Origin of the sequence: Aeromonas sp. 602658 (genome assembly GCF_049173005.1) — a bacterium.
Taxonomy (GTDB): domain Bacteria; phylum Pseudomonadota; class Gammaproteobacteria; order Enterobacterales; family Aeromonadaceae; genus Aeromonas; species Aeromonas veronii_A.
Genome location: NZ_JAAKRF010000001.1, coordinates 57,672 through 288,357, shown reverse-complemented (window position 1 = coordinate 288,357; position 230,686 = coordinate 57,672). Strand labels below are relative to the sequence as shown.

General features: G+C 60.2%; 183 protein-coding genes, 1 other RNA gene and 1 riboswitch (2 of these 185 only partly in view). Of the genes, 91 read left to right on the top strand and 93 right to left on the bottom strand.

The genetic code is table 11. From position 1 onward, the window contains the following. The 14 genes from hscA to G5253_RS01105 all read left to right on the top strand — a co-directional run. Positions 1-292, top strand: the 3' portion of a protein-coding gene (hscA, locus tag G5253_RS01170; RefSeq protein WP_266133863.1) for a Fe-S protein assembly chaperone HscA. 1,556 nt of this gene lie to the left of the window's left edge; 292 of the gene's 1,848 nt are visible here — the last part of the coding sequence; its start codon lies off the left edge, out of view; the stop codon is at positions 290-292. 1 nt (position 293) lies between these two features. Beyond that, positions 294-632, top strand: coding sequence for an ISC system 2Fe-2S type ferredoxin (gene fdx, locus G5253_RS01165; RefSeq protein WP_005333808.1), 339 nt, complete (start codon positions 294-296; stop codon positions 630-632). Between the two features lie 173 nt (positions 633-805). Next, positions 806-2,110 carry an aminopeptidase PepB gene (gene pepB / locus G5253_RS01160; protein WP_266133864.1) on the top strand — a complete coding sequence of 435 codons (1,305 nt, stop codon included), beginning with the start codon at positions 806-808 and terminating at the stop codon, positions 2,108-2,110. Beyond that, positions 2,107-3,390: an aminopeptidase PepB gene (pepB, locus tag G5253_RS01155; protein ID WP_005359802.1), complete on the top strand. Its 1,284-nt coding sequence runs from the start codon at positions 2,107-2,109 to the stop codon at positions 3,388-3,390. Before pepB (G5253_RS01160) ends, pepB (G5253_RS01155) begins: the two co-directional genes overlap by 4 nt. Before the next feature lie 267 nt (positions 3,391-3,657). Next, on the top strand, positions 3,658-4,086 hold the full coding sequence (ndk, locus tag G5253_RS01150) for a nucleoside-diphosphate kinase (RefSeq protein ID WP_005333805.1): 429 nt from the start codon (positions 3,658-3,660) through the stop codon (positions 4,084-4,086). Between the two features lie 167 nt (positions 4,087-4,253). Then, positions 4,254-5,357, top strand: a complete 1,104-nt coding sequence (locus tag G5253_RS01145; protein ID WP_005344856.1) for a bifunctional tRNA (adenosine(37)-C2)-methyltransferase TrmG/ribosomal RNA large subunit methyltransferase RlmN — start codon at positions 4,254-4,256, stop codon at positions 5,355-5,357. Positions 5,358-5,368: 11 nt separating this feature from the next. Next, the gene (gene tapF, locus G5253_RS01140) at positions 5,369-6,160 is read left to right on the top strand and encodes a type IV pilus biogenesis/stability protein PilW (protein WP_216953941.1); all 792 of its coding nucleotides are present in this window, start codon (positions 5,369-5,371) and stop codon (positions 6,158-6,160) included. Beyond that, complete coding sequence (rodZ, locus tag G5253_RS01135) at positions 6,150-7,118, top strand: cytoskeleton protein RodZ (RefSeq protein WP_266133865.1); 969 nt, start codon at positions 6,150-6,152, stop codon at positions 7,116-7,118. Before tapF ends, rodZ begins: the two co-directional genes overlap by 11 nt. Positions 7,119-7,128: 10 nt before the next feature. Further along, complete coding sequence (ispG, locus tag G5253_RS01130) at positions 7,129-8,244, top strand: flavodoxin-dependent (E)-4-hydroxy-3-methylbut-2-enyl-diphosphate synthase (RefSeq protein ID WP_266133866.1); 1,116 nt, start codon at positions 7,129-7,131, stop codon at positions 8,242-8,244. Positions 8,245-8,382: 138 nt separating this feature from the next. Then, positions 8,383-9,660 (top strand): histidine--tRNA ligase, encoded by a 1,278-nt coding sequence (gene hisS / locus G5253_RS01125; RefSeq protein WP_005344864.1) that lies wholly within the window; start codon positions 8,383-8,385, stop codon positions 9,658-9,660. A 3-nt stretch (positions 9,661-9,663) separates the two neighbouring features. After that, positions 9,664-10,314: a YfgM family protein gene (locus tag G5253_RS01120; protein ID WP_021229680.1), complete on the top strand. Its 651-nt coding sequence runs from the start codon at positions 9,664-9,666 to the stop codon at positions 10,312-10,314. Then, entirely contained in the window at positions 10,307-11,491 is a 1,185-nt protein-coding gene (bamB, locus tag G5253_RS01115; RefSeq protein ID WP_088869218.1) for an outer membrane protein assembly factor BamB, read from the top strand. The genes G5253_RS01120 and bamB overlap by 8 nt, the downstream gene beginning before the upstream one ends. A gap of 74 nt (positions 11,492-11,565) precedes the next feature. Then, positions 11,566-13,062, top strand: a complete 1,497-nt coding sequence (gene der, locus G5253_RS01110; protein ID WP_005333794.1) for a ribosome biogenesis GTPase Der — start codon at positions 11,566-11,568, stop codon at positions 13,060-13,062. A gap of 124 nt (positions 13,063-13,186) precedes the next feature. After that, the gene (locus G5253_RS01105; RefSeq protein ID WP_227340752.1) at positions 13,187-13,411 is read left to right on the top strand and encodes a zinc ribbon domain-containing protein; all 225 of its coding nucleotides are present in this window, start codon (positions 13,187-13,189) and stop codon (positions 13,409-13,411) included. Between the two features lie 372 nt (positions 13,412-13,783). On the opposite strand, the gene mltF is transcribed toward G5253_RS01105, so the two are convergent. Then, positions 13,784-15,268 carry a membrane-bound lytic murein transglycosylase MltF gene (gene mltF, locus G5253_RS01100; RefSeq protein WP_266133867.1) on the bottom strand — a complete coding sequence of 495 codons (1,485 nt, stop codon included), beginning with the start codon at positions 15,266-15,268 and terminating at the stop codon, positions 13,784-13,786. 149 nt (positions 15,269-15,417) lie between these two features. Between mltF and purL the strand changes: the two genes are divergently transcribed. Further along, entirely contained in the window at positions 15,418-19,341 is a 3,924-nt protein-coding gene (gene purL, locus G5253_RS01095; RefSeq protein ID WP_266133868.1) for a phosphoribosylformylglycinamidine synthase, read from the top strand. A 72-nt stretch (positions 19,342-19,413) separates the two neighbouring features. Here purL and G5253_RS01090 read toward each other — a convergent pair whose 3' ends face one another. The 27 genes from G5253_RS01090 to G5253_RS00960 all read right to left on the bottom strand — a co-directional run bounded on the left by G5253_RS01090 (position 19,414) and on the right by G5253_RS00960 (position 53,042). After that, on the bottom strand, positions 19,414-20,955 hold the full coding sequence (locus tag G5253_RS01090) for an HD domain-containing phosphohydrolase (protein WP_254203392.1): 1,542 nt from the start codon (positions 20,953-20,955) through the stop codon (positions 19,414-19,416). 16 nt (positions 20,956-20,971) lie between these two features. Next, positions 20,972-22,402 (bottom strand): HD domain-containing phosphohydrolase, encoded by a 1,431-nt coding sequence (locus G5253_RS01085; RefSeq protein ID WP_266133869.1) that lies wholly within the window; start codon positions 22,400-22,402, stop codon positions 20,972-20,974. Between the two features lie 2 nt (positions 22,403-22,404). Further along, positions 22,405-23,529 (bottom strand): FIST signal transduction protein, encoded by a 1,125-nt coding sequence (locus G5253_RS01080; protein ID WP_266133870.1) that lies wholly within the window; start codon positions 23,527-23,529, stop codon positions 22,405-22,407. Between the two features lie 181 nt (positions 23,530-23,710). Continuing rightward, a complete protein-coding gene (gene nuoN, locus G5253_RS01075) occupies positions 23,711-25,174 on the bottom strand; it encodes an NADH-quinone oxidoreductase subunit NuoN (RefSeq protein WP_266133871.1) in 1,464 nt (487 codons plus the stop codon). Then, positions 25,171-26,715, bottom strand: a complete 1,545-nt coding sequence (nuoM, locus tag G5253_RS01070; protein WP_266133872.1) for an NADH-quinone oxidoreductase subunit M — start codon at positions 26,713-26,715, stop codon at positions 25,171-25,173. The genes nuoN and nuoM overlap by 4 nt, the downstream gene beginning before the upstream one ends. Before the next feature lie 98 nt (positions 26,716-26,813). Continuing rightward, positions 26,814-28,661 (bottom strand): NADH-quinone oxidoreductase subunit L, encoded by a 1,848-nt coding sequence (gene nuoL, locus G5253_RS01065; protein ID WP_158113452.1) that lies wholly within the window; start codon positions 28,659-28,661, stop codon positions 26,814-26,816. Beyond that, a complete protein-coding gene (gene nuoK, locus G5253_RS01060; RefSeq protein WP_005337247.1) occupies positions 28,658-28,966 on the bottom strand; it encodes an NADH-quinone oxidoreductase subunit NuoK in 309 nt (102 codons plus the stop codon). The genes nuoL and nuoK overlap by 4 nt, the downstream gene beginning before the upstream one ends. Next, positions 28,963-29,514: an NADH-quinone oxidoreductase subunit J gene (nuoJ, locus tag G5253_RS01055; RefSeq protein ID WP_005359828.1), complete on the bottom strand. Its 552-nt coding sequence runs from the start codon at positions 29,512-29,514 to the stop codon at positions 28,963-28,965. The genes nuoK and nuoJ overlap by 4 nt, the downstream gene beginning before the upstream one ends. Positions 29,515-29,524: 10 nt before the next feature. Then, entirely contained in the window at positions 29,525-30,067 is a 543-nt protein-coding gene (nuoI, locus tag G5253_RS01050) for an NADH-quinone oxidoreductase subunit NuoI (protein ID WP_005337245.1), read from the bottom strand. Positions 30,068-30,077: 10 nt separating this feature from the next. Continuing rightward, positions 30,078-31,046: an NADH-quinone oxidoreductase subunit NuoH gene (gene nuoH, locus G5253_RS01045; RefSeq protein WP_005337244.1), complete on the bottom strand. Its 969-nt coding sequence runs from the start codon at positions 31,044-31,046 to the stop codon at positions 30,078-30,080. Further along, positions 31,043-33,781: an NADH-quinone oxidoreductase subunit NuoG gene (gene nuoG, locus G5253_RS01040; RefSeq protein WP_266133873.1), complete on the bottom strand. Its 2,739-nt coding sequence runs from the start codon at positions 33,779-33,781 to the stop codon at positions 31,043-31,045. Before nuoG ends, nuoH begins: the two co-directional genes overlap by 4 nt. Positions 33,782-33,822: 41 nt before the next feature. Beyond that, positions 33,823-35,208: an NADH-quinone oxidoreductase subunit NuoF gene (nuoF, locus tag G5253_RS01035; protein ID WP_266133874.1), complete on the bottom strand. Its 1,386-nt coding sequence runs from the start codon at positions 35,206-35,208 to the stop codon at positions 33,823-33,825. Further along, the gene (gene nuoE, locus G5253_RS01030) at positions 35,205-35,747 is read right to left on the bottom strand and encodes an NADH-quinone oxidoreductase subunit NuoE (protein WP_266133875.1); all 543 of its coding nucleotides are present in this window, start codon (positions 35,745-35,747) and stop codon (positions 35,205-35,207) included. The genes nuoF and nuoE overlap by 4 nt, the downstream gene beginning before the upstream one ends. 80 nt (positions 35,748-35,827) lie before the next feature. Next, on the bottom strand, positions 35,828-37,633 hold the full coding sequence (gene nuoC, locus G5253_RS01025) for an NADH-quinone oxidoreductase subunit C/D (protein ID WP_040067274.1): 1,806 nt from the start codon (positions 37,631-37,633) through the stop codon (positions 35,828-35,830). A gap of 2 nt (positions 37,634-37,635) precedes the next feature. After that, positions 37,636-38,310: a NuoB/complex I 20 kDa subunit family protein gene (locus G5253_RS01020; protein ID WP_005344917.1), complete on the bottom strand. Its 675-nt coding sequence runs from the start codon at positions 38,308-38,310 to the stop codon at positions 37,636-37,638. Between the two features lie 29 nt (positions 38,311-38,339). Further along, positions 38,340-38,744 carry an NADH-quinone oxidoreductase subunit A gene (locus tag G5253_RS01015; RefSeq protein WP_005344919.1) on the bottom strand — a complete coding sequence of 135 codons (405 nt, stop codon included), beginning with the start codon at positions 38,742-38,744 and terminating at the stop codon, positions 38,340-38,342. Between the two features lie 100 nt (positions 38,745-38,844). Next, positions 38,845-39,081 carry a hypothetical protein gene (locus tag G5253_RS01010; RefSeq protein ID WP_152564689.1) on the bottom strand — a complete coding sequence of 79 codons (237 nt, stop codon included), beginning with the start codon at positions 39,079-39,081 and terminating at the stop codon, positions 38,845-38,847. Positions 39,082-39,122: 41 nt separating this feature from the next. Further along, positions 39,123-39,692, bottom strand: a complete 570-nt coding sequence (locus tag G5253_RS01005) for a DUF1566 domain-containing protein (RefSeq protein ID WP_021231425.1) — start codon at positions 39,690-39,692, stop codon at positions 39,123-39,125. Positions 39,693-39,705: 13 nt separating this feature from the next. After that, entirely contained in the window at positions 39,706-41,145 is a 1,440-nt protein-coding gene (locus tag G5253_RS01000) for a DUF1566 domain-containing protein (protein WP_266133876.1), read from the bottom strand. Positions 41,146-41,204: 59 nt separating this feature from the next. Continuing rightward, entirely contained in the window at positions 41,205-43,652 is a 2,448-nt protein-coding gene (locus G5253_RS00995; protein WP_266133877.1) for a proprotein convertase P-domain-containing protein, read from the bottom strand. Then, positions 43,649-45,655 (bottom strand): prolyl oligopeptidase family serine peptidase, encoded by a 2,007-nt coding sequence (locus tag G5253_RS00990; protein WP_266133878.1) that lies wholly within the window; start codon positions 45,653-45,655, stop codon positions 43,649-43,651. Before G5253_RS00990 ends, G5253_RS00995 begins: the two co-directional genes overlap by 4 nt. Continuing rightward, positions 45,655-47,793: a TonB-dependent hemoglobin/transferrin/lactoferrin family receptor gene (locus G5253_RS00985; RefSeq protein ID WP_266133879.1), complete on the bottom strand. Its 2,139-nt coding sequence runs from the start codon at positions 47,791-47,793 to the stop codon at positions 45,655-45,657. Before G5253_RS00985 ends, G5253_RS00990 begins: the two co-directional genes overlap by 1 nt. Before the next feature lie 162 nt (positions 47,794-47,955). Further along, positions 47,956-48,831: a flagellar motor protein MotB gene (locus G5253_RS00980; protein ID WP_047438379.1), complete on the bottom strand. Its 876-nt coding sequence runs from the start codon at positions 48,829-48,831 to the stop codon at positions 47,956-47,958. After that, a complete protein-coding gene (locus G5253_RS00975; protein WP_213393038.1) occupies positions 48,809-49,567 on the bottom strand; it encodes a flagellar motor protein in 759 nt (252 codons plus the stop codon). The genes G5253_RS00980 and G5253_RS00975 overlap by 23 nt, the downstream gene beginning before the upstream one ends. Before the next feature lie 364 nt (positions 49,568-49,931). Then, positions 49,932-51,254, bottom strand: coding sequence for a Na+/H+ antiporter family protein (locus G5253_RS00970; protein ID WP_005344933.1), 1,323 nt, complete (start codon positions 51,252-51,254; stop codon positions 49,932-49,934). 273 nt (positions 51,255-51,527) lie between these two features. Next, positions 51,528-52,205 (bottom strand): ribonuclease T, encoded by a 678-nt coding sequence (gene rnt, locus G5253_RS00965; protein WP_266133880.1) that lies wholly within the window; start codon positions 52,203-52,205, stop codon positions 51,528-51,530. 99 nt (positions 52,206-52,304) lie between these two features. Further along, positions 52,305-53,042, bottom strand: coding sequence for a phosphatase PAP2 family protein (locus G5253_RS00960; RefSeq protein WP_216953910.1), 738 nt, complete (start codon positions 53,040-53,042; stop codon positions 52,305-52,307). A gap of 247 nt (positions 53,043-53,289) precedes the next feature. Here G5253_RS00960 and G5253_RS00955 point away from each other — a divergent pair, with 247 nt between their 5' ends. The 8 genes from G5253_RS00955 to G5253_RS00920 all read left to right on the top strand — a co-directional run bounded on the left by G5253_RS00955 (position 53,290) and on the right by G5253_RS00920 (position 62,680). After that, entirely contained in the window at positions 53,290-54,411 is a 1,122-nt protein-coding gene (locus tag G5253_RS00955) for a 4-phosphoerythronate dehydrogenase (RefSeq protein ID WP_266133881.1), read from the top strand. A 193-nt stretch (positions 54,412-54,604) separates the two neighbouring features. After that, complete coding sequence (locus G5253_RS00950; RefSeq protein ID WP_266133882.1) at positions 54,605-55,621, top strand: aspartate-semialdehyde dehydrogenase; 1,017 nt, start codon at positions 54,605-54,607, stop codon at positions 55,619-55,621. Positions 55,622-55,892: 271 nt separating this feature from the next. Then, on the top strand, positions 55,893-58,085 hold the full coding sequence (locus G5253_RS00945) for a FimV/HubP family polar landmark protein (protein ID WP_266133883.1): 2,193 nt from the start codon (positions 55,893-55,895) through the stop codon (positions 58,083-58,085). Positions 58,086-58,273: 188 nt separating this feature from the next. After that, on the top strand, positions 58,274-59,083 hold the full coding sequence (gene truA / locus G5253_RS00940; RefSeq protein WP_216953903.1) for a tRNA pseudouridine(38-40) synthase TruA: 810 nt from the start codon (positions 58,274-58,276) through the stop codon (positions 59,081-59,083). A gap of 119 nt (positions 59,084-59,202) precedes the next feature. Further along, positions 59,203-60,066 (top strand): acetyl-CoA carboxylase, carboxyltransferase subunit beta, encoded by an 864-nt coding sequence (accD, locus tag G5253_RS00935; protein WP_005344944.1) that lies wholly within the window; start codon positions 59,203-59,205, stop codon positions 60,064-60,066. Between the two features lie 2 nt (positions 60,067-60,068). Further along, complete coding sequence (gene folC, locus G5253_RS00930; protein ID WP_266133884.1) at positions 60,069-61,328, top strand: bifunctional tetrahydrofolate synthase/dihydrofolate synthase; 1,260 nt, start codon at positions 60,069-60,071, stop codon at positions 61,326-61,328. Positions 61,329-61,402: 74 nt separating this feature from the next. Next, a complete protein-coding gene (dedD, locus tag G5253_RS00925) occupies positions 61,403-62,191 on the top strand; it encodes a cell division protein DedD (RefSeq protein ID WP_227340733.1) in 789 nt (262 codons plus the stop codon). 171 nt (positions 62,192-62,362) lie between these two features. Next, positions 62,363-62,680 carry a heavy metal-binding domain-containing protein gene (locus G5253_RS00920; protein ID WP_216953896.1) on the top strand — a complete coding sequence of 106 codons (318 nt, stop codon included), beginning with the start codon at positions 62,363-62,365 and terminating at the stop codon, positions 62,678-62,680. A gap of 116 nt (positions 62,681-62,796) precedes the next feature. Here G5253_RS00920 and cysG read toward each other — a convergent pair whose 3' ends face one another. The 5 genes from cysG to G5253_RS00895 form a co-directional block, all read right to left on the bottom strand. Then, on the bottom strand, positions 62,797-64,176 hold the full coding sequence (cysG, locus tag G5253_RS00915) for a siroheme synthase CysG (RefSeq protein WP_266133885.1): 1,380 nt from the start codon (positions 64,174-64,176) through the stop codon (positions 62,797-62,799). Positions 64,177-64,373: 197 nt separating this feature from the next. Then, entirely contained in the window at positions 64,374-65,384 is a 1,011-nt protein-coding gene (gene asrC, locus G5253_RS00910; protein ID WP_266133886.1) for a sulfite reductase subunit C, read from the bottom strand. Between the two features lie 11 nt (positions 65,385-65,395). After that, the gene (gene asrB / locus G5253_RS00905) at positions 65,396-66,235 is read right to left on the bottom strand and encodes an anaerobic sulfite reductase subunit AsrB (protein ID WP_266133887.1); all 840 of its coding nucleotides are present in this window, start codon (positions 66,233-66,235) and stop codon (positions 65,396-65,398) included. Position 66,236: 1 nt separating this feature from the next. Continuing rightward, positions 66,237-67,295 carry an anaerobic sulfite reductase subunit AsrA gene (gene asrA, locus G5253_RS00900; RefSeq protein WP_043819574.1) on the bottom strand — a complete coding sequence of 353 codons (1,059 nt, stop codon included), beginning with the start codon at positions 67,293-67,295 and terminating at the stop codon, positions 66,237-66,239. 200 nt (positions 67,296-67,495) lie between these two features. Beyond that, entirely contained in the window at positions 67,496-68,338 is an 843-nt protein-coding gene (locus G5253_RS00895; RefSeq protein WP_042080448.1) for a patatin-like phospholipase family protein, read from the bottom strand. 265 nt (positions 68,339-68,603) lie between these two features. Between G5253_RS00895 and G5253_RS00890 the strand changes: the two genes are divergently transcribed. Continuing rightward, positions 68,604-69,620, top strand: coding sequence for a S66 family peptidase (locus tag G5253_RS00890; protein WP_421202608.1), 1,017 nt, complete (start codon positions 68,604-68,606; stop codon positions 69,618-69,620). Positions 69,621-69,754: 134 nt separating this feature from the next. On the opposite strand, the gene G5253_RS00885 is transcribed toward G5253_RS00890, so the two are convergent. Further along, entirely contained in the window at positions 69,755-71,350 is a 1,596-nt protein-coding gene (locus G5253_RS00885) for a methyl-accepting chemotaxis protein (protein WP_266133889.1), read from the bottom strand. A gap of 256 nt (positions 71,351-71,606) precedes the next feature. Between G5253_RS00885 and hutW the strand changes: the two genes are divergently transcribed. Beyond that, complete coding sequence (hutW, locus tag G5253_RS00880; RefSeq protein ID WP_266133890.1) at positions 71,607-72,968, top strand: heme anaerobic degradation radical SAM methyltransferase ChuW/HutW; 1,362 nt, start codon at positions 71,607-71,609, stop codon at positions 72,966-72,968. A gap of 98 nt (positions 72,969-73,066) precedes the next feature. Here hutW and G5253_RS00875 read toward each other — a convergent pair whose 3' ends face one another. Further along, on the bottom strand, positions 73,067-74,467 hold the full coding sequence (locus G5253_RS00875; protein ID WP_266133891.1) for a DEAD/DEAH box helicase: 1,401 nt from the start codon (positions 74,465-74,467) through the stop codon (positions 73,067-73,069). A gap of 161 nt (positions 74,468-74,628) precedes the next feature. Then, a complete protein-coding gene (locus tag G5253_RS00870) occupies positions 74,629-75,105 on the bottom strand; it encodes a glutathione peroxidase (protein ID WP_040066373.1) in 477 nt (158 codons plus the stop codon). 338 nt (positions 75,106-75,443) lie between these two features. Between G5253_RS00870 and G5253_RS00865 the strand changes: the two genes are divergently transcribed. Beyond that, complete coding sequence (locus G5253_RS00865) at positions 75,444-76,052, top strand: 2OG-Fe(II) oxygenase (protein ID WP_040066372.1); 609 nt, start codon at positions 75,444-75,446, stop codon at positions 76,050-76,052. Positions 76,053-76,256: 204 nt separating this feature from the next. Further along, the gene (locus G5253_RS00860) at positions 76,257-77,246 is read left to right on the top strand and encodes a D-alanine--D-alanine ligase (protein WP_266133892.1); all 990 of its coding nucleotides are present in this window, start codon (positions 76,257-76,259) and stop codon (positions 77,244-77,246) included. Between the two features lie 164 nt (positions 77,247-77,410). Here G5253_RS00860 and mngB read toward each other — a convergent pair whose 3' ends face one another. Both mngB and mngA read right to left on the bottom strand, forming a co-directional pair. Next, a complete protein-coding gene (gene mngB, locus G5253_RS00855; protein ID WP_266133893.1) occupies positions 77,411-80,065 on the bottom strand; it encodes a mannosylglycerate hydrolase in 2,655 nt (884 codons plus the stop codon). 86 nt (positions 80,066-80,151) lie between these two features. After that, a complete protein-coding gene (gene mngA, locus G5253_RS00850; protein ID WP_227340722.1) occupies positions 80,152-82,098 on the bottom strand; it encodes a PTS 2-O-a-mannosyl-D-glycerate transporter subunit IIABC in 1,947 nt (648 codons plus the stop codon). Positions 82,099-82,345: 247 nt separating this feature from the next. Here mngA and G5253_RS00845 point away from each other — a divergent pair, with 247 nt between their 5' ends. Continuing rightward, positions 82,346-83,065: a GntR family transcriptional regulator gene (locus tag G5253_RS00845; RefSeq protein WP_075115913.1), complete on the top strand. Its 720-nt coding sequence runs from the start codon at positions 82,346-82,348 to the stop codon at positions 83,063-83,065. 116 nt (positions 83,066-83,181) lie between these two features. Here G5253_RS00845 and xseA read toward each other — a convergent pair whose 3' ends face one another. Further along, the gene (xseA, locus tag G5253_RS00840; RefSeq protein WP_266133999.1) at positions 83,182-84,555 is read right to left on the bottom strand and encodes an exodeoxyribonuclease VII large subunit; all 1,374 of its coding nucleotides are present in this window, start codon (positions 84,553-84,555) and stop codon (positions 83,182-83,184) included. Between the two features lie 330 nt (positions 84,556-84,885). Between xseA and G5253_RS00835 the strand changes: the two genes are divergently transcribed. From G5253_RS00835 to G5253_RS00815, 5 genes are all read left to right on the top strand, one after another. Further along, a complete protein-coding gene (locus G5253_RS00835) occupies positions 84,886-88,092 on the top strand; it encodes an alpha-amylase family glycosyl hydrolase (RefSeq protein WP_266133894.1) in 3,207 nt (1,068 codons plus the stop codon). Positions 88,093-88,714: 622 nt separating this feature from the next. Further along, positions 88,715-89,338 carry a YitT family protein gene (locus G5253_RS00830; protein WP_100654792.1) on the top strand — a complete coding sequence of 208 codons (624 nt, stop codon included), beginning with the start codon at positions 88,715-88,717 and terminating at the stop codon, positions 89,336-89,338. 264 nt (positions 89,339-89,602) lie between these two features. Next, positions 89,603-91,066, top strand: coding sequence for an IMP dehydrogenase (gene guaB / locus G5253_RS00825; RefSeq protein WP_005360033.1), 1,464 nt, complete (start codon positions 89,603-89,605; stop codon positions 91,064-91,066). 84 nt (positions 91,067-91,150) lie between these two features. Next, positions 91,151-92,740 (top strand): glutamine-hydrolyzing GMP synthase, encoded by a 1,590-nt coding sequence (guaA, locus tag G5253_RS00820; protein WP_266133895.1) that lies wholly within the window; start codon positions 91,151-91,153, stop codon positions 92,738-92,740. Positions 92,741-93,119: 379 nt separating this feature from the next. Next, a complete protein-coding gene (locus tag G5253_RS00815) occupies positions 93,120-93,392 on the top strand; it encodes a hypothetical protein (RefSeq protein WP_005337011.1) in 273 nt (90 codons plus the stop codon). Between the two features lie 174 nt (positions 93,393-93,566). On the opposite strand, the gene G5253_RS00810 is transcribed toward G5253_RS00815, so the two are convergent. The 6 genes from G5253_RS00810 to G5253_RS00785 form a co-directional block, all read right to left on the bottom strand. Further along, positions 93,567-94,709 (bottom strand): hypothetical protein, encoded by a 1,143-nt coding sequence (locus G5253_RS00810; protein ID WP_266133896.1) that lies wholly within the window; start codon positions 94,707-94,709, stop codon positions 93,567-93,569. Between the two features lie 418 nt (positions 94,710-95,127). Then, positions 95,128-95,955, bottom strand: a complete 828-nt coding sequence (locus G5253_RS00805) for a bifunctional transcriptional activator/DNA repair enzyme AdaA (RefSeq protein WP_158113125.1) — start codon at positions 95,953-95,955, stop codon at positions 95,128-95,130. Between the two features lie 51 nt (positions 95,956-96,006). After that, a complete protein-coding gene (locus tag G5253_RS00800; RefSeq protein ID WP_139429661.1) occupies positions 96,007-96,771 on the bottom strand; it encodes an SDR family oxidoreductase in 765 nt (254 codons plus the stop codon). A 393-nt stretch (positions 96,772-97,164) separates the two neighbouring features. After that, positions 97,165-98,217 (bottom strand): lipocalin-like domain-containing protein, encoded by a 1,053-nt coding sequence (locus G5253_RS00795; protein ID WP_266134000.1) that lies wholly within the window; start codon positions 98,215-98,217, stop codon positions 97,165-97,167. Between the two features lie 173 nt (positions 98,218-98,390). After that, the gene (locus G5253_RS00790; protein WP_266133897.1) at positions 98,391-100,820 is read right to left on the bottom strand and encodes an FtsX-like permease family protein; all 2,430 of its coding nucleotides are present in this window, start codon (positions 100,818-100,820) and stop codon (positions 98,391-98,393) included. A 30-nt stretch (positions 100,821-100,850) separates the two neighbouring features. After that, entirely contained in the window at positions 100,851-101,531 is a 681-nt protein-coding gene (locus tag G5253_RS00785; protein ID WP_266133898.1) for an ABC transporter ATP-binding protein, read from the bottom strand. 197 nt (positions 101,532-101,728) lie between these two features. Between G5253_RS00785 and G5253_RS00780 the strand changes: the two genes are divergently transcribed. After that, the gene (locus tag G5253_RS00780; protein ID WP_005333716.1) at positions 101,729-102,196 is read left to right on the top strand and encodes a DUF4357 domain-containing protein; all 468 of its coding nucleotides are present in this window, start codon (positions 101,729-101,731) and stop codon (positions 102,194-102,196) included. Positions 102,197-102,303: 107 nt separating this feature from the next. Further along, positions 102,304-103,728, top strand: a complete 1,425-nt coding sequence (nhaD, locus tag G5253_RS00775) for a sodium:proton antiporter NhaD (protein ID WP_216953834.1) — start codon at positions 102,304-102,306, stop codon at positions 103,726-103,728. Between the two features lie 80 nt (positions 103,729-103,808). Here the strand turns inward: nhaD and G5253_RS00770 are convergent, their stop codons facing one another. The 11 genes from G5253_RS00770 to G5253_RS00720 form a co-directional block, all read right to left on the bottom strand. Beyond that, entirely contained in the window at positions 103,809-105,020 is a 1,212-nt protein-coding gene (locus G5253_RS00770; protein WP_216953832.1) for a Bcr/CflA family multidrug efflux MFS transporter, read from the bottom strand. A 113-nt stretch (positions 105,021-105,133) separates the two neighbouring features. Beyond that, on the bottom strand, positions 105,134-106,828 hold the full coding sequence (locus G5253_RS00765) for a hypothetical protein (protein WP_266133899.1): 1,695 nt from the start codon (positions 106,826-106,828) through the stop codon (positions 105,134-105,136). A 58-nt stretch (positions 106,829-106,886) separates the two neighbouring features. Continuing rightward, positions 106,887-108,215 carry a hypothetical protein gene (locus G5253_RS00760; RefSeq protein WP_266134001.1) on the bottom strand — a complete coding sequence of 443 codons (1,329 nt, stop codon included), beginning with the start codon at positions 108,213-108,215 and terminating at the stop codon, positions 106,887-106,889. A 106-nt stretch (positions 108,216-108,321) separates the two neighbouring features. Next, complete coding sequence (locus G5253_RS00755; RefSeq protein ID WP_266133900.1) at positions 108,322-108,882, bottom strand: hypothetical protein; 561 nt, start codon at positions 108,880-108,882, stop codon at positions 108,322-108,324. Positions 108,883-108,916: 34 nt separating this feature from the next. Next, the gene (locus tag G5253_RS00750; protein WP_266133901.1) at positions 108,917-110,341 is read right to left on the bottom strand and encodes an FAD-dependent oxidoreductase; all 1,425 of its coding nucleotides are present in this window, start codon (positions 110,339-110,341) and stop codon (positions 108,917-108,919) included. Between the two features lie 102 nt (positions 110,342-110,443). Beyond that, positions 110,444-111,283 carry an FTR1 family iron permease gene (locus G5253_RS00745; protein ID WP_266133902.1) on the bottom strand — a complete coding sequence of 280 codons (840 nt, stop codon included), beginning with the start codon at positions 111,281-111,283 and terminating at the stop codon, positions 110,444-110,446. Next, entirely contained in the window at positions 111,283-114,276 is a 2,994-nt protein-coding gene (locus tag G5253_RS00740) for a YncE family protein (RefSeq protein WP_266133903.1), read from the bottom strand. The genes G5253_RS00745 and G5253_RS00740 overlap by 1 nt, the downstream gene beginning before the upstream one ends. 4 nt (positions 114,277-114,280) lie before the next feature. Further along, the gene (locus tag G5253_RS00735) at positions 114,281-114,730 is read right to left on the bottom strand and encodes a hypothetical protein (protein ID WP_005352687.1); all 450 of its coding nucleotides are present in this window, start codon (positions 114,728-114,730) and stop codon (positions 114,281-114,283) included. A 299-nt stretch (positions 114,731-115,029) separates the two neighbouring features. Next, positions 115,030-115,506, bottom strand: coding sequence for a DUF2919 domain-containing protein (locus tag G5253_RS00730; protein WP_216953818.1), 477 nt, complete (start codon positions 115,504-115,506; stop codon positions 115,030-115,032). Between the two features lie 150 nt (positions 115,507-115,656). Next, positions 115,657-116,604 carry a magnesium/cobalt transporter CorA gene (corA, locus tag G5253_RS00725; protein ID WP_266133904.1) on the bottom strand — a complete coding sequence of 316 codons (948 nt, stop codon included), beginning with the start codon at positions 116,602-116,604 and terminating at the stop codon, positions 115,657-115,659. 292 nt (positions 116,605-116,896) lie between these two features. Further along, the gene (locus G5253_RS00720) at positions 116,897-118,540 is read right to left on the bottom strand and encodes an electron transfer flavoprotein-ubiquinone oxidoreductase (protein ID WP_266133905.1); all 1,644 of its coding nucleotides are present in this window, start codon (positions 118,538-118,540) and stop codon (positions 116,897-116,899) included. A gap of 169 nt (positions 118,541-118,709) precedes the next feature. On the opposite strand from G5253_RS00720, the gene G5253_RS00715 reads away from it, so the two are divergent. The 5 genes from G5253_RS00715 (at position 118,710) to aroG (ending at position 124,486) form a co-directional block, all read left to right on the top strand. After that, entirely contained in the window at positions 118,710-119,462 is a 753-nt protein-coding gene (locus G5253_RS00715; protein WP_266133906.1) for an electron transfer flavoprotein subunit beta/FixA family protein, read from the top strand. Next, a complete protein-coding gene (locus tag G5253_RS00710; protein WP_266133907.1) occupies positions 119,459-120,385 on the top strand; it encodes an electron transfer flavoprotein subunit alpha/FixB family protein in 927 nt (308 codons plus the stop codon). The genes G5253_RS00715 and G5253_RS00710 overlap by 4 nt, the downstream gene beginning before the upstream one ends. Before the next feature lie 225 nt (positions 120,386-120,610). Then, positions 120,611-121,699 carry a 3-phosphoserine/phosphohydroxythreonine transaminase gene (gene serC, locus G5253_RS00705; protein WP_120414429.1) on the top strand — a complete coding sequence of 363 codons (1,089 nt, stop codon included), beginning with the start codon at positions 120,611-120,613 and terminating at the stop codon, positions 121,697-121,699. A gap of 227 nt (positions 121,700-121,926) precedes the next feature. Next, positions 121,927-123,210 carry a 3-phosphoshikimate 1-carboxyvinyltransferase gene (aroA, locus tag G5253_RS00700; protein WP_266133908.1) on the top strand — a complete coding sequence of 428 codons (1,284 nt, stop codon included), beginning with the start codon at positions 121,927-121,929 and terminating at the stop codon, positions 123,208-123,210. Positions 123,211-123,430: 220 nt separating this feature from the next. After that, positions 123,431-124,486 (top strand): 3-deoxy-7-phosphoheptulonate synthase AroG, encoded by a 1,056-nt coding sequence (aroG, locus tag G5253_RS00695; RefSeq protein ID WP_266133909.1) that lies wholly within the window; start codon positions 123,431-123,433, stop codon positions 124,484-124,486. Between the two features lie 92 nt (positions 124,487-124,578). On the opposite strand, the gene G5253_RS00690 is transcribed toward aroG, so the two are convergent. Further along, positions 124,579-126,834, bottom strand: a complete 2,256-nt coding sequence (locus G5253_RS00690) for an LTA synthase family protein (RefSeq protein WP_266133910.1) — start codon at positions 126,832-126,834, stop codon at positions 124,579-124,581. A gap of 255 nt (positions 126,835-127,089) precedes the next feature. Here G5253_RS00690 and G5253_RS00685 point away from each other — a divergent pair, with 255 nt between their 5' ends. Continuing rightward, a complete protein-coding gene (locus tag G5253_RS00685) occupies positions 127,090-128,175 on the top strand; it encodes a hypothetical protein (protein WP_266133911.1) in 1,086 nt (361 codons plus the stop codon). A gap of 82 nt (positions 128,176-128,257) precedes the next feature. Here the strand turns inward: G5253_RS00685 and lysC are convergent, their stop codons facing one another. Both lysC and argA read right to left on the bottom strand, forming a co-directional pair. Next, the gene (gene lysC / locus G5253_RS00680; RefSeq protein ID WP_227340700.1) at positions 128,258-129,610 is read right to left on the bottom strand and encodes a lysine-sensitive aspartokinase 3; all 1,353 of its coding nucleotides are present in this window, start codon (positions 129,608-129,610) and stop codon (positions 128,258-128,260) included. 90 nt (positions 129,611-129,700) lie between these two features. Continuing rightward, positions 129,701-129,924: riboswitch (Lysine riboswitch) on the bottom strand. Between the two features lie 107 nt (positions 129,925-130,031). Next, a complete protein-coding gene (argA, locus tag G5253_RS00675; protein WP_005345063.1) occupies positions 130,032-131,360 on the bottom strand; it encodes an amino-acid N-acetyltransferase in 1,329 nt (442 codons plus the stop codon). A 268-nt stretch (positions 131,361-131,628) separates the two neighbouring features. Between argA and msrA the strand changes: the two genes are divergently transcribed. After that, positions 131,629-132,261, top strand: coding sequence for a peptide-methionine (S)-S-oxide reductase MsrA (msrA, locus tag G5253_RS00670; protein WP_005333739.1), 633 nt, complete (start codon positions 131,629-131,631; stop codon positions 132,259-132,261). Between the two features lie 261 nt (positions 132,262-132,522). On the opposite strand, the gene G5253_RS00665 is transcribed toward msrA, so the two are convergent. The 3 genes from G5253_RS00665 to G5253_RS00655 are packed head-to-tail and all read right to left on the bottom strand — an operon-like array spanning position 132,523 to position 133,772. Next, positions 132,523-132,858: a DUF3802 family protein gene (locus G5253_RS00665; RefSeq protein ID WP_005333735.1), complete on the bottom strand. Its 336-nt coding sequence runs from the start codon at positions 132,856-132,858 to the stop codon at positions 132,523-132,525. Between the two features lie 57 nt (positions 132,859-132,915). After that, positions 132,916-133,392 carry a GNAT family N-acetyltransferase gene (locus G5253_RS00660; RefSeq protein ID WP_266133912.1) on the bottom strand — a complete coding sequence of 159 codons (477 nt, stop codon included), beginning with the start codon at positions 133,390-133,392 and terminating at the stop codon, positions 132,916-132,918. Then, on the bottom strand, positions 133,389-133,772 hold the full coding sequence (locus tag G5253_RS00655) for an MmcQ/YjbR family DNA-binding protein (RefSeq protein WP_266133913.1): 384 nt from the start codon (positions 133,770-133,772) through the stop codon (positions 133,389-133,391). The genes G5253_RS00660 and G5253_RS00655 overlap by 4 nt, the downstream gene beginning before the upstream one ends. Before the next feature lie 118 nt (positions 133,773-133,890). Between G5253_RS00655 and G5253_RS00650 the strand changes: the two genes are divergently transcribed. The 3 genes from G5253_RS00650 (at position 133,891) to G5253_RS00640 (ending at position 137,235) form a co-directional block, all read left to right on the top strand. Beyond that, positions 133,891-134,682, top strand: coding sequence for an alpha/beta fold hydrolase (locus G5253_RS00650; RefSeq protein ID WP_040066426.1), 792 nt, complete (start codon positions 133,891-133,893; stop codon positions 134,680-134,682). Between the two features lie 251 nt (positions 134,683-134,933). Further along, positions 134,934-136,304, top strand: a complete 1,371-nt coding sequence (locus G5253_RS00645; protein WP_266133914.1) for a leucine-rich repeat-containing protein kinase family protein — start codon at positions 134,934-134,936, stop codon at positions 136,302-136,304. 283 nt (positions 136,305-136,587) lie between these two features. Next, complete coding sequence (locus tag G5253_RS00640; protein ID WP_005337003.1) at positions 136,588-137,235, top strand: thiopurine S-methyltransferase; 648 nt, start codon at positions 136,588-136,590, stop codon at positions 137,233-137,235. Positions 137,236-137,566: 331 nt separating this feature from the next. On the opposite strand, the gene G5253_RS00635 is transcribed toward G5253_RS00640, so the two are convergent. Next, a complete protein-coding gene (locus tag G5253_RS00635) occupies positions 137,567-140,353 on the bottom strand; it encodes an insulinase family protein (RefSeq protein WP_266133915.1) in 2,787 nt (928 codons plus the stop codon). A 162-nt stretch (positions 140,354-140,515) separates the two neighbouring features. Between G5253_RS00635 and sixA the strand changes: the two genes are divergently transcribed. The 3 genes from sixA to G5253_RS00620 all read left to right on the top strand — a co-directional run bounded on the left by sixA (position 140,516) and on the right by G5253_RS00620 (position 142,405). Beyond that, positions 140,516-140,983 (top strand): phosphohistidine phosphatase SixA, encoded by a 468-nt coding sequence (gene sixA / locus G5253_RS00630; RefSeq protein ID WP_021230584.1) that lies wholly within the window; start codon positions 140,516-140,518, stop codon positions 140,981-140,983. Positions 140,984-141,116: 133 nt separating this feature from the next. Next, on the top strand, positions 141,117-141,323 hold the full coding sequence (locus G5253_RS00625; protein WP_005336998.1) for a DUF1107 domain-containing protein: 207 nt from the start codon (positions 141,117-141,119) through the stop codon (positions 141,321-141,323). A 164-nt stretch (positions 141,324-141,487) separates the two neighbouring features. After that, positions 141,488-142,405 carry a DMT family transporter gene (locus tag G5253_RS00620; protein WP_266133916.1) on the top strand — a complete coding sequence of 306 codons (918 nt, stop codon included), beginning with the start codon at positions 141,488-141,490 and terminating at the stop codon, positions 142,403-142,405. A gap of 104 nt (positions 142,406-142,509) precedes the next feature. Here G5253_RS00620 and G5253_RS00615 read toward each other — a convergent pair whose 3' ends face one another. Then, a complete protein-coding gene (locus tag G5253_RS00615) occupies positions 142,510-144,126 on the bottom strand; it encodes a peptide ABC transporter substrate-binding protein (protein WP_266133917.1) in 1,617 nt (538 codons plus the stop codon). Positions 144,127-144,508: 382 nt separating this feature from the next. On the opposite strand from G5253_RS00615, the gene fbp reads away from it, so the two are divergent. Next, entirely contained in the window at positions 144,509-145,543 is a 1,035-nt protein-coding gene (gene fbp / locus G5253_RS00610) for a class 1 fructose-bisphosphatase (RefSeq protein WP_236341877.1), read from the top strand. A gap of 245 nt (positions 145,544-145,788) precedes the next feature. Here fbp and mfd read toward each other — a convergent pair whose 3' ends face one another. Both mfd and G5253_RS00600 read right to left on the bottom strand, forming a co-directional pair. Then, positions 145,789-149,256 carry a transcription-repair coupling factor gene (mfd, locus tag G5253_RS00605; RefSeq protein WP_266134002.1) on the bottom strand — a complete coding sequence of 1,156 codons (3,468 nt, stop codon included), beginning with the start codon at positions 149,254-149,256 and terminating at the stop codon, positions 145,789-145,791. Positions 149,257-149,312: 56 nt separating this feature from the next. Then, on the bottom strand, positions 149,313-149,888 hold the full coding sequence (locus G5253_RS00600; protein WP_005351323.1) for a hypothetical protein: 576 nt from the start codon (positions 149,886-149,888) through the stop codon (positions 149,313-149,315). A gap of 76 nt (positions 149,889-149,964) precedes the next feature. Here G5253_RS00600 and G5253_RS00595 point away from each other — a divergent pair, with 76 nt between their 5' ends. From G5253_RS00595 to lolE, 3 genes are all read left to right on the top strand, one after another. Continuing rightward, positions 149,965-151,200: a lipoprotein-releasing ABC transporter permease subunit gene (locus G5253_RS00595; protein ID WP_005345085.1), complete on the top strand. Its 1,236-nt coding sequence runs from the start codon at positions 149,965-149,967 to the stop codon at positions 151,198-151,200. A 97-nt stretch (positions 151,201-151,297) separates the two neighbouring features. Beyond that, complete coding sequence (gene lolD / locus G5253_RS00590) at positions 151,298-151,996, top strand: lipoprotein-releasing ABC transporter ATP-binding protein LolD (protein WP_005336988.1); 699 nt, start codon at positions 151,298-151,300, stop codon at positions 151,994-151,996. Next, on the top strand, positions 151,996-153,237 hold the full coding sequence (gene lolE / locus G5253_RS00585) for a lipoprotein-releasing ABC transporter permease subunit LolE (protein WP_266133918.1): 1,242 nt from the start codon (positions 151,996-151,998) through the stop codon (positions 153,235-153,237). Before lolD ends, lolE begins: the two co-directional genes overlap by 1 nt. Positions 153,238-153,324: 87 nt before the next feature. On the opposite strand, the gene yfbR is transcribed toward lolE, so the two are convergent. Beyond that, a complete protein-coding gene (gene yfbR / locus G5253_RS00580) occupies positions 153,325-153,915 on the bottom strand; it encodes a 5'-deoxynucleotidase (protein ID WP_139746881.1) in 591 nt (196 codons plus the stop codon). A gap of 92 nt (positions 153,916-154,007) precedes the next feature. Continuing rightward, positions 154,008-154,442, bottom strand: coding sequence for a YccF domain-containing protein (locus G5253_RS00575; RefSeq protein ID WP_005336982.1), 435 nt, complete (start codon positions 154,440-154,442; stop codon positions 154,008-154,010). A 441-nt stretch (positions 154,443-154,883) separates the two neighbouring features. Here G5253_RS00575 and tig point away from each other — a divergent pair, with 441 nt between their 5' ends. The 6 genes from tig to ppiD all read left to right on the top strand — a co-directional run bounded on the left by tig (position 154,884) and on the right by ppiD (position 163,322). Then, a complete protein-coding gene (gene tig, locus G5253_RS00570; protein ID WP_005345092.1) occupies positions 154,884-156,194 on the top strand; it encodes a trigger factor in 1,311 nt (436 codons plus the stop codon). An 86-nt stretch (positions 156,195-156,280) separates the two neighbouring features. Further along, positions 156,281-156,904 carry an ATP-dependent Clp endopeptidase proteolytic subunit ClpP gene (gene clpP, locus G5253_RS00565; protein ID WP_005336979.1) on the top strand — a complete coding sequence of 208 codons (624 nt, stop codon included), beginning with the start codon at positions 156,281-156,283 and terminating at the stop codon, positions 156,902-156,904. A gap of 70 nt (positions 156,905-156,974) precedes the next feature. Beyond that, positions 156,975-158,249, top strand: coding sequence for an ATP-dependent protease ATP-binding subunit ClpX (gene clpX / locus G5253_RS00560; RefSeq protein ID WP_005336977.1), 1,275 nt, complete (start codon positions 156,975-156,977; stop codon positions 158,247-158,249). A gap of 141 nt (positions 158,250-158,390) precedes the next feature. Next, positions 158,391-160,745 carry an endopeptidase La gene (gene lon, locus G5253_RS00555; RefSeq protein ID WP_005336976.1) on the top strand — a complete coding sequence of 785 codons (2,355 nt, stop codon included), beginning with the start codon at positions 158,391-158,393 and terminating at the stop codon, positions 160,743-160,745. Positions 160,746-160,985: 240 nt separating this feature from the next. Then, positions 160,986-161,258 (top strand): nucleoid-associated protein HU-beta, encoded by a 273-nt coding sequence (hupB, locus tag G5253_RS00550; protein WP_005315375.1) that lies wholly within the window; start codon positions 160,986-160,988, stop codon positions 161,256-161,258. Positions 161,259-161,408: 150 nt separating this feature from the next. After that, the gene (gene ppiD / locus G5253_RS00545) at positions 161,409-163,322 is read left to right on the top strand and encodes a peptidylprolyl isomerase (protein WP_266133919.1); all 1,914 of its coding nucleotides are present in this window, start codon (positions 161,409-161,411) and stop codon (positions 163,320-163,322) included. Between the two features lie 221 nt (positions 163,323-163,543). On the opposite strand, the gene G5253_RS00540 is transcribed toward ppiD, so the two are convergent. The 5 genes from G5253_RS00540 to G5253_RS00520 form a co-directional block, all read right to left on the bottom strand. Then, positions 163,544-165,136 (bottom strand): ABC-F family ATPase, encoded by a 1,593-nt coding sequence (locus G5253_RS00540; RefSeq protein WP_128816200.1) that lies wholly within the window; start codon positions 165,134-165,136, stop codon positions 163,544-163,546. 167 nt (positions 165,137-165,303) lie between these two features. Then, complete coding sequence (locus G5253_RS00535) at positions 165,304-166,956, bottom strand: cation acetate symporter (RefSeq protein WP_040068108.1); 1,653 nt, start codon at positions 166,954-166,956, stop codon at positions 165,304-165,306. Next, positions 166,953-167,264 (bottom strand): DUF485 domain-containing protein, encoded by a 312-nt coding sequence (locus G5253_RS00530; RefSeq protein ID WP_040068110.1) that lies wholly within the window; start codon positions 167,262-167,264, stop codon positions 166,953-166,955. The genes G5253_RS00535 and G5253_RS00530 overlap by 4 nt, the downstream gene beginning before the upstream one ends. 105 nt (positions 167,265-167,369) lie before the next feature. Continuing rightward, positions 167,370-167,996, bottom strand: a complete 627-nt coding sequence (locus G5253_RS00525; protein WP_202005986.1) for a 3'-5' exonuclease — start codon at positions 167,994-167,996, stop codon at positions 167,370-167,372. A 2-nt stretch (positions 167,997-167,998) separates the two neighbouring features. Then, entirely contained in the window at positions 167,999-169,786 is a 1,788-nt protein-coding gene (locus G5253_RS00520) for a putative nucleotidyltransferase substrate binding domain-containing protein (RefSeq protein WP_266133920.1), read from the bottom strand. Positions 169,787-169,954: 168 nt separating this feature from the next. Here G5253_RS00520 and G5253_RS00515 point away from each other — a divergent pair, with 168 nt between their 5' ends. Beyond that, positions 169,955-170,761: a crotonase/enoyl-CoA hydratase family protein gene (locus tag G5253_RS00515; protein WP_042052852.1), complete on the top strand. Its 807-nt coding sequence runs from the start codon at positions 169,955-169,957 to the stop codon at positions 170,759-170,761. 70 nt (positions 170,762-170,831) lie between these two features. On the opposite strand, the gene G5253_RS00510 is transcribed toward G5253_RS00515, so the two are convergent. Then, positions 170,832-172,331: an alanine/glycine:cation symporter family protein gene (locus G5253_RS00510; protein WP_266133921.1), complete on the bottom strand. Its 1,500-nt coding sequence runs from the start codon at positions 172,329-172,331 to the stop codon at positions 170,832-170,834. A 348-nt stretch (positions 172,332-172,679) separates the two neighbouring features. On the opposite strand from G5253_RS00510, the gene G5253_RS00505 reads away from it, so the two are divergent. Further along, positions 172,680-173,117, top strand: a complete 438-nt coding sequence (locus tag G5253_RS00505) for a GNAT family N-acetyltransferase (protein WP_216953772.1) — start codon at positions 172,680-172,682, stop codon at positions 173,115-173,117. A gap of 76 nt (positions 173,118-173,193) precedes the next feature. Next, positions 173,194-173,958, top strand: a complete 765-nt coding sequence (locus G5253_RS00500) for a zinc-dependent peptidase (RefSeq protein WP_254204291.1) — start codon at positions 173,194-173,196, stop codon at positions 173,956-173,958. Between the two features lie 81 nt (positions 173,959-174,039). Here G5253_RS00500 and G5253_RS00495 read toward each other — a convergent pair whose 3' ends face one another. The 9 genes from G5253_RS00495 to G5253_RS00455 form a co-directional block, all read right to left on the bottom strand. Then, a complete protein-coding gene (locus tag G5253_RS00495) occupies positions 174,040-174,636 on the bottom strand; it encodes an acetate uptake transporter (protein WP_266133922.1) in 597 nt (198 codons plus the stop codon). A gap of 224 nt (positions 174,637-174,860) precedes the next feature. Further along, positions 174,861-177,863, bottom strand: coding sequence for a DUF748 domain-containing protein (locus G5253_RS00490; RefSeq protein ID WP_266133923.1), 3,003 nt, complete (start codon positions 177,861-177,863; stop codon positions 174,861-174,863). A 52-nt stretch (positions 177,864-177,915) separates the two neighbouring features. Then, entirely contained in the window at positions 177,916-178,677 is a 762-nt protein-coding gene (locus G5253_RS00485) for a substrate-binding periplasmic protein (RefSeq protein WP_266133924.1), read from the bottom strand. Positions 178,678-178,713: 36 nt separating this feature from the next. Continuing rightward, on the bottom strand, positions 178,714-179,124 hold the full coding sequence (locus G5253_RS00480) for a MerR family transcriptional regulator (protein ID WP_266133925.1): 411 nt from the start codon (positions 179,122-179,124) through the stop codon (positions 178,714-178,716). Positions 179,125-179,126: 2 nt separating this feature from the next. Next, entirely contained in the window at positions 179,127-180,095 is a 969-nt protein-coding gene (locus G5253_RS00475; protein ID WP_266133926.1) for a hydroxymethylglutaryl-CoA lyase, read from the bottom strand. Further along, on the bottom strand, positions 180,092-182,062 hold the full coding sequence (locus G5253_RS00470; protein ID WP_266133927.1) for an acetyl/propionyl/methylcrotonyl-CoA carboxylase subunit alpha: 1,971 nt from the start codon (positions 182,060-182,062) through the stop codon (positions 180,092-180,094). The genes G5253_RS00475 and G5253_RS00470 overlap by 4 nt, the downstream gene beginning before the upstream one ends. Next, complete coding sequence (locus tag G5253_RS00465) at positions 182,059-182,895, bottom strand: enoyl-CoA hydratase-related protein (RefSeq protein WP_266133928.1); 837 nt, start codon at positions 182,893-182,895, stop codon at positions 182,059-182,061. The genes G5253_RS00470 and G5253_RS00465 overlap by 4 nt, the downstream gene beginning before the upstream one ends. A gap of 11 nt (positions 182,896-182,906) precedes the next feature. After that, positions 182,907-184,508: a carboxyl transferase domain-containing protein gene (locus G5253_RS00460; protein WP_266133929.1), complete on the bottom strand. Its 1,602-nt coding sequence runs from the start codon at positions 184,506-184,508 to the stop codon at positions 182,907-182,909. Continuing rightward, positions 184,505-185,647 (bottom strand): isovaleryl-CoA dehydrogenase, encoded by a 1,143-nt coding sequence (locus G5253_RS00455; protein WP_108540353.1) that lies wholly within the window; start codon positions 185,645-185,647, stop codon positions 184,505-184,507. The genes G5253_RS00460 and G5253_RS00455 overlap by 4 nt, the downstream gene beginning before the upstream one ends. A 304-nt stretch (positions 185,648-185,951) precedes the next feature. Here G5253_RS00455 and G5253_RS00450 point away from each other — a divergent pair, with 304 nt between their 5' ends. The 8 genes from G5253_RS00450 to ffs all read left to right on the top strand — a co-directional run bounded on the left by G5253_RS00450 (position 185,952) and on the right by ffs (position 193,855). Beyond that, the gene (locus G5253_RS00450; protein WP_266133930.1) at positions 185,952-187,109 is read left to right on the top strand and encodes an acyl-CoA dehydrogenase family protein; all 1,158 of its coding nucleotides are present in this window, start codon (positions 185,952-185,954) and stop codon (positions 187,107-187,109) included. A 140-nt stretch (positions 187,110-187,249) separates the two neighbouring features. Continuing rightward, positions 187,250-188,032, top strand: a complete 783-nt coding sequence (locus tag G5253_RS00445) for an enoyl-CoA hydratase (protein ID WP_266133931.1) — start codon at positions 187,250-187,252, stop codon at positions 188,030-188,032. 18 nt (positions 188,033-188,050) lie between these two features. Beyond that, positions 188,051-189,163, top strand: a complete 1,113-nt coding sequence (locus G5253_RS00440; RefSeq protein WP_266133932.1) for an enoyl-CoA hydratase/isomerase family protein — start codon at positions 188,051-188,053, stop codon at positions 189,161-189,163. A gap of 51 nt (positions 189,164-189,214) precedes the next feature. Further along, the gene (mmsB, locus tag G5253_RS00435) at positions 189,215-190,135 is read left to right on the top strand and encodes a 3-hydroxyisobutyrate dehydrogenase (RefSeq protein ID WP_266133933.1); all 921 of its coding nucleotides are present in this window, start codon (positions 189,215-189,217) and stop codon (positions 190,133-190,135) included. A gap of 52 nt (positions 190,136-190,187) precedes the next feature. Next, positions 190,188-190,967, top strand: coding sequence for an SDR family oxidoreductase (locus tag G5253_RS00430; protein ID WP_266133934.1), 780 nt, complete (start codon positions 190,188-190,190; stop codon positions 190,965-190,967). A gap of 358 nt (positions 190,968-191,325) precedes the next feature. Continuing rightward, positions 191,326-192,762, top strand: coding sequence for an arginine-ornithine antiporter (gene arcD, locus G5253_RS00425; RefSeq protein WP_005336921.1), 1,437 nt, complete (start codon positions 191,326-191,328; stop codon positions 192,760-192,762). A 105-nt stretch (positions 192,763-192,867) separates the two neighbouring features. Next, a complete protein-coding gene (locus G5253_RS00420; protein ID WP_266133935.1) occupies positions 192,868-193,656 on the top strand; it encodes a sulfite exporter TauE/SafE family protein in 789 nt (262 codons plus the stop codon). Positions 193,657-193,758: 102 nt separating this feature from the next. Continuing rightward, an RNA gene (ffs, locus tag G5253_RS00415) (signal recognition particle sRNA small type) lies at positions 193,759-193,855 on the top strand. 317 nt (positions 193,856-194,172) lie between these two features. Here the strand turns inward: ffs and G5253_RS00410 are convergent. Continuing rightward, positions 194,173-195,999: an ATP-binding protein gene (locus tag G5253_RS00410; RefSeq protein WP_047435143.1), complete on the bottom strand. Its 1,827-nt coding sequence runs from the start codon at positions 195,997-195,999 to the stop codon at positions 194,173-194,175. An 8-nt stretch (positions 196,000-196,007) separates the two neighbouring features. Next, positions 196,008-196,499 (bottom strand): molybdopterin-dependent oxidoreductase, encoded by a 492-nt coding sequence (locus tag G5253_RS00405; protein ID WP_005351410.1) that lies wholly within the window; start codon positions 196,497-196,499, stop codon positions 196,008-196,010. A gap of 338 nt (positions 196,500-196,837) precedes the next feature. On the opposite strand from G5253_RS00405, the gene G5253_RS00400 reads away from it, so the two are divergent. The 6 genes from G5253_RS00400 (at position 196,838) to G5253_RS00375 (ending at position 202,991) form a co-directional block, all read left to right on the top strand. Continuing rightward, positions 196,838-197,188: an STAS domain-containing protein gene (locus G5253_RS00400; protein WP_005333409.1), complete on the top strand. Its 351-nt coding sequence runs from the start codon at positions 196,838-196,840 to the stop codon at positions 197,186-197,188. After that, a complete protein-coding gene (locus G5253_RS00395; RefSeq protein ID WP_019445317.1) occupies positions 197,185-197,601 on the top strand; it encodes a hypothetical protein in 417 nt (138 codons plus the stop codon). The genes G5253_RS00400 and G5253_RS00395 overlap by 4 nt, the downstream gene beginning before the upstream one ends. Positions 197,602-197,619: 18 nt before the next feature. Then, entirely contained in the window at positions 197,620-199,725 is a 2,106-nt protein-coding gene (locus tag G5253_RS00390) for an SLBB domain-containing protein (RefSeq protein ID WP_266133937.1), read from the top strand. Between the two features lies 1 nt (position 199,726). After that, positions 199,727-200,395, top strand: a complete 669-nt coding sequence (locus tag G5253_RS00385; RefSeq protein WP_005360129.1) for a tyrosine-protein kinase family protein — start codon at positions 199,727-199,729, stop codon at positions 200,393-200,395. 23 nt (positions 200,396-200,418) lie between these two features. Then, positions 200,419-201,909: a SpoIIE family protein phosphatase gene (locus G5253_RS00380; RefSeq protein ID WP_266133938.1), complete on the top strand. Its 1,491-nt coding sequence runs from the start codon at positions 200,419-200,421 to the stop codon at positions 201,907-201,909. Between the two features lie 80 nt (positions 201,910-201,989). Beyond that, positions 201,990-202,991, top strand: a complete 1,002-nt coding sequence (locus G5253_RS00375; RefSeq protein ID WP_266133939.1) for a glycosyltransferase family 4 protein — start codon at positions 201,990-201,992, stop codon at positions 202,989-202,991. A 290-nt stretch (positions 202,992-203,281) separates the two neighbouring features. Here G5253_RS00375 and G5253_RS00370 read toward each other — a convergent pair whose 3' ends face one another. From G5253_RS00370 to G5253_RS00360, 3 genes are read right to left on the bottom strand one after another with little or no spacing between them, the layout of a single operon-like run. Next, the gene (locus tag G5253_RS00370; RefSeq protein ID WP_005333398.1) at positions 203,282-203,917 is read right to left on the bottom strand and encodes a sugar transferase; all 636 of its coding nucleotides are present in this window, start codon (positions 203,915-203,917) and stop codon (positions 203,282-203,284) included. After that, positions 203,914-205,107 (bottom strand): glycosyltransferase family 2 protein, encoded by a 1,194-nt coding sequence (locus G5253_RS00365; RefSeq protein WP_266133940.1) that lies wholly within the window; start codon positions 205,105-205,107, stop codon positions 203,914-203,916. The genes G5253_RS00370 and G5253_RS00365 overlap by 4 nt, the downstream gene beginning before the upstream one ends. Before the next feature lie 31 nt (positions 205,108-205,138). Then, on the bottom strand, positions 205,139-206,254 hold the full coding sequence (locus G5253_RS00360; RefSeq protein ID WP_266133941.1) for a glycosyltransferase: 1,116 nt from the start codon (positions 206,252-206,254) through the stop codon (positions 205,139-205,141). Positions 206,255-206,411: 157 nt separating this feature from the next. Between G5253_RS00360 and G5253_RS00355 the strand changes: the two genes are divergently transcribed. The 3 genes from G5253_RS00355 (at position 206,412) to G5253_RS00345 (ending at position 209,960) form a co-directional block, all read left to right on the top strand. Next, entirely contained in the window at positions 206,412-207,827 is a 1,416-nt protein-coding gene (locus G5253_RS00355; RefSeq protein WP_266133942.1) for a GumC family protein, read from the top strand. Positions 207,828-208,207: 380 nt separating this feature from the next. Next, positions 208,208-208,714 carry a DUF6615 family protein gene (locus tag G5253_RS00350; RefSeq protein WP_266133943.1) on the top strand — a complete coding sequence of 169 codons (507 nt, stop codon included), beginning with the start codon at positions 208,208-208,210 and terminating at the stop codon, positions 208,712-208,714. 595 nt (positions 208,715-209,309) lie between these two features. Further along, entirely contained in the window at positions 209,310-209,960 is a 651-nt protein-coding gene (locus tag G5253_RS00345; protein WP_266133944.1) for a hypothetical protein, read from the top strand. A 67-nt stretch (positions 209,961-210,027) separates the two neighbouring features. Here G5253_RS00345 and G5253_RS00340 read toward each other — a convergent pair whose 3' ends face one another. Further along, positions 210,028-210,873, bottom strand: coding sequence for a DUF1194 domain-containing protein (locus G5253_RS00340; protein ID WP_266133945.1), 846 nt, complete (start codon positions 210,871-210,873; stop codon positions 210,028-210,030). A gap of 167 nt (positions 210,874-211,040) precedes the next feature. On the opposite strand from G5253_RS00340, the gene G5253_RS00335 reads away from it, so the two are divergent. Further along, positions 211,041-211,808, top strand: coding sequence for a hypothetical protein (locus G5253_RS00335; RefSeq protein WP_266133946.1), 768 nt, complete (start codon positions 211,041-211,043; stop codon positions 211,806-211,808). Then, positions 211,795-212,241 carry a hypothetical protein gene (locus G5253_RS00330; RefSeq protein WP_266133947.1) on the top strand — a complete coding sequence of 149 codons (447 nt, stop codon included), beginning with the start codon at positions 211,795-211,797 and terminating at the stop codon, positions 212,239-212,241. The genes G5253_RS00335 and G5253_RS00330 overlap by 14 nt, the downstream gene beginning before the upstream one ends. Here G5253_RS00330 and G5253_RS00325 read toward each other — a convergent pair. From G5253_RS00325 to G5253_RS00310, 4 genes are read right to left on the bottom strand one after another with little or no spacing between them, the layout of a single operon-like run. Continuing rightward, positions 212,219-212,695 carry a hypothetical protein gene (locus tag G5253_RS00325; protein WP_266133948.1) on the bottom strand — a complete coding sequence of 159 codons (477 nt, stop codon included), beginning with the start codon at positions 212,693-212,695 and terminating at the stop codon, positions 212,219-212,221. The two genes, G5253_RS00330 and G5253_RS00325, sit on opposite strands and share 23 nt — an antisense overlap. Before the next feature lie 11 nt (positions 212,696-212,706). Continuing rightward, the gene (locus tag G5253_RS00320; protein WP_266133949.1) at positions 212,707-215,247 is read right to left on the bottom strand and encodes a hypothetical protein; all 2,541 of its coding nucleotides are present in this window, start codon (positions 215,245-215,247) and stop codon (positions 212,707-212,709) included. Next, a complete protein-coding gene (locus G5253_RS00315) occupies positions 215,244-216,443 on the bottom strand; it encodes a glycosyltransferase (protein WP_266133950.1) in 1,200 nt (399 codons plus the stop codon). The genes G5253_RS00320 and G5253_RS00315 overlap by 4 nt, the downstream gene beginning before the upstream one ends. Beyond that, entirely contained in the window at positions 216,440-217,195 is a 756-nt protein-coding gene (locus tag G5253_RS00310; protein WP_266133951.1) for an acyltransferase, read from the bottom strand. The genes G5253_RS00315 and G5253_RS00310 overlap by 4 nt, the downstream gene beginning before the upstream one ends. 299 nt (positions 217,196-217,494) lie before the next feature. Here G5253_RS00310 and G5253_RS00305 point away from each other — a divergent pair, with 299 nt between their 5' ends. The 11 genes from G5253_RS00305 to G5253_RS00255 form a co-directional block, all read left to right on the top strand. Continuing rightward, positions 217,495-218,814: a lipopolysaccharide biosynthesis protein gene (locus G5253_RS00305; RefSeq protein ID WP_266133952.1), complete on the top strand. Its 1,320-nt coding sequence runs from the start codon at positions 217,495-217,497 to the stop codon at positions 218,812-218,814. Continuing rightward, positions 218,802-220,208, top strand: coding sequence for an O-antigen ligase family protein (locus G5253_RS00300; protein ID WP_201910059.1), 1,407 nt, complete (start codon positions 218,802-218,804; stop codon positions 220,206-220,208). Before G5253_RS00305 ends, G5253_RS00300 begins: the two co-directional genes overlap by 13 nt. Then, positions 220,205-221,476 carry a glycosyltransferase family 4 protein gene (locus G5253_RS00295; protein WP_266133953.1) on the top strand — a complete coding sequence of 424 codons (1,272 nt, stop codon included), beginning with the start codon at positions 220,205-220,207 and terminating at the stop codon, positions 221,474-221,476. Before G5253_RS00300 ends, G5253_RS00295 begins: the two co-directional genes overlap by 4 nt. 12 nt (positions 221,477-221,488) lie before the next feature. Further along, positions 221,489-222,625, top strand: a complete 1,137-nt coding sequence (locus tag G5253_RS00290; protein ID WP_266133954.1) for a glycosyltransferase family 4 protein — start codon at positions 221,489-221,491, stop codon at positions 222,623-222,625. A gap of 971 nt (positions 222,626-223,596) precedes the next feature. Continuing rightward, entirely contained in the window at positions 223,597-224,730 is a 1,134-nt protein-coding gene (gene hybO / locus G5253_RS00285; protein WP_042081998.1) for a hydrogenase 2 small subunit, read from the top strand. 2 nt (positions 224,731-224,732) lie between these two features. Continuing rightward, a complete protein-coding gene (gene hybA / locus G5253_RS00280; protein ID WP_266133955.1) occupies positions 224,733-225,779 on the top strand; it encodes a hydrogenase 2 operon protein HybA in 1,047 nt (348 codons plus the stop codon). Continuing rightward, positions 225,772-226,959, top strand: coding sequence for a Ni/Fe-hydrogenase cytochrome b subunit (gene hybB / locus G5253_RS00275; RefSeq protein ID WP_266133956.1), 1,188 nt, complete (start codon positions 225,772-225,774; stop codon positions 226,957-226,959). Before hybA ends, hybB begins: the two co-directional genes overlap by 8 nt. After that, positions 226,956-228,659 carry a hydrogenase 2 large subunit gene (gene hybC / locus G5253_RS00270; RefSeq protein WP_266133957.1) on the top strand — a complete coding sequence of 568 codons (1,704 nt, stop codon included), beginning with the start codon at positions 226,956-226,958 and terminating at the stop codon, positions 228,657-228,659. The genes hybB and hybC overlap by 4 nt, the downstream gene beginning before the upstream one ends. Next, positions 228,659-229,189, top strand: a complete 531-nt coding sequence (locus G5253_RS00265; RefSeq protein WP_266133958.1) for a HyaD/HybD family hydrogenase maturation endopeptidase — start codon at positions 228,659-228,661, stop codon at positions 229,187-229,189. Before hybC ends, G5253_RS00265 begins: the two co-directional genes overlap by 1 nt. After that, positions 229,171-229,710 carry a hydrogenase-2 assembly chaperone gene (gene hybE / locus G5253_RS00260; protein WP_266133959.1) on the top strand — a complete coding sequence of 180 codons (540 nt, stop codon included), beginning with the start codon at positions 229,171-229,173 and terminating at the stop codon, positions 229,708-229,710. The genes G5253_RS00265 and hybE overlap by 19 nt, the downstream gene beginning before the upstream one ends. 131 nt (positions 229,711-229,841) lie before the next feature. Next, positions 229,842-230,686 carry the 5' portion of an ABC transporter substrate-binding protein gene (locus G5253_RS00255; protein WP_266133960.1) on the top strand. The gene runs 766 nt beyond the window's last position, so the window shows 845 of its 1,611 coding nt (coding positions 1-845); its start codon is at positions 229,842-229,844; its stop codon lies beyond the right edge, outside the window.

The following is a 230,686-nucleotide window of genomic DNA, read 5'->3' as shown; positions in this document are numbered from 1 at the left end:
GCAGGATATGGATGCCCGCATGCTGGCCGAGCAGCAGGTTGAAGCCGACCGGGTGGTCGAGAGTCTCAATGCGGCGCTGGCCGCCGATGGCGATGCCCTGCTGAACGCAGCCGAGCGTGCCGAGATTGATGCCGCCATCGCCCATCTGCTGACCATGCGCAACAGCGGCGCAACCCATCAAATCAAAGAAGCCATTGAGGCAGCTGATGCTGTCAGTGGCGAGTTTGCAGCCCGCCGGATGGACGCCTCCATCCGCAAGGTGCTGACCGGACAAAACGTCAACAAGGTGTAATATGCCAAAACTGATCATTCTTCCTCATCCCGTACTCTGTCCGGATGGCGCCGCCCTCGAGGGGCAAAGCGGCGAGACCATTCTGGATGTGGCGCTGCGCAACGGTATCGAAATCGAGCACGCCTGCGAGAAATCCTGTGCCTGCACTACCTGCCACTGCGTGGTGCGCGAGGGCTTTGACTCGCTCGAGCCAAGTGACGAGCTGGAAGACGACATGCTGGACAAAGCGTGGGGGCTGGAGCCGGAATCCCGTCTCAGCTGCCAGGCAAAACTGGCGGACGAGGATCTGGTGGTGGAACTGCCCAAGTACACCCTGAACCTTGCCTCTGAACGCCATTAATTACACATGAGTGAATTGCACGTGCAGCATCCTGTGGTGCTTCAGTGATATGGTGGAAGGCCGTGACCCTCGTGGGCACGGCCTTTTTTGTATTCGTTATTCTCTCTTTGCCAATAAGCTCTTTCCCATAAAGAGTGCTTATACATAGTGCCAGTAAAAAGGAAGCAAACACGATGGCTGACATGATGAAGGTAGCGTTATCCACCCAGGCTGCGGCCGCCTATTGGGGCGAGGGCGCCCAGCTCAGTTTCAATGGCGACGAGGCACTGATCCATCTTGGTGCCGCCGGTCAGGAGAAGGATGTTCTGCGCACCGTTCAGCGCGCCGCCCGTCGCCTCGAATCGAGCGGGATCAAGCGGGTGATGCTGGCCGGTGAGGGGTGGGATCTGGAGCGTCGCTACGCGTTCGCCCAGGGGTTCTACGCCGCCAAGGGATCGCGTGAACTGGATTTCGGCCAGCAGAGCGACGCGGAAGCCCGTGAACTGGATGCGCTGCTCAAGGCGGCTCGCTGGGTACGTGACATCACCAATGGCTGTCCGGAAGAGATCTACCCCATGAGTCTGGCGGAATCGGCCCTGTTGCTCATTCGTGGTATCGCTGGGGATCAGGTCACTGCCCGCATCACCGCCGGTGAAGCGCTGCGCGAGTCCGGCCATATCGGGATCTGGTCGGTTGGCCGTGGCAGCGAGCGCGAGCCGGTGCTGCTGGAGCTCGACTACAACCCGACCGGTGATCGCAATGCGCCGGTGGTGGCGGCGCTGGTGGGCAAGGGGATCACTTTTGATTCTGGCGGCTACTCCATGAAGTCCTCTGACAACATGCTGCCGATGAAGTCCGACATGGGCGGCGCTGCCATGGTGACCGGTGCGCTGGCGCTGGCTATCAGCCGCGGTCTGAACCAGCGGGTGAAGCTCATTCTCTGCTGCGCCGAGAACCTGGTCTCTGGCCACGCCTTCAAGCTGGGCGACATCCTCACTTACAAGAATGGGATTTCGGTCGAGATCCAGAACACCGATGCGGAAGGTCGTCTGGTGCTGGCCGATGGTCTGATGGCGGCCTCCGACAGCGGTGCGGCTTATATCCTTGACGCAGCCACCCTGACCGGCGCCGCCAAGATGGCGCTGGGGCGCGACTACAATGCGGTGTTTGCCCTCGATGAGACCGAACAGCAGCGTGCGCTGGCCGCCGCCAAGGTGGAAAACGAGCAGGCGTGGGCGCTGCCGCTGGAGCCCTGGCATGCCAGCCAGCTCACCTCGGCCTTTGCCGATCTGGGCAACGTCGCCTCGGCAGAAGGCACGGCCGGTGCCACCACGGCTGCTGCGTTTCTCTCCCGCTTCGTGCGCGATGAGGGCAAGGGCTGGGTGCACCTGGATCTGGCAGCCTCCTATCAGAAATCGGGCAATGATCTCTGGGCAACCGGTGCCAAGGGCCACGGTCTGCGCACCATCGCACGCTGGCTGCAGGAGGTGACCGCATGAATGTCTGGTTAAGTCGTGAATTTGCACCGGCCGAGTGGGGGGAGGGGGCGCTGCTCTCTCACCGCGCCGACGGCATGGTGATCCATCTGGTGACGGCCAATCCGCTGCTCGATATCCAGCAGGCGGCCCGTCGCCTCTGCCAGCAGGGGATCCAGAAAGTGACCCTGGCTGGTCATTGGGAGCGTGAACAGCAGTGGGCTTTTGCCCAAGGGCTGCAAACCCCCAAGGCGGAGGTGCAACTGCAGTGGGCCATGTCCTCGGAAGAGGACAGAGAGGAGCTGGAAGCGCGTTGGCTCTGCGGCCGCTGGGTACGCGAGATGACCAATGCCACCCCGGAGCAGTTGGGCCCGCTGGAGCTGGCGGTGGAAGCGGCCTCCTTTATTACCGAGCTGGCGCCGGACAAGGTGAGTCATCGCATTTTGAAAGGCGAAGCGCTGCAACAGGCGGGCTGGGTCGGCCTCTATCAGGTGGGCCGCGGCAGTGCGCGCGAACCGGTATTGCTGGAGCTCGACTTCAACCCGGGGCGTGACCCCAAGGCGCCGGTAGCGGCAGCGCTGGTGGGCAAGGGGATCACCTTTGACTCCGGCGGCTACTCCATGAAGAGCTCCGAGGGGATGCTCACCATGAAGTGCGACATGGGAGGCGCGGCGATTGTCACCGGTGCGCTGGCGCTGGCTATGCTGCGCGGGCTCGACAAGCGGGTGAAGCTGATCCTCTGCTGCGCCGAGAACCTGGTCTCCGGCCACGCCTACAAGCTGGGCGACATCCTCACCTACAAGAACGGCACCACGGTCGAGATTGTGAATACCGATGCCGAGGGGCGGCTGGTGCTGGCCGACGGCCTGCAACTGGCGAGCGAGTCCGGCGCACCGCTGATCATCGATGCCGCGACCCTGACCGGCGCTGCTGTGATGGCGCTGGGTGGGCGCTACAATGCACTGTTTGGCCTCGATAAAGGGCTGGTAAGCCGGGCCATGACCTATGCCGATGCCGAGCATGAGCCTGCCTGGCCGCTGCCGCTGGAGCCCTGGCACCGCCAGCAGTGCCCTTCCCATTACGCCGACACGGCCAACAGCCGTCCGGTGAAGGGGGGCGGGCCGGGTGGCGCCTCCAACGCGGCGGGTTTCCTCTCCCGTTTCGTTGCCAACGAAGGGATGGGCTGGTTGCATATCGATCTGGCCGCTTGCTTCAGTGACAACGGCGATGCCCTCTGGGCGCCGGGGGCCAATACCCTGGGGATGCGCACCATAGCGCGGGCCCTGCTGGCGGAAGCCAAATAGGCGAGACAAGGCACCTTCGGGTGCCTTTTTCATGCTGTTCGAATTGTGAACAAAAGATGGGGTTTTGGCGGCTTAAGGTAACTATCGTGCGCAAGCGCACATATTTTCCGGCTCTGCTCGGTCAAGATGAGTGTGGATGTTGATTGCAAGGGAGTGATGTTTAATAAAAAGTTGCTTGTTTGTGTGTTTTTCCGGTTTTTGTTTACGTATAATCGCCAGCGAACATGGATTCTAACAATAAAACTCTGTAGTTAAGGAAAGATATCAATGGCCATCGAACGTACCTTCTCTATCGTTAAACCGGATGCTGTCAGCAAGAACCTGATCGGTGCCATCTATAGCCGTTTCGAAAGCGCAGGCTTGAAAGTGGTGGCATCCAAAATGCTGCACATGAGCAGTGAACAGGCTGCCGGTTTCTATGCCGAGCATCAGGGCAAGCCTTTTTATGACAATCTGGTCAGCTTCATGACCTCTGGCCCTGTCATGGTGCAGGTGCTGGAAGGGGAAGACGCCATCCGTCGCAATCGCGAGATCATGGGTGCTACCAACCCGAAAGAGGCGCTGGCTGGTACCTTGCGTGCCTGTTATGCCGAGAGCATCGATCGCAACGCAGTACATGGCTCCGATGCACCGGCATCCGCTGCCCGCGAAATTGCCTACTTTTTCTCTGACAACGAGATCTGCCCGCGCGGCTGATTTACGTGGATGATGACCCAAGGGAGCCTCGGCTCCCTTTGTTGTTTTCGCCGTTTACGCAATATCCCTCTATTCTCCAGGTGGAAAGCCAGACCCATTATTTGTACAATGCCGCCCCCTGACGTCGTCAGCCAATAATTGATGAAGTGTTTGAACTGAGGCCATTGATGAGCGAAACAAAAATCAACCTGCTGGATCTTGATCGGGATGCCATGCGTGCCTTTTTCGTCGAACTGGGCGAGAAGCCATTCCGGGCAGATCAGGTCATGAAGTGGATCTATCACTTTGGGTGTGATGATTTCGATCAGATGACCAACGTCAACAAGGTGCTCAAAGAGCGCCTCAAGGCGATCGCCGAGATCAAGGCGCCCGAGATCAGCCGCGAGCAGCGTTCTGCCGATGGCACCATCAAGTGGGCCCTGCAGGTGGGCGATCAGGAGGTCGAGACCGTCTACATCCCGGAAGATGACCGCGCGACCCTCTGCGTCTCCTCTCAAGTTGGCTGTGCGCTGGAGTGCAAGTTCTGCTCTACCGCCCAACAAGGCTTCAACCGCAACCTGAAAGTCTCCGAGATCATCGGTCAGGTGTGGCGTGCAGCCCGTGTGGTCGGTGGCAAGCGTCCCATCACCAACGTGGTGATGATGGGGATGGGCGAGCCGCTGCTCAACCTCGCCAACGTGGTGCCCGCCATGCGTCTGATGATGGATGACTACGGCTTTGGTATCTCCAAGCGCCGGGTGACCATCTCCACCTCTGGCGTGGTACCTGCGCTGGACAAGCTGGGTGACCAGATCGACGTGGCGCTGGCTATCTCCCTGCACGCCCCGAACGACAAGTTGCGTTCAGAGATCATGCCGATCAACGACAAGTACAACATCGAGGAGTTCCTCGCCGGTGTCCGTCGTTACCTGGCCAAATCCAATGCCAATGGTGGTCGGGTGACCGTCGAGTATGTGCTGCTCGATCATATCAATGACGATATGCAGCATGCTCACGAGCTGGCCAAGGTGCTCAAGGACACTCCGAGCAAGATCAACCTGATCCCGTTCAACCCCTTCCCGGGCAACCCTTATGGCAAGCCGAGCAATAGTCGTATCGATCGCTTCTCCAAGGTGCTGATGGAGTACGGTTTCACCGTGATTGTCCGCAAGACCCGTGGTGATGACATTGATGCCGCCTGTGGTCAGCTGGTGGGTGACGTGATTGACCGCACCAAGCGAACTATCAAAAATCGGATGCAACAGGATGGGATTTCCGTCAAAATGGTTTAAATGCTAAGCCATTGTATAGACAGGGAATGGATACACGTACATTGATCGTAGTGGCAGCGCTCTGCGCGCTGCCAGGCTGTGTGACCGAGACCACTTACGCTGGCCAGAACTCGACCCAGCGTGAAGTGGGTCCTGACCTCAAGGCGGCTGCCCAAACCCGCCTCGACCTGGGTATCCAGTACCTGCGTCAGGGCAATGCCGAGCAGGCCAAGTTCAATCTTGATCGCGCCCTCCAGTATGACCCCTCCAATCCTCAGGTGCAGATCGGTTTTGCCTACTTCTACCAGAGGGTGGGGGATTTCAAGGCGGCTGAAGAGCATTACAAGAACGCCCTTGCCATGGATCCGTCCAATGCTGACGCAATGAACAACTATGGCGCCTTCCTCTGTGATCGTGGCCGTTATGATGAGGCAGACAAGGCATTCAACCAAGCTGTTATTCAACCAGGCTATGTGAAGATTGCCGATACCTATGAAAATGCGGCACTTTGTGCCCTGCAAAATCGCAGAAATGATAAAGCAACCGAGTACTATCTCCTGGCCTTGGGGTATAATCCGGGCAATCCAAGGTTATTGCTGGACTTGGCCGAGCTTTCCATGAAAGATGGCAAGCTGCCTGATGTGCAGTCCTACCTCGCCCGTTTTGCCGATGTGTCAGACGAGAATGAGGAGAGTCTCTGGTTGAGACTTCGGCTGGCGCAGGCGATGGACAAGCCGGCATTACTTCACCAATTCGGGACTGAGCTGGTAAGGCAATATCCCACTTCGCAACAAGCCAAGCGTTATTTAGCCAATGACTATTGAACAGCAACACGATTTCCAAGACGACTCCCAGGCAGTAGGCCCAGGCCAATTGCTGCGCAACGCCCGTGAACAGCTTGGCTGGACACGAGAACAGGTTGCGTCCCGCATTCACCTTCGTCTGACCCTGATCGCCGCTATCGAATCGGATACCTACGACAAGCACACCTCCCATACCTTTATTCGGGGCTATCTGCGTACCTATGCCAAGCTAGTCGGGATCCCGGAAGAGACCATTCTGGCCGCTTACGACAAGCTGGGTCTGACTCCTCCCGACAATATCGACATGCAGAGCTTCTCCCGTCGCTCCCGTCAGCAAGCCAACGACAGTCGGCTCAAGGTGGTGACCTGGCTGGTGATCCTGGTGTTGATTGCGCTCTCGGTCGCCTGGTGGTGGCAGAGTACTTCACGCCGCTCCGCCGGTGATGAAGCGCTGGCAGCCACCGAGATGAGTGCGACCAGTTCGACTCCGGCTGAACCTGCAATCACGCCGCCCGATGCGATCAACACAGCTCCGGTGGAAGGCGCTGCCATCGCACCTGCCGCCACTGACGTGACTGCCCCCGCGGTGGTCTCCGATGCGACTGCTACCCTGGCGCCTGCTTCTGCGGCTGTTGCCCCGACCGATGTCAGCGCGGCTGTCGGCACTGCGACAGATGCTGCGGTATCCGGCGCCAATGACACCGAATCTGAAGAGGCTGTCGTTGATCCGGCGACTGCGCCGCAACTGAAGATGAGCTTCACCGCCGATTGCTGGCTGGATGTGAAGGATGCCAACGGCAAGACCCTGTTCAGTGGTCTGAAGAAGGCCAACGACGAGCTGGTGCTGGAAGGCGCCGAGCCCTTGAAGTTCATCATTGGCGCGCCCATGGCCGTCAAGCTTGACTACAAGGGTCAGTCGTTTGATATGAGCCGTTACAACAACGGTCGTACAGCCCGCTTCTCACTGCCGCAGGAGTAATCTGTTTCCCATGTCTTCTCACGAATCACCCATCATTCGTCGTAAATCCAGACAGATCATGGTTGGTAATGTACCGGTTGGGGGCGATGCCCCCATTACCGTGCAGACCATGACCAACACCAAGACCACAGATGTCGCCGCCACCATCGAGCAGATCCAGCGGATCGAGCGGGTCGGTGCCGATATCGTCCGTGTCTCCGTGCCCACCATGGAAGCGGCGGAAGCCTTCCGGCTGATCAAACAGCAGACCCGCATTCCCATCGTCGCCGATATCCACTTCGACTATCGCATCGCCTTGAAAGTGGCCGAGTACGGTGCCGATTGCCTGCGTATCAACCCGGGCAACATCGGCAACGAGCAGCGGGTGCGCTCGGTGGTCGATTGCTCGCGCGACCTCAATATTCCGATCCGTATCGGGGTCAATGGCGGGTCGCTGGAGAAAGATATCCAGGAGAAGTACGGCGAGCCGACCCCAGAGGCGCTGGTGGAGTCCGCCATGCGTCACGTGGACTACCTCGATCGTCTCGACTTTCAGGACTTCAAGGTGAGTGTCAAGGCCTCCGATGTGTTCCTGGCAGTCGGTGCCTATCGCCTGCTGGCCAAGCAGATCGAGCAGCCGCTGCACCTTGGCATCACCGAAGCGGGGGGGTTCCGTGCCGGCGCGGTGAAGTCTGCCATCGGTCTGGGCATGCTGCTTACCGACGGCATCGGCGATACCCTGCGTATCTCGCTGGCGGCGGATCCGGTGGAGGAGGTGAAGGTCGGTTTCGATATCCTCAAATCCCTGCGTATTCGCTCCCGTGGCATCAACTTTATCGCTTGCCCATCCTGCTCACGGCAGGAGTTCGATGTGATCGCCACTGTCAACGCGCTGGAAGAGCGGCTCGAAGACATCATCACCCCGATGGATGTCTCCATCATCGGTTGCGTGGTGAACGGGCCGGGTGAAGCGCTGGTCTCCGACCTTGGTCTGGCGGGTGCCGCCAACAAGAGTGCCTTCTATGAGGGGGGCCAGCGGGTCGATCGGCTCGACAACAAGGATCTCATTCCAACTCTGGAGCGCCGCATTCGCGCCCGCGCCGCCATGCTGGATCCCGCCAACCGGATCCCGATGGACAAGGAGTGAGCGAAACAGGGCCACATTGGGTGGCCCTTTTTCCAGGTGACTGATTTTAAATCCCGCATCCGGATTCCCTGATTTTACCTTGGGGGGGAAAATCCCTATAATGCGGCCAAATTTTACCTCTTTTTCTCGAGTATCAACGTGGCAAAACAGATCCAAGCTATTCGCGGTATGAATGATTGCCTGCCGGAGCAGAGCCCGGTATGGCAGAAGGTTGAACAGATCCTGCGCCAGGTCGTTGCAAGCTATGGCTACAGCGAAGTGCGCATGCCGATTGTCGAGCAGACTCATCTGTTCAAGCGCGCCATCGGTGAAGTGACCGACGTGGTCGAAAAAGAGATGTACACCTTTGAAGACCGTAACGGCGACAGCTTGAGCCTGCGTCCGGAAGGGACCGCCAGCTGCGTCCGTGCCGGTATCGAGCACGGTCTGCTCTATAACCAGGAACGCCGGATGTGGTACATGGGCCCCATGTTCCGTCACGAGCGTCCCCAGAAGGGCCGTTACCGCCAGTTCCATCAGTTCGGTGTCGAGCTGTTTGGCATCAACGGGCCGGACATTGACGCCGAGCTGATCATGCTGACCCACCGTCTGTGGCGTCTGTTTGGCATCAGCGAGCATGTCACCCTGCAGCTCAACACCCTGGGCCAGAGCGCCGAGCGTGCCGCTTACCGCGATGCGCTGGTGGCCTATCTAGAGCAGTACAAGGATCAGCTGGACGAAGAGAGCCAGCGCCGCATGTACAGCAACCCGCTGCGGGTGCTCGACTCCAAGGATGAAAAGGTACAGGCCATTCTGGCGGGGGCCCCGCGTCTGTTCGACCATCTGGGCGAAGAGAGCCTGGCCCACTTCGAGGGGCTCAAGCGCCTGCTCGAGTCTGCCGGTATCAAATACGAAGTGAACGAGCGTCTGGTACGTGGTCTTGACTACTACAACCTGACCGTGTTCGAGTGGGTCACCAGCAGTCTGGGTGCCCAGGGTACCGTCTGTGCCGGTGGCCGCTACGATGGTCTGGTAGAACAGCTGGGCGGTCAACCGACCCCGGCCGTGGGCTTTGCTATGGGCATGGAGCGTCTGGTGCTGATGCTGGAGACCCTCGAGCTCAACGCCGATATCCGCCCTGCGGTGGATGTTTATCTGGCGATGGTGGGCGAGGGGACCGAGCAGGCTGGCTTCCAGCTGGCCGAGCGTCTGCGTGATGCCCTGCCGGACTTGCGCCTCATGAGCCACTGCGGTGGTGGCAACTTCAAGAAACAACTCAAACGTGCCGACAAGAGCGGCGCGGCAATCGCCCTGATCCTTGGTGAAACCGAGGTGCAAAACGGGGAGATCACTATCAAATATCTGCGTGGTCAGGCCGAGCAACAGACCGTCAAGGTTGACGCCGCCATTGCCCTGCTGGCAGCCAAAGGAGAGTAAGCTGTGGAAGTCTATACCACCGAAGAACAACAGGTTGAGGTTATCAAGGAGTGGTGGAAAGAGAACGGAACCTCGGTGATTGCCGGGACCGTGATCGGTCTGGTCGGTCTGTTCGGCTGGCGCTATTACAACCAGCACCAGCAAGAGACCATGGAGGCCTCCTCCCACTCTTACAACCAGGTGATTGAGCAGCTGGCCAAGGGCGATGCCGCCGGTTTCGAGCAGGCACAGCAGTTTGTCACCGCCAACAAGGGTGACTCCTACGGTGAACTGGCCGCGTTGCAACTGGCTGCCGCTGCCGTCAAGGCGGGTAAGCTGGATCTGGCTGCCGAGCAGCTGGAGCTGGTTGCGACCACGGGTGACGAGAGCATTCGTCCCATCGCGGCGCTGCGTCTGGCCCGTGTGCTCAATGATCAGGGCAAGGCAGATGAAGCGCTGGCCAAGCTGGCGACCATCCAGAATGAGGCCTTCAAGGCGCAGGTAGCCGAAGCCCGTGGTGATGTGCTGCAAAAGCAGGGCAAGACCGAAGAGGCTCGTGATGCCTATCAGGCGGCGGCGGATGCCGGCGGCCTGCAGGGTAGCGCCGAGCTCAAGCTGAAAATGGACGATCTGGCCCTGCCGGCCGTTGCGACTGGTGAGGCACCGGATGCGTAATCTATTCAAGATGGTGGCGCTGGGGGCTGCGGTCTCCTTCGCTCTGCAGGGTTGCTCCCTGTTCAGTTCCGAAGAGGATCTCAACCCGATGGCGCCGTTGCCCAAGGTTGAATCTGCCTTCACAGCCGACACCGCATGGTCATCTAATGTGGGTGATGGCATCGGTGACTTCTACTCCCAGCTCAAGCCGGTGGTGGAAGAGGATCGTATCTACGCGGCGGCCCGCGACGGCGATGTCAGCGCCTTTGACCGTGCCAGTGGGGATCGCCTCTGGACCGTCGATCTGGCCGACCTGCCGGTCAACGCCGACAAGCGTAGCGCTCGTCTCTCCGGCGGCCTGGTTTCCCGTTACGGTAAGCTGTTCCTCGGCTCCGAGAACGGGGTGGTCTACGCCCTGAACGAAGAGAATGGTGAAGTGCTGTGGCAGACCAATGTGCCCGGCGAAGTGGTGGCAAGCCCCGCGGTGGAAGATGGCCGTGTGGTGGTGTTGACCACCTCCGGTCGCCTGATTGCCCTCGACACTGATGAAGGCAAGATGCAGTGGTCGCTCTCCGAAGAGCAGCCGCCGCTGACCCTGCGCAGTGCCGGTGCTCCGGTGATCACCAACGGCGCCGTGATTTACGGTCGTGCCGATGGCAAGGTGGGCATCGCCCTGCTGAGCAACGGCCAGCCTGTGCGTCAGTCCAAGGTGGCTGATCCGCGCGGTGCTACCGAGCTGGACCGCATGGTTGACGTCGATGCCAGCCCGCTGATCGCCGGTGATGAGCTCTACGCCATCGCCTACAACGGTCAGTTGATGGCGCGCAAACTGATGACCGGCGATGAAGTGTGGAAACGCAAGTATTCCGGCTATCGCGATCTGGCGATGACCGGTAATGCCATCGTGCTGACCGACAGTCGCAGCCACCTGTTTGCCATCGACCGTCGCAACGGTCTGGAGCTGTGGTCAAACACCCAGCTGGAAAATCGTACCGTCACTGCACCTGTCATCTTCGGTGACTATGTGGTGGTGGGTGATGTGGAAGGATACCTGTATTGGCTTGATCGTACCGACGGTACCATCAAGGCGATGCAGCAGCTCGATAGCAGTGGTCTCTACGCCGCCCCGCTGGTGGATGGCGAGACCCTGTATGTGCAGAGCCGTGACGGCAAGTTGTACGCCCTCAAGCGTCCTTGATCGTCCGATAATGTGAATATCCGGCTCCTGGTCTTCGGACCCGGAGCCTTTGTCGTCTTGAGAATGAGGCTTTTATGACTCCTGTAGTAGCCCTGGTGGGTCGCCCCAACGTGGGGAAATCCACCCTGTTTAACCGCTTGACCCGTACTCGGGATGCCCTGGTTGCCGACTTCCCCGGCCTGACCCGGGACCGCAAATATGGCCAGGCGAAGCTGGGCGAGCTGGAATTTATCGTGGTCGATACCGGCGGTATCGATGGCACCGAAGAGGGGATCGAGCTGAAGATGGCCGAGCAATCCCTGTTGGCCATCGAAGAAGCCGATGTGGTGCTGTTCATGGTGGATGCCCGTGCCGGTCTGACCGCGGCGGATCAAGCCATCGCCGAGCACCTGCGCAAGGCCCACAAAAAGGTATTTCTGGTGGCCAACAAGACCGACGGTATCGACGGTGATTCCGCGGTCTCCGAGTTCTACGGTCTGGCGCTGGGCGAGGTTTACCAGATCGCGGCTGCCCACGGTCGTGGCGTGCTGAGCCTGCTGGAACTGGCGCTGGCTCCCCATCTGGAGACCCTGGTCGACTCCGCTACCGATGAAGATGCGCAGGATGAGGAAGAGGAGGACTTCGACGAAGAAGCCCTGCTGCGCATGGTGGCTGCCGGTGAACTCGATACCAAAGAGGACACCAAGGAGACCCCGTTCGCCGACCTGCCTATCAAGTTCGCCATCGTTGGTCGTCCCAACGTCGGTAAATCAACCCTGACCAACCGTATGCTGGGTGAAGATCGGGTCATCGTCTATGACATGCCCGGCACCACCCGTGACTCCGTTTACATTCCGATGGAGCGTGACGAGCAGAAGTATGTGGTCATCGACACCGCCGGTGTGCGTCGTCGTGGCAAGGTGCACGAGACGGTGGAGAAGTTCTCCGTTATCAAGACCCTGAAAGCTATCGAAGATGCCAACGTTTGCCTGCTGGTGATCGACGCCCAGGAGACCATCACCGATCAGGACTTGAGCATCCTTGGCTATGTGCTCCACGCCGGTCGCTCCGTGGTGCTGGTGGTGAACAAGTGGGATGGTCTGGATCAGAAGGTGAAAGAGGATGTGAAGAACGAGCTGGATCGTCGCTTGGGCTTCATCGACTTCGCTCGCGTCCACTTCATCTCCGCCCTGCACGGCAGCGGCGTCGGCCACCTGTTTGAATCCATTCAGGAGGCTTACCAGTCCGCCACCCGTCGTACCAGCACGGCGATGCTGACCCGCATTATGCAGATGGCGCAGGAAGATCACCAGCCGCCGATGGTCAATGGTCGCCGCGTCAAACTCAAGTATGCTCACGCCGGTGGCTACAACCCGCCACGCATCGTGATCCACGGCAACCAGCTGAACGACTTGCCGGACTCCTACAAGCGGTATCTGATCAACTACTTCCGCAAGTCCCTCAAGATCATGGGCTCGCCGATCCGGGTCGAGTTCCAGGAGTCGGTCAACCCGTTTGAAGGGAAGAAGAACACCATGACCCTGAGTCAGGAACGTCAGCGCAAACGGCTGCTGAAAATGAAGAAGAAATAAGCCCTGGCGGCTGCCCTCACCGGCAGCCGCTCTGTTATTCCCCCTGCAGTGGCGTAATGTCTGGCGGGGAGGGGAACCCGCCATGGGCAAGCCTATCGCAGGTTCACTTTATGAGGAGTCGACTATGGAAGCTCTGCTTTGTCCATCATGCCAGGCTGAACTGGATACCCGCAGCAAGGAGCAAACCTGTGGTCAGTGCCAGGCCATTGTGCGGGTCACCGCGCTCTGTCCCACCTGCCATATGGAGCTGGAGCGGCTCAAGGCGTGCGGTGCGGTGGATTACTTCTGCAACCACTGCAACTCGCTGATCTCCAAGCGGACGGTACAGTTCAAGGCTGAGCTGGTTTAAGACGATATTTAGGTGAGAAAGAAGATAAAAAACCCGGCGAATGCCGGGTTTATGCTGTGTGCTCTGCAATAAGCAGGGTATAGGATCGATTTCTGCGCCACAGGTTGCGCTTTATGTCATTAAGCTTGAGTTTGCGTCTGGGGCTCCAGCTGCACTTCGCTTTTCTGACCAGACTGATTTTTCTACGTTTTTGCATCTTGGTCTCCTCCCAACTCAGGTGGCCGTCCCGGCCTTGGGTCATTGATGGAGCCCATCCGAAATTGCTGTTATTTAATCTCTCAACATAATGAAAACAATGCGATTTCGGATAGGCTCCGATGTGAATCGATGGTAACAGAGAAGTTTGTGTGAAGACAGCCGAATAATGGCTGGTTAGCGCATGGTGATCTGATTGACCACTTCGGCGATGATAGTCGGGCGCTCGGCGATCTCCGGCTCGCTGTCGTTGTCGAGACTCTCCCGCTGGTGGGCCTTCTGTTGCTCGTTATCGAGCCAGAGCAGGCTCTGGTAGTACTGACGCACGTTGTTGACATAGTTGCGCGCTTCGCTGCCGCGGGCATAACCGTAGCGCACCTTGCGATGCCAGCGTGCTTGCTGCAGCAGAGGCAGCACATCCTTGACGTCGCTCCAGGCGTCGGGATTCTTGCCGAGCTCTTTGGTCAGGCGGCGGGCATCCATCATGTGGCCGTAACCGATGTTGTAGGCGGTGAGGGCAAACCACACCTTCTCGTCATCGGGTACCGAATCCGGCACCTTCTCCATCATCTGTTGCAGATAGAGGGAGCCACCCTTGATGCTCTCTTCCGGATGAAGCCGGTTGTTGACCCCCATCGCCTTGGCAGTGGGCTCGGTCAGCATCATCATGCCGCGCACGCCGGTGTAGGAGCGGGCCTGCGGGTCCCAGTGGGACTCCTGATAGCTGATGGCGGCGAGCAGACGCCAGTCGATATTCTTGGCGTGAGTCTGGAACAGCGGCTGGTACTTGGGCAGCAGACTCTTGGCGCGCTTGAGGAAGGTACGGGTATCGACAAAGTCGAAGTTCTGCACGTGGCCGAAGTACTTCTCGTCCAGCTTTGCGATGGCACCATCCATAAAGCGCTGACCGAAAAAGTCGATGACGCTGGCGTAGAGGCTGTCATCGGGCAGCTTGCTCATGGCCCAGGCAACAGTCTGCTTCTGGGCCAGGGTCAGCCCTTCGGTGAGCTCCGGGTAGTAGCGCTGACTGCGTGCCAGTACGGTATCCTGCACCACCGTGTAGTCAATCTTGCCATCCACCACCTGCTTGAGCAGCTCCTCCACATCGGCGTTGTGGCTGGTGCTCCAGGCTAGTTTCGGATTCTCTTTGCTCATCTCTTTGAGCAGGTCTTCCCCGGTGGAGCCGGCTGCCACCATCAGCTTGCCTTTTATGTCGTTCAACGAGGCCGGCTTGGGCTTGCCGTTGCGGTAGACCAGCTTGGGGGAGACCTGGTAGAAGCCCGGACCGAAGCGAAACAGCTCGCGACGTTCCGGTGTGACCATGATGGCGGCTGCCGCCAGATCGACTTTGCCCTTTTTCAGCAGTGTAACCAGTTCGTCAGTGGTGTTGACCGGGATGATGGTGAGTGTCACCCCCAGCCAGTCGGCATAATTTTGTGCCAGCTCGTAATCGAACCCCTGGGCGAGGTCGTCACGCTGGTAATAGGAGGTGGGACCATAGATGGTGCCAACCCGGATCTCGCCTCGCTGGCGGATCTGCTCCAGCTGGCTGGAGGGGCTATAGAAGTCGCAGCCAACCAGCGTCAGCGTCAACAACAGCCCGATAAACAGTCGAAAAATGCAGCGCAAGTAGGTGAGTACCTTTGTTGAAAAAATCGGCATTTGTCAAAAAAGAGGCACCTTTATACCAGAGAGTGTGCGCAGAGTCACACTGCTCGAAGTGAGAAAAACGTTTGTCCGCTGTGAGCCAGATCCCTATAATACGCGCGTCTCAATTCCCCCCCACTTTAAAACTTGGTGAGAAAGGTCATATGGATATCTTGCGTGGTGCCCCAGCACTGTCTGATTTTCGTGTCCAAAAACTGCTGCAACGCTTCGCACAGATGAGAAACGAGAGTGGAGTAGAGAGCGGAGTAGAGATAGAGGATGTCTATGCCGAGTATGTGCACTTTGCCGAGCTGACAAGCCCCCTCTCTCCCCCCGAGCGAGCGACCTTGGGCCAGCTCTTGCGCTACGGCCCGACCATCCCCGAACACACCCCCAGCGGTCAGCTGTTTCTTGTTACCCCCCGCCCCGGCACTATCTCCCCCTGGTCTTCCAAAGCAACCGACATCGCCCACAACTGCGGCCTGAAACAGGTCAAGCGGCTGGAGCGTGGTATTGCCTATTACCTGACCATCAAGGGGCAGGGTGAGCTGAGTGCCGCCCAGCGTAGCGCCATTGCCGCTGTGCTCCATGATCGGATGATGGAAGTGGTGTTTGCCGAGATGAGCGAAGCTGCCGCCCTGTTTGCTCACCACGAGCCGCGCCCCTTCACCCAGGTGGATGTGCTGGGCGGTGGTCGCGCAGCCCTGGCCGAAGCCAACGTGGCGCTCGGTCTGGCGCTGGCCGACGACGAAATCGACTATCTGGTGGAGAACTTCACCAAGTTGGGTCGCAACCCCAACGACATCGAGCTCTACATGTTCGCCCAGGCGAACTCCGAGCACTGCCGTCACAAGATCTTCAATGCCGACTGGACCATCGATGGCGAGCAGCAGCCCAAGTCGCTATTCAAAATGATCAAGAACACCTTCGAGCAGACGCCGGATCATGTCCTCTCTGCCTATAAAGACAACGCTGCCGTGATGGAAGGGAGCCAGGGTGGCCGCTTCTTCCCGAGCCCGGCCAACGGCGAATACCAGTATCACCAGGAACAGGTTGACATCCTGATGAAGGTGGAGACCCACAACCACCCGACCGCCATCTCCCCGTTCCCGGGCGCAGCTACCGGCTCCGGCGGCGAGATCCGCGACGAGGGTGCCACCGGTCGCGGTGCCAAGCCCAAGGCGGGTCTGGTCGGTTTCTCCGTCTCCAACCTGCGCATTCCCGGCTTCGAGCAGCCCTGGGAGCAGGATTTCGGCAAGCCGAGCCGCATCGTCAGCGCCTTCGACATCATGCAGGAGGGGCCGCTCGGCGGCGCCGCGTTTAACAACGAGTTCGGCCGTCCGGCCATTCTCGGCTACTTCCGTACCTTCGAAGAGGAGGTGCCGAGCCACAACGGCGTCGAGGTGCGTGGCTACCACAAACCCATCATGCTGGCGGGCGGCATCGGCAACATCCGCACCGAACATGTCCAGAAAGGGGAGATCCCGGTCGGCGCGGCGCTGATCGTGCTGGGTGGCCCGGCGATGAACATCGGTCTGGGCGGCGGTGCGGCTTCCTCCATGGCCTCCGGCCAGTCGGCCGAAGATCTCGATTTTGCCTCGGTGCAGCGCGATAACCCCGAGATGGAGCGCCGCTGTCAGGAGGTGATCGACCGCTGCTGGCAACTGGGGGACGATAACCCTATCGTCTTCATCCACGACGTGGGAGCGGGTGGCCTCTCCAACGCCATGCCGGAGCTGGTGAGCGATGGCGATCGCGGCGGTCGCTTCGAGCTGCGCGCCATCCCGAACGACGAGCCGGGCATGAGCCCGCTCGAGATCTGGTGCAATGAATCCCAGGAGCGTTACGTGCTGGCGGTGGCCAAGGAGAAGCTGCCGCTGTTCAAGGCGCTGTGCGAGCGCGAGCGCGCCCCCTATGCCGTCATCGGTACCGCCACCGAAGAGAAGCATCTCACTCTCTCGGATGAGCACTTTGACAACCACCCCATCGACCTGCCGCTGGACGTGCTGCTGGGCAAGACCCCCAAGATGCATCGCGATGTGGTGACCCTGCCTGCACAAGGCAAAGCGCTCCAACTCGATGGCATCACCCTCGGCGAGGCGGCCGAACGGGTACTGCGTCTGCCGACCGTAGCGGAGAAGTCCTTCCTCATCACCATCGGCGATCGCAGCGTGACCGGTCTGGTCAACCGCGACCAGATGGTTGGCCCCTGGCAGATCCCGGTGGCCGATTGCGCCGTCACCGCTGCCACCTACGACAGCTATCACGGTGAAGCCATGTCGATGGGCGAGCGTACCCCGGTGGCGCTGCTCTCCCACGCCGCCTCCGCTCGCATGGCGGTGGCGGAAGCGCTCACCAACCTGGCGCCAACCCACATCGGGTCGCTGAAGCGGGTCAAGCTCTCCGCCAACTGGATGGCCGCTGCCGGTCATCCGGGTGAAGATGCCGGTCTCTATGAGGCGGTCAAAGCGGTGGGCGAGGAGCTCTGCCCGGCCCTTGGTATCACCATTCCGGTGGGCAAGGACTCCATGTCCATGAAGACCCGCTGGCAGCAGGATGGCAAGGAGCACAGCGTCACCTCGCCGCTCTCCCTGCTCATCTCCGCCTTTGCCCGGGTCGAGGATGTACGCAACACAGTCACGCCGCAGCTGCGTACCGATCTCGGTGAAACCGACCTTATCCTCATCGACCTTGGCAACGGCAAACAGCGCCTCGGCGCCTCGGCGCTGGCGCAGGTCTATCGCCAGCTGGGTGACAAGGCGCCGGATCTCGACAACCCGGTTCAGCTCAAAGGCTTCTTCAACGCCATTCAGGCGCTGGTGGCCGATCGCAAATTGATCGCCTATCACGACCGCTCCGACGGCGGCCTGTTCGTCACCCTGACCGAGATGGCGTTTGCCGGTCACTGTGGCCTCGACATCCAGCTTGATCGCATCGGTGGCGAGCTGCTGCCGGCGCTGTTCAATGAAGAGCTGGGCGCCGTCATCCAGGTGCGTCGTGAAGACAAAGAGACGGTGATGACCCTGCTGGCCGGTCACGGCCTGGCGGCTTGCTCCCATGTGCTCGGTACCGTGCGCGAAGGGGATCTCATCACCCTGCAGCGGGGCGGTCAGGAGGTCTATCGCGCCAGCCGCACCGCCCTTCGCACCATCTGGGGCGAGACCAGCTGGCAGATGCAGCGCCTGCGCGACAACCCCGAGTGCGCAGATCAGGAGCACGCGGCCCGTCAGGACGCCACCGATCCGGGTCTGCATGCCAAGTTGACTTACAACCCGTCCGAGGATGTGGCTGCACCTTACATTGCCCGCGGGGTCTCCCCCCGTCTGGCGGTGCTGCGCGAGCAGGGGGTCAACTCCCATGTGGAGATGGCGGCGGCGTTCGATCGTGCCGGTTTCGCGGCGGTCGATGTCCATATGAGCGACATTCTCTCCGGTCGCATCAAGCTGGAGGAGTTCCAGACCCTGGTGGCCTGTGGCGGCTTCTCCTACGGTGACGTGCTGGGGGCGGGCGAAGGCTGGGCCAAGTCCATCCTGTTCAACGACAACGCCCGCGAGCAGTTCCAGCGCTTCTTCGAACGCGGCGATACCTTGTCGCTGGGCGTGTGCAACGGTTGCCAGATGATGTCCAACCTGCGGGATCTCATCCCGGGTGCCGATCTCTGGCCGCGCTTTGTGCGCAACCGCTCCGAGCGCTTCGAGGCCCGCTTCAGTCTGGTGCAGGTACAGGAGTCCCCGTCGGCCTTCTTCGCCGGCATGGCAGGCTCGGTGATGCCGATTGCCGTTTCCCACGGGGAAGGGCGTGTCGAGGTGCGCGATGCCGCTCACCTGAACGCACTGCAGCAGAGCGGTCTGGTAGGACTGCGCTTTGTCGACAACCGCGGCAGCGTGACCGAGCAGTATCCTGCCAACCCGAACGGCTCGCCGGATGGTATCACCGCCGTGACCACCACCGATGGCCGCGCCACCATCATGATGCCGCACCCGGAGCGGGTGTTCCGCACCGTGGCCAATTCCTGGCACCCCGACAACTGGGCCGAGGATGGGGCCTGGATGCGGATGTTCCGCAACGCTCGGGTTCGTCTGGGTTAATCGCGACTGCGCCAGCGCATAAAAACAGAAACCGGCCAAATTTGGCCGGTTTTTCAATATGGGCTCTGTCGATCAGGTTTGGCCGTGGCCAAGTTCATGAGGGGTAAACTCTCCCCGATCCAGAATACGCAGACAGGCATCGACCACGGCTTCATCCAGCTGGACTCCCCGCATGGCCATGATATGGGTTCGGGCCTGCGCAATCCCCAGGGCAGCACGGTAGGGACGATCCGATGACATGGACTCCACTATATCGGCGACCGTGAGAATGCGCGCTTCCAGCAGGATCTGCTCGCCTTTTAACCCTGATGGATAGCCGGAACCGTCGAGATACTCGTGGTGCTGGTGGATCATCCGGGCTATGGGCCAGGGCAGGGCGATATCCTTGAGCACCAGATAACCCGCTGTCGGATGCTCCTTGACCAGATTGAACTCCTGGGGGGTCAGTTTGCCCGGTTTGGTGAGGATCTCGACAGGGACCTGGATTTTGCCGATATCGTGCACCATGGCGCCCAGATAGAGACCGCGTAGCGGTTTATCACCCAACCCCAGTTCTCGGCCGATGGCCAGCGCCAGGGTAGCGACATGCTTCTGGTGTCCGGCGGTGTAGGGATCGCGTTGTTCCAGCACGGCAGCGATGGCTCCCAGCGCATCCTCCAGGGCCAGCTCCAGTTGGCGGGCATGCATGGCTTTTTCACGCTGGGCGGCAAGATAGGCCTGCTGGGTTCGACGTGCCTGCAGGCCATAGGTCAGGTAGTCGGCCAGTCCGTTGAAGAGATGCACCTCCTCATCGGTGAAGGCTCTGGCCTGCGTGCTGTGAATAAGCAGTCCGCCTGGCACAGTGGCTTGCCACTGCAATGGCAGCAGCAGCCGTCCCCTCAAGGTGGCGGAGTGGTGGACCAGTTCGGTGCCAAGTGCTTCGTTGCGCATCTCGCCTGAACTGATTGCACTGATCAGGGCTGCGTCCCGGGTGAGCCAGTTATCGCTGGCAAACCAGACGGCCTGACCTGCCTGCGCCAGGATCTGTACTCTGTTCTGATCAGCGGTCTGCAGTACGGTCACCAGGGGAAAACGGCCATCGAAAGTGATGGCATCACAGATCTCCTGCAGTAGTGTCTGTTCATCCCCCTGCTTGAGCATGGCATGGTGGGCGCGGGTTATTGCTTCCAGCGTCCAGGTATATTGCTGGAGACGCTCCTGCTGCTGTTTCTGGTCGGTGATATCTTCGAAAAAGACAGCGACACCGATCACCTTGCCCAGCTCATCGTACAGGGGAAACTTGGTGGTACTGAGCCAGCGGTCTTCACCCCCTTTCAGATAGGGTTCTTCGTGATGCCGGGTTGTGCCGCTGGCCATGACCTGGAGATCGTCATCCCGGTAGCGTTGGGCCAGCTCGGCCGGGAAAAAATCGGCATCGCACTTGCCAACCAGTTCGGCCGGGGTGAGGGCCAGATCGTCGGCCAGCAGTCGGTTGCAGGCGATGAAGTGTGAACGGGTATCTTTCAACAGGACGCGATAGGGCAGCTGTTCCATCACCTGATGGAGCAGGGCTGCGGTGGGGTGAGAGCTGACGCCCGGTGGCTGAATGGATGGCGGTAGATCTTTTAACATCATCTTGGTGCAACCAGAGTCAGGTGGTAGTAAAGCGGTAGCCCGCTTGCCAGACGGCGAAACAGGCATCGACCACCTGTTCGTCGTAATGCACACCGGCATAGCGCGTCAGCTCGGCGAACGCATCGGTGAGAGAGAGGGCACGCCGGAACGGACGGTGGGCAGTCATGGCGGCCAGGGAGTCGGCGACCCGTATAATCCTCGCCTCCAGCGAGATCGCATCCCCCTGTAGCCCTTGTGGGTAGCCGCTACCATCGAGATTTTCATGGTGCTGCATCACTATGGTGGTGATGGGCCAGGGGAAGTCAATTTGTTGCAGGATCTCGCGGCCAGTGTCCGGATGCTGTTTGATCAGTTCGAACTCAACCGGCCTCAGTTCCCGCGGGCGTGTGAGGATCTCCGCCGGGATCTGCAGCAGGCCGATGTTATGCACCATGGCCGCAAGACCCAATCCATCCAGCTGCTCTTGCGGCAGTTGCAGCTGTTGACCTATAGCCAGCGCGAGATCATGCACGCGCCGTTCGTGTCCTGCCGTGACCGGATCTTTGTGGGCAATCGCGGAGGAGAGGGCCGCGATGGTCTGAAACAGCAGGGTGCGCTGGCGCTGCTCGCTCTCCTTGATATGGGTTATGTCGACCAGTGCCCCTATGATTCCGGCCACCTCGCCCTGATGGTCATAGAAGAGATCCTTGAAGTTGAGCACCTGGTAACGGTGGCCGCTGCGATCAAACAGCGTGTGTTCAAAATATTGCGGCTGCCTGCTGCGCAGCACCTCCATGTCCCTTTGGGTATATTCATCCGCCATCTCCGGGGGCAGGATTTCGTCCACCCGCTTCCCCAGCAGTTCGGCCTTGCTGATCCCGGTGACCTGGGTAAAGGCCGGGTTGCAACTGAGAAAGCGCCCTTCGACATCCTTGTAGAACACCGGGATGGGAATGGCCTTAAGCAGGGATTCGTTGAGGCGCTGCATGTCGACCAGCTCGGCCTGCTGGCGCCTGGCGAGCTGTTCGCTGTCCTTGCACAACTGGATGGCGCGCGCCAGATTACCGAGCACCGGGCTGAACAGATGGCAGACCGGCACTGTGTGCTGCTGGGGTTGGGGGGCCAGCAGCAAGATGAGATATCCCCCGTCAACCCTGAGCCGATAGGCAAAGTGGTACGGTCGGCCACCGGGGAGAGGCAAGGTCGTTTGCAGCGCACATTGGTCACCTTCAACAATCCAGGCAGGCAAGGAGAGCAGCGAGCCACTGTGCCGGGATAGCTGATCATCACCAATGACCTTGAGCAGCTCATATCCTTCCCGTTGCTGCTGCAATACCACACCAACCGGTGTGGCACAGTGAAACATAAAGCGCTGCAACACCTTGGTGAGCAGGGCATCGAGTGTGACCTCCCGACCGATACAGAGGGCGAGATCGCAGACAATGGCCATGGCGTGATCGTTATTCATTGCTAACCCTCGCTGAGACAGAGGATGGCACCGTTGTGAAAGAGCGGGTAATCCCCCGGCCTTACACTTCCTATCTCGCCAAGAGAGAGGGCTCCGACCAGCTCGTGGGCTCCGCTGTGGCTAAAGAGGGTCTCCAGCTCCAGGGTACTCTGTTCGCCGAAGTGCTGCTGACGGCCGGCGCAGTAGTAGATCTCGAGGCGCTCGGGTGTACCGTGTCGGCCGAGCTTTTCGGCCAGTTCGACAGCGTGCTCTGTGGGGCTTTCCGGGGCTTTCAGCAGTGTGAGAATACTGTGGTCAGGCACCTCTCCGACACAGAGCAGGGCACCTTCGTCGGTAACGGCGACCGGGATCCGCACGATCACATCGCCATTGGCTCGCAGCAACCCCAAGGGCAAATGTACACCGTACCGATAGAACTGCTCTGGTGTGAGGTTTTGCTGGAACTGCTGCCGGATCAGGGATTGATAGCGGCTAAAAGCCGGCTCCCAGTCGATAAAGGAGATCTTGTTGCCTTCACTGCTGGTGGCGAGCATGGGCTGGGCAGTGAGTTGATAGCCGTGCTCCAGCAAGGGGGGACTGTGGGGGGAGAGCAGTGCACAGCTGACCCCATGCCCCAGCAATCTCTGGGTGTCAAACAGGCAGGGCATGGCTATGAACTGGCCGCTACCTGCATTGACACCCGCATAGTTGACCCTGTCCGCCAGCCTTAGATAGATCCCCTCGAGCAGGGTTGCAATATTGGGGAGCATGGCGTCAAAGGTGAGAAAGAGGGTGGGAACCTTCTCGGTGTCCGGCCATTCTGCCAGTCGGGACGCCAACTGCTCGCAGATGATATCGGCCAGTGTATCGGCACTGGCTGTAGGGGAGAGCGAGAGCAGCAGAGGATTGTGGGATGCTGGTCGGGGCAACAGCCAAGCCCCCCTTTCGTGGAAACCGTGCCGACTGACAAGGCGTGGAAAGATGGCGCCGCAGAGTTGAATGTTGAGGCGCTGACACTGCTGCTGCAGATCGGCAACGCGTGCGGCATCCCGCTCGGCTAGCAACACATCGAGTCGTTGCCCCTCATAGGGAAGCAATGCATCGGCCAGTGGATGCGCATCAAATTGATGAAAAGTAGGCTGCATCATCGCTCGGAACTCCATTCCTGCCAGTCATCAATATATCAGCAAGGGGGTTGGATGAATACCGGACGAGACCAACGGCTGCACGGGGTGTGAGATGCCAACACAAAAGGGTCTCTGCCAGCAGGCAATCCACATAAAAAAGAAACCGGCCACATGGGCCGGTTTTGAAGGGAAATGAGCCGGGTTACTGCAACACCACCTGCTGGAACCCTTGTACCAGACTGATGACCGGCTGGGGATAGAGCCCCAGCAACACCACCAGGGCGGCAGAGAGCAGTACCACCACACCACCGGAGGAGAGCGCCCAGTCGGCGCTGGCATCGCGCTGCTGCATGCCCGGTTCGCGCAGATAGAGGGTCACCATCACCTTGAGGTAGTAGTAGAGACCCAGTGCGCTGCCGAGCACGATGGCGCCGGAGAGCCACCAGAGCTGCGCCTCGACGGTGACGCCGATGAGGTAGAACTTGCCGATAAAGCCGAGGGTCATCGGGATGCCCGCGAGTGACAACATCATCACCGTCAGTACGGCAGTCAGATAGGGGCGCTTCCAGAACAGACCGCGATAGCTGTGCAGGGAGTCGGCATCCTTGCCGCGATAGGGGCTCGACATCATGCTCACCACCCCAAAGGCACCCAGGCTGGTGAACAAATACATCAGCAGGTAGACCCCGGCTGCTTCCACCGGCATCTGGCCGAATCGGCTCGCCACGATCACCGCCAGCAGGTAACCGAAGTGGGAGATGGAGGAGTAACCCAGCATCCGTTTGACGTTGGTCTGCACCAGGGCCAGCAGGTTGCCGACCAGGATGGATATGACCGCCATGGCTGCCAGCAGCCAGTGGATCATGGGATCGCTCGCCGCCGGTACCGCCAGATAGAAGCGCAGCAGCACGGCAAAGACCGCCACCTTGCTGACGGTGGCGAGGAAGGTGGCGACCGGTGCCGGGGCTCCTTCGTAGACATCCGGGGTCCAGAGGTGGAAGGGGGCCAGGGAGAGTTTAAAGGCAAAGCCGACCAGCATTAACCCCAAACCCCCCATCAGCAGCGGATGGTGAGCCGGGCTCTCGGCCAGGGACTGCCCCAGGGCAGCAAAGCTCAGGCTGCCTGCCTGCGCGTAGAGCAGCGCCATGCCAAACAGCAGGAAGGCGGTAGCGGCGGCAGAGAGCACCATGTATTTCACCGCCGCTTCCAGCGAGTGGCGCTCGCGGTAGGCGTAACCCACCAGACCGAACATCGGCAGGGTCAGCATCTCGATCCCGATAAAGAGAGAGGCGAGGTGACGGGAGCAGGCCAGCACCAGACCACCAGCGGTGGCGATCAGCAGCAGCAGGAAGAACTCTTCCCGGTTGTCCGGGTAGGTTTTCAGCCAAGATTGACCGAAGGTACAGGTAGCCAGCGCGCCGATGAGTACCAGTCCCATGTAGAAGACGGCGTAACTGTCCACTTGCAGCAGCGGGGTGACCCCCTGATCCCCTTGCGCCATCACGATGGGCAGTGAGAACAGTGCCAGGTTGAGGCCAACAATGGTCACGGTAAAGGCGGTGGTGACACAGCGGCGCCAGGCGATGGCCAGCATCAGGGCCGCCATGGCCCCGGTGGTCAACAGCAGGGGAAGCAGTGCCAGCAGTTGGGAAGCGGAGAAAGTCATTGCAGGGCTCCAGCAGTCGGCAGCAGATACCAGTGCAGCACGTTGATAAGGCTGCTGCTGGCGGTGTCAATCACGGGTTGGGGATAGAGGCCAAGCAGAACAAGCAGGCCCGCGATCACCATCATCATGGTCAGCTCGCGGCGATCCAGCCCCTTGAGCATGCTCTCATCCTTGGCGGGGCCAAAGCAGGCGCGCTGCAACATGATGAGGGAGTAGACAGAGGCCAGTACCAGACCGAAGGTGGCGACTGCCGTGATGACAGGGGCAACCTGGAAGCTGCCGACCAGGATCAGGAACTCGCCGACAAAGTTGCCGGTGCCCGGCATGCCAAGCGACGCCACCGAGAAGAAGAGCATCACGCCGGGCAGATAGCGCAGGCGTCCCCACAGGCCGCCCATCTGGCGCAGATCCCGGGTGTGCAACCGCTCGTAGAGCTGACCGCAGAGGATAAAGAGGCCGGCAGCGGAGAGACCGTGGGCGATCATCTGCACCACGGCGCCCTGCAGGGCCAGCTCGCTACCCGAGTAGATGGCGATCATCACAAAACCCATGTGGGAGATGCTGGTGTAGGCCACCAGCCGCTTGATGTCGGTTTGGGCGAACGCCACGATGGCGCCATAGACGATGCCGATAAGGCCCAGCACCATGGCGTAGGGGGCAAATTCGGCGGAGGCTTCTGGGAACAGCGGCAGGGCGAAGCGCAGCAGACCGTAGGCGGCGGTTTTGAGCAAAATACCGGCTAGATCCACCGAACCTGCGGTCGGCGCCTGACTGTGGGCATCCGGCAGCCAGCCGTGCAGCGGCACCAGCGGCATCTTGACCGCGAAGGCGATGAAGAAGCCCAGCATCAGTAGCCACTGTACACCCTTGCTCATCGGGGTATTGAGCAGATCCAGATAGTTGAAGGTGAATACACCGGTAGCATGCTGGTGGGTCAGCACCAGCCCGATGATGGCCACCAGCATGATAAGGCCCGAAACCTGGGTGTAGATGAAGAACTTGGTTGCGGCGTTGATCCGTGATTTGCCGTCAGTGACTGAATGGCCCCAGAGCGCAATCAGGAAGTACATGGGGACCAGCATCATCTCCCAGAAGAAGAAGAAGAGGAACAGGTCCAGCGCCATAAAGACGCCGAGTACGCCACCCAGGATCCAGAGCAGGTTGAGGTGGAAGAAGCCGATGCGTTGCACGATCTCTTTCCACGAACAGAGGATGGCCAGCACCCCGATAAAGCAGGTGAGCATCACCATCAAGAGCGACAAGCCATCTACCGCCAGATGCAAAGAGATGCCGAAGCGGGGGACCCACGGCAGGCGCCACTCGGCGGCCCAGGCGGAGGCAGCACCGGTGACGCCCGCGCTGTCGAGACCCGTGGTGGCAAGGGAGAAGTCACCACTTAGCCAGATGGCACAGGAGAGCAGCAGGCTGGCGCTCATGGAGAGCAGGGCTACCCAGCGGACAAACTGCCCGCCGAGACGCTCCATCTGCCAGCAGAGCAAGCCGCCGATAAAAGGAATTAGCAAGATCCAGAGTAAGGTCACGGTATCAGCTCTCGTTCAAGTTCATATGAGATTGCGCTCCCTGTTCCATCAGGGAGAGCAAACAGCCTGGCTGTATGATCGTCCGGTTGTTCATCGCGTTACCCCAGCAGCAACAGCGCCAGCACCAGCACGGCGCCGATCCCCATGGAGGCGGCATACCAGCGCAACTTGCCGGTCACGGTCCAGGCCAACAGCTGGTTGCCACGCAGGGCAAACCAGGCGGGCAGGCCCATCATCCAGTCCAGCGGATCCTGCCCGACCAGACGGGTCGCCAGCAGATAGGGTTTGACCCACAGCTGGTCATAGAGCCAGTCAAAGCCCCAGGCGTTGAACCAGAGGGTGCTGAGCAGGCGGCCCGGCGCACTGTTGGCAATGGAGGTGGCCAGACGGCGCTCACCAAGGAACAGAAACGCGGCCAGCGCGATGCCCGCAATGGCGATGATGCCGGAGGCAACCTCCAGTGCATGGCGCCCCTCTTCGATATGATCTCCCGGGCCTGCCGGCAGCACACCTGCCAGCGGCGGGGTGATCAGCGCGCCTATGCCGGTGGAGAGCACCAGCAATACCAGCAGCGGCAGGTGGTGAGCCAGACCGTGACCAGCGTGGGCTTTGGTCTGCTCTTTGCCATGGAAGGCGATAAAGATCAGCCGGAAGGTATAAAGCGAGGTGAGGAATGCCCCCGCTAGACCTGCCCACAGCAGGGCGCTCTGGCCACTGGCCTCTACTTGCCACAGGATGGCGTCCTTACTGTAGAAACCGGAAGTGACCAGCGGCAACGCCGCCAGCGCCGAGCCCCCCACCAGGAAGCAGGCATAGACCAGCGGCAAACTCTTGCGCAGGCCACCCATCTTGAAGATGTTCTGCTCATGGTGGCAGGCAACGATAACGGCACCGGCAGAGAGGAACAGCAGCGCCTTGAAGAAGGCGTGGGTCATCAGGTGGAAGATGGCCCCTTCCCATGCGCCGACACCCAGTGCCAGAAACATGTAGCCAATCTGGCTCATGGTGGAGTAGGCGAGGATCCGCTTGATATCGGTCTGAACCAGCGCGGCAAAGCCTGCCAGCACTAGGGTGATGGCACCGACCAGCCCGACCAGATGGAGGATCTCTGGCGCCAGCAGGAACAGGCCGTGGGTACGGGCAATCAGGTAGACACCGGCGGTCACCATGGTGGCGGCGTGGATCAGCGCTGAGACAGGGGTCGGGCCTGCCATCGCATCCGCCAGCCAGGTTTGCAGCGGCAGCTGTGCCGATTTGCCGACCGCGCCGCCCAGGAGCATCAGGCAGGCCAGCGACAGGGCAGGGGAGCCCTCGGCAAACAGGGTCGGGGCACGAACCAGCAGCTCGTGGATATTGAGGGTGCCCAGTTCCCGATAGAGGATAAACAGACCGATGGCGAGGAAGACATCACCCACCCGGGTCACGACAAATGCCTTGAGGGCCGCCGCTCCGTTCTTGCGATCCTTGTAGTAGAAGCCGATCAGCAGATAGCTGCACAGCCCCACCCCTTCCCAGCCGAGGTAGACAAACAGCAGGTCATCGGCCAGCACCAGAAACAGCATGCTGGCGATAAAGAGGTTGGTGTAGGTGAAGAAGCGGGAGTAACCCTCTTCCCCACGCATATACCAGGAGGCGAACAGGTGGATGAAGAAACCCACCCCGGTCACCACCCCCAGCATGGTCAGCGACAGGCCATCCAGTGCCAGCGAGAAGCTCGGGGTAAAGTTGCCCACCGCCATCCATTGCCACAGGCGCTGGACATAGACGCCCCCCTCGGGCGGGTTGCCCAGAAAGTCGATGCCCACCCACAGGGTAGTGAGGGCCGACAGGCCAATGGAGCCAACCCCGATCAGCGCCGAGGTACGCTCACTAAACCGGCCGAGGGAGAAGGCCAGCACCAGCCATCCCAGCAGCGGAAATAGAAAAGTCAGATATAAGAGGCTCATCCGCGCATCTCGCTCACAGTGTCCACGTTCAGGGTGTGGTAACGACGATAGAGCAGCAGTAACAGGGCGAGGCCGATACTGGCCTCCGCTGCCGCCAGAGAAATCACCAGGATATACATGATCTGGCCATCGGCCTGGGCCCAGCGGCTACCCGCCACCACAAACGCCAGTGCCGAGGCATTCATCATGATCTCGATACTCATCAGGATGTAGAGCAGGTTGCGGCGGATCAGCAGACCGCACAAGCCGATGCAGAAGAGCACCGCGGCCAGCAGGAGGCCGTGCTCCATAGGGATTCCATTCATTGCTGACCTCCTTCTTGTGCAGAGCGGGATGCTGTGCGGGGGACGGAGAGCACTTCACCGCTCTTCTCTTCCCGCCCCAGGTGATAGGCGGTTACCAGACCCGCCAGCAGCAGGATGGAGGCAAGCTCCACCGCCAGCACATAGGGGCCAAAGAGCTCGACACCCACCTGCTTGGCGGTCACCTCGGTCACTCCGATCAGGCCCCCGGTCACCCCGAGAATGCCGTGGGCCAGAAAGCCCAGCAGGATCAGCGAGAGCAGGGCTGGGCCCCCCCAGGTCATGGGGGTGAGCCACTTTTTCTCCTGCGCCTGGGCACTCCCCAGGTTCAGCATCATCACCACGAACACGAACAGCACCATGATGGCGCCGGCGTAGACGATCACCTGCAGGGCGCCCGCAAAGGCGGCACCCAGGCAGAAGAAGATCATGGCCACGGCGATGAGGGAGATGATGAGATTGAGCAGCGCATGCATGGGATTGCTGGTGCTGATCACCCGCAGCGTGCTGTAAATGGCCACCAGGGCCGAGGCATAAAATGCCAGTTCCATGATTGACTCCTCAGGGCAGCAGGCTCTTGACATCGATGGGCTTGGCTTCGTTTTCGGCATCCCCTTTCGGCTTGCCGTCGATGGCCATCCCGCTCATGCGGTAGAAGTTGTAGTCCGGGTATTTGCCGGGCCCGCTGATCAGCAGATCTTCCTTCTCGTACACCAGATCCTGGCGGCGATACTCACCCATCTCGAAATCCGGTGTCAGCTGGATGGCGGTGGTGGGGCAAGCCTCTTCACACAGGCCGCAGAAGATGCAGCGAGAGAAGTTGATGCGAAAGAACTCCGGATACCAGCGACCATCTTCCCGCTCGGATTTTTGCAGCGAGATGCAGCCGACCGGGCAGGCAACTGCGCAGAGGTTGCAGGCCACGCAGCGCTCGTCCCCGTCCGGGTCGCGGGTCAGCACGATGCGACCGCGGTAGCGGGGGGCCGCATAGACTGCCTGCTCCGGATAGTTGAGGGTTTCACGGGGCCTCCAGGCATGGGAGAAGACCATGGCCAGGCTGCGTAACTGGGTGCCGACACCCTGAATAATGCTAACAATTTTCATATTGAGTGCCTCACTGCGTACTTATCAGTACAACTGCCGCGGTGACCAGCATATTGATCAGGGTCAGCGGCAAGCAGACTTTCCAGCCAAACGACATCACCTGGTCAAAGCGCGGGCGAGGCAGGGAGGCCCGCAGCAGGATGAAGAACACCATGAAACAGGCGGTCTTCAGGGCAAACCAGATGAAGGGGGGCAGCCAGGGGCCGTGCCAGCCACCGAAGAAGAGGGTCACGATGAGCGAGGAGATCAGCACGATGCCGATATATTCGCCCACGAAGAAGAGACCCCACTTCATCCCCGCATACTCGATGTGATAGCCATCGGCGAGCTCCTGCTCGGCTTCCGGCTGATCGAACGGGTGACGGTGGGTGACGGCGACACCGGCAAACAGGAAGGTGACAAAGCCCAAAATCTGGGGCACCACGTTCCACAAGTCTGCCTGTGCCTCGACGATGTCGCGCAGGTTGAAACTGCCGGTCTGGATCACAATCCCCATCAGGGATAGCCCGAGAAACACCTCGTAGGAGAGGGTCTGGGCCGAGGCACGCAAGCTGCCGAGCAATGAGTATTTGTTGTTGCTCGACCAGCCGGCGAACAGCACCGCATAGACCGCCAGCCCTGCGATGGCCAGGATGTAGAGCAGCCCCACATTGAGATCCGCCACGCCCCAGGTGGGGGTGATGGGCACCACCGCAAACGCCAGAATAAAGGCAGTGAAGGCGATGATGGGGGCCAGGATAAATATCCGGCGATCGGCGAAGGGCGGGATCCAGTCCTCCTTGAAGAACATCTTGATCATGTCGGCGGCCAGCTGGAGCAGACCAAACGGCCCCACCCGGTTGGGGCCATAGCGATCCTGCCACAGGGCCAGCAGGCGACGCTCGATGAAGCTCATGAAGGCGCCAGCCCCCACGATCCCCACCAGCACGATCAGTGCTTTGCCCACCTCCAGCAACAGATCGATCAGCGACTCGCTCATGCGATCACCTCCTGCAGGTTAGTGATTGAGGCTTGTTGCAGGGCCGTCGGCAGGCCATTCAACCCAAGGGGGAGCCCCACCAGACCGGCGCTCAGCTGCTCGCTCAGGCGCAGACGCAGTTGCCAGTGGCTACCGCCCCAGGAGAAGGAGACCTGACTGCCCCCGTGGAGGGCCAGACGCTCTGCATCAAGGGGATTGAGCACCAGCTCGGGTTCGTTCATCCGGGCCTGAATGACCGGGCTGCGAGCGGAGAGCTCCTCGCCGCCAAACAGCTGGGCATAATTGACCACTTGCAGCGCATCCTCTGCCTTGAAGGGGGAGGGGATGGTAGTAAACCAGCCAAGGGTATCTTCGCTTGCTTCCAGCAGACGGCGACCCGGATCGCCAGCACGCAGTTTGCCACCCACTTCATCCTGGAACTTGTTCCAGGCGGAGGGAGAGTTCCAGCCCGGCGCCCAGGCGAACGGTACTTGCGGCAGCGGCTGACGGGCTCCGGCATACCCTTCCATGGAGAAGTTGAAGGGGGAGTCGGGATCTTGCGCTACCCGCGGTTCGCTGACATTCTGATCCGCCAGCATGGAGGTGCGACCACTGTAGCGGTGTGGTTCACGGGCCAGCCGCATGCCACGGATCCGCAAGCCTGCGTTGGGCGCCGCTTCCAGCATGGTAGCGAGCAGCGGATTGCTGGTGGCGCAGTCATGATTGACCTGGTCGAAGTTCTGCCAGCGCAGCGGCTTGCGTTCTATCGCCCCTTGCAGCGCTGCCAGCCAGCGCCACCCTTCACGCACCTGAATATCGGCGTTGTAGAAGGCGGGCGCATAGACCTGGAAAAAGCGCTGGGCGCGTCCTTCCATATTGACCAAGGTGCCATCGGCTTCGGCAAAACTGGCCGCTGGCAGCACCAGATCAGCCTTGTTGGCGGTCGGGGTCGCCTGATGGTCGATGACCAGCAGGTATTGCAGCCGTGCCAGCGCAGCATCCACCCGGTTGCGCGGCGCGCGGCGGTAGAGATCGTTCTCCAGGGTGACCAGCGCCAACCCCTCTTCGGCCTCGATACGCGCAAGGGCGGCTTCGAGCGGCTTGTCTGACAAGGTTTGAGCGCCCAGCATGGCCAGACCCAGCGAGTTGGCCTCCTGGCCAACCAGCGCGATGCTGGCTTCCAGTCCTCGGCCTTTCAGGGCGCGGGCAATGTTGCTGGCCGCCTCAAGCAGCGCCACATCGCGGGCACTGGAGCCTGCAATGATGAGCGGCTTCTTGGCGTTGCCGAGCAGCTCGGCCCAGCGAGTCGCTTGTGCCTGCAGCTCGGGGCAGAGGTCGGCCACGGCCGGTGCTACTGGGTCGAGCAGGTTGGCGATGGCAAAGCCAATGCGCGCCTGATCGGCATAGGGGGCGTGCAGCTTGTCGGCCGCCACATCGTCCAGACGGGTGGTGTCGAGGCTGGTGATGAGCAGCGGGTAGCGCTCGTTCTGACCCAGGGTCTGAACGGCGGCGACTTGCCACAGATCCACCTTCATCTTGCGGGCCAGCTCGCGAGCCTTGCCCTTGACGGCTTGGCGCAGCGCCAACGCGATACGGGCGGCGCTCATGGTGACATCTTCACCGAGCAGCAGAATGGCGTCGGCCTCTTCCATGTCCCGCAGGCTCGGGGTTGGCACGCCGCCCTGTTGCAGGATCTGCAGCATCTTCAGCTGACAGGCCCACTCGGCCTGCTCGACGCCAGCGTAGAAGTTGTCTGCCCCCACCAGCTCGCGCAGGGCAAAGTTGCTCTCCAGCGAGGCGCGGGGCGAGCCGATGCCGATGAGGCCGCGTGCCGTGCGCAGGGCATCGGCGGCGCGGTTAAGGGCGCCATCGACCGTGATGGTCAGTTGGTCGTTGCCATCTTTGAGCAGCGGTTGGCGCGGGCGGTCGGCCAGATTGACGTAGCCATAGCCAAAGCGGCCACGGTCACAGAGGAAGTAGTGGTTGACGCTGCCGTGGAAGCGGTTTTCGATGCGGCGCAGCTCGCCATAACGCTCGCCCGGACTGATGTTGCAGCCCACGGAGCATTGCTGGCAGATGCTGGGGGCAAATTGCATGTCCCACTTGCGGTTGTAACGTTCGGAGTGGGTCTTGTCGGTGAAGACGCCGGTGGGGCAGACCTCCACCAGGTTGCCGGAAAATTCGCTCTCCAGGGTGCCATCCTCGACCCGCCCGAAATAGACGTTGTCGTGGGCACCGTAGACCCCGAGATCCTCGCCACCGGCATAATCCTTGTAGTAACGGACGCAGCGGTAGCAGGCGATGCAGCGGTTCATCTCGTGACCGATGAAGGGGCCCAGCTCCTGATTCTGGTGGGTGCGCTTGGTAAAGCGGTAGCGACGGCTGTTGTGGCCGGTCATTACCGTCATGTCCTGCAGGTGGCAGGCGCCGCCCTCTTCACACACCGGGCAGTCGTGGGGGTGGTTGGTCATCAGCCACTCCACCACGCTCTTGCGAAATTCTTTAGCCTCTTCATCCTCGATGGCGATGTAGCTGCCATCGGTGGCCGGGGTCATGCAGGACATGACCAGACGGCCGCGCTTGTCATCGGCATTCTGATACTGTTTCACCGCACACTGGCGGCAGGCGCCAACGCTACCCAGCGCCGGATGCCAGCAGAAATAGGGGACGTCCAGACCCAGCGACAGACAGGCTTGCAGCAGGTTATCTGCTCCGTCTACCTCGTACTCTTTGCCGTCTACATAAATGGTTGCCATACAACTTCCCTGAAACCTGTTTTGTGAAATCTGTGGTGTCGTTACCAGCGCTCGCCCAGCAGATTGGGCTGGATCCCTTTGACCGGCTTGCGGTTATCACCGCTGCCTTTGATCCCGGCCTCGAATTCGGAGCGGAAATATTTGATGGCGCTGGCCAGCGGCTCGACGGCGCCCGGTGCGTGGGCGCAGAAGGTCTTGCCCGGGCCAAGGAAACTGCAGAGTTGCTCCAGGGTCGCAAGATCGCCGGATTGCCCTTCGCCACGCTCCAGTGCCCGCAGCAGCTTGACGCTCCAGGGCAGGCCGTCGCGGCAGGGCGTGCACCAGCCGCACGATTCGCGGGCGAAGAACTCCTCCATGTTGCGCAGCAGACTCACCATGCTGATAGAGTCATCCACCGCCATGGCGAGGCCAGTCCCCATCCGGGTGCCGACCTTGCCGATACCGGCGGTATACATCTGGGCATCGAGGTGCTCCGGCAGCAGGAAGCCGGTGCCCGCGCCGCCCGGTTGCCAGGCTTTCAGGCGATAGCCGCTCCTCATGCCGCCGGCGTAATTTTCAAACAGCTCGCGGGCGGTGATGCCAAACGGCAGCTCCCAGACCCCGGGGTTGTTCACCTTGCCGGAGAAGCCCATCAGCTTGGTGCCGTGATCTTCCGAGCCCGGCAGCGCCAGCCCGTGATACCAGGCGACTCCGTTGCCGATGATGGCGGGGACGTTGCAGAGGGTTTCGACGTTGTTGACGCAGGTGGGTTTGCCCCAGACGCCGGAGACGGCGGGGAAGGGGGGTTTGGCGCGCGGGTTGGCACGGCGCCCTTCCAGCGAATTGATCAACGCCGTCTCTTCACCACAGATGTAGCGGCCGGCGCCGGTGTGGACGAACAGCTCGAAGTCAAAACCGGATCCCAGAATGTTCTTGCCCAGTAGACCGGCGGCCTTGGCCTCTTCCACCGCACGGCGCAGGTGGATGGCAGCATCCACATACTCGCCGCGCAGGAAGATATAGCCGCGATAGGCTTTGAGCGCCCGGGCACTGATGATCATCCCCTCGATCAGCAGGTGGGGCAGTTGCTCCATCAGCAGGCGATCTTTCCAGGTGTTGGGCTCCATCTCATCGGCGTTGCAGAGCAGGTAGCGGATGTTCATGCTCTCGTCTTTGGGCATCAGCCCCCACTTCACGCCAGTAGGAAAGCCCGCGCCGCCACGCCCCTTGAGACCGGCATCCTTGACGGTGCTGACGATCTCGTCCGGGCTCATCTGGCCGAGCGCTTTGCGCACCGCTTCATAGCCCTGTTTGGCCTGATACTCCTCCAGCCACACCGGCTGGCCGTCATCACGTAGCCGCCAGGTGAGCGGGTGGGTCTCGGGGGCACGCGGGGTGCGATTGGCGGTGCCAAGAGAGGCGAGGATTTTGTTCTGCGGCAGGCTCATGGGTAAGCCTCCAGGGTTTTCAGCAAGGTCACCGGATCGAGGCCGCCATAGGTGTCGTCATCGATCATGATGGCTGGCCCCTTGTCGCAGTTGCCAAGGCAGCAGACCGGCAGCAGGGTGAAGCGGCCATCCGGGGAGGTTTGACCGGGGTCGAGGTTCATCACCTCCTTGAGACCGGCCAGCAGATCTTCGTGGCCATTGATGTAGCAGACCATGCTGTCGCAGACGCGAATGATGTGGCGCCCCACCGGCTGGCGGAAGATCTGGCTATAGAAGGTGGCAACCCCCTCCACGTCGCTGGCGGGAATGCCGAGCTGGGCCGCGATGGCGTGAATGGCACCGTCGGGTACCCAGCCTCTGGCCTGCTGCACGATCTTGAGCGCTTCGATGCTGGCGGCGCGGGGATCTTCGTAGTGGTGTTTCTCGTGTTCGATGGCATCGCGTTCAGCCTGGCTCAGAACGAAGTCGTCCCGTTTGCTGCTGCATGCCCCTTGCCCCTGTGGGGTCTGATTATTGTGACACTGACATTGCTGGCTCATGACTTGACCTTTGGTGGCTTGTCCTTTTACTGCTCGTCCGGCGATCCCGATTCCCGGCCATGGCCGGGATAGCGGATCACTTAACGGTCCACATCCGACATAACAAAATCGATACTGCCCAGATAGACGATGAGGTCCGACACCATGCTGCCCTTGATCACCGAGGGGATCTGCTGCAGGTGAGCAAAGCTCGGGGTGCGGATCCGGGTCCGGTAGCTCATGGTGGAGCCGTCACTGGTCAGGTAGTAACTGTTGACCCCCTTGGTCGCCTCAATCATCTGGAACGACTCGGCAGCGGGCATCACCGGGCCCCAAGACACTTGCAGGAAGTGGTTGATCAGGGTCTCGATGTGCTGCAGGGTGCGCTCTTTGGGCGGCGGGGTGGTGAGGGGGTGATCCGCCTTGAAGGGGCCCTCCGGCATGTTCTTCATGCACTGCTCGATGATCGACATGCTCTGGCGGATCTCCTCGATCCGCACGGTGGCTCTGTCGTAGGCATCACCATTGCTGCCGACCGGCACTTCAAAGTCGAACTGATCGTAGCCGGAGTAGGGACGCCACTTGCGTACATCGAAGTTGAGGCCGGTGGCGCGCAATCCGGCCCCCGTGGTACCCCAGGATAACGCCTGCTCGGTGGTGTATGCAGAGACGCCGATAGTACGACCGCGCAGAATGCTGTTGCGCATCGCCGCTTTCTCGTAATCCATCAGCCGCTTGGGCAGCCAGCTCAGCAGGTTGTCCTGCACCAGCCGCTGCCATCCCTTCGGCAAGTCGTGGGCCACACCGCCGATACGGAACCAGGCCGGGTGCATGCGGGCACCGGTGATCGCTTCGATGATGGTGTAGATCTTCTGCCGGTCGGTGAAGGTGAAGAAGACTGGGGTCATGGCCCCCACGTCCTGGATATAGGTCCCGAGGAACAAGAGGTGGCTCTGGATGCGGAACAGCTCCGCCATCATCACCCGGATCATGTCGACCCGCTGCGGCACCTTGATGCCGGCCAGCTTCTCGACCGCCAGCACATAGGGGAGGTTGTTCATCACCCCGCCCAGATACTCGACCCGGTCGGTATAGGGGATGTAACTGTGCCAGGATTGGCGCTCGCCCATCTTCTCGGCACCACGATGGTGATAACCGATATCGGGCACGCAGTTGCGGATCTCCTCGCCATCGAGCTGCAACACCAACCGGAAGGCGCCGTGGGCAGAGGGGTGGTTGGGGCCGAGGTTGAGGAACATGTAGTCCTCGTTCTCGTTGCCGCGGGCCAGGCCCCACTCTTCCGGTTTGAACAGCAGGTTCTCCTGCTCCATGTCCTGTTTGGCGGCATCGAGCATGAAGGGATCGAATTCGGTGGCGCGCGCCGGGTAATCCTTGCGCAGCGGGTGACCCTGCCAGCTCTTGGGCATCATGATGCGGGTCAGATGGGGGTGGCCATCGAAGGTGATGCCCATCAGATCCCACACTTCCCGCTCGTACCAGTTGGCATTGGGGAAGTGGTTGGTGATGGTGGGCAGATGCAGGTCACTTTCGGCCAACGCCACTTTCAACATCACATCGGCGTTACGGTCGATGGAGATGAGGTGATAGAAGACGGTGAAATCGCTCTGGGGCAGACCGTCGCGATGGCTGCGCAGCCGCTCATCGGTGGCGCTGAGATCAAACAGCATCACAAACGGGGAGGGCACCTTGCGCAAAAAGCCCATCACATCCTGCAGCAGTTCGCGGGGAAGCCAGACCACCGGCACGCCGGTACGGGTAGTCTGCACGGTGAAGTGCTCGGCCCCGAAGTGGGCAAACAGTTCGCCAATGACTTTGGCATCCTTGTGGTCGCTGGGCTGCCACTGGGCCATGGCGTAATTGCTGGGAAAATCACGAGTCAGTTTCATGGTCAGATCTCATCCGGCGTGCGCAGGTTGGTCACATTGATCCGTTCGCCGCGCTTGCGCTCTTTTTCGGCCTGCATCTGGGGACGGTAGATCCCCTGATCGCCCACCACCCAGGAGAGGGGGCGGCGCTCTTTGCCGATGGAGTCCTGCAGCAGCATCAGGGCTTGCAAAAAGGCTTCGGGACGGGGCGGGCAACCCGGAATGTAGACGTCGACCGGCAGGAACTTGTCTACCCCCTGCACCACTGAATAGATGTCATACATGCCGCCGGAGTTGGCACAGGCCCCCATGGAGATCACCCACTTGGGTTCGAGCAACTGTTCATACAGGCGCTGGATGACTGGCGCCATCTTGATGAAGGGGGTCCCTGCAATCACCATGAAATCGGCCTGACGGGGCGAGGCACGGATAACTTCGGCGCCGAAGCGGGCCACATCGTGGGGGGAGGTGAAGGCGGTACACATCTCCACATAGCAGCAGGAGATGCCGAAGTTGTAAGGCCAGAGGGAGTTTTTGCGGCCCCAGTTGACTGTGTCTTGCAGCACCTCCTCGAGGCGGCCCATCATGATGCCGCGCGTCGCTTCTTGCGCCAGTGGGTCATCGACGGTCTGGCGCTGCTCCTGGGGGTAGCGCTCAACGGGTGCATCCGGGTCAATCCGGGTCAGGGTGTACTTCATGGTGCAACCTCAAGGAAAGGGTCTGTGGTTCAATCACTGTTTTTGTTGTTCAGCTGCGGTTTGCGCGGTGACCAGTCCAGTGCGCCGATGCGCCAGAGGTAGATCAGGCCGATAAGCAGCAGTCCGATGAAAATGGTGGCTTCAATAAAGCCGACCCAGCCACTCTCCCGCACGGAGACAGACCAGGCAAACAGGTAGAGCGCCTCGACGTCGAAGATGACGAAGAACATGGCGACCAGATAGAACTTGGCGGAAAAACGCAGGCGGGCACTGCCGACCGAGTCGACACCAGATTCAAATGGCTTGTTCTTGGTGCGGCCGTAGGCGCGACCTCCCAGCAGGGCGGCGAGGCCTATCATCACCAGACAGATGGTGATGGCACCGATGACATAAATGGCAAAAGCCCAATGTTGAGCAGAAATATCAGCAAACATAGAGGTTTTTCCTAACCAAATTAATCAAGCGACTTAACAATAATGTTACGCATTATGACACTTTCGCACTGATTTACATGTCATTTTTACGGGTTAATTATTAATCGGTTAACCGGTAATTAAATTTTGTTAAGAAGCGCACTTTTTTGTTGGTTATGGCGGGCGGGAAAGGCCTGTAAAGCGCAGAGAGCTGCTCCTCGTTATCACCTGAAAGGGGTAAATGCCGCGGGCGAAGCCGGATCAGGTCGGTATCGCGGGCAGGGGGCACAGGTGGGAGAAGAGCGTGATGGCGGGTGAGATAGGGGGTGGCAAGAGCAATAAAAAGAGAGGCTTTCAAGCCTCTCCTGTCATCGCGTTCCGGTTTCGAGCGTGGGGCGGTCAGGGTTTATTGGCGACCAGCAAGACCTGATCCGGGTAGGCGCCAATGGCGCGAAGACCGATATCTCCCGAGGTGATATCCAGATACGCCCGCTGACCATTGGCGGAGGTTACCGTGCTGCTCATCAGATAGACATAGCCCTCATTGACCTCTTTACCGCCCCCCGCCATGGCACGCGGGAAAATGGCTTCATTGAGAGAGGGCTTGTAGCAGGCATGCTCGACCAGGGTCGCCAGCTCCTTGATGTCGGGCAGGCGCCACTGGCTAATACCGCCGAAGTGATAGAGAGCATGGCTGCTGTCACTGCGGATCCGCTCCGCCACTTGCAGCCCCTGCTGCCAGTAGTAAACAGTCGGTTCCCCCAGGCAACTGCTGCCACTCCATGTCTGCCCCAGTTTGCAGCGCATCCAGGTGAGGCCGGTGTGTTGATCCGTGACGGTGCCGTTGCCATGGTCAAGAAAACGGGCAGAGGGGGCGGTGCGATCCATGGTGTCATCACAAATGGCAGCACCGTGGGCCAGGGGGGCCAGCAGTGCCAGCATGGCGAACGAAAAGCGATAAAGGCTCATGATATTCCTCGGATTATTGGGGAGTGGCGACCAGTCGTACCTGCATCAGCTCGATATAGGTATCTTGCTGCACCAGCGCGGGATAGGTGGTGCCCGCATCTTCTCCCAGGAGCAGGACTGTGCGTTTGCTGATGGGGCCACCGGAGAAGCGCTGGGCGGTGTTGCTGGTGGCGCTCCAGTAGTAGCCATGGTAGGTGTCATCTTCCGAGCGGGCGATATCCGGGAAGTAACGGGTATCCACGATGATGCGTTGACCCAGCGGGTCCTTGGCCAGGCTGCCGTAGTGCATCAGTGACATCAGCTCACCCATGGTGGGCAGCCGCCACTGGCTGATGCCGCAGCGCTGCTCGCCATTGAGCCACTGTTGATACGCGCGGGTGGTCAGCATGGTGGTCAGCGCCTGTGCCCGGGCGAGGGCCGACAGATCTCCTTCGGCGCTGAGCTGTTCGATCCTCTTATGAATATGCTGGTAGGCCGCTTGCTGCTCGCCTGCGGTCGCCTTGAACTGCTCATCCTCATAGGCAAAGGGTCTGCTTTTCCAGTCAGGACTCAAGGGATCATCCGATTTGACCTCCCACACCAGACCGGTATTGAGATCCTTGACGCACTGCCAGCTCGGCGCGTTGTCGGGGAGAACCTGACCGCGATCATCGAGTTTGCGGTAGGCAAGCTGGGGACGAGTGCTATTCCAGCTGGCATCTTGTCCCGGATAGTCATCGGGTTCCTGTTCCAGCAGCGGATCGTTGCCATCGCTGAAGGTGGTGACACCGGTGACGGTCAGCAGGTTGCGTGGCTGCTGCTGCACCAGCAGGGTCAGCAGCTCGCTTTGGGTCTCTTCAGCAAACTGGCCGTTGCGCTCCCACTCCTGAGCCAATTGCGCCAGCATCAGGCTGATTGCGCGATAGCTGGTGGTGAGCAACTGGGTCTCCTTGGCGGTGGCAAGGCGTGTGCGGGCCTGTTGCTGCAAGCTGATCGCCACCTGTTGTAGCGCCTGATCAAACTGGCCGAGACCTGCGAGGGCCGCGCGGTCGCTGCCCGGTTGCAGTGGCGCGAGATCGGCCAGCAGCTGCGTCAGTGCGCGATCGGCGGCCACCCCTTCGGCAATGCGGCTCTGCAACAGGGTGCTGAGCAGGGTCGGTTGTAGCCGTTGTGGATCCCCTTTGGCGGCCGGATGTGCCAGCAGCAGCCCACCGCTCCTCGGTACGAACAGCAGGGGCGAGTTGACGATGTTGGCCGAACGGCTGACCAGGGCCACAACTCCTTCGCCGCTGACGGCAGGGTCGGCAGGATCACATTGCCAATTCTGATCCAGATCGGCGCACAGGGTACCGGCAGTCGGCAGGACGACATCGACCCGGTAGTCCGGGATCGCCAGTGGTGCGTTATCTTCCCCGCCGCCACAGGCGCTGAGCAGGGCTGAGAGGGTTGCAATAACCAGTACGGATGGTTTCACTTCACATTCCTTGATTCGGTCACAGGTTCACGGGGGCGGTAACCCCCGTGGTGCAGGATTCAACGGCGCGGGGTGCTCCGGCGCCAGAGGCGGGGCCAGAGGGCCAGCAACAGCAGCAGGGGGGAAGTCGTGCCGCCACCCCCTTCATCCTGCTCAAGGGGAATGATGCCGGTGTTGGGCAGGGCTTCATCCTTGTCGCAGCGGGCGCCGACTTGCTGGGCGACCCGCCAGTTGCGCAACTGACCGGTGTCACCGGCGCTGGTGTCGTTGATCTCCAGCAGCCAGCGGCCAGCGAGCGGTTCGCCGTGCAGCTTATCCAGCGATTCGAACGGTACCAGTTCACGGGGAAACTCCCCCTTGAGCCGGGTATGGCTGGCGTAACCCTTGTTCCACAGGCTGATCCGGGTGCCGTAAGGGGAGGTGAGCCAGATCTCCAGCTGCTCCAGCTTGCTGTGCTCCAGATCGAGGGCGACCACGAATCCGCTGTCGATGCGGGCCTTGCTCTCGGGCAAGGTGAGGGTGAAGCGGGACAGGCCGTGCCGTTCATCGCTCACCGCATCCTTGATCTGGCCACCCTGGCCGATGGCCCGCTGCCAGAGCGGTTCACCGATCGGCAGTTGCAGGTCAAGGCGGGTCTGGCGCTCGGTGGGGCTGGGCAGGGTGAGCTGGAACTGCAGCGGCAAGGTGACTGCCTCGCCACAGGTCAGGTTGCTCACTGCTTCCAGCGGCAGGGTCCAGCGGGCGGTGCCATTGGCATTGAGCTCTCCCTGCCAGTGACCGTCACCCATGAGCCCCTTGCTCGGGAGCAGGCTGGCATCAGCCACGGTCAGGGGGCGGCCGCTCTGGTTGGTCAATTCGATGGCGAGGCTCTTTTTCTCCCCGGGCAGCAGGTAGCTGTCATCGGCAAGGCGGGCCGCAATGGGAGTGGGCAGCAGGGCGTGGTGGCGGAAGGCCTGCTCCAGCAGCTTGCCATAACTGCGATCCGGATAGAGGCGGTTGGCGGTATCCACGGTGACCCGCGCCAGCTGGGGCATCCGCACCTGCGGGCCGAGGCCGAAGTGGGATTCAATCAGCAGGGTATCGAACTCGTCACGGGCTACCTCGCCATATTGTTCAACGGCCTGGCGCAGCGCGGTGAAGAGCGGGGTGCCCCACAGCTGGTCGCCGTTGCTGCCGTTGATGGTGAGGTGAGCCGGATAGAGGAAGCCCGGATGATAGCGCGCTCGTAGATCATCGAGCTGACGGGGCGTTCGGCCGCTGATCCTGGCATCCCAGTTGAAGACCATGAAAGGCTCGAACTGGCGAGCCTCTGGACTACGCTGGCGCCAGCTGGCGGCCAGATAGTCGCTAAAGCCCTCGCCGATGGCGCCCCAGTCACCCTCTTCTCCCATGTCGGGCAGGATATGGTGCTGCACCGCATGGCCAAACTCGTGCCAGATCACCATGGGATCTTCCGCATCGGGTACCCCGATCCGGCCAATTTCCAACCGGCGCAGGAAGGGGTCATAGAGGGAGTTGTCCTGCTCCCCGGCATCGGTATCGATGGCCAGGGGGCCGCCCATCAGCGTCGGGTAGCCAAGGGATTCCACATGGCGCTGGGCCAGATCCAGATGGTAGTAGCCATTGATATCGAGGAAGGCGGGCTGCTGGTGATCCAGCTGGAAGCCATCAGCATCAGGGCTGCTAAAGGGGGCAGTTTCCGGCGCCGTGCCATCCACGACCCGGGCGCGTGGGCCATTTAGCTGGTAGGTGTCATCCACCTTTTGTACCGTGAGCGGCACGGTGCGATAGGCCCGGTTGTCCAGCACCAGATCGTGGCGCCACAGCAGGTTGCCATCTTGCAGCTGGGTGCGTGGGTCGAGGGCAAAGATGCGGGCCTGCACCGTAGCCGCTTCCCCTGCCAGCGGGACCGCTTCGGCACGGGTGTTGGCCTCTTGCAGCGTGCGCCCCAGCAGGGCGCTGCCATCGCAGGTGACAAACAGTTGCCAGTGGCTGCTTTTGCTGTTGCCCGGCTGGCTTTCCACCGCCAGCAGACGCCAGGCCGCAGTCAGTGTGTCGCCATCCTGCCAGTACCAGGGCTGGGCTTCGTCACTTCCAGCGAATTGCCACACCGTACCATCCAGCGTGGCGGTATAGGCATCCACCCCGGCGCGGCTTGCTTCATCACATGGAGCCGCCTGTGCCTGCATCGGCCGGGTATTGTGATAAAGGCGCCACGGGCGACCCTGCTCATCGAGACTGACGGCGGCCATCAGGCCGGCGATCGGTGCGCCATTGAGTTGCTGGCGATAATGCAGATAGTGGCCCAGCTTGCCTTGGCGCTGATAGGCCGGGGCATCACTCAGGGTGACGCCGAGCTGCTGTTCGAGCCAGAGGCGGGTATCGGCCGGGGCGTCCTGTTCGACAAAACGCAGTTCGGCGGCCTGAGTGGAAAAGCCAGCCAGCCCCAGCAAGAGGGCGGGCAACAGGGGTTTCATAGTGGTACTCCCAATCAGCGGCAGGGTCATTGATTGATCCCCGCCAGATGCAACAAGAAGGCAAATTCACGAGCCCGATCGCCACCACCGGCGCGGTGGCCTCCCTCCAGTTCGGTCAGCAGCAGGTAGGGGCCGGAGCCCGTGCTGTGCTCCCGCAGGCGGGCCAGCCACTTGACCGGCTCCCAGTAGGGCACCTGGCTGTCGTGCAGGGCGGCAGTGACCAGCAGGGGCGGGTAGGGTGCGCGGTGCAGGTTGTCGTAGGGGCTGATGCGGCGCATCGCCTGATACTCTGCGGGCTTGGCCGGGTTGCCCCACTCCTGATACTCCTGACGGGTCAAGGGGAGGGCGGGATCACTCATGGTGCCGAGCATATCGACGAAGGGGACCTGCAACACGGCGCCGCTAAAGAGTGTCGGTTGCTGGTTTAGGGCCGCAGCAACCAGTGTGCCACCCGCGCTGCCCCCCATGGCAAACAGGGGCAGGGGAGCAGAGTCGGGCGACCAGTGGCGCAGGGCGTGACCGGCTGCGATAAAGTCGCTGATGCCGTTCTGCTTGTTGATGCCCCGTCCGTCGCGGGTCCACTGCTCCCCCAGCATGCCGCCGCCGCGCACATGGGCGATGGCGTAGACAAAGCCCCGATCCAGCAGGCTTAACAGCTCTTTCTGGTAGTAGGGGCGCATCGGCGTGCCATAGGCGCCATAGCCGTAGAGCAGTACGGCGCGGGGGGCCAGATCCTTGCGCCACACCAGCGAGACAGGCACCCGGGTGCCATCGGCAGAAGTGATCCAGCGCCGCTCGCTCTGATAGGGCAATGCTTTATTACCTGCGGTGTGCTGGTCGTTGATCCACTGGCCGCTGGTCAAATCCAGCCAGCGCTGGCCGGGGGGCTGACTCAAGCCCTGACTGCGCACCAGAATGCGGTCGCTGGCCGGGTCATGTTCTCCTTGCAGCCAGCCGGTACCGGCGCCACTGGCCAGCGGCAGGCGCTGGCGTTCATGGCCGTTGCGGTCGAGCAGGGCGAGCCAATCCTCCCCCTGCTGGCGAAACTGCACCACCAGATGGCGATCAAACAGTCGCCACTTCTCGGGATCGCCGAGATCCTCCCCTTTGGCGGGCCACAGTCGCTGCCACTCACCGAGCGGCGTGCTGGCTGAGTAGAGGGCAAACGCCCCCTCCCGGTTGCTCTTGATCACCCAGCCGGATTGACTGTCCAGATAGTATTCCACCCCGCGCTGGCGGGGTTTGATCTGCTGCGGCTTGCCCGAGTCGAGCAGGTACTGCTCCGAGCTGTCGTGGTTGTTGCCCTGCAACACCAGATGTTGGCCATCCGTGGTACGATAGAGGCTGAGCAGCCAGGCGGGATCCTGCTCCTCATAGAGAGTCTGCTCCTGGCCATCCTGCCAGCTGCGCAGCCGCCAGGGGCGCAGGGTGTAGCGCTCGTTGGCGACGGTGTAGAGGGTGCGACCATCTTGTGACCAGGCGAGATCAGCGCTGCGCTGTGCCAAACTGGTCAGCGCCTTGCCGCTTTGGAGATCGAGCAGGGTGACCTGATAGTCGAGATCACCGCGCCTGTCTTCGGCGATGGCCAGTGTGCGGTTATCCGGGCTCAGTGCCCAGCCGCCCGCTTCGTAATAGCCCTCACCCGCTCTGGCGGGAAGCCGCTGCAGCACCTTGCCCCCGTGGCGTTGCCAGAGTGAGCCATCCGGGCGCAGCTGCCATGCCTGATCGCCGCGGACAAGCCAGTTCTCTGGCACGGGTTCCCCCGCCGGATGGCGGGCAAATTCGGCGCGCAAGGTTGCTTCCAGCGGCTGCTGCGCGGCGAGTTGCTGCTCGCTCCAGCGATTTTGCTGCTTGAGCAGGGCGAGAATGGCCGGGTTGCTACGGCTCTCGTCCCGCAACCAGAAGTAGGGATCCTGGCGTACGGGATTGCCTGAAATCAGGTGCGATTGGGACGGGATTGGCGGTGGCAGGGCCTCTTGCGCCCACGCCAACGGGACGGCCAACAGAGCCGCCATGATTGCATGATGCTTCATCACATCCCCACGAAACGGTAGCTGAGGCTGGCTGACAGGTAGCGGCCGCTCTGGCTGTAGAGGGAGGTGTCGCTGCCAGCCGGGAGTCCGGCCACATCCTGATAGCGGACATAGCGGGTATCGAGCAGGTTGCCGATGGTGGCATTGACCTTGAGCGCCTCGGTGATCTGCCAGTCGCCGGTGAGATCCAGACTGAACCAGCCTGCGCTGCTCTGGCAGGCACCGTTGTAGCCAGTCTGCGCATTGGCGCACTGGGGCACCTTGGTCATGGCGGCGGCATAGTTGCCACTGAGCTCAACCCCCCAGTCGAGCTGTTGCCAGCGCAGGGTGGTGTTGCCTTCGAGAGGTGTCTGGGTGCGCAGCGGCTCACCGCGGTGATCCTTGCCATCCATCCAGGCCAGATTGGTCGAAAGTTCCCACTCGTCGCTCAGCCAGAGGCTGGCGGCCAGCTCGACGCCCCAGGTTTCTGCTTTGGCAACGTTGCGATATTGGCGCAGGAAGACACCGTCATCGAGGCGAAAACCGGTCTGGCGCCAGTCGATGAAGTTGTAGTAGCGGTTGTAGAAAACGGCCGGTTTGACGCTCCAGTTGTCGCTTTGGCCATTCACTCCCCACTCCAGACTGTGGCTGGTCTCCTCCTTGAGGTTGGGGTTGGCAATGATCTCGAATGGCGGCATGGCAAAGTAGTGAGGAATGTTGCCGTAAACCTGATCGTAAGCGGGAGCGCGGAAGCCGTTGGCATAGCTGAGCCAGCTGCGCCATGTTTCGTTGAAGCGGTAACTGGCCGCCACACTGGGGGAGATGTGGTCGCTGTGGTTCTCGGCCAGATTGCTGTCCGGTGCGCGCAGGCGCTGGCGGTCAAAGCGCAGGGTCGGGGTAAACTGCCAGCTGCCCAGATCGATCACATCGCTCAGCCAGATGCCATCGCGGCGGGTCTCGGCCTTGCTGAAGGGGGCTTTCTGTCCTTGGGTGGTGATGCCATCTTCCAGGGTCAAATTGCTGACCGGCCGCTCGTGGTTGGCCTGCTCCACTTCCACACCGTAGCTGAAGGTGTGATCCAGCGAGCCGGTGCTCAGCTTGCTCTGCAGCTCCAGCTCACTGCCAAGGCGCAGCTCCTCGAATGTGGAGAGGGTGCGCTGGCTGCGATATCTGGGATAGCCGCTCAGGGCATCGTTGCGCAGCAGCTGGCGCTGGTTGGCTTCGTTGCGTGACTGGTTGCCAAACAGGCTCCAGTTGAGGGTATCGATCATGCCCAGATCGTTGGCCTCCCAGCTGAACTTGCCGCCCTGGGTGCGCTGATCGCCATCTTCCTGAAAACCGACCACGTCCCAGCTGCCATCGGGTTGGGGCACCGCTTTGGGCCCCATCTGGCGTTTGGCGTGATCCTCGTAGTAGTCCAGCTCCAGCCGCAGAGCGTGATGGGCATTGAGGGGGAGGCGGCTGCTGGTGGAGGCACTCATGCCATCCAAATCAGCCGGAATGCGGTTCTCCTCAAAGTTGGCGGTTTCGTTGCCACGCCAGCCGGAGAGGCGCAACAGATGTGCGCTCTCCAGTGCCCGTACCGCGCCGGTCATGCTGAGCTTCTTCTTGTTGCTGTCGCCACCGTAGAGAGTCTTGGCCGCCAGATAGCTATCTTGCTGTTGCAGATAATCTTCCGGCTGCTTGGTATTCATCACCACGGTGCCGCCGATGGCATCGGAGCCGTGCAGGGAGGAACCGGCCCCCTTGGCCACCTCAATCTGCTTGATGTCGTCGAGATCGAAGTTGAAGCGACCCACCTTGTCATTGATGTTGTCGGCGCCAAAGCCGTCGCTGACGCGTACCCCATCCTTGATCAGCAGGATGCGGTTGCCACCGATGCCGCGCACGCTGATGTTTTGCGGTCGCCCGGCAGAGCCGGTGACCGAGACACCGGGGATCTTGCGAAACACATGGGTCAGCTCGCTGGCGACCTGACGGTCCAGCTCTTCCTGGGTGATGACGGTGATGGAGCCGGAGACATCGGAGAGTTTCTGTTGTACCCGTTGCCCGGTGACAATGATGGTGTCGTCGCTGCGAGCCTTCTCCACAGGGGGAAGATCGGCCGCGCCAGCTGAGGCACACAGGAGTGCCGGCCATGCCTGAAGCAGTTTGTTCATAATGATAATTGTTTTTATTTAAGCCTGAGGGGCGGCATTATTGCAGAGGCCTGACCACTTGACAATAAATGGCAATCATTATCATTAAGATCTTATGGTGTTGATATTATTGAGTTATTTGTTTTTATAAAGAGGCTCCCGCGCGAGGCAGGAGCGGGGGGATCAGGGCTTGAGCAGTTGCAGCGACTCTTCTGCGGCCTTGCCTTGGGAGAGGGTGATATCGACCCGGCGGTTCGCCTGGCGATGTTCGGGGGTGTCATTGGCAAAGCGGGGTTGAGTGTCGGCAACACCCTGAGCGATGATTCGTCTGGCATCCAGCTGGGGATTGGTCAGCATGGTCTGCACGATGGAGGAGGCCCGCAGCACAGAGAGCTCCCAGTTGTTGCGATAGAGCTCCACCGGCGCTTGGGAGTTGTCGGTATGACCGGTGACCACTACCTGCCCCGGGATATTGGCCAAAATGCCGGCGATCTTGTTGACCAGCGGGATGAACTGGGGCTGCAGGAACGCCGAATCGGCGGGAAACAGCGCCTTCTCGCCGATGCGGATCACCAGCTGACTGCCAAGCTGCTCGACCTCCAGATCCTTCGATTCAATCTGGGCCTTTAGCTGCTGCTCCAGCTTCTGCTTGGTCACCTGCACCCACTCCTGCTCCTTGGTCTTGTGGGGCCAGGCTTCGGTGGCGCTCGGTTTTTCCGAGGCACCTATGGTCTCGTTGAAGGGGTCCGATGCAGCCATGGGGGCATCTTTCTCCAGCACAGTCTCCTCTTTCGGGCTGCTCGGCGTAGTTTTTGATTCTGGCTCGAGAATCCCTGTGCCCCCCTGCATCAAAGGTGAGCCGGCAGGCGGGGAGATGAGGCCGATTTTACCCAGCGACTCGATAAAGCCCTGGATAAGCACCCGGGTTTCGGACTGCTTGGCCATGGCAAAGGAGTAGAGCACCACAAACAGGGCGAACAGCAGGGTCATGAAGTCGGCATAGGAGACCAGCCAGCGTTCGTGGTTCTCCGGTGCTTCAGCTTTTTTCTTTTTGGCCACCGTGACCTCCCAGATAAGGTTCGAGGGTAACTTGCAGGCGCGCTTGGGATTCGCCATCCACGATGCAGAGAATGCCGGTCAGGGTCATCTCCTTGTAGTGGCGGATCTGGTGGGCAAACCCCTTGTAGCGGTTGCCAAACGGCAAGAAGATCAGGTTGGCTGCGGATACCCCGTAGATGGTGGCGATAAAGGCCACCGCGATGGCGCCGCCCAGCTTGTCGGGGGCATCCAGCAGACCCATGGCGTGGATCAGGCCAAACACCGCGCCGACGATCCCCATGGTCGGGCAGTAGCCGCCCATGGCTTCGTAGAATTTGACCGTCTGTTCGAGATCTTCCTGCTCGAACTCGATCTCGTTCTCCAGCACCTCGTGTATCTTGGTTTTTTCGTAACCATCAACCATCATCTGCACCCCTTTCTTCAGGAAAGGATCCTTGATCTCGTCGATCATCCCTTCCAGCGCCAGCATGCCGCTACGGCGGGCGTTGCCTGCCAGGGTCTCCAGCAACTGGGCCTGTTCATGCATATCGAGCTTGAGGGGGGAGAGCAGCCATTTGAAACGCTTCATGGTGCTGCCGACGACGGAGAAAGGGAACTGGGTCAGCGCAGCACCTATGGTGCCACCGATCACAATGAGGAATGCGGGCAGATCGAGCAGTGCACTGGGGTGCCCCCCCTCGATCATGTTGCCGCCAAGGATGGCGATCAACGCCAGCACCAAGCCAATCAAGCTCATTTTTTACACGTCCCTGTATGGTGATAATCGCTAGTGTAGCTAGTTAAGTATCAGTTTTTCAAAATGATATCCAATCGCTGAGCAATTAATCGGCGTGGTATGTGGCAACGGGTGTGGCGCACAACGCTGGGGGTGCTGAGTGCTGTTATGGCATCTGTGGCTAGAGACTGATCCCATAAGAGCAAGGAGCGAAACAAGCAGTGCGCAATCATCCAGATCCGGGAATCCATGTCGCCCATTAAAGAGCTTCTCCTCTCGGGGCCATGTCCTGGTGATTAGGTGAACGTGCTTATAAAGAAGGCGACCATAAGGTCGCCTTCTTGTTTCGTACTTTGCAGAGCATGGTTCGATGCCAGAGTGGCTATCAGAGCACCATGGCGGCAATCCAGCCGAAGATCACCAGCGGGATGTTGTAGTGAATAAAGGTGGGCACCACGCTGTCCCAGATATGGTCGTGCTGGCCATCGGCGTTGAGGCCGGATGTCGGGCCCAGGGTAGAGTCGGAGGCCGGTGACCCCGCATCCCCCAGCGCGCCAGCGGTACCGACCAGCGCGATGATCGCCATCGGTGAGAAGCCGAGCTGCAGACAGAGCGGCACATAGATGGTGGCGATGATGGGCACGGTGGAGAAGGAAGAGCCGATCCCCATGGTGATGAGCAGGCCCACCAGCAGCATCAGGAAGGCGGCGATCCCCTTGTGCTGGCCGATGCCGGAGGCGACCACCTGTACCAGAGAGTCGACCCCGTGGGTTGCCTTCATCACCGCGGCAAAACCGGCGGCGGAGATCATGATGAAGCCGATCAGCGACATCATGCGCACCCCCTGGGTGAAAGCATCCTGGCTTTCGCGAAACTTGATGACGCCGCCGCAGGTGAAGATGACAAAACCGGCCAGCGCACCCAGTACGATGCTGTTGGTCATCAACTGCAGCCCCAGTGCTACACCAATGGCCAGCAGGGCCACCCAGATATGAGTGAGGTTGAGCTCGACCGCTTCGGGCTCGGCATCCAGGATCTTGGCCAGATCGTACTGGCGCGGTTTGCGATAGCTGATGAATACCGCAATCAGCAGGCCCAGTACCATACCGGCAACCGGAATGGCCATCGCCAGCGGGATCTGGCTGGTGGTGATGGGCACGCCGTTATCGATCAGGTTCTTGGCCAGAATGTTGTTCAGGAAGATGCCGCCAAAGCCGACCGGCAGCACCATATAGGTGGCGGTCAGGCCAAAGGTGATGACACAGGCCACCTGACGACGGTCGATCTGCATCTGCGCCATTACATGCAGCAGCGGCGGGATCAGAATGGGAATAAAGGCGATATGAACCGGGATCAGGTTCTGGGACGAGATGGCCACGGCCAGCACGGAAGAGAGCAGCAGGGTTTTAACCCACATGATGCGGGTCGAGCTGGCATCCTTGCCCAACTGGCTGATCACCTTGCGGGCCAGCAGGTCGGTGATCCCGGAGCGGGAGATGGCAACCGCAAAGGCGCCCAGCATGGCGTAGGAGAGGGCAATCTCGGCACCACCGCCCAGGCCACCACTGAAGGTGGTAAGGGTATCGGTCAACGACAGCCCGCCCACCAGGCCGCCAGCAATGGCCCCCAGCGCCAGCGAGACCACCACATTGATCCGCAGCAGACTGAGCACCAGCATCAGCCCGACTGCGATAACAACAGGATTCATTTGATTTCCTTATAGTTTGTTATTGCTGTCTGTCATGTGAAGGGGAGTTAGTTTGCGAAAAATGTGACAAATGTCGAGTAAAAAATCAGTCAAACCCCTCATATCGCAGCAGCATGTGGCACAAGGTTGCTCAACATGAGGGTTTGTGACCTGTTTGTCTCTGTGCATCCCGTGCGCAGCGGTGGATAGTGACGTTGATAGCGATTTCCGGTGCGCCGTGCAATCAATCACTTCCCTAAAAAGCGAAGGCTGCCAGTGGCAGCCTTCGTCCGTTTATTCTTGTCCCTCATTGTCGGCAGGGGCATCGGTTGTGTCATCATCCGGATGCGCTGGCGGCCATCCCCCCATGCTCTTCCAGCGGTTGACGATATGACAGAACAGCTCGGTGGTGCGCTCGGTGTCATAGAGGGCAGAGTGCGCCTCTTTATTGTCAAACGGGATGCGGGCGCTCTGGCACGCTTTGGCCAGCACGGTCTGACCCAGCGCAAGCCCGGAGAGGGCGGCGGTGTCGAAGGTGGCAAACGGGTGGAACGGATTGCGCTTGAGGCCTGCTCGTTCGGCGGCGGCCATCACGAAGCCGTGATCGAAGGTGGCGTTGTGGGCCACTATGATTGCGCGGCCGCAATCCTGCTCCTTCATCCCCTTGCGGATCCCCTTGAAGATCTCGGTCAATGCCTCTTTTTCCGAGACTGCGCCACGCAACGGGTTGTAGGGGTCTATGCCGGTGAACTCCAGCGCGGCCTTTTCCAGATTGGCCCCTTCGAAGGGCTCGACATGAAAGTGGAATACCTGATCGGGAACGAGCCAGCCCTGCTCATCCATTTTCAGGGTGTAAGCCGCGATTTCGAGCAGGGCATCGGTCTTGGCGTTGAACCCGGCTGTTTCAACATCGATGACTACGGGGTAAAAACCACGGAAACGGCCCTTGAGGGTATGAACTGCGTCGGTCATGGGATCTCGGTCGGGATAAAATGAGGCGGCATTATGGCAAAAAAGCACAGGCTTGTCCTCCCATCCCACGCAGGAGACAGCGGCAAGATGGTGCCGGATTCAATATCTGTGCAGCCACCAGCGGGCGGCAATTAGCGCCGTGAACGACCCCAGCAGGGCGCTGGCCAGTACATCCACCGGCCAGTGCATCCCCATTACCATGCGCGACAGACCAACCCCCAGTGCCCACAGTGGCAGTAGCCAGACGCCCGTGGGGGCGCGGGCCAGCCAGATGAGGCCAAAGAATTGGGCCAGGCTGATGGCGGCGATGCTGTGGCCAGAGGGGAAGGCGTAATTCACCTCCTTTTGCCAGTGGTGGCCGAGCCACTCTGGCAGGGCCAGCAACTGGCTGGCCGCATGCACCTGCTCACTGCGTACATCGACGCTACTGGCGTAGAAGCTTTTAATGGCCGGGATCAGCCCCTGACTCTCCAGCCAGAGCAGGTAGGGTCTGGGCTCTTCGGTCAGGTGTTTGACCAGGCTCTTGATCACCCAGTCGCTGGCAAGCAGGGCAGCCAGTACACACCCCAGCGCAATGAAGGGCGCCAGCTCCAGTTTGAGTTTGTAGCGGGTCAGTAGCAGCAAGAGGGCGCCACTGACCCCGATCCCGGGAATATCGACCATGCGGGTAAGGGCGTATAACCACCATAGCCAGCCTGACTGCAGTGAACCGGTCAGAAAAGGCTGCCAGGGCAGGGTGGCGAGCATCAGCAGGGGCAGGATCAACAGGGCAGTGAAGCCAAGCACCTGACTGCGGGTGAGTGAGGAGATAGAGAGCGACGAGAAATGTGGCGGCATGGTGGATATGGGCGATCGCGAAAAAGAGGGGCATTGTGCCACCGTGACATGCCCGGACAAAGCCGAGCAGCACGTTTGTTACCTCTGCTTACACATTTGTGGCGACATCCTCAGTTTGAACGGCAGGAGAGAGTGGCCACCGAACAATGTGGTCCCCTTTCGCGCCTGATTGCATCACAGGCTGAAATCTCGGGCGGCTTTGCGCTAGAATGGCGCCCCCGTGGCGGTTGTGACCAAAGAGAGCCCGATGAAGATAGTCGTTGATGAGAATATGCCCCATGCCGTGGAGCTGTTTGCCGAATTTGGCGAGGTGATCCCCTTGCCCGGACGGCAGATGCAGGCCTGCGATCTGCTCGATGCCGATGTGCTGCTGGTGCGTTCGGTCACCCGCGTCAACGGCGATTTGCTGGCGACCAGCCCCAAACTCGGGTTTGTCGGCACCGCCACCATAGGCACCGACCATGTGGACAAGGCGTTGCTGGCAAGCCGCAATATTCCCTTCTTCAGCGCCCCCGGTTGCAACAAGTATTCGGTGGGGGATTATGTGCTCTCCGCCCTGCTGGTGCTGGCGGAGCGCTATGAACTCGACCTCTCGGCCATGACGTTGGCGGTGATTGGCGCGGGCAATACCGGCGAGTGCGTGGCTGGCAAGGCCCAAGCGCTCGGCATGCGGGTACTGCGCTGCGATCCGCCCAGGGCGCGGGATAATCCTGATGCGGGCTTTGTCGATTATCAGACCGCTCTTGGTGCCGATATCGTCAGCTTCCATGTGCCCATTACCCGTGAAGGGCAGGATGCCACCTACCATCTGCTCGATGCCGAACAGATTGTCGCGCGCCCTGCCGGGCAGATCCTGATCAATGCTTCCCGGGGCGAGGTGTGGGATAACCGGGCCCTGCTGGCACGCCAGCTGAGCGATAAGCCTTTACGACTGGTGATGGATGTGTGGGAGAACGAGCCCGAGCCACTGGCTGCGCTGGTGCCCCATACCGAGATTGCCACTCCCCATATCGCCGGTTACAGCCTGGAGGGGAAGGCGCGCGGTACCTGGATGCTCTATCAGGCGCTCTGCCAGCAGCTGGGACGCCAGCCTCGTCAGGATTTGAGTCAGCTCCTGCCTGCCCCCGATGTGCAGGCGGTGGTGCCGGGCCACGCACCGGATCAGGCGTTGATCAAGCAACTGGTGCATCTGGTTTATGACGTGCGTCGCGATGATGCCTGTTTCCGGGCCCGACTCGGCTTGCCCGGCAGCTTTGACGAGCAGCGCAAACACTATCCCGAGCGCCGTGAACTATCCTCCCTGCAGGTTGAGGGGGCGTTTGCCGACCAGGCGCTGGGCGAGCTGGGATTTGCGCTGTCACGCCCCTGAATCGGGGACTAGGAGTTGGAAGATAACCGGAAGGGGTGAGCCGTACTGGCTACCTCGACCCCATTTTTTACTGAGCTGGCGCAGATGCTACTGCGCCGGCTCAGCCATATCAGGCAGCGTCATCTCGCCGTGCGGGAGACTGCCGACCATGGCTCCAGTCGGCGCCATTGCAGCATTATCAGAGGAGAACAGAATGAGCCAGCAGTTTAACGTAGCGGTATTGGGTGCCAGCGGCGCCGTGGGTCAGGCGATGATCGAGATCCTGGAAGAGCGCGAATTTCCGGTAGCGACCCTTTATCCGCTGGCTTCCAGCCGCAGCGCCGGTGATACCGTGCGCTTTGGCGGCAAGAACCTCGAGATCCTCGATGTGGAGGAGTTTGACTGGAGCCAGGTACAGATCGCACTCTTCTCCGCCGGTGCCGAGGTCTCGGCCAAGTGGGCGCCGATTGCTGCCGAACACGGCTGCATCGTCATCGACAACACCTCCTGCTTCCGTTACGACGAAGATATCCCGCTGGTGATCCCGGAAGTGAACCCGAATGCGCTGGCCGATTTTCGCAATCGCAACATCATCGCCAACCCCAACTGCTCCACTATCCAGATGCTGGTGGCCTTGAAGCCGCTGCACGACGAAGTGGGCATTGCCCGCATCAACGTGGCCACCTATCAATCCGTATCAGGCTCCGGCAAAGAGGGGGTCAGCGAGCTGGCAGGTCAGACAGCTCATCTGCTCAACGGCCGTCCGGTGGAACCGACCCTTTATCCGCAACAGATCGCCTTTAACCTGATTCCGCAGATCGACAGCTTCACCGACAACGGCTACACCCGTGAAGAGATGAAGATGGTATGGGAAACCCAGAAGATCCTGGGGGATGCCAGCATAGCCGTGAACCCGACTTGCGTGCGGGTGCCGGTTTTCTACGGCCACGCCGAGGCGGTACACGTCGAACTGCACCAGCCGCTCGATGCTGAACAGGTCAAGGATCTGCTGCGCAGTGCGCCGGGCGTGACCCTGTTTGATGACGAAGGGGATTATCCGACTCCGGTGCGCGACGCAACCGGCAAGGATGAGGTGCTGGTGGGGCGGGTGCGTCAGGATATTTCTCATCCGAGTGGTATCAATATGTGGATCGTGGCCGATAACGTTCGTAAGGGCGCGGCAACCAACAGTGTACAGATTGCCGAGCTGCTGGTTCGCGACTATCTGTAAGGCTGGATATCTGCCACAGATGGGCAGCAGGGAGTGCTGCCCATCCGGACTGTGATAAATCGGGGGTGTGACCCATGCCGCACTCCGCTACATCAAGATTCTGTTGCGATATCAACTGATTAAGTTTTTTCCTACACTCAGAGTCAAGTCGGGTGCTAAATGTGTCGGACTACTGGCTTGCGACGCGAGCCTGATTTATATTGAACCGACTGTTTTGGGGTAACTATCCAGATTTTTCAATGTGATAGGGCCGTCATACGAAGGAACGAATATGGGACATTCCCGCATAACATTGGCAACGCTACTCGCATTGGGTCTGCTGGGCTCCGTCCAGGCTGAAGACGCTGCGCGGGAGCCTTTTTTTGTCGAGCTAAAAGGCCCTGACGAGCCCGCACCTCCAGCCGTCAATTCCCAGCCGCTGGCGCAACCGGTCGCCAGACCCGTGGCGCAACCGGTACGTGCAACCGCCCAGCCGGTGGTACGTCAGGTCACGGCCAATGCCGGTAGTTATGGCCCTGTTCGTCCAACCGATACTCTCTGGAGTCTGGCGAGCAAATACCGTCCCTCCAGTAGTGTCAGCGTCTACCAGACCATGGTGGCGATCTACGAGAAAAACCCCCGCAGTTTTGCCGATGGCAATATCAACCACATTCTGGTGGGGTCACGCATCCTGTTGCCGACCGTGGCCGAGGCGAGCGTCATCACCGATGCCCAGGCGCGTGCTAAGTTCCGCAGCGACAACGCCAGCTGGAAGGGGTTAAGCCCCAAGTATCTCGCCGAGAAGCAGGCCCATGGCGCCAAACCGGCGGCCAAGCCCGTGAAGGTTGAGACTGCCAAAGCCGAACCGGTGAAAACCGCGCCAGCTCCCTTGCCTGCGGCAAAAGCGGCACCCATTCCTGCTCCTGTCGTAGCACCGCAACCGTCTGCTGAAACCAAAGATGTTGTCAAGGCGAGCGAGCCTGCGCCAAAAGAGGCGGTGGCCCCAGTCCCGGCGACGAGCGCCGCAGCAAGCACCACACCGGCGCCTCTGCCTTCCGATCTGGAAAAACCGGTGGGCAAACCGGCCACCGAGATGGCGCTGGCGCTGGAAGATGCCAATGCCCAGCTCGGTCAGGTGACCGAGATGAACCACAGGCTCAAACTGCGCTTGCAATCTCTCACCGAAGAGGTCGAGACCCTCAAGGCCCAGTTGCAGGATCAGACCGCGCTGCAAAAAGAGCTCGCCGAGCTGAAGGCCAGACCTGTCCCCCCCGTGGTGGCAGAGCCTGAACCCAAGCAGCACTGGCTGATGGAGCTGCTCTCCTCACCGCTCAACCTTGCCATGATCATCCTGCTGCCGGTGCTGCTGGTATTGGCGCTGGTGACCCTGTGGCTGCGGGCCCGTGCCCGTCGCGAGCTGGAGGAGCAGGAGAAGAGCCTCTCCGAGTCCACCGCCATGATGATGGATCAGGAGCAGAGCGAGTTTGACGATCTGCTGAGTGTCGATGTGACCGACAACGAGCCGGTACGCCCGGTGCCGGATCTCAATACCCCTGATGGCTTTATGCCGGTCGAGCCAGATGAACCGGCTAAAAAGCCGGATGTTGATCTGGTTTTCAGCGACGATGGCGAGATCGATCTGCAAGGTTTCGAGCCGGAGCGAATGGCTGCCCAGTCAGCCAGTCGTGACCCGGATCTGGTGCCGGATCTCGATCTCTCGCTGGATGAGCCTGTCGCGTTGGCCAATGAACCCGACATGGATCTGGACAGCGAGTTCAATCCCAAGTCCAGGGATGCTGATGAGCTCATGAGCGAAGAGGAGCTGCAGGCAGCCCTGTTTGCCGAGCTGGATGCGGATCTTTCGGCTGATCTGGAACCGGAGTTGAGTGCAAGCAGCAAGAGTACGGCTGCTGATGATCTGGCCAGTTTTGATCTGGGTGATTTTGAAAATGAGCTGGATAAACCGGCTGCGGGCGAGGACAATAATGCCATCGACTTGAGCGTGGATTGTTCGGCTGATGATATGTTGGCCGAGTTGGGGCTTGAGCCAACCAAAGGCAAGGAGACCGAGCTCGATCTTGAGTGGGATCCCAACGAACTGGCGCTCTCCGATTTCGAGGATGCCTTTACCGAAGTGGAGTCTCATCCGGCAGAATTGCAGCCAAGGGAACAGGCCCAGGCAAGCGGTTACGTCGAGATCGACAAGCTGCTGGCCGATGCGGATGCCACCGCGCCGGAGCAGGAGCCCTATCAGGGTCTCTCGCTGGACGTGGGGCTCGATGGTTTCCCCGAGGTGTTGCCTGAATCCACCGGCTTTGATGTGGATGCCGATGACGGCGGTGTGGGGGCCAAGCTGGATCTGGCCCGCGCTTACCTCGAGATCGACGACAAGGATAGCGCCCGCGAGCTGCTGCAAGAAGCGGCAGAGCAGGGCACCGAGCATCAGCGTGCCGAGGCAGAAAAACTGCTCAAGCGGTTGGGGTAAAATTGTCCCTGTCGCGGGATCAGCAAGAAGGGGGCAGCCATTGGCTGCCCCCTTCTTCATGGCAATTTGCACAGGGTGAATTCTCCGCCCATGCAAGCCAATCAGGCGGTTTGTGGGACTTTTCGAGTTGAGCGCGTATAATCCGCCCCGTTTCTTTCACTGCGTTTCACAACAAGACAAGTTTATCCATGCGAATTGCCCTAGGTATTGAATATGACGGCAGCCGGTATTTCGGTTGGCAGCGTCAGCGTGAAGTGATCAGCGTGCAGGAGGAGTTGGAGAAGGCCATCAGCCGGATCGCCAACCACCCTGTCTCCATCCAGTGTGCCGGGCGCACCGATGCCGGCGTCCATGCGACCGGCCAGGTGATCCACTTCGATACCGAGGCGAACCGTGCCGAAGGGGCCTGGACCCTGGGGCTCAACTCCAACCTGCCGCCGGATATCGCCGTGCGCTGGGTCAAGGAGGTGGACGAAACGTTCCACGCCCGCTTCAGCGCCACCGCCCGTCGCTACCGTTACGTCATCTACAACCACAACTTCCGTCCGGCGATCCTCGGCAGTGGCGTCAGTCACTACCACGAGACCATCGATGCCGAGTTGATGCACCAGGCGGGCCAGAGCCTGCTGGGGGAGCACGACTTCAGCACCTTCCGTGCCGTCGCCTGCCAATCCAACACCCCGTGGCGCAATGTGACCCATCTGTGCGTCAGCCGCTCCGGCCCCTACATCGTGCTCGACATCAAGGCCAACGCCTTCCTGCACCACATGGTGCGCAACATCACCGGCTCCCTGCTGCTGGTGGGGCAGGGGCTCAAACCGGTGGAGTGGATTGCCGAGGTGCTGGCGGCCAAGGATCGCAATCTGGCCGGGCCGACCGCCAAGGCCGGTGGCCTCTATCTGGTCGACGTGGATTACCCGGCCGAGTTTGCTCTGCCGCAGTTGCCGCTCGGCCCGCTGTGGCTGCCGGACTCGGCACCGGGTACGACCAGTTTTTAGTAACTGCGCCCGAAAAATTGTGGTTTAATGACCCGTCATTTGTTGCCATCGAGCTATTAAGTCATTGAACAATCTAGGCTCGATGCGTTTTGTCAGGCACAAAAGCATTAAGGAATTCCATGAGCTGGCTTGAGAAGATTCTTCCCAAGAGCAAGATCACTGCACCCCGTCGTCACAACATTCCGGAAGGGGTGTGGACCAAGTGCAGTGCTTGTGAACAGGTGCTCTACCGGGCAGAGTTGGAGCGCAACCTCGAAGTGTGCCCCAAGTGTGATCATCATATGCGCATCAGCGCTCGCGCCCGTCTCGAGAGTTTCCTCGACGAGCAGGGTCGTACCGAGATCGGTGCCGAGCTGGAGCCGCAGGATGTACTGAAATTCAAGGATTCCAAGCGCTACAAGGATCGTTTGTCTGCCGCCCAGAAAGCGACAGGAGAAAAAGATGCGCTGGTGGTCATGAAAGGGACCCTCAAAGGGGTGCCGGTTGTCGCCTGTTCCTTTGAGTTCTCCTTTATCGGTGGCTCCATGTCCTCCGTGGTCGGTGCCCGCTTCGTGCGCGCTGTCGAGGAGTGCATCAAGGAGGGCCGCGGTCTGGTCTGTTTCTCCACTTCTGGTGGTGCCCGCATGCAGGAAGCCCTCTTCTCCCTGATGCAGATGGCCAAGACCAGCGCGGCGCTAGACCGACTCTCCAAGGCTGGCCTGCCCTTTATCTCTGTGCTGACCGACCCCACCATGGGGGGCGTTTCCGCCAGTCTGGCGATGCTGGGTGACATCAACGTGGGCGAGCCCAAGGCGCTGATCGGTTTTGCCGGCCCGCGCGTTATCGAGCAGACCGTACGCGAGAAACTGCCGGAAGGCTTCCAGCGCTCCGAATTCCTGCTGGAGAAGGGGGCCATCGACCTGATTATCGATCGTCGCGACATGCGTAACCGTCTGGCCAGCCTGCTCGCCAAAATGCTGAATACTCACGTCATCGAAGAGTGAAGATGAGTTCAAACATGCAACAATCCCAAAGCCGGTCGCTTGTCGACTGGCTTTCTTATTTGGAGCAGATCCATCCGGTCAATATCGACATGGGTCTGGATCGGGTCGGTGCCGTTGCCCGGCGTATGGGGCTGACCCAACTGCCGTTCAAGGTGATCACGGTGGCGGGTACCAACGGCAAGGGCTCCAGCTGTGCCATGGCGGCCAGCATTCTGATGGCCGCAGGCTATAAGGTCGGCGTTTACTCCTCGCCCCATCTGCTGCGCTTTACCGAGCGGGTGCGGATCAACGGGGCCGAACTGGCCGACAGCGATCACTGCGCCGCTTTTGCCGAGGTGGAAGCGGCTCGCGGCGAGATTGCCCTCACTTTCTTCGAGTTCGCGACACTGGCTGGGCTGTGGCTGTTTCGCCGCGCCGCGCCCGATGTGCTGCTGCTGGAGGTGGGGCTGGGTGGTCGGCTCGACGCCACCAATGTGGTGGAGTCCGATGTGGCGATGATCACCTCCATTGCCCTCGATCACTGCGACTGGCTGGGTGATACCCGTGAAGCCGTGGCGGTGGAGAAGGCTGGGGTCTATCGCGCCGGCAAACCCGCCATCAGCGGTGAGCCCAATCCACCTGCGACTATCGCGAGCGAAGCACAGCGTCTTGGCGCCAACCTGCGTCAGGTCGGTCTCGATTTTCGTGGCGATGAGCACGAGAGCGGTTGGGATTATCACGGCCTCAACCAGTGGCGGGATCTGCCAAAACCGGCGCTGCCGCTGATGAACGCGGTGACCGTGCTGGCGGCGCTGGAATCCCTCGGCTTGCCGCTGCCGGAGTCCGCCATTCGTGACGGGCTTGCCAATGCCCGGCTGGCTGGCCGGATGCAGCAGTTGCAAAGTGCGCCGCTGGTGATCGTCGATGTGGCCCATAACCCCCATTCGGCAGCCTATCTGGCCGCGCAATTGCGCAAGATGCCCTGCACGGGTGTGCGCCGTGCCGTGGTCGGCATGCTCAAAGACAAGGACATGGCGGGGTCACTTGCTGAGCTCGACGGTCTGATCGGCGAGTGGTATCTGGCCAGCCTCACCGGCCCGCGCGCCGCCACCGCTGCGCAACTGGCTGCGGCGTTGGGAGAGGGCAAGGGGCCTGCCAGGGAGTTTGATGATGTCAGCGCCGCTTATCAGGCAGCGTTGGCCGCATCGAGTCCGGACGATATGGTCATTGTGTTTGGTTCGTTTTACACTGTCGCCGACATTCTGGCGGGTGTCGCCGTCTAGGCCACACCCCGGCTCCCCAGCCCTTTGGCGGGGAGCCAAATCGCATATTGAGTTACGTAAAGGTAGGATTCAACTTGGCCTCGAAGTTTCAAAACCGTCTGGTGGGCACCGTCATCCTGGTGGCCCTGGTTGTTATTTTCCTGCCGGACTTGCTGGATGGTCACAAGCTGGCACAAAAGGAGGAGGCCTTTGCCAAGATCCCGCTGCGCCCCGAGCTGGAGCCTGCCAAGCCTGCGCTGCAGGTCTCGGCAGCCAGCAGCCTGCCCGCCGATCATCTGGCCAGCCAGCAACAGGCCTCTGCGGCCCAGCAGTGGCAAGTGGAAGAGGTGGCTGACCCCATGACCCTCGCCGGTCAGGGCAACGGCGCGCAGCTGGCGACAACCCCTGCCGCACCGGTCCAGTCGCAACAGAATGCCCAACCCAAGCCACAGCCCAAGCCAGAAGTGGTGGCCAAAAAACCGGTCGAACCGCCCAAGCCAGCACCCAAGCCGACGCCAGCCAAACCGGTTGAAGTGGCCAAGGCACCTGCGCCAGCCAAACCACAGGCGGGTCAGATCAAGTCCCTCGATGATCTGATTGAAAGCAAGATGAATCAGTCGACCACACCTGCACCCGCGGCCGCGCAGGGTAGCTGGATCCTCCAGCTTGGTGCCTTCAAGAACGTCGACAGCGTCAACGCGCTGGTGAGCAAGCTGCGGGCGGCGGGCTACTCTGCCCACACCTCGCCGCGCACACCGGTGCAGGGTCAGCTCAACCGTGTCTTTATCGGGCCGGATGTCTCCAAGGCCAAACTGCAGGGGATGCAGGGACGGATCTCCCAGATGACCGGCCTCAGTGGCTCGGTGGTCTCCTACAACCCGTAATGGCGTTGCCGTTTGCAATGGCCCTCTGAAACAAACACCGCGCCCCGTGCGCGGTGTTTTTTATCTGACCGTCGTGATTTTTAATGACGGCGTCGTACAGGCCACCACCCGGTTGGGATTTGCTGTCAGTTGGGGTAGTCTGGGGCCTTCTGCTACTCACAGGAGTTCAAGATGATCCTCTCGACGACCCCCACGCTGGAAGGCAAAACCATTCGTGAATACCGCGGCATCGTGGTTGGCGAAGCCATTCTCGGCGCCAACATTTTCAAGGATCTCTTTGCCGGGATCCGCGACATCATCGGCGGCCGCTCCGGCGCCTATGAAAAAGAGCTGGCCCGTGCCCGCGACATCGCCTTCGATGAGCTGAAAGAGCGCGCTGCCGCCCTTGGCGCCAATGCGGTGGTCGGTATCGATATCGACTACGAAGTGGTGGGGCAAAACGGCAGCATGCTGATGGTCAGCATCAGTGGTACCGCCGTGCTGGTGTGATGCGCCTCGCAAGGGTTGCCTACAACTGCCGTCGCAGGCAGGGTCACGGATAAAGTGGATAACTGCTGGCTGCCCAAGGGCCGACAACCCGGTTGTCGGCCCTTCTCGTTTATTGATCAATTTCTGCCGTTGCCATACCAGTCGAGCTGGTCGGCCAGAGTGACCACCGAGCCGATGATGATGAGACTCGGGCTCTTCACCTGACGGGCCAGGTCGGCCAGCTGTTGCAGCTCGCCGCGCACCACCCGCTGACTGAGCTGGGTGCCTTGCTCCACCAGCGCCACCGGGGTGTGGCCGGGCATGCCGTGGGTTTGCAGCGCATCCTGAATGCGGGCGGCGTGGGCCAGCCCCATGTAGAAGACCAGGGTCTGGCGGGGGGCGGCCAGCGCCGACCACTCCTGGGCGATATTGCCCTCCTTGTCGTGGCCGGTGATGAACTGCACCCGCTGGGCATGATCGCGGTGGGTGAGGGGAATGCCGCTGTAGGCGGCGCAGCCTGAGGCTGCCGTAATGCCCGGTACTACCGAGAAGGGGATGCCCGCCTCGGCCAGGGTCTCCAGCTCCTCACCGCCACGGCCAAAGATAAAGGGATCGCCTCCTTTGAGCCGCACCACCTGTTTGCCGAGGCGGGCCTGCTCAAGCAACAGCTGGTTGATCGCCTGCTGGGGCACGCAGTGGCGGCCCGCCTCCTTGCCGACAAAGATCCGCTCGGCATCCCGGCGAACAAGCGCCAATACCTCCTGCGACACCAGCCGGTCATAGACCACCACATCCGCCTGCTGCAACTGCTGCAGACCGCTTAGGGTAAGCAGTCCCGCATCGCCGGGGCCGGCGCCCACCAGGGTGACGCTTCCCTTGCTCTGCGGTTGCTCCTCGAGCAGCTCAGCGACACTCTGTTCGGCAGCTTGCTGCTGGCCGCGGGCCAGTTGGCGGGCGAGGCGATCGTGGCTAAAGAGCCGCTCCCAGAAGCGGCGGCGGGCCAGCTTGTCCGGAATGAGTTTGACCCGCTCGCGCAGCTTGCCCGCCAGCGCCGCGAGCTGGCCGAGGTGTTGCGGTAGCATGGCTTCGAATTTTTCCCGCAGCTGACGGCTTAGAACCGGCGCCGCGCCTGCGCTGGAGATGGCCACCATCAGCGGCGAGCGGTCAATGATGGCGGGCATGATGGCGCTGCAGTGGGCAGGAGAGTCCACCACATTGCAGAAGATCTGGCGCAGGCTCGCCTCATGAAAGACCTGATGGTTGACCTCTGGCTGGTTGGTGGCGGCTATCACCAGCCACTTGCCATCGAGCAGTTCGGGATGAAAGCCGGCGGCGCAGACGGTCAGGCGACCCTGCTCGGCCCAGCTCATCAGTTGGGGTTCCAGGTGCGGGGCATTGATGGTGATCTTCGCCTTGGCATCGAGCAGCAGGCGCGCCTTGCGCACCGCCACCTCACCGCCGCCGACGATCAGGACCGGCTTGTTTTGCAGCTGACAGAAGAGAGGGAGAAAGTCCATAACAGGCTCCGGATGCAGGCCCGCTCGCAATGCCGCGCCGGGCGAGATAGCAGGGCGCGCCGTGACGCACCCCGGATGGTCGGGGGAAAGATCCCCCGACGGGAATAAAAAAGGGGAAGGGTGATCTACGCCCGGGCCAACGACAGATCCCCACCGGTGTCGGCCACTTGATCACGCTTCCCCAAACGAGGTTTTTCCTATTGCACCGCTTTGACGTGCATGTTGGCGACGTACAGATCTTCGGCCCAGAAGATGCGGTCAGCGACCATGGCTTCCGGGTTGAGGGTGACGCCGCGCAGCACCCGCTCCTTGAACTTGTGATAACCGGCCCGGTCGATAAGGTGACCCATGTGCAGGTAGATGGGTTTGCCATCCAGCATCTCGGCCTCGAACTCGAACAGGTTCTTGATCACCGCATGCAGCACCTCTTCGGTGACCCAGTTGAGGAACAGCTTGCCGGTACGGGGGGTCTTCTTGCTGGTGCGCCCCCCCAGCTTGACCATGTAGAGCTGCTTGGGATCCCGCTGCCAGGCGAGGGTCGGGCAGGCCAGCACGCACTCGCCACAGCCGATGCACTTGCTCTCCTCCTTGACCGCCTTGCCATGCTTGATGGCGAGGCAATCCACCGCGTGGTGGCTGCATGCCTTGACGCAGGCGCCGCAGCCGATGCAGCGCTCGGCATTGAAGTGGATTTTGGCGATGCCGAGGATGCCGAAGTCGGCCATGTTGGCCTTGGCGCAGTCGTTGGGACAACCGGCGATCACCATCTTGAGGTGATAGGGGTTGGGGTAGAGGTGCTTCTCCATCCGCTGGGCCAGCCCGGTGCAGTCGATATTGCCCTTCTGGCAGATGGTGTTGCCCTGACAGGCGACGATGTTGCGCCCGCCGATGGTCTGGTAACCGGCTGTGGTGTCCTCTACCTCGATGCCGCAGGTCTCCACCTCGATCTCCTTGATAAAGGGCTCGAGGGCGGCATTGACCTTGTCCATGTCCTGATACTTGATGCCGGGCATCGCCAGCTTCTGGCGGGTGGTGAGGTGGATCAGGCCGTTGCCATACTGTTCGGCGATCTGCTGGGCTACCGTCAGCAGGTGGGCGGGCATGATCCCGCCGGGAATGCGTACGCTGATCATCGCTTCGCCGCGCACCTTGGAGAGGCGGTATTCGTTCTTGGCGCGGGCCTTGATGATGTCGATATCGAGACTCATGGTGTTCTCCCTCAGTCGATCAGATGCTGGGCCTGGTCAAAACGAAAGACCGGTCCATCCACGCAGATATAGGTGTCGCCCATCCGGCAGTGGCCACACTTGCCCACGGCGCAGGCCATGCGGCGTTCGTAGTCGACCCAGATGCGATTCTTGGGGATGCCCCGCTCGAGGAAGGCGAGCACCACGAAGCGGATCATGATGGGGGGGCCGACCACGATCACCTGGATATCCTCCTTGTCAGCGAGATCCAGCTGGTCGATGTAGTCGGTGACCCGGCCGATGCGAAACTGCTCGCTCTCCTTGCCCTCGTCCAGGGTGACGATGAGGTTCTGCTGCTCGGCCCAGAGCGGCATCTCGTGGCGATAGAGCACCGCCTGCTCGTTCTTGAAGCCGAGGATCATGTCGAGGGACTTCACCTCTTCCGGGTGTTTGCTGAAGCGGCGCAGCAGCCCCTTGACCGGGGCGACGCCGGTACCGCCCGCCACCACGATGAGGTGCTGGTTGCGGTAGGTTTTCAGCGGGTAGCCGTTGCCGTGGACGCCGCGCATCCACACCTTGTCGCCCACATCGAGGGCAAACAGCGCATCGGTTACCTTGCCGACCTTACGGATCAACAGATCCACATAGCCATCGCCATAGTCGGAGACCGAGATGGGCGCTTCGCCGACGGTGGGCAGGGAGACCTCCACAAACTGGCCGTAGTGGACATCAAAGTCGCGGGAGACCCGAAAGTTCCACTCCAGCTCGGTGTGACGCTCGATGGCCAGAATGGTGTAGGCCTTGGGCAGCAGGCGGTTTTCGACCACGTCCTGCTGCGGTTCTGCTGTTGCGGTTTGCTGGCACTGGCACATATCAGTTCGCCCCCTGCGCGTTGTCGGCTGCGATGGTCTGTTCGACCACATCGGTCATCTTGTTGATGATGTTGCTAAAGGAGATGTAGTGAGGGCAGCGATCGTCGCAGCGGCCACAGCCGACGCACATGTGCTCCTCCCCCTGACGGGCCTTGTAGTCGTTGACCTTGTGCAGGGCGCGATAACGCAGGCGCTCGCCATGCTTGGCGCGAAAACCGTGGCCACCGGCCATGTCGCTGAAGCCATCCACCATGCAGCTGGCCCACTGGCGACGGCGCTCGCCCTGCTTGGGGTTCTCCGCATAGGTGAGGTCGTGCACGCTGTAGCAGCTGCAGGTCGGGCAGGAGGTGGTACAGCGGCCGCAGCCGATGCAGCGGCTGTCGTACTCGGCCCAGACCGGATGGGCGGTGAGGATCTGGCGGATCCGCTGGGGGTCGTCACAGACGCTGTCCGGGGTGCGTACCTTGACCGGGTTGCTCTGGACAAATTCCGGGGTGAAGTCGTCGGATTCACCGAGTTCGGCAAAGTAGCCGAGCAGCTCGGGATCCTTCACCTCGATACGGGCACCCTCATCGCTCAGACGAATGGCGGCGGCGTAATCCTGGGTCTCGTTGCTGCCCATGGAGACGCAGAAGCAGTTCTCGAAGCTCTCGCGGCACTCCAGCAGTACCAGCTTGAGCTTGCTGCGCAGCCGGGCGTAGTAGACGTCGCTGTTCTGGCCATTTTTCAGGTAGACCTGATCCAGCCTGCGCAGGGCGTGGATATCGCAGCTGCGCAAGAACAGCAGGGTAGGCTTGGCCTCCACCTTTGATTCGCGCAGCTCCAGATTGTCGAAGTGGAACAGGGTCTGGGTGATGGGGAGCACCACCTCTTTCGGGGAGAAGTGGGACTTCTCCTGCCACACCAGATCGGCCGGATGGCGGATGCTGTGGTAGGTGACGTTGTCGGTGTCGGAGAAGCGGCCGCCCCGATATTCGGCCGCGGGCGCCATGATCCGGTAATCGGGCAGCAGCCGCTCGAACAGCTGCGCCAGCGCGGGATGGGTGAGAAGAAACGACATAAATAAACACCTTGTATGAGGGTGAGATGCCCTGGCATAGGGATGAGGAGCGGGCCGGTCAGGGTGTCTGGCACCGGTTCTGGCCGCGCTTGCCTCGCCACGGTCTGTTTTTATGACTCATGTTGCTCAACTGACCCGATTGTTATTGTGTTGGCGGCGCGTGCGTCGCGGCAGGTCGGGTCATGCCTGTAAAACCCTTGTCAATTGAGCAGGGCGGCCTGATAGCCTGCGCACTTGCCCATCACGTATCCCATCTCCAGCTTGTTGATATCGCGGGTGAAACGGGAAACGGGGAAGTAGTCGGCCGGGGCGATCACCTCGATCTGGCAGTCGTCCGGCGGATTGGCGATAAAATCGAGCGCCTCGTTGTAGCTGCGATCCCGCTGCTCCAGCGCCTGTGCCAGCGCGGGGCGGGTCTTGAGCAGAGTGCGGATCATCCAGGGGAAAGGCATCGGCTTGAGCCGATAGCCAAGGGGCTCGGAGAGGATCACCGTCAGGTGACGGGCACCGCGGCGGTAGGCTTCGATCACCGGGATGGAGTCGGCCACCCCGCCATCTGTCATCGGTACCCCGTGTACCTCCGGGTATTCGTGGGAGGCGAGGGGAATGGCGCAGCTGGCGGGCAGCACCTCGTTCATGTTCTCCGGCTTGACCCGGATGTACTCCGCCTTGCCGGTCAGGGTATTGGTCACCACCGCATAGAAGGGGATGCCGGTCTCCCGGTAGGCGTGAATGTCGAGGGGATACTTGCGACAGCTGGTGTTCCACAGCCAGTGGATATCCACCAGATTGCCCCCCTTGGCAAAACGCAGGGGATCCATAAACTGCTGGCTGCATGCCAGTTTGGTCAGGATCTCGTGGCTGCGGCCATGCTGGCTGGCGAGATAAGCCAGCAAGTTGGTGGCCCCCGCCGAGACGCCGATGGCGAAGTCAAAGGGGCGATAGTCATGCTCGATAAACGCATCCAGCACGCCGCTGGCAAATATGCCGCGCATGGCACCGCCTTCTACAACCAATGCGCTGGGGGATGCGTTTTTGTTCATGACAGGCACCTCATTGATAAGTCAGAGAGAAAAAGTGGGAAAGAGAACGTTCGGGCTGTCAGGCCGACCGTTCTGACAACCAACCGGGGTTGGCCATCGCAATGAGGTCATTCTAGGAAGGGGATGGTGTTTAGAATATCTGTTAATAATGAATCAAGTGTTTTGTATTTCTAAACGATAGTGATAAACCCGTTGTGATCAAAGGGGTTGTGTAGGAGTCTCAACGACTCTGTGATGGCTGGATATTGGCAAGGATGAGTGTGTCATGACGTTATTGGTTCCCCCGCTGCTCCAACGTGGCGATACCATCGCTTTTTTCTCCCCCTCCAGCGCGGCGACCGCCTGGGCACCCAACCGTTTTGCCCGCGCAAAAGCCTTTCTTGAGGGGCAGGGCTTTAGGCTCAAGGCGGGCAGCTTCACCGGCCAGCAGGAGCACTGGCGTTCCGGCTCCATCGTTGCGCGGGCCGAGGAGCTCAACGCCCTTATTCGCGACCCAGAAGTACGCTGCATCATGTCGGTGATTGGCGGCAGCAACTCCAACTCCCTGCTGCCCTACCTCGATTTTGAGGCGCTGAGGCGCGACCCCAAGATCATCGTCGGCTACTCAGACGTGACGGCGCTACTGCTCGGCATCCACGCCCAAACTGGCCTGGTTACCTTTTATGGCCCGGCGCTGGTGGCCTCCTTTGGCGAGTTGCCGCCGCTGGTGGATGAGACGCTGGCCAGTTTTTTACAGATTGCATTGGCCGATGAAGCTGGCGTCCCCTGCACGCTGCCCACCCCGGTAAAGTGGAGCGATGAACGGCTCGATTGGGAAAGCCAGACCCGGGCCAAGCGTTGCCAGCCCAATCGGCTGATCTCGGTGGGTTCAGGTCGGGTTGAGGGACGGCTGATTGGCGGCAACCTCAACACCATGGCGGGGATCTGGGGCTCCCCCTATATGCCCGTCATCGAGCACGGCGACATTTTGCTGCTCGAGGACAGCCTGAAATCTGCCGAGACGCTGGAGCGCTCCTTTGCCCATCTCAAACTGTGCGGGGTGTTTGATCGGATCGGCGCCCTTATCCTCGGCAAGCACGAGTTGTTCAACGATCAGGGTAGCGGCAAGCGCCCCCTCGATATCCTGCTGGAGGTGGTGGGGGAGCCGAGCTTCCCCATTCTGGCGGAGTTTGACTGCGCCCATACCCACCCCATGCTGACGTTGCCGCTGGGTATCGAGGTGGCGCTTGATCTCGACCGCCAGCAGCTCACGCTACTGGAGCCCTGGTGGGATGACTGTTGAGGCTATGTTGCCAAGGGAGATGAAGCACACATGCTATGTGCTGAAGAGGATTGATGAATGCTCGACACCGCCCATCAAGGGTAGTTTGCGGCAACAAGCGCGACTCGGGAGCGCGCTTGTTGCCATTGGCTGGATTACCAGCGGTAGGTTTTCAGCAAGGCCTCCAGTTTTTGACACTGCTCGACCAGCTGGATACTGGCGAGGTTGGCGGCATGGGCCTGACCCAGAGTGTCATTTGACGTATTGCGAATGTCGCTGACCGCGTGATCCACTTCGCTGCAGACCCTGTCCTGCTCTTCTGCTGATTGTGCCATCTGGGCGTTGAGGTCATTGATGCTGGCGATGCGTCCAATGATGTTTTGCATGGCCGCCAAGGTCGCCTCTGTCTTGCTGATGCTCTCACCGGCTTTGCTTTTTGCATCCCCGATCACCACAACGGCGCTTTGGGCCTCGTTTTGCAGGGCGGCGATCATCTGGGAGATCTCCTCGCTGGCGGCACGGCTACGGTTGGAGAGGGCCCGCACTTCATCGGCTACCACCGCAAAGCCACGGCCTTGCTCGCCGGCCCTGGCCGCTTCAATGGCGGCGTTGAGGGCCAGCAGGTTGGTCTGATCGGCAATCCCCTTGATCACCTCGAGCACACCGTCAACAGCCAGGCAGCGGCTGTCGAGTTGCTGGATCACCTGATCCACCCGATCGATCTCTGCCGACATCTCGCCCATATCTGTGATGGAGTGCTGGGCGAGGCGGCTGGTGTCAGCGGCATCCTGATTGGTGAGGGCGGAGAGCTCGGCGCTGTGGCGGGCATGTTCGCGCACTTCATGAGAGCTGGCGGCCAGTTCGCTTACGGCGGCGGCGACCTGGGTGGTCATCCCCTCTTGTTGACGGGCCGAGTTTTCGGTCTGGGTCGCCACCTGACGGATCTGGTTCGACTCCTGATAGAGCTGGTGGGTTGCCCCTTCCACCTCCTGCAGGCTGTGGCGGAAGCCCTGCACCATGTCATTGACGGCGCGGGTCATCTGGCCCAGCTCATCCTGACTCTGGTTGATCAGGGGGAGGGCGAGGTCGCGCTCTTTGGCCATCCGGATCATGGTGAGCTGCAGTTGGCGCAGTGGGTGTTTCACGTAGCGTTGCAATACCCACCAGAGCAAGCCGAAGCCGAGGCTGAAGACGGCGGCCAGGCTGCCGCTCAGGATCAGGTTGTTGTGGCGGATCTCGCCGAAGGTGTGGCTAAGGTCATAACTGATCCGCACAGCCCCCATCACGGTCCCCTCATTGACCTGATGACAGGTGAGGCACTGGGTGCCGCGATACTCCTTGTAGGCTTTGAACGGTTTGATCAGGGTTAGCCGGTTGCCCTGCTGCTCCAGAATGGCTTCGCCCTGATTGATGGCACGCTCATCGAGGGGATCCTGTGCTTTCTGATCCGGATGACCCGGGCCAAACAGGTTGCTGACGGCCGGCGCGCGCACCAGACGGGCCTCAACGATGCCCGCTTCACTCTTGAGTTTGGTCTGCACTATCTGCCGGTTGGCCATGCCACCTGTCATCATCAGCACGTTCACCTGATCCATATAGGTGTTGGCCATGCTCTCCACTTTCTCCTCTGCCAGCCGGATGGCGAGATCCCGTTGCAGCCATGCGGAGAGTTCGAAGCAGAGGCCAAAGGTGGTGCTGATGACCAGCGCAAGAGGGAGGAATATTTTCCAGTTCAAGGAGAGGTTATGCATTTTGGGCAAGTTCCATGCGCTTGGTGTTGTTATGTGATCCCGTATCATCTTGATCGTAGACGAAGAAACGGCGGGAGATGGTTCTCTATCGGCACACGATAACCACTCTTGAGTAAATAATCTGTTAAGCAGATCGGTAATGCTGGTTGCCAAAATGCCTTTCGGGAGGGGGGCTGCTCCTCGGGTTGATCCAGAACAAAATGTCAGTAACGATAATCGTTATCATTGTCATTATTTGCTGATAATAGTGACCATCATGAATCTGACCCCTTCCATGACCGGTATTCCCACGCCGGATCCCCTCAAGTTTGCTTTTAGCGCCAAGACCTCGGCTCACGCCAGTCGGGGAGGGATGCGCCCCTTCCCGCTGGATGAGGCTGGCTGGCAGAGCTGGTGGCAGCGAGAGAGTGAAGCTGAGGAGCGCGCCCTTTACATCCACATTCCGTTTTGCCGAAAGCGCTGCAGTTTCTGCAATTTTTTCGAAAATGGCGCCAATCCGGCGCGGATAAACCGCTATGTCAACGCCTTGTGCGCCTCCCTTGCGCAGGCGGCTGACACCCCGCTGGCGCAGAGCATGCCATTTTCAGCCGTCTATGTGGGGGGCGGTACGCCGACCGACATGAGCGCCGATGAGCTGGCCATGCTGGCTGCCGTGATCCGCCGTTTTCCGCTGGCGGCGGATGCCGAGGTGACGCTGGAGGGGCGCCTCAACGGCTTTGATGATGAGAAATGGCAGGTGGCGCTGGCGGGGGGCTTCAACCGCTTCTCCTTCGGGGTGCAGAGCTTTGATACCAGGGTGCGTCAGCAGGCGGCCCGTTTCGATGACAGGGAGGCGCTGCTGACCCGTCTGGGTGAGCTGACCCGGGATGATGCGGCTGTGATCGTGGCGGATCTCATCTTCGGCCTGCCCGGTCAGGGTGATGCCGTGTGGCAGCAGGATATCCGCGATGTGATGGCGAGTGGTGTACACGGGGTCGATCTCTACCAGCTCATCGCCATGCAGGGCACCAATCTGGAGCGGGCGCAGGAGAAGGGCACCCTGGATTGGCTGGCCGATGGCCAGCAGCGGGCGGCCATGTATGCCTATGGCGGGGCGCAACTGGAAGCCCACGGCTGGGAGCGTCTATCTTGCAGCCACTGGCGGCGCAGTCCGGCCGAGCAGAGTCGTTATAACCAGATGGCCAAGCGCGGTGCGGAGATCCTCCCCTTTGGCGCCGGTGCTGGGGGCAGCATTCTTGGCCACGGCTTGATGTATGGACGGGATCTGGCCCCCTGGCATGACGCGCTGGCCAGTGGCAAGCGGGCGCCCGGGATGGTGATGGGGCGCAATCACAATGCAAGGATGGACGGTCTGCTGCGTGGCGCCCTCGACAGTGGCGTGCTGGCGCTGGATCATCTGCCAACGCCTTTGCTGACCCATCTGATGCCGCTTTTTGCCGCCTGGCAGCAGCACGGGCTGGCCGAGATCGGGAGCGCACGGTTGCAACTCACCCTCGCCGGACGCTTCTGGAACGTCAATATGCAGGCTGGCTTGTTCGAGTTCTTGCAGCTCAATCCGCTCGATGGTTCAGCGCCGCCCAGCCATGGTACCGCCGCGGTGCGCCATTCGCTGGTCTGAGCCCGAGTGGAGCATTTGCACGGCTCCGTGTGATCCACAACGAAAGAGGGAGCCTTGCAGGCTCCCTCTTTTGGCTTGGCAGTTAGCGTCGTGCGAGCTTACTCGTCGCTGCTCTCCTGATAGCTGTCGCGCATTGCTTTGGGCAAGCGGCGCATTGGCGCAAAGCCGATATCCTCGCCCACCACTTCCCGTTTGCGGGACTTGTTTTGAGGAGACTGGGCGGGCTTCTTGGAGGCATCATCCTTGGCTTTGCCCTTGCCTGCGGCAGGTTTGCCTTTGGCATTGCTCTTGGCGTTGGCATGGCCGCGAGCCCGGGGCGGGTTCTGCACCGGCTTGCTGCCCGGCAGAGTCTGGCGACTCGGCTTGCCGCTTGGCTCATACCCTTCCAGGATCTCCACGGTCAGGGATTGGCCGATCAAGGCTTCGATAGCCTTGAGCTGACCCAGCTCGTCCTGGCTGACCAGCGAGATTGCCTCGCCGCCACGACCGGCGCGGCCGGTACGGCCGATACGGTGGATGTAATCCTCCGCCATCTGGGGCAGTTCGAAGTTGATCACGTAGGGCAGTTGATCGATATCCAGACCGCGGGCGGCGATATCGGTTGCCACCAATACCCGAACGTCGCCACTGCGAAAATCGGCCAGCGCCCGGTTGCGGGCTCCCTGGCTCTTGTCACCGTGGATCGCCACGGTATTGAGGCCATCTTTTTGCATCTGCTGGGCGAGGCGGTCGGCGATCTGCTTGGTACGGACAAAGACCAGCACCCGCTGCCAGTTGCCACGGCCAATCATGTGGGAGAGCAGCTCGCGGCGGCGTTCCCGATCCACCTGAATGATGCGTTGGGTCACCTGCTCCGCGGCAGTATTGCTGGGGTCCACCTCGATCAGGGTGGGGTCGTTCAGCAGGTCATCCGCCAGCGCCTTGATGTCGTTTGAGAAGGTGGCAGAGAAGAGCAGGGTTTGCCGCTCTGCAGGCAGCGCCTTCATGATGCGGCGGATGTCGACGATAAAGCCCATGTCGAGCATGCGATCCGCTTCATCCAGTACCAACACTTCCAGCTGGCTCAGGGTCAGGGCGCCCTGGGTCAGCAGATCCAGCAGACGGCCCGGGGTGGCGACCAGAATGTCCACCCCCAGCTTGATGGCGTCCAGATTGGGCTTGATGCTGACACCGCCATAGGCGATCAGAGTCTTGAACGGCAGGTGGTGGGCATACTTTATGATGCTCTCGCCCACCTGTGCCGCCAGTTCGCGGGTCGGGGTGAGCACCAGGGCGCGCACCTGACGTCGCCCGCGGCCATGGTTGGCCAGCAGACGCTGCAACATCGGCAGGGTGAAACCGGCCGTTTTGCCTGTGCCTGTCTGGGCACCGCCGAGCACATCCTGACCAGCCAGAATAGCCGGAATGGCTTGCTGCTGGATGGGGGTTGGCTGTTCGTAACCCAGCTCCTTGACGGCCCGCAGGATGTGCGGGGACAGACCCAGTTCGTTGAATGACATGTTCGAGAGAAACTCCTGAGATGAGCCTTTGGCTCAACGGGTGGCCAGCGCGTTGGGGCCAGCCACGATATGGAAATGATAACGGGGGCGTAATATAGCAAAAGAGCGGCCGCTGCGCAGTAGCTGTTGTACCGGCCGCTCTTTTGTATCGCGAAAAGCAATCAGAGCAGGTCGCGGATGGGGGTGACCAGACTCTCCGGCTTGGTGGTGGGAGCAAAGCGGTCAACCACCTTGCCATCACGGTCGATCAGGAACTTGGTGAAGTTCCACTTGACGTTTTCGAGCCCCAGCAGCCCCGGTTTCTCTTTCTTGAGCCATTGATAGAGGGGGTGGGCCTGTTCACCGTTGACATCGCACTTGGCCATGATGGGGAAGCTGACCGGATAATCGAGAGAGCAGAAGCGAGCGATCTCGTCCGCATCCCCCGGCTCCTGATTGCCGAACTGGTTGCAGGGGAAGCCCAGGATCACCAACCCCTCTGGCCCCAGCTCGCGATAGAGGGCTTCCAGCCCCTCGTATTGAGGAGTAAAGCCACATCGGCTAGCCACATTGACCACCAGTACCACCTTGCCCGCCAGTTGAGTCAGCGGGTAGGGGCTTCCATCCAGTTGTTGCAAAATAAGGTCGGGCAGAGGCATAAGCAGATCCTTCTCGTGGTTATCCGTGGGGTGTCAGGTCGGTTGTGGCGATGAGCGCCGGCCTAACGACATGATGGTGATGTGGCTACGGTATCGGTTGGCTCTTTTAACGGCAAGGTGAGAGCAAGGATCCGTCCCCTTGATTGCAAGGGCCATCACAGTTTCGACAGCCAATACGCTCCTTGGCAGAGCGGGATCACAACTGTCGACAAAAACGCGGGGCGGCGGGCAGCAACTCGCGTATTGATGTTGGGACTTCTCAAGAGAAGCAAACCGGTTTGTGACTTTGCCGGTAAGTCGCTACAAAGCGCCCTCTTTCTACTCATTGTGAGCCAATCTTGGACTATCAAGCTGCCATGGATGCCATTTACACCCGGGGATGGGTGATAGTGGATGATTTTTTGACCGCCACCGAGGTGGATGCCCTCAAAGCCTGTTTGCCAAGCGAATGGCAACCGGCCGGGATCGGCCGTGACGCCCTGCACCAGGGCAATCCCGACATTCGCCGTGACCAGATTCACTGGCTGGAGCCCTCCCTCGGTGCGCCGGTGGCTGACTACCTCGCCCGGATGGAGTCCCTGCGTCTTGCCGCCAACCGGATGCTGATGCTGGGATTGTTCGACTACGAGGCCCACTTCGCCCGCTATCGCAGCGGGGATTTTTACGCCACCCATCGGGATGCCTTTGCCGGTCGCTCCAACCGCCGTCTTACCACCGTGTTTTACCTCAACAACGACTGGCTGCCCGAAGCGGGTGGAGTGCTGCGCATGTATGACGACAAGGAGCAGTTTCTGATGGATGTCAGCCCCAAGGGGGGGCGGCTGGTCATGTTTCTCTCCGAGGAGTTTCCCCACGAGGTACTGCCTGCCAATCGCGAGCGCTACAGTATTGCCGGCTGGTTTCGGGTCAATGGCAACGGCATGGGAAGGGTCGATCCCCCGCGCTGAGGGGCAATGTGTCCCGATTTTGACACAGGGGAGACTTTTCACTGCAAGAAGTGGGGTCATGGGTCTCCCATCAGCTGACAAGGGTTGATCTCCCTTGCTACACTGGCGCGCACTTATGTTCGTATCTGGCTTCGTCCGGTTTTTATGGTGGTTGGCTTATCAAATGGTCATGACGAGGCCGCTTTTCCCAAGGGATCACATCTAATGAAGAACATGCATGTCTTGCTGCTGTGCGGCGGCGGTGGCTCAGAGCACGAAGTTTCTCTGCGCAGCGCCAATTTCCTCGAGCAACAACTGGGCCTTCTGCCCGGTGTCGAAGTGACCCGCGTCGAGATGTTCGCCGATCGCTGGCTAAGTGCCGATGGCCGCGAGTGCAAGCTGGGGCTCGACAAGCTGCTTTCGTTCGACAGCGTGGCCCGTCCGGTGGATTACGTGGTGCCCTGCATCCACGGCTACCCGGGTGAGACCGGCGATCTGCAATCCTTCCTCGAACTGGCCGGATTGCCTTATCTCGGTTGTGATGCCGAGGCGAGCAAGATCTGCTTCAACAAGATCAGCACCAAGCTGTGGCTCTCCGCCATCGGCATTCCCAACACCCCGTACCTGTTCCTGACCGAGCAAAATGAGGCGGCGCTCGCCGAGGCCAAAGCCGCGCTGGCCAAGTGGGGCAAGGTCTTTATCAAGGCCGCTTCCCAGGGCTCTTCCGTTGGCTGCTACTCCGCCAGCAACGAAGCGGATCTGGTGAAAGGCATTGCCGATGCATTTGGTTACTCCGAACAGGTTCTGATCGAGAAAGCGGTCAAGCCGCGCGAGCTGGAAGTGGCGGTTTACCAGTATGGTGACGAGCTGGTGGCGACGTATCCGGGCGAGATCTGCGTGCCGCAGGACAAGTTCTACACCTATGAAGAGAAATACAGCAGCGCCAGCCATACCGAGACCGCATTGCGTGCCGAGGGGCTGACCCAGGCGCAGGCCGATGCGATCCACGAGTATGCCCTCAAGGCATTCCGTCAGCTGAAGCTGACCCACCTCTCGCGCATCGACTTCTTCCTGACCGACGAGGGGGAGATCCTGCTGAATGAAATCAATACCTTCCCGGGCATGACCTCCATCTCCATGTTCCCGAAACTGCTGGAGCATCATGGTCACCACTTCGCCGACTACCTTGAGCAGATCCTGCGCAAGGCCAGCTAAGTGCGCTCTCCCGCTCGCGGGATGAAGCAGGGCCCAATAAAAATCCCCGCCAATCGGCGGGGATTTTTTTATGTCTTTATCAAGCGGGGCAGGCCAGCTTGAAGGGATAAACAGGCGGGGATGACTCTTCCCCGCCTGTTGCTACCTGTGGGTGTTACCGGCGGTTAGCCGCGAGCCACCCGAAAGCGCACGCTGCGGGAGTGGCACGGCGCCAGCTCGCCAAACTCGCCAGCGGCCAGTTCAAGGGGCAGGGGCTGTTCGTCCATCCGCACCGCTTGCCAGTCGCTCAGGGCGTGTTCGCAGCTCACTTTGCCACCCTTCAGCACAGCCTGCTCGCTCGGGTTGTAGACCCGGATCACCAGCGCCTCTTCATCCTCGGCTTTCTTCAGGGCACTCAGCACCGGACCGGAGGGATCCATGGAGAGCAGACTGAAGTGGAGCGGGGTGGTGAAGCTCGCCTTGTTGAGCTTCATGGCATCGAACGGGATCTTGTTGTAGCAGCGAACCGGGGTGAGGTAGCGGCGCGCCGCCTGCATCACGTTGGCGCTGATGTGATCGCCGGCAAACGCCAGTAGGCTGAAACGGCAGCTGAGTTTGCCACGCACCTGGGAGTCCGGGGTGGGCAGCTTGATGCCGGAGGGGCGACCCGGGCGCAGCAGCAGCTCCTCTTTACCGAGTACGCCGACCCCGCGCAGCAGGGTGAGTGCCAGGGTGTCGCACTGCTCACCGATCACTTCAAACTCGCGCAGACCGTCGCTCAGCACCGCCAGTCCCTGCTTGCCATCTTGCAGGGCGACGAAGTTCATCAGCTGCCAGACCGGAATGGGCGCCTCTTTCCAACCTTCCGCTTCCCAGTTCGCCATGGCGCTGTCGCGGGTGGGGCGGGTGATGCAGCCAAACTGGTTGTCAGAGACCACAGTGTCGCTCGGGAAGGGGGTGGGGATCAGCACCCGCACCCGGTGATCATCGGCCTGATTGTCGAGCTCCAACTCGATGTCGATACGCGGGCTCTGATGCGCCAGGGTGATGCGGCAGGTGACATCAAGGTGGCCGCTGCACTGGCGGTGGGCCCGCTCGGCTAGGTTGGCCGGCAAGGCCATACGCAGTTTGAGAGTGGCGATGCTCTGCCACGCCTGATGGGTGACCTCGCGGGTCACCGCAAACTCGGTGGAGTAGCGCAGCCATTCGTCCCGCGATGGTGAGTAGTCATACTCGTCACCATCATCGGAGCCCTCTTCCAGCGTGAGCACCTGATCGAAGGTGGTGCCGCGCAGCTTGTCCAGGATCTGCAAAGTGCCGTTGTCATTGAGGGCGATGCGGTAAAAATCGTTCTCCAGCAGCTCGCCGCTGGCCGTCACCGGCTGCTCCAGTCCCGGCTGGTTGCCCTCGATATGGAGAGTGCAGTAGCCCATGGCCGGCAGCGGATGACAGAGCTGGATGTCGTACTCCATAAAGGGGTCGTAGTTGCCATAGTGCACGATCTGTCTGTCCACCAGACCCGGGTCAATCTCGCGTTTGGCGCGGATGAAGTAGGGGACCGGCTGGCCCGCTTCATCGCGCAGGGCAAAGGATTGGGCGCGAATGCGGATGCTGGTGTTGATCACCTCCTGACGAGGGAAGGGCATCAGGTTGAACAGGCAGAGCTTGTCAGCCACCTGTACCCCGTCTTCACAGAGCGCCACCGGCATGTTGTCGACAATCTTGCGCATGTAGAAGCGGATCAGGTTCTCGGCCATGTCGTCGGCCAGAATGAAGCGGGTCATCACCTCCTGATGCACCTTGTCGCTGCAGCAGCAGCCGATGCTGTCATGGGCGTGGTTCTTCATGATCTCCTTCCACATCTTCTCAAGCAGCCCATGGTGGTACTCGAAGCCGAGTGCCCAGGAGATGCTCGCTAGCGGTTCGAGGATGTTGACGATCTTGCTCTCGATGGCGGCATGGGCCAGCTTGATGTCCATCCGGGTGGAGGAGATGGTGCGGTGTACCCGCATGTATTTGCCGTCGTTGAACTCCCCCTTGAGGGTGGCCAGCTGGTCGCGGCACGCCTCGATGCGCTCGAAGACCTGCTCGAAGCGGCTCATGTGGAATTCACGCTGGGGGTAGATCTCGCGCAGCTTGTCGATGATGGCGAAGATGTTCTGCTGCAGCGGCATCTGGTCGTGGCCGTTGGGCAGCAGGATATCCTTGGTCACCGAGGCCTTCTCCAGTACCTCGAAGTAGGATTCGAGCCGCTTGCGCAGGCCCGCTTCATCTTCCGGCAGGTACTTGCCGATGGCGTAGCCAAGCGGTAGCACCTGGGCGGTCACCTCGCTGCCGTCGTTGCTTTGCCAGAGGAACTCGGTCTTGTCGGTACCGTGGCGCTCGGAGCAGCCGCGCCAGAACATGGCCCGGTCAATCCCGAAGCCGTTGAAGATGTGGGGCAGTTGGGAAGACATACCGAACGAGTCGGGCAGATAACCGATCTTCATCGGCTCGCCAAGGCTAAGGCAGTCGCGCATCCCGTAGAGCAGGTTGCGCAGGATGGACTCGCCGCTCACCTGCATGGTGTCGGTCTGGGTATACCAGGGGCCGATGATGAGCTTGCCCGCTTCCACCAGTGCCTTCACCCGGGCCTTGTTCTCGGGCTGGATGGCGAAGTAATCCTCCAGCACCGCGGTCTGGCCGTCCAGCACATAGAACTTGTAGTCGGGGTCGGATTCAAGACGCGCCAGGATCTCCGCCATGTTGTTGACCAGCAGGATGCGGGACTCCTCGGTGGTGAAGTACCACTCCCGATCCCAGTGCATGTGCGGCGTGATGTGAACTCGTGAAACTGTCATGACAATGATCCTTTACTGACGCACGGCGGCCTTTGCCTGCCGTGCGGAAAAATAGTCTGTTGAAAAACCGTTTGTGAGGATGAGCCTTACTCTGCGGCGACCACCTGATAGGTGCCGCGCTGCATGGCGTGACGGCGCCAGCCGATCAGCACCACAGTGGAGATAAGGGTGCCCACCAGTGCCGCACCGAGCCAGACGGCGGCAGCCATCAGGGCGCCATGGCCGCCATCGTGGAGCAGGAAGAGGGAGAAGATGCCGGCTCCCGGGGTGGAGAGACCAATCCCCATGGCTCCCACCATGGCGCCGGTGACCACCGAGCCTGCGAGGAAGGAGCCGATCACCCGGATTGGATCTTCGATGGCCATCGGAATGGCGCCCTCGGTGATCCCCGCCAGCCCCAGCAGCCAGGTGGACTTGCCGGTCTCGATCTCGAAGGTCTGGAACAGGCGTGGCGCCAGCATGGTGGAGAAGGTGACGGTAAAGGCCGAGACCATCTTGACCGCGCCGAAGATGGCGTAGGGGCCGTAGACCCCGTTGGCCATGGCGCCGAGGCAGAAAGCGTAGGCCGCCTTGTTGACCGGGCCACCCAGGTCAAACGAGCACATAAAGCCGAGCAGGGCGCCCAGTACCAGCGCATTGGTGCCGGAGAGGCCGTTGAGCCATTCGGTGAGGCTGTTGTTGAGCCAGGCCACCGGCTGGCCGATGACAAACAGCATCAGGCTGCCCGCCACCAGAGTGCCGATCACCGGATAGAGGTAAAAGGTGAGAAAGCCGTTGAAGTTGGGGCTAAGGCGTACATGCTGCTTGACCCAGCGCATCAGGTAACCGGCGATAAGACCGCCGACCACGCCGCCGAGAAAACCGGAGCCAATCATGTTGGCGGCCAGTCCCGCCGCAAAGCCTGGGCCCAGCGCCGGTTTGTCTGCCAGCGAGTAGGCGGTATAGGCCGCCAGCACCGGTACCATCAGGGTGCCCAGCATGCCACCGCCAAGCTTGCGATACATCCAGAGCCAGGAGTTCTCGGTATCAAACAGATGTTGCAGGCCGAAGATCTGGGCCAGCAGCACAGAGACGGCGAGTACGGTACCGCCTGCCACGATCAGCGGCACGGCAAAGGAGATGCCGCTCAGCAGCGCCTGCTTGAGCTCGGTCTTGAGGCTCACCTTCTTGCCGGTCTGCGCGTCGCTTTGGCTGGTGTTGGGCGTCGCGGCGGTGCGACCGGCCTTGGCCGCTTCCAGCGCATCATTGAGGATCCGCTCGGCATGGCGAATGGGTTCGGCCACCGGCGTTTCGATACGGGGGATGCCAGCAAAACGCTCCTGCTCCTTGATGGCCACCTCGGCGGCGAAGATGCAGGCCACCGCAGCATCGAGTGCCTCTTGCGGCAGGCGATCCTCGATGCCGTTGGCACCCTGCTTTTCGACCAGTACCCGAATGCCCAGCTTGCGCCCCGCCTTTTCCAGATACTCGGCAGCCATATAGGTGTGGGCGATCCCCGCCGGGCAGGCGGTAACACAGACCACAGTGGGTTTATTTGTATTTAAGTTGTCTTCTTTTTCTGGTTGCTTGTCGCCATCCCCTTCACCATCAAGCAGCGCCATCAGCTGCTCGGCACTCTGGGCCGCCAGCACTGCCTCGCGGGTATCGTCATCCACCAGGGCAGTGGTGAGGGTGGTGAGCAGCTGCATATGGGTGGAGCCCGCCTGATCGGTCGGGATCGCCAGCATGAAGATCAGGTTGACCGGCTCGGGGCCGTCGATCCCCTCCCAGCCCAGCTCCTCGCTCAGGGTAGCGACGGCAAAGGCTGCTTCACGCACCGCATCACACTTGCCGTGTGGCACCGCAAGCCCTTCGCCAAGGGCGGTGGGGCCCTGCGCCTCGCGGGCCATGACCGCAGCCAGAAAGGCAGCCTTGTCGTGCAGCTTGCCGGCCTGATCGAGCCGATCAGCCAGCGCATGAATGGCCGCATCCCGATCGGCAAACCGGGTTTGCAGCGTGATGAGATGGGGGCCGGTAAGACTGGTCAGATTCATGATGATCCTCTGTCAGGTTGGCTTGCCAGCAAGCCGTCATGGTGAAAGTGACAGCGATGCTAACAAACCGGCCGACTGATTTTTGTGAGTGGTATCATACAATTCATTATTTGTATTGTTTTTGTATTGTCAGTTCAAGGTGATTTGTTAGGTCAAATGAGGCCGAGCCGTTTTGTCTGCCGGGCAACTGGGGTAGAATGGCGCCTCTTCCATTTATCATGGCGCAGAGCCGACGAGGTGGCCTTTCGTGTCGAAAAAACCCATGTATCGCCAGATAGCCGACACCATCCAGCAGTGGATTGCGCAAGGGGAGCTGGCCCCCGGCGATGCCCTGCCCACCGAAGCCGAGTTGCGCGAGCAGTTCGGGGTGAGCCGGGTGACGGTGCGTCAGGCCCTCAAGCAGCTGACCGAACTCAACGTCATCGAGAGCATTCAGGGCAGCGGCAGCTATGTTCGGCAGGAGAAGGTGAACTACGACATCTATCAGCTCACCAGCCTCTACGAGAAGGTGACCGATCCGGCGGTCGAGACCCACAGCGACATTCTCGCCTTCGAGGTGATCAAGGCGAGCAGCGAGCTGGCCGAGCGGCTCAATCTGGTGGAGGGGGCGCTGGTCTACTACGTCAAGCGGGTGCGCTTTATTCGCCAGATCGCGGTAACGCTGGAGGAGACCTGGATGCCGCTCGCTCTCTTCCCCGACCTCAGCTATGCGGTGATGCAGGGCTCCAAGTACCACTACATCGAAGAGGTGAAGCAGCTGGTGATTGACCGCAGCGAGCAGGAGATCATTCCGGTGCTCCCCTCGGCGCAGGTTGTGGAGGCGCTCGGTATCGATCCTGCCAAGCCCATTATCGAGAAGGTCTCCCGTGGCTTCTTGCAAGATGGCACAGTGTTCGAGTTCAGTCGCAACTTCTTCAAGAGCGATGACTACAAGTTCACCCTGGTCGCCCGCCGCGCTAAGGGGTGAGCGGGCGGCTGCACCCGATATAAAAAAGGCCACCACCTTGTTTGCGGTGGTGGCCTTTGTTTTTGGCTGATTGCCGGGCTGAATGGCAGATTGGCTGGTGGTTTGATGTAGCCGTTCTACTGCTCGGCGTCTTTGATAACTTCCTCGACCCGTACCTGCAGGCTCCCTTGCGCCAGTGTGGTGATGAGCTGGTCGCCACGGTTGACCTGATCGGCGCGGCTGATGACCTCACCACGCGCAGTGCGGGTGATGGAGTAGCCGCGACCCAGAGTAGCGAGCGGGCTCACCCCGTCGAGGCGGGCGGTGAGCATGGCGAGGCGGTGGCTCGCAAGGTCTTGCCGCTTGGCAATCAGGGCATGAAGCCGCTCCTCGGCCAGCTGGTGGCGGCGCTTGCCAGCTGCCAAGAGGCGCTCCGGACTTTTGCCCTGCAGGCGCAGCTCAAGGTTGGCGAGGCGCCGCTCACCCTGATGCAGCCGCTGGCGTAGCAGCTGCTGCAAACGAGTAGATAGCTCGTCGAGGCGCTGGGACTGCTGCTCCAGCCGCCGCTTCGGATCCTGATGGTCGAGCCGCTTTTGCAGCAGGATGAAATCGTGGCGGGCGGCGGTCTGCTGGCGGCTCATCGCCTGCAGCAGCCGCTGCTTGAGGTGAACCAGACGCTGGGCACGGGCGCTCTGATCCGGCGCAACCAGCTCGGCGGCAGCCGACGGGGTAGGGGCACGCAAGTCGGCGGCAAAGTCGCTGATGGTGACATCCACCTCGTGGCCCACCGCGCTCACCACAGGGATGGCTGAGTGGGCAATGGCACGCGCCACCGCCTCTTCGTTAAAGCACCAGAGATCTTCAAGCGACCCGCCACCACGGCCAACGATCAGTACATCCACCTCGGCGCGCTGGTTCGCTTTGGCGATCGCCGCGACGATCTGGCTGATGGCAGCGCTGCCTTGTACCTGAGTCGGGTAGATAAAGACCGGCAGATCCGGCGCACGCCGCTTGAGCACGGTGAGCATATCGTGCAAAGCCGCGCCGGTGGCGGAGGTGATAAGGCCCGCCGCCCGCGGTTCGCGGGGCAGCGGCCGCTTGCGACTCTCGTCAAACAACCCTTCGGCGCCGAGGCGGCGCTTGAGCTCTTCAAAGCGCAGCGCCAGCACGCCGTCGCCTGCCGGCTGCATTGATTCGATGATCAGCTGGTAGTCGCCGCGCGGCTCATAGAGGGAGACCCGCGCCTGCACCAGCACCTGCATGCCATCCTGCGGGCGAAACGCCACCCGCCGGTTGTTGCCCTTGAACATGGCGCAGCGCACCTGCGCCGATATGTCCTTAAGCGAGAAATACCAGTGGCCGGAGCTTGGCATCGCCAGGTTGGAGAGCTCGCCGGTCAGCCACACCAGCCCCAGATCTTGCTCCAGGATCATGCGCACGGCGCTGTTGAGGCGGGTGACGGTAAAGACCTGCTGTTGCCTGTTTTGGCCGGATTCGTTGCGATAGTTCAAGGCGGTTCCTGCGCACGGTTCCTCGCCAGCGAAGGCGGAGGAGAGAAACAATGTCGCCATCTTACCCCACTTCACCTCGTCCGCCGAGTCAATGGATCAGGTTGGTCACTCCTCCCTGCAAATCGGTGTTGCATGGAAATGAAAGCGCTATCAATCACATACAGCCAATAGCGAAGTCGATGGTGGTCACATTTTGCGCGCATTCGCCATGAATTGGTTATGGGGAACTCTAGACTGATCGGGCTCATCCGAAGGCGGGACTGTAGCGGATGGGGGAATGCCGGGGCACACCGGCATCACACACAAAACAATGAAAATAAAGGACTATCAATGGCTAGATGGATACTCGCGGCCGGATTGTTGGGAACCCTGATCACGGCGCCGACGTCGGCGGCGGAGTGGTTCTTCCGGGGCACCGCGAATGGATGGGCGGCGACCGCAATGACGTCGACGGACGGCGTCAATTTTGATACCTGCCAGCGCTTCGTGAGCGGGGATGCCAGCGGCGGCCCGCGCTTTAAGATAGACAGGTACGGCAACTGGCAGCAGAGCTACCCGGCGGCCGACTACGGGGTCAATGCCAACACGGCGTACCAGATCCGTATCAACGCCAGCACTCAGGCGGTGAGCGCGACGGCGGTGGCCAGTTGCGAGGCCTCGGGGTTTGCCAGCACCTTGCCGCAGCTCAACGTACGCGGCACCTTCAACGGCTGGGCCAGCCTCCCCATGACTCTGGTAGGGGATCACCTGTGGCAGGTGGAAGCCTACATGGATGGCAAGGCGAGCCAGCGCCTCAAGTTTGATCAGGCTGGCGACTGGGCCGTCAACTTTGGCGACAGCAACGGCGACGGCGTGCTTGAGAAAAGTGGCGGCGACATCTTCTGGAGCGCCGTGGGTACGGTGCGCATCCAGGTCAACGACCAGACCCTGGTCTACAGCATCACCCCCCTTGGGGATGACAACCAGCCGCCGCTCGCGGTCATCACCCCGGGGGGCACGGTGAATGTGACCCAGGGGGCGTCACTGACCTTGAGCGGCAGCGACTCTACGGATCCCGACGGCCAGATCACGAGCTATCTGTGGAGCAGCGGCGAGACCACGGAGAGCATCGTCGTCAGCACCACCCAGACCGGCAACTTCACCTATGGCCTCACGGTCACCGACGATCAGGGCGCCAAGGGCAGCAGCAGCGTGAGCGTGATGGTCGGGGCAGGACAGAGCAGCGACAGCTGGTACTTCCGGGGCACGACCAACAACTGGGGGCTCACCCCCATGACCAGCGAGGATGGTACCACCTTCTGCACCGAGCAGGCCTTTGGCAGCAACAACCCCCGCTTCAAGATTGACCACAAGGGGGATTGGACCGAGGCGTATCCGGCCCAGGATTACCTGGTCAGCGCCAACACCCGCTATCGCATCTGCTTTGACAGCCTGCGCAAGGCCATCGAGGTGGAGACGCTGGCCGGGGCCGATCTGCAGGCCCCCACGGTGACGGTCACCCCGGCCCCGGGGAGTTATCTGGACAACCAGTCCATCACCCTGGGGGTGAGCGACGATCAGGACAGCGCCCCCGCCGTGCATTTCACCACGGACGGCAGCCAGCCCACCACGGCGTCGGCCCGCTATGCAGGCCAGCCCCTGGTGGCGAGCGACAAGGGGAGCGGCACCGATCTGGTGATCCGCACCCTTGCCATTGACGCCAGCGGCAATCAGCGCGAGCAGCGCTTCGAGTACCGTATCGGCGAGCAGGGGGTAGCGAGCGGCGATTTTCGTGCCGAGAGCATCTACTTCCTGCTGACCGCCCGCTTCTATGATGGCGATGCCAGCAACAACTACCATAACCGGGATCGCTACAAGGCGGGGGATCCCCATTGGCGCGGCGACTTCAAGGGCTTGATCGCCAAGCTCGACTACATCAAGGATCTCGGCTTCACCGCCATCTGGGTGACGCCACCGGTGGAGAATCGCTCCGGCCTAGACTACCACGGCTACCACGCCTACGACTTCTACCGGGTCGATCCCCGTCTGGAGTCGCCGGGGGCGGGTTACCGGGAGTTCATCCAGGCGACCCACGCCAAGGGGCTCAAGGTGATCCAGGATGTGGTGCTCAACCACTCGAGCCAGTACGGCCTGCGCGGCAAGACCTGGATCGATCGCCTGCCCGTCAAATACTACGTACCGGCGGGGTCGAGCCAGGGGCTCATCAACAACGGCCCCTATCAGGGCAACCTCGGGGACTACGCTAGCGCCAACCGCTGTGACGACGACAACCCGGTGGCTCCCGACTGGTACAAGGCCCGCTGCCAGTCCGATCCGGCGGGCACCCAGCCTCTGGTGGACCCCAAGACAGGCGCCACCGTGCCGAGTGCTGGCTACAACCCCAACCGCTTCTTCGGCATCGACGCCCAGACCCTGGATCCCGCCTGGTATCACCTGGACGGTTTCATGTCAGGCGGTGACTGGGAGAGCCCGCTCGCCCTGCAGCGCAAACACATGGCGGGGGATTGCATCGATCTCGCCACCGGCAACCAGAACGTCAAGGACTACCTCAACGGCGCCATCCGCCAGTACCTCGACATGGGGGTTGACGCCATTCGCATCGATACCTTGAAGCACATCGAGCGGGACGAGCTGCTGACCTATGTCCACGACTGGCAGGCCCACAAGCCGGGGTTGTTCGTTTTTGGCGAGAACCTGGTCAAGGGCACCGGCTGGGGCTCTGAGCTGGCCAACGACAATGCCTCGGCGGTGATCCGTCCCTGGTGGTATACCCGCACCACGCCGAACCCGGCGGATCCCCGGGCAGGGGGCGATTCCGGCCTCTCTGTGCTGGACTTCTCCCTCTTCTCCACCTTCCGTGACAACGTCACCCGGGGGAGCTTTGGCGGGGTGGGCGGGATCTTTGCCATGGACTGGGTCTATGGGGATGCCACCAAGCTCATCACCTTCTTCCAGAACCATGACGTGGGGCCGGACAACGACTTCAAGTACCGCTACGGCGGGGAAGAGGGCAATGCGGCCATGACCTACAACCTGCTCTGGACGGCGCGGGGCATCCCGACCCTCTACTACGGGGAGGAGGTGATGTTCCAGGCGGGCAAGCCTCAGGATATCGACGGGGCCACCATGACGGTGGATCAGACTGGTCGTGCCTACTACGGGGAGGTGCTGGACAACCCGGCCACCCCGAGCCACCCGCTCTACCAGCACATCAAGCGCCTGAACCAGCTCCGCAAGGCGGTGCCCGCCCTGCAGAAGGCGCCCATGAGCCAGGTGAACGAGTGGGGCAGCGGCATCAGCTTCGTGCGTGACCTGAGCGCTCAAGGCAGCTACGCTGCCGTGGGCCTCGCGGCCAGTTCGGCCCAGCAAATAAACCTGAGTGGCCTGAAGAACGGCACCTATACGGATGCGGTGACCGGCGCGAGTCAGAACGTCAGCAACGGCAGTCTGAGCTTTGCGGTGCCCGCCTATTCGGCACGGGTCTGGGTACTGAACGGCCCGGGCAAGGTGGGCGTTGACGGTAAATATCTCAAATAAGGAAAGCCTGTCACAGTGTGCAGCGAGTCGGCCTTGGGGCCGACTTTTTTATGCCGCATATCAAGGGATCGAGGGAGATGGACCAGACGGGGAAGGCAATAAGCAGTAGCGTCGACATCGCTTGGGAGCAAGCGGCATCCGAGGGTGGCTTGCTCTGTTATGGTGCTTTCGCCCCAAAGTGGTGCGCATCATCGACATTGGCAGCAGGAACCCACCTTGGAGAAATATGCCGTATCCACCCTATGCCCCTCCTGTGACGAGCATGATTCATGCTGCCATGTGGCACCATATCAACATGATCCACTTAATAACGGGCTTTAAAAGGGAAGATGGTGAGCTGCCTTCAGTGTGGCTGGTCAAACATGCTGATGCAGCCTGATGTTTGTCCCATGAATGGGTGTGTTGCTCCTGTCATAGGCAGAATGTCGGAATTTAAATTTGATTTTTCAGCTTATCCTGGATGCTTGTGTTGATTGGCGCTTTTTTTGCTGAGTCTTGTGATGTCGGCAGGGGGACCGGCAGGGGAAATGGCCAGGGCGCCCGAGTATGCCGACCCCTTCGGCCCAGTGACTGGTGCCCTGATGTCACAGCAAACATGGAGAGGAGTCATATGGAGAGTGAAATGACCATGTCGCCCGTGCCGGCGACCAAAGCCCTGGCCCACACCCTCAAGGACGATGTTTACGGCATGGTGCTCGGGGTCATGTTTATCGCGGTCGGTCTCAACCTGCTCAAGTGTTCCGGCATGATCACCGGTGGCATCGCGGGCATCGCCCTGCTGCTCGCCCATGTCAGCAGTTTGCCCATCGGGGTTCTGTTCTTCATGGTCAACATGCCCTTCATGGTGTTTTGTTACTTCACCATGGGGCGCGCCTTCACCATCAAGACGCTGATCGTCAACGTTACCCTCTCGGCGGCCACCCAGGCGGTACCGCTGCTGCTGACGGTGAGCTATGTCCACCCACTGTTTGCCGCCTTGGTAGGGGGCACCTTTCTCGGCATGGGGGTGTTGTCTCTGGCGCGCCACAATGCCTCCGTAGGTGGCACCGGGGTGGTAACGCTCTGGCTGCAACGGCGCGTTGGCATCAACGCGGGAAAGAGCCAGATGGTGCTTGATGTGCTGGTGTTTGCACTCTCCCTGCTCACCTTGCCACTGCCCTTGCTGCTCTGGTCCACCCTGAGTGCGCTGGCGATGAACGCCATGCTGATGAATTGGCACAAGCCAGGTCGCTATCAGGGAAACTGAACACCCGGCTGCACATAATTGGATCATTGAAAATGCTGTTCCGGGAGGTTGGAGGGAGAAAGGGGCTCAACGACAAAAAAGATCATCTTGTCGTGAAAAAAGGCATGATTACAGCTGAATTTATTAGTTTTTTGCGCCGTTGGCCGCCTAAAAGAGGGCTATGCCATAAAAAATTCAAAAAACTTCTTTACCAGTGACCAATGCGTGAGTAAACTTCGTCGGCAATATTTTACACCCCCACTTCCTCAACGGTGAGATATTGCCATGCTCAGGATTGCCAAAGAAGCGTTAACCTTCGACGATGTACTGTTGGTTCCCGCCCACTCCGAAGTTCTTCCCAATACTGCCGATCTGCGTACCAAGCTGACCTCCGCCATCAGCTTGAACATCCCGATGATCTCCGCTGCCATGGACACAGTGACCGAAGCCCGTCTGGCTATCGCACTGGCCCAGGAAGGCGGTATCGGCTTTATCCACAAGAACATGTCCATCGAGCAGCAGGCTGCCGAAGTGCGCAAGGTCAAGAAGTACGAGAGCGGCGTGGTCACTGACCCCGTCACCGTGCGCCCTGACATGACCATCGCCCAAATCAAGGAGCTGAGCCACAAGAACGGCTTCGCCGGTTACCCCGTGGTGACTGACGGCAATCAGCTGGTCGGTATCATCACCGGCCGTGACGTGCGCTTCGTGATTGACCTCTCCCAGACCGTTGAACAGATCATGACCCAGAAAGATCGTCTGGTCACCGTGCGTGAAGGGGCCCCTCGTGAAGAGGTGGTTGCCCTGATGCAAAAGCACCGTATCGAGAAGGTGCTGGTGGTCAACGCCGACTTCAAACTCAAGGGCATGATCACAGTTAAAGATTTCCAGAAAGCTGAGCGCAAGCCCCACGCCTGTAAAGATGACAAGGGTCGCCTGCGGGTCGGTGCTGCGGTTGGTGCCGGTGCCGGCAACGAAGAGCGCGTCGCTGCGCTGGTTGAAGCCGGTGTTGACGTGCTGCTGATCGACTCCTCCCACGGCCACTCCCAGGGCGTGCTGGATCGTATCAAGGCCACTCGCGATGCCTATCCGGATCTTCAGATCATCGGTGGCAACGTGGCGACCGCCGCGGGCGCCAAGGCGCTGGCTGCTGCCGGTGTCAATGCGGTCAAGGTCGGTATCGGCCCGGGCTCCATCTGTACTACCCGTATCGTAACTGGCGTGGGTGTGCCCCAGATCACTGCCATCTCCGACGCCGTTGACGCGCTGGAAGGCACCGGTATTCCGGTGATTGCCGATGGCGGTATCCGCTTCTCCGGCGACATCGCCAAGGCCATTGCCGCGGGCGCCAGCTGCGTCATGGTGGGCTCCATGTTCGCCGGTACTGAAGAAGCGCCGGGCGAGATCGAGCTCTATCAGGGTCGCTCCTTCAAATCCTACCGTGGTATGGGTTCTCTGGGCGCCATGTCCAAAGGCTCCAGCGACCGCTACTTCCAGACCGACAACGCCGCCGACAAGCTGGTACCGGAAGGTATCGAAGGTCGCGTGCCGTACAAGGGTCGCCTCAAAGAGATCATCCACCAGCAGATGGGCGGCCTGCGCTCCTCCATGGGCCTGACCGGCAGCGCCACCATCGACGACATGCGCACTAAAGCTGAATTTGTGCGCATCTCCGGCGCCGGGATGAAAGAGTCCCACGTCCACGATGTGACCATTACCAAAGAAGCCCCCAACTATCGGATGGGCTGATAAAACGGGGCCCTGCGCCCCGTTTTTCCACCCTTTTTTTATCCCGTGCCCTTTGTGACAACATCAGCCTGATGCAGGAATAAAATGACTAAAGACATTCACCAGCACCGTATCCTTATCCTCGACTTCGGTTCCCAGTACACCCAGCTGATCGCCCGCCGCGTGCGCGAAATCGGCGTTTACTGCGAACTGTGGGCCTGGGACGTAACCGAAGAGCAGATCCGCGAATTCAATCCGAGCGGCATCATCCTCTCCGGCGGCCCCGAGTCCGTGACCGAGGCTGGCAGCCCGCGCGCCCCCGAGTATGTGTTCAACGCCGGTGTCCCTGTGTTCGGCATCTGCTACGGCATGCAGACCATGGCCGAGCAGCTGGGTGGCAAGGTGCAATCCTCTACCGAGCGTGAATTCGGTTACGCCAAGGTGGAAGTGCTGGGCGAAGCCGGCAAGAGCAGCGCCCTCTTGCGCAACATCGAAGATGCCATCGCCGACAACGGCAATGCCCTGCTGGATGTCTGGATGAGCCACGGTGACAAGGTCACCACCATTCCGGCCGACTTCACCACCATCGCCCAGACTCCGACCTGCCCCCACGCGGCCATGGCGTGTGAGGCCAAGCGCTTCTACGGCGTGCAGTTCCACCCGGAAGTGACCCACACCCGTCAGGGTGCCCGCATGCTGGAACACTTCGTCAAAGACATCTGCGGCTGCGAATGCCTCTGGACCCCGGCCACCATCATCGACGACGCCGTTGCCCGCATCCGCGAGCAGGTGGGTGACGATGAAGTGATCCTCGGTCTCTCCGGTGGTGTCGACTCCTCCGTGGTCGCCATGCTGGTGCACCGCGCCATCGGCGATCGCCTGACCTGCGTCTTCGTTGACAACGGCCTGCTGCGCCTGAACGAAGGCGCCCAAGTGATGGAGATGTTTGGTGACCACTTTGGTCTGAACATCATCAAGGTTGAAGCGGAAGAGCGCTTCCTCTCTGCCCTGGCCGGTGTTGACGAGCCGGAAGCCAAGCGTAAGATCATCGGCCGCGTTTTCGTCGAAGTGTTTGATGATGAAGCGAAAAAGCTGAAAAACGCCAAGTGGCTGGCGCAAGGCACCATCTACCCGGACGTTATCGAATCCGCTGCCAGCAAGACCGGCAAGGCCCACGTCATCAAGTCTCACCACAACGTCGGCGGCCTGCCGGAAGAGATGAAGATGGGTCTGGTCGAGCCGCTGCGCGAGCTGTTCAAAGACGAAGTGCGCCGCGTTGGCCTCGAGCTGGGTCTGCCTTACGACATGCTCTACCGTCACCCGTTCCCGGGCCCGGGTCTGGGCGTGCGCGTCCTTGGCGAAGTGAAGAAAGAGTACTGCGATATTCTGCGCCGCGCCGATGCGGTCTTTATCGAAGAGCTGCGCAAAGCCGACCTCTACAACCAGGTCAGCCAGGCGTTCGCCGTCTTCCTGCCGGTGCGCTCCGTTGGTGTGATGGGCGATGGTCGCAAATATGACTGGGTCATTGCCCTGCGTGCCGTCGAGACCATCGACTTTATGACCGCCCACTGGGCTCACCTGCCGTACGACTTCCTCGGTCACGTGTCGAACCGCATCATCAACGAGATCAATGGTATCTCCCGCGTGGTGTACGACGTCTCCGGCAAGCCGCCCGCAACCATCGAATGGGAATAAGCTGCTCGCGCCCTTCTGCCCTTCGAGCATAAAAATGCAAAAAGACGCCCTTGAGGCGTCTTTTCTTTTCTCAATCGTTTGCGCAACACATCTTCTTTTTTCGAGCAGCTTTTTTGCCACCTTGCCCCTGTCATATATGACAGGGGCATTTTTGCCATCCCGCACTAGGCTCTCTCATGCCAATTGGGCCCGCTATCAACAGTGGCTCGTGGCTGGGGGGAGGGCTGATCCAGTTGCAGATAGCTGCGCAAATTTGCCCATCGTTATCGTGCCAACCGGCATTGATGACACCCCGGTGGAGACCGGAAACCACTTGAATCAACGGGGCGCAGCCCGAACGGCCAAACGAGTCGGGATCATAGAGCACGGAGAGTTTGATATGTCAGAACAAGCAGTGTTGGTGGGTGGATGGACCGCATATCACAAGCTGACCGCCGAGGATCAGGCGGTATTTGATCAGGCGCTGAAAGGATTTGTAGGGGTGCAGTACGTACCCTTTGAAGTCTCCACTCAGGTGGTGGCTGGCACCAACTACCGCTTCAAGTGCAAGAGCACTGTGCCGCTTGCCAAACCGATCCATGGCGAAGCTGTGGTACAGATCTTCAAATCACTGGACGGGGATGCCCATATCACCTCCATTACCCCGATCTGATTGGGTGCGGGGCAAAGCGGGGAGGGGGAATAGCTTCCAACCTGTTTGCTCTAAATCTTGGAAATAAGAAAGACGCCTTAGGGCGTCTTTTCAACATCTAATCACTTTTGAACTGCTATCTCACACTTTGAAAAACTAGCCGAAATTAGAGGTCTTCCACGGGGGAATATTTCATTATTTACGCACAACCTTAGTTAGCTTTGTTATTCCATCAAAGATCGAACTGATTTGAGTAGAGTCAATTTTTTGCTTTTCTAGATCCACAGTAGTCTGTCCTTTTTGAATAACAAAGTTTCTTTCAGAATTTGATAATGATGAGATTAGCGTACTAGCTGATACAGAATCTGGAGTTGCTAGTGTTTGTAAACTATAAATTGCCATTAAGCGCATTTCAATATTAGTTATTTCATTTTGGTAGTACTTAACTGTATCCATTGTCGAACGATATAGTCGCAAATAGTAAAAAGCAAAAACCTCTACAAAAACAACAATTGAAAAACGAGATATTACACTGAACCAGTCTGTTGATGTTAGGGCTGTTTTTGTATCTGAAAAAGGGCTGTTAAAATAACTGGACAAATCAGTAACAGTGTAAAATAAAATTGCTGCTGCGCCAACTGTGATTGCTGAACCAAAGGTAATGTAAATATTTGCACCCCGAGTCAACTGTTCAATCTCTTTTTGAAGTCGATCTGTAAATTTTTCTCCTAGAGCAATGGCATCATTTTTATTTCTTTTATCTTCTATGCTAACACTACTGCTAATTTTATCTCGCAGGGGAGTATTTTGCTCCACTTCCAATCCATTTTTGATTGAAGACAAAGCGGTGATAAATAATCTTCTACTTACTTCAGACGACAGGTTTATATTTTTATCTGATTTGGAACTGAATTCATGGTGAGTGGGGAAGACATCTCTGCGTACAGAAATAAAAGACTCCAACTCTGATAGATCATGTTTTTCTATTGATTGGTTAATATAATCTTCGTACAAATTTACTGCTTCAAAAATTTCATTTACTCTAGTCAATCGTTCAGCATTAGTCATTGGTTTTGGTGCATAAGAAATCACTTCCTTATAAAGATGTGTTGAGGGCTTAATTGCTAAGTACCAAAATACTGACACCCCCACAAATATAGCGAATATGCCAAAGTTTAATATGCTATAGGTTATGGGGTTAATTGTGTCACGAAATGGGAGGAAATTAATTGCCGCGGTTAGTACGAAAAGTGAGGCTGAGCTGACAACAATATACTGTTTGGAACGTTCTTTTTGTTCAGTAATAATGGATTGAATTTGAATCTCTTTGTTAGTCATTCTTGAATCCTTAATTTTTCTTTGATTATATGATAATGCTTTGGGTTTTAAAACAAAAATCAAACAATAAACATTTGAAATTGGTGAGCTATATATGACATTTTGAGGCTTTGATTTAAATTATCTAGTGCTGTAGGGTGCAATGAAATTGCACCTCTACTTTTGTTCCTCATACCTTGCACAAACGCCGCTCGGCAAATGGTGCAATGCGCTGCGCTTATTGCACCCTACGTATCTTCGACCCGCTGGGGGGGCAAGCGCCATTCCTTGCCAAAGCAACAAAAGGGGCGATTTGCGCCCCGAATCTTTTTATGTCCCCGTTTTATATCGCCACACGCTGTCTGGCGCTGCCTGATTGTCTGCTTACTCACTACCAAGATGCCTGTGTTCCTCATCAGACGGACAGAAAAAGCCACCTTCACTCATACCTCGCCGCTTCCCAGGCGTGGATCGCCTGTTTGCGGGTCTCGCCCCAGTGATAGCCGCCGAGCTTGCCGTTTTGCTGGATGACACGGTGGCAGGGGATCATCAAGGCGACGGGGTTGGCACCCACCGCCAGCCCCACGGCGCGGGCGGCTTTGGGGTTGCCGACGGCGTTCGCCACCTGGGCGTAGCTCACCACCTTGGCGGGCGGGATCTGCAGCAGCGCCCGCCAGACGCTGATCTGAAAGTTGGTGCCGCTCACGTGCAAGGAGATGGGGCGATCCGGCGCCTTGCTGCCATCGAACATGGTGTTGATGACGTTCTGGGTGCGTGATGGCGCCTCCCGGAGCTCCGCTTCGGGCCAGTTATGGGCGAGGGCGGCCAGCGGCACCTCTGGGGCCTTTTCATCGAGAAACGAGAAGTTGCACACCCCCCGCGGGGTCAGGGCGACGAATGCCTGACCAAAGGGGGTGTCGTGCACCCCGTGATCGATAACCAGCCCGGCCCCGCGCTGTTTGTACTCGCCCGGCGTCACCGCTTCGAGTTGCACAAAGTGATCGTAGAGCCGCGAGCCGCTGCTAAGGCCCAGGGTATCGGCCACCTCCAGCAGCGGGCGCGACTCCTGCAACAGCGCCTTGGCCCGCTCCAGGGTCAGCACCTGCAGATAGCGTTTGGGCGTCACTCCGGCCCAGCGGCTGAACAGCCGCTGGAAGTGAAAGGGACTTAAGTGAACGTGCGCCGCTATCTCGTCCAGAGTGGGCTGGCGCTCCACCTGACTTGCGATAAAACGGATGGCATCGGCGATGCGGGCGTAATCAGACATAAGGCGCTCTCACGATAAGGTTGCGGTCGCAGGGTGTGGGGGGCGACAAGGTCATGTGCGACAAATTGATACCCCACCATCGGCCAGCAGCGCAATGCCGGTGGTAAAGCTGGATGCATCGGACGCGAGATAAAGGGCCGAGCGGGCGATCTCCTCCGGTTGGGCTAGCCGTTTGAGGGCATGCATATTCTGCACAAAGGCGAGGCTCTCTGGCGTATTGGCAAAAGCCCGCCCCATGGGTGTGTCGGTACCCCCCGGCAGCAGGGCGTTGACCCGCACCCCTTGTGCCCCATACTCGGCAGCCAGCACCCGGGTCAGGCCAATGAGGCCCGCCTTGCTCGCCGCATAGGCCGCCATGCCGGGCAGCCCCAGGGTATGGCCGACAAAGGTAGAGGTAAAAATAAGCGAGCCGCCGCCACGTGCCAGCATGGCGGGGATCTGGTACTTGGCTCCCACAAAGGCGCTGGTGAGGTTGGTATCCAGAATTTCCTGCCACTGCGCCAGTTCAAGCTCCTCTACGCTGCCCGGCATGCCAGTGGTACCTGCGTTGTTGAAGGCGATATCGAGCCCGCCGAAACGGGTTAGCGCGAGATCAACAAGATCGCGGGCGTAACTCTCGCTTTTCACATCACCCGCCAGACTCACCGCCTGGCCCCCCTCATGGCGGATCTCCTCCACCAGCAGATCCAGCTCGGGCTGGCGGCGGGCGCCGACGACGACGCTGGCTCCCTCCCGGGCAAACAGGATGGCGCTGGCGCGACCAATGCCGGAGCTGGCGCCGGTGATGATGGCGACCTTGTTGGACAGTAATGACATGGCAGTTCCCTCGCAGGTGTGTTGTGCGCCAGCTAAGTGGCTCACAAGGTTGGCAGTGGGTTGGAACCCCAATAGGTTCCAACTGACTTGGGTTTGATCCCCACTATGGCAACCGCTCCTCGCCGGGACGACCCGAATCTTGCTCTCTTTCTCTCCAACTCGTTTTGCTACATGTCGAAACAGTCCTTTGCGGCAACAAAAGGGGAGAACTGAGCCCCGAATTCTTTATCATGCCCCCCTTTAAAATCGCCGGCTCCAGGTTCGGCGCGCCCTGTGTGCCGCAGTGAGGGGCGAGAGCCCCGGCGTCATGGTGGCTGCGTGCATCATCAAACCCGTCTGGCAGGGCATTGACGGCGGCTTATGGCCGTTGCAATCAACAGCCACGCTCCTGGATCAATAGCCCGTCATCTCCAGATAGCCGACCCCCTTGGCATCCCCCGAGACAGAGACAGCTCCCTCCCAGTAGTCAAAGCGACCTGTCATGGCCTGATCGGGCTGACGGGCTTTGATGGTGAGGCTCATTCCGGCGGCGTTTAGCTGCCACTCGACGGGGTAATCCTGCCCCTTGGGGCCGCGCCAGGTGTTGCCCGGCGTAAGGCGAATCGCGTCGGGGGCGAGCACCCGGCTGCTGCCATCCCGCTCAATGAGAATGCCGTAGCGGTTTTCTGGCTGGTTTTCGGGATTAGCGCGGCCCGGTTTGGTGCGCAGGCGAAACAGCATCAGCTCGCGGCCATCGTTCAACTGGAGCGAAAACCAGTCCCAGCCCGATTGCCACTCCGCCAATACCGAGCTGCTCCACTCGTGATCAAACCACCCTTGTCCTTTGACGGTGCGGGTCTCGCCATCGCGGGTCAGGGTGCCGTGAAGAGTGAGGCGCGGGTAGGAGTAGTAAAAGGAGGCGTTGCCCGGGCTCTTCTCGCTGTAACCGGCCTTGCCTTGCAGCACCAGCGGCTTGGCGGCAGTGACGGTGAGGTTCAGCTCGCCAATCTTGCTCTGCACCTTGAGGGTGGCGGGGAAGAGCGCTGCCCCTTGCGAGGCAAGCCGCCACTCCCTGAGCCAATATTGGCCGCCGTTGGCCCCCGCCAGCCCCGGCCCCTGCCGACTGGCCCGTTCATCTTGCTGGTGGCTGCCACGGTCGAGATCCGTGATGGCAAACTGGGCCAGCCAGAGCTGGGGGGTGAGCCAGGGGTTGCTGGTGCGGAGTTCTTGTTCGATCCCTTGGCGAAACAGGGTCCACTGCATGCCATATTCGCGCCCCTGTTCATCCTTGAGGTTGCCGGTGAGATACCACCACTCGGAGCGGTAATCGGGGTGGGCGGCGTGATCCTCCGGCAATTGAATGGTTTGCCCCGGCAGCACCTTTTTGAAGCTGTCGTTGCCACCCCCGAGCAGGGCGCCCAGATCGCTGGCCTGCGCGCTGCCGCTTATGGCAATCAGCGGGATCAAGAGGGTGGCGAGCCACAGGAACCGTAAAGAGGACAAGCTTCCCCTCTCCCGAAGGGAGAGGGGATGGTTCAATGCCGCACTCTGCTCTTCTCTGTGCTGAAGAAGGGGCGGAGAGAGGGAAGTGGTCAATGGGGTCGTCAAGCCATGGCTGAGCCAGTGCGCTAACCGATATGTCATACCACTCTCCTTGCTGCATACCAGGATGCCAATGCGCCACAGACCGGGGCCAGCAACAGGGCGGTGACCGCATGAAGGGGGGCGGCCTCGAAGGCGAGGCGCCAGCCAAAGGCGCGGGGATTGACCACCTCGATCAGCACCCAGGCAAGGCCATATCCCACCGGCAGGGCAAGCAGGGCGGTGAGCAGCCCCAATCCCGCCCCTTGCCACACCAGCAGCTGGCGGCAGTGGCGGGGGCTCAAACCCAGACTCTGCAAGGTCTGCAGCTCGCCACGGCGTGCCAGCCCCAGCACCATAAAGGCCGAACCAATGCCGACAAAGGCGATGCCCAAGATCAGCAGTTTCAATAGCTCGGTCACCACAAAGGTCTGGTCAAACACCTTGAGGGCCGCGCTGTGAATGGCGGGGGCGGAGAGCAGATTGAGCTGCTCGCCAAAGCGCTCGCGCAGGCGGTCGGTCAGCTGCTCGGGGTCGTTGCTAAAGAGGGCGAGGGATTGCACCGCTCCCGCCTCGAAGGCGTGCAGGATCTGCCCCTTGTCGCTGCCGTAGTCCTGATAGACGCCGGTGACGGTGAACTGCCGTGGCCCCTGTTCGCCACTCACCTCAAGGGTCTGGCCCACCTTGACCCCGAGGCGCACCGTTAGCGGTTCGCTCGCCAGCACTTCGTTGGGGCGGGTGGGCCAGCGTCCGGCCAGCAGCGGATAGGCCGCTTTAAGCTGGGGGATAAAATCCATCTGCGCCCACTCGATGGGCTGCCCCTGCCAGCGGGCAGGGTGCACCGAGCGGCGCGAGGCGGCGCTCACCAGCGGATTGGCGAGCAGGGTCTCGAGGGTGGCGTCGCTCAAGGTGCCCTTGCTGCCCGCCACCCCCTTGGGGGCGGTGACATAGAGATCGGCGGCCAGACGCTGGCCGAGCCAGATCTCCACGCTGGAGCGAAAACTCGACACCATGACCCCGATGCCGATAGCCGCCGCGATGGCCAGCTGCAATGCCATCACCGCGATAGCGGTGCGATCGAGGTGATAGAGGGTCTCGGCCACCCCGAGCCGGGCGGTTAGCTGGCCGCCCGTGCGCCGTCGTAACCAGCCAAGCAGGCCGCGCAGGGCATCGGGCAGCCAGAGTGCCATGGCCAGCAGCCAGCCGCCGGCGATAAACAGCGCACCGGTCAGACCCGTTTGCGGTAGCCACAGGCACAGAGCGCACAGCAGCAAGATGGCGATGGCCAGCACGCGCCGTCGCCACGGGTGAGCGGGGGGGCGGCTGCTTCCCGCTCGCAGTTCGAGGGGGGATTGGCGCAGCAGTTGCCACCAGCCGGGCAGGTTGGCGGCCAGCGTGCCGAACAGCCCGATCAACAGCGCCTTGAGCAGGCTCACAGGGGAGAGGCGCAACAGATCGATGGGGTTGGGCCCATAGAGATCGGCCAGCGCCTGGGTCAGTTGTCCCATCAGCGCCAGTGCCAACAGGCTGCCGAGCAGCACCCCGAGCAGGGTGCCGATGGTGGCGAGAATAACGAGCTCCAGAATGAGCCAATGCAGTACCCGGCTCGGCCCCATCCCCAGAATGATCAACTGGGCCAGCTGGGGGCGGCGCACGCTCTGCACGAAGCGCTGGGCGTTGAACACCAGAAACAATCCCACCGCCATGGCGAGCAATGACAGCGCCGTCAGATTTAGGGCCAGTGCATCGCCAAGCTGGCTGGCATCGAGCGCCGGGCTGATGGGCTCAAGCCACAGGGGCTGGTTCGGGTAATTGGTTTGCAGGGTGGCCTGCAGGGTGCGAGCCTTGGCGTCGCTTAGCTTGAAGACGATGCGATCGAGCCGACCCGCTTTGTCCAGCAGCGGTTGGGCGAGGCCAATATCGGTTATCAGCAGCCGCTCCATGGGCACGGCGCCCGGCTCGAAGGTGCCAGCCAGCGTCAGGGTCAGGATTCGGGCGCTGGCGCCATCGTTGCCACCCAGCACAAAGCGTCGGCTCTGGCCCGCTTGCCAGCCAAGGCGCTCCGCTTCGGGGGCCGCCAGCCAGATGCTGTCGGCACGGTTGAGGGAGAAGGCGGGTTCGTTCGCGGGCTGGGCGCCAAACAGCTGGCGCAGGGGGCCGGGGTTGAAGAGATCCATCCCCAACAGCTGAAAGCTGCGCCCCTGCTCATCCTTGAGCCAGCCATGGAGCTGGGGCATGGCATCGAGGGCGGGCTGGCTGGTCACCAGATGCACGTAAAGCTGCTCATCCATCCCGCCAGCAGGGGCCAGCCGGTAGTTAGCTTCCCCTGCCAGCTGGCTGCGGGCGGCGACAAAATTGGTGCGGGCACTGTGATTGAGCAGCTCGATGGCCACCACCAGCGACACTCCCAATACCAGCCCGGCCAGACTCATCAGCAGCAACCAGGGGTGACTGCGATAGAGGCGCAGCAGCGCTTTGAGTGGCAGCATCAGCGTGTCTCCGGCTGGCGCAGTCGTCGTTTAGTCATGAAGGGGCCCCTTGAGCTCGATAAGTTGCCCCCCTTCGAGGCGCAGCACCCTGTCGGCCAGCGCAGCATAGGTGGGGTTGTGGCTCACCAGCAGCAAGCCTGCGCCTGTGTCCCGCACCGCTGCCACCATCAGCGCCATCACCTGTTCGGCATTGTGCTCATCGAGGCTGCCAGTGGGTTCGTCGGCGAGCAGCCAACTGGGTTGATGGATAAGGGCGCGGGCCAGCGCCACCCGCTGTCGCTGGCCGCCGGAGAGCTGCTCCGGCCAGGCATGGCGCTTGTGGCTCATATCGAGCCGGTGCAGCAACTGGTCAATCTTTGTCTCATCCGGTGGCAGAGCGTTGATGGCGAGCGGCAGTGCCAGATTCTCGGCCACGTTGAGGGTCGGCAGTAGGTTGAAATCCTGATAGACGATACCGAAATGGCGACCCCGCAGGCGTGCCCGCTCGTCGGGGGAGCGGTTGTCGATCCGGGTCTCCCCCAGCCAGATCTCCCCTTCATCCGGTGCAATCAGCCCGGCGATGAGATTGAGCAGGGTCGACTTGCCGCAGCCGCTTTGGCCCAGCAGCAGGGTGATCTCGCCAGCGGGGAGGGCGAGATCGAGATGGTGGAACAGCGGCAGTCGTTCACTGCCGTTATCGAAGCTCTTGCAGAGGTTGCGCAGGGTCAGCATGGGATAACCGTTTGATGGTCAATGGCTTTCATCATGCTTGGTACGCTAGCACGGCCAGCATTGATCAACACCCCTTACGGTTGATCAAGAGTGCCAGTTAGTGATCACGGCGGCAAAAGAGCAGTGGATCCTCGCTGGATCCCGCTTGCCCGAGGTGGTTAGAATAGGGGCTTCCATGGGTCACAGGATGAGCAAGGATGTTACACAAGCAAGTCAGTTTTATCATCGATAGCAAGGGCAACAAGCAGGCTGCCGTCGTCCCCATCGAGATCTACAACGAGCTGATGACCCTGCAAAAGGCACTCTCCGACAACCGGCCGGGGGAGCGCGAGCTCTACCACTTCAACGGCAAGGGGGCCGAGGCCCACGGTTATCCGGTGGGCAAGCGGCAAAATCCGGGCTTTATGGTGCTGGCCGGTTCCACCGCCAATGGCGAGGATGCCGCCTCTTTGCGTGAAGCGGTGATCGAGCTGCGTCACGAGCTGCTGGAAAAGGGGGTCATAGTGCCCCGCAGTCAGGGCGGCTTTGTCTTTACCGCCGATCAGCTGTTCAACAGCCCGAGTCTGGCCGCCAGTCTGGTGGCGGGCAATAACCGCAGCGGTCTGGATGCCTGGCAGAACAGCGCAGGCTATACCCTCAAGCAGTCGGGTTTCGGCAAGAAATAATCCCGCGTTTCGACAGCAAACCAATTAAGCGTTAATTGACCTGGATGAATTTTTCTTTTCATCCAGGTGTTAGCATCATTGCCAGATGGTTCTAAAAGGAAGAGACCATGTCTGCGCTTACCCCAGTTATTTTGCTGCTGTCCCTGTTTATCCTTCCCGCCCATGCCAGTAGTGGCCCTGTTCTGTTGACATCCTCCTCAATCGGTCTTTTTTGTGTCGGATTGTTTGTGTTGGCCTACGCCCTGGTGATGGCTGAAGAGTATCTGCAACTGCGCAAGTCCAAACCCGTGCTGGTGGCCGCCGGGGTGATCTGGATCCTGATTGGTATCGCCTATGCACAGCAAGGGATGAGCCCTGTCGCCGAGCAGGCCTTCCGCCATACCTTGCTGGAATATGCCGAGTTGATGCTGTTCCTGCTGGTGGCGATGACCTATATCAACGCCATGGAGGATCGGCGGCTGTTCGATGCCCTGCGCGCCTGGCTGGTGCGATCCGGCTTTCACTTGCGCACCCTGTTCTGGTTGACCGGCGGGCTTGCTTTTTGTATTTCGCCGGTGGCAGACAACCTGACCACTGCGCTCTTGATGTGCGCCGTGGTGTTGAAGGTGGCCAACGGTGATCGGCGTTTTGTCAATCTTGCCTGCATCAACATAGTGATCGCCGCCAACGCCGGAGGGGCGTTCAGTCCCTTTGGCGATATCACCACCCTGATGGTGTGGCAGGCGGGCAAGGTGCAATTTGGCCAGTTCTTCACCCTGCTTATTCCCTCTCTGCTCAATTTTCTGGTCCCGGCCATCCTGATGAGCCTGATGGTGCCGCGTCATGTGCCGGAGGCTGATAACGAGGTGGTCGATCTCAAGCGGGGTGCCCGTCGCATCGTCGCGCTGTTCTTGCTGACCATCATCACGGCGGTGCTATGCCACAGTTTCCTCCATCTGCCACCCGTGCTAGGCATGATGCTGGGGCTCGGTTATCTGCAGTTTTTCGGGTTTTATCTGCGAAAGTCGCTGCCGCGATCCCTTGCCCGCAAGCGTGCGCTCTACGAACGCAATGGTGATGAGGTGCGGTTGCGCAGTCTGGGTTCTGTGGTGCCATTTGACGTGTTCAACAAGGTGGCCAAGGCGGAGTGGGATACCCTGCTCTTCTTCTACGGGGTGGTGATGTGTGTCGGTGGGCTGGGCTTTATGGGGTATCTGGAGCTGGTATCACACTGGTTGTATGACGCTGGGGATCCCACCATGGCCAACATCTTCATCGGGGTCTTGTCCTCCGTCATCGACAACATTCCCGTGATGTTTGCCGTGATCTCGATGAGCCCAGACATGGCGCTGGGGCAGTGGCTGCTGGTGACCCTGACCGCCGGGGTGGGCGGCAGCCTGCTCTCCATCGGCTCTGCCGCCGGTGTTGCCCTGATGGGGCAGGCCCATGGCATGTATACCTTCTTTGGCCACCTGAAATGGTCGCCGGCTATCTTGCTCGGCTATCTGGTGAGCATAGGGGCGCACCTCTGGCTCAACAGTGCCCAGTTCTGAACGTCTGCCCGCCAGTACGAAAAGAGGCTTCCGTTGATGGAAGCCTCTTTCGTTTTCCTGGCCGAGGGGGATAGGGGGGGTCAATCGCCCCGCTTGCCCGCCAGCAGCCAGTAACTCAGGGTGGAACCCACGCCACAGCAGGCGATGGCGATGGCCATGGGCAGCGGCGATTGGGGCGGATTGAGGTTGACCAGAATCCCGACCAGGGCGCCGATGCCAAAGCGCAGGGTACCCGCCAGTGCCGAGGCGGTACCCGCAGATTGCGGGAAGTGGCCCATCAGACCGGTCATGGCGTTGGCCCCCACCAGACTGATATGGCCGATAAAGAGTACCACCGGAATGACGATGCCCCACAGACCGCCGGTCTGGCTCCAGGCGTTGTAGATCAGCAGGGCGCCAGCGCAGGGCAGCACCAGCAGGCCGTATTGCAGCATCCGCTCGGCACCCACCCCTTTTACCAGTCGGCTATTGACGAAAGTGACCACCATCATCAGCAAAATATTGAGACCAAACAGCCAGCCGTAGTGCTCGGTCGGCACCTTGAAATACTCGATATAGACATAAGGGGAGCCACTCAGGAAGGCGAACATGCCGGAGCTGGAGAGGGAGCCGCACAGCACGTAGCCCATGGCGCCGCGATGGGAGAGTACCCCCCAGTAGTTTTTGAGGATCTGGCCCAGATTAAGGGGTTGGCGGTGCTCAGGTTTCAGGGTCTCCTGAATTTTCCACTGCATCACCAGACAGATCAGCAGGCTGATCCCCACCAGCAGCCAGAAGATCACCCGCCAATCGGCGTGGGCGCTGATATAGCCGCCCACCACAGGGGCTACCAGCGGCGCCAAGGTCATCACCAGAATGACGAACGACATGGCGCGAGAAAACGCATCCTTCTCGAACAGATCGCGCAGCAGGGCATTGACCACCACAGAGCCCGCCGCACCGCCCGCTGCCTGCAACATCCGATAGGCCAGCAATTCGGGCAGGGAGTCCGCCATGGCGCAGCCCACCGAGGCGATGGCAAACATCACCAGCCCCGCCAAGATCACCGGCTTGCGGCCATAGCTGTCGGCCAGCGGGCCGTAGAAGAGTTGGCCGATGGCAAAACCGCCCAGAAAGGCGCTGATGGTGAGCTGGGCACCGTCGATGCTGGTGGCTAGATCCCGAGCGATGGCCGGAATGGCGGGCAGATACATATCCACCGCCAGCGGGGTCAGACCCGCCAGAGCGCCGAGCAGGATAAACAGGAAACGGGGAGAGAGCATGGTGGCCTGGGGGGACTGTGCGTGGGGCATAGGGTATCCGCTGGTGAACCTTGGTTGAAAAAGGGAGAAGGGCGAGTCTATCAGGTTTGCCCCCGCTCGGCATGACGTTCCTACCCCCTCAAAAGGGGGAGGTGCCCGGCGGCTCAGCCACCTTGGGGATCAAGCTTTCGGTCATGTCGGCGCGCTGCGCGGATCACTCCCCCCAGCCAGAGCAGCCAGGCCAGCAACGAGATGGCGTAACCGAGCCGCTCCGGCCAGCGGGCGGTGAGGGTGAAGGTGAGGCTGTGTTGTCCGGTGGGCACCCAGACCTGCACCAACCCGTTGCGGGTGCTGCTGACGCTCAGCGGCAGGCGCTGGTCGAGCCTTGCCTGCCAGCCCGGGTAATCAAACTGGTGCAGGACCAGCTTGGCGGGGGCCGGGGCATCCACCGTCAATTCGATATGACGAGGCTGCCAGCGCTGGATCTGCCAGTTCACCCCCTGATGGTCGCTGGTGATGGCGGGCTGGAATTCCTCTTTCCAGGCCAGCAGGGTGGGGGCAAACATGCCGCGTGGCACCTGCTTTGGTCGGTATTCGCGGGCGCTGCGCTTGCTGTCGAACTCCCCGTCGAGCTGACTCTTTACGGGAGCCTGGGTGAGCGGCGCCTCGCGTACATAGAGTCCCTGCGAGAGCAGGGTGAGGGCAAGCAGTAACCACCAGACCCACTGCCACGGACGATAGGTGGGGGTACCCAGCGCCACCACGGCGACGGTAGCGATGACCAGCAGAAGATTGAGGCGCCAGGGAAATTGCACCAGTTGCAACGGAGTGAGCAGGCGCCACAGGGGCTCGCTTGGAGGCAGCATCATCAGAAAGCTCAGGGTGCCAATGACCCCCCAGAGCAGCAACTCGGGATGGCGCGGCTCGCGGGCGGCAGCCCAAGCTACCAGTAGCAGAGCCAGGGTGAGCAGCGTCAGCCAGGCGAGATGGCCGCGAAAGCGCCAGTCATCACGGCTTTGGGGCAAACGATCGAGAAAGTTGCGCTGAAATTCGAACATGCCGGTGCGCATCTGCTCCATGGAGATCCCCCCCTGATCCAGCAGAGCGGGCAGCAGCAACAGGCTGGCCATCGCCAACCCCCAGAGCTGGCCCAGCAGGGTGCCAATGAGCGGGGAGGCGGTGACAGGGACACTGACAAGCGCTGTGCTCCCCTTGTAGCGCCAGACCAGTAGCAGGCTGCGCAGGGTGAGCAAGCCCAGAATGAGCAGGGTGCTTGGTAGATGGGAAAGCGTCAGCATGGAGACCGCCAGTGCGAGCAGCAGTAGTGCAAAGGGGGCGCCGCGGCAGAGGCGATCCTGCGCCAGTAGTGCCAGCGGCGCCCAGACGAAGGCCCAGCTCTCCGCCAGGGCAAAGCGGGCGTAGATATCGATGGCCAGATGATAGGGCAGCGCCATATAGAGCAGACTGGCCGCCAGCGCCCGTCCGTGGCCGGCAAAGGGGCGCAACCAGAGATAGGCAAACAGGCCGGAGAGCCAGAGTGCCACGCTGCTGCTCCAGAGCAGCGGCGTCATCGCCTCGTGGGCCAGTGGGGTGGGGCCGGTGAACAGTGCGCTCACATAGTAGGGCAGGGGGGGATAGAAGAAAAAGACCGGGCTGCCGAAGGCGCCGTTCATCTCCATCAACCAGCGCGGATAGAGCTCACCTTGCCACAGTTGCACGGCAAAGAAGTGACCGGAGAGCAGGTGGTGAAACAGATCATGGCCCTGACTGCCGCCGCGCAGCCAGAATGGTAGCAACAGGAGGGCACAGGCCCCGGTCAGCACCGACAAAACCCACAGCCACTCTCTGGTTACACGCATAAGGAGACTCGTCTGTTATGGATGCGCTGTGAGTGTACCCGAGTTGTTCCCCTCTTTTTTAGTTGCCTTGGCGGATTTTTGTGCTCTTTATATGTTTCTTGTCACTTTCCCCATGGGTTGTCTGCCGCGAGGGAATGGCGAGCCAGAGTCCGGGCTCGGCGGCAAAGCGTGGGGCAAACCAGTGCTGGCGCACCGCGCTGGGCATTTCGTTCGCGGCGATGGGGCGGCGACTGAGGCGGCAGGCTCCCTGAGAGAGTGCCAGCGCCGCATCCCCCTTGTACCAGCCATCGGTGACGGCCAAGGCTGTGGTCTCCCGCAGCAGCCGCACTCCCCACTGGGTCACCAATGCCGGACACGCTTTTTCTGCGAGCCTTGCTGCCTGCTCCATGGCGGGTGGACGGGGCAGGGTAAAGGTTACTCCGAGCAGCAGCAATCCGGCCACCGCGACCACCCCCTCGCCACGGCGCGGCAGCCAACCTGCCAGCAGCACGATACCGAGCAGGGTGACGGGGGCCAGATGGCGGGGATTGTCGGGATTCTGGCCAAACAGGGTCCAGAGCAGCAGGGCGAGCCAGTAGAGTGTCCAGAGTGGGGGGAGGGCGGCAGGGTGGTTTTTTGATCTTTGCCAAAGCGGCAGCACCAGCAAGGCCCCCATCAACATAGGCCAGAGCGGGGTCAGCTGATCGTTGAAGGTGCGCGCCCAGCTCAGCAGCCGATCGCCGTGGGCCGCCGCCGTGTTGCCCCAGAGGGTAAAGTGGCCGTCGGTAAAGCGGCGTCCCTCGCTGAAATAGGCCCAGCCATCGGCCTGCCAGACAAACAGCAGGCTGATAAGCCCCACCAGCACGATGGGGAGCACAAACCTGACGCGCGTGCCCTGCTGCGCCAGCCCGAGCCACAGCGGCAGCAGCGCCAGCACAAAATAGGAGGGGCGCAGTGCCAGCATAAGGCCCAGCAGCAGACCCGCCAGCGCAATTCTGCGCTGCTGCAAGGCCAGCAGCGCCCCGAGCCAGGTGGCGAGCGCGGGCCCGTCCGAAAGGCCGGAGAGGGCGAGCGTCGGGGTGAGCGGCAGGGCCAGCACCAGCAGCCAGACTGGGGCGAGCAGGCTTGGCCGTTGCCACAATCTGACCGCCAACAAGGCGGCGAGCGGCGCCAGCAAACTGCTACCGAGCAGACTTGCCCACTGCACCGCGCGGGCCGGATCGTCCACCGCCAGATTGATCAGCCGTGCCAGCCAGATAAAGGCGGGGTAGCCCGGAAAGTGGGGGGAGAATTCCAGCACGCTAAAGCGCGTCACCCCGTGGGCGAAATTGAGGGCATCATCGGAATCGAGCGCCACAGGGAAGGCTAGCAGCCAGCCGAGCCAGGCCAGTTGCAGCAGGATCAGCAAGTAGGGTCGATTAGCGAAGCGTAATCGGCAGTGGTGACGCCCCCCTTCTCCCCTTGCGGGAGAAGGGTTGGGGATGAGGGGGGCTGTCATCATCGATGAGAGGCCATCAAAGCGGCGCCAGCACGGCCATCAGCGCTTTTTCTGCATCGCTAAAGGCAGCGGCATCGGCGGGCTTGGCGCCCACCCCGAATACCCCCGGGTTGCCGATGGCATCCAGCACCTTGGCCAGCGCCTGTTCGGCCGCCTTGCGATCCCCCTCGCTAAGGGAGGGGAGGATCAAGTCGAGGAAGCGCTTGCTCTTGACCACCAGCACCTTGGCAGTCTGGTAGTCGCCAAGGTTCTGGCTGGCCCCTTCGAGGCGGCGCTCGATCTCCGCCTTGTAGGCGCGGTTGAGCAGGGCAGCGGTGGCTGCTGCATCTTTGGCTTTGATGGCGGCTGCCAGCGGCCCTTGCAGCTCCACCTTGTGATGCTGTTCCAGATAGGTCAGTTCGTCGGCAATCTCGCTCAAGGTGGCGCTGGCATCCTTGCTGCCAGTGGCGGCGCCCAGCAGCGCTTCGCGGGCGTCGATTAGTGGCTCCTTGCCGGCGGCGGCGTAGGAGTATGCCTGCGCCTGCCCGCTCAGGGTTAGCAGCAGGGTGAGGGCGAGTAAACCCGGGCGTATGGTCATCCTGTTCTCCTTACTTATGCCAATGGCGCGGCAATCAGGCCACGCTCTGGGTTTCGATCACGGTGTTTTCATTGCGATGGTTAAAGATGGCGTGGCGTCTGTCCACCCCGTCGATCACCATGTCGGCCGCCATCATCCCCATCTCCATGGCGGTGTCGGTGAAGATGTAGCGAAATGTCCCCTGACGGCCGGTCATGATGAGGTTGGTGATGGGCATCAGCGCCTTGATGGCTTCGTTACGGCGAGCCTGATAGCCCAAATCCATCAGCGGATAGGCGTACTCGCTGCGGGCTTCGAAGGTCTCATCGCCAAGCTTCTGGGTATCGACGCCGAGGCTCGCCAGATCAGCTGTAACCCGACCGCGCAGATCAGAGAGCTGTGCCTGCCAGGTGGCATCCCCCGGATTGCAGGGGATCTCCAGCATTACCGAGGTCTGGCCTTGGGGCGCCATAAAGGGGCTGCGGCGGCGCGGCTCCTGCAGGCGGGTGGCCAGAATATGGGGGTCGGAGAGGTACTGCCAGGTGTTGTCCGACAGGTTCTCTGTTTTAAGCGGCATATTGACGAAGCGAAGCGACCGGTATTGGAGATCGCACGGCAAGCCAAGATGCTGGCAGGTGAGCGGCAGCGGCAGGGTGGAGATCACCTGATCAAAGCGTTCGCTCTGTTCAACGTCATCTTGTTTCCAATACACCCGTTCAATACGGCCATCGGCCTGCTCAAGGCGGGTGATGGTAGCGCCGGTTTTGAGCTCAACGCCCTCTGCCACCAGTCGCTCCCCCAGAGTGGTGAAGATCTGGCCGAAGCCATATTTGGGGTAGCGGTATTTGCGGGCATAGGTGCGCACCGAGATACTGCCGTTGCGTCTTGGCAGCAGGCGGCGGGCCACGTCTTTGAGATCGATGAGGCTGATGCGCTGACCGGCCCAGTCGGCGGAGAGCTTGTCCGGGTTGATGCCCCACAGTTTGCCCGTGTAACCCTCGAAGAATTGGCGATAGAGGGTGCGGCCAAAGTGGCTCTGAATCCACTCGGCAAAGCTCGCCTTGGCAAAATCATCCGGCTTCTTGCTAAAGGGCAACAGCAGCAAGTCTTTTACCGCACCGGCCATCAGGGCCAGCGGCGCCGTCTTGAGCAGGTTGGGCAGGTTCAATGGGTAGTCATAGGTGCGCCCGCCAAAGCGGATCACGCTCTTGCGCTCGGCGTGGAGCAGGTCGTCCCCCATCAGTTCGTCGATAAAGGCGAGCAGCTCGGGGTTTTTGGTGATAAAGCGGTGACCGCCGTAGTCAAAGCGATACTCACCATCGCGCCCCTTGAAGGTCTGGGTGGCGCACATGCCGCCGACCACCGGCTCCTGCTCGAACAGGGTGACGGCAAAACCGGCGCAGCGCAGGCGCCAGGCCGCCATTAAACCGGCGGGGCCAGCGCCCAGCACTGCAATGCTTTTCTTGTTGTTATCGCTCATGACCTATTCCGAAACTGCTTGATAGATAAGGGAACCGCGCCAAGGCGCGGCTCCCGAATGGTGTTGTTATCCCGTAGCCTTGCTACCACAGGGCGTGTTGGCTCAGCCCTTGCCAGTCGCGGCACTTACCTGCGGGCGATAGCTGCGCTGCCAGAGGGTAACGAAGATCGCCAGATAGAGGGCCCAGGTCAGCAGCTGCAAGCCAGCGGGTGAGGCATTGTAGCCAAACAGGGCGCGCAGGAAGGTACCAAATACCCCCTGATCGTCGAGAATGTGGCTGATGTTGAACACCGGCGTGGTCCAGAAAGTGATGATGTCTGCCGCCTGCAACATGTTGACGGCGGACGACAGCAGACCTGCGGCGATGATGATGATAAGCAGGCCGGTCCAGCGGAAGAAGGGCGCCAGCGCCACCTTGCGGGTGGAGCGCAGCAGCCCCCATACCAGCGCGATGGAGACCAGCAGCCCCGCCAGCGCGCCCATCAGGCCGGATTGCAGATCTACCCCTTGGCCAGAATAGAGTAGGGCGGAGAAGAAGAGCACGGTTTCAAACCCCTCGCGCATCACAGCCAGGAAGGCGAGCAACACCAGACCAAACAGGTTGCCGCCATCGATGGCGGCATCGATGCGCGCTGTCATGGCCCCTACCTGGGATTTGGCCTGCTTTTGCATCCAGATCGCCATGTAGGTGAGCACCAAGGTGGCGAAGATGAGGATCCCCGCCATCAAGAGGTGGTTGTAGCGCTCGCTCTCGAACTGGCTCACCACCACCTGGAACAGGAAGGCGACGATCAGGGACGCGATAAGGCCAAGCCCCACCCCCAGATAGATGAACTTGTTGTAGCGGCTCGCCCCCAGCTTGGCGAGGTAGGAGAGGCAGATGCCGACCAGCAGGAAGGCTTCCAGCCCCTCGCGCAGGGTAATCAGAAAACTTGCAAACATCAGGATTGAGGCTCCGTAGCGGGCGTGACGGGGAGAGGCTGCAGGGTAAGTTGCAACCGATTTAGCTGCACTATGGGTGGCTCCGGCAAGCTCGGCTCGGCGGCGCGCACCGCATCATTGACCCACTTGGGGTAGGTGCGGAAATTGAGTTTGATATCGGCCTTGAAGGGCCCTTGGGCTTCTGCGGGCAGCGGCCAGGCTTCATCGCGCCAGCCATCGGCCGGAATACGGGTATCTTCCAAGAGTTTGGCGTAGCGCCAGAACTTAAGCCCCACCGGCTTGCCCTCGGCATCGCCGAACACTTTTCTGAACAGTCGCGCATCTTCGGGGACTGCGCCATCCACCGGCTGGCCGCTGGCAAGCACCACCTTGCCACTGGCGTCGGTGACGGTCAGCTCCAGCCAGAGTTCACGGAAATCGGCCACCCCGGTGGGCAGGGCATGGCCTGCGCCGGTATTGGCGACCCGCACCACCAGTTGCTGGTTCTTATCTGCAGCCTGTTCGATACGGGCGGAGAGGGTAGCGCTGGAGCGCAAGAGCGCCAGGCTCTCCTGCTCAAGGTCGGGATTTCGCAGCCCCACCAGCTGGTGCTGGGCGCCGGTAAAGTTGTGGCGATAGAGCCGCGCCTTCATGGTGCCGTTTTCGGTGGACTGGCCCGTCACCGGCGCGCCGCCATTGCCCGGCTCCGGGTTCATATGGCAGTCGATGCAGGTGCGCCGTTTAGCGGGATCCTCGGCCTTGGCGAAGCTGGACTTTTCCCACTCGTCCCAGGTGTTGACGATATTGGCGCCGGTGCCCGGGGCAAACTCGTTGTGGCACGACTTGCACAGGGCCGCGTCGCGGTAGAAATCCTTTTGATAGGAGGCTTTGTGGGCCGCCGGACGGGCGTTGATCTGCCGCTCGGCCAGCCAGTGCTGGAGGCTGCCGCCCGGGGCATCCTCGAACACATAGCTCTCGCGGTCTTTCAAATTCACGGTAAAGGCGCTGTTGCCGCCCGCATCTTCCACTTTGGTGATGCGATGACAGAGCACACAGCCGGTCCCTTCCTCAACCACAGGTTCGCCCGCCTTGTGGGCGGCAATCAGCGAGGCGCCGCCCTGCTCGAACATGTGGGAGCCCTTGGGCAGATCCAGCTGGCCTGTCATCACCTGCTGGGGCATATGGCAGCCTTGGCACCACTGACCGAACGCTTCCCCTTCGGTTTCGCGGGCCAGCGCTTGCACCACCTTGTAGTAGGGGTGGGAGTTGCCCATCAGCCGGTGGTTGCTCTCGCTCCAATCCTTGAAGGCCTGTTGGTGGCAGTTCTGGCAGGAGGCGGAGTTGAGCCACGCCTTCGGATGAGTGGTTGGCGCCTTGGCGGGATCCGTGCGCGGAGCATCTAGTCGCAGCCAGTTGGCAAGATAGGGGAGGTTGCCATCGGCGGTGACGAAGGCGTGCAAGTCCTCCATCATCGCTTTCACTTCCGGTTGGGGCCTCGCGGGGTCAACCGCCTCGGCCCCATCGCGGATGTCATGGCCCATGCCGCCCTGGGTCTGCTGGGTCATGCGCAGGTATTCGCCGATAAAGTCCCCGGCCACCATATTGGCAAGGTTGGCGTGGCCGTTGATGGCGTTGTCGCTGCTCTTCTGGCGATGGGCCGCCATCAGATAGCGGTTGGTGAAGTTGAACCCGTCCAGATGGCAGGAGTTGCAGCTCATCCAGTTGTCCCCCGCCATGGGGAAGCGGCTATTAGCCGCAGTGTTGCCCAAGTTGAACAGCCGCTCGCCGCGCTTGAGTGGTTCGGGGCGGGGATCCATCTCCACCAGCTTGGCGAAGTGGGGCGCATCAACCGTGACCCGGGCAAACGGGCCGCTGCCGCCGCTATTGAGGCGGGTGAGATCCTGCCCCATGGCGTTGTGCACCAGAATATGGTCACCGTCGATCAGCAGGTCCCGCGGATTCTGGCCCGGCAGGTGACGCAAGAGCTGGGTTGCTTTGGCGCCCCCCTGAAATTTCTTGCGGCGGTGGCGGTTGTTGTTGGATTTGCCGCTGCGCGACAGGTCGAACACCAGCAGATCTTCCGAGCCGGCCAGGGTCAGGTAGACCCGCTTGCCGTCGGCGGCGAAGCGCGCAGCAAACGGGTTGGAGACGATCTGGCTGCGATTGCCGACGCTTGGCAGGTTGATCTGCAAAAAGAGCTGCTTTCTTTCATCGACCCGCTCTTTCTCCTCATCGAGATCGATGATGGAGACGGCCGGAAAGACGGTGCTCTGAAACTGGAAGGGGTGGCTGAAGCTCCACAGCACGTGGGGCAACCAGGCCTCGCTGCCATCAGGGGAGAGGGCGATGCCGTCGAGCAGGCGTGGCAACCCTTGCGAGTCGCTCGGCGTATCGCTGTGGGTCTCGGCCAGGGTGATGAGGTTGGGCTTGGGAAGCGAAGCTCCCTTGGCGCCATGGCCAAGTTTGGCGAGATCATAGATGGCGAGCTGGCCTGTCATGGCGTGGGTCAGCAGCAGGCGATCGTTGTCGGTCAATGCCAGCCCACGGGGAGTCTCGGCTGTTTCTGCATCCAGCTTGAGGTTGCCTGTGGTGTCGTAGGCCTGCAGGCGAGCGGATTCGAACAGCGTGATCCAGAACCACTGCCGCTTGGCATCGAAGATGACGCCGTATGGTCTATGGCCGGTGGGGATCGCCTTTTCCAGATCGAGATCATCATCCAGCAGCAGCAGGCGATCGCCGCTGTAGTCGGTGACCAGCAGGGTGCCATCATCGGCGCGGGCCAGCTGGCGCAGATCGCCCCCCAGCGGCACCTCTTTGAGCCGCTTGCCGCTATCGCGCTCAAGCAGGGTGACCGAGCCAGCGCTCAGGTTGGCGGTGACGAGGCGCGGGCTTTGCCCCTCCTCATAGGCGATCATCCCGGCGCCCATCTGCTGGGCCAACGCAAAGGGGCTGGCCAGCAGCAAGACGAGGGCCAGCAGGGGTGACAAATATGCAGAGAACGATGACTTCAACATGGGATCAGGAGCGCCATTTCAAGATGGTCCAGCGCCAGGCGTGGCGCAGCACCAGAGGAGTTAACGCCAACGCGCTCAGCCAGTGGGCCCAGCTGGCGAGGTTGCCCATGGCATCGCCCGGAGTGCCGTGCAGCACCAGCAGCAGGCCGCTGGCCAGACAGATCAGCAGCAGGGCTTCAATAATCCGCCCCGTGGTGCGCAAAAAGGGTTTGTTGCTGCGGTTCAACAAGCTGCGGTGGGAGAGCCAGAAGGCGCCAAACAGCAGGGGAAACAGGGTGAGCGAGAGCATCACATGGAAAAACAGATTCCAGCGTGCCAGCGACCAGAGCGGGGTCAGCGGCTCCCACAGCAGCAGGCCGGAGAAGAACATCAGATAGAGGGTGCCCTCGGCGGCCTGATGGTGGTAGGCCAGCCACTGCCAGAATTGTCGGGGTGAGAGAGAAAGGCTTGTCATAAAGGCTCCAGCACCCGGGCGGGGCCGCCCGGGGGGAGCAAGTTTATAACGCAGTAAGAGTAATGAAAAGTGTTATCAATTCCATTGATAATGAATCAAGCCTGAATGAACGGGGTGACCTAACACGACGATTGATAATTCCTTATCCGCTTGGCCGCCACCTATGGGGCGAGAGTGCGGGCGCAGCCGCTCCTCGACAGCGGGGCAGCTTGCGGCTCGGGGTTATGGCCGCGCGTCGGGCGTTCAACTCACCAAGAGGCCTTTTATATTTATTTCAATTGATTGCAGCTAAAACTTGGCTAGATGTTCGACTCCTGATGAGGATCATCAGCAGCATATTCCCGTAGCTGGCGACTGCGCAGCAGATACCAGAGTGACCAGAGGCTGGCGACCAGCACCAGTGCGGTAGGCCAGCTGAATGACCACTTCTGCAGATTGAGGCTGTGCAACTGCATCAGCAGGCCGCTGACGGCAGAGCAGAGCAGCAGCAGCGGGCTGTGGCGCCGGAGTCTGGCGCGAATGCTCTGGGTCTGCTGATAGGTGCCCCCGCAGGCGAGCAACGCCAGCATGGCGGGTACGTCGGTCAGCAGGCTGATGTAGAGGGTGATCTTGTCCGGATAAAAGAGGGTCAGGATCTCGCTGCCGCTCTCGCGGGTCACTCCCGCCATCAGAAAGAGCCAGACCGAGCGGGTCAACAACAGGGCGATGGGCCAGAACCAGAGGGGTGGGCGCAACTGGCCGTGATCGTCATATCGGTGTTCGGGGTAGAGGGTCATGGTTGCCCGATATCCATTCATAGAGTGCAAGTGATGCAAGGGATATGGGGCGAAGGCGAGCCCTTTGCAAGGCGCGGGAGAGAGCGGGAATTAATCGGGGGGCCATGCCCCCCAATCCGCGAAAAGTTGTCTTGTGCCGAGCGGCTGGCGTTACAGCCACCCCTTGCGCTTGAAGAAGAGCCCGGTGCCCAGCGATGACATCACCATCAGCACCAGCGAGAGGGGATAGCCATACTCCCAGGCGAGTTCAGGCATGCGGCCGAAGTTCATGCCGTAGATACTGGCGATCAGGGTCGGCGGCAGGAAGATCACGGCGGCAACCGAGAAGATCTTGATCACCTTGTTCTGCTCCAGATTGGTCACCCCCATGGAGGCCTCCAGCTGGAAGTTGATCTTGTCGAACAGGAACTGGGTGTGAGGCAGCAGTGACTCCACGTCGTGCAGCATCTCGTCGATCCACTTGTTCTGCTCGAGGCTCATGCGCTGGCGCAGGCTGCGTTTGAGGAAACGCAGGGCGCGGCGGGTATCGTGCAGGGAGAGACGGATCTGGCCGTTGGCCTCTTCCTGTGCCAACAGCTCCTTGAGCATAGGGTTGATCTGATCCGGCTCGAAGATCTGATCGGCGGTGTTTTCCAACGTCTTGTAACCATCTTCGATAAGATCGGAGAGGTACTCCACCTTGAGGTTTTGTACCTCCAGCAGGATATCGAGGGCATCCTCCACCTCCAGCCGATCCTGGCGCATATAGTGGCGCAGCAGGCGCACCAGCCCGATGTCATCTTCACGAATGCTGATCAGCAGGTTGTTGCGCAGGGTAAAGGAGACGTGGACACCCTTGGTGTCACGACCGATCCGCTGGGGAAACAGGGAGTGAATGTGCAGACCATCGGTATCCCAGTAGAAACGGGCGGATGCTTCGATGTCGTCGAGCTCCTCCTTGTCGGGAACCTCTTCCAGGAACAGGCCCGTCAACCATTCTCGCTCTGCCGTGTCCGGCTTGTAGGCATCCAGCCAGACCGTGTTGTCAGGTACTATGTCGTCAGGCCCGAGCGTGACTATGTCCAGCACCTTGTTGTTGAGAATGTAGGCGGTGATCATCTGTCCCCCCTTAAAAAGTCATGGGTAATCAGGGATGGTTGCACAGGTCATGCGGCCTTAGATCGCAGCAGAAGGCGATCCCGTGGATAAGCAGATCGGGCCGATGGAAAACCTGAATGCGGCGAACTATACAGGGGCGGGCCGCGCTTGTCAGGGGCTATTCATCAGGGATTCAGCTTGTTTGTTCAAAAAACCAGCGAGGTCGGATCACCTGAGCGGCTATGCGGGGTAGAACCCGCCTTTGGCTGGGGGAGGGCTAGCTGGGGCTGCTTGTTGCCGCTGCCCCGCTTCATCACATATTCGGATAATTGGGCCCGGAGCCCCCCTGTGGTGGAGTCCAGATGATATTTTGACTGGGATCTTTAATGTCACAGGTCTTGCAGTGAATACAGTTGGCAGCGTTGATCTGCAGTTTGGCCGCACCTTCCGTTTCCAGTACTTCAAACACCCCTGCCGGGCAGTAGCGTTGGGCGGGTTCGGCCCAGGTGGGCAGATTGACCTCGACCGGAATGCGCTCGTCCTGCAGCTTGAGGTGACAAGGCTGATCCTCGTCGTGACTGGTGTTGGCCAGATACACAGACGAGAGCTTGTCAAAGCTCAGCTTGCCATCGGGTTTGGGATAATGGATGGGCTCGCAGCGACTGGCCACGCGCAGCTGACGATAATCGTGCGCCTTATCGAGCAGCTTGAAGGGCGAGTTTGCGCCAAACAGCCGTTGCTCCAGCCAGTTGAAGGCACCGCCTAACCAGGGACCATAGCGGTGAAGCGCCGCGCCGAAGTTACGCGCCGCCTTGAGTTCGCAGGCCAGCCAGCTCTGGTGCAGTTCGTCGCCATACTGTGCCAGATCTCGGCCCCCCTCATCGCCTCCCCGCAGTGCCATTGCGACGGTTTTTGCCGCCAGCATCCCCGATTTCATGGCGGTGTGGATCCCCTTGATGCGGGAAAAGTCGAGGGTGCCCGCATCACAACCGATCAGCAGGCCGCCGGGAAAATGCATGCGGGGCAGGGCGTGCCAACCCCCCTTGGTGATGGCGCGGGCGCCGTAACTGATGCGCTCCCCCCCTTGCAACACGCCGGCGATAAGCTGGTGATGCTTGAGGCGCTGGAATTCGTCGAACGGGCTGAGCCAGGGGTTCTGGTAGTTAAGATCGACAATCAGCCCGACCGCGACCTGATCCCCCTCCATGTGATAGAGATAGAAGCCACCGTGGCTATTGCCACCCCTCTGCTTGCCAAGGGGCCAGCCACTGCCGTGCAGCACCTGTCCCGCTTTGCCTTGACCTACTGGCAGTTGCCACAGCTCCTTGAAGCCGATGGCATAGTGCTGGGGCTGGGCAGGGCTTGCCAGGTTGAAGTCGGCGATCAGCTGTTTGCCGAGATGGCCTCGGGCCCCTTCGGCAAAGAGGGTGTAGCGGCCGAGCAGCGCCATGCCGGGCACATGATCAGCTTTTGGATTGCCCGCCCGATCCAGCCCCAGATCGCCGGTGATGACCCCCTTGACCCGGCCCGCTTCCATGATAAGTTCGCTGGCGGTAAATCCTGGGTATATTTCGACTCCCAGTTTTTCCGCCTGCTGGCCAAGCCAGCGGCAGAGATTGCCGAGGCTGACGATGTGACAGCCCTCATTGTGCATCCGGGGTGGCACCGCCCAGGCGGGGAGTTGCAGGGAACGTTGCTCGCTTTGCAGCAGATGAACCTGATCGTCGCTGACCGGCACGCCGAGCGGCGCTTGTTGCCAGCAATCCGGCAGCAGCTCTTGCAAGGCGACGGGATCAAACAGGGCGCCGGAGAGCAGATGGGCGCCAATTTCCGCCCCCTTCTCCAGCAGGCAGACAGAGAGTGTGGCATCCTGCTGTTTCAGGGCGATGGCTGCACTGAGCCCCGCCGGACCGCCGCCGACGATGACGACATCAAATTCCATTGCTTCCCGTTCCATCTTGCCTCTGCGCTCTGGTTGGCCTAGGGTAATGCTGGTAGTTTACGTAAACGTAAAGCAGTTGTAAGCAAAACTGAGCAAGAAAAAGCAAAAAATCAGGGAAGAGCGTACTGCAACAAACGCAGAGGCACACTAATGAATTCAATCCAAAGAGACGAGGCATGACCCCATGAAGCTGCTGGTCGCAATCAAACGGGTAGTCGACTACAACGTCAAGATCCGGGTGAAGGGAGACGGCTCCGACGTGGAGCTCGCCAATGTGAAGATGGGGATCAACCCCTTTTGTGAAATTGCGGTGGAGGAGGGGGTCAGGCTGCGGGAAGTGGGTATCGCCAGCGAGCTGGTGGTGGTGACCTTCGGCCCTGACGCTGCCGCCGAGCAACTGCGCCATGGGCTGGCGTTGGGGGCGGATCGGGCGCTGCATTATGTCACCGATGAGACGCTCACCCCGCTGACTGTCGCCCGCGCCTTGCACAAGGTGTGTGAGAAGGAGCAGCCGGATCTGGTGCTGCTCGGCAAGCAGTCCATCGATTCAGACAACAATCAGGTGGCCCAGATGTTGGCTGCCCTCAATGAGTGGCCGCTGGCGACCTGCGCGTCCGCCCTCAAGGTGGAAGCGGGGGAGCTGTTGGTGACCCGCGAAATCGACGGTGGCCTTGAGACCCTGGGCATGCCGTTGCCTGCTGTGGTGAGCGCCGATCTGCGTTTGAATGAACCGCGTTTTGCCTCGCTACCCAACATCATGAAGGCCAAGCGCAAGCCGCTTGATAGCGCTCCGTTTTCGACACTCGCCGTTGAGGTGGCCAACCAGACCCGTTTGCTCGGGGTGATGGCGCCGCCAGCCCGCAGCGCCGGGATCAAGGTGGGCTCGGTGGACGAGCTGGTGGACAAACTCAAACACGAAGCGAAGGTGCTGCCATGAGCGTGCTGATCATTGCCGAACATCATCAGGGCCATCTGGCCGACAACGTGGCACAACTGGTCACCGCCGCCGTCTCCATCGGCGGTCAGGTTGACCTGTTGTTGCTGGGTCAGGGGCTGACCGAGGCGGGTGAACAGGCGTCTGCCATTGGCGGTGTCGACAAGGTGCTGCTTGCCGAACATCCCCTGCTGGCCGACGGGCTGCTGGATGGGGTCGACAAGCTGCTGGCCTGCTGGTGCGAAGGTTACAGCCACTGCCTGATGGCGGCGAGTGCCATGGGCAAGGCGCTGCTGCCACAGGTGGCGGCCCGGCTCGGGGTGGAGATGCTCTCCGAGGTGACGGCTATCGAGAGCAGCGACACCTTCCTGCGCCCCATCTATGCGGGCAATGCCATCGCCAGAGTGGCAAGCTCGGCGCCCGTCAAGGTGATGACGGTGCGGGCCACCGCGTTTGCCAAGGCGGCGACGGGCGGGCAGGCTCTCATCGAGCCCTTGGCCGTGCCCGAATTCGCTGGTCGTACCCGGTTGGTCGAGCGCCGCGCGGTGCGCTCCAGCAGGCCCGAACTGACCGCCGCCCGGGTGGTGGTCTCCGGTGGCCGGGCACTGGGGTCCAAGGCGCAGTTTGCTTTGATAGAAGCGCTGGCCGACAAGCTGGGCGGCGCGGTGGGGGCATCGCGGGCCGCCGTTGATGCGGGATATGTCGCCAACGATCTGCAAGTGGGACAGACCGGCAAGGTGGTGGCGCCCGAGCTCTATATCGCGGTCGGTATTTCGGGCGCCATCCAGCATCTGGCGGGGATGAAGGAGTCGAAGGTGATTGTGGCCATCAACAAGGACAGCGATGCCCCCATCTTTCAGGTGGCGGACTACGGACTGGTGGGGGATCTCTTCACTCTGCTGCCGGAGCTCACCGCCAAACTGTAAATTTGTCAGAAATGGCTGAGCTGTGGTGGTTTATGCGCTCTGCCCGCCATTTCTGTGCATGTTCCCTGCAAGCCCTGACCCGTTCAGGGCTTTTTCTACTGCAAGGGGGATGCAGAATGACGGTAAAATGTTGAGCCAGCTCCCAAAAAGCCTTTGATCCGCTGGCTGCTCTTGTGTAAAACCTGACAAGTCATCGATTACTCTCATCCACTCACGGAAAGCGTCATGAGCAAACAGATTTACAACTTCTGCGCCGGCCCCGCCATGCTGCCGGTTGAAGTCATGGAGCGCGCCCAGCGCGAATTTTGTAATTTTCAAGGGCTGGGAGCCTCGGTCATGGAGCTTTCCCATCGCGGCAAGCCCTACATGGCTGTTGCCGAGAAGGCCGAAGCGGATCTGCGTGAGCTGCTGGCGGTGCCGGACAACTACAAGGTGCTCTTCATGCACGGCGGCGGCCGCGGTCAGTTCTCCGCCGTGCCCATGAACCTGCTGGGTGGGGCCAACAAGAAGGCGGACTTCCTGCTGACTGGCGTCTGGTCCCAGAGCGCGGTGGATGAAGCCAAAAAGTATGGCGATATCCAGACCTTCCAGGGGGTTGCCAAGAACGAGCAGGGGATTTCCCACCTGCTGCCGACCCCGGCGTTTCGCGCCGATGCGGCTTATGTTCACTACTGCCCGAACGAAACCATTGACGGCATCGAGATGTTCGACATCCCGGCCACTGGCGAGGTGCCGCTGGTGGCGGATCTCTCCTCCACCATTCTCTCCCGTCCTCTCGACGTGAGCCGCTTTGGCATCATCTATGCCGGTGCCCAGAAGAATATCGGGCCGTCCGGGCTTGCCATCGCCATCGTACGCGATGATCTGCTGGATCAGGCCAGAGCCGATGTGCCCTCGATTTTTGACTACAAGCTCACAGCCAAGAACGACTCCATGTTCAACACACCGCCCACCTACGCCTGGTATCTGGCCGGCTTGGTGTTCGAGTGGCTCAAGGAACAGGGTGGCCTCGAGGCGATGGAAGCACGCAACAAGGAGAAGGCCGACTTCCTCTACGACTATCTCGATCAGTCGAGCTTCTATGGCAATCAGGTGGATGTCAGCTGCCGTTCGCGGATGAACATCCCGTTCCAGCTGAAAAATGCCGAGCTGGACAAGCAGTTCCTGGCCGAATCGGAAGCGGCCGGCCTGCTGGCCCTCAAAGGGCACCGCATCGTCGGTGGCATGCGCGCCAGCATCTACAACGCCATGCCGCTGGAGGGAGTGAAGGCCCTGGTCAGCTTTATGGATGGCTTTGCCAAACGCAACGGCTGAGAACAGAGCACCTATGTGTTTGCTGGTGGCCTCTCGTGACAACCAGTGAGCCGCTTCCAGCTATTGCAGTGATTCAAGACGCCGGGGATACCCCGGCGTCTTTTTTTCAACAGAACCAGCGCGCTGGCGTTTGCCGTGCGATTTCCCCTGAAAGTGCCCTTGCCGAGCGGGACGCAGGCTGTTAACGTCCGGACAGGCGTTTATTTTTGAGATAGCACAGGAAGTCTATGAATTCGTTGCGTTTGGAACCCATTTCTCGTGTGGCCGGTGAGGTCAATCTGCCCGGCTCCAAGAGTGTCTCTAACCGTGCGCTGCTGCTGGCGGCGCTCGCTCGTGGCACCACCCGTTTGACCAACCTGCTCGACAGCGATGACATTCGTCATATGCTGGCTGCGCTGACCCAACTCGGGGTCAAGTACAAGCTCTCTGCCGACAAGACCGAGTGTACCGTTCAGGGTCTGGGCCGCAGCTTTGCGGTGAAAGAGCCGGTCAATCTGTTCCTCGGCAACGCCGGTACCGCCATGCGCCCGCTCTGCGCCGCGCTATGCCTCGGTTCCGGTGAATATACCCTGGGCGGCGAGCCACGCATGGAAGAGCGTCCCATTGGCCATCTGGTGGATGCCCTGCGTGAAGCGGGTGCCCATATCCAATACCTCAAACACGATGGTTATCCGCCGTTGGTGGTGGATGCCAAGGGGCTGTGGGGCGGCGATGTGCACGTCGATGGCTCTGTCTCCAGCCAGTTCCTGACCGCATTTTTGATGGCGGCGCCGATGGCGGCCGGTGATACCCGGATCCACATCAAGGGAGAGCTGGTCTCCAAGCCTTACATCGACATCACTCTGCACATCATGAAGCAGTTCGGGGTGGTCATCGAGCACGACAACTACAAGCTGTTCTACATCAAGGGCAACCAGACCTACATCAGCCCGGGTGACTTTCTGGTGGAAGGAGATGCCTCCAGCGCCTCCTACTTCCTCGCGGCGGGCGCCATCAAGGGCAAGGTGCGGGTCACCGGTATCGGCAAGCACAGCATTCAGGGTGATATCCACTTCGCCGACGTGCTGGAGAAGATGGGCGCGCGCATCACCTGGGGTGATGATTTCATCGAGGCGGAGCAGGCACCGCTGCACGGAGTGGATATGGACATGAACCATATTCCCGATGCGGCCATGACCATCGCGGTTGCCGCGCTGTTTGCCGAGGGGCCGACCTCCATTCGCAATATCTACAACTGGCGGGTGAAGGAGACCGACCGTCTGCACGCCATGGCGACCGAGCTGCGCAAGCTGGGCGTCGAAGTGGAGGAAGGGCATGACTTTATCACCGTGATCCCGCCGACCCAGCTCAAGCATGCCGAGATCGATACCTACAACGATCACCGTATCGCCATGTGCTTCTCGCTGGTGGCGCTGTCGGATACCCCGGTCACCATCAATGATCCCAAGTGCACCTCGAAGACCTTCCCGGATTACTTCGACAAGCTGGCCAGTATCAGTCAGCGTGGCTGATCACTGACAAACCCGTCATCACCGACGCTTCGGGCCCGCGCTGAGCGGGCCTTTTTGCCTTCCTTATCCGCACTTCCATTTCGCTTAGCATCATTTCAATAACTTGCAAGATTGCCATATAAAATAGTTTTGTGATTGCTGTAATTTCCTATTTACACATGCGCTGTCGCGGGCTATGTTGAGATTTCCTAATCGCAGTCATCTAGCAGGAAGCCTTGTCATGCAGCATCAAACCGACGACGTTCGTATCAGTGAAATCAAAGAGTTATTACCCCCGGTTGCGGTGCTTGAGAAGTTTCCGGCTACCGAGGTTGCCTCGTCCACCGTTTTTGAATCCCGTCAGGCCATTCACAATATCCTGGCCGGCGAAGATGATCGTCTGCTAGTGGTGATTGGTCCTTGCTCCATCCATGATCCGGTTGCCGCGCTGGAGTACGGCAAGCGCCTCAAGGCGTTGCGCGACGAGCTGAAAGGTCAGCTGGAGATCGTGATGCGGGTCTACTTCGAAAAACCGCGCACCACAGTGGGCTGGAAGGGGCTGATCAACGATCCGTACCTCGATAACAGCTGCAAGATCAACGACGGTCTGCGCATTGGTCGCAAGCTGTTGCTGGATCTCAACGACATGGGACTGCCAACTGCCTCCGAGTTCCTCGACATGATCACCCCGCAATATGTGGCGGATCTGATGAGCTGGGGCGCGATCGGTGCCCGTACCACCGAATCCCAGGTACACCGCGAGCTGGCCTCCGGTCTCTCCTGTCCGGTGGGCTTCAAGAACGGCACTGACGGCACTATCAAGGTCGCCATCGATGCCATCGGGGCTGCCAGTGCGCCGCACCACTTCCTGTCGGTCACCAAATACGGTCACTCCGCCATCGTGGCGACCCGTGGCAACCCGGATTGTCACATCATCCTGCGTGGTGGTCGTGAGCCGAACTACAGCGCCGCACATGTCTGCGAAGTTGTGAAGGGGCTGGAGAAGGCTGGTCTGCCACAGAAGGTGATGATCGACTTTAGTCACGCCAACAGCAGCAAACAGTTCAAGAACCAGATGGTGGTGGCTGAAGATGTAGCCGGTCAGCTGCGTGCTGGCAGCAAGGCGGTGTTTGGTGTGATGGTGGAGAGCCATCTGGTAGAAGGCCGTCAGGATCTGGTGGAAGGGTGTGAACTCACCGTCGGCCAGAGCATCACAGATGCCTGCATCGGTTGGGCCGATACCGAAGTGTTGCTGCGCAACCTGGCGGATGCCGTCGCAACCCGCAACGCCCGCTAAAGACCGGATTTCGCAGTCGCAGTGACAAAGAGAAAGTGATAACCAGAGGCCGCTATTGCGGCCTCATCTATTCGTGTTGCGGGGCTTAAGGCTCAGGGCAGGGCATCGGGCCGGAAGCTGGCGCGGATCTGCGGCACCAGGCTCGAGGGGTCGAACCCCTTCTCTTCTCCCAGCACCGGATGGAGCAGAGGCTTGTCCTCAATGGGAGTGATATCCCCCGCCAGCAGCTGGCGGGTGGCCTGACCCATCTGGTAGAGCTGGCGCACCGGAGCAAATTGTTCCCCGAGGATAAGAGGATCATCGCTGCGGGCAAAGGCCATCATGGGGATCTGGTAGGTGGCATCGCGCGCCGGTTTGTCGCCGTGAATACCCTTGCCGGCGGACATCAAAAACGGCTGGTGATCGCCAAAGGCCACCACCAGATAGCGCTTGCCCGACAGGTCGAGGGTCTTGAGCAGACGCTCAAGCGAGGCCATGGCATCCACTACCCCGGTATAGTAGGTGTTGAGCAGCTGGGTGTCACTCTCGCTCTGGTTCGGGCAGGCGCCGCTGCGCTCCTGCCCCTGATAGCGGGGGCCATCGAAGGGGCCGTGCCCCTGCATGGTGACCGCATAGGCAAAAAGCGGCTTGTCATCCTGTTCGCTGCGCTTGAGCAGGTGGTCGATCAGCGCATCGTCGGAGATATAGAGCCCCTTGTGCTCAAGGGTGGTGAAGCGGGTGTTGAACCAGCGCTCCTCATAGCCGAGCGCCGGGATCGCTTTGGCGCGGCCCCAGAATTTTTCCACATAGGGGTGGGCGAACAGGGTCTTATAGCCGCTCTGTCTGGCGCTCTGGGCTAGCCCCGGCACCTGCTGCGAGAGGTAGTAGTAGGGCACTACGCCCTGCTTGAGCAAGCCCACCGGCAAGCCGGTGTTCATCTCGAACTCCGCCAGCACCGTCATGCCGCCGGTGGTGGGGGAGTGGATGGTCTTTTGCCACTGCTGCACGCTGGCGGGCAGGGAGAGGGTGGGAGCCGGTGCGCAGATCCGCCCCTTCCAGTCGAGCCAGAGCGATTCATATTGCAGCACGATCACCAGATCCCAGCGCGGCGCTATGCCCTGGGGCGGATGGCTCAACTGCGGGGTCAGCTCGTTGATCTGCAAGGGGTAGCGAAACACGCTGCCGCTTTGCAGCATCTCGTCCACCAGATTGAACAGATAGAGGCCGGGGCCGGAGCGGATAATGTCCCTGTGGTAGTTGACTGCGCGGTCCACGTAACGAATGTTGGCCCCCAGCAACTTGTTGCCGGTCTGGGTGGCAAAGACACAGAGGGCAAAGAAGGCGACGGTGGCGGCTGCGGTGCGCAGCACCCAGCGTGACAGGGCAAAGCGCCAGCAGAGGAACAGTGCCAGCAACACGGTGAAGATGGGCAGGATGGGGTGCTGATCGAGCAGGATCCGCAGCAGCGCCAGCAGGTTGCCAAAATCGTCCCCGCCGAGCGGCACGCCGTAGATGGCGATCTTCATAAAGTTGGCCAGCAGCCCTATGCCTGACAGCGCGGTAAAGACCAGCCCCATATAGAGGTTGAAGCCCGCCAGCGCGCAGAGGCTCCAGCCCAGCACCATGCTGCCCCAGGCGAGATAGTAGTGCTCCGGGCGAAAGCCTGACCAGAGCAGAAACTCCCCCAGCTTGAACACCACGAAGCCGTGCAGCAGCACGAAGGTGAGGTTGCCGAGCAGCAGGCTGCCGATGATCCGCCAGCGCAGGCTGCGGCGCAGCTTTGGCAGCACCGTTTTGAGCACGGCGGCGCTCAGGGCCAGCACCAGGGTCAGGCTCACCACCAGATAGGTGAGGTTGAAGCCCTGCTCCGGCAGGGTTTGCAGGATCTGGCTGAAGTCGCCGCTCTCGGGGCGATCTTTGAGCAGCAGACCGATGCGCAGCTGATAACGGCTGGCCAGCGCATCGTCCGGGGCCCGCAGGGTACTGTTGAGATCCAGCGAGCAGCGGTTATTGCGGCACACCTGACGCTTATCCACCGATTGACTGAGCTGGTCAATCCGCTCCCCCTTGTCGTTGAGCAGCTCCACTCGCACCTTGTCCCCTGCTTGCAGCGGCCCCCGCAACAGCCACTGGCTGCGCACCACCAGATAGAGGCCGCGGCTGTCGCTTTTATAGAGCAGGGCGTGGCGGGTGAGGGTGGCCAGCGGATTGTCGGCGGGGCCCAGCGCCAGCGGCTGGGCACGGCCCAGCCAGCTGCCGGGATTGATCAGCGGTAATAACAGAGTCAGCAGCAGCAATCCGCCCAGCAGGGCCAGTAGCCCAGAGGGCAGACTCAGGGCACGGGGGCGGCCTGAGGAGGGGCGATTCATATAAGCTCATCCTTTGAGCGAGTAAGGGAGAGATCGTTCATCCGTATAGAGTTTGACCCGATGGTGCGGGCCTTGTTTCAGCTTGTCAATTTAATGACCACTTAATGAATATTTGGTTACAGCTCAACCTTGCAAATTGTGATCCCGATCGAGGGGTTGTTCGGAATATGTGATGAAAGCGTCATCATGGGGTTTTGCCACTGGCTTGGGAGGGAGCTGCTGTTTAGTCTCTCGATAGCGACTGGAGGTACATGTATGAATCCCAAAGTGATGGCACGTCAGGCCAGATTGCTGCGCATGCTGGAGAGCAAGGAAGAGATCCGGATCGGACGCGAGCGCGACTGCCCGCTGCCGCTGGCCCAACTGGTCAAGCTGAAGGATACTCATCCCGCAGTGGTCAAGGTCTATCGCCACGGTCTCACCGCCGAGGTGTTTCACCTCAAGGTGGAGGGGCATCACTGGTGCCTCAAGCGGCGACGTCAGGATTCACTGGTGGCCAACCTCGATGGCAAGACCGCCTTTCTGACCGAGCTGGAGCGGCGGCGTGAAATCGAGGCGCTGCGCGAGCTGCATCCCACCGTCCTCTCCCACGTGGTCTGCACCAGTTTCGGCTCGGCGCGGGCCGGGGTACTGGTCTCCCCCTGGTTGCGGGGTGTGCCGGTCCATCAGCTCAACGAACGCAATCTGGCCCAGATGCTGGAGGTGCAGGGTGAGCTGGCCCGCTGGGGCTGGTTTGACTGGGACCCGAGTCCGGGCAACCTGCTCGATGACGGCGAGCAGATCTGCGTGTTCGACTTTGGCTATATGTGGACCTTCGATCCCCGCTTTGAATACAACTCCAACGGTCTGGTCGATCCGCAGTTCCATGTACCGGAGCGGCTGGAGACCCGCACCCTCTCTGGACTCTGGCTCGATGAGGCCGATCCTCTGCCGCAATTTCGCTACTGGCGTGAACTCTGCCTCAAGTGGGTCAAACGGGAGATCCACCACCTGATCCGCGAAGGGGCCAGCGCGCCCGTGCTGGCCCGCCTGCACGCCCTGCAGGGGGAGTGGAGCGCCGCGCTGGTGAGCGACGAGGCGCTGGTTGCCAACTGGTGGCGGGACATGTATCGCAGCCACCGGCTCGATGTGGCCGATGATCTGAGCGGCCAGAGCTGCGGCCCGCTCACCCTGCGTCGCCTCGACTGGCTGATGCAGGCGGTGACGGATCACTATTCGCTGCTGGTGGACAATCTCTCGCCTCAGGAGACGGAGCTGGGCCAGACCGGGCTGCTGGCCCGCTTACAGCAGCTGCGCCGGGAAGCCGTCGCCTGTCAGTTGCCAGCCACCAGCCTTGCCTGAGCCAATACCTTTGCGGAGTACAAATGAACAGGGCGCCGTGTTGGCGCCCTGTTGCATGGCCGGAATTGCCTCGCGGTGAGGGTCAGTCCAGCAACTCCTGATGGAGGCGGTTGACGATATTGCCCGCCTCGCTCTCCTTGACCAGGAAGCAGAGGTTGTGGGCGCTGGCGCCGTAGCAGATCATCCGGATGTTGTGCTCGCGCAGGGCGTCAAAGACCTGACTGCCCACCCCGTTCACTTCGCTCATCCGGTTGCCGATGAGCGCCACCAGTGCCAGACCGGTTTCCACCTCCACCTTGCAGAGCTGGCCCAGCTCGGCCAGTACCTTGTCGCTCAGGATTGGCTCGCCGTTACTCTGGCTGCCGGTGTGATCCAGGGTCAGCGACACGCTCACTTCCGAGGTGGTGATGAGATCGACCGAGATGCGGTGACGGGCCAGAATGCCGAACACTTCAGCCAGAAAGCCGTAGGCGTGGAACATGTTGAGGCTGTGCAGGGTCACCAGCACCTGCTGGCGGCGCAGGGCGACGGCGCGAAACAGCGGGCTTGAATCTGTGCTGGCGCGGATCCAGGTACCACCGGCGGCAGGATCCTTGGCGGAGCCGACAAACACCGGAATATTCTGGCGTACCGCCGGTTGCAGGGTGGCGGGGTGCAGCACCTTGGCGCCGAAGGTGGCCATCTCGGCCGCTTCGACAAAGCTGATTTCGGGGATCGGGCGGGCGCGGGTGACGAGGCGCGGATCCGTGGTGTAGATGCCGGGCACATCGGTCCAAATCTCGATACTGGCGGCATCGAGCGCTTCGGCCAAGAGGGCTGCGCTGTAGTCAGAGCCGCCGCGTCCCAGCGTGGTGGTGCGGCCATCGCCATCGGCGCCGATAAAGCCCTGGGTGATGATGAGGCTGTCGCCAAGCTGCGGGCCCAGCGTCTGCTGGCAGAGGGTACGGGTGGTGGCCAGATCGACAGTGGCCTTGCCAAAGCGGCTGTCGGTGCGCATCAGCTGGCGCACATCCTGCCAGTGGGCCTTGACGCCGCGCTGGCGCAGCAGCTCGGTAAAGAGGCGGGTAGACATCAGCTCGCCGCAGGCGATGAGGCGATCGGCCAGCTCCGCATCGGTATGCTGGTGGGCTTGCTGGGCCATGAGGCGAATGTCGTCCAGCTGGCCATGAATGAGGGCGCTCACATCAACAGGGTTGCCGAGATCGGTCAGAATGGCCTGCTGGATCCCGGCCAGTTTGGCCAGTTGCTCGTCGCGGCCCGCTTCGTCCAGCTCCCCTTGTGCTAGGGCGACCAGCAGGTTGGTGACACCGGCGCTGGCACTCAGTACCACCACCCGGGTGGCGGGATTGGCCAGCACGATATCGGCGCAGTGGTTCATGGCCGGGAAGTTGGCGACACTGGTTCCGCCAAACTTGGCGACATTGATCGGGCTCATTGCTTACTCCTGTCTTATTTTAAGATTCCGGTTCCATCGGGCAAAAAAGAGAGGAGGAGGCTGAAAATGGCAGGAATGAACGAAGCTATCCCGGCCAGAAGCACTCCACCTGCAGAGCCCATCCCGTACCGCCCCTGACAGGGCGCGGTGGGGGATGATCACTACCGATGACAACCCGGGGGATTCAGCCCCCGCAGCCGACGTTGAGGTTACCAGTCTCCTCACTCGTCTCGGCGCTGCTCCCCCTGACCCAAGTTCACCGGACGCTGGCGTCCTCCCTTGGGCTGCCTGGGCAGCGCTCCTCTTCTGGCTCCACCAGGGCGGTGGAGTGCATTTAGAAATAACCTGCGTTGGATTGCACTGTCAATCGAGTTTGTGAAAAAGTTCAAATTGTCGGCTAACTCAACGCAGAATCAATGGCTTAGGCAATGGTCTTTGACAAAACCTTGGAACGGCGCTGCCAGTTGTAGAGACGCTGGCGCGCCACCGGCAGATCTTCCACTTCCAGCGGATCGAAGCCCCGCTCCCGGAACCAGTGGATGGAGCGGGTGGTGAGCACGAACAGGCGGCGAATGCCAAGCCGCTTGGCCCGCTCGGCTACCTTGGCCACCAGCTGATCCCCCCGGTTGGAGTTGCGATAGTCGGGGTGGATGGCGACGCAGGCCATCTCCGCCATCGCCTCTTCCATAAAGCAGTAGAGGGCCGCGCAGCCGATGATGAGACCATCGCGCTCGATGATGGTGAACTTGTCGATCTCCATCTCCAGCTGCTCGCGGGAGCGGCGCACCAGAATGCCTTCCTCCTCCAGCGGGCGAATGAGATCCAGAATGCCACCGATATCTTCGATGGTGGCGGCGCGGGCCTGCTCGGCACTTTCCCGCACGATCTGGGTGCCGAGGCCGTCGCGGCTGAACAGCTCCTGCAACATGGCGCCATCATCCTGATAGCTCACCAGATGGGAGCGGGGCACCCCGCCACGGCAGGAGGCAATGGCCGCACGCAGGTAGCGGGCGGTGCCGGACATCTCTTCGCCCGCCTGCTCCAGCTCCACCAGCAGCTCTTCGGCCTGCTCGGGGAAGAGCTCGGAGATGGCTTCACCGCGCCTGTCCATTACCCCCTGGGTGCTGCTGAAGCAGATGAGCTTGTCCGCCTTGAGATCGACCGCCACCCGGCGGGCCACCTCTTCGGAGCTCAGGTTAAAGCTCTCGCCGGTGACCGAGCAGCCGATGGGGGAGATGAGCACCAGACTCTTCTGGTCAAGCTGGCGGGTGATCCCCTCCACGTCGATGCGGCGCACCCGGCCGCTATGGCAAAAGTCGATGCCATCATCCACCCCCAGCGGCTGGGCAGTGACGAAGTTGCCGCTCACCACGCTGATCCGCGCCCCCTGCATTGGGGTGTTGGCGAGCCCCATGGAGAGCTGGGCGGTAATGTCGTATTGCAGGCCGCCACACACCTGCTTGATGATGGTGAAGCTCTCGTCATCGGTGACCCGGATCCGCTTGTGGTACTGGGCCTCGATACCGGCGCGGGCCAGCGCCTCATCGTTTTGCGGACGTGAACCAAACACCAGCACCAGGCGTATGCCCAGTGTCTGCAGCAGGGCGATATCGCTGACGATATTGGCGAAGTTGGGGTGGCAGATGGCTTCTCCCCCCATCATCAGCACAAAGGTGGCACCCCGATGCACATTGACATAGGGGGTGGATTGCCGGAAGGCATTGACCAGACTGGGTTCGCGTTCACGCACTTGATATTTCTTCCATAAAAAAACAGCGATTGGCTCAATATATGAAAATTAATTCACAAATCAAGACTAAATATTGATTTTGGCCGTTTCTGGTCTACGAAGGGCGGCTTGGCCGTGCGGATCGGGAAAGGATGGTTCGAAGCGCAGAGGGCCGTTGGGGCGAGCGGGGAGGGGCCCGCCGGTTGATCCGGCGCGATAAACTGCTATCTTCGATGCTCCTTTTCGTCAGCTGTGTGATTTCACAGGGTTTTATACAAGGACAGAATTCATGGAACAGATTATTTCACCGGCAGATGCCCTGCCGGGACGACGCGAAGCGATGGTGATTGGTCAGCAGCATGCGGTGAATGGCAACCCCACTCAGGGGCCCTGGCCCGAAAACATGGCGATCGCCTGGTTTGGTATGGGCTGTTTCTGGGGCGTGGAGCGCCTGTTCTGGCAGCAGCCGGGCGTCTACTCCACCGCGGCCGGCTATCAGGGCGGCGTCACCCAGAATCCCACCTATAAAGAGGTGTGCAGCGGCCTGACCGGCCATGCCGAGACGGTGCAGGTGGTGTTTGATCCGGCGGTGATCAGCTACGGCGATCTGCTCAGACTGTTCTGGGAGCAGCATGATCCGGCGCAGGGGATGCGTCAGGGCGGGGACATTGGCACCCAGTATCGCTCGGTGATCTTCTATGGCGACGAGAGCCAGCAGATCATTGCCCAGCAGAGCATGGCGGCCTATCAGCAGGCGATGGCGGCAAGCGGCGACAGCCGTGCCATCACCACCCGCATTCTGCCGCTGGCGCCCTTCTACTACGCCGAGGATTACCATCAGCAATATCTGGAGAAAAACCCGGATGGCTACTGCGGATTGGGTGGCATTGGAGTCTGTTTGCCGCCCAGCCTGAACCGCTGAACAGGTTTGTAGTCGATTTCTTAATAAAAGTGAAAATAAATGGTCGGAGGAGGGAACTTATTGCGACCAGTCGGGACTAACTAGGTAGCGTCCAGGGATCGGATGCAAAGTCCAGACACATTTCTTGCCTTGATAACCGCCTGATGAATGAACGCACTGGCGGGTTGAAAATGATAGCAAGCAGGGCTGCCCATCAAGGCGGCCCTTTTCCTTATCTGCTGTTCTGAAATCTTGCGTTGGGCGGGAAAACCGGACGGCAGATCAGCCGATGGCGCTGTCGAACAGGTTCTTGATGAGATCGATAAATTCGATGAGGAAGGTTTTCTGTTCCGGGGTCGGAGCGCGCAGCCAGACGGCGGAGAGTACCTCTTCCAGATCGGCGACCACGGCGTCGGCCTCCTGCATGATGGCGAAACGCACCTTGGGATCGAGCTGGGGGTTTTGCTCGCAAATGGCCATCAGGTTGCTGGCAACACGGCCACTGACCAGATCTTCGATGGTCTCTTCACCATCGTTCTGCTGTTGGGATTCAAACAATCCCAAACTCTCCACCAGATACTCGATCAGCGAGATGTAGCCTTCACTTTCTACCACCATGGTTGCTGCCTCAATACAGTAACAATACGAAAATTAAGCGTATTTTAGTGGCTTGCCCTAGCTTGGCAAGCAGCAGTGCAGGCGATGGCGAGTAAAACTGACTCCGCCCCGCTCCACGCACTCCAGCCCGGTCAACGTAAAGCCATGTCGTAAAAATAGCTCATAACTGAAGGCGCTGGCCTCGGTGGTGATGAGTGTCAGACCGAGCCCTCGGGCCCCCGCGAGCGCCGTGGTGAGCAGCAGATTGCCCAGTCCCTGGCGCTGATGGTCGGCGCTCACATAGAGCAGACTGAGGTGGCCATCGGGGCTCAGAGTGACAAAACCGAGGGGCACATTTGCCTGCTCCGCCACCCAGCCGTGGTGCTCGCGCAACTGACTGACAAAGCCCGGATGTTGTGAACCGAGGGCCCACTGCTCCACCTGTTCGGCGCTGTAGTGCTCGGGGCCGCTGCGTCGCACCGCCTGCTCAAACAGGCTCACGAGGGCAGGGATATGTGCCTCACCAAGAGGGACAATACGCAGTGCTGGCGTCATAAGGTTGGGTCGTCAATGGGGGAGAGGGCGCGCGGCGCCTGTGGCCGTTTGGCTTTGGGCAGACCCGCGACAACACGCTCATAGGAGTGGTGCACCCAGCCCTGCCACAGATCATCTGGCAAGGTACTGTTCAGGGTCACTGTGTTCCAGTGTTGCTTGTTCATATGCCTGCCCGGTTTGACCTCGGGGTGGATCTCGCGCAGCAGCAACGCCAGCTCGGGCTCGCATTTGAGGTTGATGGTCAGCGGCTCGGCCTGCCAATCCACCAGCGCGAACATCTTGCCCGCGATGCGGTAGACCAGGATCTCCGGGCCAAACGGGGTATCTTCGGTGGCGCCCGGCAGGGTCAGCAGAAAGTGGCGCAAACGGGTCAAATCCATGGAAAGTTCTCGCGCAAGGGGTGATCCGGGTTATGTCAGGCGCATATCTATCGGCGGGGCTGTTCTGTTAATATGCGCGCAGCCGAGTATACCCCCCATCACCAAGGGAGCCTATTGGATGTTGTATCACAAGACTTTCGAACTGGGTCCCGAGCGGGATTGGGTGGTGTTTGTCCACGGCGCCGGTGGCAGCTCCTCCATCTGGTTCAAGCAGTTGCGCGCCTATCGCGAGCACTTCAACGTGCTGCTGCTGGATTTGCGCGGCCACGGCCAGTCTCACCAGCTGCAACAGGTGGTCAAGGGCCACTACAGCTTTCGAGAAGTGACCGAAGATATCGTTCGGCTGCTCGATCATCTCGATATCCGCCGCGCCCACTTTGTCGGCATCTCCCTTGGCACCATCCTTATTCGTCATCTGGCCGAGCTCTGCCCGGAGCGGGTGAAAAGCATGGTACTGGGGGGCGCCATCTTGCGGCTCGATATCCGCTCGCGGGTGCTGGTGCAGCTGGGCCGACTCGGCCAGCACTTCCTGCCCTATATGTGGCTCTACCGGCTGTTTGCCTTCATCATCATGCCGCGCCAGCACCATCAGGAGTCGCGCAACCTCTTTGTGCGCGAGGCCCGCAAGCTCTGCCAGAAAGAGTTCAAACGCTGGTTTCGCCTCGCCACCGAGGTTAACCCGCTGATGCGTTATTTTCGCGAGCGCTCCCTGCCCATTCCCACCCTTTATGTGATGGGGGAGGAGGATCATATGTTTCTGGCGCCGGTACGCGAACAGGTGGCCCGCGATGCCAGCTCTTCGCTGGCGGTTATTGAACAGTGCGGCCATGTCTGCAATGTGGAGCAGCCGGAGCAGTTTAATCGCCGTACGCTGGCATTTATTCAATCGCTGGGGAGCGGACGGAAATAAGGATTCATTACGCTGTGCATTCAGGTCATGCTACAGCGGCATTGCAAGCTGGCCGCGAGCAAAGCGCTGCCAACGTGCAATAGATGCCGCTGTCTTGGCGATCGTATAAGCCGCATACTTTCAAGCTACAAGGGGTGATCTGCCCCCCTGATTCTTTATAATGCCCCCCTTTAAAACCGCCGGACCCCGGTTCGGCGCGCGCTGATGGCTGGCTACGTCATCAGGCAGATTATCAGGATTGAGAAACGGTTATGCATACTCTGGAACAGCTGCGTGCGGGTGAACTGTGCGGTGCCCGCCATCTGAAGCTTTGTGAAAACCTGACGGAGTTCCCCACCGAGATTTTGAGCCTGAAAGAGACGCTGGAGGTGCTGGATCTCACCGGCAACCAGCTGAGCACGCTCCCTGACGAGCTGGCAGGGTTTGGCAAACTGCGCATTATCTTCTGCTCCGAGAACCGCTTTATCGAGCTGCCCGAGGTGCTGGGACGCTGCCCGGCGCTGACCATGGTGGGCTTTAAGGATAACCAGATTGCTACCGTCTCGGCCAAGGCGCTGCCCGCCGGTTTGCGCTGGCTGATCCTGACCGACAACGCGGTGGAACCGTTGCCTGATGAGCTGGGTCAGTGCGACGCCCTGCAAAAGTTGATGCTGGCGGGCAACCGCCTGCGCGAGCTGCCCGTAAGTCTTGCCAACTGCCGCAATCTGGAGCTCCTGCGCATCGCCGCCAACCGCATCGAACGTTTCCCCGAGTGGCTGCTCTCACTGCCGCGCCTTTCATGGCTCGCCTACTCCGGCAACCCCTTTAGTGAAGGGGAGGAGGCGCGGGCCATCGATGATGCCCATGTAGAACCCCTTTCCTGGGAGACGCTGGCGCTGGGCGAGTTGCTGGGGCAGGGAGCATCCGGCGTTATCCATCGCGCCACCCTTGTGGGCAATCCTGCTGATGAAGTGACTCAGGCGAGCGACAGAGGTGATGGCTGTCAGGTGGCGGTCAAGCTGTTCAAGGGGGCGGTGACCAGCGACGGGCTGCCCCGCTGCGAGATGGCGGCGTCGCTGGCGGCGGGCACTCATCCCAACCTTATCAAGGTGATAGGCAAGGTGGCGGATCACCCCTCCGGCATTCCGGCGCTGGTAATGGAGCTGATCGATCCGGCCTTTGCCAATCTGGCCGGGCCGCCGAGCCTGGACTCCTGCACCCGGGATGTCTATCCCGAGGGGCTGCACCTGAGTGTGCCGGATGCGCTGGCGATGGCCCACGGCATCGCCTCGGTGGCGGGCCATCTGCACCGCGCGGGCATCATGCACGGGGATCTCTACGGTCACAATATCCTGTTTGCCCGCGGGCCTGACGCCCCGGCTCGCGCCCTGCTGGGGGATTTTGGTGCGGCTTCCTTATATGACCGCAGCAACCGCGAGTGGGCCGTGGGCCTTGAGCGGTTGGAAGTGCGCGCCTTTGGTTGTCTGCTTGAAGAGCTGTTAGCCCATTGCGATACGCAAGACTCATCGCTTGATGGGTTGCATCAGCTCAAAGCGGCCTGCCTCTCGGAACTCCCCGCCGAGCGCCCCGATTTTGCTTATATCGAGCGTCAGCTGGCGGCTGCTCGCGCCACGCTGTCGTGATCTTTCTGGCGTTGGCAGGCACGAGTTGGCCTGCCAACGTCATTCCTTTTATTCCTTCATCGCCATACACCCATGACGTTTTTGTATGGGTTGGTATGCTTCTGCCCGTCATAAACGCACTCAATAGCGCTCATTGCGACTGTGAGGCGCACGGAAAGGTGACGTCCCGCCATTCGCCCGATAACACGCAGAGGCTGCGCGGCAAAAAGGGGAGGGCAGAGGGTTGCGCGGTGCCGGTTAAGTTGTGATATTGAGGCATCTTTAGTACAGAAGGGTAATAACGATGGAAGCTGCGTTTTGGCATCAGCGTTGGGAAGAGAACCGAATTGGCTTTCATCAGGCGGACTTCAACCACTGGCTGCAATCCTGGTGGTCAGCTCAGCAAGCGGACGAGCCGGTGCTGGTTCCCCTGTGTGGCAAGTCTCGCGATATGCTCTGGCTGAGCGCTCAGGGCCATCCGGTCGACGGTTTCGAGCTATCGAGCCTTGCCGTCAGCCAGTTCTTCAGTGAAAACCAGCTCGCCGCGACCGTGAGCGAAGTGGGCCCTTATCAGTGCCATCAGGTGGACAGCCTGCGCATTTTTCAGGGAGATTTTTTCGCTGCCCCCAGTCTGGGTCGCCGTTACCGGCTGGTCTATGACCGCGCGGCGCTGATCGCCCTGCCGACCGCGATGCGCCGCCAGTATGCTGCCCTGATCAGTTCGCTGGTCGAGACCGGTGGCCAGATCCTGCTGGTAACCCTCGAATATCAGCCGGAGCAGCAGAGTCAGCCCCCCTTCTCGGTGGGTGAGATGGAGGTGCGGGCCCTGTTTGAGCGCGATTTTCGTATCGAGGTGCTGGGGCGCGCTGCCGAGGTGGATCACCCGCGGGTGTTGTCGGGCCAGCTCTCCTACTTCGATGAGGTGGCCTACCGGCTGGTTCGCCGGGGTTAACGGGCAGCTAACGGGCGGCCAAAGAGTGATCTGCGCCGACAAATCATCGGGCTACGCGCTCTTCGCTACCTCCTTTGACGTAGATCAACGTGATTGGCGGGGGGAGTGCCTAATATGAGGCTGTTTCTCAATCACTGTTGGCATTGCAAAGCGAGTGTCGGGTCTTTCCCGCTTGCTGATCAGCAACTCAGTGTCTGATTTTCACGCTCATGTTCACTTTTGGCGGCTTTGGTCGCAATTGTTATGGTTTTTCCAGCCGACCCTGATGGGTCGGCTTTTTATTGCCTGCGATTTGCCGTGGGAAGGAAAAACGGGGGATGTCGAGGCCTGATCAGGCTTCGAAGGTGGCGGCATTGAGCCGAAATGCCCGTGGATCGTCGATAAACTGGCCGGTGATCCGCTCGTCATGTTCGTGCCCCTGACCATAGCTGCAGAGGATCAGCCGATCGGAGGTGCGCGAACGCAGTTGGGTGATAAAGCGCACCAGATCGGCGCGGCTCAACTTGCCCACCTCGTCGCAGACCCGCTCCCGCTGATCGAACCCCAGATCCTTGTTGCCGATGCTGACCCACAGCCGCTGGCCGCGACTGCGCAGGTTGGCATCCCGCTCGCTCAGCTGGGCTTGCAGCCCCGCCTTGCTCTCCTGCCACTGCTGTTCGGTAAATTCGAGCATGGCGAGCGGGAAGAGGTCGATAAACTCCTCCACCGCATCGAGCAGGATCTGCGGCCCCGCCACCGGCGACTGGATATAGAAGATCAGCCCCGGGTGGCGATTGAGGGGCAGGTTGCCGGCACCCACCACATACCCCAGTTGTTGGCGGGTGCGCAGCTCGTGGAAGAAAGTAGAGGACATGATGTGGTTCGCCAGAGTGAAGCAGGCGAGATCCCGCGCTCGGGTGGTGCGGGATTGGTAGTAGACCAGGAGCGCCGAGTCTTCGTGATCGCAACCCTGCTCGCGAATAAGGGTGCCCCTGTCCTGAATGGAGATGAGCGGACGACGGGTCTCGCCGCTCGGCTTGCTGCTGGTGCCATTGATATCGCTCAGGTGGCGCTCCATCAGGGCGGCCAGCTCCAGTGCTTCGGCGGCAGTCCAGTCGCCATGCACCAGCGCTTCGACATGCACCTCGCCAAACAGCTGGGCCACGAAGCCGGGCATCTCTTCCAGCTCGACGGTGCGCAGGTGACGCAGCAACTGCTCGAACGGCGGGTTGTTGGGTTGCAACAGGCTGGTGAGCTGGTTAAAGAGCTGGGAGATGGGGCGCGCCTTGGACTGGTTGTCCCAGTTGCGAATGAGCTGCTCCTTGATCTCGGCGAAGCGACCCGGATCCGGATACCCCAGGGTGCGGTTGCCGAGGATCATGTCGAGCAACAGCGGCTGCTTGTCGGCAAAGCCGCTCAGGTTGATGGTAAAGCCCCCCTGATGGGCATAGATCTGGTAACCCAGCCCCGCCAGCTCCGCAGGATAGGTAAGGGCGTTGAGGTGGTCGGCCAACAGCTCCACGGCGAGGCGCGCCATGGCGATATTGCGCGGATTTTTTACCGCATGTTCGCTGTCGATGGAGATGTAGAGATTGCCCTTGGGCACGCTGAACAGGTGCTCATGGAGGTGCCAGAGGCGAAAACCGGGGCGATCGATAAGACAGGCGGGCATGTCGGCGGCAAGCTCGGGCGTACGCGGATCGAGCCTACTGCTGATAAAGGGGTTGGGCTTGGGTAGCGCCAGCGCCGGATCCGGCTCGCTCTGCTGCCAGCGAATTTTCTCGGCCTCGGTAATGGTCGTCACGCTGTAGGGGGTCTGATACCAGCGGGCCAGCCGATCGGTCGCCACTTCCGGCGCAGTGATGGTGATACGCAGGTTGTGCGGGGTGAGCTTGGCGAGGAAGCGGCGGATCAGCCCCTCGTCATATTCGCGCATCATGTAGTCGCCGTAGAGCAGATCCTCAGGCTGGTAGCTAAAGAGGTTGAGCACCAACCCCGACACCGTATCGAGGGGGCGGCCGCGCTCCTGAAAACGGAATGCCGATTCGAGCACGGTCCGTTTTTCGTCATAGCGCCAGCTCTGCAGCCCTTCGCGGCCAATCAGTTTCAGATAGCCAAACAGGGCGGCGAGGATGTCGTCCACATGTTCAAGGCCGAGCGGGGTGAGGCCGAAGTTGACGCCAAAATCCTTGAAGTTGGCGCCGCTGATGCCACCGCCCGCCGAGAGCTGGTTGACCCAGCCTTTCGCTTTAAGCAGGGAGAGCAGGCTGCCATCCCCCTCATAACCGATCAGATGGCTCAGGAAGGTGAGGGGCTTTTTGTCGTAGAACTCGTCCACATTGGGCAAGGGGAAGCTGAGCGACAGCTTGCGGGTCTCCTTGACCGGATTGATGTGGATGCGCACGCCGAGATCATCGAGCCGGTAAAGCGGCATGGTGAGCGTCGGGGTTCCCAAATTGCGATTCAAAATGGGAGCAAAGTAGCGACAGCACCACTGCAACTGGGTATCGATGGATTCCGGCGAGATCATCACCAACGCCATGCGATCCGCGCTGTAGTGGCTTTCGTAAAAACGAATAAGATCGGAGCGCAGATCCCGTCCCGGCAGATCGGCCAGGGTATCGAGGTTGCCCACCGAGAACTTGGAGAAGGGGTGCGCCGGGTTGACCGTCTCTTTATGCACCTGATAGCTGCGGCGCATGTCGTCCTGCAGTTTGAGGCGATACTCGGAGTCGACCGCGTTGCGCTCCTTGTCCACCCACTCCGGATCAAAGGTGGGGCAGATAAAGAACTGGGAGAAGCGATCCAGCCCCGCTTCGAAGAAGCCGTTGTCGATCTCGAAGAAGAAGTTGGTGAATTCGGTGCCAGTCCAGGCGTTGTTGCTGCCGCCATGACGGCTCATAAATTGCTGGTACTCACCAGGCTTGGGGTAGGTGCAGGTGCCGAGAAACAGCATGTGCTCCAGAAAATGTGCCATTCCCTGCCGGTCGGCGGGATCGTCAAAATGGCCGGTATTGACCGCCAGAGAAGCGGCGGATTTGTCGGTGTCGGGATCACAAATCAACAAGACCCTGAGCCGGTTGGCCAGCTCCAGAAAATGGTATTGCCGATGGTCATTGGGACTGGCATATGGGCTCATTGGTGTGTGACTCACGTTGGATTTATTTGAATTTAAACATGATTATCGACCCCGCTATCCCGTCAGGCAAACCCTTTTCTGAGAGGTAGCGCAATTGTTTCCACACCCGTGGCGGGGTAAGATCCCCCGGCTATCAAAACAGGCCCGTTGGGCGAGGTTGTAATGAAGATCTATATCATGCGTCATGGCCAGGCTGGCATGAATGCGAAAACAGATGAACAGCGTCCATTGACCGAGCAGGGTATTGAAGAGTCTATCCAGATGGCCCGCTGGCTGGCGCCTCAGCTGATTGGCCCGCTGGATCGGGTGATCCACAGCAACTATCTGCGGGCACGCCAGACCTGGCAAGCCATATGCAGTGAATTGCCTGACGCAGCAGCCGTTGAAGAGAGTGGCGACATTACCCCTTACGGTGATCCCGCTTTCGTGGCCAGCTACCTTACCACTTTGGCTGAACAACATGACCAGATCCTGATGGTCAGCCATCTGCCGCTGGTGGGTTATCTGGTGCAAAGCCTCTGTCCGGCCGCAGGAGCACCCATGTTTGCCACCTCGGGGATCGCCTGTATCGAGTGGCACGATGGCAAAGGAGCCTTGCTCTGGCTCGAAGGGCCGCATACAATAGGCTAAAAGTTAATAAAAAGTTATAGATTGAATTTTTTGGGAAGAGATGGGCGAGTTTTCCGGATTTTTATAAATATTTTACGGAATTAATTCGCAGAAGCTGCTGTCATACGGATACAACTGCAAGAGGTTGCAAACGATGAGAGTGTTCAAGAAGTACCTGCCACTGATGGTGGCAAAGCATGTCAAAACCTTCTTTAAAGGTCGGATTTACATTCATGGTCGGGGGCGGTTTGATTTCCAATCCGGTTTGTTGCTGATGCCGAATCCGGCGGATATTCCCCATCGCCAGACAGTCACCGAGGTCAACGAGCTGATCTCCAGACTGCACATGGATGCCGCGTGATGCGCTTCTGAACCTGTTTCTGCACTGATATGCCCGCACTTTTGCGGGCATATTTGTTTCTGGCGACTGGCGTTCACTATGTGGCTGTTCAGGCCCACACCTTTGTTTATCTTCCATCGCCCCCTATACTGGCCCGCTGTTGTCTCTTCGGTCTGGATCCTCTCATGCCCTTTGCCTTTCTGTTTCCTTTCTCCTGCATTGCCATCTGGGCTGGCAATGGCATCGTCAGCAAACTGGCGGTTGGTGTGTTGTCCCCGGCAGCCTTGGCCTGGTCGCGCTGGGTGGTGGCTGCGCTGGTATTAAGCCCGTTTCTGGCCCGTCGAGTATGGCGTGCGCGTGCCCGCATTCGTGCCGGCCTTTGGCAGATCGCCATGCTGGCCTCGCTGGGCATGGTGCTTAATCAGACCTTTGGGTACTACGCCGCACAGACCATGGGGGCCACCGAGATGGGATTGATGATGGGGCTGACGCCACTGTTGACCGTGTTACTCAGCATCTGGCTGCTGCGTGAGCGGCCCACCTGGGGCGCCGTGCTGGGGGCGCTGCTCTCCATCTTTGGCTTGTCTATCTTGCTGGGGCAGGGGGATCCGACCCGACTGTTTACCCAGGGTATTCATATCGGCTCTGTCTACATGCTGCTCTCGGCGGGCACTTATGCCCTTTATAGCGTGCTGCTCAAGAAGTGGGATTTGGGGCTCGACAACTGGTCGCTGCTCTACGGTCAGGTGCTCTGCAGTGTGCTGATCCTGACCCCCTTCTTTCTGCTGGTGGATGGTCAGCTGCCAGAGGGGCGTGCGATCTGGCTGATCTTCTATGCGGGGATCCCCGCGTCGGCCCTCTGTCCCTGGCTCTGGATGCAGGGGATCACCCTGCTTGGTGCCAATCGTACCGCCATCTTTATGAATCTGCTGCCGGTGATGACGGCTGGCCTTGCCATCACCCTGCTGGGAGAGCGGCTGACCAGCTATCACCTGATCGGGGGCGGTCTGACTCTGCTGGGGGTTTTGCTGGCTCAGTTGCTGGTGCGTCCGGTGGTGATGGGTCGTCGCCGGGAGGTGTTGGCTCCTTGTCCCGAAGAGTAATCTTGCGTGAAAGCGTAGATGGGCCCAATGGCCCGCTTGGCCGCCAATGAAAAGCGCCTGCAGCAATGCAGGCGCTTTTTTATGGTCACATCTTGCCGAGCCGGTTACTGGGCAACCAGATAGAGCTCCTTGCTGTAGACCACATCCTGCGGGTTAAGGTGGGGATAGCCTTTCACGAAAGGTTTGAGCAACCTTGATTTGACCGAGAAATAGATGGGGGCGATGGGGGCATCCGCATAAATGAGAGCCTCTGCCTGCTGATACAGGGCATTGCGTTCAGCGGGATCCAGCGAGTCGTGGGCCTTGGCCAGCAGGGCGTCGTACTCCTTGTTGAACCACTTGCCGCTGTTGGCGCTGCTGCTGGAGGTCATGATGTCGAGGAAGGTGGAGGCATCGTTATAATCCCCGTTCCAGCCATAGCGGCTAACCCCGAAATCCCCCTCGTTGAGTGCCGAGACCATGGTCTTCCACTCCATGTTGTTGAGGGTGGCAGTGACCCCTAGGTTGTGTTTCCACATGGAGGAGACGGCCAGCGCAATCTTTTTGTGGCTCTCGTTGGTGTTGTAGAGAATGTCCACTGTGAGTGGCTTGTCCGGGCCATATCCCGCTTCGGCCAACAGGGCTTTGGCTTGCTTGATCCGCTCCTCTTTGCTCTGCAGCTGGCTGGCCGGTTTTTTCAATTCAAAACCGTCCACAATGGGGGGCGTGAAGCTATATGCGGCAATTTGTCCCTGTCCCAGGATCTTGTCGGTGATGGTCTCCCGGTCGATGGCGAGCGAGAGCGCCTTGCGTACTTTCGGGTCATCGAACGGTTTGCGCTGGGTATTGAAGACATAGTAATAGCTGGCCAGCGTGGGGACGCTGACCAGTTCTTCCGGGCTCTTGCTCTTGAGCTGCTTGTACTGCTCCAGCGGATAAGTGGTGTAGTGCAGTTCACCGGTGCGATAGCGGTTGTAGGCGGCGGTTTCGGAGACGATCTCCAGATAGATCACCTTGTTCAGGACGGTGTGCTGGTTGTTCCAGTAGTGGGTATTGCGCTCGGCACTCAGCCGCTCGTTTGGGGTCCACTCCTTGAGTACAAAGGCACCGTTGGAGACGATATTGCCCGGTTTGACCCAATCCTTGCCGAATTTTTCAATGGTGGCCTTGGGGGCCGGGAACGTGGTGTAGTGGGCCAGCGTCTTCAGGAAGAAGGGAACCGGATTTTTCAGGGTGACCTGCAGGGTGTGGTCATCGAGCGCCTTGATCCCGAGCTCTGACGGGCTCTTCTTGCCCTGGGTCACCTCGCTTGCATTGACCACTCCGGTCAACTCGATAAACCAGGCGTAGTTGGAGGCCGTCTTGGGATCGGCCGCCCGTTGCCAGCCGTACACATAATCGGCGGCGGTGACAGGTTCACCGTTTGACCACTTGGCCTCGGGTCTCAGCTTGAAGGTGTAGACGGTACCTGTCTTGTCGACCTCGTAGCTGACGGCGCCTGCTGGTTTGATCTTGCCGGTATTATCCAGCTCATAGAGCCCTTCAAACAGATCGTTGACGATGGCACTACCGGCGGTCTCTTCCACCAGCTGGGGGTCGATGGTGGTGGGTTCGGTGCCGATATTGGTCACGTAGATTTGTTGGGCATCCGGCAGCAGCTTGGTACCGGCAGGCACCTGGGCAGCCCAGGCGGGAAGTGCAAACAGTCCGGCTACCATGCCGGCAATGAGAGTCTTGTTCATTGATAATCCTTGAGTTTTATTTGCTTCCAAAGCGAAATCAGTGTGCTGGATTGGCGATCGGATCTCAAGAGGCAATGGCTGAGGGAACGGCAGGCCCACCAGACTCCATTTTTAATGGCTCAAGGCCAGTCAGCTCATGGCTTGTCGCAGGTTATTGCCACGAATTAAGGGTCCGGAAGTTATCGATTGAAACCGAATGAAAAGCCTCTTTTACCATAACGTGAGGCGAAATAGCCTATTTAATAGGCCGCTTAATTCGCTGCAAAAACAAAAAACAGACGTTACATTAGGTTACAAATCAAGGCCGCCGGTGATCGGCATTTTTTTTGCCGATGCCTGCAAACGTTTTCAATGCCAACGGATGCGATCTAAAGGAACAAAAATGCGAAACATGATCACCATGGGTGAGTTCATAGTCAAAAAGCAGGCGGATTATCCTACCGCGACCGGCGAGCTGACCTCGTTGCTCAGCTCGATCCGCCTTGCTGCCAAGGTGGTGAACCGGGAGATCAACAAGGCGGGACTGGCGGATATCATCGGTTCCATGGGCGCTGAAAACGTACAGGGCGAGGTGCAGCAGAAGCTGGATGTCTACGCCAACGAACGCTTCAAGGCGGCGTTGGAAGCGCGCGGCGAGGTGTGTGGCATGGCCTCTGAAGAGGAAGAGGACTTTGTCGCCTTTGACTCACCGCTCTCCAAAAACTCCAAGTATGTGGTGCTGATCGACCCGCTCGATGGCTCCTCCAATATCGACGTCAACGTCTCGGTCGGAACCATCTTCTCCATCTACCGCCGTTTGAGCCCGCAAGGTTCGCCGGTGACGCTGGAGGACTTCCTGCAACCGGGCAACCGTCAGGTCGCCGCCGGTTATGTGGTCTACGGCTCCTCCACCATGCTGGTCTACACCACCGGCTTTGGCGTCAACGGCTTTACCTACGACCCCTCCATCGGTTGTTTCTGCCTCTCCCACGAGAACATCCGCATTCCGGACGAGGGCAAGATCTACTCCATCAACGAGGGCAACTACATCAAGTTCCCGGATGGGGTGAAGAAGTACCTCAAATATTGTCAGGAGCGCGACGAGGCGACCCACAGACCTTACACCTCACGTTATATCGGCTCCCTGGTTTCCGATTTCCATCGCAACCTGCTCAAGGGTGGCATCTACATCTATCCGTCCGGCACCAACTCGCCGAACGGCAAGCTGCGCCTGCTCTATGAGTGCAACCCGATGGCGTTTCTGGTGGAGCAGGCCGGTGGCAAGGCATCCGATGGCTTTGGCCGCATCATGGATATCCAGCCCACCGCGTTGCACCAGCGTACCCCTTACTTTGTTGGCTCGACCAAGATGGTGGAGCGGGCCGAGGCCTTTATGCGCGAGTTCTCCGCCCATGAGGATCCAGCCAACCAGGGCTGATCGTCAGAGGTGTAGGTTGGTGCTGAGCGCAGCGAAGCCCAACATTTACCGATGCGATTCCCTCTCCCCAGGGATAGGGCAGGGTGAGAGGAATGGTTTTCACTGCCCCCCTCATCCCCGACCCTTCTCCCACAAGGGGAGAAGGGAGACGCTAGTAGCCAGCCAACATAAGCAAAACGGGAGCCAATTTGGCTCCCGTTTTTGTTGGCATTCTCTTTCTGGCTCGCCGCCAGCGTTGCAGAGACTCACAGGCTGTTGCTGGCCAGATCAGCCAGCAAACCATCTACCAGTTTCAGGCGCATGGCGCGATCCTGGGTCGGCACCTGGAAGCGCAGCCGGGTCGGCCCGTCCATCTTGTAGACCCGTGGCTGGCTGGAGAGCAGCTTGACCAGATAGGCCGGATTGACCTTGGTCTCTTGCGTGAAGTCGAGATAGCCGCCGCGCTCGCTCATCTCCACCCGGCGAATGCCAAGGGCAGTGGCACGCTGACGGAAGGCAGCCAGCTCCAGCAGGGTTTTGGTCGCCTCCGGCAAGAGGCCGAACCGGTCGATCAGCTCCACTTTCAGCTCGCGCAGCTCCTGCTCGTCCGCCGCACTGGCGATCCGCTTGTACATGGAGAGGCGCATGTTGACGTCCGGAATATAGTCATCCGGCAGCAGCGCAGGCAGGCGCAGTTCTACCTCGGTGTGCTGGCTCATCAGCTGCTCCAGCGACGGCTCCTTGCCATTTTTCAGCGCCTCGACCGCCTGCTCCAGCATCTCCATGTAGAGGGTGAAACCGACCGATTCGATCTGGCCGCTCTGATCGTCGCCGAGCAGTTCGCCCGCGCCACGGATCTCCAGATCGTGGGTCGCCAGCGCAAAACCGGCGCCGAGATCTTCGAGCGAGGCGATCGCCTCCAGCCGCTTCGCCGCATCCTTGGTCATCAGCTTGGGATGGGGGGTGAGCAGATAGGCATAGGCCTGATGGTGGGAGCGGCCAACCCGGCCCCGCAGCTGGTGCAGCTGGGCCAGACCAAGATGATCCGCCCGATCCATGATGATGGTGTTGGCGCTCGGCACGTCGATGCCGGTCTCGATGATGGTGGTGCAGACCAGCAGGTTAAAGCGCTGGTGGTAGAAGTCGGACATGATCCGCTCTAGATCGCGCTCGCGCATCTGGCCGTGGGCGATGCCGATGCGGGCCTCGGGTACCAGCTCCGCCAGATCGGCGGCGCACTTCTCGATGCTCTCGACATCGTTGTGCAGGTAGTAAACCTGACCACCACGCTTCAATTCCCGCAGCACCGCCTCGCGCACCACCGCCGGTTCGTGCTGGCGCACGAAGGTCTTGATGGCGAGTCGCTTGGCGGGGGGGGTGGCGATGATGGAGAGATCCCGCATGCCGGACATCGCCATGTTGAGTGTGCGCGGAATGGGGGTAGCGGTGAGAGTGAGGATATCCACATCGGCCCGCAGCGCCTTGATCTTCTCCTTCTGGCGCACCCCGAATCTGTGCTCCTCATCGACGATGAGCAGTCCCAGATCCTTGAAGGTGAGTTCGGAGCCGAGCAGCTTGTGGGTGCCGATGATGATGTCCACCTTGCCCTCCGCCAATTCCTTCATCACAGCGCTCTGCTCCTTGGCGGAACGGAAGCGGCTCAGCACCTCGACCCGCACCGGCCAGTTGGCAAAGCGATCGCGGAAGTTGTCGTAGTGCTGTTGCGCCAGCAGGGTGGTGGGCACCAGCACGGCAACCTGCTTGCCGCCGTGGACGGCCACAAATGCCGCCCGCATCGCCACTTCGGTCTTGCCGAAACCCACGTCGCCGCACACCAGTCTGTCCATGCTCTTGGCCTGACACATGTCCCCCAGCACCGCATTGATGGCGTTGAGCTGATCGTCTGTCTCCTCGAACGGGAAGCTGGCGGCAAATTGGCGATAGGCCTCTTTGTCGTGCTTGAAGGCAAAACCGGCGCGAGCGGCGCGATGAGCGTAGACATCCAGCAACTCGGCTGCCACGTCGCGCACCTTCTCCGCCGCCTTGCGCCGGGCCTTGCTCCAGGCCTCGCCGCCGAGTTTGTGGCTGGGCGGGTTATCAGAGCCGGTGTAGCGGCTGATAAGGTGCAAACTGGTGACCGGCACGAACAGCTTGTCGCCGCCAGCATATTCGAGAGTCAAAAACTCGGTGGGCAGACCACCGGCGTCGATGGTTTCGAGCCCCAGATAGCGGCCGACCCCGTGATCCAGATGGACCACCGGCTGACCCTGGGTCAGCTCGCCCAGGTTTCTGATCACCGCATCGGAGCTTAAGTTTTTGCTCTTCTCCCGCGCCCGCTTGCTGCGCACTTTGCCGCCCAGCAGCTCGGTCTCGGTGATTAGCGCCAGTGGATCCTGACCAGCCTCCTGCCAAAGGAAGCCACGCTCAAGCGGTGCAACCAGCAGGCCGTGGCGATCCGGGCTTGCCATAAAGGCGTCGAGAGAGGGGAACTCTTTGGGTTGCAGCGAGATACGCGCCAGCAGATCGCCGAGCACCTCCCGTCGCCCTTCGGACTCCACCGCAAACAGGGTGCGTCCGGCAAAGCCTTGCAGGAACTGGTTGAGCGCCAGCAGGGGTTGCTCCTTGCTGTGATCGAGTTGCAGGTCGGGCAGCGTCGAGATGGGCAGATCGTGCTGACCAGCATCACCGGCGGTAGCGGCCTCTTGCAGCCGCACCGCGCCATATTGGCCGAGGGAGGCAAAGAGCTGCTCCACCGGCAGATAGAGCTGGGCCGGTGGCAGCAGTGGGCGGGTGTTGTCCCAGCGTCTGTCTTCATAGCGCTGGCCGATGTCGTTCCAGAAGCGCTGGGCGGCGGGGTAGATATCCCCCACGGTGAGCAGCAGGGTCTCTTCCGGCAGATAGTCAAACAGGCTGGCTGTCTGGTTGAAGAAGAGCGGCAGATAATACTCGATGCCGGCGGGCCAGCGTCCCTTGCTCACCTCCTGATAGACGGAACCCTCGGCCCGCGAAAGCTCGAACTGCTCGCGGAACTGGCCGCGAAACAGTTCGATGGCTGCCTCGTCGGTAGGGTATTCCCGGGCGGGCAGCAGGCTGACCGTCTTGACCGGTTCGCTGGAGCGCTGGGTTTCGGGATCGAACGGGCGGATGGAGTCCACTTCATCGTCGAAGAAGTCGATGCGATAGGGGCTGCTACTGCCCATGGGGAAGAGATCGAGCAGGGAGCCGCGGGCGGCAAATTCGCCATGTTCCAGCACCTGATCCACCGCCACGTAACCCGCCTCGGCCAGCCGCCCGCGCAACTGTTGCAGATTGAGGCGTTGGTCGGCCTTCACCATCAGGCTGTATTTGTCGAGATAGACCCGGGGGGCGCAGCGCAACATCAGGGTGGAGATGGGGACAATCAGCACCCCCTTGCTCATCTGCGGTAGCTTGTAGAGAGTCTCGAGCCGCTGGGAGATGATGTCCTGATGGGGAGAGAAGGTGTCGTAGGGCAGGGTCTCCCAATCGGGGAACAGCAATACCGGTGCGGGTTGATCGGCCAGCAGCTTGTTTGCCAGCAAATAGTGAAGCTCCTGCTCCAGGCGCAGGGCGCTCGGGGTATCTGCGGTGATAAGCAGTACCGGCCCCTTGGCTTCACTGGTGAGACGGGCTGCAATCAGCGAGAGGCTGCTGCCGACCAGCTGGCCGAGCGTGATCTTTTGGCCCGCTTTGGCGGGCAAGGCGGGGAGTGTCATTGGCATGGTTCGATTCTTTTAACGTTGACGTTATCTATCGCTGACGTTCGCTCTGGTTAGCGCTGACGTTCTTGGGCGCGCAGCTTGAGCTGCTTCGATTGCACGTGGAGGCTGGCACGAACCAGCAGTTCACGGTCATCTTCGCGGATCCGCACATAGTCGAGCTGCACATGGGTGCCATGTTCACCGCCGTCAAGCTGTTTGACCTGGCCATAGCAGTAGATGGCGGCCGCCTCTTCCCGCAGGAAAATCTTGAGGCGCACGATCTGGTGCAGGTGCGGCGCATCCCCGTGATCATGATAGGGGTGCAGGTAGGTGAGTTGGCCAGCCCCGAAGCGCAGGGTGTGAAAGCGCTGCTCCGGATGGTCCTGCAGGGAGAGCACATAGCCCATGATCATGTCGATCTTGCGGGACTGCTGATTGACGATCTCGATCAGATCGTGCATCGACTCGTTCTGGTTGCGCAGCAGGCGAGTGGTCACCAGATCGATGGAGGTAATGGCCGAAGAGATCCGAAAGGGCTCCGGCAGCTCAGCGTCCAGCTCCTCCAGCGAGGGGAGGTGGAAGTCGGCCGGCATGGGGATCACATTGACCGGCGTGGCATGAGTGACGCTGAAGAACTGTTCCTGCATGGAGGCTATCCCTTGTTGTCATGGACGGTTTCCCTTTATTATCCGGTATCTTATTTTGTTGGCAACGTACATATCCTTGAAGACCGGACTTTTTCAGCCCCTTTCGCTGGCCATCGGCCTGCGTTATGCAGGCTCGAAGCGCAGCAATCGCTTCGTCTCATTTATCTCCCTGTTCTCTACCTTTGGCATCGCCATCGGGGTCGCCGCCCTGATGGTGGTCATTTCGGTGATGAACGGTTTCGAAGGGCAGCTCAAAGGGCGCATCCTCGGGGTGATCCCCCATGTGGTGGTGACCAATCAGGCTGGCCGTATTGATGCAGACCCGCAAGGCTTGCCGGATCTGGCCAAATTACCCCATGTGGTCGCCTCGGCCCCCATGCTCGACAGCGAAGGGATGCTGCAAAGCCCCGGACAGCTGACCGGGGTGAGCGTGCAGGGGATCGACCCTGCAAAGTGGCCTAAGGATGACATCCTTCATAGCCAGATGCTGGGGGGCCGCCTCGATACCCTGCAGGCGGGTCACTACCGCATCGTGCTGGGGCAGGGGGTGGCACGCCGCCTCAATGTCTCCATCGGCGATCAGGTTCGTCTGATCCTGACCGAGGGGACCCGCTTTACCCCGTTTGGCCGGGTACCGGCCCAGCGCCTCTTTACCGTCTCCGGTATCTTCGGGGTCGGCGCCGATGTGGATAACCAGATTGCGCTGATCGCGCTGGGGGATGCCCAGCGGCTGCTGCGTCTGCCGCCAGAAACCGTCGGTGGCATTCGCCTCTGGCTCGATGATCCCTTTGCGGCCGACGAAGTGATCAAGACGCCGCTGCCGGATGGCTTGCTGTGGCAGGACTGGCGCCGCGAGCGGGGCGAGCTGTTCCAGGCGGTTGCCATGGAAAAACGGATGATGGGGCTGATGCTGGTGCTGATCATCGCCGTCGCTACCTTCAACATCCTCTCCGCGCTGGTGATGGTGGTAACGGACAAGGAGGGCGAAGTGGCCATCCTGCGCACCATGGGCATGAGTGAATCAGGGATCGTCAAAATCTTCATGGTACTTGGCGCCTCCAGCGGGGTGATTGGAGCCCTGTTTGGCGGACTGGCGGGCCTTGCGCTCTCCTTGGGTCTCAACCCTCTGCTCAATGCGGTGGGGCTCAACCTCTATATGGCGGCGGGCGGCAGTGGCCTGCCGGTGATTGTCGAGCCGGCTCAGGTCATCACCATTTTGCTGGGCGCCGTGCTGCTGAGTTTCAGTGCCACCCTCTATCCGGCGGCCCGCGCTGCGCGGGTGAAACCGGCCGAGGCGCTGCGTTATGAGTAATGCCGTGAATAATACATCTTCTGTTGTTACCTCCGGTGCGAGTACCGGCGTTGTTACTGGTGCCTCTGTGGTCACTGGCGTAAGTGGAGCCCCTGTTATGAATGAAGCCGTATCCCGTGAACCTCTGCTGCGCTGCCAGGCGCTCAACCATGTCTATAAAGAGGGGGAGCTGGAGACTCAGGTGCTCAAGGGGATCGATCTCTGCGTCGCGCCCGGCGAAATGCTGGCGGTGGTGGGGAGCTCGGGCTCCGGCAAGACCACTCTGCTGCATCTGATGGGGGCCCTCGACAACCCCTCCAGCGGCGCCGTGCTGTTCAAGGGGGAGGATATCCACCATTGGGATAGCCGCACCCAGGCCCGTTTTCGCAACCGCGAGCTGGGCTTTGTCTACCAGTTCCACCACCTGCTCTCCGAGTTCAGTGCGCTGGAAAATGCGGCCATGCCGCTGCTGATCGCCGGTGAGTCGGTGGCGGTTGCCACCGAAAAGGCAACCAAGATGCTGGGGCGGGTGGGGCTCTCCCATCGCTTGAATCACCGTCCCTCCGAGCTCTCCGGTGGCGAACGTCAGCGGGTGGCGATCGCCCGGGCGCTGGTCAACGAACCGAGTCTGGTGCTGGCGGATGAACCTACCGGCAATCTGGATCACGCCAGTGCCACCGCGGTGTATGAACTGCTGTGTGAACTGAATCGTGAACTGGGCACTGCGTTTGTGGTAGTGACTCACGACTTGAGCTTGGCGGCCAAGCTCCATCGCCGGGTGACCCTGGTGAGCGGCGTGATGGCGGAGGTTGCCTGATGTTCAAACCGCTGCCCCTCTTTCTGGGCCTGCGTTACAGCCGCTCCCGCCGTCGCAACGGGTTTATCGCCTTTATTTCTGCCTCTTCCCTGATCGGTATCGCCCTCGGGGTGATGGCGCTGATCCTGGGCCTCTCCGCCATGAACGGTTTCGAGCGGGAGCTTAAAGATCGGGTGCTCTCGGTCGTGCCGCAAGGTGAGCTGGACGCCGTCGAGCGGCCGTTGCCGGATTGGCCACGTCTGCGCGACTACCTGCTGGCTCAGCCGGGCGTTGAGGCGGCAGCGCCGGTCATTCGCCTCAATGGCTTGCTGGAGCATGGCTCCGCCCTCAAGGGGGTGCAACTGCGCGCCGTGCTGCCCGATCTGGAAGCCAATCTGTCGGATGCCGGCAAATACATGACGGGCCGTGGTCTGCGTGAGCTGCAACCGGGTGAACGTGGGGTGATCTTGGGCAAGACCATCGCCGACAAGCTGGGGGTCAAGGTGGGGGACTCGGTCGCCCTGCTGCTGCCGCAAGGGGGCGATCAGGCGGGGATCAAGAATCCTCGCCGCGAAGCCCTGACCGTGGTGGGGCTGCTGGAGATCGGCGGTCAGCTCGACGGCCTGCTCGGCTTTATGCATCTGGCCGATGCGCAAGCGATCACCGGTATGGGAAGCGATGTGGAGGGCTTCAGCCTGCGGGTGAGCGATGTGCTCAAGGCGCAATCCATCACCGTAGCCGTCGCGCAGCAGTTCCCCCATCACGTCTATATCCGCAGCTGGATGAACAGCCAGGGCTACCTCTATCAGGACATCCAGATGGTGCGTACCGTCATGTATGTGGTGATGCTGATGGTGGTGGCTGTCGCCTGCTTCAATATCGTCTCGACCCTGGTGATGGCGGTGAACGAGAAGCGCAGTGAGATCGCCATCCTGAAAACCATGGGGGCGAGCCCCGGCCAGATCCGGCTCACCTTCGTCATTCAGGGGATGGTCAACGGTGTAGCCGGTGCGCTGCTTGGCGCCCTGCTGGGCGGACTGCTCTCCAGCAAGCTGACCCAGATCCTGAGCGTTGTCGAAAAGCTCATCGGCCATCGCTTCCTCAATCCGGATATCTACTTTATCGACTTCCTGCCGACCGAGTTGCATATGCAGGATCTGCTTATCGTGACGGGCGCCGCCATCCTGATGAGCCTGGTGGCGACCCTCTATCCCGCCTGGCGGGCGAGCGGTCTGGTACCCTCCCGCGAGCTGGGTCACTGATGCGTTGCATCTAATGCGCCATAAATAACGAAGGGCCCGCCGGTGCAAACCGGCGGGCCCTGCTTTTTTCAGGTCGTGTAGACTGGCTTAGTGCGCGTTAAGCTCATCGAGCGGCAGGGAGAAGCTGGCCACGAAGGTGTCGATAAAGTAGCGCATCTCATCGCTCATCCGCGCTGCCAGCATGGCTTCGAGGCGTTTGCGAGCCGGTTCAAACTCCCGGTTTCCAGCATTAATCTCTTCGAGGCACTTGGTATAGGCGCAGAGGGTATCGGCATCCTTGACCAGCCTGGCCAGCTCGCCATCTTGGGCTGCCGAATCGAGTAGCGGGCGAAAATCCTCCACCAGCTCCGGCGGCAGCATGCCAAGCAGACGCTGCTCGGCGGCCAGCTCTATCTTCTTGTACTCGCGGGCAATTTCGGGGTTGAAGTATTTTACCGGGGTGGGCAGATCGCCTGTCAGCACCTCGCTGCTGTCGTGATAGAGGGCCATCACGGCGGCTCGGTCGGCATTCACGTTGCCGCCAAACAGCCGGTTTTTGATGCTGCCGAGGGCATGGGCCACCATGGCCACCTGCAGGCTGTGCTCGGCAATGTTTTCCGGCTGGATGTTGCGCATCAGGGGCCAGCGATAGATGAGTTTCATGCGGGCGAGATTGGCGAAAAAGTGGCTGGGTAACATGATGGCCTCAACGAAAGAGAATAGAAAAGGGCAGACCCTAGTCTGCCCTTTTTTTCGTTGCAGGGCAGCGTCTGCCCGCGCATTTCCCGCAGTTAGCGGATATAGCGGCCCGATTCCGCCTCCTGATTGGTCACAATCATCTGACCAATGGGCGCCAGACTGATGAGTGCCAGCTTGAGGTGCTGAATACCAAACGGAATACCGATAATGGTTACGAAGCAGGCCAGCGCGGAAGCGATGTGGCCGATGGCCAGCCAGACGCCGATCAGCACGAACCAGAGGATGTTGCCAATAAGCCCCAGCGTGCCGGTGCCGATATCGCTCTGGCCAGTCATGGTCTTGCGATTGACGGCCTGCTTGCCAAACGGGAAGAAGGTAAAGGTGCCGATCACGAAGCAGGCTCGTCCCCAGGGGATGCCGACCAGCGAGATAAAGCAGACAAGACCGGCCAGCCACCAGGCCAGGCCCATAAAGACACCTCCCAGTACAAACCAGAGCAGATTGAACAAGAAGCGGAAAAAGGCCATGTGAGTGACTCCAGATCATCAATTTGGTTGCCACCATAACGAGGGAGGGGTAGGGACGCAATGGTTGATTGGCCCAATCGCCATTTGGCTGGACAAATTGAGTCGCCGCCCGCAACGGTGGGCTGTTTTTCGGTGAAAGATGGGCAATAAAGTGGCGTTCGGATGAAAAAAGGTGAACAAACGCAAAATTATTGCCATCGGATAGTTGAAGTCTGGCACCTCTCTCCCCATATAAAGGGCAGTTTTGCACGAATTGTGCTTGCACGCCGCTCAATGTGGGGGATGTGTGGCTCGACTCGACCAAAGTGCGCCGCTATAATGCCGCGTCATATTTTCTCATCACAAAGACATATCGTTGTCTTTATAAACAGGAAGACTCCGGGCTTTGCCCAGGGGCAATAAAGGGTCAGCACACAGTGCTGAGTTGAACGAGGTAGAAGAATGCAAGTTTCTGTAGAGACAACCCAGGGTCTGGAACGCCGTCTTACCATCACTGTACCGGCCGCTACCGTAGACGCCGCTGTGCGTAAAGAATTGAATGGCCTGGCCAAAACTCGTCGCATCGACGGTTTCCGTCCTGGCAAGGCTCCGGTTGCCATCATCAAGAAGATGTTCGGCGCCATGGCTCACGCCCGCGTTGCTGATGAAATGATGCAGAGCAACTTCATCAAAGCCATCATCGAAAACAAACTGAGTCCGGCCGGTGCCCCGACCATGGATCCGAAAGAGATCAAAGAAGGTCAGGATTTCGAGTTCACCGCCACTTTCGAAGTGTATCCGGAGTTCGAAGTTGCAGGTCTCGAGACCATCAAGGTCGAGAAGCCGGTTGCGACCGTGAAGGATGAAGATCTGGCCAACATGATCGACACCCTGCGCAAGCAGCACGCTACTTGGGCTGATGCCGATGTTGCCGCTGCCAATGGCATGCGTGTGACCATGGACTTCGTCGGTTCCATCGACGGTGAAGAGTTCGACGGCGGCAAAGCTGAAGGCTTCAACCTGGTGCTGGGCGCTGGCCGCATGATCCCGGGCTTCGAAGACGCCATCCTGGGCAAGAAAGCGGGCGACGAGTTCACCATCGAAGTTACCTTCCCGGCTGATTACCACGCTGAAAACCTGAAAGGCAAAGAAGCCAAGTTCGCTTCCAAGTTGATCAAGGTTGAAGAGCAGATCCTGCCTGAGCTGACCGAAGAGTTCGTGAAGCGTTTCGGTATCGAAAGCGGTTCTGTTGAAGAGCTGAAAGCCGAAGTGCGCAAGAACATGGAGCGCGAACTGGCTCAAGCCCTGAAAAACAGCGTGAAAGAGCAGGTTCTGAACGGTCTGGTTGAAGCCAACCAAATCGACCTGCCGAAAGCTGCCGTTGCTCAAGAGATCGACGCACTGCGTCAGCAGGCGCTGCAGCGTTTCGGTGGCTTCCAGGGCGGCAACGCTCCCGAGCTGCCTGCTGAACTGTTCCAGGCTCAAGCCGAGCGTCGTGTACGCGTAGGCCTGCTGCTGGGTGACGTGATCCGCACCAACGAGATCAAGGCTGACGATGCTCGTGTAAACAGCATCATCGAGTCCATGGCGACTGCCTACGAAGATCCGAAGGAAGTGATCGAGTACTACCAGAAGAACGAACAGATGCTGAACGGCGTTCGTAACCTGGCAGTAGAAGATCAAGCCATCGACCTGATCCTGTCCAAAGCGCAAGTGACCGAAAAAGAAGTTGCCTTTGACGAAGTGATCAACAAGTCTGGCGCCGCTGCCTAAGAACATTTGACTTAAGGTCAAGACTGTTAAGTATAATGGCTCGTGTGATCTCCACTCGGGCCATTTTATTTTAGGGACAATGCCTTATGTACAAGAACTATAACGATATGACCGATTCTCCCAGCAATGCGCTGGTCCCCATCGTGGTCGAACAGACTGCCAAGGGTGAACGTTCCTACGATATTTACTCCCGTCTTCTGAAAGAGCGGGTGATCTTCCTGACTGGTCAGGTTGAAGATCACATGGCCAATCTGGTGGTTGCGCAGCTGCTGTTCCTCGAGTCCGAGAATCCGGACAAGGACATCTATATCTACATCAACTCGCCGGGTGGTTCGGTGACTGCGGGCATGTCCATCTATGACACCATGCAGTTCATCAAGCCGGATGTCAGCACCGTCTGCATGGGGCAGGCCTGCTCCATGGGGGCCTTCCTGCTGGCTGGCGGTGCCAAGGGCAAGCGTTTCTGCCTGCCTAACGCCCGCGTGATGATCCACCAGCCGCTGGGTGGCTTCCAGGGTCAGGCATCTGATATCCAGATCCACGCCCAGGAGATCCTGAAGATCAAAAATACCCTGAACGAGCGCCTGGCGTTCCACACCGGTCAGGACATGGCTACCATCGAGCGTGACACCGATCGTGACAACTTCATGTCCGCCGAGCAGGCCGTGGCCTATGGTTTGGTAGACGGTGTCCTGAGCCAGCGTAGCTGAGCAGGGTGTCCCGGTCTGTTGTAAACTCAACAGGCCGATCCATCCTCTATTGATAAAACGAGGTTGCTGAATGACAGAAAAACGCAAGGGTGAGGGTGATAAGCTGCTCTACTGCTCTTTTTGCGGCAAAAGCCAGCATGAAGTGCGCAAGCTGATCGCTGGCCCTTCCGTCTACATATGTGATGAGTGCGTCGAGCTGTGCAACGACATCATCCGCGAAGAGATCCGCGAGATCTCTCCCAAGCGCGATGGTAACGAGCTGCCGACCCCTCATCAGATCCGCGCTCATCTCGATGACTATGTGATCGGGCAGGAGTATGCCAAGAAGGTGTTGGCCGTTGCCGTCTATAACCACTACAAGCGTCTGCGCAACAGCGGCGAAAACAGTGGTGTGGAGCTGGGCAAATCCAACATTCTGCTGATTGGCCCGACCGGTAGCGGTAAAACCCTGCTGGCCGAGACCCTGGCTCGTCTGCTGGATGTGCCGTTTACCATGGCCGATGCGACCACCCTGACCGAAGCCGGTTATGTGGGCGAGGACGTGGAGAACATCATCCAGAAGCTGCTGCAAAAGTGCGACTACGACGTGGAGAAGGCCCAGCGTGGCATCGTCTACATCGACGAGATCGACAAGATCTCCCGCAAGTCGGACAACCCCTCCATCACCCGCGACGTGTCCGGGGAAGGGGTACAGCAGGCACTGCTCAAGCTGATCGAAGGGACCATCGCTTCCGTGCCGCCGCAAGGCGGTCGCAAGCACCCGCAGCAGGAGTTCTTGCAGGTTGATACCTCCAAGATCCTCTTCATCTGTGGCGGTGCCTTTGCCGGTCTGGACAAGGTGATCGAGCAGCGTTCCGTGAAGGGAACCGGTATCGGTTTTGGCGCCGAGGTGAAATCCAAGGATGCCAAGGCCACTCTGAGCGAGACCTTCGCCAAGGTGGAGCCGGAAGATCTGATCAAGTATGGTCTCATCCCCGAGTTCATCGGCCGTCTGCCGGTGGTGGCGACCCTGACCGAACTGGACGAGTCTGCCCTTATCCAGATCCTGAAAGAGCCGAAAAACGCGCTGACCAAACAGTACGCGGCGTTGTTCGATCTGGAAGGGGTCGAGCTGGAGTTCCGTGACGACGCACTCAACGCCATTGCCCGCAAGGCGATGGAGCGTAAAACCGGTGCTCGTGGTCTGCGTTCCATCGTGGAAGCCGTGCTGCTGGATACCATGTATGACCTGCCTTCTCTGGAAGGGGTCAGCAAGGTGGTGATCGACGAGACCGTGATCAAAGGGGACTCCGCGCCCTTGATGATTTACGAAAATCCCGAAACCCAGGCTGCTGCATCAGAGTAAATGTCTGATTTTTAATCAAATGGAAGGGGCTTTTTGCCCCTTTCATGCTTTTTACGGTTTCGGCGATTGAATCTCATCTCTGCGCCCCCATATACTCAGCCAAGCGCTTTGCCAACGGTATAACAAGCCGAGAGGACATATATGAACCTAGAGCGTTCAGAACGCATCGAGATTCCCGTCCTGCCTCTTCGTGACGTGGTGGTTTATCCCCACATGGTCATTCCACTCTTTGTGGGGCGGGAAAAATCCATTCGCTGTCTGGAAGCGGCCATGGAGCAGGACAAGAAAGTTCTGCTGGTGGCCCAGAAGGATGCGTCAACCGATGAGCCGACTGTGGAGGAGATCTTCACCGTCGGGACAGTGGCCAATATTCTGCAGATGCTCAAGCTGCCGGACGGCACCGTCAAGGTGTTGGTAGAGGGGGGACAGCGTGCCCGCCTGGAGCGGATGATCGACGACAAGGATTTCTTTGTCTGCGAGGCCCAATATATCCCCTCCCAAGCCATTGAGGAGAAGGATCAGGAAGTGCTGGTTCGCTCCGCCATCGGCCAGTTTGAAGGCTATATCAAGCTCAACAAGAAGATCCCGCCCGAGGTACTGACCTCGATCTCGGCGATCGACGATGCTGCGCGTCTGGCCGACACCATGGCGGCCCACATGCCGCTCAAGCTGGAAGACAAGCAGAAAGTGCTGGAGATCGTCTCGGTTTCCGAGCGCATCGAATTCCTGATGGCGATGATGGAGTCGGAAATTGACCTGCTGCAGGTCGAGAAGCGCATCCGTACTCGCGTCAAGAAGCAGATGGAAAAGAGCCAGCGCGAGTATTACCTCAACGAGCAGATGAAGGCCATCCAGAAAGAGCTGGGTGAGCTGGAAGATAGCCCGGATGAGTTTGAAGCCCTCAATCGCAAGATTGAAGAGGCTGGCATGCCGGAAGATGCCCGTGAAAAGGCCCAGGCCGAGCTTGCCAAGCTGAAGATGATGTCTCCCATGTCCGCCGAGGCTACCGTGGTTCGCAGCTATGTGGACTGGATGGTACAGGTGCCCTGGAAGGCGCGATCCAAGGTCAAGAAAGATCTTGGCAAGGCGCAAGAGGTGCTGGATGCCGATCACTATGGCCTCGAGAAGGTCAAGGATCGCATCCTCGAATATCTGGCGGTACAGGCACGGGTTAACAAGCTCAAGGGCCCTATCCTCTGTCTGGTTGGGCCTCCCGGTGTGGGCAAGACCTCGTTGGGCCAATCCATCGCCAAGGCGACAGGCCGCAAATATGTGCGGATGGCCTTGGGTGGGGTGCGTGACGAAGCGGAGATCCGTGGTCACCGCCGTACCTATATCGGTTCCATGCCCGGCAAACTCATCCAGAAGATGGCGAAAGTCGGCGTGAAGAACCCGCTGTTCCTGCTCGACGAGATCGACAAGATGAGCTCGGACATGCGTGGCGATCCTGCATCCGCCTTGCTGGAAGTGCTGGATCCGGAACAGAACAACAGCTTCAACGATCACTATCTGGAAGTGGATTATGACCTGTCGGACGTTATGTTCGTGGCCACCTCCAACTCCATGAACATCCCGGGCCCCTTGCTGGATCGGATGGAAGTGATCCGTCTCTCCGGTTACACCGAAGATGAGAAGCTCAACATTGCCAAGCAGCATCTGGTTGCCAAGCAGATCCAGCGCAACGGCCTGAAAGAGTCCGAGATCACCATCGAAGATTCTGCCCTGGTCGGAGTGATCCGCTACTACACCCGCGAGGCGGGGGTGCGGAGTCTGGAGCGCGAGATCTCCAAGATTTGTCGCAAGGCGGTCAAGCGCATCCTGCTGGACAAGAGCATCAAGCATGTTCAGGTCAATCAGGAGAACCTCAAGGAGTTCCTCGGGGTGCAGCGTTTCGATTACGGCAAGGCCACCGACCAGAACCAGGTGGGTCAGGTGTGTGGTCTGGCGTGGACCGAAGTGGGAGGCGATCTGCTCACCATCGAGACCACCAACATGCCTGGCAAGGGCAAGCTCACTTATACCGGTTCCCTCGGTGACGTGATGCAGGAGTCCATCCAGGCGGCCATGACGGTCGTACGAGCCCGTGCCGAGAAGCTGCGCATCAACGCCGACTTTTACGAGAAGCGCGATATCCACGTGCACGTACCGGAAGGGGCAACCCCGAAAGATGGTCCGAGCGCCGGTATCGCCATGTGTACTGCCCTGGTCTCCAGCTTGACCGGTAATCCGGTTCGTGCTGATGTGGCGATGACAGGGGAGATCACCTTGCGCGGCGAAGTGCTGCCCATCGGTGGTCTCAAGGAGAAGTTGCTGGCAGCCCACCGTGGCGGCATCAAGCGAGTGCTTATTCCGAAAGAGAACGAGCGTGACCTTGAGGAGATCCCGGCAAACGTCAAACAAGACCTTGAAATTTATCCGGTTCGCTGGATTGACGAGGTGCTGGAATTGGCATTGCAGGACAATCCACAGGGGTTTGAGCGCGTTTCTGTCGTGTAAATGTTGATGCGCCGCAAATTTGGCGCATTCGGCGGGTGGTTAAGGCTTGCATGCGCCCGATAACGGAAGTAGCCTTGACCACCGATCGGGTACTCGTGATGAGTCGCAATGCGTTGTGTGGCGCGGGTTTGCGCCAGATTGTCACTTGCAACTGATCAGGAGGCTTGCTATAAAACCTCCACTTGTTGTGGCCAGGGAAATCAGCGCCGCAGCGGTGTTCGATAAAAGGGGAATATAAGAGTGAATAAATCTCAACTGATTGACAAGATTGCAGACGGTGCCGATATCTCCAAAGCTGCCGCTGGCCGTGCGTTGGATGCCTTCATTGATGCTGTTGGTGAAGCGCTGAAAGAGGGTGACCAGGTTGCTCTGGTTGGTTTCGGTACTTTCGCTGTACGCGAGCGTGCTGCCCGTTCAGGCCGTAACCCGCAGACTGGCGCGACCATCGAAATCGCTGCTGGTAAAGTTCCTGCCTTCAAAGCCGGTAAGGCCCTGAAAGACGCTGTTAACTAAGTCGGTCGCTGATATCCGTCGGCTACCGTCCTTGGTCGCAGACCAGACAAGTTAGAGAGTCTTTTCTCATACTGATTGACCAAGGCGCATCGCAATCGGTGCGCCTTTTTATTGTTTACGCCCATCGAGTTCGGGAGCATAAGTACAAACATGATGTTGGATAAACTACGCGAAGGGGCGCAGGGCAAGGTAGCCAAGGTTATCTTGGGCCTGATCATCCTCTCCTTTGCCTTGGCTGGTGTAGGTAGTTACCTGAACGGCCCGGCCCGTACCGCCCCCGCCACCGTCAATGGCACCGAGATCAGTGCAACCGCACTGGAAAATGCCTACCGTAACGAGCGCGCCCGCATGGAATCCCAGATGGGAGAGGCATTCAGCCAGCTGGCCGCGAACCCCGATTACATGAAACAGTTCCGCCGCGGTGTGCTGGATCGCCTGATCGATCAGGCGCTGCTGGACAGCAAGGCCCGTGAACTGGGTCTGCGCGTCAGCGATGAGCAGATCAAGCAAGCCATCGTGGCCATGCCGGAATTTGCCGAGAACGGTAAGTTCAACAATGACCGCTATCTGCAGCTGATCCGTCGTGCCGGCATGACTCCTGAAATGTTCCGTGACTCCCTGCGTCAGGACATGGTGCGTCAACAGTTGATGAGCGCCCTGCTGGGCACCGAATTCTCCCTCAAGGGCGAAGCGGAGCAGCTCGACAAGCTCTACAACCAGACTCGCGATCTGCGTCTGGTGCGTCTGGTTGCCGCCAACTACATGGCTGATGTTCAGGTCTCCGACAACGAGCTGGAGCAGTACTACAAGACCAATGGCGCCCGTTTCATGAACGACGAGCAGGTCAAGGTCGACTATCTGCTGCTGGACGCTGCCAACCTCGCCAAGGATATCAAGGTCACCGAGCAGGATGCCCAGGATTACTACGATCAGCACCAGGATCTGTTCCAGCGTGCCGAGCGTCGCCACGTGGCTCACATCCTGATCCCGTTTGGCAAGGATGAGAAAGCGGCCGAGCAGAAAGCAGAAGCCGTGCTGGCCAAAGCCAAGGCGGGTGATGATTTCGCTGCGCTGGCCAAGGCTGACTCTTCCGATACCTTCTCTGCCAAAAAAGGCGGCGAGCTGGACTGGTTCGAGAAAGGGGTGATGGATCCGGCCTTCGAGAAAGCCGCGTTCGCCCTGAACAAGGCTGGCGATCTCTCCGGCGTGGTGAAGAGCCCGTTCGGTTTCCACATCATCAAGTTGCTGGGGGTTGAAGCAGCCCAGACCAAGCCGTTTGCCGATGTGAAAGAAGAGACCATCACTCGTCTGCAAGCTGACAAGGCCAAGGAGAAGTTCTTCGCCGAGCAGCAGAAGATGGCTGACAACAGCTTCGAAAACCCGGACTCGCTGGATCTGACCGCTGATGCCATGGGGATGAAGGTTCAATCTTCCGATTTCTTCACCCAGGCGACTGCTCCGGCTCCGCTGAACGATCCCAAGGTGCTCTCCGTGGCGTTTTCCGAACAGCTGCGCGATGACAACACCAACTCTGACGTGATCGAGCTGGCTGACGGCAAGGCGCTGGTGCTGCACATCACTGGTCACAAGCCCAAAGCGGTCAAGCCGCTGGCCGAGGTGAAAGAGCAGGTGATTGCCGCCATCAAGCATGACAAGGCTAGCGAAGTAGCCCGTGGCAAGGCCCAGGGCCTGCTGGACAAGCTGAAAGTCGGTGAGAGCATCACCGCCGATCTGACTGCACTCGGTCTGAAAGTGGAGACCCACAAAGGGGTTGCCCGCTTCGATCGCGAGCTGGATCAGAACCTGATTGCCCAGGCGTTCACACTGCCTCATCCGGTCGACGGCAAGCCGAGCGTGGCTCTGGTTGCCGAGACCAATGGTGACCGCGTTGTAGTTGCGCTGGACAAGGTCAACGTCCCTGCCGCCGCATCCGGCATGGCCGCCATGCTGCAAGCTCAGCTGGGTCAGGGCAAAGCCCAAGTGGATTACAAGTCTCTGATCGACGAGCTGCGCAAAGCAGCCAAGATCGAGTACTTCACCAGTGTGGAAGCGACCGTCGAGTAATCGGCACTGCGCAACCCATTGAAAACGGCTCTGTGATGGAGCCGTTTTTTTATCTGTGGGCAAGAGGGGGGATATTCAAGCTCTGCTCTCTGCCCTCTGCCCTCTGCTCTGTGGCGTGTAGTCACACCACTGCTATACGCCATCTCAGTCGTCTAAATACGGAATATAAAAAAACCGGCACGTGTGTGCCGGTTTTTCATTGCGAGCTTGCAAGGCGGGGGTTACACCACGCCCTGGGTGCGCAGGTAATCCTCGTAGGTGCCGCCGAAGTCGCGGATACCATCTTCAGTCAGCTCCAGGATGCGGGTCGCCAGAGAGGAGACGAATTCGCGGTCGTGGGAGACGAAGATCAGGGTCCCCTGGTAGAGCTCCAGCGCCATGTTCAAGGATTCGATGGATTCCATGTCCAGGTGGTTGGTCGGCTCATCCATGATCAGGATGTTGGGGCGCTGCATCATCAGCTTGCCGAACAGCATGCGACCCTGTTCACCACCGGAGAGCACCTTGACCGGCTTCTTGATGTCGTCCTGAGAGAACAGCAGACGGCCCAGTATGGAGCGTACAGCCTGCTCGTCTTCGTTCTCCTGTTTCCACTGGGCCATCCAGTCGAACACGTTGAGATCGGTGTCGAAATCTTCGGCGTGATCCTGAGCGTAGTAACCGATCTGGGCGTTCTCGGACCACTTGATGCTGCCGGTATCCGGAGCCAGTGCACCGACAAGGGTCTTGATCAGGGTAGACTTACCGATACCGTTGGTACCCAGAATGGCGACCTTTTCGCCCACTTCCATCATCATGTTGAGGCCCTTGAACAGGGGACCGTCGCCATACCCCTTGGATACACCTTCCACTTCCAGGATGTTGCGATAGAGCTTTTTGTCCTGCTCGAAGCGGATGAAGGGGTTCTGGCGGCTGGAGACCTTGACGTCCTCAATCTTGATCTTGTCGATCTGCTTGAGACGGGAGGTCGCCTGACGGGACTTGGAGGCGTTGGCACTGAAACGGGAGACGAAGGATTGCAGATCGGCGATCTGGGCCTTCTTCTTGGCGTTGTCGGCCAGTAGACGCTCGCGCGCCTGGGTGGCGGCCAGCATGTAGTCGTCGTAGTTGCCCGGGTAGACGCGCAGCTCGCCGTAGTCCAGATCCGCCATGTGGGTACAGACGGAGTTCAGGAAGTGACGGTCGTGAGAGATGATGATCATGGTGCTTTCACGTTCGTTGAGCACCTGCTCCAGCCAGCGAATGGTGTTGATATCCAGGTTGTTGGTCGGTTCGTCCAGCAGCAGGATGTCAGGGTTGGAGAAGAGGGCCTGTGCCAGCAGCACCCGCAGTTTCCAGCCCGGCGCCACTTCGCTCATTGGGCCGTTGTGCTGCTCAAGGGGAATGCCGACACCCAGCAGCAGCTCGCCTGCGCGCGCTTCGGCGGTGTAGCCGTCATACTCGGCGACCAGACCTTCCAGCTCGGCGGCCTTCATATAGTCTTCGTCGGTGGCTTCGAGGTTGGCGTAGATGGCATCGCGCTCGGCGATAGCCGCCCACAGCTCGGTGTGACCCATCATGACCACGTCCAGTACGCGCATATCTTCGTAGGCGAACTGATCCTGACGCAGCTTACCGATGCGCTCGTTGACGTCCAGGCTCACATTACCGCCAGTGGGCTCCAGATCACCACCGAGGATCTTCATAAAGGTGGACTTGCCACAGCCGTTGGCGCCGATAAGGCCATAGCGGTTGCCGCCGCCAAACTTGACGTTGATGTTCTCAAACAGCGGCTTGGCGCCGAACTGCATGGTGATGTTGTTGCTGCTTAACAAGGTATGTGTCCCGATTGGTCTGTCAAATGGCGCGCATTATGGCACAGATCCCCCGAAAGTTTTAGCGAGAAGTGTGATCTTGATCGGGGCAAGCGGGGCGTGCAGCCGATTGATGGGCAATAAAAAAAGCCGGCGTGAAGCCGGCTTGGAAGGATGAACTTGATCTGTTAGTGGGAAGTTGCGCCAGAGGCCCCCAGCCCGGTTTGGGAGCGAACGAACTGCGGCAGGAACTTGGCATGCTCGTCGGCGGCGTTCTGGGAGCTGTCAGTGATGGAGAAGAACCAGATCCCGATGAATGCCAACCCCATGGAGAAGAGGGCAGGGTATTCGTAGGGGAAGATGGCCTGGGCATGGCCCAGCACTTTCACCCACACGGTCGGACCCAGGATCATCAGGGTCACTGCGCTAGCCAGTCCCAGCCAGCCACCGTAGACGGCGCCACGGGTGGTCAGGCGTGACCAGAACATGGAGAGGAACAGAACCGGGAAGTTGCAGCTGGCGGCGATGGAGAAGGCCAGACCGACCATGAAGGCGATGTTCTGCTTCTCGAACAGGATCCCCAGACCAATGGCAACCACACCCAGCACCAGAGTCGTCATCTTGGAGACGCGCAGTTCATCGGTCTCGTTGGCCTTGCCCTTCTTCAACACGCTGGCATAGAGGTCATGGGAGACCGCAGAGGCACCGGCCAGGGTCAATCCGGCGACTACCGCCAGAATGGTGGCAAATGCCACGGCAGAGATGAAGCCAAGGAACAGACTTCCACCCACTGCATCAGCCAGGTGGACGGCTGCCATGTTGGTGCCGCCCAGCAGGGCGCCGGTGGCATCCTTGAAGGCCGGGTTGGTGCTCACCAGCAAGATGGCGCCAAAACCGATGATGAAGGTGAGAATGTAGAAGTAACCGATAAAGCCTGTGGCGTAGAACACCGATTTACGCGCCTCTTTGGCGTCACTTACGGTGAAGAAGCGCATCAGGATGTGGGGCAGGCCGGCGGTACCGAACATCAATGCCAGACCGAGCGAGATGGCGGAGATGGGGTCGGAGACCAGCCCGCCCGGGCTCATGATGGCGGAGCCTTTCTCGTGCACTTTGACCGCTTCGCTAAACAGGGCGCCGATGTCGAAGTTGACTGACTTCATCACCATGATGGCCATGAAGCTGGCACCGGAGAGCAGCATCACTGCCTTGATGATCTGCACCCAGGTGGTAGCCAGCATGCCGCCAAACAGCACGTAGAGCACCATCAGGATACCGACCAGCACCACGGCCACATGGTATTGCAGGCCAAACAGCAGCTCGATCAGTTTGCCGGCACCGACCATCTGGGCGATCAGGTAGAGGGCGACCACCACCAGCGAGCCGCAGGCGGAGAGGGTACGCACTTCAGTCTGCTTCAGACGATAGGAGGCGACATCGGCGAAGGTGTATTTGCCGAGATTGCGCAGCCGTTCGGCGATCAGGAACAGAATGATGGGCCAGCCCACCAGAAAGCCGATGGAGTAGATGAGGCCGTCATAGCCGGAGGTGTAGACCAGCGCGGAGATCCCGAGGAAGGAGGCGGCGGACATATAGTCACCGGCGATGGCCAGACCGTTCTGGAAGCCGGTGATGCGGCCACCGGCCGCATAGTAGTCGGAAGCCGAGCGGTTGCGCTTGGAGGCCCAGTAGGTGATGAACAGGGTAGCGGCCACAAACACCAGAAACATCACGATGGCGGCGACATTAAGGGGCTGACGCTCCACGGCGCCAGAGATTGCATCGGCCGCCAGCAGGGGAGAGGAGGCCAGTGAGGTCAACAGCAGCAACTTGCCTTTCATGATTGCACCCCTTTGAGGATCTTCTGGTTCAGTTCATCAAACTCGCCGTTGGCGCGAAAGACATAGACGCCGGTCAACACGAAGGAGGAGAGGATCAATCCTACCCCGACAGGAATGCCGCGAGTAATGGTCGACCCTTCGCTCAAGGGGGTGCCGAGCCAACCGGGGGCAAAGGCGATGAGCAGAATAAACGCCAGGTAGAGTCCCAGCATCAGAGCCGAGAGGGCCCAGGCAAAACGCTGGCGCTTGGCGACCAGCTCCTGGAAGTTGGGATCTTGCTGGATCCTCAGATAGCTTTGCTGTTCCATTGCAGTTCTCCATGACATGAGTGTCAGCGGTGGATGGGGTAACCCCGACGAGCAGGCAATCTGCTCATGTAAGCAAAATGTGAATTAAATGTTATTTATCGACAATTAGACTTTGGGATAAGTGAGCGGCGAGCCGCAGGTCAGGCGCAGGTAGATGAGCGCGGCCGTGGTGGCATCGGCAAGGGCATCGTGGGCGGGCAGGGGGGGCAGCGCCAAGTGACGGCAGATGGCACTCAAGTGGAGGTCAATAGCCGCATCGGGGTAGCGGCGATAGAGGTGGTCATGATAAAGCTGGCTCACCTCGATCCCTCGCTGGGGGAGGGTCAATCCCCACAATTTTTGGCAGGCGAGATTGAGAATACGCAGATCGTAGGCGATGTGATAGCCCACCAGTTCGCGCGGGCCGATATAGTCGAGCAGCAGGCGCAGCGCGGCTTCCAGCTCCATTCCCTGTTGCAGATCCTGATGGCGCAGACCGTGGATCACCACAGATTGGCTGGTCAGGCTGGCCGGTGGCTGTACCTTGATGGCGAGGGCCTCACCGGTCAGCAGCCGGTTGCCCTGAATGCGCACCGCCCCGATGGAGACGATCTCGGCCTGCTCGGGATCGAGACTGGTGGTCTCGAAATCGAGGGCGATCCGTTCATCTTCCGGTGGGGTGGCAAAGAGCGGCGCGAACTCGCCAGTTCGGAACGCACGGCCATACCAGTAGCGTCGAACGCGGCTCAACATGGCTATTGTCTCAGACGAAAGTGCAAGGTGAGCCACTGCTGGAACTTCTTAACCTGATGCAGCGCCTGACGCAACAGATCCCGCTCGCTGTGGCTAAGCTCGCTTGTCTGCACCCGACTATTGCCCCCCTTGAGCTGGCTGCGCAGCCTCAGCCGGATAAAGAGCCGAAACGCCTCTGCCAGATTGCTGCCATAGTCGGCACTGAGCCGATCGGCTGCCACCAGCGCATCGATACGCCCCAGGGTTGAGGTCTCCACAATGCCAGCCTCAAGGGCCAGCATGCGGATACCGTGCACCAGCGGAAACAGGCCGCCCCGCTTGAGATCCAGCCCTTCCGGTGGCTGCTCCAGCCTGCCAAACAGAGTGAGGGGGGCATGAAAGGCCACCGCCGGTCGCACCATCTCCGCCAGCAGATCCCGCCTGTCCGCCAACTGCTCGCGCAGCGCTCTGGCAACAGGCAGATGCAGCTGTCGATCCCCCGCGATGGGGTGAGCATCGGCCAGGGTGGCGAGCCAGAGCAGCTCCTCCTCACTGGCCGTGGTGCAGGCGCTGGCAATGGCGCTTTGCCACTCATCGCCTGTTTTTACCCAGGCCGGATTGTTCACCATTACCTGCCCGGGGCACAGCGGGTAGCCGAGTCGCTCCAGCAGGCCGCTGAATTCGGCCAGATCGGCTGTCTGGGTGGGCCATGTCAGCCCCTCTGGCAGGATCAGGGCGTTGTCCTGATCGGTTTTGAGGATCTGCTCGCCGCGCCCCTCCGAGCCCAGCATCAGCAGGCAGACCTTATCCTGCACCTCGGGGGGGATCACCAGCGCAAAGGCTTTGGCGATCAGCTGTTCGTTGATGGTGGCGATGAGCTTCATCAAAAAGGCGGTGTGGATCCCCTGGGCAAACAACGATCGGGTCAATTGTTGCTGCTCGCGGGCGACCGCCTCCAGTGCCGGCAGGCTGTCGGCGCGGGCGATGCGCAGGGTCAGCACATGGGAGTGGGTCGAGAAGAGCCCCAGCACCTGAGTCAGTTGCAAGATACCCGCCACTTCGTTGCCACGCCACACCACCAGTCGCTTGATGCGATGGCGGGTCATCAGCAGCAGGGCATCAAACAGATAGCTCTCCAGCGGCAGACCAATCAGAGGTGTAGGGGTCAGCACAGAGAGGGGCGCCGTCAGCGGCAATCCCTTGAGGGTCAGGGCGTGGAGCAAGGTCTTTCGGGTTGCCAGCGTGAGGGAGCCGTCGTGGGCCGGGTAGAGCAGGCAATCGGTCCCGTTGCTCACCATGGCTTCGGTGGCCGCCAACAGTGACAGCTTGCTGTCGACGATAAGCGGTGCCTGCAGGTGGCCGGGTTCGATGCGGGTCAGTATAAATTCCGCCAGATTCTTCTGACCCAGTTGTTCGCGTTGCTCCTGCTGGCGCTGGCGTTCGGCCAGATTGGCGGTGAAGTAGCTGGCAAACTGCGGATCCTGCTCACAGAGCGCCAGAAAGGTGTGGCGAGGAATGAGCTGGCAGAGGCTATCTTCCAGCGCGGTGAAGCGGTGGCGGCAGTTGCCATCAAACTGGGCGCGCACATCGAACAGGTCATCGACCCCGTAATCACCAAACTGGTGGTGAGGGGCAGACTCTTCCACCGCCCCCTTGATGATGAGATAGAGGCCGGGAGGCTCGTCCCCCTCTTTTAGCAGCAGATCCCCGGCCCGAAAATAGCAGAGCGAGAGGTGACGGGAGAGCCGCTCGCGCGCCCCCTCATCCAGTCTGTCGAACGGTGGTCTGGCAAAATTGAACAGGGTTGACATGACAGCGTCCTCTGCTGGCTTGCGGCACTCATGCAGCTCCCAGTGTGACAAAGGGAGGGGGAGGCGACCAGCCGACTTTAGTCTCAGCTGTACCGCCTGTTCACACTCTGATAACGTGGTGGTATGACCAGCGAGTCGGTTTCAGGGATCAAGGAGAGGACAAGGGAGATGGAAAAACCAAGGGTCAAGTGCGAGATCCACGACGGGATTGCCGAAGTGATGCTGACGCGGGGGGACAAACTCAATGCGCTGGACCGCGCCATGTTCAGTGCCATCGACGAGACGCTGACACAGCTCGCCCGGCACAAGGGGCTGCGGGCGGTGATCCTGCATGGCGAGGGGCGGGCCTTCTGCGCCGGGCTGGATGTGAAATCCATGCTGAGACAGCCGGTGGCGGCGCTCGATATTCTCAAGCGTGAAGCAGACGAAGCGACCAATCTGGCCCAGCGGGTTGCCTATGGTTGGCACCAGCTGCCGGTGCCGGTGATTGCGGTGACCCAGGGAGTCTGTTTTGGCGGTGGCTTGCAGATCGCGCTCGGCGCCGATTTTCGCTTCAGCACCCCCGATTGCCGCTTCTCGGTGATGGAGATCAAGTGGGGCATCATCCCCGATATGAGTGGCTGCGTCACCATGCGCAACCTGATGGGAGTGGATACCGCCATGGAGCTGGCCATGAGCGGGCGTGAGCTGGATGCCGTCGAGGCCAAATCCCTCGGGATGGTGAGCCGGGTCTGCGCCGATCCGCTGGTGGAGGCGCGGGAGTTTGCCCGCACCCTTATTACCAAGTCGCCCGATGCCCTAGCGGGGATCAAGCAGCTCTACAGTCAGGCCTGGGCTCGCAGCGATGAGGCGATGCTGAAGGAAGAGACCCGGCTGCAAAAGCAGATCCTGGGGCGACCCAATCAGTGGCGGGCCACCCTTAACAGCCTGTTTCGCTGGCGGCTGCCCTTCGGGCCGCGCCGCAATCCGCTCTGAGATGAGGTGACAGGAAAAAGAAATGGCAGCCGAGGCTGCCATTTTTATCGAACGGTTATTTCGTGTCGGTTCAGGAGATCTTGCGATCCTGATCCGGCTCGAACTGATGGCCCGATTTCTCCCGCTCCAGGTTCTCTTCGGAGCGTTTGCCCACCCAGTAATCGGCGTTCTTGATGCCGAGCTTCTCCGGGTGGAATACGGGGTCAATACCTTGTGCTTGCTGCGCTTCATAATCCTTCAGACAGGTGAAGGCGGTCTTTTGCAGCAGCAGGATGGCGATGATGTTGAGCCATGCCATCAGGCCGACTCCGATATCACCCATGCCCCACGCCAGATCCGCCGTCTTGACGGTGCCGTAGACAGTGGCAGCCATCAGCGCAATCTTCAGCAAGAAGGTGAGCCAGGGGCGATTAATCTTGCGGTTGATGTAGGCGATGTTGGTTTCGGCGATGTAGTAGTAGGCAACGATGGTGGTGAACGCGAAGAAGAACAGCGCGATGGCCACGAAAATGCTGCCAAAGCCCGGCATCATGCTCTCCATGGCGGTCTGTACATAGCCCGGACCTGCTGCGATACCGGCAATACCCGTGTAGATAGCAGCGCCGTCCGGCCCTTGTACGTTATAGAGGCCGGTGATCAGCAGCATAAAGCCGGTAGCGGAGCAGACGAACAGGGTGTCGATATAGACGGAGAACGCCTGCACCAGACCCTGCTTGGCCGGGTGACTCACTGCCGCCGCAGAGGAGGCGTGCGGTCCGGTACCCTGACCCGCTTCGTTGGAGTAGACCCCGCGCTTCACGCCCCACATGATGGCCAGACCCAGAATGGCACCGAAACCGGCATCCAGACCGAAGGCGCTCTTCCAGATCAGCAGGATCACGCCCGGCAGTTGGCCGATATTGAGGGCGATGATGACGCAAGCCACGATGATGTAGCCCAGCGCCATAAAGGGCACTACGGTACTGGCGAAGTTGGCGATACGCTTGACGCCACCGAAGATAATAAAGCCGAGCAGCAGCGCCAGACCGGCGGCAGTGACGTTCGGATCGATATTAAAGGCGGTCTGCAGGCTTGAACCGATGGAGTTGGCCTGCACGCCCGGCAGCAGCACGCCGCAGGCGAAGACGGTAGCGATGGCGAAGGTCCAGGCGTACCACTTCATGCCAAGCCCTTTCTCGATATAGAAGGCCGGGCCGCCGCGGTATTCACCGTTGATCTTCTCTTTGTAAACCTGACCCAGGGTGGACTCCACGAAGGCGGAGCTGGCGCCGAGGAAGGCGACCATCCACATCCAGAACAGGGCGCCCGGGCCACCGAAGGTGATGGCGGTGGCCACACCGGCGATGTTACCGGTACCCACGCGACCGGCCAGGGTCATGGCCAGCGCCTGGAAGGAGGAGACACCGGCATCGGTGCTCTTCCCATCAAACATCAGGCGCACCATCTCTTTGATATGACGCAGTTGCAAAAAACGGGTGCGCAGGGAGAAGTAAAGACCGACCCCCAGACACAGGTAGATGAGCGCAGGGCTCCAGATTACACCATTGATGGCATTGACGATTTCATTCATGTACAACAACTCCTTTGTTGTGTTTGTGGCGCTGTCTTGGCGAGATCTTGGCCTCGCTCTCTGTCACTGTTTTCGGCCCTGTTTGTTAACAATCCAGTTAACAAATGAGCGCGAGGTTGAGGGGTTAAGCAGAGCGCAAACAGGCGCCATGCATGGCTTGTAACATATCGAGTTGTATCGGTGCTTCCCAGCGAAAAATGTTGCCTTGTTGCAAATTTGTGAATTGACAAGGGTGGGGGGATAATGGCAGGCAGCGTTTTCTATGAGTAAAGATGAGATCCTCCTTGTTGATCTGCGCCGGACAATGTGACGGGCGTAACACAATGGAAAGCAAACATGAGGCCAACAATGAAAAATGACCCTGACACCTTGACGATCCGTCCCCCTGAGGCAGACGACGGGAGCGCCATCGCCCACCTGTTCAGCCAATTGGGGTATCCTGCCGAAGGCGCTGACGTGACGGCGCGCCTGTTGGCGCCGGATCCCGCGAGCGTTGTGCTGCTCGCCTCCCAGGCCGACAAGGTGGTCGGTGTGCTGGTGTGGCACAAGCTGGCACCGCTGCATGTTGCACCAGCTTGGGGCCTGATCTCGGCGCTGGTTGTCGATGAAGGGGCAAGAGGGGCGGGAGTGGGCGCAGCCCTGCTCAAGGGAGCCGAAGCGATGGCGCGGGCCGCTGGTTGCGCCCAGCTGGAGCTCTCCAGCAGTCTCATGCGCGAGGCGGCCCACCGTTTCTATCTGGCGCAGGATTATCAGGAGCGGCCGAAACGGTTCGTCAAACTGCTGTAACCTGTTGTTTGCATCAAAAGAAGGAGTAGGCGTGCTGGGATGGTTCAAACGGCTGGGTGGTCGCCCGCAAACGTCCATGAGTGAGGATGAGTTGGCGCTGTGGCGTCAGGCGCTGGCGGCAGTGCCCATCTTGCAAGGGCTCAGCGACACCGAGCAGACGACGCTTATCGGCTTGGGGCAACAGCTGCTCAAGCGCAAGACCCTGACCCTGATCGGGGTCGAGCTCAGCCCACGCCAACAGGCTGTGCTGGCGCTGCAGGCGGCGTTGCCCATCTTGCACCTCGGCCTTGACTGGTATCGCGGCTTTCACGAAATCATCATCATTCCCGAACCCGTCACCCGGCGCCAGGAGGTGCAGGATGAGTTCGGTCTGGTGAGCGAGTTTGAAGAGGAGAACGCCGGTGAATCCTGGCCGCAAGGGCCGCTGGTGCTGGCCTGGAGCGAACTGCAGCAGGATGGCGACTGGGATGGCTTTAATCTGGTGATCCACGAGCTGGTTCACAAGCTCGATATGCTGGGGGGTGAGGCGGACGGTGCGCCGCCGTTGCCGGGGCAGATGAGCAGCCAGCTCTGGCAACAGGCCTTTCAGAGCGCCTTCGATGCGCTCTGCCAGCAACTCGACCGGGACGAAGTGACCGCCATCGATCCCTATGCTGCTGAACATCCCGCGGAGTTTTTCGCCGTCTGCTGCGAGTGTTTCTTTACCGATCCTCTGCGGCTGCAGCAGGTCTATCCCGCGGTATACCGGCAACTGAGCCAGTTCTTTAGCCAGGATCCCGCACTGCGTTTCCCCGCGACTCGCTTGCTGGCGGGGGAGGTGGACGTCGAGTCACTTGACTGATAATCGATCTGTTGAACGGTGATTCGAGATAGCAAAAAGGCACCCGAGGGTGCCTTTTTCACAATCTGAGTGGCTTACCTATCAGGCAGCGGCTTTCAGCTGTACGGCGGCAGCTTTCTTGTGATCGCCGATCGGCATTACGGTGCGGCCGAACTGCTCGTTGATCACGGTGGCCATGGCCAGGTAGATGGCGCTGGCGCCACAGATGATGCCTTCGAAACCGGCGATGGTGCCGATCAGGGTGCTGCCGGTGAAGTCACGGGCGGCCAGCAGGAAGAACAGCACGGTCAGGGAGGCGAACACGAACTGCTTGGCACGCGGGTAGTTGATGGTGCCAACCAGCATGAACATGGTGAACATGCCCCACATCAGCAGATACCAACCCATGTAGGCGTGCGGAGTGGCTTCGGCCAGACCCATGGTCGGCATGATCAGCAGGAACACCAGGCTCAGCCAGAACAGGCCGTAGGAGGTGAACGCGGTCACACCGAAGGTGTTGCCACGCTTGTACTCCATGATGCCAGCGATGATCTGGGCGATGCCGCCGTAGCATAGGCCCATGGCCAGGATCATGGCGCTGATGGGGAAGAAACCTGCGTTATGGATGTTCAGCAGGATGGTGGTCATACCGAAACCCATCAGACCCAGAGGGGCAGGGTTGGCCAATTTTTCGCTCACGTGGCGTTCTCCAAAAATAGAGGTGGGGTTAACAAAAGACGCGCGATTTTAGGCAGGCTGTGGCGCGCCCGCAAGGGGGCAGAGGGGATAAATCGTAAAAAAACTACGTGATTATTTGCATCAGAGGCCAAATGCTCACCAAGGCAGGCTGTTTGGTGAGCAAAAGGTGTCAAAATAGTTGAGGGGTTGTATTTTTATTACGTTTTTTACGAAGTGCGGCGGCGTCACTGATCCAGCGTCAGGATCACTTTGGCTTCCTTGTCTTCTTCTTTGACCTGGCTGTCGAGCACGAACAGCCGCTCCGGGGCGATCCCCTGGCTGTCGACCAGAAACTCCTTGGTATTTTGCGCCCGGCGCATGGCGAGATTGCGCAGGGATTTGGCGGTGATGAGCTGCTGATCCCGCAGCAGGATCACCGCCTGGGCCCTCAGTGCCGCGCTCTCTTCATCCAGATGGAGGCGATCGGCCAGGTCATCCAGATCTTCGCCAAAGCGCTCTTCATAGGCCCGGGCCAGCGCCTCTTGCAGGGCTGAGTCCTGTTCCAGCAGGTCGAGATCCGCCTGATTGCCGGTGAGCTTGGCCAGTACCCGCTCCAGTTTTTGCCGTTGCAGGATGGGGCGCTCCTCGTTGAAGTTGACCTTGCCGCGAATGTTCATGCTGAGCTTGGGCCTATCCTTGAGGGCCTGCGCCAGCTTGACCAGTTTCTCCTGCTGGGTGGGGGTGAGATCGGGATCCCCCGGCAGGAAGGGAAGTTCGTCGAGATCTTCGGTGCCATCGGCCAGTGAGGCGAGCAGCGAGAAGGGGGAGGTGATCGCCTTGCTCAGGGTGTTGCCCAGCACATCCCAGAAGATATTGCCGATGCTGAAGTCCGGTTGATCGAGATCGCCCTTCACCTTGAGGTTCATCTGTATCACCCCGTTGGCATCACTCAGCAGGGCGATGGCCAGCCCCAGCGGCAGATCCTTGGCCTGATCGCTCTTGATCTTCTCGCCCAGTTGCAGCTTCTTGATGGTGATGTCGTTATCCCCCTCCAGCCGGTTGCCCTCCAGCTTGTAGTGCAGCTTCATGGAGAGCTGCCCCTTGTCGATGGCATAACCGGCATAGGTGCCCGAATAGGGGGTAAAGGTGGTGAGCTCCAGATTGTGGAAAGCGACCGCGATGTCGAGGATCGGGTTGGCGACCAGCAGGTTGGTACCGCCGCGAATGGTCACTGGCGCATAGCGATCCACCTTGCCGTTGAAGGCGAGATCGGAGCGTTGCCCCGGAATATTGCTGATATGGTGACTCTGGCCGCCCAGCGAGGCGATATCGGCCACAAAATCCTGACTCAGGCTGCGGTCGGCAAAGCGCAGGTTGCCCTGCTCTGTGCGCAGTTGGTCAATGGTGAAACGAAAGTCGGGAGCCTTGCTGCCTGCCGCCGCTTGAGTACTTTTGGTTGCCGCCGGTTGCGGCAACAGCAGTTGTTGCAGGTTGGTGGTGCCATCTTCGTTGATCTCGATGCGGGCGAAGGGCTTGTTCAGGGCAATGTCCTTGATCCGCATCTGCTGGCTGATGCCGTCATACGTCAGATCGGTGAGAGCCAGGGTGTTGAACTCCAGCAGCCGCTGATTGTCTGCCCGATCGACTACTTTGAGCCCGTTGATATCGAGCCCCCCTTGCAGGGTCAGCTTGCTCAGATCTCCCTGGGCGGTGGTGGCGAGATCAAGGCGGGTCTTGCTGCTCAGCAGCCCGTTTTGCACCTTGATTCGTACCAGATCGGCCAGATAGGGCTGTGCCAGCGTCAGGGGCAGCCCCTGCTGGTTGATGTCGCCGCTTAAGGTGAAAGGAGTCAGGGTCAGTTGGCCATCAAAGGCGAGGGGGCTGCTCTGGTTGAAGTGGGTGGCCAGAGTCAGTTTGCTCGGTTGCTCCCCCTTGCTGCCCAGTGGCCCCAGCGCCAGCTTGAGGTCGGAGAGTTGGCGTGCCAGCGGTTTGCCGCTGCTCGATTCGGTGAGGGTGAGATCGCCCTTGTCGATAAGGATCTGCTTGATCTGCCACTGCCAGGGTTTGTCTGGCGTATGTTTCTTGCCGTTACCGGCTGTCTTTGCTTGTTGTGCCGACTTGGGCGCCGCATTGTTGGCCACCTCGTTTGCGGCGTGGGCCCCTTTGACGGGCTTGGCGGGGGCCTGTTCAATCAGCAAGTCAGCCAGATCAAGCTCCTGCTGTGGGTTGAGGGTGGCCTTGAGCAGGGGCTGTTGCAGGGTCACCTTGCCGATCTGGAGCGACTGTTTCTGGCCATCGACAGCCAGCTCGCTAAGCGCCAGCTGTCCGAAGCGGGCAAATTCGTCGCCCTTGTGTTTTTTAAGCTGCCAGTTGTCCAGGGTCAGCTTGCCTTTGGACAATTGCCACAGCACCCCTTGTTTACCCTCTTTAAGCTGGTACTCCACCTCTGCATTGGCGCGGCCCTTGGCCAGATCCAGCTTGAGATAGGGTGCCCAGAGCGGGGCGAAGGGTTTCAGCTCGACCTGCTTGAGGCTCACCTTGCCCTGACCCATGCCGCTCATCACATCGAGCTTGCCGTGAGCGGCGAGGCTGCTTTTGCCGTTGATGGTGGCGCTCAGCTGATAGGCAGTCGGATGGTTTGCCTTGGTGCGCAGGTTATCGAGCTTGATGGTCACTTTTTCCATATAGAGAGGCGGCAACCAGCCGGGTTCGCTCTCCTTGCGTTGATCCTGATAGCGCACATGCCCATCAGTGACAGCGATGCTGGCGATGTCGACCAGTAGCGGGGCGCTGGCTGTCTCGGGCTCGGGGGAGGGGGCAGAAGTGAGCACGGTCGCCAGCGCATCGGTCAGATTGAGTCGAACATCCCCCTTTTTGTCTGCCAGCCGTTGCAGCAGCACTACGGGTTTGATCAGGGTGACGGCGGAAAGCACGACCCCTTTCTGCTGCCAGCTGGCTTGTAGGTCGGGGGTGATAAAGAGCTGCTCAAAACGGATGATAGGTTGCTGTTTGGCATCGAGCAGGGCAGTCGCGCCGAGGGTAAGAGAAGGGGTGCGCAGTCCAACATCAATCTCCCCCAGCGTCAGTTGCAGGCCGTAGTGCTCGGCCAGCCAGCCTGGCAGATAGCGTTGGATCAGACGGGGGGTCTGCCACAGCAGCAGTGTGATCAGGATAAGAAGCAGCAGGAAAGCGTAGGCAAGGTAGCGCAGAAAGCGGGGTTTGTGGGACGCTGGCTCGGTAGTGTTCATTTGGTGCACTCCCATTTGGTTCCCACCATGGTACAGAAAAGCTGGATAGTAATCATGGGGTTGCGTACTGTTGTACGCCGTACTTTGTCCAAAGGCGATCCAGTTCACCCTTTTGTTGCAGGGCTGCCAGCCATTGTTCCAGCTGGGCAGGAGTAATGGGTGCCGCAGGGTGAAGAATGGCGCGGTGTTGATACTTTTGATCCCATTTTTTCGAGATCAGCAGCTGGTTGGCTGTGTCGGGATGGGCCAGCAGATACTGGTTAAGGTAAGAGACGTTGATAATGGCCACCTCACCACGCCCTTTGAGCAGTGCTTGCAGGGCGCTGACATTGTCTTTGACCAGGGTGATATTGAGCTTGCGCTGCAGGTAGATGGGATCGGCATTGAACTGGCCGATGCCGTAGTGGTAGCCGGTCACCCCGATAAGGTGGTGCCGAGAGGGGTCATCGAAAAAGCGCTGATCCCGGCCCTCTTTGCTCAGGGCCACATAGACTTCGCCACCACCGAGAAAAGGCGCAGTCATCTTGAGTTTCTCCGTTTGCCAGCCCCAGTTGCTGTCTTCAAACAGCATCAACGAAAAGCGACCCATATCAAGCGCTTTGTAGCGGTTGGCAGCCGAGGTGGGGACAAAGACGAAGGTCACCTCTTTTTGCACCGCGTTGAGCTGTTCGATAAGATCCAGTGTCAGCCCTTCATAGTGCGCATCTGAGAGTTTGACCACGAAGGGCGCATAGGGATAGCCACCAACCTTGACGAGGGAATGGCACCAACCGGGCAGGCTGAGGAACAACAATAACCAGCACCAATATTTCATGAGATCACCAAGGTAATGACATGATCCCAGATTCGGTTAATCTGTGTCGGTTTTCAAGCTGTTAAGGGAATTAACACAGCGTTGTTCGGCGGCTTCCAGCTCGGCCATCACCATCTGGATATCTTCCAGTTGCTGGTGCAGCACACCGCGTTTTGCCTCGATCAGCTGGATCATGGAGTGGAGCTGGGTTTTGCTTGACCGGTCGGTGTCATACATCTCGAACAGCTCGCGGATCTCCGCCAGGCTAAACCCCAGCCGTTTGCCGCGCAGGGTCAACTTGAGCCGGATCTTGTCCCGATGACTGTAGATGCGGGTTTGACCCTCCCGCTGGGGAGTGAGCAGACCCTCGTCCTCGTAGTAGCGGATGGTGCGCGGCGTGACATCGAACTCGTGGGCCAGCTCCGAAATGCTGTAGGTGATCTCCTTGCCGGACAGGGAACGCGACATGGTTATGACTCCTGTCGCTGGGCGTGTGGCTGGCAGAGGCGGGCGCGCAGCCGCTCGGCATTGGCGTGCAAGGCCTGACCGACCCGTGAGCCGTTGGGGCGACCGAGCTGCTCGCAGACCCACTGGCCGGTGGCCGCCAGTTTGTCGAGATCCACTCCGGTTGTCATGCCAAGGCCGTGCAGCAGGTAAACCACCTCTTCTGACGCCACATTGCCGGAGGCGCCCGGCGCATAGGGGCAGCCGCCAAGGCCCGCTACCGAGCAGTCTATGGTGCGAATGCCGCGCTCCAGCGCGGGTAGCAGGTTGGCCAACCCCTGGCCGTAGGTGTCGTGAAAATGGACCGCGAGTCGACCCGCCGGGATCTCGTGCAGCACCGCATCCAGCATGGGCGCCACCGTGCCCGGAGTGCCGACGCCGATGGTGTCACCCAGAGAAATTTCGTGGCAACCGAGATCCAGCAGTTGCTCGGCCATGGCGGCGACCCGTTTCGGGCGGGTCGGGCCATCAAACGGGCAGGCGATGACGGTGGAGAGGTAGCCGCGCACCTTGATGCCGAGTCGGCGTGCCTCCTGCACCAGCGGGGCGAAGCGGACCAGCGACTCCTCCACGCTGATGCCGATATTGGCCCGGGTAAAGCCGTCGGAGCAGGCGGTGAAGAGGCCAATCTCATCGGCGCGGGCGGCAATGGCTGCCTGCAAGCCTTGCAGATTGGGCACCAGGGCTCCGTAACGAGTTGAGCCCTTGCGCGGCAGTGCCTCGAACAGCGCTGCGGAGTCCGCCATCTGCGGCACTTTTTTGGCAGAGACAAAGGCACCCACCTCGATGCGTTGCAGGCCGCTGTCGGTAAGGCGCTGGATCAGCTCCAGCCGCTGTACCAGGGAGAGGGGCGCAGCTTCATTTTGCAGACCATCTCGCGGCCCCATCTCCACCAAACTGACCCTGTCGTCACGGACGTCCTGTGATCGGTTCATGGGTGATCCTCCTGTGAAGCTATCTCTTCGGCAAAGCGCACCAGCACAGTTCCCTGGCTTACCTGCTCGCCCTGTTTGCACTGCAGGGCTTCAATTACCCCGTCCCGCTCTGCACGCAGTTGGTGTTCCATCTTCATCGCCTCCAGCACCAGCAGGGGTTGCCCCTTGCTGACCGTTTGGCCGGGTTCGACCATTACGGCCACCACGATGCCGTGCATGGGGGCGATGGCGCCTTGTGCCTTCTCGTTTGCCTGATCATGGTGGTGGCTGTGCTGCCGATCATCAGCAGTGAAACGGATGCGCTGGCCCCCTAGGATCATGATGAAGGTTGCCTCCGAGCCTGCGACCGTCTGAATGGGGATCTGCTGCCAGCAGCCACCCTGTTGTAGCCGGATATGATCGTCACCTCTCTGGTAGCAACGGGTCTCCCCTTGCCACTCAAACTGGCCGTCATGATCGTTAAGGGTCAATACCCGGCGCTCATCACCGATCCGTACCGCCGCCGTCCAGCAGCGATCCGGCCCCAGCCGAAATCCGCAGGCTTGCTGCCAGGGGGAGGTGCCCGCAGGGCGGCTCGCCAGCCAGAGGGCGGCCAGCGGCCAGGCGAGCTCAGGAATGGGCCGTGCTGTGGTGGGTATGGGCCACTGGGTATGGTGGCCCATGGCCAGGACGTCAGGCTCTTCACAAAGGCGCAGCAAGAGCGCGCCGTTGTGCTCCAGCGGGCCGAGATCCAGTGCCACCAGCACATCGGCCAGTTTGGCGAACGCCTCGGTGCGGCTCTGGCCGTGGGCGATCAGCTTGGCGATCATGGGATCGTAATAGGGGCTCACCTCATCGCCAGCGGTAACGCCGGTGTCGATGCGCACGCCATCCGGCCAGTGGAGCCAGTGGATAGGCCCGCTGGCAGGCAGAAAACCGGCCGCCACATCCTCGGCGTAGAGGCGCGCCTCCACCGCATGGCCGCGTAGCACAACTTGTTCTTGGGAGAGTGGCAGTGGCTTGCCTTCGGCCACGGCCAGCTGCCAGGCCACCAGATCCTGCCCGGTTACGGCTTCGGTGACCGGATGCTCCACCTGCAGCCGGGTGTTCATCTCCATAAAGAAGAACTCATCCTTGCAGAGCAGGAACTCGATGGTGCCAGCCCCCTGATAGTGGATGGCCTTGGCTGCGGCCACGGCCGCATCCCCCATGGCGCGGCGCAGAGCCGGAGGGATATCGGGGGCGGGCGCCTCTTCGATCACCTTCTGATGGCGTCGCTGCAAGGAGCAGTCCCTGTCCCCCAGATAGATGGCGTTGCCGAGGCTATCGGCAAAGACCTGCACCTCCACATGGCGAGCCTGGGGCAGATAGCGCTCCAGCAGCACCAGATCGTCACCAAAGGCGGCCTTGGCTTCCCGTTTGACTGCCGCCAGCGACTCGTCAAAGTCGGCCAGCTGATCGACCCGGCGCATCCCCTTGCCACCGCCGCCGCTGGCGGCCTTGATAAGAAGCGGGAAGCCAATCTGGCTCGCCTGATCGCGTAAAAAGTCCGGCCGCTGATCTGTTCCGTGATAGCCGGGCAGCACAGGTACACCGGCAGCCTGCATCAGCGCCTTGGCGCCCGATTTATCGCCCATAGCGAGAATGGCGGCGCCGCTTGGGCCGACAAAGCGCAGGCCGCGCTGTTCGCAGGCGGTGGCAAAATCGCTGTTTTCCGACAGAAAGCCGTAACCGGGATGGATGGCATCGGCGCGCGCCTTTTTGGCAACCTTCAGCACCTTGCCGGTGTCCAGATAGCTCTCTCTGGCCGGTGCGGGCCCCAGATGCCAGGCCTCATCGGCCAGACGGGTGTGCATGGCGTGGGCGTCGGCATCGGAGTAGAGGGCGATAGTGTGGATGCCGAGGCGTTTCGCCGTTTTGATGATGCGCACGGCGATTTCGCCGCGATTGGCGATCAGCAGGCGTTTAATCTGAGTGTGGTGGGTCATGTCTCATCCTTGAAACGGGGACGCCAGGCGGGAGGACGTTTGTCGAAGAAGGCCTGCATCCCCTCCTGGGCTTCGAGCCCCACCCGAACCCGGGCGATGGTCTCGACGGTTCTCTCTTCATGAAGGCGGGAGGGATGGGCCTCTATCGCCGCCAGCAGCCGTTTGGTCTCTTTCATCGCCTCCGGCCCGTTGCGGCACAGACGAAGGGCCTGCGCCCGCCCCTCCACCAGCAGTTGATCCGGCTTGCAGAGTTGATGTGCCACATTGAGCCGACAGGCGGTGATGGCATCGAACGGCTCGGCAGTGAGCATGTAGCGGCGCGCCTGACGCATTCCCATGGTGCGCACCACGTAGGGGCTGATCACCGCAGGCACCAGACCCAGGCTCACCTCTGAGAGGCAGAAGCGCGCATCATCGCTGGCCAGCACCAGATCGCAGGCGCAGATGAGGCCGAGCGCCCCGCCATAGGCGGCCCCCTGCACCAGAGCTACCGTGGGGAAGGGGAGCTCGTCGAGGGTCTGCATCAGCCGGGCCAGTACCCGGGCGTCTTCGCGATTGTGCTCGAAATCGGCGTGGGCCAGATTACGCATCCAATTGAGGTCGGCGCCTGCGCAAAAGTGTTTTCCCTCGGCACGTAGCAGCAGGGCGTGAGGACGTTCGGCAAGATCATGACCATGGAGATGGGCCAGGTCATCGAGGCAGTCGAGCAGCCCCAGCATCAGGTCGGCATCAAAGGCGTTGTGACGGGCCGGGCGCGACAGCACCAGCTCGGCCAGCGGGCCATGCCGCTCCAGCCGAAATGGGGTCTGGGAGGAAGTAAGTGGATCTGACATGGGTTTGCTCCTTACATCCGGAAGATGCCGTACTGCTCGGGTTCAATGCGGGCACCCTGACAGGCGGCGAGCGCCAGTGCCAGCACGGTGCGGCTCTGGGCCGGGTCGATGACGCCATCATCCCAGAGGCGGGCGCTGGCGTAGTAGGGGTGACCCTGGCGCTCATACTGTTCGATCACGGGCGCGCGGATGGCGGCCGCCTCCTGCTCACTCAAATCTTTGCCCTCGGCAGTCAGCTTGTCCCGACGCACCTGCACCAGCACTCCGGCAGCTTGTTCGCCTCCCATGACAGAGATGCGGCTGTTGGGCCAGCTAAAGAGAAAATCGGGTTCATAAGCGCGGCCACACATGCCGTAGTTGCCGGCACCAAAGCTGCCGCCGACGATCAGGGTGATCTTGGGCACCCGGCTGCAGGCCACGGCGGTGACCAGCTTGGCGCCGTGCTTGGCTATCCCCTCTTTTTCCGCGCTGCTCCCCACCATAAAGCCGGTGATGTTCTGCAAAAAGATCAGCGGGATGGTGCGGCGGTTACAGAGCTGGATAAAGTGGGCCCCCTTCTGGGCGCTGTCGCTGTGCAGCACGCCGTTGTTGGCGAGGATCCCCACCTCCATGCCGCAAATACGGGCAAAGCCGGTCACCAGAGTGGTGCCGAACAGCGCCTTGAATTCGTCAAAGTCAGAGCTATCCACCAGTCGTGCAATCAGTTCACGGGCGTCGTAAGGGCGTTTGAGACTGGTGCCCACCAGACCGTAGAGCTCCTCGATCGGGTAGCAGGGGGGCTCGTAGCCGGGGCTGCTCTCTATCGGCTCGTTACCCAGATGAGTAACCAGCGTGCGGGCGATGGCCAGCGCATGGGCATCGTCACGGGCCATATGATCAGCAACGCCCGAGTGGGCGCAGTGTACCTCGGCGCCGCCCAGGGCCTCGGCGCTGATCTCCTCGCCGGTGGCGGCCTTGACCAGCGGCGGACCCGCCAGAAAGATGGTGGCTTGCTCCCTGACCATGATCGACTCGTCCGCCATGGCGGGCACGTAGGCGCCGCCTGCGGTGCAGAGCCCCATCACCACCGCCAGCTGGGGGATATTCTGGGCCGACATGCGGGCCTGGTTGTAGAAGATGCGACCAAAGTGATCCCGGTCGGGGAACACCTCATCCTGCATCGGCAAAAAGGCGCCGCCGGAATCCACCAGATAGAGGCAGGGAAGGCGCAGCCGCTCGGCGATGGCCTGGGCGCGCAGGTGCTTTTTCACCGTGAGCGGGTAGTAGGTGCCGCCCTTCACGGTGGCGTCATTCACCACCAGCATGCAGAGCCGGCCTGAAACCCGGCCGATGCCGGTGATGATACCGGCGGCGGGTACCGGCTCGTCATAGACCTGCCAGCCAGCCAGCGCCGAGAGTTCGAGAAACGGGGAGCCCGGGTCCAGCAGCTGATTGATGCGCTCGCGGGGCAGCAGCTTGCCACGGGCCTGATGGCGGGCGTTGTTGGTCGCGCCGCCCCCTAGCGCGATCTCGGCAATGCGGGCGTGGAGATCGTCGACCAGCCCCTGCATGGCGGCCCGATTGGCCGCATATTCCGGGCTCGCCGTGTCGAGGCGGGAGTGGATACGACTCATGCATTTTCTCCCATCAGCTCGCGGCCGATGAGCCAGCGGCGGATCTCCGAGGTGCCGGCGCCGATCTCGTAGAGTTTGGCGTCCCGCAGTAGGCGGCCAGTGGGGTATTCGTTGATGTAACCGTTGCCGCCGAGCAGCTGGATAGCGTCGAGGGCCATCTGGGTGGCGTTTTCGGCGGCAAACAGGATGGCTGCGGCGCAATCTTTACGGCTGGTGCGCCCCTGATCGCAGGCGCTCGCCACCGAGTAGACCAGCGCCCGGCTGCTGGCGAGGCGGGTATACATGTCGGCGAGCTTGCCCTGCACCAGCTGGAACTCGCCGATGGCTTGACCAAACTGCTTGCGCTCACGCACATAGGGCAGCACTACATCCATGCAGGCCTGCATGATGCCAAGGGGGCCCGCAGCCAGAACCACCCGTTCGTAATCGAGCCCGCTCATCAGCACCTTGACCCCGCCGTGCAGGGTGCCCAGCAGGTTTTCCTGCGGCACCCGGCAGTTGTCGAACACCAGCTCGCAGGTGCTGGAGCCGCGCATCCCCAGCTTGTCGAGCTTCTGGGCGGTAGAAAAACCGGGAGTGCCGGCTTCAACGATAAAAGCAGAAATTCCTTTGGGGCCTGCACTGGCATCAGTCTTGGCATAGATGACGAAGGTGTCGGCATCGGGTCCGTTGGTGATCCACATCTTGTTGCCGTTCAGCACGAAGTGATCGCCCTCGCGTTCCGCGGTGAGGCGCATGCTGACCACATCGGACCCGGCTCCCGGCTCGCTCATGGCCAGTGCCCCCACATGCTCGCCGCTCACCAGCGGGGGGAGGTAGCGTGCTTTTTGCTCCGCCGTGCCGTGGCGGTGGATCTGATTGATGCAGAGATTGGAGTGGGCGCCGTAGGAGAGGCCGACCGAGGCGCTGGCTCGGCTTACCTGTTCCATCACCAGCACGTGGGCCAGATAGCCGAGGTTCACCCCGTCATACTCCTCCGCCACCGTGATGCCGTGCAGCCCCAGTTCACCCATCCGGGGCCAGAGATCACGGGGAAAGGCGTTGCTCTGATCGATCTCGCTGGCGCGCGGGGCGATCACTTTCTGGCAGAAGGCCGCAACCTGTTCGGTCAGGGCATTCAGGGTCTCATCCATCTGCATCCATGCTCTCCTTGCGGATATGACAATCGGGTAGGAAGGTTGGGTCGACCGGCTGACTCGGCGTTACGGCTGGCAGTGGTCGGTCCATTTTGTACTTCACTTCTGCCACAAGTTTACGTTAGCGTAAACGTAAATCAATTGTTAATCTGTTGTGTGTCGATAAAGCCGTGGTAGTGAGTGCGTCATCAGCTACCACGACAACAGCGCCATAGTGGCAGATCCGAATGACCAGTGTGTGGGCGCCGCGTCATAAAGCGCTAACGCGGGGAAGAAAGCGCGGGGCAACAAGGGAGAGAAAGACGAGATGGATTTTACCCTGACAGATGATCAACAGGCGTATGTGGAGGCGGCTGCCGCCTTTGCCGATGAGGCGCTCAAACCCCATGCCGCGCGCTGGGACAAGGATCATGAGTTTCCGATCCCGACCATCAAGCAGGCGGCCGGGCTAGGTTTTTGCGGTCTCTATACCCCGGAGCAGTTTGGCGGATTGGGGCTGCCGCGCCTCGATGCGAGCCTCATCTTCGAACGCCTCGCCATGGGCTGTACCTCGACCACGGCGTATCTGACCATCCACAACATGGTGAGCTGGATGCTGGGTAACTGGTTGCCCACCGAGGTTGCCAAGGAGTGGGTGCCCAAACTGGCCAGCGGTGAGCTGCTGGGCTCCTATTGCCTGACTGAGCCGGGGGCGGGTTCCGATGCGGCGGCGCTCAAGACCCGAGCCACTCGCGAGGGTGATAGCTACCTCATCGAGGGAACCAAGGTCTTTATCTCGGGAGCGGGCAGCACTGACGTGCTGGTGGTGATGGCCCGTACCGGTGGTGAAGGTGCGAAGGGGATCTCTGCCTTTATGGTGCCGGCAGATAGCGCGGGCATCGTCTATGGCAAGCCCGAAGAGAAGATGGGCTGGAACAGCCAGCCGACCCGGGAGGTTGTTTTCAACGGGGTTCGCATTCCTGCCTGTTATCGGTTGGGCGAAGAGGGGGAAGGATTCAAGTTCGCCATGCAGGCCCTCGATGGTGGGCGCATCAATATTGCCACCTGTTCGGTGGGCACCGCCCAGCAGGCGCTGGACGATGCGCTGGCCTATGTGCAGCAGCGCCAGCAATTTGGTCACCCGATCAGTGAATTCCAGAGCGTGCAGTTTCGCCTGGCCGATATGGCGACCGAGCTGGCTGCCGCCCGCCTGCTGGTACGTCAGGCCGCCGACAAGCTGGATCGCGGGGCACCCGACAAGAGTGCCTGGTGTGCTATGGCCAAACGGTTTGCCACCGACGTGGGTTATCGAATCTGTGATGAGGCTCTGCAACTCTTTGGCGGCTATGGTTATATCCGCGAGTATCCGCTCGAGCGCTATCTGCGCGATACCCGGGTACACCGCATTCTGGAGGGCACCAACGAGGTGATGCGACTCATCATCGCGCGCCGCCTGCTGGCCGATCCCGGTTTGTCGCTGGGCTAACCGGTGGTCGCATCAAGGGTGTGTTGCCTGCCACCCGATTTGCACCGTGCCATGCCGGTTTCGGCTTTGTGAGCCAGCCACAGGTTGGTGTCACTCAAGCCTGTCATCATGGCGGCAGCTTCATCGACAAGGACAATGTTATGACAAGGATCAGACTCGAATATCATGGCCACGTGGCCTATATCACCCTCGACCATCCCCCTGCCAACACCTGGACCCTCGCCAGCCTGCAGGCCTTTTTGCAGATGATGGTGGAGCTCGACAGTCGTCCCGATGTGGTGGCACTGGTGATCCGTGGTGCGGGCGACAAATTTTTCTGCGCCGGTGCCGACCTCAATATGTTTGTCGAGGGGAATGTCGAGCTGGCCCGCGAAGTAGCCGAGGCCTTTGGTAAGGCCTTCGAGGCGCTGGCCCGTTTTCATGGCGTCAGTATCGCCGCCATCAATGGTTATGCCATGGGCGGCGGCCTGGAAGTGGCGCTGGCCTGTGATATCCGTATCGCCGAGCAGCAGGCGTTGCTGGGACTGCCGGAAGCCTCGGTGGGCTTGCTTCCCTGTGCCGGTGGCACCCAGCGCCTGACCGAGCTGGTGGGGCCGGGCTGGGCCAAGCGGATGATCCTCTGCGGTGAGAAGGTGAGTGCCTCGCTGGCCTACGAGATGGGGCTGGTGGAGGAGGTGGTGAAAACCGGTCAGGCGTGGGAGGCCGCGCACCAGATGGCCCATCTGGTGGAGCGCCAGAGCCCGAGTGCCCTGCGCGCCTGCAAAACCCTGGTCAATCAGGGCCGCAGTGGCCCGCGGGATGCCGCCTTGCCCCTTGAGCGAGCGCTGTTTCTCGATCTCTTTAGCGATGCCAACCAGCGTGAAGGGGTGGCCGCCTTCCTGGAGAAACGCTTACCGCGCTGGCAATATGGCCCAACAGAATAAATCCATACGGAGCCGTTTATGAGTGAGCCGGTCAAGGTTAGCTGTTATCCCACCGAAGATGGCCATCAGATCGGGGTGTTGACCCTCGACAGCCCTGCGTCTCTCAACGCATTGAGCCTGCCGATGATCCAGATCCTGCAACAGACGCTGACCCGTTGGGAGCAGGATCCCGCCATCGTCTGTGTGCTGCTGCAGGGGGCGGGTGAGAAGGCATTTTGTGCCGGTGGCGATATCCGCTCCTTCTATTACCGCAAGCAGGAGGCGAGCGGATCGGAACTGTTCGAATATGCCCGCGACTTTTTCGAGCAGGAGTACCGGCTCGACCACCACATCCACTCTTACCGCAAGCCCCTGATCTGCGTGGCGGACGGTATCTGCATGGGGGGCGGCATTGGCCTGTTTGCCGGCGCCGATTTCCGGGTGGTGACCGAGAAGAGCCTGTTCGCCATGCCGGAGGTGACCATTGGCCTCTACCCCGATGTGGGGGCCAGCTGGTTTTTAAGCCGGATGCCGGGGCGGCTGGGGCTCTGGCTTGGTTTGACTGGCGCCCGCTTCAACGGGAGTGATGCCATCGGCCTTGGGCTGGCGGATCATGCCATCGCCAGTGGCGAGCGCAGTGCGCTGTTGTCACGCCTCGCCGTGCTCGACTGGACTGGCAGTGGTGATCCCCGTGAGCAGATCGATCTGCTGCTCACGGAATTGCACCGTGAGGTGGCGGCCCGCTTGCCGGCGCCAGTATTGCTACCCCATCAACAGAGGATCGATGCCTTGCTGGCGGGACGCACGCTGCAAGGTGTATTGGCGCGGTTGTTCGAGGCTCAGTTCGATGAACATGAAGCTGTGCTCCAGCAGGCGCAGCAGATTTGCCGCACCGGCAGCCCCATCAGCCGCGCCATTTTGTGGCGCCAATATTGGCAGGCTCGCCGCAACGCCCTGGCCGAAGTATTTGCCGAGGAGCTGACCCTCTCGGTCAACTGTGTGCTCAAGGGGGATTTTGTGGAAGGGGTACGGGCACTGCTGATCGACAAGGATAAAGATCCCCGCTGGCAACAGTTGCCACCGGAGGTGGAGTGGCTGGACGAGTTCTATCGCTGGCCGCAGGGGCGCAATCCGTTGACCTGCAAGGAATAACATCTTGGCAACCGGCGGACGCCGCCATCAGCAACGCAAGGAGCAAGCGGGATGACAAGGATAGGGTTTATCGGGCTCGGCAACATGGGGGGGCCCATGGCGGCCAATCTGGCCAGGGCCGGGCACACGGTGCAGGTGTTTGATCTGGTTGCCCAAAACATTGAGCGCGCCATCGCCGCTGGCTGCATCGCCACGGGGGATGCCCGTGATGCGGCGACCGGCTGCGAGGTGGTGATCAGCATGCTACCTGCGGGGGAGCATGTACGCGATCTTTGGTTGGGCGAGAGCGCCGGTGAGCGAGGTGGGCAGGATCTGCTGGCAGCCCTGCCGGTTGGTGCACTGGTGATCGACTGCTCCACCATAGATGTCGACTCTGCCCGTCAGGTCGGGGAGGCGGCCCGCGCGCGTGGTTTGCGTTTTATCGATGCCCCTGTCTCGGGTGGTGTCGCCGGTGCGGCCGCCGGGACGCTCACCTTTATCGTCGGTGGCGACGGGGCGGATTTCGAGTCAGCCAAGCCCCTGCTCGCCTGCATGGGGCAGAATCTGTTTCATGCCGGGGCGTTGGGGGCAGGGCAGATCGCCAAGATGTGCAATAACATGCTGCTTGCGATCCATATGGCGGGTACTGCCGAAGCGCTGGCCCTCGGGGTGAAGGAGGGGCTGGATCCCGCCGTGCTCTCCACCATCATGGGCAAGAGCTCCGGCAACAACTGGAGTCTGGAGCGCTACAACCCCTGGCCCGGGGTGATGGAGAATGTCCCTGCCGCCCGCAACTATCAGGGGGGCTTTATGACCCGTCTGATGGTGAAAGATTTGGGGCTGGCCATGGCGCTGGCCGAGCATGGCCACAGCGCTGTGCCGATGGGGGCGCTCGCGCGTAACCTGTTCAACCTGCATGCCGCTCAGGGGCAGGGGAGCCGCGATTTCTCCAGCATCGTCGAACTCTATCTGGATAAACAGGATCCCGCCTGACGGGCCACCTCTCTTCAAGGCATCTCCCTTCGACTAGCTACAAGGAGCATTGATGGATATCAAAGATAAGGTCATCGTTATTACCGGCGCTGGACGTGGCTTGGGACGGGCCATTGCGCTGGCCCTGAGCGCACAGGGGGCGACGCTGGCACTGCTCGACATCAATCGCGCCGACCTGGAGGCGACCTTAGCCATGGTGCACAGCCAGAATGGTCAGCGCGATCAAGATAGCCAGTGCGAGCTGTTTGTCTGCAATGTGGCGAGCGAAGCCGAGGTTGAGTCGGTTTTTGCTGCCATCAAGGAGCGTTTTGGCGTGCTGCACGGTCTTATCAACTGCGCCGGCATTTTGCGCGATGGCATGCTGATCAAGGTGAAAGAGGGTGAGCTGGTGGAGAAGATGACGCTGGCCCAGTGGCAGAGCGTGATTGACGTCAACCTCACAGGTACCTTCCTCTGCGGTCGCGAGGGGGCGGCGCTGATGGCGCAAGGGGGGCAGGGGGGCGTCATCATCAACATCTCCTCTATCGCCCGCGCCGGCAATATTGGCCAGAGCAACTATGCCGCCAGCAAGGCGGGGGTTGCCTCGCTGGTGGTGACCTGGGCGCGGGAGCTGGCGCGCCATGGCATTCGGGTGATGGGGATCGCTCCCGGGGTGTTTGCCACCGACATGACGGCGGCGATGAAGCCGGAGGCGATGGCGCGGATGCAGCAGGCCATTCCGGTCGGCACCCTTGGCGAGGCGCAACAGCTGGCCGAGACGGTGAGCTTTATTTTTGCCAACGACTATCTGTCGGGGCGGATGATTGAACTGGATGGCGGTTTGCGTTTATAGGGATTTACATAATGGGCCCCGGTGTTTCCACCGGAGCTTTTTTATGCAGATTATTTGTACAGAGAGCGCCTGAATGGCGATGCATAGGAACCATGCGAGTCAGGTTGTGTTGGCAGAAAAATGAGAAATATCAATGGGTCTTGGTTAATTTGAGCCAGCTCACAGGCCATATGGGTCAGTGCTGTAAAATTGCGCGCGGTCAAGGCGGTGCATGATTGACGGGACGAGGGATTGCGGTCGGAATAGTCATGCAATATAGTTGCCGCCTTTTTCACGGGGTCAGGATTCCCAGCCCCTCCCATATTGCGCGCAGTATGAATACGGACGCTCTGCCGCCGCCTAAATAAACAGGATTGAAATGGACAAGAAACTAGGGCTGGGCGCCCTCATTTCGCTGGTGATCGGCTCCATGGTCGGCGCCGGGGTCTTCAGTCTGCCACAAAACATTGCTGCGCATGCCAGTGCCGGGGCGGTCGCCCTGGGTTGGGCCATCACCGGTCTTGGCATGATCTGTCTCGCGCTGGTCTATCAGAACCTCTCCATGCGCCGCCCCGATCTCGATGGCGGTATTTTCAGCTATGCCAAAGCCGGTTTCGGCGATTTCATCGGCTTCAACGCCGCCTGGGGTTACTGGCTCTGCCAACTGCTGGCCAACGTCTCTTACGCCATCGTGGTGTTCAGCGCCCTGAGCTACTTCTTCGATACGCCTGACAACGTCATCTTCGGTGACGGCAATACGCCGGTGGCCATCACGCTGGCCTCCATCCTGATCTGGTCGGTGCATGCGCTGGTGCTGCGCGGGGTACAGGTTGCTGCACTGGTGAATATCGTCACTACCATCGCCAAGATGGTGCCGCTCATCGTCTTCTGTGTTGCGATCCTGCTGGCCTTCAACATGGATACCTTCACTCTGGATATCTGGGGCCAGAACAACATGGAGCTGGGCTCCGTGATGGATCAGGTCAAGTCCACCATGAAGGTGACCCTCTGGGTCTTTATCGGGATTGAAGGGGCCGTGGTGGTCTCTGCCCGTGCCCGCCATCGCAAGGATGTGGGCCGTGCTACTGTGCTGGCGCTGCTCGGCGCCCTGACGCTTTACGTGATGGTGACACTGTTCTCGCTGGGTGTCATGAGCCAGCCGCAACTGGCGGCGCTCAAAAATCCTTCGACCGCCATGATCCTCGAAGCCGTGGTCGGCCCCTGGGGCGCCTGGCTTATCAACATCGGTCTGGTGGTGTCGGTGATGGGGGCTCTGCTCAGCTGGACCGTGCTGGCCGCTGAAGTGCCCTACATCGCGGGCAAGACCGGTGTGTTCCCAGGCTGGTTTGCCAAGGAGAACAAGAACGGCTCGCCGCAGGTATCCCTCTGGTGCTCTACCTGTCTGGTGCAGATCTTCCTGATCATCATCTACTTCCAGAGCAGCACCTATCTGGCGCTGGTCAACATCGCGACCTCTGCAGCGTTGGTGCCCTACGTTTTCTCCGGTGCCTATGGCCTGAAGCTGGCATTGAAAGGGGAGACCTATCAGGGTCAACCCCATCAGCGCAAGCGTGACCTGCTGCTGGCTCTGGTGGCGACGGTTTACGGCTGCTGGCTGGTCTACGCAGCCGGTGTGGAGTACCTGTTGCTGGTGGCGCTGCTCTACAGCCCGGGCATCTTCATCTACTGGAAGGCGCGTCAGCATCACGGTCTGCGCGGCCTTAACCGGTTGGAGCAGGGGATGACAGCGGCACTGCTCGGCTGTGCCGTGCTGGCCTTCTACAAGGTGATGGACGGTACCATTCCGCTGCACTAACCGGCACAATGAAGAGATGGCCCTCGCGCCATCTCTTTTTTTTCATGCTGATATCCACTGTTGCCCGGCCGTGTTGGCCGTTTATCGTTCAAAACAGGAATTTTTATGCTGTTTATGGGTTACCTCCTGCTGGGCGCCTTTGCCGGCATGCTGGCAGGGCTGTTCGGGATTGGCGGTGGATTGATCATTGTCCCCGTGCTGGTCATGACCTTTCGCGCTCAGGGGATCGACCCTGAAATAATTACCCATCTGGCCCTCGGCACCTCGTTGCCCACCATGATCTTTACCGGATTCAGCTCGCTTAGAGCACATCAGGAAGCGGGCGCCGTCGACTGGGTGATGATCCGCAGATTGGGGGCGGGCATGCTGGTTGGTGCCTGGCTCGGTGGTATGACGGCCAATCTGCTCAGTGCCAGTACCCTCAATATCATTATCGGCTGCTTCGCCTGGAGCATGGCGCTACAGATGGGGCTCAATCTCAAGCCCAAAGCGGAGCGCCATATGCCGGGGGCGCTCGGCACAGGCATCGCCGGTACCATCATTGGCTGGATGTCAGCGCTGTTTGGTATTGGCGGTGGCTCGCTGACCGTCCCTTATCTGAGCTGGAACTCGGTGCCAATGCGCAATGCGGTAGCGGCCTCTGCAGCTTGCAGCATGCCCATCGCGCTGGCGGGGAGTCTGAGCTACCTCTATGCGGGTTGGGATCATGCCGATCTGCCCGAGTGGAGTGTGGGCTACATCTATCTGCCCGCCCTGCTGGGCATTGTGCTGACCAGTACCCAGTTCGCCCGCCTTGGTGCCAAGCTGGCACACCGATTGTCACCAAGACGCCTCAAGCAGGCATTTGCTCTGCTGATGCTGCTGGTGGGGGCGAAATTTATGTTGTTTAGCTGATTCATTCGGCAGATTGTTGAAAAATAAGGCAAACGACCTGTTGGAGGGTAGAAAGCCGTTGCATTGAACGCCCAGTTTGCCTATTCTCCTCGCCGGTGGTCCTATTGGTCCTCTCGCATTGATAACCCGTCGACCTGGTCAGGACCGGAAGGTAGCAGCCAAGGCGGGGGACTCGAGTGCCGGGATGTGGCTGGTAGGGCCACCACTTGTTTCTGCAATTCAATAAGTTAGCTTCCTAAAGCCCTTGGTCATCCACTTTGTGTGGACGACGAGGAGCTCATCGATGAATCTCTGGCTCAGTCCCCACGGCATCCGGTATTACCGTAAAGTCACCAAGCTCCCCTGTGGCCGTCGTAAAGAGATCAAAAAATCCCTGCATACCCGAGACAAGCTGACGGCCCGTGCAGCTGTTGCGAAGCGGCTTGCCTGTGCGCGTTCCAGACCCAAGCCCATTCAGTTGCCTGCAGAGGTCAATGTTGTCCCAAATGAGCAATCAGTAGCCCGGAATCCAAGGTTTTATTGTTTGGTGACACGCATGGCTGCGTTGTATTTGAGCCGACCATGGGAAATATGTCTGTTTATCTCGCTTAGCAGCGTCTCTTTATTGATGGGCTTGGTGATATATCCATTCATGCCATGGGAAAGATAGTATTGCTTGGATTCCGGCATCGCATCAGCCGTCAGGGCGATGATGGGGATATCTGCCCAAGGCATCTGGGAGGTGCGGATCCGGGTGGTGGCCACCAGGCCATCCATCACTGGCATCTGGACATCCATCAACACCAGATCAAATTCGGTGTGACCCAGTTTCTCCAGCGCCTCTTCTCCCTGAACGGCCAGTGTGACCTGATGGCCCACGGAGTCGAGCATGGCGCCGATCACCTTGCGGTTGGTGGCATTGTCATCAACCAGCAAGATGCGATAACTCTCCTGATCCAGCGGTTTGGACGGCAGGCAAACAATCGAGGGGGTCGTGGCTCTGGCGGGCCAGATGTAGGTAAAAGTACTGCCATGTCCCTCGCTGCTCTCTACCGAGATATCGCCACCCATCAGGCGTGCGAGGTTACGGGATATTTCAAGTCCCAGGCCCGATCCGCCATATTGGCGGGTGATCGAGACATCCGCCTGGGCGAAACGTTGAAACAGGTTCTTTAGCTGACTTTTGCTCATGCCGATCCCTGTGTCCTGGATCGAGATGCGTATCGAGTGGCGATCCTGCTCCAACAGGGTGCTATCAACATGGATCTTTACTTCCCCCTGATGGGTGAACTTGATGGCATTGCTCACCAGGTTGAAGAGAATTTGGCGCACCCTCAGCGGGTCGATCATCAACCACTCCGGCGTATCGGGGGCAACAGTCAGGGTCAGTTTGATCCCTTTCGCATCGCAGTTGCTCTGCATCAGGGCCCGGATATCCTCCAGCAGCTGCGGCAAGTGATGGGGGGCCAGTTGCAGCTCGATCTTGCCCTCTTCCAGCTTGGATACATCCAGAATGTCGTTAAGCAGACCCAGCAGATGGTTTGCCGATTCGCGCGCCGTTTCCAGATAGTCTCGCTCCCTCGGATCCATATCCCGATCGGCCAGCAGTGAGAGCATGCCGAGAATGCCATTCATGGGGGTGCGAATTTCATGGCTCATGTTGGCCAAAAAGCTGCTTTTGGCTCTTGTGCCTGCCTCTGCCGCCTGATTTGCCCGCAGCAGTTTGTCATTGAGCTGCTGCATCAGTTTGTGTTGCAGAAACGAGATATTCATTTGCCGCCAGATCAGCAGGGCGAGCACAAAGAGCAGCGCAAATTGCAGGGTTGCGATGAGTGTCGTCGTGATGATCTGCTCCCTCACGCTGTCGCGACGCGCCACATCAAACAGGGTCGCCTGCTGGTTCACCTCCAGAGTCAGCTGATGGAGCAGGGGGAGCAGGGAGGCAAGCTGTTGGCGCAGCTCCTGATGGGCAAGATTGTCCAGCGGCTTGGTGGCTTCCGGGCCGAGCCAGATATCCGCCAGAGAGATGTAGGATCGAATGGCTTTGCTTGCCTGCTGGTAGATCTCTGTTTGCTGAAGCAGGCTGCGATCCTTGCTCTCCAGCACCAGATCCATGCGGCTGACCAGAATATCGTATCTGAGCTGGAAGGTCGGTTGCGACTCATGGAGCAGCGAGCTTTGAAAACGCAGCGCTTCGTTATAGAGCTGGAAATAGTTCCACATCACGTTGTCTTCGCCCTGGCTGGTACTGCGCTGCAGATCCTGAAATTGCCGGTACTGGATGGTACCAATACCGGCAAAGGCAAGGAGCAGCACACAAAGCACCACAAACAAGAAACGTTGACTGGCCGCCATGGAACGCATGATGGGATTTACTCCACTTTTATCGCGCTGATCTGCCAGATAGCCCGACCGTAATAGAGCTTGTTTTGCAGTTCGGGATATTGATCGAACGGATAGACAAGGAACAGCGGCCCTTTGTCACGCACCGACAGTGGCTTGCCATTGATCGTGCGGGCGAGGATGACCCGATACTGCTCGGCATCGCTTGTCGGCACCTGTACCGAGTAGTCATTGAGCGCGGTAATGGTGAGCTGTTTGCCGGTTGCCCCGACCTTGGCCAATACATCTTGCAGCAGCGGGCCGCGAAAGGTCTTGGCTTCGTCATACCATGGGGTATGGGTTTTGATTTCGTGTACCGGTAGTTGATCCAGCATGGCGCTGTCCCACAGGGCCAGAGCCTGATGAGTGGGGCTGCTGATGGCGCCTTCAACCTTCAACACGGCGCTGTCAGGGGAGGGGGCTGCGTATGCGGTGCCGCAAAGGGCTGCCAGCAGTGGTGCGATGTAAAGGCCTGCTTTCATGATCTCTCCTTCCTGGAATATGGCGGCATGGGGGCCGAGCCAACGGTGGCTTGTAAAGTGTGTCCAAAGGTAAGCAATAATCGGGCCCGGTCTAATGGGCTTGAATTATCAGTCATTTAGCCTGTTATCGGGCGATCTCGGCCAAGGTGAATTGCAGTTTGCAACGTGCGGGGGAGGTTAATTGCAATTTGGCAATCAAAACGAGGAGTGGGTGTTGGCGAATAAGGCGCAAAGAGTATCATTTGGAGAACAAGAGCCGTGGCACTGCCCGGCATAACATTTGCAGCGTGCTGAATGCCGTGACAGCAAATAGTCTGAGAATCGACAAGGAGCTAGCGATGGAAAGCATGACTTACACCCTTAATGATATCCAGGTAGTGGTACTGGAAAACGAGTTTGACGCGATGGCCGTCAGTGAGCTCCGCCCGTTGTTTGAAACCCTCTCGACCCACCCGGGAGATATCCTGGCCGATATCAGCGATGTTCATTTTATCGATTCGTCGGGGATCGGAGCCTTGGTATTTCTCTACAAAAGATTGATTATGAACGGGCATCAGATGGCCCTTGTCTGCGGACCCGGTCAACCCCATGACCTGCTGGAGATGTTGCATATCGACCGGGTGATCCCCTGCCATGAGAGCATCAAGGCCTATATGCGTTCCCGTGGCATGATGGCCGCTGCATCATGAAACGCTTTGGTATCCTGCTCTCGTCCATTCTGCTGTCGGGTTGTGCGCAGTGGCCGCCACAGGGGTATGGCGGCATGGCCGAGGCAAGACCCACCCGTATTCCGGTCAATGAGGATGAACGGCGGGTCTGGTCTCGTTATGATGAGCGTCAGAAGGAACTCGACTTGCAGCTGACGGAATTAAAGCAAGCGAGTCTGCAGGGGTGTATGCCTGCCGAGTTGAAACGACTACAATCTCAACGTATTGATATCGAACGGGATATGCACGGACGGCTCTGGTCGGATGTAGCCTGGCGTCAGACCGTGCTGGCACAATCACTACAACAAGTACGTTTGCGGCTGCAACAGACAACAGCGGATGGCTGTCGTGCTGATTGGTCAGGGCTCCCCTTACGCCAATGGGGGCAGACGTAACAGACGAAAAGGATGTCTATGAAACGGGGCGCTCTCGAAGGATTGATCTATGTTCTCTTGCTGTTGTTCACCTGCCCGTTACTGGCCTCCACCTTGTTGGCTCCCGGTGATCGGTTGGCCATAGTGCAACCCGGTGAGCCTGCTTTTGATCAGCCTTTCCAGATCAACAAGCAGGGGGAGATTGCACTGCCTGAAGTCGGCAACCTAGTGGTGGGGGGGAAGACCCTGCAACAGGCGGATGAGCTGATCCGCACCGCCCTCAAACCTGTTTACAACAACCTCTCTCAATTGACCGTCACCTTGCTGGAGAAGCGGCTGCTGATCAGCGTGATGGGCTATGTCAAAAAACCCGGCAGTTATGATCTGGCGCCCGATGGCAACGTGCAGATGGCCCTCGATGCCGCTGGTGGTCTGGTGCCCGGTGCCCAGCTCAACAACATGCAGGTGCGGCGCGGCAGCACGGTCTCTAGCTTCGACTACAAGCGTTATCTCGATACCGGCGATGCCAGCGTGTTGCCGCCATTGCAATCCCTTGATGTGGTGTTCGTGCCAGCATCGCCTTTGATCGGCAACGTGCAGATCGATTTTGATGCGGCGACCCTGGCGGCAGGCGGGGATGGCGATACCGGCAAGGCGATCAAGGTGTTTGGCGAGGTCAACAGCCCCGGCGCCTTCAGTTTCAAGAGCGGCAACTCCATCGTGGATCTGCTGATGCGGGCAGGTGGGGTGACCCGCTTTGCCGGGGTGGAGCGGATCCGGGTGATCAATGGTGATGCCCCCGAGCTGTTCGATCTCAAAGCCTATCTCGACTCCGGCAACAACAAGTTGCTGCCCAATCTGGCGCCGGGCGCCACCATCTTCGTGCCCAAGGATGAAGAGCAGATAAAACGGGGGGCACGCACCATCTACATCATGGGCGAGGTGTTCAAACCCGGCGCCTATGAGGGGCGGGAAGGGGACTCCTTCCTCGATATTCTGGCCAATGCCGGTGGCCCGACCCGCTATGCCGAGAGTCGCCAGATCCGTTTGCTGCGCACCGATGGCACGATCGAACCCATCGACTTGCAGGCCTATACCGAGGGGATGCAAAAGGCGCTGCCCCAAGTCAAACCCGGTGATGCCATTTTTGTGCCGGAAAAAACCGATATCAACGAGAAGTCCTGGTTGAAGGTGGCACCCGGGCGGGCGGTGATGGTGATGGGGGCGGTGCGGATCCCGGGCCGCTATGAATGGTCTGACGAGATGTCGTTGCTGGATCTGATCGCCCACGCCGGTGGCCCCAACGAGCGAGCCGATATCGCCAAGGTGCAGATCCTGACCGCCGAAGGGGGGCAGGCCACGCCGACCCTGTTTGATCTCGACAAGTTCCTTCATCAGGGGGGGGCGCTGGCCAGCCTGCCAAAGATCCGGGCCGGATTCACCATCATGATCCCCGAGCTGCCCACCGATCCCAGTGACAACAAATCCCAGTGGGTGCGCCAGTCACCGGACAGTTCCATCTATATCTTCGGTCAGGTCGGAGCCCCCGGTCGCTATGCCTTCAATGAGCAGATGGGCTTTATCGACATCCTGTCGGCCGCCGATGGTCCGACTGCGGCGGCGGATCTGCGTAATGTGCGCATCGCCCATCGCAGTGGCAGCACGGCACGGGTCAGCAAGCTCGATCTTGCCCTCTACTTTGAAACCGGCGATGAAACCTTGCTGCCCAAGGTGCTGCCCGGCGACTCCATCTACCTGCCGGAGAAGAATCGCCCCTGGCTCGACGAGCCGAAGGAGAACACCATTCGGGTGTTGGGGGCGATTGCCCGTCCCGGTCGCTACCGTTTTGACTCCTCCATGACCCTGCTGGATCTGCTGGCCGAGGCGGGGGGCCCGACCAGCAGCGCCTATATCAAGAAGATTGTGGTGATCAACATGGCTACCAGTGGTCAGGGGGATCAGGCCCGCAGCTTCGATCTTGACGGCTTTGCCAAAGAGCCCGACTTTAGCCAGTTACCGGTGCTGCGCGCAGGGGACACCGTCTTTATCCCTGATAGCAAAAGCAGCAACTGGGCCATTTTCATGGATGGCATGCGCGACATTCTGACCACGATCTCGGTGGTGGCCCTGGTCGGGACGCTTTGATATGAGCATCCCCATTCAATATCTGGAGCTCGAATCCCTCTACGCGGCGACGGTCGCCCGGGGGATCCGCTCGCTGGCTGTCACCTCGTCGGAAGGGGGGGAGGGGGTGAGCTCCATCTGCGATGCGCTGGCAAGGCGCTCGGAGGCGGATGGGCTGCGCACCCTGCTGGTGGACCTCAATCTCTATCACCCCGGCCGCGCCACGGCGGTTGCCTGGGGGCCCAATGATGTGCCCGAGCCGGTGGCCACTGGCCGGTCGTTGTCCCTGCTCCCGGCGCCAGGCAAGGATCTGATGGCCTTTCGCAACAAGGATACCTTGCGTCAGCTGCTGGTTCGCTGGCTGGAGCATTACGATGTGGTGATCTTCGATACTTCGCCGCTCACCGCCCTCAATCGGGGCAATATTCCGGCCGATCAGGTATGTGGTGCCTGTGAAGGGGCGCTGCTGGTGGTACTGGCGGGGGTGACCCCGACGACCGTGGTACAAAGTGCGGTGGATAAACTGACTCGTGCCGAGGCCAATCTGATTGGCGCAGTCTATAACGACAAACTCAACCCGGGGCTGGCCAGCGAGATCCTGCGCGAGCTCAACCGGCTGCCCAGCAACCGGGTGACCGAATGGCTCAAGCGCTGGTGTCGGCGCAGCGCCTTGCTCAATTTCCGGATCTGATCGCCCGCTGATGGAGGCCCGATATGGATGACTGGTTGCGATCTGCTCCGGCAACCCTGCAGTCGGTGCGCGAACTGCGCAACCGCCTGGCGCAGGGACTCTCCCTGTTTCAGGTCTCCCCAAAGGATCAAGCCAATTGGCTGCTCTGTTTCAGTGAGCTGGCCACCAATAGCGTCAAGCACACAGTCCCTCCCGCGACCCAGCTCTGGCTCACCCTGACAGCAGATGAAACGGGCTTGAGTCTGGTGCTGGAGGATGATGGCGGCCCGCAACCCGGTCTTGCCAGTGCGCCGTTACCCGATGAGCTGCAGGAAGGGGGATACGGGCTGGCGCTGGTGCACCAGCTGTTTGCCGAGGTGCACTTCTCTCGCGACGATGATCGCAATCGCGTGACCCTTCGCCAGCAGGGCCCGGTCAACCAACTGCCGGTGCTCGCGGTGATCGACGATGACAAGGTGATGCGTGCCCTGCTCACCGCCTATCTCCATGAGCACTACCGGGTTGAAAGTTATGCCGACTCCCATACCGCCCTGCTGGCGCTTGGAAAGCAGCCCCCCGCGCTGGTGCTCTCCGATATCGAGATGGAGGGGATCGATGGCTTTGGGCTGCGCCAGCAGTTGATGAAGGATCCCAATATGAAGGGGGTGCCCTTTATCTTCCTGACCGGTCATCAGGATCAGTGGACCCAGAGTCGGGCGGGGGCGCTGGGGATCGATGACTTTCTGGTCAAGCCCATCACCAAGCAGGACCTGTTGCTGGCGGTTTCGCGGGTGCTGCAACGCTCGGAGCAGCTCAAGTCGCAATGGGGCGAACAGCTGGATCAGCGCATGACCTCGGCGCTGCGCCCGTTATTGCCCGCCACCTCCATAGGGGGATACCAGCTGGCGTTGCAAACCCGCGCGGCCACCGTGGGGGGCGGGGACTTTCTGCTGGTCAAGGATCGGGTGCTGTGGCTCGGGGATGTGATGGGCCACGATGCAGAAGCCAAGTTCTTTGCCCATGCCTATGCCGGTTATCTGCGCGGTTTGCTGACGGCGCACGATCTGGAGCGCGCCCCCGCCCGTTTGCTGACCATCTTGTCCAATGCGGTTCACAGTGATCCGCTCCTTGGGGCTACCCTGCTCACCACCCTCTGCATTGAACTCGGCAACGAGGGGCGGGTGCAGTGGGCCAGCGCGGGCCACCCTGCGCCCTGGCTGGTCGGGCCCGGCACCATCCGTCAGGTCGGCGTGACCGGCCCCTTGCCCGGTTTGCGCCCGGATCCCCACTTCGTGACCAATGAGCGTCAGCTCAAGCCTGGCGAGATCCTGCTGTTCTGGACCGACGGCCTGCTCGATAGCCGTGATGCCGCAGAGCGCCAGCGCTGGGAGTCGCAGCTTAAGGCGATCTGCCTGACTTCGGGGCCCGGTCTTGAGCAACTGGCTCATCGCATCGCCCGCTGGTTTGATGAGCGCATCAATGATGCCGCCCTCGATGACATGACCCTCCTGCTGGTCGCCTGTCCCGGCGCCTGATCCTGCCCCTCTTTGCCTGACTGGCCCACTCTATGCAGCGCCTCATTTCAGGTGGCATGGAGCCACGGGAGGAGGGCCTTATGTTATCCATGCAGCAGATCTGGCTGGCCATCGATGCGCGTCAGGTCGGTGGAATTGAAGTTCACATTATCCATCTCGCCAACGATCTGCTGGCCAGAGGATTTCGCCCCACCATAGTGCTGGTGAGCAACCACGGTATGACCCCCTTTACGACCCTGCTCAAACAGCAGGGTTTGCCCTATGAGGTGTGCCAAAACAGCCGCGACTTTATGCGCCGTCTGGCTCGCCAGCCTGCTTCTGTGCTGATCCATACCCACGGCTACAAGGCCGGGGTGCTGGGGCGGCTGACAGCCTGGTTCACCGGTAAATCGGTGGTCTCGACTTTTCACAGTGGGGATGACGGGGAAGGGTTGCTGAAGTTTTACAGCTGGCTGGATCGCACCACAGCGCGTTTTGCGAAGTGTATTGCAGTGAGCGAGCCCATCGCTCGCAAATTGCCTGTGCCGAGCACGGTGATCAGCAACTTTGTCCCCATGCCTGCGACGCCTGCATCAGTGGCAGGCAACCGGATTGCCTTTGTTGGCCGCCTCTCGCCGGAAAAGGGGCCGGAGGCATTCTGCCAGCTGGCCGCCTTCTGCCCGGATGGGGCGTTTCATCTCTACGGGGATGGCCCCATGAAAAGTGCCTTGTTGCAGCAGTATGGTGATCGCGTCCAGCTTCATGGTTTCCAGAACATGGCCAATGAGTGGCACAACATCGACCTGCTCTGCATCACTTCCCGCTTTGAAGGGTTGCCGCTGGTGGCCCTGGAGGCGATGGCTCACGGCATACCGGTTTGTACCTTTGCGGTGGGGGGCCTGGTCAATCTGATCGACCATAAATCCAATGGCTGGCTGGTGGAGCCCGGCCATGTGCGGGATATGGCGGAGCTGGTCAACTACTGGCTGCGCAGCGATGGGGTGGTGCGCAGCGAAATGAGTCAGGCGGCCCGCAACACCATCGCCCGCGGGTACAGCGTCAACAACAGGGTGACCGATATTCTGGCCGTCTACGGCGCCTGAATCACGGATAAACCTGTCAAAACGAGTGGCCGCTGGCTACTCGTTTTTTTATGTGCCGGTGTTATGGGGAGCAGGGGGCGGATTGCTTCGGTGAGCACGCAACGCTCGGGTTTCTGCGGTTGGTCAAGCGGACATCAGGCCTGTGGATGGGGCCAGATGATGGCGATCAGGTCGCTGACTTCTCGGTGATCACCATTGATGTGCCACAAAGATGCGCCATAAAAAAAAGGCCATTGCAGTGGCAATGGCCTGATGGGTGTTGAGATGTGGTTGAGGTTGGTGCGGCGGGATTAGCGCCCCTTCTTGCCTACCATGATGGCGATCGTCTTGCCAATGATATGCACATCCTGCACCAGCCAGCGCCAGGGGTGGAGCAGGGCAACCGAGTAGGCCAGGTCGAACGCCAGCTTGCTGCGCACATCATCGAGTGACTCGTCGTAACCCTGATTGACCTGGGCCAGACCGGTAATACCGGGGGCTACTTCATAGGTGCGTTCGATAAAGTACGGCACCGCATCTTCCAGCCGATTGGCGATCCCGGGTCGCTCCGGACGGGGGCCGATCAGCGACATTTCCCCCTTGAGCACATTGATAAACTGCGGCAGCTCATCGAGCCGGGTTTTGCGCAGAAAGTCGCCGCTGCGGGTGATCCGGCTGTCCCCCTTGCCACACCAGACCGGCCCGGTGGCCGCCTCGGCGTCGGCGCGCATGGTGCGAAACTTGATCATGAAAAAGAGCTCGGTATGGGTGGCGTGGCTGCGCCCGATCCGCAGCTGACGAAAGAACACAGGCCCCGGGCTATCGAGCCGGATGGCCAGCATGATCAGCGGCCACAGTGGCAGCGTCAGCAGCAGGCCAAGAGTGGCACCGAGCAGATCCATGCTGCGTTTGACCACCAGGGTCAATCTTGGAATAGGGTGTGTCATACGACTTTCTCCTGTGACATGAAACGTATGGGGGCGCGCAGGCAGTAGCGCAGGGTGCCCATGCCGTTGTACCAGTGTCCGAGCACCAGATAGTGGAGCTTGCGAAACAGATTGGGCCAGGGGTGGACAGGGGTCAGCTGGATCAGGATGACCAGCAGATACCCCAGCAGTTGCAGCCCCAGCAGCAGCTGAAACAGCAGGGATTGGGTGGCAAGCGGGATGGCGCAGAGCCACAGCAGGGTCAGGCAGAGCGGCATCAACACCCGCAGCCCCTTGCCACTGGCAAAGTTGAAGGCAACCCAGCCGAACTTGGGGTGCAGCAGGGGCAGCAACCGCAACAGCTGCTGGGTGTTGCCAGCCCCGATCCGCTTGCGCCGTGTCGCCTCCAGCGCGGCATCGGAAACTTCCAGCTCCAATGCGGCGCAGCGATTGTCATAGACAGCGCGATACCCCTTGGCGATGGCCTGCATCGGCAGGATGAAATCGTCGTTGATGGTATCGGCGGCCAGCGGGGTGAGGCACTCCCGGCGCATCATGTAAAAGGCCCCGTGGGCCCCCAGCATGCCGCCAAGGGCCGACTCGCAGAGTTTGATCTGGCTTTGATAGTGCCAGTAACTCTCCTCGCCCTGTGAGCCCGGTTGCCAGAAGCGGTATGCCTCCCCGACCACCCCTACCTTGGGATCGGCAAAATGGGCGACCGCCAGCAGCAGGCTGTCGATGGGCAGCAGGGCCGAGACATCGGTGAGGGCCACCAGATCGCTGTGCACCCGGGTCATGGCCTCGTTGAGCACGGCGACCTTGCCGCGATTGCGGGGGTGATCAAATAGCCTGATCTGCAACTGCTGCAGGGCAGGATCACCGAGCTGGCTCAGCGCAATGGGGTAGCTGTTGTCGCTGCAGCCGTCGAAATGCACATGCACCCACAGCTTGTCGGCGGGGTAATCGAGGCTGGCGAGGTTTTGCAGCTTGGCCGCGATGGTCGCCGCTTCGTTGTAGACCGGCATCAGCAGGGTGATGGTGGGCAGCGCCTCATCGGTGGCGTCTGTTTTGAACCCTCGATCCAGAGGGCGCGGTGGATTGGCTACCTTGCGCGCCTGCCGACCACCAAATTTGAGCAGCAGGGGATAGCCGACATGGTGGTAGACCACCAGTACAGCGCACAGCCAGAACACGATCATGATCCATTCCATGGGATGCTCCTCTGGTCATCGGGTCGCTTGATCAGCGGCTGTAGAGCTGCTGATAGGCCTGAGCCATCCGGCTCAAGCTGCTTTGCTGGCACACAAACTCACGGGTGACGGCACGCAGGCTATGGCACTGCAGCAACCCTTGTGCCAGAAGCTGGGCAAGGCGGCCGGGATCCCGCTCCGACAGAATATGGCCGCTGGCCTGGCAGACGATCTCTCTGGCCGCCCCCACATCGCTCATCACCACAGGCACCCCGCAGGCCTGTGCTTCCAGCACGCAAAGCGGCATCCCCTCCGCCAGCGAGGGGAGGCAGAAGATATCCAGCCCCTGATAGAAGCGCGGCATGTTTTCGACCAGCCCCAGAAAATGGACCCGATGGGTGATCCCCAGTTGCTGACACTGTTGTTGCAACGCATTTTGCAAACTGCCGACCCCTGCCAACGCAAGATGCACCTCCTGCGGCAGGGCGCGGATTGCCTCCAACAGCAAGGTGTGACCCTTGACCGACTCAAGGCGGGCGGCGCAGCCAATCAGTTTGACCCCTTGCGGCAATCCCATCTGCTGACGGGCGAGGGCGGCGGCGCCCGGGGCAAAACGCTGCTCATCGATGCCGTTGGGGATCACGGTTGGCGACAACTGGCCCAGCTTGGCCAGCAGCTGGTTGGCCACCGGCGTGGCATCGGCCACCAGAATGGGGTTGAAGGCGCGCAGCCCCCACAGGGCCAGCGTGCGCTGATGGGGATCATCGAGATACCAGGCATCGTGCTCTGTGTGTACCAGGGTAGGCACCCGGGCCAGTCGGCTGGCGAGGCCACCATAGAGCATGGGCCCCAGATGGTGGGTATGTACCGCGACGGGCTTGAGCTGGCGCAGCAATTGGGTGAGCCGCCAGAGGGTTGCCAGCGACCAGCCCGCGGGCTTTTCCAGACAGTGAATATTGCCCGCGAAGTGATGCAGAGCGGGCCATGCCCTTAGCACATCTCCTTTGCGCCCTTCGAGGGAGATGATATGCACCGGTTGCTCGGCGGGGCTCGCCTGAGTGAGGTTGAGCACCATGGTCTCCAGCCCGCCGGGCTGCAGGTGCTGCACGATTTGTACGATGGAGCTTCTGCGAGGATGGGGTCTGTGCGACGGGGTTGATGACAACATGGTTCGCGCTCCGGCAAGGGAAGGGGTGACACCCCGGATAGCGGGAGAATGCGAATCTTGTACCACTCTTGCGATCTGCCCACAGAGGCGATCAGCACCTCTGGTGGCACTGCCCTTGCATCGTGCGGGGGGAGGGCTTTTCTCAGGGAGTGATGCCATGCCTGTCCAGTTCTATTACAACCTCTATATCATTCTCTTTGCCGCCTGGCGCCGTCGCTATCTGCTGGTGATCCCGGTACTGGTGATGCCGCTGGTGGGCGTCACGGTTGGCCTGCTCACCCCCAAGGAGTATGAGAGCCGCACCACCTTTATGGTGCCGCAAGATGCCAACCAGACCCCGACCCTCAAAGACCTCATCACTCAGGAGAGCCTGAAAGACCGCTTTGCGGTGCTCGAAGCCCTGCTGCGCAGCCGTTATGTACTGGACGGGGTGGCGCGGGATCGCGGTCTGGTCAATGACGAGACCCCGCCAGCCCAGCGCGATGCCATCATGGACTGGCTCTCGAGTGCCGTCTCGCTGCGGCTGATCGGCGATGAGGTGATCGAGATAAAGGTCAAGGCGGATTCGGCGGCCAACAGCGCCGGTTTGCTCGAAGCCATTTCGCGGCGCTTTTTCTTCAACCTGCTCAGCAAGGGGCGCCAGTCGGCGGAATCGTCCGAACGTTTCCTGCAAAGCCAGCTCGACAGCCGCCGCAGCGAACTGCAAGAGGCCGAGCAGCTGCTCGCCGACTTCAAACGGGAGCATGCCAGCGCCTTGCCCCAGCAGCAGAGTACCAACGTCGCCCGTCTCTATGGTTTGCAGGAGCGCTATGCCGAGAGCCTGATCACCTTGCAGCAGGCCAAGGCCCGGGTCGATCAGCTATCACTGGGGCAGGAGAGCCAGCTGGCCCGCCAGCTGGATGAGAAGCTGCAACTGATGCGCACCGAGCTGGTGTTGCTGCGGGCCCGCTACAGCGACGAGCACAGCAAGGTGCAGAGTCTGCGCTATCAGATTGACCAGTTGCAGCAGGAGTTTGAGCAGCTCAAATCCCAGCCGGATATGGCCCGCGGGCCCGAGTGGCAGTTGGCTCAGACGCAGTTGACGGAGGCGGAGCAAAACGCCGCCGGCCTGAAGAGCCAGCTGGATGGGCTGGACAAGGTGGTCGACTCCCAGGGAGATACCGAGCGCCAGCTCGCCGAGCTGGAGCGGGATCTGGCGGTCAAACGCACCCTCTATCAGGATTTGCTGCTGCGCTATGAGAAGGCCAAGGTGACAGGCGATCTGGGCAACTTCGAGCAGGGGGAGCGGATCAAGGTGATCGACAAGCCCTTTGCACCCAGCAAGCCGAGCAACTACCCGCTCTGGCTGTTTCTGCTGGCGGGAATTGTTGGCGGGCTGGGGCTCGGCTGCGGTCTGGCGCTGGTGGCCGAACTGGCGGATGCCAGCCTGCGCCGCTCCGATCAGCTGGCCGCCCTGGTCAAGGCGCCGGTGCTAAGCCGCATTCCCTACTGCGAGCCGGTGCCGGACTATCCATCCAATAGTGATCATGCGCTGGATGGGCAGGTGTTGCCCTTGTCACCAGAACCGAGTTGATTGCCACAAAAGCTGGCTATCAGCCGGAATCTGAATATTTCTGATTAGGCCTCTTAATGAGGCCTTTTTATATCATGCAAATAGCGGAGTAAACATCGCGGCAAGCCGATAAAAGAGGAGATAGGCTTCATTTTCTGCTTACGTTTCTTGACGGTGGTTTTACCAGGTGGTACAAGTGGAACAGATTTTATATGTTGTTAATATATTTATGAATTATAGTATGGCTGTGAATTGAGGGACTTTAAAGTGAATGGTTGGTCGTGATGACGGGTGGTAGGGCATTGTTAGATGGAAGGAGCTACGAGTATATTAAAAAGTCCTTCTGTTAAATTACTTTAGGTTAATATAAAAATATGACCATATGCAGAAAGAATAAACATTTGAATCAAGATATAAAAAACTTCATGGTATATGTTGATAACGTAAAAGAGGAGTCTATAACAGACTATTTAATGTGGAAGTGGGCTGAAATGGATCCTCGTTTTCGGTATTTTCGTGCCCAAGCGCATACTAGAGTTCATGAGAGTAATGAAACAGGTTCTGATTTTGAGTTGGAGATTTGGTTGGTTACAAAAAAGGGTGGTTGGCCTATATCTGTTCAAGCCAAAAAATTCATTCCGTTGACTGATAAATACTGCGCTAAACTTCGATACCCAGATAATACGGAGAAGCAAATAAACCTATTAATAAAGCATGCGCGTGATAAAAATATGATCCCATGTTATGCTTTTTACACTATTCCTGATAGCAATTCGGTTACAAAAAACAAAGAACACAATGTAACATCGTATGGTGTTTTTATTGCGAATGCAAACTCAATTTATAAAATGTTGAAACCAGTTAAAACTAAATCTAAGACAGCAAAAAAAATAATAGGAACCCTATAATTACCCGGAATGCCTTGCTAGCTGAGTCTTATCCTCTACACACACTTTTTTGCTGTAATGCGGCAACCAAGCCGAAAAATGCTCTTTTGGGTAATGTCAAAAATTTCCATATCAATAGTAATTTACCTAAATACGTTCTGGCTTTGCTAGCACATCATGAAATTACTCAAGAGATAATTGATTCTTATGTAAATGAGATGGAACATCACTCAAAGTATGTAGCTGTAGTGGATATGAGATAGTAATTTTTTTACGTGTTATATTGTACTTTGCGTTATGTGAAGTGCTTTGCGGAAGCTTAGTTATTGTGAATAATACGCCTTAATTTTGTGTTGGCTTGTAGATTCTATTAGCGAAGATCTTGTGGTGCCATTCCCAACCAATGCTGTATGGCAAATATGCCTCTATTGTTGGCTTTGATTATGAGCTAGGAGGCTAAGAAATAGCAATGTTGGCGGATTTGGTGAGTTAAAGAGATATATTTAAGAGAATCAGCGAAAGTCCGATTATGCTTAGTTAAGCTTACCAATGGCCACATATTTACAATATTTTTTACCAGATCTATTTTCTCCTTAGACAAAAACAGGAGTATCAATTGGACTTTGTTACAACAATCACAACATCCGCTATTATTGCCGGTCTAGTAAATACGATTGGAATATTCTGGCTGAAAGAACGACTCAAACAATCAATCAAACATGAATACGATCAAGAGATTGAACATTTGAAAAAACATCTTGAGTTTGATCTAGATAAAAAGAAACGCCTGTATGAAGGTAAGCTGGAACAATATAAGAAGTATCATTCCATGATGGATACCTATTCAAATGTCTCGAGAGTGGCGCTATTCAAGTCATTTCAGGAGGGAATGATTGAGTTACTACAAGAACCATCTAATGACAATACATTGAAATACATAAAGAGTATCCTTGCCCTGCAAGGAGATATTTCTGATAAATTTCTTACTTTTAAAAATGAAATCGGTGGTCTTAGACTTGAGGCTGGGGGTGAGTTACTTGCGCTAATTGACAGATACATCATTCTTCTTGAGCAGACGCAGGAGAAAACAGTAACTTTCTTAAATTGGATGAATTCAAATGCGCCTAAATTCATAACCTCTCCAGGTGAAACAAATGAATATGTTCAGAGGTATATAGCTGAAGAGTTCTCTGTTTCAGGCAAGGAGTTGCTCGAAGTACAAGAAAAAATGTTCAGAGAAATGAGGCGTGAGCTCGGAATAGTTTAACAAGCAGCTTAGCCCCAAAAAAATCAGGGAGCCATGGCTCCCTAATCGCGACACACGGGATGATTAGCTAGCCGATAGCTGGCGTTTGTTGCCAGTTGGCTTGCTGCGGACGGCCTTGAGATCGGCGCTGATAGCGCCAGGCCAGCAGTAGCGGCATACCGAGCAGCAGCTGGGCGGCCAGCGGGATCTCCTCGATGGGGGCGGCCAGTGCCCCTTCCGGAATAATGCCCCCCTCAATTTCGGCCGCCAGTTTGAGCTCCAGCGCATTGCCAAAGTCGGCGAAGGTGGTGGCATTGATGACAAATGCATCCTGACCGCCCGCCACGTTCTCCACATACCACTCTTGCAGTACCCCATCGGCATAGTCCTGACCTATGGTGATGCCGTTGATGGTATCGATGCCGGAGGCGAGCAGTTGATCCCGCACGGTAGAGGTATCCAGCCCGTTGTTCTGGATACCGTCACCTGACACATCCATCACCTGGCGGGCGGCGGTGTAGTTGTTGGTATCAAACTGCTGGGCACCAAAGGCCATGGCCGAACCGGGGGCCGTCATCCCCGCATAGGGGCGGACCAGGGCATCAAGGGTGGCGGCGAAGTTGTTGATGGAGGTCATGTCGTAGAGGTGGAACCAGTCGGTCATCAGACTTTGCTGGTTGCTGCTGCTCCACATGATCATCTGTACGGCGATGGAGCCGAGTTTGCCGCCACTGGTGTCGAGGATGGCGCTTTGTACATCCTGACTGTAAAAGGCGTCCACATACCCCTGTAATTGCAGATTGAATTCCGATGAACTGACGCTGCCTGACACATCCATCAGCAGTTGCAGTTCGGTATCGACTTCGGTCAAGGCGTATGCGGGGGAGGTTACCAACAACATCCCCAGCAGCCCTGCCAACGGTTTGAGTTTCATTGCTCACTCCTTCTCCCTGGCGCTAGTGCCAGCAGGGGGAATGAATAAAGCGTGCCAGCTTTGGCGAATCCTCTGACTTGGCTTGGTCCGGGTGAGGCTGGGCAGGCATGGAACTTGCGAGAACTTGCGACAGAGGTCAAAAGCGCTGATAACCGGCAGGAGTTGCGATGGAGATCCGTCCCTGGCAGTGGGCACCCAACTGGCTGCTGCTTGGTTTGGCCAATCAGTGGGGCATGGTGTGGCTCAATATGGGCCACTTCAACCTGCTGGTGGTGTTGCTGATTGCTATCTGGTGGCAAATTGCATCGCGGGTTGCACCGAGCTGGCGCCCGCATCCACTGGCGCTCGCCCTCTTTATCCTGCTGATCCTGATCCCCAGTGCCAGTTGCAAGGCGCTGGCCTGTCTGCTGCTGGTGGCCTCGCTGTGGCGCCGTTGCCAGAGTGGCGATGAGCGGGCGGTGTTGCAGATTGTGCTCGCCTTTACCGTGGCGGTGTTGTGGGGGCAGCAGGTGTTTGCGTTGCTCTCCGGCCCTGTGTTGGCCCTCGATGCTTGGGGGGTGGGCCAGTGGTTGCAACTGCTGGGTTGGGAGATCCACCTTGATGGCAACCGCATCGAGCGGTTGGGGGGCCACGCTCTGATCGTACTCAAGGGGTGCTCCTCGTTTTCTCAACTCTATCTGGTGGTGCTCTCCTGGCTGGTCTCTTGCTGCTGGCTGGCGCCGGATCGGCCCCTCTACCGGCAGTGGCCCATGTTGCTGCTGGTTTGCCTGCTCTATATCGGGGCCAATCAGCTGCGGTTGGTGCTGATGAGCCTGGATCTGCGCTGGTATGGCTGGCTGCATACCGGCTCGCTGGCCCAGCTCTACCAGTGGGCCATCATGTTGTTGGTGATGACCATCCTCTTTATCCGAGGACGCCGTGATGCATCTATCTAGGGGATATCTGTTGCTGTTGCTGGTGGCGCTGCTCAGTGCTGCCGCCATGGGCTGGCGTTATCAGAACCGGGCAGTTAACGAGGGAGCCAAGCCGATGCTGCTGGAGCTGGTCCAGATGGGCTGGCGCTTGCGGGTGGCTACGCCGGTATTGGGCGGCACCTATGTCAGCTATCAGCTTGCCCATCCCCGTTGTGACGGCCTGCTGCAGGCCATGCTGGTGGCGCCGGATAGCGAGGCGATGTCAGTGACGCTGGCGGGTGAAGGGATGAGCCAAGGGGTGATGTTTTTAGGCGAGCTGTACCAGAGTCCGCCGCTGCTCTCGTACCGTCTTACCCAGGGTTGGCGCAAATTGTGGGGGCTGTCCCCATATCCCCTCTATCGGGTGGCCTTGCCGACCACCTGCCTCGGCCTTATTGCGCCGCCGCTGGGGTGACCGACCCCGATTCACCGTTTGGCAGAATGCGGATCAGCACGGTATTGGGGGCCAGCATGGGGTCATAGCGGGGCTCCAGCTCAATGGCGCGAGAGCCCAGCAAGCGGGTGAGTGCGGTTAGCCGCACGCTCGCTATCCGCGCACTCTCCAGCATGTCGGTTTGCAGCCCGGGGCCGCTTACCAGCGCAATCCGGGCCGGATCCTTGCGTCCCAAAAACTGATGCAGCAGCTGCTCCTGATCCGCTGGCAGTTGTGTCTCCGCTTGCTGGTACTGCAGTTGCAGCTGGGGCTGTTCGGCCATTTGTTGTTCCCGCAACTGGTTGAGGATCGGCAGGGTCTCATTGACCGGCTCCTGACGGGCGCAACCGGTGAGGATCAGCAGCGGCAGCATAAGGGGCAACAGGCGGGGCAGGACGCTGTCTTTGGCTGTGGAGCGGGGAGTCTGGTTGGCCATACGCAGTCACTTCAGGAGGATGAGTTGGCACCAGTTTGCAATGTTTTCAATCCCTTGGCCAGTTGTTCAATCTCGCGGCGCCACTGGATCCAGGCGGCAGAGGGCAGTTGCTCTGCCACCTGCCAGCGGGTCGGCAGCTGATCGCGCAGGCGCTCCAGCAGCAGGGCGGCCTCCACCTGATAGCGGGTCTCCTGCTCCAGCCAGGCGAGCCAGCGCAGATCCTCGATGGCTTGCTGCAACAGCAACAGATTGTGGGAGAGGCGGTGCGCCTCGCAGGCTTGCGGGCCGAGCAGCATAAAGTCGCTCTCCCGCCCATCTGTGGGGTCATAGGGCAGGGCGGTGGGCATGCGGCCATGCCACTGCAAATAGCCCTCGGCGCCGCTTTGCCACAGATAGAACCCGGCGGCTCTCGGGGTGCCCAGATTGTAAAACCAGGGGGTGACCTTGTGCTGGCGCACTCGCGCCACATCGGTTTTGTCGGCGCCAAAACCTGCGTTGATCAGGGCAATCTCCACCTCTGCCAGCAGACCAACCTGACCCGGGTGGTTGAAGTGTCCCGCGCGGATCACCGCCGGATCCCGCCGTTTCATCTCCCGTGCCAAAGTGGTGATGGCGGGTAGGGTGGCGAGATCGGGTTCATCAAACAGGCTCCATGCCAGCGGTGGCAAGCCGTTGGCGGTCAGCGCCTGTTGCCGCGCCTGCCACTGTTCGAGCTGGCGGGCAGGGTCGCCCCCCCAGCGTTTGAGCGGGGTATAGGCCAGCAGGGGCGGCACAAAGCCGAGCCCGGCCGCCTCTCCCATGATCTCCCGCATCCCCGCTTCATCCTGTGGCAGGGCGGGTGAAAGGCCGCTGATCCCGAGTTTGGCGAGCCGCAGCAGATCGCAGCGACTGGCCGCGGAGATCTGCTCTTTTAGCGCCTCGGGGTTGGGGCTCAGCCAGTTGAGATAGGGGGGCGCTTCGACATAGATGCCGACCGGCTTGCTGGCCGCGGGCAGAGTCAGCGGCAGCACCTCGATAGTCAGTGGCAACTGCACCAGTTGCTGTTGGCTCATCAGCTGAATATTGCCCAGAAAGCGCCCCGCCGGGGCATCGCGGGGGACTGTGATCTGCAGCACCAGACGCCGAGGTACGCCTGCCAGCAGGGTGAGTCCGGCGATCCCCTCGACCAGCTCCTGATCCGAGGGGGCCAGCAGGGTGCCACTCGCCTGCGGGCGAACCAGATGCCACTTGCCGTAATAGGGGGTCAGCGCCAGCGGCGATCCTGCCTGCTCGGGGGGCTGGATCACCAGCAAGGGGGCCGGATCGTCGGTGGCGGCGTGGATGGCAAACTCCAGCAACAGCTGGCTGCCACGGGCGGCCAGCACCGGTTGTGAAGCCTGCTGCAACGCATCGGCCGCAGATAGCGGGGCGATCTGCAGGGTTGGGGCGGCATCCGTAATCGGCGTGAGGCTCAGCTGCTGCACAGCTGGGGCTGGGGTTGGGGAATAGGGGGCCAGAGTCCACTTTTCCAAAAACAGCTGGCGCTGCTTGGTCAGCACGCTTGCGGTAGCGTCGGCCAATACGGCGCGATCTTTTCCACTATTCGGGAGAGCCTCTTTGCTGGTGGGGGCCGGATTGGGGGCAAACAGCAGCCCCGCCAGGTATTTGGCATCCGGTGAGTGACCCACCAATGTGATAGTGAGCGGGCCGCCGGGGTGGATCAGGGTGACATGGACCGGGCCGCCCTGTCGTGCCCCGAACAGCTGCCAGGGATCCGGATTTGGCAGTGCCTCGCGGGATTGCCCTACCAGATAGCGCTGCGTTAGCCACTCCTGCGGTTGCCACTGCTCGGCCCAGATGGGCTCGCCATTGACCAGCACGCTGCGCTCGAAGGGGTGGGGCAGGTACTCCCACTCGCCGGGGTCATCGAGCCAGAGGGTAAGCTGGTAGCGCCCTTTGGCGACCTCCAGCCGTACGCCATCCAGATTGCGCAGCCCATCGCGAACCAGGGCATCGCCGGAGGGGCGCAAGATGGGGGTGGGATGGCCAATCAGCCGGGGATCTCCCGGACTCAGGGCCTCAAAGCCGGTAAATCGGGGCGCGGCGGCCGCCCCCAGATCCAGCGCAATGGTGCCCTCAGGCAGGGTCAGACCGGGCTCCCAGTACCAGCGGTGAATGGTCAGCGAGGGGGCGTTATCGGCCATAAAGAGATAGAGCTTGGTGAGTTTGTCGAGCGCCAGCGCTCTGGGCTGGCTGGTGCGCCACTCGCTCAAGGCAAAGCGCTGGGTGAAGGGGCCGGGGGCGACAATCCGCTCCAGATTGACCCGGCTGCGGTAGTTGACCGAGGCCTCATCGTCTATACGCAGGATCAGGGTTTGCGGGCGGGCGCTGGGGTTATAGCCCTCGATCACCAGTTCATCATCGCTGCCCACCGGCCAGCTGTGGCTGCTCAGATCGAGCCGCTGGGGTGTCTGGTTGCCCGTCAGGGATAGCGGGGTCTGCCCCTCCAGCCGGGTGGTGGCGATTGCTGCATGGCAGCAGAGCAGGATAACCAGCCAGAGCCCTCTGCTCATCCGGCCAGCCCCTTTAGCCAGTTGTTCAGCTCGGCAGCCTTGTGATCCCAGCTTTGCAGGGCAACCTGCTGTTGGCGCGTGTGACGCCCTTCGCTGCGGGTGAGCCCTTCCCAGCCACTCTCCTGAAACCAGCCCTGATTGGGTTGATCAAAGGCGGCCCGGTTGATGGCTTGGGCCAGGCTCTCCCCATCGTGGGGGAGCTGGATCTGATCCCGATAGCCATCGAGGGCCGGAAAATCGGTGCTGACGATGGGGCGCCCTGCGGCCAGATACTCGCGCAATTTCAACGGATTGCAGGCTCGGATCTGGGCGTTGTCGACAAAAGGCAGCAGACTCACCTGCCAGTGCTGGGCATAGGCCGCCAGCGTGTGATGGGGACGGGGCCCCAGCAGATGGATATTGGGGAGCCCCTTGAGGGGGGTGATATCGGTCTGGACCGGGCCAATCAGCACCAGATCCCAATGGGGCAGGGCGGCCGCCGTCTCTGCCAGCAGGGGGATATCAATCCAGTCGCTCAGGCTGCCGTAAAATCCGGCAATGGGACGGCCGGAAGGGAGATCCGCCGGGCGTTCTCTGGGGGGCATAAACAGCTCGAGATCCACGCCGTGGCTGAGGAGCCGGGTTTTATGGGGGGGAAAGCGGCTGGCCAGCGCGGGGCTGGCGGCCAGAATGAGATCCGCTTTTTCCACCAGTCGGGCTTCGCAGTGGGCAATGGCTTGATGATCCACCCCCGCCAGCGCCGAGAAGTCATCGCCGCAGTAGTAGATCACCGCCCGCTCTTCGAGCTTGCCAATCAGATCGACGGCGCTGGGCAGGGAGATCCAGAGCAAGGGGCGATCCAGCTCGGGCAACTGGCGCCGGATCTGCGCCGCCAGCCAGTGGCCATTGATCTTGCCCGCCAGACGACTGCCCGGCAGTGGCAAGGCGAGCGGCGGCAGAACCCGGGGGCTGCTGGCTTCGGATGGCGCAACCAACTGGCCGCCAGCATGGCGCGCGCCGCGCAGCACGGCCCCCAGTTTGCGGACGATGCGGGTGAGATCATGAAGGGTAAAACGGGGGCAGCGCATGCCGATGGAGTTGACCCAGAGCACCTGATAATCGGGCAACAGACGCTTGATCAGGTGCTGGGTGCTGGAGGGGTGCTGGCCCCAATCCTCGCCCAGCACCACCAGTTGCGGCAGTGAGTGTGGTTTCATGCAAGGGTCTCCGAGGCGTGTGCGAGGTCGCTGTGATCCTGTGGTTGCAAGGGGCGCAGTACGGTGGCCGGTACACCCGCTGCCAGCACACCTGCGGGCAGATCCCGAGTGACGACGCTGCCTGCGGCGACAATGGTACCGGCGCCTATGGTGACACCGGCCATCACCATCACCCCGGTGCCGAGCCAGACATCCTGCTCCAGCACGATGGCCCCCACCTGTTCATCGCGATCCGGTTTGCCAAGAGCGCGGTCGCGGGCGTTGACCGGGTGCCCTGGGTAGCCCGCCAGAAAGGCACGCCCTGCAATCCGGACGTTATCCCCCAGCACTATCTTGCTGCCCACCGCCAGGGTGGTCTGCCAGCCAATCCCGACATTGCGGCCAATGACCAGCCGTGGTGTCTGGCTCGATGCCCGGCCGCTGATGGTCATGGCGGCGCTGAGGCGGCAGTCGGCACCAATTTCGATGGTGACCGGACCGCTGATATAGGGGATGCCGCCATAGAGATAGAGGCGCGGGGCGGGGGCCGTGAGGCGAGATTGAAACAAGGGGGTCCACCAGAGGGTGCGGGTCAGGGTCGCCAGCGCGTTGCTGCCGAGCAGATAGAGCCGATAAAGCAGCCGATGCAGGGGAGGGATCACGGGGAATGACCAGTGACGGGCACTTTTGGCCAGTCGCCATATCCGGCGAGCCAGTGGCGTCTCCCCCTGTTTGGCCCAGCTTTTCATCCGGTGCAGGTTGATGGTGTTCATGGCGACCTCTCCCTTTGGTGCAGTCCGTTGCTCGCTAAGCAGAAAGCAGGGATCGGGCCAACAGGACAGCCCCAGCTAGATCGGGCCAAATGGGGCTAAGAGGAGGGGCAGATTGCGCCGGTCGGTGCAATTTGCAGCCAGCGTTGTGCAAAACGCAAATGCCAGTCTCATTCTGGGCTTGTTCAGGCCGGTTAAGCCGTGCAGAGAAGCTATCGTCTCTGGGCGGGAGTGAGTGGCGTGGGCTTTGCATTAGCGGTAGCTGACCCGGAGCAGGATGCTTCGGGTGGCTGGGAGGCCCTATGAAACTTGGTGTGAACCAGATTGCCATGCTCTATTACGCCGGCGGCTTGCTCCTGATGAAGGGGATCTCCCTGCTGATGCTGCCAGTGTTGACCCATCAGCTGCTGCCTCGCGAATACGGCCAGCTGGAGGTGCTGCTGACCCTCATCAATCTGGGTTCCCTTATTTTGGGCTTCGGGCTGGTGGATGCCCTCTACCGCTTTGCCGGATTGGCGAAAGATGAGCAGGAGCGCCAGCAGGTGGTGGCCCGCATGTTTGGTCTGGTCTGGCTGATCGCCCTGGGCAGTCTGGTGCTGCTCTGGCTGCTGGCGCCTTTGGTGCAAGCCTGGCTGCCGGTGGAAACCCGCCTTGCGGATGTGCGCTGGGTGCTCTGCGCCCTGCCGTTTGAAGGGGTGATCGGCGTGCCGCTGGCATGGCTGCGGATGCGCAATCAGGCGCGGTTCTTTTTCGTGGCGACCGCAGGCAAGGCGGTGATCCAGTCGGTGCTGACCGGCTGGTGGCTCTGGCTCGGTTGGGGCGTGAGCGGGGTACTGGCCTCCGGCACCCTGACCTGCGTTGCACTGGCGCTGCTGCTGAGCCTCTGGCAGTGGCGAGATAGCGGGATCCGCTTTGACTGGCAGCACTATCGGCCGCTGCTGCGCTATGGATTGCCCCTGGTGGTGAGCGGGCTGGCAGGCTTTGCCCTGAGCGGACTGGATCGCTGGTTGCTGGCCGATGTGGTGGGGGAGGCGCTGCTTGCCTACTACGCCGTTGCGGGCAAGCTCGCGCTGGCGGTGGGGTTGTTGCTGCAACCCTTTGCTCTCTGGTGGTATCCCCGCCGTTTCATGCTGCTGCGCGAGCCGGATGGACTGCGACTCAATGCCCACTACAGCGTGATGGGGTCGGTGTTGGGGTTTGTTACCGCGGGGATTGTCGGGCTCACCGCCCCCTTGCTTATTCGCTGGCTGACCCCGGAGAGCTATCACGGGGCGATCGCCTATATTCCGCTGCTGGTGCTGGGCATGGCGGTGCGCAATGTCTCGGACTTGCTCAATGTCGGCTGCTTTAGCGGCGAGAAGAGCAATGCCCAGATGGTGATCAATCTGGGCTGCAGCGCCCTTGGGGTGGCAGGCTTTCTGCTCGCCATCCCCCCCTTCGGGGTCGCCGGGGTGATCTGGACCCTGCTGCTGGTCTATCTGGTACGGGCGCTGGCCTTTTATCTGGTGAGCCAGCGGTTGCTGCCGCTGCCGTATCGCCTCTCGACCCTCTGGGCCAGTTCCCTCGGGGCGCTGGCGATGGTCTGGCTCGGCCAATGGTGGGCAGGATCATGGCTCGTCTAACGCCAGCCATCTGGGCAAGCGCCATCTGTCTGGTGCTGGCTCTACTCTGGTGGCGGCTGCCCCATCCCTTGCTGCTGCCGGTGCTCGGCCTTGCCATTCCCGCCATCTGGTTTGCCCTGCGCTGGCCCTTCTTGATGGTGCTGGGATTTGTCACCTTCTCCTTCTTTCGGCTGCATGAGGTGTTCCCCCAGCTCTATCCCCTCAAGATCCCGCTGCTCTTCTCGCTGGCCGCCATCGGCGCGCTGGTCTGGCACATTTTGCTGACCGGCCGGATCAAGCCCTACTGGAGTCCAGCGCTGAGCTGGCTGACGGCTTTCTTTGTGATGGTCTCCATCGGTGTGCTGTTTGCCAGTAATCGGGGTGAGGCGATCGCCACCTGGACCGGCAGCTACAGCAAGATCTATCTGATGACCCTGGCCACCGCCTGGCTGGTGCGCACACCGGGGGATTTTGCGCTGGCGGTGCGCACCTTCGTGGTAGCGGGCTGTCTGGTGGCGCTGGTGGCCCTCTACAACAAGGCGAGCGGGATTGGGCTGGTGGAGGGGACCCGGGTGACCATAGGGCGCGAGCTGGGCTCTGTGCTGGGGGATCCCAACGATCTGGCGCTGGTGCTGCTCTTTCCTGCCGGCTTTTCGCTGAGTTTGCTGCTCAATCAGGGCAATGGGGTGGGGGGGCGTTTACTGGGGGGGCTCGGCTTTGCGCTGACTGCGGCCGCCATTATCGCCACTCAGAGCCGCGGCGGCTTGCTTGGCGTGTGTGCGGTCAGCGGCCTGTTTGCCTGGCAGCGGGTGAAGTCGAAAACCCTGTTGATCTCGATGGGGATGGTCGCGCTGGTGGTGCTGTTTGCCGCTGCCGGGATCAGCGATCGGGCATCTGGCGGCGCCGCCGAGAGCGGGGTCGATGCCTCGGCCATGGGGCGGATCTACGCCTGGCAAGCAGCTTGGGGGATGGCACTGGGCCATCCGCTGGTAGGGGTGGGCTTGTCCAATTTTTATTACAACTACTTCTTCTACAGCCCCCATTGGGATGGACTCAATCATGCGGTGCACTCCACCTGGTTCGGGGTGCTGGCTGAAACCGGCTTTGTCGGGTTGGCGCTGTTTATCGGCATGGTGACGGTGACCCTGCGCAGTTGCTGGCGTTGCCAGCTCGCTGGCATGCCTCCTGCAGTGATCACGGCGATGCAGGGGGTGATGGCCAGCATGGTTGGGTTTGTGATTTCGGGATCCTTCCTGACCCAGGGCTTTACCTGGCCCATCTATCTGGAATTGGCGCTGGCCGTCGCCGCCATCAAGTACGTGCAGCAGGCAGCCACAGAGGTGAAGGCCACCGCTGAGGATCATCAGGAGGCAACCCGGTTGCCGGCAGTGCCACCAAAGGGAGCAAGAGGATGAACGCAACCCCTGTTTTGCTGGTTCACTACGGAGAGGACTGGATCCGCGGCAGCGAACGCTGCCTGCTGGATCTGCTGGCCCACCTCGATCGCAGCCGGTTTACGCCGTTGCTCTGGTGCAATAGCCCGACGCTGGCGGCAGAGGCGGCCACCCTCGGGGTCGAAACCATGGTCGAGCCGTTCAGCCTGCTGCTGGGATGGCAGGCGCCCCGCTTTGATCTTGCTGCCCATCGGCGCCTCTCCCGGCAAGCCAGAGAGCTCATCACCGAGCGGCAGATTGGGCTGGTGCATGCCAACAGCGCGGCCCCTTGTCAGTGGCTGGTGGGGGTCTGTCGAGTGTTGCAGGTACCGCTGGTGTGCCACCTCCATGCCCGTTACCAGCCCAGAGACAGATTCAGCCTGCGGGTTCATCAGGCAAGCGTGCTGATCGGGGTGAGCGAGCCGGTGTTGACCGGCTGGCGCCAGGATGGCTGCGCGGCCGATCGGTTGATCCGGGTGCCCAACGGGGTGGATGCCGCTCGCCTGAATGGCGGTGCTCACTGGCCGGTCTTCGGCATGCTGGGCTTGCCACCGGGGGATATGATCATCGCAACCGTCGGCTCATTGATCAAACGCAAGGGGATTGATCTGCTGATCCGCTCGCTGGCTGCCCTGATGGCATCGGGAGAGGAAGCCCAGTTGCTGATCATTGGCAGCGGCCCGGAGCGGGAAGCATTGATGGCGTTGGCTGTCGAGCTCGGGGTGGCCGAGCGGGTCCACTTTCTCGGCGAGCGGCCGGACAGCGCGGCTATCTTGCGGGGCGGGGTGGATCTGCTGGTCTCCGGCGCCCGTGAGGAGGTGTTTGGTCTGACGTTGGCGGAGGCGGGCATGTTGGGACTTCCGGTCAGTGCCTACCGAGTGGGCGGCATCCCCGAAGTGGTGGAGGAGGGGGTGACCGGCTTGTTGGCAACCCCGGGGGAGTGGGCCGAGATGGCTGATCACTGGCGGCAATTGAGCAATCCGCAGCGCCGATGTGAAATGGGGCGGGCCGCTCAGCTGCGTGCCGCGCAGTTGTTCACGGTGGCGCGCTACGTTGACGGGGTCACGGCGGTGTGGGACGCCGCGCTGGCTGGTCGTTGGCACGCAACGGCCCCCACACCCTTCCGACCACTCATTCATTGGGCGGGGCAACGACTCCTTGCCAGAGGTCGCAATATGCTGGCGAGTGGGATGGCAAAAGTGGCGCAAAAAGTGCAGTTGGGGTTTGGCCGCCGCAAGGTACCAGAGTAAGGGAGCAGCAAGATGAGCATGCAAACTGAGCCGGTGTTTGGAAAGGTCATCGTCGTGGATCCCATCCCGTTTCGCGGTGGCTCCAAGGTTGCGACCGAAGTGCTGCTCGATGAGTTGGCCAAACGGATGCCCGGGCTCACATGCCATGTGCTGACCCTAGATCCCGACTCCTGGTCCCGTTGTCAGCATCATCCTCTTTGGCTGCCCCACATATTGAAGGGGCGGGAGTCCGGCATCGGCTATCTGCTCAAACAGGGGTGGCAGACCTTGCTGATCCTCTGGCTGGTGTTGCGATTGGGGGAGGTGAAGTGCCTGGTGGCGGCGTCCGGGCCGGGGGTGGATCTCTGCTGTTACTGGGCTGCCCGCTGGTTGCGGTGCCGGGTGGTTCAGCTGATCCATGGCCCTGTGGGGTGCTCGGGGCTCTCTGCCAGGGCCTTGCAACGGGCGAGTTTTGTCTTTTATCTGGAATCGACGCGCAGCTCCCTGGCGGCATTGCTGGCCCGGCTTGGCGAGACCGAGTTCCCGTCACACTGGCAGCCATTTACCAATGGTTTGAGCGAGATTGATTGGCCCAAAGCGACCCTGGGGGGGCCTCGTATTTTGTGGGCGGCCTCGTTGCTGCGCTGGAAGGGGCTGGAGACCATGCTGGCCGCCCATCAACTGATCCCTGATGCTCGCCCCGAGCTGATGGTGTGCTATCTGCAACCCAAGGGCACGCTGCAACCCTGCAGCCAGCCTCAACCACAACTGCCAGACACGCACTGGTATGCCAACCCCGCCAATCTTGACGAGATCCGATCTCAATGCGGCATTTTTGTCTCCACGAGTCACCAGGAACCCTTTGGTCTCTCCATTCTGGAGGCCATGGCGGCGGGATTATGCGTAGTGATCCCGGCCGATGGCGCCTGGTGGGATCGACACCTCACCGATGACGTGAATTGCCGTAAATATCAGCCAAACGATCCCGGCGATCTGGCGCGGGTGCTGGCCAGCCTCAATGCCATGCCCGACGTGGTCAAGCGACTTGGCCATCATGCCCGCCTGCATGCCATGGTCCATTACAACGCGGCGGATACCTATCAAAGCACACTGGATCAGTGGGAAGGTATGTTGCGATGGGATGCGTTGAGCCTTGCCGTGAGTGGTTAGCGCTTGCTTGGCCAGCAGGCGTGGCGGTTGCCGGTGCCACTGCTCAACTGAAGGTCCACGGATTTTTCTTGGTTGGCCCGTTTATCCCTCTCTCATTATTGCTGACTATTACTGAATGAGAATAATTATCATCGTTGCTGATGAAGAGGGATATTTACGCTTTGGTTAATTAGTCAAGGTGACGTTAAGGTAAATAGTATGAGTGTGAGCGGTAACATCTGTAACCTGATAAACAAGTTCGCCGCCAATTAAATATTATCACTTTGTTGCAGATGGTCTGATGATGAACTGTTTATCTTACCGTCAAATTGAATGTGAATTCATGATGATGCGTAAACATATCCACCGTCGCGATATTTTACTCGTCTCGACATCGGATGATAAAGCGTATCTGGATACCCTCCGATATGAATACATCATCTGCATCTTCTTACTGCTCAGGTTCAACAGACGGGGATGCAACCAGGGGCGCTGCCGCTAGTGCTTTCCGGCAGAGTCCATCTGCGCGAATTTACGGGAAATGCTGCCATGAAGGCCCTGGCAGCAAGGGTTGAGCGGGTCTCTTGTTCCTGCCATGATTTGGTGTTGCAAACCGTGCTGAGTCAGATATAAAGCCAGTAAAATATGCAATTCAGTGAGTAAAGGTATATTTTATTGAACATTTATTTTCGGGTATCAATATTGTGAAATAAGCGGCATGGCACAGTCATTCCGCATGTTAATTTAACTGGGAACAAAAGGGTATTTGGTCCGGTGATTAATTATTTGCTGTCCAATTAAGTTCATAAAATTTATTTTATCGCCAAATATCTCTTTGGGGGTAATTAATTCTGTTTGTGATGTGGCTCGCTATGTAAATAGGGGGAAGCCGGTCGAAGTTGATAGAGATCAATACTGTGATGTGGGTGAGTCCTTAGCATTTCTCCTATTAAGCATTTACCAAACAAGTGCTCACTACGGGAATAACTAGAATGGTCGAGGATAATTTTTTATCGGCTCATGGGATTAATCGCCGTGATTTTATGAAATTGTGTGCCGGGATGGCCGCAACCCTGGGATTAAGTCAGCATGCCGTCGCCAAGATGGCCACTGCGCTCACTAGCCCCGAGCGGCCGCCGGTGATCTGGATTGGGGCGCAGGAGTGCACCGGTTGTACCGAATCGCTGCTGCGCGCCACGCACCCCACCATCGAGAACCTGATCCTCAACACCATTTCGCTGGAGTACCACGAGGTGCTCTCGGCGGCCTTTGGTCATCAGGCTGAAGAGAACAAGCACAACGCCATGACCCGCTACAAGGGCAAGTATGTGCTGGTGGTGGATGGCTCCATTCCGCTCAAGGATGGCGGCGTCTACTGCATGGTGGCCGGTGAACCCATCGTCGACCATATTCGCCGTGCCGCCGCCGATGCGGCTGCCGTCATCGCCATCGGCTCCTGCGCTGCCTGGGGCGGTGTGCCTGCCAGCGGTGGCAACCCGACCGGCGCGGTCAGCCTGGAAGAGGCGCTGGGCAATATCGGCACACCGATCATCAATATCCCGGGCTGTCCGCCCAATCCCCACAACTTCCTCACCACGGTTGCCTACTACATCACCTACGGCAAGCTGCCGGCGCTGGATAGCAAGAAGCGTCCGCTGTTTGCCTATGAGCGGCTGATCCACGAGAACTGCGAGCGTCGTCCGCACTTCGACGCAGGGCGTTTTGCCAAGGAGTTTGGTGATGAGGGCCACCGGCAGGGCTGGTGTCTCTACCATCTGGGCTGCAAAGGGCCGGAGACCTATGGCAACTGCTCGACCCTTGAGTTCTGCGATGTGGGCGGCGGCATCTGGCCGGTCGGCATCGGTCACCCCTGTTATGGCTGCAACGAGCAGGGGGTCGGTTTTAGCAAGGGGATCTTCCAGCTCGCCAAGGTCGAGAACCCGACCCCGCGGGTGGATAAACCCGATGTGAAGATCCAGGAGGGGGGCTATACCTCGCCCACCGCGACCGGCCTTATCGGTGGCGCCCTCGGGGTGCTGGTAGGGGTGAGTCTGATGACGGTGCGTGAACTCGGTCGCCAGCAGAAACGCCACGAAGCCGGGCAGCACCCATCACGGGAGGAGTAACCGTGAACAGACGAAACTTCCTCAAATTTGCCTCCGTCGGTGCACTGGCGGCGGGCACAGCCGTCTCCGGCAGCGCATTGGCGGCGGCCGAGAACAAGCCGCCCATTCCCGGCGCGCTCGGCATGCTCTACGACTCTACCCTCTGCGTCGGCTGTCAGGCCTGTGTGGCGGAGTGTCAGCGCCTCAATGGCAATCCTGTCAACCCGGCAGGGGCGCAGACCTGGTCCAACAACGACAAGCTGACCCCCTACACCAACAACATCATTCAGGTGTGGAAAAGCGGCACTGGCGAGCACAAGGATCAGCTGGTGGATGGCTATGCCTACATCAAGAAGCAGTGCATGCACTGCGTCGATCCCAACTGCGTCTCTGTCTGTCCGGTGCAGGCTCTTAAAAAAGATCCCAAGACCGGCATCGTTCACTACGACCCGAGCGTCTGCACCGGTTGCCGCTACTGCATGGTGGGTTGCCCGTTCGATGTACCCAAATATGACTATGACAATCCGCTGGGGGCGATCCACAAGTGCGAGCTCTGCAACCAGAAGGGGCTTGAGCGAATTGATCAGGGCAAGTTGCCTGGGTGTGTCGAGGTGTGCCCCACCGGCGCCGTGATCTTCGGCACCCGCGAGGAGCTGATGGCCGAGGCCAAGCGTCGTCTGCTGGCGACTCCGGGCAGCGAATATGCCTATCCGCGCCAGACCCTCTCTGCCAACGACCCTTACCTGCACGAGGTGCCCAACTACCAGCCTTACGTCTATGGCGAGAAGGAGGGAGGCGGCACCCAGGTGCTGGTACTGGCCGGGGTGCCCTATACCAAGCTCGACATGCCCGACTTGTCGGAGCTCTCCTCCGGTGCCCGCTCCGAGCATATCCAGCACACCCTCTACAAGGGGATGGTGCTGCCCATGGTGGTACTGACCGGCCTCTCGGTGCTCATTCGCCGCAACACCAAGAATGGTCACGAACACCATCATGACGATGGCCATGATCAGGGGAGTGCGCAGATCAAGGATCAGGGCACCACAAAGGGAGGCAAGGATCATGAGTAATCACAAGGCACATCCCCTTGGCGGCAAGCTGGTGAGCTGGCCGGTGCTGGTGCTGGCACCCTTTGCGGTGCTGTGCGGCATGCTTATCCTCAAGCGCCTCATCTTCGGGTTGGGCTCGGTGACCGATCTGAACGGGGGTTATCCCTGGGGTCTCTGGATCTCCTTTGACCTCTTGATCGGCACCGGTTTCGCCTGCGGTGGCTGGGCGCTGGCCTGGGCGGTTTACGTCTTCAACCGGGGCGAGTATCACCCGCTGGTGCGACCGGCCCTGCTGGCGAGCCTGTTCGGTTATTCGCTGGGCGGCCTCTCCATCACCATTGACGTCGGTCGTTACTGGAACCTGCCGTACTTCTACCTGCCCGGTCACTTCAACACCTCCTCGGTGCTGTTCGAGACGGCGGTCTGCATGACCATCTATATCGGGGTGATGGCGCTAGAGTTTGCGCCGGTATTGCTGGAGAAGTTCGGCTGGAAGGCGTCACTCATTCGCCTAAACAAGATCATGTTCTTCGTGCTGGCGCTGGGGGCTCTGCTGCCCACCATGCACCAATCCTCGATGGGCTCGTTGATGATAGTGGCGGGGGAGAAGATCCATCCGCTCTGGCAAAGCTACGAGCTGCTGCCGGTCTTTTCGCTTCTGACCGCTTTCATCATGGGTTTTTCCATCGTGGTATTTGAGGGCTCTTTGGTGCAGGCGGGACTGGCGGGGCGGGGCCCCAACGAGAAGTCGCTCTTCTACAAGCTGACCCAGGTGATCGACATCTTCCTGATCCTGTTTGTGGCGCTGCGCTTTGCCGAGATCGTCATCCACGACAAGTCGGAGTATCTCTCCGAGTTCAATCGCTTCTCCATCATGTTCTGGAGCGAGATTGCGCTGATGATCTTCCCGCTGCTGGTGTTCCACTGGGACAAGAGCCGCCGGGATTCGCGCATGTTGTTCCTGGGGGCCCTCAGCATGCTGCTGGGCGCCGCCCTTTGGCGGCTGGATTACTCCCTGCTCGCCTTCAACCCCGGCAATGGCTACCACTACTTCCCCTCCGCGGAGGAGGTGCTGATCTCTCTGGGCTTTGTTGCCATCGAGGTGTGTGCCTATTTGCTGTTGATCCGGCTGCTGCCGGTACTGCCATCACTTGAACGTGTTCACCAAGATTATCAGGCCCGAGGGAAAGCCAACGTATGAGCCAACGTATCACCATAGACCCCATCACCCGCATTGAGGGGCACCTGCGTATCGACTGCGAAATCGAAGGCGGAAAAGTGACCAAAGCCTGGTCGTCCGGCACCATGTGGCGCGGGATGGAGGAGATCGTCAAGGGCAACGACCCGCGCGATGCCTGGATGATAGTGCAGCGCATCTGCGGGGTGTGCACCTCCATTCACGCCATCGCCTCGGTGCGGGCGGTGGAGAACGCCATCGGCGCCAAGGTGCCGGTCAACGCCCAGTTTATCCGCAACCTCATCATCGCGGCCCACAACATCCACGATCACATCGTCCACTTCTACCAGCTCTCCGCGCTGGACTGGGTGGACATCACCGCAGCCCTTGAGGCCAATCCGCAAAAAGCAGCGGACATGCTCAAGGGGGTATCAACCTGGTCTCTCAACAGTGCCGATGAACTGACCAAGGTGCAGGACAAGATCCGCGCCCTGGTGGCGAGCGGCCAGCTCGGCATCTTCGCCAACGGCTATTGGGGCCACAAGGCGATGAAGCTGAGCCCGGAGGTAAACCTCATCGCCGTGGCCCACTACCTGCAGGCACTGGAGTGCCAGCGCGATGCCAACCGCATTGTCGCCATCCTCGGTGGCAAGAGCCCGCACATCCAGAATCTGGCGGTGGGCGGCGTGGCCAACCCCATCAATCTGGATGCACCGAGCGTGCTCAACCTGGAGCGGCTGCTCTATGTGAAGAACTTTATCGACCGGCTTGGCGAGTTTATCGAGCAGGTCTACAAGGTGGATGCTGCCATCATCGCCGCGCACTACCCCGAGTGGCTGAACCTGGGGCAGGGGGCCAAGCACTACCTGAGCGTGCCGGAGCTCCCCACCGACGCCAACGGCGGCAGCTTCCTGATGCCGGGCGGCTATATCGAGAATGGCAATCTGGCGGGTTATCGCCCCATCGAGAGCCATCAGGATGGCTGGCTGATGGATGGCATCGCCGAGAGCAACAAGCACGCCTGGTACAAGGATGACGAGCCCCTCAAGCCGTGGGAGGGCAAGACCGAGCCGAACTACACCGGCTGGCAGGATGACGGCAAATACTCTTGGGTCAAATCCCCCACTTTTTACGGCAAGGTGGTGGAGGTGGGACCGCTCGCAGACTTGCTGGTGAAGCTCGCCGCCAAACACCCGGAGACGGTGGCGCATTTCGACCAGTTGAATGGCATCTACAAGGCGCTCACCGGCTCGGCCATCAAGACCGAACAGCTGCACTCCACCATGGGCCGCATCATCGGTCGCGCGGTGCGCTGCTGCGTGCTCAAAGATACCCTGTCAAATCAGTGGAAGGCGCTGGTCGACAACATCGGCAAGGGGGACACCACCGCCTATATCAAGGCGGAGATCCCGGCGGACAAGGAGTTTCGCGGAGTGGGCTTTGAAGAGGCACCGCGCGGCATGCTCTCCCACTGGATCGTCATCAAGGGCGGCAAGATCGAGAACTATCAGGCGGTGGTGCCATCGACCTGGAACTCGGGCCCGCGCAACTTCAACGATGAACCCGGCCCCTACGAGCAGGCGCTGGTGGGCACCCCGGTGGCGGATCCCGCCAAACCGCTGGAGGTGGTACGCACCATCCACTCGTTCGATCCCTGCATGTCCTGCGCGGTGCATGTGGTGGATACCCAGAATGGCGAAACAACTCAGGTGAAGGTGTTGTGATGAACATCCTGATCTTGGGCGTCGGCAACCTGCTCTTGAGCGATGAGGCGGTAGGGGTTCGCATCGTCGAGGGACTGGGGCGGGAATACCGTTTCGCCCCCGGCATCGAGCTGCTTGATGGCGGTACCGCCGGCATGGAGCTGCTCGAAGCGATGGCCAGTCGCGATCACATCATTCTGGTGGATGCGGTGCGAAGCGGTAATCCGCCGGGCACCGTAGTGACACTGAAAGATGAGGAGATCCCGACCCTGTTTGGCCGCAAGATCTCCCCTCACCAGCTGGGGCTGGCGGATGTGCTCTCGGCGCTGCACATGACAGGGGAGTCGCCCAAGCGGCTCACCTTGATCGGGGTCGAGCCCGAATCCCTCGAGCCCCGCATCGGCCTCACCCCTGTGGTGGCGGCTGCCATGGGGGAGGCGACGGATCGGATCTTGACCCTGCTGGCCAGTGTCGGTGCCCCCGCCATCCCGCTCTCTGAGCAGGAGAAAGCTAAACAAGCGCGGGAGGGCCTATGGCGCAGTCCCATTTAAGCGAGGTTGATAGAGTGCTGGAGAGAGTACCGGAGACGGCGCAGGAGTTTGCCGGTTTTGCCACCAATCCAGCACCCTTGCTGGTAGCCCAGTACGAGCGGATCGCTCGCGAAGAGATGCAGGCGTTGCCCTTCTATCACGCCAGCATGCCAATCGTTGCGGAGTGCACGTTGTTTGAAGATCAGTGGCTCGGCTGTGTGCTCACCCCCTGGATGCTGAGCGTGGTGGTGCTGCCGGGGCCGGATCAGCTTTGGCCGGTGCGCAGCAGCAGCGATCGGCTCGCCCTGCAGCTCCCCTGCGGCAACATGACCTTTATGGTGGGTGAATTGCCGGAGACGGGACAGCTGCTGGCCTGCTCCCTGATGTCGCCGCTCGATCCCCATCTCGGTGCTGATCAGGGTAGAACGCTGGTGAGCAGCACCCTCAAGATGCTGCTCTCCTTGCCGGTACAGCAAGGGGCTGGCGGCGTGGATCTGGGGCGCAGACGGTTATTCGGTGCCCGGCGCGGTCAACCGGCATAGTCGCTAGGTTTCACGCGAAATCAAGTTTAGAATAGGGGGCCATTTTGGCCCCTCACTCCCATGTTCAGACACGCATTCCGCCTCTTTTTTGAGTGATGATCCGTGAGTGGTACAAAACAAGAAGGAGCCCCATGACTGTTTCTCGCAATTCCCTTCGCCATTACGCTAGATCCAGCGCGAGCGTCCTGTTGACTCTGCTGCTGGGCACTGCCTCTCACGCGGCGCTGGCCGCAGCCCAACCTGTGCCTGCCGAGCTCAAGCTCGCCATCGGAGCTGAACCCACCGAAGGGTTTGACCCTCTGCTTGGCTGGAGTCACGGCAGCTATCTGCTGCTGCACAGTCCGTTGCTCAAACAAAACGCTGATCTCAGCTGGCAGAATGTGCTCACCCAGTCGGTGACCCCGAGCAAGGATGGCAAGGGGTGGCTCATTACCCTCAAGCCTGACCTGAAATTCTCCAATGGCGCGCCGCTCACCGCCGAAGATGTGGCCTTCACCTACAACAGCGCAGCCAAGGGCGGCGGCAAGATCGACATGGGCAACTTTGTCTCGGCCAAGGTGCTCTCGCCCACCGAGGTTGCCATCACTCTTAGCGCCCCCCAGAGCACCTTCGTCAACGTGCTGGGATCCTTGGGGATAGTGTCGAAGCAGGATTACGACGCAAAAGCATATGCCCAAAAACCGGTCGGTGCCGGCCCTTACCGGTTGGTGAGCTTCCTGCCCGGTCAGCAACTGGTGGTGGAGGCGAACCCCTATTACGCCGGTGGCAACAATGACTTCAAACGGCTGGTCTTTGTCTTTATCGATGAAGAGAGCGCCTATGCCGCGGCCCAGAGCAGCCAGCTTGATGTGGTGCGCATCGCCCCGTCGCTTGCGCCAACCGTGCCTGCTTCCCTCAAGCTCTGGGTGCGGCCGAGTGTCGAGAACCGCGGTATCGTCTTCCCCATTCCGCCTGCTGGCGGCAAGGATGCCAAGGG

Coding starts and splice junctions, on each gene's coding strand:
- nuoE (WP_266133875.1), bottom strand. CDS start 35,747: ATGAGCCAGCAATGTCAGTGTCACAATAATCAGACCCCACAGGGGCAA.
- nuoG (WP_266133873.1), bottom strand. CDS start 33,781: ATGGCAACCATTTATGTAGACGGCAAAGAGTACGAGGTAGACGGAGCA.
- lysC (WP_227340700.1), bottom strand. CDS start 129,610: ATGAGCCCGATCAATGTCGCCAAGTTTGGCGGAACCAGTGTCGCCAAC.
- mngB (WP_266133893.1), bottom strand. CDS start 80,065: ATGACAGTTTCACGAGTTCACATCACGCCGCACATGCACTGGGATCGG.
- G5253_RS00290 (WP_266133954.1), top strand. CDS start 221,489: ATGAGCATGCAAACTGAGCCGGTGTTTGGAAAGGTCATCGTCGTGGAT.
- G5253_RS00625 (WP_005336998.1), top strand. CDS start 141,117: ATGAGAGTGTTCAAGAAGTACCTGCCACTGATGGTGGCAAAGCATGTC.
- asrC (WP_266133886.1), bottom strand. CDS start 65,384: ATGAGTCTCGATATCGACATCATCAAGGCCCGCGCCAAGAACGAATAC.
- lolD (WP_005336988.1), top strand. CDS start 151,298: ATGAATGAAGCCGTATCCCGTGAACCTCTGCTGCGCTGCCAGGCGCTC.
- lolE (WP_266133918.1), top strand. CDS start 151,996: ATGTTCAAACCGCTGCCCCTCTTTCTGGGCCTGCGTTACAGCCGCTCC.
- ppiD (WP_266133919.1), top strand. CDS start 161,409: ATGATGTTGGATAAACTACGCGAAGGGGCGCAGGGCAAGGTAGCCAAG.
- nuoL (WP_158113452.1), bottom strand. CDS start 28,661: ATGAGCCTCTTATATCTGACTTTTCTATTTCCGCTGCTGGGATGGCTG.
- msrA (WP_005333739.1), top strand. CDS start 131,629: ATGGAACAGATTATTTCACCGGCAGATGCCCTGCCGGGACGACGCGAA.
- fbp (WP_236341877.1), top strand. CDS start 144,509: ATGCGAAACATGATCACCATGGGTGAGTTCATAGTCAAAAAGCAGGCG.
- G5253_RS00455 (WP_108540353.1), bottom strand. CDS start 185,647: ATGCAGATGGATGAGACCCTGAATGCCCTGACCGAACAGGTTGCGGCC.
- G5253_RS00890 (WP_421202608.1), top strand. CDS start 68,604: ATGACGTTATTGGTTCCCCCGCTGCTCCAACGTGGCGATACCATCGCT.
- G5253_RS00535 (WP_040068108.1), bottom strand. CDS start 166,956: ATGAAAGGCAAGTTGCTGCTGTTGACCTCACTGGCCTCCTCTCCCCTG.
- cysG (WP_266133885.1), bottom strand. CDS start 64,176: ATGGACTTTCTCCCTCTCTTCTGTCAGCTGCAAAACAAGCCGGTCCTG.
- G5253_RS00480 (WP_266133925.1), bottom strand. CDS start 179,124: ATGTCGCGTTCCCTGTCCGGCAAGGAGATCACCTACAGCATTTCGGAG.
- G5253_RS00300 (WP_201910059.1), top strand. CDS start 218,802: ATGGCTCGTCTAACGCCAGCCATCTGGGCAAGCGCCATCTGTCTGGTG.
- G5253_RS00330 (WP_266133947.1), top strand. CDS start 211,795: ATGCATCTATCTAGGGGATATCTGTTGCTGTTGCTGGTGGCGCTGCTC.
- nuoN (WP_266133871.1), bottom strand. CDS start 25,174: ATGACTTTCTCCGCTTCCCAACTGCTGGCACTGCTTCCCCTGCTGTTG.
- G5253_RS00635 (WP_266133915.1), bottom strand. CDS start 140,353: ATGAGCCCATATGCCAGTCCCAATGACCATCGGCAATACCATTTTCTG.
- nuoI (WP_005337245.1), bottom strand. CDS start 30,067: ATGAAAATTGTTAGCATTATTCAGGGTGTCGGCACCCAGTTACGCAGC.
- hybB (WP_266133956.1), top strand. CDS start 225,772: ATGAGTAATCACAAGGCACATCCCCTTGGCGGCAAGCTGGTGAGCTGG.
- G5253_RS00450 (WP_266133930.1), top strand. CDS start 185,952: ATGGATTTTACCCTGACAGATGATCAACAGGCGTATGTGGAGGCGGCT.
- G5253_RS01090 (WP_254203392.1), bottom strand. CDS start 20,955: ATGATGTTAAAAGATCTACCGCCATCCATTCAGCCACCGGGCGTCAGC.
- G5253_RS00735 (WP_005352687.1), bottom strand. CDS start 114,730: ATGACAAGCCTTTCTCTCTCACCCCGACAATTCTGGCAGTGGCTGGCC.
- G5253_RS00685 (WP_266133911.1), top strand. CDS start 127,090: ATGAATCCCAAAGTGATGGCACGTCAGGCCAGATTGCTGCGCATGCTG.
- G5253_RS00740 (WP_266133903.1), bottom strand. CDS start 114,276: ATGTTGAAGTCATCGTTCTCTGCATATTTGTCACCCCTGCTGGCCCTC.
- G5253_RS00420 (WP_266133935.1), top strand. CDS start 192,868: ATGCTGTTTATGGGTTACCTCCTGCTGGGCGCCTTTGCCGGCATGCTG.
- G5253_RS00325 (WP_266133948.1), bottom strand. CDS start 212,695: ATGGCCAACCAGACTCCCCGCTCCACAGCCAAAGACAGCGTCCTGCCC.
- clpX (WP_005336977.1), top strand. CDS start 156,975: ATGACAGAAAAACGCAAGGGTGAGGGTGATAAGCTGCTCTACTGCTCT.
- G5253_RS00745 (WP_266133902.1), bottom strand. CDS start 111,283: ATGTTTGCAAGTTTTCTGATTACCCTGCGCGAGGGGCTGGAAGCCTTC.
- G5253_RS00360 (WP_266133941.1), bottom strand. CDS start 206,254: ATGTTGTCATCAACCCCGTCGCACAGACCCCATCCTCGCAGAAGCTCC.
- G5253_RS01080 (WP_266133870.1), bottom strand. CDS start 23,529: ATGATGCAGCCTACTTTTCATCAATTTGATGCGCATCCACTGGCCGAT.
- nuoC (WP_040067274.1), bottom strand. CDS start 37,633: ATGAAACTGACTCGTGATTTTCCCAGCAATTACGCCATGGCCCAGTGG.
- G5253_RS00945 (WP_266133883.1), top strand. CDS start 55,893: ATGGGACATTCCCGCATAACATTGGCAACGCTACTCGCATTGGGTCTG.
- G5253_RS00805 (WP_158113125.1), bottom strand. CDS start 95,955: ATGTCTGATTACGCCCGCATCGCCGATGCCATCCGTTTTATCGCAAGT.
- G5253_RS00500 (WP_254204291.1), top strand. CDS start 173,194: ATGAGTGAGGATGAGTTGGCGCTGTGGCGTCAGGCGCTGGCGGCAGTG.
- mmsB (WP_266133933.1), top strand. CDS start 189,215: ATGACAAGGATAGGGTTTATCGGGCTCGGCAACATGGGGGGGCCCATG.
- G5253_RS00475 (WP_266133926.1), bottom strand. CDS start 180,095: ATGAACCGATCACAGGACGTCCGTGACGACAGGGTCAGTTTGGTGGAG.
- G5253_RS00990 (WP_266133878.1), bottom strand. CDS start 45,655: ATGAAGCATCATGCAATCATGGCGGCTCTGTTGGCCGTCCCGTTGGCG.
- G5253_RS00975 (WP_213393038.1), bottom strand. CDS start 49,567: ATGAGCTTGATTGGCTTGGTGCTGGCGTTGATCGCCATCCTTGGCGGC.
- G5253_RS00970 (WP_005344933.1), bottom strand. CDS start 51,254: ATGAATCCTGTTGTTATCGCAGTCGGGCTGATGCTGGTGCTCAGTCTG.
- G5253_RS00660 (WP_266133912.1), bottom strand. CDS start 133,392: ATGACGCCAGCACTGCGTATTGTCCCTCTTGGTGAGGCACATATCCCT.
- nuoJ (WP_005359828.1), bottom strand. CDS start 29,514: ATGGAACTGGCATTTTATGCCTCGGCCCTGGTGGCCATTTACAGCACG.
- G5253_RS00505 (WP_216953772.1), top strand. CDS start 172,680: ATGAAAAATGACCCTGACACCTTGACGATCCGTCCCCCTGAGGCAGAC.
- G5253_RS01020 (WP_005344917.1), bottom strand. CDS start 38,310: ATGAAGTACACCCTGACCCGGATTGACCCGGATGCACCCGTTGAGCGC.
- G5253_RS00295 (WP_266133953.1), top strand. CDS start 220,205: ATGAACGCAACCCCTGTTTTGCTGGTTCACTACGGAGAGGACTGGATC.
- yfbR (WP_139746881.1), bottom strand. CDS start 153,915: ATGTTACCCAGCCACTTTTTCGCCAATCTCGCCCGCATGAAACTCATC.
- lon (WP_005336976.1), top strand. CDS start 158,391: ATGAACCTAGAGCGTTCAGAACGCATCGAGATTCCCGTCCTGCCTCTT.
- G5253_RS00885 (WP_266133889.1), bottom strand. CDS start 71,350: ATGCATAACCTCTCCTTGAACTGGAAAATATTCCTCCCTCTTGCGCTG.
- G5253_RS00335 (WP_266133946.1), top strand. CDS start 211,041: ATGGAGATCCGTCCCTGGCAGTGGGCACCCAACTGGCTGCTGCTTGGT.
- G5253_RS00395 (WP_019445317.1), top strand. CDS start 197,185: ATGAAACGCTTTGGTATCCTGCTCTCGTCCATTCTGCTGTCGGGTTGT.
- pepB (WP_266133864.1), top strand. CDS start 806: ATGGCTGACATGATGAAGGTAGCGTTATCCACCCAGGCTGCGGCCGCC.
- G5253_RS00755 (WP_266133900.1), bottom strand. CDS start 108,882: ATGACCATACGCCCGGGTTTACTCGCCCTCACCCTGCTGCTAACCCTG.
- G5253_RS00520 (WP_266133920.1), bottom strand. CDS start 169,786: ATGTCAACCCTGTTCAATTTTGCCAGACCACCGTTCGACAGACTGGAT.
- G5253_RS01015 (WP_005344919.1), bottom strand. CDS start 38,744: ATGTTTGCTGATATTTCTGCTCAACATTGGGCTTTTGCCATTTATGTC.
- G5253_RS00995 (WP_266133877.1), bottom strand. CDS start 43,652: ATGACCCTGCCGCTGATTGGGAGTACCACTATGAAACCCCTGTTGCCC.
- mngA (WP_227340722.1), bottom strand. CDS start 82,098: ATGAATCTGACCAGTCTTACCGGCCCCCATCTCATCACGCTGCAAACC.
- bamB (WP_088869218.1), top strand. CDS start 10,307: ATGCGTAATCTATTCAAGATGGTGGCGCTGGGGGCTGCGGTCTCCTTC.
- hybC (WP_266133957.1), top strand. CDS start 226,956: ATGAGCCAACGTATCACCATAGACCCCATCACCCGCATTGAGGGGCAC.
- G5253_RS00510 (WP_266133921.1), bottom strand. CDS start 172,331: ATGAATGAAATCGTCAATGCCATCAATGGTGTAATCTGGAGCCCTGCG.
- nuoK (WP_005337247.1), bottom strand. CDS start 28,966: ATGAATGGAATCCCTATGGAGCACGGCCTCCTGCTGGCCGCGGTGCTC.
- G5253_RS00400 (WP_005333409.1), top strand. CDS start 196,838: ATGGAAAGCATGACTTACACCCTTAATGATATCCAGGTAGTGGTACTG.
- G5253_RS00370 (WP_005333398.1), bottom strand. CDS start 203,917: ATGACACACCCTATTCCAAGATTGACCCTGGTGGTCAAACGCAGCATG.
- G5253_RS00860 (WP_266133892.1), top strand. CDS start 76,257: ATGAAGAACATGCATGTCTTGCTGCTGTGCGGCGGCGGTGGCTCAGAG.
- nuoF (WP_266133874.1), bottom strand. CDS start 35,208: ATGAGCCTGCCGCAGAACAAAATCCTCGCCTCTCTTGGCACCGCCAAT.
- G5253_RS00645 (WP_266133914.1), top strand. CDS start 134,934: ATGCATACTCTGGAACAGCTGCGTGCGGGTGAACTGTGCGGTGCCCGC.
- G5253_RS00895 (WP_042080448.1), bottom strand. CDS start 68,338: ATGAACAAAAACGCATCCCCCAGCGCATTGGTTGTAGAAGGCGGTGCC.
- G5253_RS00985 (WP_266133879.1), bottom strand. CDS start 47,793: ATGAACAAACTGCTTCAGGCATGGCCGGCACTCCTGTGTGCCTCAGCT.
- G5253_RS00405 (WP_005351410.1), bottom strand. CDS start 196,499: ATGAAAGCAGGCCTTTACATCGCACCACTGCTGGCAGCCCTTTGCGGC.
- mfd (WP_266134002.1), bottom strand. CDS start 149,256: ATGACACTCCCCGCCTTGCCCGCCAAAGCGGGCCAAAAGATCACGCTC.
- G5253_RS00445 (WP_266133931.1), top strand. CDS start 187,250: ATGACAAGGATCAGACTCGAATATCATGGCCACGTGGCCTATATCACC.
- G5253_RS01005 (WP_021231425.1), bottom strand. CDS start 39,692: ATGAGCCTTTATCGCTTTTCGTTCGCCATGCTGGCACTGCTGGCCCCC.
- G5253_RS00410 (WP_047435143.1), bottom strand. CDS start 195,999: ATGCGTTCCATGGCGGCCAGTCAACGTTTCTTGTTTGTGGTGCTTTGT.
- pepB (WP_005359802.1), top strand. CDS start 2,107: ATGAATGTCTGGTTAAGTCGTGAATTTGCACCGGCCGAGTGGGGGGAG.
- truA (WP_216953903.1), top strand. CDS start 58,274: ATGCGAATTGCCCTAGGTATTGAATATGACGGCAGCCGGTATTTCGGT.
- rodZ (WP_266133865.1), top strand. CDS start 6,150: ATGACTATTGAACAGCAACACGATTTCCAAGACGACTCCCAGGCAGTA.
- accD (WP_005344944.1), top strand. CDS start 59,203: ATGAGCTGGCTTGAGAAGATTCTTCCCAAGAGCAAGATCACTGCACCC.
- G5253_RS00600 (WP_005351323.1), bottom strand. CDS start 149,888: ATGCAGGAACAGTTCTTCAGCGTCACTCATGCCACGCCGGTCAATGTG.
- G5253_RS00440 (WP_266133932.1), top strand. CDS start 188,051: ATGAGTGAGCCGGTCAAGGTTAGCTGTTATCCCACCGAAGATGGCCAT.
- G5253_RS00715 (WP_266133906.1), top strand. CDS start 118,710: ATGAAGCTGCTGGTCGCAATCAAACGGGTAGTCGACTACAACGTCAAG.
- rnt (WP_266133880.1), bottom strand. CDS start 52,205: ATGACCGACGCAGTTCATACCCTCAAGGGCCGTTTCCGTGGTTTTTAC.
- G5253_RS01105 (WP_227340752.1), top strand. CDS start 13,187: ATGGAAGCTCTGCTTTGTCCATCATGCCAGGCTGAACTGGATACCCGC.
- guaB (WP_005360033.1), top strand. CDS start 89,603: ATGCTCAGGATTGCCAAAGAAGCGTTAACCTTCGACGATGTACTGTTG.
- G5253_RS00710 (WP_266133907.1), top strand. CDS start 119,459: ATGAGCGTGCTGATCATTGCCGAACATCATCAGGGCCATCTGGCCGAC.
- G5253_RS00365 (WP_266133940.1), bottom strand. CDS start 205,107: ATGGAATGGATCATGATCGTGTTCTGGCTGTGCGCTGTACTGGTGGTC.
- G5253_RS00650 (WP_040066426.1), top strand. CDS start 133,891: ATGTTGTATCACAAGACTTTCGAACTGGGTCCCGAGCGGGATTGGGTG.
- hutW (WP_266133890.1), top strand. CDS start 71,607: ATGAATCTGACCCCTTCCATGACCGGTATTCCCACGCCGGATCCCCTC.
- G5253_RS00950 (WP_266133882.1), top strand. CDS start 54,605: ATGAGCCAGCAGTTTAACGTAGCGGTATTGGGTGCCAGCGGCGCCGTG.
- serC (WP_120414429.1), top strand. CDS start 120,611: ATGAGCAAACAGATTTACAACTTCTGCGCCGGCCCCGCCATGCTGCCG.
- G5253_RS00525 (WP_202005986.1), bottom strand. CDS start 167,996: ATGTTGAGCCGCGTTCGACGCTACTGGTATGGCCGTGCGTTCCGAACT.
- der (WP_005333794.1), top strand. CDS start 11,566: ATGACTCCTGTAGTAGCCCTGGTGGGTCGCCCCAACGTGGGGAAATCC.
- G5253_RS00310 (WP_266133951.1), bottom strand. CDS start 217,195: ATGAACACCATCAACCTGCACCGGATGAAAAGCTGGGCCAAACAGGGG.
- guaA (WP_266133895.1), top strand. CDS start 91,151: ATGACTAAAGACATTCACCAGCACCGTATCCTTATCCTCGACTTCGGT.
- G5253_RS00835 (WP_266133894.1), top strand. CDS start 84,886: ATGGCTAGATGGATACTCGCGGCCGGATTGTTGGGAACCCTGATCACG.
- G5253_RS00655 (WP_266133913.1), bottom strand. CDS start 133,772: ATGGATTTGACCCGTTTGCGCCACTTTCTGCTGACCCTGCCGGGCGCC.
- G5253_RS00640 (WP_005337003.1), top strand. CDS start 136,588: ATGGAAGCTGCGTTTTGGCATCAGCGTTGGGAAGAGAACCGAATTGGC.
- G5253_RS00490 (WP_266133923.1), bottom strand. CDS start 177,863: ATGAACACTACCGAGCCAGCGTCCCACAAACCCCGCTTTCTGCGCTAC.
- nuoH (WP_005337244.1), bottom strand. CDS start 31,046: ATGAGCGAGTCGCTGATCGATCTGTTGCTGGAGGTGGGCAAAGCACTG.
- hybO (WP_042081998.1), top strand. CDS start 223,597: ATGGTCGAGGATAATTTTTTATCGGCTCATGGGATTAATCGCCGTGAT.
- folC (WP_266133884.1), top strand. CDS start 60,069: ATGAGTTCAAACATGCAACAATCCCAAAGCCGGTCGCTTGTCGACTGG.
- G5253_RS00575 (WP_005336982.1), bottom strand. CDS start 154,442: ATGGCCTTTTTCCGCTTCTTGTTCAATCTGCTCTGGTTTGTACTGGGA.
- G5253_RS00730 (WP_216953818.1), bottom strand. CDS start 115,506: ATGACCCTCTACCCCGAACACCGATATGACGATCACGGCCAGTTGCGC.
- G5253_RS00955 (WP_266133881.1), top strand. CDS start 53,290: ATGAAGATAGTCGTTGATGAGAATATGCCCCATGCCGTGGAGCTGTTT.
- G5253_RS00305 (WP_266133952.1), top strand. CDS start 217,495: ATGAAACTTGGTGTGAACCAGATTGCCATGCTCTATTACGCCGGCGGC.
- corA (WP_266133904.1), bottom strand. CDS start 116,604: ATGATCACCGCCTACATTCTCAACAACAAGGTGCTGGACATAGTCACG.
- G5253_RS00515 (WP_042052852.1), top strand. CDS start 169,955: ATGGAAAAACCAAGGGTCAAGTGCGAGATCCACGACGGGATTGCCGAA.
- G5253_RS00920 (WP_216953896.1), top strand. CDS start 62,363: ATGATCCTCTCGACGACCCCCACGCTGGAAGGCAAAACCATTCGTGAA.
- G5253_RS00380 (WP_266133938.1), top strand. CDS start 200,419: ATGGATGACTGGTTGCGATCTGCTCCGGCAACCCTGCAGTCGGTGCGC.
- G5253_RS00870 (WP_040066373.1), bottom strand. CDS start 75,105: ATGCCTCTGCCCGACCTTATTTTGCAACAACTGGATGGAAGCCCCTAC.
- G5253_RS00530 (WP_040068110.1), bottom strand. CDS start 167,264: ATGGAACAGCAAAGCTATCTGAGGATCCAGCAAGATCCCAACTTCCAG.
- G5253_RS00265 (WP_266133958.1), top strand. CDS start 228,659: ATGAACATCCTGATCTTGGGCGTCGGCAACCTGCTCTTGAGCGATGAG.
- G5253_RS00470 (WP_266133927.1), bottom strand. CDS start 182,062: ATGACCCACCACACTCAGATTAAACGCCTGCTGATCGCCAATCGCGGC.
- G5253_RS00780 (WP_005333716.1), top strand. CDS start 101,729: ATGTTACACAAGCAAGTCAGTTTTATCATCGATAGCAAGGGCAACAAG.
- G5253_RS00430 (WP_266133934.1), top strand. CDS start 190,188: ATGGATATCAAAGATAAGGTCATCGTTATTACCGGCGCTGGACGTGGC.
- aroG (WP_266133909.1), top strand. CDS start 123,431: ATGCAGCATCAAACCGACGACGTTCGTATCAGTGAAATCAAAGAGTTA.
- G5253_RS00390 (WP_266133937.1), top strand. CDS start 197,620: ATGAAACGGGGCGCTCTCGAAGGATTGATCTATGTTCTCTTGCTGTTG.
- G5253_RS00620 (WP_266133916.1), top strand. CDS start 141,488: ATGCCCTTTGCCTTTCTGTTTCCTTTCTCCTGCATTGCCATCTGGGCT.
- G5253_RS00615 (WP_266133917.1), bottom strand. CDS start 144,126: ATGAACAAGACTCTCATTGCCGGCATGGTAGCCGGACTGTTTGCACTT.
- ispG (WP_266133866.1), top strand. CDS start 7,129: ATGTCTTCTCACGAATCACCCATCATTCGTCGTAAATCCAGACAGATC.
- tig (WP_005345092.1), top strand. CDS start 154,884: ATGCAAGTTTCTGTAGAGACAACCCAGGGTCTGGAACGCCGTCTTACC.
- G5253_RS00960 (WP_216953910.1), bottom strand. CDS start 53,042: ATGCCGCCACATTTCTCGTCGCTCTCTATCTCCTCACTCACCCGCAGT.
- G5253_RS00485 (WP_266133924.1), bottom strand. CDS start 178,677: ATGAAATATTGGTGCTGGTTATTGTTGTTCCTCAGCCTGCCCGGTTGG.
- asrB (WP_266133887.1), bottom strand. CDS start 66,235: ATGTGCCAGTGCCAGCAAACCGCAACAGCAGAACCGCAGCAGGACGTG.
- purL (WP_266133868.1), top strand. CDS start 15,418: ATGGATATCTTGCGTGGTGCCCCAGCACTGTCTGATTTTCGTGTCCAA.
- G5253_RS00465 (WP_266133928.1), bottom strand. CDS start 182,895: ATGTCAGATCCACTTACTTCCTCCCAGACCCCATTTCGGCTGGAGCGG.
- fdx (WP_005333808.1), top strand. CDS start 294: ATGCCAAAACTGATCATTCTTCCTCATCCCGTACTCTGTCCGGATGGC.
- G5253_RS00800 (WP_139429661.1), bottom strand. CDS start 96,771: ATGTCATTACTGTCCAACAAGGTCGCCATCATCACCGGCGCCAGCTCC.
- G5253_RS00385 (WP_005360129.1), top strand. CDS start 199,727: ATGAGCATCCCCATTCAATATCTGGAGCTCGAATCCCTCTACGCGGCG.
- G5253_RS01085 (WP_266133869.1), bottom strand. CDS start 22,402: ATGAATAACGATCACGCCATGGCCATTGTCTGCGATCTCGCCCTCTGT.
- clpP (WP_005336979.1), top strand. CDS start 156,281: ATGTACAAGAACTATAACGATATGACCGATTCTCCCAGCAATGCGCTG.
- G5253_RS00815 (WP_005337011.1), top strand. CDS start 93,120: ATGTCAGAACAAGCAGTGTTGGTGGGTGGATGGACCGCATATCACAAG.
- G5253_RS00320 (WP_266133949.1), bottom strand. CDS start 215,247: ATGAGCAGAGGGCTCTGGCTGGTTATCCTGCTCTGCTGCCATGCAGCA.
- G5253_RS00765 (WP_266133899.1), bottom strand. CDS start 106,828: ATGCGTGTAACCAGAGAGTGGCTGTGGGTTTTGTCGGTGCTGACCGGG.
- sixA (WP_021230584.1), top strand. CDS start 140,516: ATGAAGATCTATATCATGCGTCATGGCCAGGCTGGCATGAATGCGAAA.
- aroA (WP_266133908.1), top strand. CDS start 121,927: ATGAATTCGTTGCGTTTGGAACCCATTTCTCGTGTGGCCGGTGAGGTC.
- G5253_RS00665 (WP_005333735.1), bottom strand. CDS start 132,858: ATGGTGGTAGAAAGTGAAGGCTACATCTCGCTGATCGAGTATCTGGTG.
- G5253_RS00690 (WP_266133910.1), bottom strand. CDS start 126,834: ATGAATCGCCCCTCCTCAGGCCGCCCCCGTGCCCTGAGTCTGCCCTCT.
- asrA (WP_043819574.1), bottom strand. CDS start 67,295: ATGTCGTTTCTTCTCACCCATCCCGCGCTGGCGCAGCTGTTCGAGCGG.
- arcD (WP_005336921.1), top strand. CDS start 191,326: ATGGACAAGAAACTAGGGCTGGGCGCCCTCATTTCGCTGGTGATCGGC.
- G5253_RS00785 (WP_266133898.1), bottom strand. CDS start 101,531: ATGCTGACCCTGCGCAACCTCTGCAAGAGCTTCGATAACGGCAGTGAA.
- G5253_RS00830 (WP_100654792.1), top strand. CDS start 88,715: ATGACCATGTCGCCCGTGCCGGCGACCAAAGCCCTGGCCCACACCCTC.
- G5253_RS00750 (WP_266133901.1), bottom strand. CDS start 110,341: ATGAGCGATAACAACAAGAAAAGCATTGCAGTGCTGGGCGCTGGCCCC.
- nhaD (WP_216953834.1), top strand. CDS start 102,304: ATGTCTGCGCTTACCCCAGTTATTTTGCTGCTGTCCCTGTTTATCCTT.
- G5253_RS00810 (WP_266133896.1), bottom strand. CDS start 94,709: ATGACTAACAAAGAGATTCAAATTCAATCCATTATTACTGAACAAAAA.
- G5253_RS01145 (WP_005344856.1), top strand. CDS start 4,254: ATGAGCGAAACAAAAATCAACCTGCTGGATCTTGATCGGGATGCCATG.
- G5253_RS00770 (WP_216953832.1), bottom strand. CDS start 105,020: ATGCCCCACGCACAGTCCCCCCAGGCCACCATGCTCTCTCCCCGTTTC.
- ndk (WP_005333805.1), top strand. CDS start 3,658: ATGGCCATCGAACGTACCTTCTCTATCGTTAAACCGGATGCTGTCAGC.
- hybE (WP_266133959.1), top strand. CDS start 229,171: ATGGCGCAGTCCCATTTAAGCGAGGTTGATAGAGTGCTGGAGAGAGTA.
- G5253_RS00375 (WP_266133939.1), top strand. CDS start 201,990: ATGTTATCCATGCAGCAGATCTGGCTGGCCATCGATGCGCGTCAGGTC.
- G5253_RS00875 (WP_266133891.1), bottom strand. CDS start 74,467: ATGTCATTCAACGAACTGGGTCTGTCCCCGCACATCCTGCGGGCCGTC.
- mltF (WP_266133867.1), bottom strand. CDS start 15,268: ATGCCGATTTTTTCAACAAAGGTACTCACCTACTTGCGCTGCATTTTT.
- G5253_RS00340 (WP_266133945.1), bottom strand. CDS start 210,873: ATGAAACTCAAACCGTTGGCAGGGCTGCTGGGGATGTTGTTGGTAACC.
- G5253_RS00355 (WP_266133942.1), top strand. CDS start 206,412: ATGCCTGTCCAGTTCTATTACAACCTCTATATCATTCTCTTTGCCGCC.
- G5253_RS00790 (WP_266133897.1), bottom strand. CDS start 100,820: ATGCTGCCACTCAAAGCGCTGCTGCGCCTCTATCGCAGTCACCCCTGG.
- G5253_RS00315 (WP_266133950.1), bottom strand. CDS start 216,443: ATGAAACCACACTCACTGCCGCAACTGGTGGTGCTGGGCGAGGATTGG.
- G5253_RS00720 (WP_266133905.1), bottom strand. CDS start 118,540: ATGGAACGGGAAGCAATGGAATTTGATGTCGTCATCGTCGGCGGCGGT.
- G5253_RS00460 (WP_266133929.1), bottom strand. CDS start 184,508: ATGAGTCGTATCCACTCCCGCCTCGACACGGCGAGCCCGGAATATGCG.